Source organism: Citrobacter sp. RHB36-C18, assembly GCF_013814485.1.
GTDB classification, from domain to species: Bacteria; Pseudomonadota; Gammaproteobacteria; order Enterobacterales; family Enterobacteriaceae; genus Citrobacter; species Citrobacter braakii.
Genome location: NZ_CP057125.1, coordinates 3,338,571 through 3,569,256, shown reverse-complemented (window position 1 = coordinate 3,569,256; position 230,686 = coordinate 3,338,571). Strand labels below are relative to the sequence as shown.

Annotated in this window: 198 protein-coding genes, 8 tRNA genes and 1 other annotated feature; of the genes, 82 read left to right on the top strand and 124 right to left on the bottom strand. The window is 52.7% G+C overall.

The features are described 5' to 3' along the window. Window positions 1-432: 432 nt before the first annotated feature. Together acrB and acrA are read right to left on the bottom strand one after the other, a co-directional pair. Entirely contained in the window at window positions 433-3,582 is a 3,150-nt protein-coding gene (gene acrB / locus HVZ52_RS17095; protein ID WP_016152073.1) for an efflux RND transporter permease AcrB, read from the bottom strand. Window positions 3,583-3,604: 22 nt separating this feature from the next. Beyond that, entirely contained in the window at window positions 3,605-4,798 is a 1,194-nt protein-coding gene (gene acrA / locus HVZ52_RS17090) for a multidrug efflux RND transporter periplasmic adaptor subunit AcrA (protein ID WP_016152074.1), read from the bottom strand. 141 nt (window positions 4,799-4,939) lie between these two features. Here acrA and acrR point away from each other — a divergent pair, with 141 nt between their 5' ends. Further along, window positions 4,940-5,590, top strand: coding sequence for a multidrug efflux transporter transcriptional repressor AcrR (gene acrR / locus HVZ52_RS17085; protein WP_016152075.1), 651 nt, complete (start codon window positions 4,940-4,942; stop codon window positions 5,588-5,590). A 127-nt stretch (window positions 5,591-5,717) separates the two neighbouring features. Beyond that, window positions 5,718-9,083 (top strand): mechanosensitive channel MscK, encoded by a 3,366-nt coding sequence (gene mscK / locus HVZ52_RS17080; RefSeq protein WP_131380823.1) that lies wholly within the window; start codon window positions 5,718-5,720, stop codon window positions 9,081-9,083. 74 nt (window positions 9,084-9,157) lie between these two features. Here the strand turns inward: mscK and rsmS are convergent, their stop codons facing one another. Together rsmS and priC are read right to left on the bottom strand one after the other, a co-directional pair. After that, the gene (gene rsmS / locus HVZ52_RS17075) at window positions 9,158-9,319 is read right to left on the bottom strand and encodes a pleiotropic regulatory protein RsmS (protein WP_181598510.1); all 162 of its coding nucleotides are present in this window, start codon (window positions 9,317-9,319) and stop codon (window positions 9,158-9,160) included. Window positions 9,320-9,333: 14 nt separating this feature from the next. Next, on the bottom strand, window positions 9,334-9,861 hold the full coding sequence (priC, locus tag HVZ52_RS17070; RefSeq protein ID WP_103283557.1) for a primosomal replication protein N'': 528 nt from the start codon (window positions 9,859-9,861) through the stop codon (window positions 9,334-9,336). Between the two features lie 69 nt (window positions 9,862-9,930). On the opposite strand from priC, the gene HVZ52_RS17065 reads away from it, so the two are divergent. From HVZ52_RS17065 to hemH, 8 genes are all read left to right on the top strand, one after another. Continuing rightward, on the top strand, window positions 9,931-10,308 hold the full coding sequence (locus HVZ52_RS17065) for a DUF454 family protein (RefSeq protein ID WP_029139439.1): 378 nt from the start codon (window positions 9,931-9,933) through the stop codon (window positions 10,306-10,308). Between the two features lie 193 nt (window positions 10,309-10,501). Further along, window positions 10,502-11,053, top strand: coding sequence for an adenine phosphoribosyltransferase (gene apt / locus HVZ52_RS17060; RefSeq protein WP_006685676.1), 552 nt, complete (start codon window positions 10,502-10,504; stop codon window positions 11,051-11,053). Between the two features lie 118 nt (window positions 11,054-11,171). Beyond that, on the top strand, window positions 11,172-13,100 hold the full coding sequence (dnaX, locus tag HVZ52_RS17055; RefSeq protein WP_181598509.1) for a DNA polymerase III subunit gamma/tau: 1,929 nt from the start codon (window positions 11,172-11,174) through the stop codon (window positions 13,098-13,100). Continuing rightward, window positions 12,433-12,497 (top strand) — a sequence feature (DnaX frameshifting element). Its footprint overlaps the gene before it by 65 nt. A 58-nt stretch (window positions 13,101-13,158) precedes the next feature. After that, a complete protein-coding gene (locus HVZ52_RS17050) occupies window positions 13,159-13,488 on the top strand; it encodes a YbaB/EbfC family nucleoid-associated protein (RefSeq protein ID WP_003021764.1) in 330 nt (109 codons plus the stop codon). Further along, window positions 13,488-14,093 carry a recombination mediator RecR gene (gene recR, locus HVZ52_RS17045; protein WP_016152082.1) on the top strand — a complete coding sequence of 202 codons (606 nt, stop codon included), beginning with the start codon at window positions 13,488-13,490 and terminating at the stop codon, window positions 14,091-14,093. The genes HVZ52_RS17050 and recR overlap by 1 nt, the downstream gene beginning before the upstream one ends. 110 nt (window positions 14,094-14,203) lie before the next feature. Beyond that, window positions 14,204-16,078 carry a molecular chaperone HtpG gene (htpG, locus tag HVZ52_RS17040; protein WP_181598508.1) on the top strand — a complete coding sequence of 625 codons (1,875 nt, stop codon included), beginning with the start codon at window positions 14,204-14,206 and terminating at the stop codon, window positions 16,076-16,078. Window positions 16,079-16,310: 232 nt separating this feature from the next. Further along, the gene (gene adk, locus HVZ52_RS17035) at window positions 16,311-16,955 is read left to right on the top strand and encodes an adenylate kinase (protein ID WP_003021773.1); all 645 of its coding nucleotides are present in this window, start codon (window positions 16,311-16,313) and stop codon (window positions 16,953-16,955) included. 180 nt (window positions 16,956-17,135) lie between these two features. Next, window positions 17,136-18,098, top strand: coding sequence for a ferrochelatase (hemH, locus tag HVZ52_RS17030; protein WP_181598507.1), 963 nt, complete (start codon window positions 17,136-17,138; stop codon window positions 18,096-18,098). Here hemH and aes read toward each other — a convergent pair. Next, window positions 18,095-19,054 (bottom strand): acetyl esterase, encoded by a 960-nt coding sequence (gene aes / locus HVZ52_RS17025; RefSeq protein WP_181598506.1) that lies wholly within the window; start codon window positions 19,052-19,054, stop codon window positions 18,095-18,097. The two genes, hemH and aes, sit on opposite strands and share 4 nt — an antisense overlap. Window positions 19,055-19,206: 152 nt before the next feature. Between aes and gsk the strand changes: the two genes are divergently transcribed. After that, the gene (gene gsk, locus HVZ52_RS17020; RefSeq protein ID WP_016152086.1) at window positions 19,207-20,511 is read left to right on the top strand and encodes an inosine/guanosine kinase; all 1,305 of its coding nucleotides are present in this window, start codon (window positions 19,207-19,209) and stop codon (window positions 20,509-20,511) included. A 45-nt stretch (window positions 20,512-20,556) separates the two neighbouring features. On the opposite strand, the gene ybaL is transcribed toward gsk, so the two are convergent. Then, window positions 20,557-22,236, bottom strand: a complete 1,680-nt coding sequence (gene ybaL / locus HVZ52_RS17015) for a YbaL family putative K(+) efflux transporter (protein WP_047501892.1) — start codon at window positions 22,234-22,236, stop codon at window positions 20,557-20,559. Between the two features lie 224 nt (window positions 22,237-22,460). Then, complete coding sequence (gene fsr, locus HVZ52_RS17010; protein WP_016155879.1) at window positions 22,461-23,681, bottom strand: fosmidomycin MFS transporter; 1,221 nt, start codon at window positions 23,679-23,681, stop codon at window positions 22,461-22,463. A gap of 297 nt (window positions 23,682-23,978) precedes the next feature. Between fsr and ushA the strand changes: the two genes are divergently transcribed. After that, window positions 23,979-25,631: a bifunctional UDP-sugar hydrolase/5'-nucleotidase UshA gene (ushA, locus tag HVZ52_RS17005; protein WP_016155880.1), complete on the top strand. Its 1,653-nt coding sequence runs from the start codon at window positions 23,979-23,981 to the stop codon at window positions 25,629-25,631. Window positions 25,632-25,812: 181 nt separating this feature from the next. Here ushA and ybaK read toward each other — a convergent pair whose 3' ends face one another. From ybaK to HVZ52_RS16955, 10 genes are all read right to left on the bottom strand, one after another. Further along, window positions 25,813-26,292 (bottom strand): Cys-tRNA(Pro)/Cys-tRNA(Cys) deacylase YbaK, encoded by a 480-nt coding sequence (ybaK, locus tag HVZ52_RS17000; protein ID WP_049042602.1) that lies wholly within the window; start codon window positions 26,290-26,292, stop codon window positions 25,813-25,815. A 200-nt stretch (window positions 26,293-26,492) separates the two neighbouring features. Then, window positions 26,493-27,287 (bottom strand): TraB/GumN family protein, encoded by a 795-nt coding sequence (locus tag HVZ52_RS16995; protein WP_181598505.1) that lies wholly within the window; start codon window positions 27,285-27,287, stop codon window positions 26,493-26,495. A gap of 202 nt (window positions 27,288-27,489) precedes the next feature. Continuing rightward, window positions 27,490-29,991: a copper-exporting P-type ATPase CopA gene (gene copA / locus HVZ52_RS16990; protein WP_016155883.1), complete on the bottom strand. Its 2,502-nt coding sequence runs from the start codon at window positions 29,989-29,991 to the stop codon at window positions 27,490-27,492. A 146-nt stretch (window positions 29,992-30,137) separates the two neighbouring features. Next, on the bottom strand, window positions 30,138-30,908 hold the full coding sequence (locus HVZ52_RS16985; protein ID WP_181598504.1) for a heme ABC transporter ATP-binding protein: 771 nt from the start codon (window positions 30,906-30,908) through the stop codon (window positions 30,138-30,140). Further along, complete coding sequence (locus HVZ52_RS16980) at window positions 30,905-31,897, bottom strand: iron ABC transporter permease (RefSeq protein WP_094760950.1); 993 nt, start codon at window positions 31,895-31,897, stop codon at window positions 30,905-30,907. Before HVZ52_RS16980 ends, HVZ52_RS16985 begins: the two co-directional genes overlap by 4 nt. Window positions 31,898-31,948: 51 nt before the next feature. Continuing rightward, window positions 31,949-32,572 carry an anaerobilin reductase gene (gene chuY / locus HVZ52_RS16975; protein ID WP_016152097.1) on the bottom strand — a complete coding sequence of 208 codons (624 nt, stop codon included), beginning with the start codon at window positions 32,570-32,572 and terminating at the stop codon, window positions 31,949-31,951. Continuing rightward, complete coding sequence (gene hutX, locus HVZ52_RS16970) at window positions 32,572-33,066, bottom strand: heme utilization cystosolic carrier protein HutX (RefSeq protein ID WP_181598503.1); 495 nt, start codon at window positions 33,064-33,066, stop codon at window positions 32,572-32,574. Before hutX ends, chuY begins: the two co-directional genes overlap by 1 nt. 3 nt (window positions 33,067-33,069) lie before the next feature. Then, complete coding sequence (gene hutW, locus HVZ52_RS16965; RefSeq protein ID WP_181598502.1) at window positions 33,070-34,416, bottom strand: heme anaerobic degradation radical SAM methyltransferase ChuW/HutW; 1,347 nt, start codon at window positions 34,414-34,416, stop codon at window positions 33,070-33,072. 18 nt (window positions 34,417-34,434) lie between these two features. Beyond that, window positions 34,435-35,259: an ABC transporter substrate-binding protein gene (locus HVZ52_RS16960; protein WP_181598501.1), complete on the bottom strand. Its 825-nt coding sequence runs from the start codon at window positions 35,257-35,259 to the stop codon at window positions 34,435-34,437. 2 nt (window positions 35,260-35,261) lie between these two features. After that, window positions 35,262-37,406, bottom strand: coding sequence for a TonB-dependent receptor (locus HVZ52_RS16955; protein WP_016155889.1), 2,145 nt, complete (start codon window positions 37,404-37,406; stop codon window positions 35,262-35,264). 290 nt (window positions 37,407-37,696) lie between these two features. Between HVZ52_RS16955 and cueR the strand changes: the two genes are divergently transcribed. Further along, window positions 37,697-38,107 (top strand): Cu(I)-responsive transcriptional regulator, encoded by a 411-nt coding sequence (cueR, locus tag HVZ52_RS16950; RefSeq protein WP_029139441.1) that lies wholly within the window; start codon window positions 37,697-37,699, stop codon window positions 38,105-38,107. Here the strand turns inward: cueR and HVZ52_RS16945 are convergent. Genes HVZ52_RS16945 through HVZ52_RS16930 form a run of 4 tightly spaced genes read right to left on the bottom strand, consistent with a single transcriptional unit; the run spans window position 38,104 to window position 42,326 of the window. Further along, window positions 38,104-38,820 carry a DUF3142 domain-containing protein gene (locus HVZ52_RS16945; RefSeq protein WP_181598500.1) on the bottom strand — a complete coding sequence of 239 codons (717 nt, stop codon included), beginning with the start codon at window positions 38,818-38,820 and terminating at the stop codon, window positions 38,104-38,106. The genes cueR and HVZ52_RS16945 overlap by 4 nt on opposite strands. After that, window positions 38,790-40,934 (bottom strand): hypothetical protein, encoded by a 2,145-nt coding sequence (locus HVZ52_RS16940; protein WP_181598499.1) that lies wholly within the window; start codon window positions 40,932-40,934, stop codon window positions 38,790-38,792. The genes HVZ52_RS16945 and HVZ52_RS16940 overlap by 31 nt, the downstream gene beginning before the upstream one ends. A 19-nt stretch (window positions 40,935-40,953) precedes the next feature. Further along, the gene (locus HVZ52_RS16935; protein ID WP_181598498.1) at window positions 40,954-41,412 is read right to left on the bottom strand and encodes an NfeD family protein; all 459 of its coding nucleotides are present in this window, start codon (window positions 41,410-41,412) and stop codon (window positions 40,954-40,956) included. After that, entirely contained in the window at window positions 41,409-42,326 is a 918-nt protein-coding gene (locus HVZ52_RS16930; RefSeq protein WP_016152106.1) for an SPFH domain-containing protein, read from the bottom strand. Before HVZ52_RS16930 ends, HVZ52_RS16935 begins: the two co-directional genes overlap by 4 nt. Before the next feature lie 134 nt (window positions 42,327-42,460). Between HVZ52_RS16930 and fetA the strand changes: the two genes are divergently transcribed. Together fetA and fetB are read left to right on the top strand one after the other, a co-directional pair. After that, entirely contained in the window at window positions 42,461-43,138 is a 678-nt protein-coding gene (gene fetA, locus HVZ52_RS16925) for an iron ABC transporter ATP-binding protein FetA (protein ID WP_019076194.1), read from the top strand. After that, the gene (gene fetB, locus HVZ52_RS16920; protein WP_016155894.1) at window positions 43,125-43,904 is read left to right on the top strand and encodes an iron export ABC transporter permease subunit FetB; all 780 of its coding nucleotides are present in this window, start codon (window positions 43,125-43,127) and stop codon (window positions 43,902-43,904) included. The genes fetA and fetB overlap by 14 nt, the downstream gene beginning before the upstream one ends. 78 nt (window positions 43,905-43,982) lie before the next feature. Here the strand turns inward: fetB and HVZ52_RS16915 are convergent, their stop codons facing one another. The 3 genes from HVZ52_RS16915 to tesA are packed head-to-tail and all read right to left on the bottom strand — an operon-like array spanning window position 43,983 to window position 46,321. Further along, a complete protein-coding gene (locus HVZ52_RS16915) occupies window positions 43,983-44,837 on the bottom strand; it encodes a co-chaperone YbbN (protein WP_016152110.1) in 855 nt (284 codons plus the stop codon). A 58-nt stretch (window positions 44,838-44,895) separates the two neighbouring features. Further along, on the bottom strand, window positions 44,896-45,666 hold the full coding sequence (locus tag HVZ52_RS16910; RefSeq protein ID WP_153690655.1) for an SDR family oxidoreductase: 771 nt from the start codon (window positions 45,664-45,666) through the stop codon (window positions 44,896-44,898). Between the two features lie 28 nt (window positions 45,667-45,694). Then, the gene (gene tesA, locus HVZ52_RS16905; RefSeq protein WP_085951033.1) at window positions 45,695-46,321 is read right to left on the bottom strand and encodes a multifunctional acyl-CoA thioesterase I/protease I/lysophospholipase L1; all 627 of its coding nucleotides are present in this window, start codon (window positions 46,319-46,321) and stop codon (window positions 45,695-45,697) included. On the opposite strand from tesA, the gene ybbA reads away from it, so the two are divergent. From ybbA to HVZ52_RS16875, 6 genes are all read left to right on the top strand, one after another. Beyond that, window positions 46,289-46,975 carry a putative ABC transporter ATP-binding protein YbbA gene (gene ybbA / locus HVZ52_RS16900; protein WP_016152113.1) on the top strand — a complete coding sequence of 229 codons (687 nt, stop codon included), beginning with the start codon at window positions 46,289-46,291 and terminating at the stop codon, window positions 46,973-46,975. The genes tesA and ybbA overlap by 33 nt on opposite strands. Further along, the gene (ybbP, locus tag HVZ52_RS16895; protein WP_016152114.1) at window positions 46,972-49,386 is read left to right on the top strand and encodes a putative ABC transporter permease subunit YbbP; all 2,415 of its coding nucleotides are present in this window, start codon (window positions 46,972-46,974) and stop codon (window positions 49,384-49,386) included. The genes ybbA and ybbP overlap by 4 nt, the downstream gene beginning before the upstream one ends. 187 nt (window positions 49,387-49,573) lie before the next feature. Continuing rightward, entirely contained in the window at window positions 49,574-50,707 is a 1,134-nt protein-coding gene (locus tag HVZ52_RS16890) for a porin (protein WP_053389383.1), read from the top strand. A 245-nt stretch (window positions 50,708-50,952) separates the two neighbouring features. Continuing rightward, window positions 50,953-51,783 (top strand): MetQ/NlpA family ABC transporter substrate-binding protein, encoded by an 831-nt coding sequence (locus HVZ52_RS16885; RefSeq protein WP_181598497.1) that lies wholly within the window; start codon window positions 50,953-50,955, stop codon window positions 51,781-51,783. 62 nt (window positions 51,784-51,845) lie between these two features. Continuing rightward, entirely contained in the window at window positions 51,846-52,862 is a 1,017-nt protein-coding gene (gene sfbB, locus HVZ52_RS16880; RefSeq protein WP_181598496.1) for a virulence-associated ABC transporter ATP-binding protein SfbB, read from the top strand. Further along, a complete protein-coding gene (locus HVZ52_RS16875; RefSeq protein ID WP_003831085.1) occupies window positions 52,855-53,514 on the top strand; it encodes a methionine ABC transporter permease in 660 nt (219 codons plus the stop codon). The genes sfbB and HVZ52_RS16875 overlap by 8 nt, the downstream gene beginning before the upstream one ends. On the opposite strand, the gene mnmH is transcribed toward HVZ52_RS16875, so the two are convergent. From mnmH to ppiB, 5 genes are all read right to left on the bottom strand, one after another. After that, entirely contained in the window at window positions 53,515-54,600 is a 1,086-nt protein-coding gene (gene mnmH / locus HVZ52_RS16870) for a tRNA 2-selenouridine(34) synthase MnmH (RefSeq protein ID WP_016152118.1), read from the bottom strand. 97 nt (window positions 54,601-54,697) lie between these two features. Further along, window positions 54,698-55,765 carry a 5-(carboxyamino)imidazole ribonucleotide synthase gene (gene purK, locus HVZ52_RS16865; RefSeq protein WP_047416812.1) on the bottom strand — a complete coding sequence of 356 codons (1,068 nt, stop codon included), beginning with the start codon at window positions 55,763-55,765 and terminating at the stop codon, window positions 54,698-54,700. Further along, on the bottom strand, window positions 55,762-56,271 hold the full coding sequence (gene purE / locus HVZ52_RS16860) for a 5-(carboxyamino)imidazole ribonucleotide mutase (RefSeq protein ID WP_016152120.1): 510 nt from the start codon (window positions 56,269-56,271) through the stop codon (window positions 55,762-55,764). Before purE ends, purK begins: the two co-directional genes overlap by 4 nt. Before the next feature lie 173 nt (window positions 56,272-56,444). Continuing rightward, window positions 56,445-57,167, bottom strand: a complete 723-nt coding sequence (lpxH, locus tag HVZ52_RS16855) for a UDP-2,3-diacylglucosamine diphosphatase (protein ID WP_046276062.1) — start codon at window positions 57,165-57,167, stop codon at window positions 56,445-56,447. Between the two features lie 2 nt (window positions 57,168-57,169). Next, the gene (gene ppiB, locus HVZ52_RS16850; protein ID WP_003021875.1) at window positions 57,170-57,664 is read right to left on the bottom strand and encodes a peptidylprolyl isomerase B; all 495 of its coding nucleotides are present in this window, start codon (window positions 57,662-57,664) and stop codon (window positions 57,170-57,172) included. Between the two features lie 173 nt (window positions 57,665-57,837). Between ppiB and cysS the strand changes: the two genes are divergently transcribed. Next, a complete protein-coding gene (gene cysS, locus HVZ52_RS16845) occupies window positions 57,838-59,223 on the top strand; it encodes a cysteine--tRNA ligase (RefSeq protein WP_006685638.1) in 1,386 nt (461 codons plus the stop codon). A 90-nt stretch (window positions 59,224-59,313) separates the two neighbouring features. On the opposite strand, the gene HVZ52_RS16840 is transcribed toward cysS, so the two are convergent. From HVZ52_RS16840 to folD, 3 genes are all read right to left on the bottom strand, one after another. Then, window positions 59,314-59,838 carry a metal-dependent hydrolase gene (locus tag HVZ52_RS16840; protein WP_046276061.1) on the bottom strand — a complete coding sequence of 175 codons (525 nt, stop codon included), beginning with the start codon at window positions 59,836-59,838 and terminating at the stop codon, window positions 59,314-59,316. 123 nt (window positions 59,839-59,961) lie between these two features. Then, on the bottom strand, window positions 59,962-60,174 hold the full coding sequence (gene ybcJ / locus HVZ52_RS16835; RefSeq protein ID WP_016152124.1) for a ribosome-associated protein YbcJ: 213 nt from the start codon (window positions 60,172-60,174) through the stop codon (window positions 59,962-59,964). A gap of 1 nt (window position 60,175) precedes the next feature. Continuing rightward, on the bottom strand, window positions 60,176-61,042 hold the full coding sequence (gene folD, locus HVZ52_RS16830; protein ID WP_003021887.1) for a bifunctional methylenetetrahydrofolate dehydrogenase/methenyltetrahydrofolate cyclohydrolase FolD: 867 nt from the start codon (window positions 61,040-61,042) through the stop codon (window positions 60,176-60,178). Between the two features lie 575 nt (window positions 61,043-61,617). On the opposite strand from folD, the gene fimA reads away from it, so the two are divergent. The 6 genes from fimA (at window position 61,618) to sfmF (ending at window position 67,687) form a co-directional block, all read left to right on the top strand. After that, window positions 61,618-62,172, top strand: coding sequence for a type 1 fimbrial major subunit FimA (gene fimA, locus HVZ52_RS16825; RefSeq protein WP_032931075.1), 555 nt, complete (start codon window positions 61,618-61,620; stop codon window positions 62,170-62,172). Between the two features lie 77 nt (window positions 62,173-62,249). After that, window positions 62,250-62,783: a type 1 fimbrial protein subunit FimI gene (gene fimI / locus HVZ52_RS16820; protein WP_016152126.1), complete on the top strand. Its 534-nt coding sequence runs from the start codon at window positions 62,250-62,252 to the stop codon at window positions 62,781-62,783. A 41-nt stretch (window positions 62,784-62,824) separates the two neighbouring features. Continuing rightward, entirely contained in the window at window positions 62,825-63,517 is a 693-nt protein-coding gene (gene fimC / locus HVZ52_RS16815; protein ID WP_181598495.1) for a type 1 fimbria chaperone FimC, read from the top strand. 7 nt (window positions 63,518-63,524) lie between these two features. Next, window positions 63,525-66,146 carry a fimbrial biogenesis usher protein gene (locus tag HVZ52_RS16810; protein ID WP_181598494.1) on the top strand — a complete coding sequence of 874 codons (2,622 nt, stop codon included), beginning with the start codon at window positions 63,525-63,527 and terminating at the stop codon, window positions 66,144-66,146. Between the two features lie 49 nt (window positions 66,147-66,195). Beyond that, window positions 66,196-67,158, top strand: a complete 963-nt coding sequence (fimH, locus tag HVZ52_RS16805) for a type 1 fimbria D-mannose specific adhesin FimH (RefSeq protein WP_230330236.1) — start codon at window positions 66,196-66,198, stop codon at window positions 67,156-67,158. Continuing rightward, the gene (gene sfmF / locus HVZ52_RS16800; RefSeq protein WP_019076205.1) at window positions 67,151-67,687 is read left to right on the top strand and encodes a fimbria assembly protein; all 537 of its coding nucleotides are present in this window, start codon (window positions 67,151-67,153) and stop codon (window positions 67,685-67,687) included. Before fimH ends, sfmF begins: the two co-directional genes overlap by 8 nt. Before the next feature lie 49 nt (window positions 67,688-67,736). On the opposite strand, the gene fimZ is transcribed toward sfmF, so the two are convergent. The 3 genes from fimZ to fimW all read right to left on the bottom strand — a co-directional run bounded on the left by fimZ (window position 67,737) and on the right by fimW (window position 70,658). After that, entirely contained in the window at window positions 67,737-68,369 is a 633-nt protein-coding gene (fimZ, locus tag HVZ52_RS16795) for a fimbria biosynthesis transcriptional regulator FimZ (RefSeq protein ID WP_016152131.1), read from the bottom strand. Window positions 68,370-68,956: 587 nt separating this feature from the next. Further along, window positions 68,957-69,679: a hypothetical protein gene (locus HVZ52_RS16790; RefSeq protein ID WP_049042620.1), complete on the bottom strand. Its 723-nt coding sequence runs from the start codon at window positions 69,677-69,679 to the stop codon at window positions 68,957-68,959. Window positions 69,680-70,064: 385 nt separating this feature from the next. Continuing rightward, window positions 70,065-70,658 carry a fimbria biosynthesis transcriptional regulator FimW gene (gene fimW / locus HVZ52_RS16785; protein ID WP_016155913.1) on the bottom strand — a complete coding sequence of 198 codons (594 nt, stop codon included), beginning with the start codon at window positions 70,656-70,658 and terminating at the stop codon, window positions 70,065-70,067. Between the two features lie 36 nt (window positions 70,659-70,694). Between fimW and HVZ52_RS16780 the strand changes: the two genes are divergently transcribed. Both HVZ52_RS16780 and HVZ52_RS16775 read left to right on the top strand, forming a co-directional pair. Then, window positions 70,695-70,874, top strand: coding sequence for a hypothetical protein (locus HVZ52_RS16780; protein ID WP_016152134.1), 180 nt, complete (start codon window positions 70,695-70,697; stop codon window positions 70,872-70,874). A gap of 39 nt (window positions 70,875-70,913) precedes the next feature. Continuing rightward, window positions 70,914-70,990 (top strand) — tRNA-Arg (locus tag HVZ52_RS16775). Window positions 70,991-70,998: 8 nt separating this feature from the next. On the opposite strand, the gene torS is transcribed toward HVZ52_RS16775, so the two are convergent. Further along, a complete protein-coding gene (torS, locus tag HVZ52_RS16770; RefSeq protein WP_075205761.1) occupies window positions 70,999-73,785 on the bottom strand; it encodes a TMAO reductase system sensor histidine kinase/response regulator TorS in 2,787 nt (928 codons plus the stop codon). A gap of 82 nt (window positions 73,786-73,867) precedes the next feature. On the opposite strand from torS, the gene torT reads away from it, so the two are divergent. Continuing rightward, entirely contained in the window at window positions 73,868-74,899 is a 1,032-nt protein-coding gene (torT, locus tag HVZ52_RS16765; protein ID WP_181598493.1) for a TMAO reductase system periplasmic protein TorT, read from the top strand. On the opposite strand, the gene torR is transcribed toward torT, so the two are convergent. Then, entirely contained in the window at window positions 74,872-75,564 is a 693-nt protein-coding gene (gene torR / locus HVZ52_RS16760) for a two-component system response regulator TorR (RefSeq protein ID WP_016152137.1), read from the bottom strand. The genes torT and torR overlap by 28 nt on opposite strands. A gap of 131 nt (window positions 75,565-75,695) precedes the next feature. Here torR and torC point away from each other — a divergent pair, with 131 nt between their 5' ends. The 3 genes from torC to torD are packed head-to-tail and all read left to right on the top strand — an operon-like array spanning window position 75,696 to window position 80,015. Further along, window positions 75,696-76,874 carry a pentaheme c-type cytochrome TorC gene (gene torC, locus HVZ52_RS16755; RefSeq protein WP_016152138.1) on the top strand — a complete coding sequence of 393 codons (1,179 nt, stop codon included), beginning with the start codon at window positions 75,696-75,698 and terminating at the stop codon, window positions 76,872-76,874. After that, window positions 76,864-79,404, top strand: a complete 2,541-nt coding sequence (gene torA / locus HVZ52_RS16750) for a trimethylamine-N-oxide reductase TorA (protein WP_181598492.1) — start codon at window positions 76,864-76,866, stop codon at window positions 79,402-79,404. The genes torC and torA overlap by 11 nt, the downstream gene beginning before the upstream one ends. Further along, window positions 79,401-80,015 carry a molecular chaperone TorD gene (torD, locus tag HVZ52_RS16745; protein ID WP_019076213.1) on the top strand — a complete coding sequence of 205 codons (615 nt, stop codon included), beginning with the start codon at window positions 79,401-79,403 and terminating at the stop codon, window positions 80,013-80,015. Before torA ends, torD begins: the two co-directional genes overlap by 4 nt. Before the next feature lie 240 nt (window positions 80,016-80,255). On the opposite strand, the gene uspF is transcribed toward torD, so the two are convergent. Continuing rightward, window positions 80,256-80,684 (bottom strand): universal stress protein UspF, encoded by a 429-nt coding sequence (uspF, locus tag HVZ52_RS16740; protein WP_016152141.1) that lies wholly within the window; start codon window positions 80,682-80,684, stop codon window positions 80,256-80,258. A 528-nt stretch (window positions 80,685-81,212) separates the two neighbouring features. Here uspF and HVZ52_RS16735 point away from each other — a divergent pair. Together HVZ52_RS16735 and HVZ52_RS16730 are read left to right on the top strand one after the other, a co-directional pair. Next, window positions 81,213-82,307: a NapC/NirT family cytochrome c gene (locus HVZ52_RS16735; protein ID WP_016155916.1), complete on the top strand. Its 1,095-nt coding sequence runs from the start codon at window positions 81,213-81,215 to the stop codon at window positions 82,305-82,307. A gap of 20 nt (window positions 82,308-82,327) precedes the next feature. Next, window positions 82,328-84,772 (top strand): trimethylamine-N-oxide reductase 2, encoded by a 2,445-nt coding sequence (locus tag HVZ52_RS16730; protein ID WP_181598491.1) that lies wholly within the window; start codon window positions 82,328-82,330, stop codon window positions 84,770-84,772. A gap of 69 nt (window positions 84,773-84,841) precedes the next feature. On the opposite strand, the gene HVZ52_RS16725 is transcribed toward HVZ52_RS16730, so the two are convergent. From HVZ52_RS16725 to cusR, 6 genes are all read right to left on the bottom strand, one after another. After that, window positions 84,842-85,645: an MBL fold metallo-hydrolase gene (locus HVZ52_RS16725; protein WP_181598490.1), complete on the bottom strand. Its 804-nt coding sequence runs from the start codon at window positions 85,643-85,645 to the stop codon at window positions 84,842-84,844. Window positions 85,646-85,725: 80 nt separating this feature from the next. Then, a complete protein-coding gene (locus HVZ52_RS16720) occupies window positions 85,726-85,977 on the bottom strand; it encodes a membrane lipoprotein lipid attachment site-containing protein (protein WP_016155920.1) in 252 nt (83 codons plus the stop codon). Between the two features lie 14 nt (window positions 85,978-85,991). Then, a complete protein-coding gene (locus tag HVZ52_RS16715; RefSeq protein WP_181598489.1) occupies window positions 85,992-86,498 on the bottom strand; it encodes a hypothetical protein in 507 nt (168 codons plus the stop codon). 369 nt (window positions 86,499-86,867) lie between these two features. Then, window positions 86,868-87,194 carry a hypothetical protein gene (locus HVZ52_RS16710; protein WP_016152147.1) on the bottom strand — a complete coding sequence of 109 codons (327 nt, stop codon included), beginning with the start codon at window positions 87,192-87,194 and terminating at the stop codon, window positions 86,868-86,870. A gap of 248 nt (window positions 87,195-87,442) precedes the next feature. After that, complete coding sequence (locus HVZ52_RS16705) at window positions 87,443-88,894, bottom strand: Cu(+)/Ag(+) sensor histidine kinase (RefSeq protein ID WP_016152148.1); 1,452 nt, start codon at window positions 88,892-88,894, stop codon at window positions 87,443-87,445. Beyond that, window positions 88,884-89,567 (bottom strand): copper response regulator transcription factor CusR, encoded by a 684-nt coding sequence (cusR, locus tag HVZ52_RS16700; protein ID WP_016152149.1) that lies wholly within the window; start codon window positions 89,565-89,567, stop codon window positions 88,884-88,886. Before cusR ends, HVZ52_RS16705 begins: the two co-directional genes overlap by 11 nt. 195 nt (window positions 89,568-89,762) lie before the next feature. On the opposite strand from cusR, the gene HVZ52_RS16695 reads away from it, so the two are divergent. From HVZ52_RS16695 to HVZ52_RS16680, 4 genes are all read left to right on the top strand, one after another. Continuing rightward, complete coding sequence (locus HVZ52_RS16695; protein WP_065554217.1) at window positions 89,763-91,145, top strand: efflux transporter outer membrane subunit; 1,383 nt, start codon at window positions 89,763-89,765, stop codon at window positions 91,143-91,145. A gap of 32 nt (window positions 91,146-91,177) precedes the next feature. Further along, window positions 91,178-91,525: a cation efflux system protein CusF gene (gene cusF / locus HVZ52_RS16690; protein WP_016152151.1), complete on the top strand. Its 348-nt coding sequence runs from the start codon at window positions 91,178-91,180 to the stop codon at window positions 91,523-91,525. Window positions 91,526-91,601: 76 nt separating this feature from the next. Further along, window positions 91,602-92,894 (top strand): efflux RND transporter periplasmic adaptor subunit, encoded by a 1,293-nt coding sequence (locus HVZ52_RS16685; RefSeq protein ID WP_047415066.1) that lies wholly within the window; start codon window positions 91,602-91,604, stop codon window positions 92,892-92,894. 11 nt (window positions 92,895-92,905) lie between these two features. Next, complete coding sequence (locus HVZ52_RS16680) at window positions 92,906-96,049, top strand: CusA/CzcA family heavy metal efflux RND transporter (protein WP_016152153.1); 3,144 nt, start codon at window positions 92,906-92,908, stop codon at window positions 96,047-96,049. Window positions 96,050-96,100: 51 nt separating this feature from the next. On the opposite strand, the gene rclR is transcribed toward HVZ52_RS16680, so the two are convergent. Next, window positions 96,101-96,955 carry a reactive chlorine-specific transcriptional regulator RclR gene (gene rclR, locus HVZ52_RS16675; RefSeq protein WP_181598488.1) on the bottom strand — a complete coding sequence of 285 codons (855 nt, stop codon included), beginning with the start codon at window positions 96,953-96,955 and terminating at the stop codon, window positions 96,101-96,103. A gap of 235 nt (window positions 96,956-97,190) precedes the next feature. Here rclR and rclA point away from each other — a divergent pair, with 235 nt between their 5' ends. From rclA to HVZ52_RS16645, 6 genes are all read left to right on the top strand, one after another. Beyond that, window positions 97,191-98,516: a reactive chlorine resistance oxidoreductase RclA gene (rclA, locus tag HVZ52_RS16670; protein ID WP_181598487.1), complete on the top strand. Its 1,326-nt coding sequence runs from the start codon at window positions 97,191-97,193 to the stop codon at window positions 98,514-98,516. Between the two features lie 164 nt (window positions 98,517-98,680). After that, on the top strand, window positions 98,681-98,917 hold the full coding sequence (gene rclB / locus HVZ52_RS16665; protein WP_029139445.1) for a reactive chlorine resistance periplasmic protein RclB: 237 nt from the start codon (window positions 98,681-98,683) through the stop codon (window positions 98,915-98,917). Between the two features lie 11 nt (window positions 98,918-98,928). Continuing rightward, window positions 98,929-99,489, top strand: coding sequence for a reactive chlorine resistance membrane protein RclC (gene rclC / locus HVZ52_RS16660; RefSeq protein WP_181598486.1), 561 nt, complete (start codon window positions 98,929-98,931; stop codon window positions 99,487-99,489). Window positions 99,490-100,067: 578 nt separating this feature from the next. Next, a complete protein-coding gene (locus HVZ52_RS16655; RefSeq protein WP_016152158.1) occupies window positions 100,068-100,754 on the top strand; it encodes a PilZ domain-containing protein in 687 nt (228 codons plus the stop codon). 24 nt (window positions 100,755-100,778) lie between these two features. After that, complete coding sequence (locus tag HVZ52_RS16650; protein ID WP_019076223.1) at window positions 100,779-101,366, top strand: helix-turn-helix transcriptional regulator; 588 nt, start codon at window positions 100,779-100,781, stop codon at window positions 101,364-101,366. Between the two features lie 101 nt (window positions 101,367-101,467). Continuing rightward, window positions 101,468-102,235, top strand: a complete 768-nt coding sequence (locus HVZ52_RS16645; protein WP_016152160.1) for an EAL domain-containing protein — start codon at window positions 101,468-101,470, stop codon at window positions 102,233-102,235. A 189-nt stretch (window positions 102,236-102,424) separates the two neighbouring features. Here HVZ52_RS16645 and HVZ52_RS16640 read toward each other — a convergent pair whose 3' ends face one another. The 3 genes from HVZ52_RS16640 to HVZ52_RS16630 all read right to left on the bottom strand — a co-directional run bounded on the left by HVZ52_RS16640 (window position 102,425) and on the right by HVZ52_RS16630 (window position 114,328). After that, entirely contained in the window at window positions 102,425-111,757 is a 9,333-nt protein-coding gene (locus tag HVZ52_RS16640; RefSeq protein WP_181598485.1) for an autotransporter outer membrane beta-barrel domain-containing protein, read from the bottom strand. Between the two features lie 198 nt (window positions 111,758-111,955). After that, window positions 111,956-112,534, bottom strand: coding sequence for a LuxR C-terminal-related transcriptional regulator (locus HVZ52_RS16635; RefSeq protein WP_046275129.1), 579 nt, complete (start codon window positions 112,532-112,534; stop codon window positions 111,956-111,958). A 618-nt stretch (window positions 112,535-113,152) separates the two neighbouring features. Further along, a complete protein-coding gene (locus tag HVZ52_RS16630; protein ID WP_016152164.1) occupies window positions 113,153-114,328 on the bottom strand; it encodes a DnaJ family molecular chaperone in 1,176 nt (391 codons plus the stop codon). 246 nt (window positions 114,329-114,574) lie between these two features. Between HVZ52_RS16630 and pheP the strand changes: the two genes are divergently transcribed. The 5 genes from pheP to HVZ52_RS16605 all read left to right on the top strand — a co-directional run bounded on the left by pheP (window position 114,575) and on the right by HVZ52_RS16605 (window position 120,626). Then, a complete protein-coding gene (gene pheP / locus HVZ52_RS16625) occupies window positions 114,575-115,969 on the top strand; it encodes a phenylalanine transporter (protein ID WP_032931079.1) in 1,395 nt (464 codons plus the stop codon). Between the two features lie 165 nt (window positions 115,970-116,134). Then, window positions 116,135-117,376: an MFS transporter gene (locus tag HVZ52_RS16620; protein WP_181598484.1), complete on the top strand. Its 1,242-nt coding sequence runs from the start codon at window positions 116,135-116,137 to the stop codon at window positions 117,374-117,376. Between the two features lie 15 nt (window positions 117,377-117,391). Continuing rightward, a complete protein-coding gene (locus HVZ52_RS16615; protein WP_047358057.1) occupies window positions 117,392-118,420 on the top strand; it encodes a sugar phosphate isomerase/epimerase family protein in 1,029 nt (342 codons plus the stop codon). Continuing rightward, window positions 118,417-119,568, top strand: coding sequence for a Gfo/Idh/MocA family oxidoreductase (locus tag HVZ52_RS16610; protein WP_181598483.1), 1,152 nt, complete (start codon window positions 118,417-118,419; stop codon window positions 119,566-119,568). Before HVZ52_RS16615 ends, HVZ52_RS16610 begins: the two co-directional genes overlap by 4 nt. Window positions 119,569-119,645: 77 nt before the next feature. After that, window positions 119,646-120,626: a LacI family DNA-binding transcriptional regulator gene (locus HVZ52_RS16605; protein ID WP_016155936.1), complete on the top strand. Its 981-nt coding sequence runs from the start codon at window positions 119,646-119,648 to the stop codon at window positions 120,624-120,626. A gap of 3 nt (window positions 120,627-120,629) precedes the next feature. Here the strand turns inward: HVZ52_RS16605 and HVZ52_RS16600 are convergent, their stop codons facing one another. From HVZ52_RS16600 to HVZ52_RS16585, 4 genes are all read right to left on the bottom strand, one after another. After that, window positions 120,630-121,874 carry a mechanosensitive ion channel family protein gene (locus tag HVZ52_RS16600; RefSeq protein ID WP_016152170.1) on the bottom strand — a complete coding sequence of 415 codons (1,245 nt, stop codon included), beginning with the start codon at window positions 121,872-121,874 and terminating at the stop codon, window positions 120,630-120,632. A 64-nt stretch (window positions 121,875-121,938) separates the two neighbouring features. After that, on the bottom strand, window positions 121,939-122,592 hold the full coding sequence (gene nfsB / locus HVZ52_RS16595; RefSeq protein WP_047415091.1) for an oxygen-insensitive NAD(P)H nitroreductase: 654 nt from the start codon (window positions 122,590-122,592) through the stop codon (window positions 121,939-121,941). Between the two features lie 119 nt (window positions 122,593-122,711). Then, window positions 122,712-123,080, bottom strand: coding sequence for an MmcQ/YjbR family DNA-binding protein (locus HVZ52_RS16590; protein WP_181598482.1), 369 nt, complete (start codon window positions 123,078-123,080; stop codon window positions 122,712-122,714). Then, the gene (locus HVZ52_RS16585; protein ID WP_016152173.1) at window positions 123,080-123,661 is read right to left on the bottom strand and encodes a TetR/AcrR family transcriptional regulator; all 582 of its coding nucleotides are present in this window, start codon (window positions 123,659-123,661) and stop codon (window positions 123,080-123,082) included. Before HVZ52_RS16585 ends, HVZ52_RS16590 begins: the two co-directional genes overlap by 1 nt. Before the next feature lie 189 nt (window positions 123,662-123,850). On the opposite strand from HVZ52_RS16585, the gene HVZ52_RS16580 reads away from it, so the two are divergent. Both HVZ52_RS16580 and HVZ52_RS16575 read left to right on the top strand, forming a co-directional pair. After that, window positions 123,851-124,963, top strand: coding sequence for an MBL fold metallo-hydrolase (locus HVZ52_RS16580; protein WP_016152174.1), 1,113 nt, complete (start codon window positions 123,851-123,853; stop codon window positions 124,961-124,963). Window positions 124,964-124,980: 17 nt separating this feature from the next. Continuing rightward, window positions 124,981-125,322 (top strand): RamA family antibiotic efflux transcriptional regulator, encoded by a 342-nt coding sequence (locus HVZ52_RS16575; protein ID WP_003021996.1) that lies wholly within the window; start codon window positions 124,981-124,983, stop codon window positions 125,320-125,322. Between the two features lie 21 nt (window positions 125,323-125,343). Here HVZ52_RS16575 and HVZ52_RS16570 read toward each other — a convergent pair whose 3' ends face one another. Beyond that, window positions 125,344-125,592: a DUF1158 domain-containing protein gene (locus tag HVZ52_RS16570; protein WP_016152175.1), complete on the bottom strand. Its 249-nt coding sequence runs from the start codon at window positions 125,590-125,592 to the stop codon at window positions 125,344-125,346. 66 nt (window positions 125,593-125,658) lie between these two features. Then, entirely contained in the window at window positions 125,659-126,777 is a 1,119-nt protein-coding gene (locus tag HVZ52_RS16565; RefSeq protein WP_109017287.1) for a YbdK family carboxylate-amine ligase, read from the bottom strand. Window positions 126,778-126,946: 169 nt separating this feature from the next. Between HVZ52_RS16565 and HVZ52_RS16560 the strand changes: the two genes are divergently transcribed. Beyond that, complete coding sequence (locus tag HVZ52_RS16560) at window positions 126,947-127,651, top strand: GNAT family protein (protein WP_103765988.1); 705 nt, start codon at window positions 126,947-126,949, stop codon at window positions 127,649-127,651. Between the two features lie 75 nt (window positions 127,652-127,726). Here the strand turns inward: HVZ52_RS16560 and HVZ52_RS16555 are convergent, their stop codons facing one another. From HVZ52_RS16555 to HVZ52_RS16540, 4 genes are read right to left on the bottom strand one after another with little or no spacing between them, the layout of a single operon-like run. After that, window positions 127,727-129,235 (bottom strand): FGGY-family carbohydrate kinase, encoded by a 1,509-nt coding sequence (locus HVZ52_RS16555; protein WP_047358062.1) that lies wholly within the window; start codon window positions 129,233-129,235, stop codon window positions 127,727-127,729. A gap of 32 nt (window positions 129,236-129,267) precedes the next feature. After that, window positions 129,268-130,686 (bottom strand): L-fucose/L-arabinose isomerase family protein, encoded by a 1,419-nt coding sequence (locus tag HVZ52_RS16550; protein WP_181598481.1) that lies wholly within the window; start codon window positions 130,684-130,686, stop codon window positions 129,268-129,270. A gap of 37 nt (window positions 130,687-130,723) precedes the next feature. Then, entirely contained in the window at window positions 130,724-131,671 is a 948-nt protein-coding gene (locus tag HVZ52_RS16545; protein ID WP_047358064.1) for a transketolase C-terminal domain-containing protein, read from the bottom strand. Beyond that, complete coding sequence (locus tag HVZ52_RS16540; RefSeq protein ID WP_016152181.1) at window positions 131,664-132,494, bottom strand: transketolase; 831 nt, start codon at window positions 132,492-132,494, stop codon at window positions 131,664-131,666. Before HVZ52_RS16540 ends, HVZ52_RS16545 begins: the two co-directional genes overlap by 8 nt. Window positions 132,495-132,810: 316 nt before the next feature. Between HVZ52_RS16540 and HVZ52_RS16535 the strand changes: the two genes are divergently transcribed. After that, on the top strand, window positions 132,811-133,761 hold the full coding sequence (locus tag HVZ52_RS16535) for a sugar-binding transcriptional regulator (protein WP_047358065.1): 951 nt from the start codon (window positions 132,811-132,813) through the stop codon (window positions 133,759-133,761). An 82-nt stretch (window positions 133,762-133,843) separates the two neighbouring features. On the opposite strand, the gene HVZ52_RS16530 is transcribed toward HVZ52_RS16535, so the two are convergent. From HVZ52_RS16530 to HVZ52_RS16505, 6 genes are all read right to left on the bottom strand, one after another. Beyond that, window positions 133,844-134,932: an ABC transporter permease gene (locus HVZ52_RS16530; protein ID WP_181598480.1), complete on the bottom strand. Its 1,089-nt coding sequence runs from the start codon at window positions 134,930-134,932 to the stop codon at window positions 133,844-133,846. 1 nt (window position 134,933) lies between these two features. Beyond that, complete coding sequence (locus HVZ52_RS16525) at window positions 134,934-136,460, bottom strand: sugar ABC transporter ATP-binding protein (protein WP_016152184.1); 1,527 nt, start codon at window positions 136,458-136,460, stop codon at window positions 134,934-134,936. Continuing rightward, entirely contained in the window at window positions 136,460-137,068 is a 609-nt protein-coding gene (locus HVZ52_RS16520) for a DUF2291 family protein (RefSeq protein WP_016152185.1), read from the bottom strand. Before HVZ52_RS16520 ends, HVZ52_RS16525 begins: the two co-directional genes overlap by 1 nt. An 11-nt stretch (window positions 137,069-137,079) precedes the next feature. Continuing rightward, complete coding sequence (locus tag HVZ52_RS16515) at window positions 137,080-138,021, bottom strand: D-ribose ABC transporter substrate-binding protein (protein ID WP_016152186.1); 942 nt, start codon at window positions 138,019-138,021, stop codon at window positions 137,080-137,082. A gap of 117 nt (window positions 138,022-138,138) precedes the next feature. Continuing rightward, on the bottom strand, window positions 138,139-138,801 hold the full coding sequence (entD, locus tag HVZ52_RS16510) for an enterobactin synthase subunit EntD (protein ID WP_181598479.1): 663 nt from the start codon (window positions 138,799-138,801) through the stop codon (window positions 138,139-138,141). A 50-nt stretch (window positions 138,802-138,851) separates the two neighbouring features. Beyond that, the gene (locus HVZ52_RS16505) at window positions 138,852-141,146 is read right to left on the bottom strand and encodes a TonB-dependent siderophore receptor (protein ID WP_181598478.1); all 2,295 of its coding nucleotides are present in this window, start codon (window positions 141,144-141,146) and stop codon (window positions 138,852-138,854) included. A gap of 253 nt (window positions 141,147-141,399) precedes the next feature. Here HVZ52_RS16505 and fes point away from each other — a divergent pair, with 253 nt between their 5' ends. Genes fes through entF form a run of 3 tightly spaced genes read left to right on the top strand, consistent with a single transcriptional unit; the run spans window position 141,400 to window position 146,753 of the window. Continuing rightward, window positions 141,400-142,617 carry an enterochelin esterase gene (fes, locus tag HVZ52_RS16500; RefSeq protein ID WP_181598477.1) on the top strand — a complete coding sequence of 406 codons (1,218 nt, stop codon included), beginning with the start codon at window positions 141,400-141,402 and terminating at the stop codon, window positions 142,615-142,617. Between the two features lie 30 nt (window positions 142,618-142,647). Next, window positions 142,648-142,866: an MbtH family protein gene (locus HVZ52_RS16495; RefSeq protein WP_016152190.1), complete on the top strand. Its 219-nt coding sequence runs from the start codon at window positions 142,648-142,650 to the stop codon at window positions 142,864-142,866. Beyond that, window positions 142,863-146,753, top strand: a complete 3,891-nt coding sequence (entF, locus tag HVZ52_RS16490; RefSeq protein ID WP_181598476.1) for an enterobactin non-ribosomal peptide synthetase EntF — start codon at window positions 142,863-142,865, stop codon at window positions 146,751-146,753. The genes HVZ52_RS16495 and entF overlap by 4 nt, the downstream gene beginning before the upstream one ends. A gap of 45 nt (window positions 146,754-146,798) precedes the next feature. Here entF and fepC read toward each other — a convergent pair whose 3' ends face one another. The 3 genes from fepC to fepD are packed head-to-tail and all read right to left on the bottom strand — an operon-like array spanning window position 146,799 to window position 149,613. Continuing rightward, a complete protein-coding gene (fepC, locus tag HVZ52_RS16485; RefSeq protein ID WP_016152192.1) occupies window positions 146,799-147,620 on the bottom strand; it encodes an iron-enterobactin ABC transporter ATP-binding protein in 822 nt (273 codons plus the stop codon). Next, window positions 147,617-148,609 carry an iron-enterobactin ABC transporter permease gene (gene fepG / locus HVZ52_RS16480; protein ID WP_016152193.1) on the bottom strand — a complete coding sequence of 331 codons (993 nt, stop codon included), beginning with the start codon at window positions 148,607-148,609 and terminating at the stop codon, window positions 147,617-147,619. Before fepG ends, fepC begins: the two co-directional genes overlap by 4 nt. Further along, window positions 148,606-149,613 (bottom strand): Fe(3+)-siderophore ABC transporter permease, encoded by a 1,008-nt coding sequence (gene fepD / locus HVZ52_RS16475; RefSeq protein ID WP_181598475.1) that lies wholly within the window; start codon window positions 149,611-149,613, stop codon window positions 148,606-148,608. The genes fepG and fepD overlap by 4 nt, the downstream gene beginning before the upstream one ends. 109 nt (window positions 149,614-149,722) lie before the next feature. Here fepD and entS point away from each other — a divergent pair, with 109 nt between their 5' ends. After that, window positions 149,723-150,961, top strand: a complete 1,239-nt coding sequence (entS, locus tag HVZ52_RS16470) for an enterobactin transporter EntS (RefSeq protein WP_181598474.1) — start codon at window positions 149,723-149,725, stop codon at window positions 150,959-150,961. 58 nt (window positions 150,962-151,019) lie between these two features. Here the strand turns inward: entS and fepB are convergent, their stop codons facing one another. Then, window positions 151,020-151,976 carry a Fe2+-enterobactin ABC transporter substrate-binding protein gene (gene fepB / locus HVZ52_RS16465; RefSeq protein ID WP_046275114.1) on the bottom strand — a complete coding sequence of 319 codons (957 nt, stop codon included), beginning with the start codon at window positions 151,974-151,976 and terminating at the stop codon, window positions 151,020-151,022. A gap of 187 nt (window positions 151,977-152,163) precedes the next feature. Between fepB and entC the strand changes: the two genes are divergently transcribed. The 7 genes from entC (at window position 152,164) to HVZ52_RS16430 (ending at window position 159,576) form a co-directional block, all read left to right on the top strand. Beyond that, window positions 152,164-153,339 (top strand): isochorismate synthase EntC, encoded by a 1,176-nt coding sequence (entC, locus tag HVZ52_RS16460; protein ID WP_181598473.1) that lies wholly within the window; start codon window positions 152,164-152,166, stop codon window positions 153,337-153,339. Between the two features lie 33 nt (window positions 153,340-153,372). Further along, the gene (entE, locus tag HVZ52_RS16455; RefSeq protein ID WP_103929005.1) at window positions 153,373-154,983 is read left to right on the top strand and encodes a (2,3-dihydroxybenzoyl)adenylate synthase EntE; all 1,611 of its coding nucleotides are present in this window, start codon (window positions 153,373-153,375) and stop codon (window positions 154,981-154,983) included. 13 nt (window positions 154,984-154,996) lie between these two features. Then, window positions 154,997-155,854, top strand: coding sequence for an isochorismatase (locus HVZ52_RS16450; RefSeq protein WP_181598472.1), 858 nt, complete (start codon window positions 154,997-154,999; stop codon window positions 155,852-155,854). Beyond that, a complete protein-coding gene (gene entA / locus HVZ52_RS16445; RefSeq protein WP_181598471.1) occupies window positions 155,854-156,609 on the top strand; it encodes a 2,3-dihydro-2,3-dihydroxybenzoate dehydrogenase EntA in 756 nt (251 codons plus the stop codon). Before HVZ52_RS16450 ends, entA begins: the two co-directional genes overlap by 1 nt. Window positions 156,610-156,611: 2 nt before the next feature. Beyond that, window positions 156,612-157,025 carry a proofreading thioesterase EntH gene (entH, locus tag HVZ52_RS16440; protein ID WP_029139447.1) on the top strand — a complete coding sequence of 138 codons (414 nt, stop codon included), beginning with the start codon at window positions 156,612-156,614 and terminating at the stop codon, window positions 157,023-157,025. 184 nt (window positions 157,026-157,209) lie between these two features. After that, complete coding sequence (gene cstA / locus HVZ52_RS16435) at window positions 157,210-159,315, top strand: pyruvate/proton symporter CstA (protein ID WP_016152202.1); 2,106 nt, start codon at window positions 157,210-157,212, stop codon at window positions 159,313-159,315. Window positions 159,316-159,378: 63 nt separating this feature from the next. Continuing rightward, the gene (locus tag HVZ52_RS16430) at window positions 159,379-159,576 is read left to right on the top strand and encodes a YbdD/YjiX family protein (protein WP_019076244.1); all 198 of its coding nucleotides are present in this window, start codon (window positions 159,379-159,381) and stop codon (window positions 159,574-159,576) included. Window positions 159,577-159,680: 104 nt separating this feature from the next. Here HVZ52_RS16430 and HVZ52_RS16425 read toward each other — a convergent pair whose 3' ends face one another. Further along, window positions 159,681-160,769: an oxidoreductase gene (locus tag HVZ52_RS16425; protein ID WP_181598470.1), complete on the bottom strand. Its 1,089-nt coding sequence runs from the start codon at window positions 160,767-160,769 to the stop codon at window positions 159,681-159,683. 132 nt (window positions 160,770-160,901) lie between these two features. Between HVZ52_RS16425 and HVZ52_RS16420 the strand changes: the two genes are divergently transcribed. Further along, complete coding sequence (locus HVZ52_RS16420; protein ID WP_047415119.1) at window positions 160,902-162,062, top strand: pyridoxal phosphate-dependent aminotransferase; 1,161 nt, start codon at window positions 160,902-160,904, stop codon at window positions 162,060-162,062. Here HVZ52_RS16420 and HVZ52_RS16415 read toward each other — a convergent pair whose 3' ends face one another. From HVZ52_RS16415 to dsbG, 4 genes are all read right to left on the bottom strand, one after another. Then, window positions 162,063-162,680, bottom strand: coding sequence for a ParB/RepB/Spo0J family partition protein (locus tag HVZ52_RS16415; protein WP_046275109.1), 618 nt, complete (start codon window positions 162,678-162,680; stop codon window positions 162,063-162,065). Continuing rightward, complete coding sequence (locus HVZ52_RS16410) at window positions 162,665-163,888, bottom strand: phosphoadenosine phosphosulfate reductase (RefSeq protein ID WP_181598469.1); 1,224 nt, start codon at window positions 163,886-163,888, stop codon at window positions 162,665-162,667. Before HVZ52_RS16410 ends, HVZ52_RS16415 begins: the two co-directional genes overlap by 16 nt. Window positions 163,889-164,037: 149 nt before the next feature. Beyond that, window positions 164,038-164,958: a LysR family transcriptional regulator gene (locus HVZ52_RS16405; RefSeq protein ID WP_181598468.1), complete on the bottom strand. Its 921-nt coding sequence runs from the start codon at window positions 164,956-164,958 to the stop codon at window positions 164,038-164,040. Window positions 164,959-165,162: 204 nt separating this feature from the next. Next, window positions 165,163-165,909: a thiol:disulfide interchange protein DsbG gene (gene dsbG / locus HVZ52_RS16400; protein WP_016152209.1), complete on the bottom strand. Its 747-nt coding sequence runs from the start codon at window positions 165,907-165,909 to the stop codon at window positions 165,163-165,165. A 374-nt stretch (window positions 165,910-166,283) separates the two neighbouring features. On the opposite strand from dsbG, the gene ahpC reads away from it, so the two are divergent. Both ahpC and ahpF read left to right on the top strand, forming a co-directional pair. Beyond that, on the top strand, window positions 166,284-166,847 hold the full coding sequence (ahpC, locus tag HVZ52_RS16395) for an alkyl hydroperoxide reductase subunit C (RefSeq protein ID WP_004859485.1): 564 nt from the start codon (window positions 166,284-166,286) through the stop codon (window positions 166,845-166,847). A 154-nt stretch (window positions 166,848-167,001) separates the two neighbouring features. Continuing rightward, complete coding sequence (gene ahpF / locus HVZ52_RS16390) at window positions 167,002-168,567, top strand: alkyl hydroperoxide reductase subunit F (RefSeq protein WP_016152210.1); 1,566 nt, start codon at window positions 167,002-167,004, stop codon at window positions 168,565-168,567. A 249-nt stretch (window positions 168,568-168,816) separates the two neighbouring features. Here the strand turns inward: ahpF and uspG are convergent, their stop codons facing one another. Beyond that, complete coding sequence (gene uspG, locus HVZ52_RS16385; protein ID WP_016152215.1) at window positions 168,817-169,245, bottom strand: universal stress protein UspG; 429 nt, start codon at window positions 169,243-169,245, stop codon at window positions 168,817-168,819. A 186-nt stretch (window positions 169,246-169,431) separates the two neighbouring features. After that, the gene (gene rnk / locus HVZ52_RS16380; RefSeq protein WP_005120853.1) at window positions 169,432-169,842 is read right to left on the bottom strand and encodes a nucleoside diphosphate kinase regulator; all 411 of its coding nucleotides are present in this window, start codon (window positions 169,840-169,842) and stop codon (window positions 169,432-169,434) included. 275 nt (window positions 169,843-170,117) lie between these two features. On the opposite strand from rnk, the gene HVZ52_RS16375 reads away from it, so the two are divergent. Continuing rightward, complete coding sequence (locus HVZ52_RS16375) at window positions 170,118-170,948, top strand: alpha/beta hydrolase (RefSeq protein WP_016152216.1); 831 nt, start codon at window positions 170,118-170,120, stop codon at window positions 170,946-170,948. 96 nt (window positions 170,949-171,044) lie between these two features. Next, window positions 171,045-171,668, top strand: a complete 624-nt coding sequence (locus HVZ52_RS16370; protein ID WP_131380900.1) for a flavin reductase family protein — start codon at window positions 171,045-171,047, stop codon at window positions 171,666-171,668. A gap of 41 nt (window positions 171,669-171,709) precedes the next feature. Here HVZ52_RS16370 and rna read toward each other — a convergent pair whose 3' ends face one another. The 8 genes from rna to citC form a co-directional block, all read right to left on the bottom strand. Beyond that, on the bottom strand, window positions 171,710-172,516 hold the full coding sequence (gene rna, locus HVZ52_RS16365) for a ribonuclease I (RefSeq protein WP_181598467.1): 807 nt from the start codon (window positions 172,514-172,516) through the stop codon (window positions 171,710-171,712). 110 nt (window positions 172,517-172,626) lie between these two features. Continuing rightward, window positions 172,627-174,090 carry a citrate/succinate antiporter CitT gene (citT, locus tag HVZ52_RS16360; protein WP_016152219.1) on the bottom strand — a complete coding sequence of 488 codons (1,464 nt, stop codon included), beginning with the start codon at window positions 174,088-174,090 and terminating at the stop codon, window positions 172,627-172,629. Between the two features lie 25 nt (window positions 174,091-174,115). Further along, window positions 174,116-175,021 (bottom strand): triphosphoribosyl-dephospho-CoA synthase CitG, encoded by a 906-nt coding sequence (gene citG, locus HVZ52_RS16355; RefSeq protein WP_049269763.1) that lies wholly within the window; start codon window positions 175,019-175,021, stop codon window positions 174,116-174,118. Then, window positions 174,990-175,544, bottom strand: coding sequence for a citrate lyase holo-[acyl-carrier protein] synthase (gene citX / locus HVZ52_RS16350; RefSeq protein WP_181598466.1), 555 nt, complete (start codon window positions 175,542-175,544; stop codon window positions 174,990-174,992). Before citX ends, citG begins: the two co-directional genes overlap by 32 nt. 3 nt (window positions 175,545-175,547) lie before the next feature. Beyond that, window positions 175,548-177,080, bottom strand: a complete 1,533-nt coding sequence (gene citF, locus HVZ52_RS16345; protein ID WP_016152222.1) for a citrate lyase subunit alpha — start codon at window positions 177,078-177,080, stop codon at window positions 175,548-175,550. 9 nt (window positions 177,081-177,089) lie between these two features. After that, window positions 177,090-177,998: an aldolase/citrate lyase family protein gene (locus HVZ52_RS16340; protein ID WP_181598465.1), complete on the bottom strand. Its 909-nt coding sequence runs from the start codon at window positions 177,996-177,998 to the stop codon at window positions 177,090-177,092. After that, window positions 177,995-178,291 (bottom strand): citrate lyase acyl carrier protein, encoded by a 297-nt coding sequence (citD, locus tag HVZ52_RS16335; protein ID WP_003831276.1) that lies wholly within the window; start codon window positions 178,289-178,291, stop codon window positions 177,995-177,997. Before citD ends, HVZ52_RS16340 begins: the two co-directional genes overlap by 4 nt. After that, window positions 178,288-179,364, bottom strand: coding sequence for a [citrate (pro-3S)-lyase] ligase (citC, locus tag HVZ52_RS16330; protein WP_016152224.1), 1,077 nt, complete (start codon window positions 179,362-179,364; stop codon window positions 178,288-178,290). Before citC ends, citD begins: the two co-directional genes overlap by 4 nt. A gap of 389 nt (window positions 179,365-179,753) precedes the next feature. On the opposite strand from citC, the gene dpiB reads away from it, so the two are divergent. Both dpiB and dpiA read left to right on the top strand, forming a co-directional pair. Further along, window positions 179,754-181,415 (top strand): sensor histidine kinase DpiB, encoded by a 1,662-nt coding sequence (gene dpiB / locus HVZ52_RS16325; RefSeq protein ID WP_046274583.1) that lies wholly within the window; start codon window positions 179,754-179,756, stop codon window positions 181,413-181,415. Continuing rightward, a complete protein-coding gene (gene dpiA / locus HVZ52_RS16320; RefSeq protein WP_016152226.1) occupies window positions 181,384-182,064 on the top strand; it encodes a two-component response regulator DpiA in 681 nt (226 codons plus the stop codon). Before dpiB ends, dpiA begins: the two co-directional genes overlap by 32 nt. 149 nt (window positions 182,065-182,213) lie before the next feature. Here the strand turns inward: dpiA and dcuC are convergent, their stop codons facing one another. Then, complete coding sequence (dcuC, locus tag HVZ52_RS16315; protein ID WP_016152227.1) at window positions 182,214-183,596, bottom strand: anaerobic C4-dicarboxylate transporter DcuC; 1,383 nt, start codon at window positions 183,594-183,596, stop codon at window positions 182,214-182,216. Window positions 183,597-184,047: 451 nt separating this feature from the next. On the opposite strand from dcuC, the gene pagP reads away from it, so the two are divergent. Then, on the top strand, window positions 184,048-184,611 hold the full coding sequence (gene pagP, locus HVZ52_RS16310; RefSeq protein WP_016155963.1) for a lipid IV(A) palmitoyltransferase PagP: 564 nt from the start codon (window positions 184,048-184,050) through the stop codon (window positions 184,609-184,611). Window positions 184,612-184,800: 189 nt separating this feature from the next. Beyond that, window positions 184,801-185,010 carry a transcription antiterminator/RNA stability regulator CspE gene (cspE, locus tag HVZ52_RS16305; protein WP_000034825.1) on the top strand — a complete coding sequence of 70 codons (210 nt, stop codon included), beginning with the start codon at window positions 184,801-184,803 and terminating at the stop codon, window positions 185,008-185,010. A gap of 51 nt (window positions 185,011-185,061) precedes the next feature. Here the strand turns inward: cspE and crcB are convergent, their stop codons facing one another. After that, window positions 185,062-185,445, bottom strand: coding sequence for a fluoride efflux transporter CrcB (crcB, locus tag HVZ52_RS16300; RefSeq protein WP_003831281.1), 384 nt, complete (start codon window positions 185,443-185,445; stop codon window positions 185,062-185,064). A gap of 90 nt (window positions 185,446-185,535) precedes the next feature. Between crcB and HVZ52_RS16295 the strand changes: the two genes are divergently transcribed. Both HVZ52_RS16295 and tatE read left to right on the top strand, forming a co-directional pair. Continuing rightward, the gene (locus HVZ52_RS16295) at window positions 185,536-186,324 is read left to right on the top strand and encodes a deaminated glutathione amidase (RefSeq protein ID WP_181598464.1); all 789 of its coding nucleotides are present in this window, start codon (window positions 185,536-185,538) and stop codon (window positions 186,322-186,324) included. 128 nt (window positions 186,325-186,452) lie between these two features. Next, on the top strand, window positions 186,453-186,656 hold the full coding sequence (gene tatE, locus HVZ52_RS16290) for a twin-arginine translocase subunit TatE (RefSeq protein ID WP_016152230.1): 204 nt from the start codon (window positions 186,453-186,455) through the stop codon (window positions 186,654-186,656). 77 nt (window positions 186,657-186,733) lie between these two features. Here the strand turns inward: tatE and lipA are convergent, their stop codons facing one another. The 10 genes from lipA to HVZ52_RS16240 form a co-directional block, all read right to left on the bottom strand. Continuing rightward, window positions 186,734-187,699: a lipoyl synthase gene (gene lipA / locus HVZ52_RS16285; RefSeq protein WP_003022702.1), complete on the bottom strand. Its 966-nt coding sequence runs from the start codon at window positions 187,697-187,699 to the stop codon at window positions 186,734-186,736. 206 nt (window positions 187,700-187,905) lie between these two features. Next, a complete protein-coding gene (gene lipB, locus HVZ52_RS16280) occupies window positions 187,906-188,547 on the bottom strand; it encodes a lipoyl(octanoyl) transferase LipB (protein WP_181598463.1) in 642 nt (213 codons plus the stop codon). 96 nt (window positions 188,548-188,643) lie between these two features. Further along, a complete protein-coding gene (gene ybeD / locus HVZ52_RS16275) occupies window positions 188,644-188,907 on the bottom strand; it encodes a DUF493 family protein YbeD (protein WP_003022706.1) in 264 nt (87 codons plus the stop codon). A 106-nt stretch (window positions 188,908-189,013) separates the two neighbouring features. Next, entirely contained in the window at window positions 189,014-190,225 is a 1,212-nt protein-coding gene (dacA, locus tag HVZ52_RS16270; protein ID WP_003022711.1) for a D-alanyl-D-alanine carboxypeptidase DacA, read from the bottom strand. Between the two features lie 142 nt (window positions 190,226-190,367). Further along, on the bottom strand, window positions 190,368-191,471 hold the full coding sequence (gene rlpA, locus HVZ52_RS16265) for an endolytic peptidoglycan transglycosylase RlpA (protein ID WP_181598462.1): 1,104 nt from the start codon (window positions 191,469-191,471) through the stop codon (window positions 190,368-190,370). 10 nt (window positions 191,472-191,481) lie between these two features. Then, on the bottom strand, window positions 191,482-192,594 hold the full coding sequence (mrdB, locus tag HVZ52_RS16260) for a peptidoglycan glycosyltransferase MrdB (RefSeq protein WP_006685529.1): 1,113 nt from the start codon (window positions 192,592-192,594) through the stop codon (window positions 191,482-191,484). A gap of 2 nt (window positions 192,595-192,596) precedes the next feature. Beyond that, the gene (gene mrdA, locus HVZ52_RS16255) at window positions 192,597-194,498 is read right to left on the bottom strand and encodes a peptidoglycan DD-transpeptidase MrdA (protein ID WP_016152233.1); all 1,902 of its coding nucleotides are present in this window, start codon (window positions 194,496-194,498) and stop codon (window positions 192,597-192,599) included. Between the two features lie 30 nt (window positions 194,499-194,528). Then, a complete protein-coding gene (gene rlmH, locus HVZ52_RS16250; protein ID WP_003022725.1) occupies window positions 194,529-194,996 on the bottom strand; it encodes a 23S rRNA (pseudouridine(1915)-N(3))-methyltransferase RlmH in 468 nt (155 codons plus the stop codon). Window positions 194,997-194,999: 3 nt separating this feature from the next. After that, complete coding sequence (rsfS, locus tag HVZ52_RS16245) at window positions 195,000-195,317, bottom strand: ribosome silencing factor (RefSeq protein ID WP_003022728.1); 318 nt, start codon at window positions 195,315-195,317, stop codon at window positions 195,000-195,002. Between the two features lie 254 nt (window positions 195,318-195,571). Continuing rightward, a complete protein-coding gene (locus HVZ52_RS16240; protein ID WP_046274589.1) occupies window positions 195,572-196,183 on the bottom strand; it encodes an adenosylcobalamin/alpha-ribazole phosphatase in 612 nt (203 codons plus the stop codon). Between the two features lie 96 nt (window positions 196,184-196,279). Here HVZ52_RS16240 and cobD point away from each other — a divergent pair, with 96 nt between their 5' ends. After that, window positions 196,280-197,374, top strand: coding sequence for a threonine-phosphate decarboxylase CobD (gene cobD / locus HVZ52_RS16235; protein ID WP_181598461.1), 1,095 nt, complete (start codon window positions 196,280-196,282; stop codon window positions 197,372-197,374). Here the strand turns inward: cobD and nadD are convergent. Genes nadD through leuS form a run of 4 tightly spaced genes read right to left on the bottom strand, consistent with a single transcriptional unit; the run spans window position 197,349 to window position 202,213 of the window. Continuing rightward, the gene (gene nadD / locus HVZ52_RS16230; protein WP_087121840.1) at window positions 197,349-197,990 is read right to left on the bottom strand and encodes a nicotinate-nucleotide adenylyltransferase; all 642 of its coding nucleotides are present in this window, start codon (window positions 197,988-197,990) and stop codon (window positions 197,349-197,351) included. The genes cobD and nadD overlap by 26 nt on opposite strands. 1 nt (window position 197,991) lies before the next feature. Further along, complete coding sequence (gene holA / locus HVZ52_RS16225) at window positions 197,992-199,023, bottom strand: DNA polymerase III subunit delta (protein ID WP_181546361.1); 1,032 nt, start codon at window positions 199,021-199,023, stop codon at window positions 197,992-197,994. After that, complete coding sequence (gene lptE / locus HVZ52_RS16220) at window positions 199,023-199,616, bottom strand: LPS assembly lipoprotein LptE (RefSeq protein WP_181598460.1); 594 nt, start codon at window positions 199,614-199,616, stop codon at window positions 199,023-199,025. Before lptE ends, holA begins: the two co-directional genes overlap by 1 nt. Window positions 199,617-199,630: 14 nt before the next feature. Beyond that, window positions 199,631-202,213 (bottom strand): leucine--tRNA ligase, encoded by a 2,583-nt coding sequence (gene leuS / locus HVZ52_RS16215; RefSeq protein ID WP_149380543.1) that lies wholly within the window; start codon window positions 202,211-202,213, stop codon window positions 199,631-199,633. Between the two features lie 235 nt (window positions 202,214-202,448). On the opposite strand from leuS, the gene HVZ52_RS16210 reads away from it, so the two are divergent. Beyond that, window positions 202,449-202,931: a zinc ribbon-containing protein gene (locus HVZ52_RS16210; RefSeq protein ID WP_003022748.1), complete on the top strand. Its 483-nt coding sequence runs from the start codon at window positions 202,449-202,451 to the stop codon at window positions 202,929-202,931. 45 nt (window positions 202,932-202,976) lie between these two features. Here the strand turns inward: HVZ52_RS16210 and rihA are convergent, their stop codons facing one another. From rihA to miaB, 10 genes are all read right to left on the bottom strand, one after another. After that, window positions 202,977-203,912, bottom strand: a complete 936-nt coding sequence (gene rihA, locus HVZ52_RS16205; protein ID WP_181598459.1) for a pyrimidine-specific ribonucleoside hydrolase RihA — start codon at window positions 203,910-203,912, stop codon at window positions 202,977-202,979. A gap of 116 nt (window positions 203,913-204,028) precedes the next feature. Then, window positions 204,029-204,754 carry a glutamate/aspartate ABC transporter ATP-binding protein GltL gene (gene gltL, locus HVZ52_RS16200; RefSeq protein ID WP_003022754.1) on the bottom strand — a complete coding sequence of 242 codons (726 nt, stop codon included), beginning with the start codon at window positions 204,752-204,754 and terminating at the stop codon, window positions 204,029-204,031. Then, entirely contained in the window at window positions 204,754-205,428 is a 675-nt protein-coding gene (gltK, locus tag HVZ52_RS16195; RefSeq protein ID WP_003022757.1) for a glutamate/aspartate ABC transporter permease GltK, read from the bottom strand. Before gltK ends, gltL begins: the two co-directional genes overlap by 1 nt. Next, the gene (gene gltJ, locus HVZ52_RS16190; RefSeq protein WP_053388590.1) at window positions 205,428-206,168 is read right to left on the bottom strand and encodes a glutamate/aspartate ABC transporter permease GltJ; all 741 of its coding nucleotides are present in this window, start codon (window positions 206,166-206,168) and stop codon (window positions 205,428-205,430) included. The genes gltK and gltJ overlap by 1 nt, the downstream gene beginning before the upstream one ends. A 288-nt stretch (window positions 206,169-206,456) precedes the next feature. Continuing rightward, entirely contained in the window at window positions 206,457-207,365 is a 909-nt protein-coding gene (gltI, locus tag HVZ52_RS16185) for a glutamate/aspartate ABC transporter substrate-binding protein GltI (RefSeq protein WP_016152242.1), read from the bottom strand. A gap of 357 nt (window positions 207,366-207,722) precedes the next feature. Then, window positions 207,723-209,261: an apolipoprotein N-acyltransferase gene (gene lnt, locus HVZ52_RS16180; RefSeq protein WP_181598458.1), complete on the bottom strand. Its 1,539-nt coding sequence runs from the start codon at window positions 209,259-209,261 to the stop codon at window positions 207,723-207,725. Window positions 209,262-209,285: 24 nt separating this feature from the next. Further along, window positions 209,286-210,164: a CNNM family magnesium/cobalt transport protein CorC gene (gene corC / locus HVZ52_RS16175; protein ID WP_005121418.1), complete on the bottom strand. Its 879-nt coding sequence runs from the start codon at window positions 210,162-210,164 to the stop codon at window positions 209,286-209,288. A gap of 162 nt (window positions 210,165-210,326) precedes the next feature. After that, window positions 210,327-210,794: an rRNA maturation RNase YbeY gene (gene ybeY, locus HVZ52_RS16170; RefSeq protein ID WP_003835559.1), complete on the bottom strand. Its 468-nt coding sequence runs from the start codon at window positions 210,792-210,794 to the stop codon at window positions 210,327-210,329. Then, complete coding sequence (locus HVZ52_RS16165) at window positions 210,791-211,837, bottom strand: PhoH family protein (RefSeq protein ID WP_019076268.1); 1,047 nt, start codon at window positions 211,835-211,837, stop codon at window positions 210,791-210,793. Before HVZ52_RS16165 ends, ybeY begins: the two co-directional genes overlap by 4 nt. A 191-nt stretch (window positions 211,838-212,028) precedes the next feature. Then, entirely contained in the window at window positions 212,029-213,459 is a 1,431-nt protein-coding gene (gene miaB, locus HVZ52_RS16160; protein ID WP_016152245.1) for a tRNA (N6-isopentenyl adenosine(37)-C2)-methylthiotransferase MiaB, read from the bottom strand. 145 nt (window positions 213,460-213,604) lie between these two features. Here miaB and ubiF point away from each other — a divergent pair, with 145 nt between their 5' ends. Further along, complete coding sequence (ubiF, locus tag HVZ52_RS16155; RefSeq protein ID WP_049040671.1) at window positions 213,605-214,780, top strand: 3-demethoxyubiquinol 3-hydroxylase; 1,176 nt, start codon at window positions 213,605-213,607, stop codon at window positions 214,778-214,780. Window positions 214,781-214,883: 103 nt separating this feature from the next. Here the strand turns inward: ubiF and HVZ52_RS16150 are convergent. From HVZ52_RS16150 to nagB, 12 genes are all read right to left on the bottom strand, one after another. Further along, window positions 214,884-214,958, bottom strand: a tRNA-Gln gene (locus HVZ52_RS16150). Window positions 214,959-214,994: 36 nt separating this feature from the next. Next, a tRNA-Gln gene (locus HVZ52_RS16145) sits at window positions 214,995-215,069 on the bottom strand. 43 nt (window positions 215,070-215,112) lie between these two features. Next, a tRNA-Met gene (locus tag HVZ52_RS16140) sits at window positions 215,113-215,189 on the bottom strand. A 21-nt stretch (window positions 215,190-215,210) separates the two neighbouring features. Continuing rightward, a tRNA-Gln gene (locus HVZ52_RS16135) sits at window positions 215,211-215,285 on the bottom strand. Window positions 215,286-215,322: 37 nt separating this feature from the next. After that, window positions 215,323-215,397: transfer RNA gene (locus HVZ52_RS16130), tRNA-Gln, on the bottom strand. Window positions 215,398-215,420: 23 nt separating this feature from the next. Further along, a tRNA-Leu gene (locus HVZ52_RS16125) sits at window positions 215,421-215,505 on the bottom strand. An 8-nt stretch (window positions 215,506-215,513) separates the two neighbouring features. After that, a tRNA-Met gene (locus HVZ52_RS16120) sits at window positions 215,514-215,590 on the bottom strand. Between the two features lie 222 nt (window positions 215,591-215,812). After that, a complete protein-coding gene (gene asnB, locus HVZ52_RS16115; protein ID WP_003835552.1) occupies window positions 215,813-217,477 on the bottom strand; it encodes an asparagine synthase B in 1,665 nt (554 codons plus the stop codon). 252 nt (window positions 217,478-217,729) lie between these two features. After that, complete coding sequence (nagD, locus tag HVZ52_RS16110) at window positions 217,730-218,482, bottom strand: ribonucleotide monophosphatase NagD (RefSeq protein ID WP_005121413.1); 753 nt, start codon at window positions 218,480-218,482, stop codon at window positions 217,730-217,732. Window positions 218,483-218,639: 157 nt separating this feature from the next. Further along, on the bottom strand, window positions 218,640-219,860 hold the full coding sequence (locus HVZ52_RS16105; protein ID WP_016152247.1) for an N-acetylglucosamine repressor: 1,221 nt from the start codon (window positions 219,858-219,860) through the stop codon (window positions 218,640-218,642). Window positions 219,861-219,868: 8 nt separating this feature from the next. Beyond that, a complete protein-coding gene (nagA, locus tag HVZ52_RS16100; protein WP_053388594.1) occupies window positions 219,869-221,017 on the bottom strand; it encodes an N-acetylglucosamine-6-phosphate deacetylase in 1,149 nt (382 codons plus the stop codon). Between the two features lie 60 nt (window positions 221,018-221,077). Continuing rightward, complete coding sequence (gene nagB / locus HVZ52_RS16095; RefSeq protein WP_003022803.1) at window positions 221,078-221,878, bottom strand: glucosamine-6-phosphate deaminase; 801 nt, start codon at window positions 221,876-221,878, stop codon at window positions 221,078-221,080. Between the two features lie 342 nt (window positions 221,879-222,220). Here nagB and nagE point away from each other — a divergent pair, with 342 nt between their 5' ends. Continuing rightward, the gene (gene nagE, locus HVZ52_RS16090; protein WP_016152249.1) at window positions 222,221-224,170 is read left to right on the top strand and encodes a PTS N-acetyl glucosamine transporter subunit IIABC; all 1,950 of its coding nucleotides are present in this window, start codon (window positions 222,221-222,223) and stop codon (window positions 224,168-224,170) included. A 187-nt stretch (window positions 224,171-224,357) separates the two neighbouring features. Next, the gene (glnS, locus tag HVZ52_RS16085) at window positions 224,358-226,025 is read left to right on the top strand and encodes a glutamine--tRNA ligase (RefSeq protein WP_181598457.1); all 1,668 of its coding nucleotides are present in this window, start codon (window positions 224,358-224,360) and stop codon (window positions 226,023-226,025) included. 58 nt (window positions 226,026-226,083) lie between these two features. Here the strand turns inward: glnS and HVZ52_RS16080 are convergent, their stop codons facing one another. Genes HVZ52_RS16080 through HVZ52_RS16070 form a run of 3 tightly spaced genes read right to left on the bottom strand, consistent with a single transcriptional unit; the run spans window position 226,084 to window position 230,545 of the window. Continuing rightward, complete coding sequence (locus HVZ52_RS16080; protein ID WP_016155977.1) at window positions 226,084-227,367, bottom strand: extracellular solute-binding protein; 1,284 nt, start codon at window positions 227,365-227,367, stop codon at window positions 226,084-226,086. A gap of 33 nt (window positions 227,368-227,400) precedes the next feature. Further along, a complete protein-coding gene (locus HVZ52_RS16075; protein ID WP_181598456.1) occupies window positions 227,401-229,509 on the bottom strand; it encodes an ADP-ribosylglycohydrolase family protein in 2,109 nt (702 codons plus the stop codon). Window positions 229,510-229,543: 34 nt separating this feature from the next. Continuing rightward, entirely contained in the window at window positions 229,544-230,545 is a 1,002-nt protein-coding gene (locus tag HVZ52_RS16070) for a LacI family DNA-binding transcriptional regulator (RefSeq protein ID WP_181598455.1), read from the bottom strand. Window positions 230,546-230,686 lie beyond the last annotated feature (141 nt).

Here is a 230,686-nt window from a genome sequence, read left to right as displayed (position 1 = left end):
ACAGACTACCTGGAACTTGCCCGCGACTCCTGATGATTTAACTATAATCTAGTCTAAAAAAGATTTCATCGTCATATCACGAAAAATTACAATTATGCAAACTTATGATGTCAGGTCATTTTTACATTTTAACAGATAAATGCGGTTATTCGGAATCGGACAATTTCTTTATTCTTCGGGCAATCATCGAGTTATCTTGATTAGGTTTAGCAACGAAAGGTAACAATCGACAATGTGAACCGCTTACCAGGAATAATCTTAATATTTATTAAAGTAAATAAGAACTCTCAATGATTTTTAAGAATAGCCTTTAAGGCTACAGGGATTATATCGCTTATTTACCCTGGAGAAAATAAACGAAATAGCAATAAGTGATTTTTATGATTTTTCCAGAAAAAAGGCCGCTTGCGCGGCCTTATCTTTAGAGATCTATCAATGATGGTCTACTGAGTGGCTATGCTCAAGATCTTCACTTTTGCGGCTAAAGCGGCGGCGTACCACCACAAAGAACACCGGAACAAAGAAGATAGCCAACACGGTTGCCGTCACCATCCCGCCCATTACGCCAGTACCAACGGCGTTCTGCGCGCCGGAGCCTGCGCCGGAGCTGATAACCAGCGGCATTACGCCCAGAATAAAGGCCAGCGATGTCATCAGGATCGGACGTAAACGCATGCGGACCGCATCCAGCGTCGCCTCTATCAGACCTTTACCCTCTTTATCCATCAAGTCTTTGGCGAATTCGACGATAAGTATCGCGTTCTTCGCCGACAACCCAATGGTTGTGAGCAGGCCTACCTGGAAGTAAACGTCGTTGGTCAGGCCGCGGAACGTTGCCGCCAGCAATGCACCGATAACACCTAACGGTACCACCAGCATGACGGAGAACGGAATTGACCAGCTCTCGTACAATGCCGCCAGACACAGGAATACGACAATCAGTGAAATGGCATACAGAGCAGGGGCCTGGTTGCCGGACAGTCGTTCCTGGTAGGACATACCGGTCCAGTCATAGCCGATACCGGATGGCAGTTTGCTGGCCAGTTCCTCCATCATTGCCATAGCTTCACCGGTACTTTTACCCGGTGCGGCCTGGCCTAAGATTTCCATGGAAGGCAGACCGTTATAGCGTTCCAGACGCGGTGAACCATATTCCCAACGTGAGGTAGAGAAGGCGGAGAACGGTACCATCTGTCCATCGCTGCCGCGGACATACCAGTTTCCAATATCTTCCGGCAACATACGGTATTTCGCTTCAGACATGATGTAAACTTTCTTCACACGACCACGGTCGATGAAGTCATTTACGTAGCTTCCGCCCCATGCTGCACCCAGCGTTGTATTAATATCACTAATGGATACACCCAGAGCCTGCGCTTTTTCCTGATCGATATCGATCTTGAACTGTGGCGTATCTTCCAGACCGTTAGGACGTACGCCGACTAACAGATCAGGATGTTTCGCAACTTCACCAAACAGCTGGTTACGCGCCTGAGTTAGCTTCTCATGACCTAAACCTGCCTGGTCAATCAGCTGGAAGTCGAAACCGGTCGCGGTCCCTAACTCCACAATCGCTGGCAGGTTAAAAGCAAAGACCATCGCGTCTTTAATCTGCGAGAATGCGCCCATCGCACGTTGAGTAATTGCCTCAACCTTGTTCTCCTCGCCTGGACGTTCACTCCAGTCTTTCAGAGACACGAACGCGATACCGGTGTTCTGACCACGTCCTGCAAAACCGAAGCCGTTAACGGCAAACACCGATTCAACGTTCGCTTTTTCTTTGGTCAGATAGTAATCCGTCATTTCGTCCAGCACCTTCTGGGTACGCTCTTGCGTTGCACCCGCTGGCAGCTGAGCCATTGAGAGGAATACCCCCTGGTCTTCATCCGGCAGGAACGAGCTTGGCAGACGAACAAACAGATAGGCCATACCCACGACGATGATCAGATACAGCGCCAGATAACGACCGGTGCTGCGCAGAATTCCGCCCACGCTGTCGGTGTAATGGTGCGTGCTCTTATCGAACATGCGGTTAAACCAGCCGAAGAAACCTTTTTTGCCTTCTCCGTGATCGCCTTTAGCAACCGGTTTGAGCATGGTCGCACACAGGGCAGGGGTCAGAATCAATGCCACCAGGACTGATAACGCCATCGCCGAAACAATAGTGATGGAGAACTGACGGTAAATTGCACCGGTAGATCCCCCGAAGAAGGCCATCGGAATAAATACCGCTGAAAGCACCATAGCGATACCAACCAGTGCGCCCTGAATCTGGCCCATCGATTTACGCGTTGCTTCCTTCGGTGGTAGCCCTTCCTCAGCCATTACACGTTCAACGTTCTCGACCACAACGATGGCGTCATCCACCAACAGGCCGATGGCGAGCACCATCCCGAACATCGTCAGCGTGTTTATCGAGAAGCCGAAAATCGCAAGGACGGCAAACGTACCCAATAGCACCACCGGCACGGCGATAGTCGGAATCAGCGTCGCGCGGAAGTTCTGCAGGAACAGATACATTACCAGGAACACGAGGATGATGGCTTCCGCCAGCGTTTTCACTACTTCGTGAATAGAGATTTTCACGAACGGCGTAGTGTCATACGGGTAAACGATCTTCAGACCTGACGGGAAGAACGGTTCCATCTTCTTCAGTTCATCGCGGATAGCGTTTGCGGTGTCCAGGGCGTTAGCGCCTGTCGCCAGCTTGATACCCAGACCGGATGCCGGTTTACCGTTGAACTTCGCAATGATGTCGTAGTTCTCACCACCCAGTTCGACTTTCGCTACGTCACGCAGACGCACCTGGGAACCGTCCTGATTCACTTTCAGCAGAATTTTGCTGAACTCATCGGCGGAGGTCAGACGGGTTTGCGCGATGATCGAAGCGTTAAGCTGCTGGCCTTTCACCGGCGGCGTACCGCCTAACTGACCGGCTGCAACCTGGGCGTTCTGCGCTTTGATGGCGCTGATCACATCAACCGGCGTCAGCTGGAAGTTATTCAGTTTGTTCGGATCCATCCAGATGCGCATTGCGTACTGGGAACCGAACAGCTGAACATCACCCACACCTGAAGTACGGCTGATGGCGTCCTTCATGTTGGCGCCCACGTAGTCGGAAATATCCTCCTGCGTCATGGTGCCGTTGGTGTTGATAACGCCGACAACCATCAGGAAGCTACTGGATGATTTCTCAACGCTCACACCCTGTTGTTGTACTTCCTGCGGCAGAAGCGGCATTGCCAGCTGCAGTTTGTTCTGCACCTGTACCTGCGCGATATCCGCATCAGTACCAGACTGAAAGGTAAGCGTGATCTGCACGGTACCCGTGGAGTCACTGTTTGAGGACATGTACATCAGGTTATCGATACCGTTCATATTCTGTTCGATAACCTGCGTAACAGTATCCTGTACTGTTTTGGCATCAGCGCCAGGGTAGGTCGCGGAGATCGTCACTGCTGGCGGTGCAATAGTCGGATATTGCGCTACCGGCAATTTGAGGATCGCGAGCCCCCCTGCCAACATGATGATAATGGCGATCACCCACGCAAATATTGGGCGATCGATAAAGAAATTAGGCATGTCTTAACGGCTCCTGTTTAAGTTAAGACTTGGACTGTTCAGGCTGGCTACCGCTTGCAGCTTGCTGGTTGTTATCAGCGGTGATTTCCTGCGCTTTTACCTGCGCGCCAGGACGTACTTTTTGCAGCCCAGTGACAATCACGCGGTCGCCCGGTTTAAGTCCATCAGTGACTAACCATTTGTCGCCAATCGCTTGTGCGGCGACAATTTGACGAGTTTCAACTTTGTTGTCTGCACCGATAACCAATGCACTGGCATCGCCACGCGGTGTGCGGGTAACGCCTTGCTGTGGAACCAGTAGTGCAGTTGGGTTAGTCCCTTCTTCCAGACGAGCACGGACGAACATACCCGGCAGTAAGGTGTGATCCGGGTTAGGGAAGATTGCGCGTAACGTAATCGACCCGGTGGTTTGATCTACCGTGACATCAGAAAATTCCAGCGTACCGGACTGCGGGAATTTAATGCCGTCATTGGTCACCAGTTCGACTTTCGCTTTACCGTTTTCCTGCTTCAGCGTGCCGTTGGCCAACTCTTGTTTCAGGCGCAGGAAATCGTTGCTTGACTGCGTCACGTCCACATAGATGGGATCCAACTGCTGAACGGTTGCCAGTGCGGTTGCCTGACCGTTTTGCACCAGAGCGCCTTCAGTAACGGATGATTTACCAATGCGGCCGCTGATCGGCGACGTCACTTTGGTATAAGCCAGATTGATGCGTGCAGTTTCTACCGCGGCTTTCGCGGCGACAACGGAGGCGTTCGCCTGCTGTGCGTCTGCCAGTGCACTATCGTAATCCTGTTGACTGATGTACTTAGTACCTAACAGTTTCTGATAACGTTTGACCGTCAGTTGAGCGATATTTGCTGCGGCTTGTGCTTTTGCCAGATCGCCTTTTGCGCTTTCATAAGCGGCCTGGTAAGTAGCAGGATCAATCTGATAGAGAGATACACCCGCTTCGATGTCACCACCTTCCGTGAAATTACGCTTCAGGATAATACCGCTAACCTGAGGACGAACTTCTGCAATGCGATACGCACTGGTGCGACCCGGGAGTTCGGTTGTTATCTGTAGAGGTTCAGTTTTGAGCGTAACAACTCCAACCTCTGGCATCTGCTGGCCCCCTTGTTGGGCCTGTTTGTCGTCACATCCTGTTAGCGCTAAGCTGCCTGAGAGCATCAGAACGACTGCCAGAGGCGTTAACCCTCTGTTTTTGTTCATATGTAAACCTCGAGTGTCCGATTTCAAATTGATCAATGGCTGAAAGCCCATAAACCCATTGCTGCGTTTATATTATCGTCGTGCTATGGTACATACATTCATAAATGTATGTAAATCTAACGCCTGTAAATTCACTGACCTATGGCACGAAAAACCAAACAACAAGCACAGGAAACTCGACAGCACATTCTCGATGTCGCTCTGCGTTTGTTTTCGCAACAAGGGGTATCATCCACCTCGCTTGCGGAGATCGCAGCAGCCGCTGGTGTCACGCGCGGCGCGATCTATTGGCATTTCAAAAACAAATCGGATTTATTCAGTGAAATCTGGGAGCTAGCAAAACCTAACATTGATGAGTTAGAGACTGAGTATCAGGCAAAATTCCCCGACGATCCACTATCAGTATTAAGAGAAATTTTAATTTACGTTCTTGAAGCTACCGTGACAGAAGAACGCCGACGTTTATTGTTGGAGATTATATTCCACAAATGCGAATTTGTCGGGGAAATGGCCTCAGTTCAGCTAGCTCAACGCAGTCTGTGTATTGAAAATTACGACCGTATCGAACAAACATTGCGGCACTGCATGAACGCCAACATGCTGCCGGAAAATCTGAACACGCGTCGCGTGGCGGTGCTGCTGCGTAGTTATGTTACCGGAATTATCGAGAACTGGTTATTTGCCCCTGAATCTTTTGATCTGAAAAAAGAGGCTCGGGAATACGTCGCCGTGCTGCTTGAGATGTGTCTTCTCTGCCCAACCTTGCGGGTTAACGTAGCGGAAACCTGTTAACTCTCTGGGTCTGTACCAGGAATTCTCCTGGTCATTTTGCCTCCTGCTATTCTGCCGGTCACAGCCGTGATATTCTTGCCGCTTGACTATTTTCGGTCACTTTTCCGGTTCAGAAACCTTCATTCTCATGACTATGTTGCAGCTCTATAAACGTTCACAGCATCTTATTGCTATTACCATTCTTTTCTTCATTCTATTGCTATCCTGCCAGTCATCTGCATTTGCGCGGGCGCAACAGAGTGGTGAACTGCCGACGAAAGCGGATATTCAGAGCCAGTTAGACACGCTGAATAAACAAAAAGATCTCTCCGCACAGGATAAGCTGGTTCAACAGGATCTCATCGATACCATTGCCACGCTGGATAAAATCGATCGTGTGAAGGATGAAACCGTACAGCTTCGGCAAAAAGTTGCCCAGGCGCCGGAGAAAATGCGTCAGGCGACGGATGCGCTAAATTCGCTTAGCGATGTCGATAATGACGATGAAACGCGAAAAACGCTGAGTACGCTCTCCTTACGACAGCTTGAGTCGCGCGTGTCGCAGGTCCTGGATGACCTGCAAAGCTCGCAAAACGATCTGGCCGCTTACAACAGCCAACTGGTATCGCTGCAGACACAGCCAGAGCGTGTACAAAATGCGATGTACACCGCGTCGCAACAGATGCAGCAAATCCGCAATCGACTCGATGGCACCACTGTGGGAGAGGCGGCTTTACGCCCCAGCCAGCAGGTGCTGCTGCAGGCGCAGCAAGCGTTGCTGAACGCGCAGATCGACCAGCAGCGTAAGAGCCTCGAAGGGAATACCGTTTTGCAGGATACCCTGCAAAAACAACGCGATTATGTGACGGCGCACAGTAACCGCCTTGAACACCAGCTCCAGCTCCTGCAAGAGGCGGTGAACAGCAAACGACTGACGTTAACCGAAAAGACGGCACAGGAAGCGGTAACGCCGGACGAAGCCGAGCGTATTCAGTCCAATCCGTTAGTGAAGCAGGAGCTTGATGTTAACCATCAGCTCAGCCAGCGCCTGATTGCCGCGACTGAAAACGGCAACAGCCTGATGCAGCAAAATATCAAGGTCAAAAACTGGCTTGACCGCGCGCTGCAATCCGAACGCAACATTAAAGAGCAGATCGCCGTTCTGAAAGGCAGTCTGCTGCTGTCGCGCATTTTATATCAGCAACAACAAACGCTGCCGTCGGCGGATGAGCTTGCCGATATGACCAACCGGATCGCCGATTTGCGTCTGGAGCAGTTCGAAGTTAACCAGCAGCGCGATACGTTGTTCCAGAATGATGCGTTTGTTGCCAAACTGGAAGAAGGGCACAGCAACGACGTTAATCCTGAAGTCCATGATGCCCTGCTGCAGGTCGTGGATATGCGTCGTGAACTGTTGGATCAGCTAAATAAGCAACTGGGCAACCAGTTGATGATGGCGATTAATCTGCAAATCAACCAGCAGCAGTTAATGAGCGTGTCGAAAAACCTGAAAGAGATCCTCACGCAACAAATCTTCTGGGTTAACAGTAACCGTCCGATGGACTGGGACTGGATCAAAGCCTTCCCGCAAACCCTAAAAGACCAGTTTAAGTCGATGAAAATCACGGTGAACTGGGAAAAAGCCTGGCCCGCCGTGTTTATTGCGTTCCTGGCAGGGCTGCCGCTGCTGCTTATCGCCGGGTTAATCCGCTGGCGTTTGAAGTGGCTGAAGGATTATCAGGCAAAATTAGCCGCCGCGGTGGGGAACCTGCGCAATGACAGTCAGCTTAATACGCCAAAAGCGATTCTGATCGATCTCATCAGAGCCTTGCCGGCGTGTCTGATTATCCTCGCGGTGGGTCTGATTCTGCTGACTATGCAACTGAATATTAGCGACCTGCTGTGGGCGTTCAGTACGAAGATGACCATCTTCTGGCTGGTGTTTGGTCTGTGCTGGAAGGTGCTGGAAAAAGATGGCGTGGCGATACGTCATTTTGGCATGCCAGCGAAGCAGACCAGCCACTGGCGTCGCCAGATTGTGCGTATTAGCCTTGCGCTGTTGCCGCTTAACTTCTGGTCGGTCATTGCTGAGCTGTCGCCGCTTAATTTGATGGACGATGTGCTTGGCCAGGTGGTTATTTTCCTCAACCTGCTGCTGATCGCCTTCTTGGTATGGCCAATGTGCCGCGAAAGCTGGCGTGACAAAGAGTCGCATGGTCTGCGTCTGGTCACTATTACCGTGTTGTCTATTATTCCGATTGCATTAATGGTGCTGACGGCGACAGGGTATTTCTACACCACGCTGCGTCTGGCGGGCCGCTGGATTGAAACGGTCTATCTGGTTATCCTCTGGAATCTGCTGTACCAGACGGTGCTGCGAGGGTTGAGCGTAGCGGCTCGTCGTATCGCCTGGCGTCGTGCGTTAGCGCGTCGTCAGAACCTGGTGAAAGAAGGGGCCGAAGGCGCAGAGCCGCAGGAAGAACCGACTATTGCGCTGGAACAGGTTAACCAGCAAACGCTGCGTATAACCATGCTGGTGATGGTTGCCCTGTTTGGTGTTCTGTTCTGGGCCATTTGGTCTGATTTGATCACCGTGTTCAGCTATCTCGACAGCATAACGCTCTGGCATTACAACGGCACCGAAGCGGGTGCGGCAGTGGTGAAAGACGTCACCATGGGCAGCCTGTTGTTTGCGATTATTGCGTCAATGGTCGCGTGGGCGCTGATCCGCAACTTACCCGGCCTGCTGGAAGTGCTGGTGCTCTCGCGACTGAAGATGCGCCAGGGGGCTTCTTATGCGATCACCACGATCCTGAATTACGCTATCATCGCCATTGGTGCGATGACGGTCTTCGGATCGCTCGGCGTTTCGTGGGATAAGCTACAGTGGCTGGCCGCTGCTCTCTCGGTTGGTCTTGGTTTCGGCTTGCAGGAAATTTTCGGTAACTTTGTTTCCGGTCTGATTATTCTGTTTGAACGCCCGGTACGCATCGGCGATACCGTGACCATCGGTACGTTCTCCGGAACGGTCAGCAAGATCCGTATCCGTGCCACCACCATTACTGACTTCGATCGTAAAGAGGTGATCATCCCGAACAAAGCATTCGTGACGGAGCGTTTGATCAACTGGTCGCTCTCCGATACCACCACGCGTCTGGTGATCCGCATTGGCGTGGCCTATGGTTCGGATCTGGACAAAGTGAAGAAGGTGCTGTTGCAGGCGGCGACAGAACACCCGAAAGTGATGCACGATCCGGAGCCTGCAGTGTTCTTTACCGCCTTCGGCGCCAGTACGCTGGATCATGAGCTGCGTTTATACGTGCGTGAATTGCGCGATCGTAGCCACACGGTTGATGAACTTAACCGGGCGGTCGATCGTTTGTGCCGTGAAAATGACATTGATATCGCCTTTAACCAGCTCGAAGTTCACCTGCATAACGCGAAAGGTGACACCGTGACCGAGGTTAAACGTGACATCATTAAAGGTGACGATCCGACGCCTTCGGTAGGTTAACAGAAATAATCATCAGGCCTGCGAGCTTCGATTCATTCGTAGGCCTGATAAGTGCAAAGCCATCAGGTTTTCAGTTACCGCTCTTTTTTAGATAAAGAGAGTAGTTTCTTCTCGTAATCCTGCTTCACAATCTCCAGTGCTTTCAGAACTATTTCAGGCTCCATCTGATTCTCTTCAAGCAGGACAATCAAATCGACGGCCAGTTTGACTTCATCTGGGGCGTTCTCTAATGACATAAATTCTCCGGGGATTAGCGGGTTAAACGCGCCAGCATGTTATCTATTCTTGCCAGTGCATGACGACAGCGTGCCAGTCGTGCTTCGAATGCCTCTACTTCGCGATGCAGTTTTTGCTGTTCTTCAAAGCCTGTAACCTGTGCCAGGCGTTCTTTACGTTCACGCGTCATTTCAACTAGGCGGCGCTCAAACTCCTGGTGTTGAACTCGCTTACGCTGCCAGCGCGCCAGACCAGGAGAGGCGCAGTCCCACTCCCGGAGCGACCAACTGGCGGTTTCACGTGAAATCGCCTCTAACTGTGAGGCAAGGTGTTCCGTAAGCCAGGTAATTTGTGGTAGTTGTTGCTGTTCAACTGCGCGACGTAGAGCAGTGAGATTATCATCAGCTTCATCCAGACAGGCCTGTAGCAACGTGCTGCGGGTGTGAAACAGATGCCTGTCAAAGCGGGCGCTAAGCGTGGCATGGTGTGCCAGTGGGGCACAACGCTGCCGCAAGCGGTTAAGCTGGTTTTCGAGCGTCTGAAGCAGCATGACGGTTTTCACGACAACACTCCGATGAAAATGAGAACTGTTATGATAAAGTAGCGATTCTCTGTGTTAAGTATTCATATTATGCAACGCATTATTCTAATCATCATAGGCTGGATAGCGGTAGTGTTAGGAACGCTGGGCGTTGTATTGCCTCTGTTGCCGACAACGCCGTTTATCTTGCTGGCCGCCTGGTGTTTTGCTCGCTCATCGCCGCGTTTTCACGACTGGTTGCTGTACCGTTCGTGGTTCGGCGGGTATCTGCGCCACTGGCAAAAACACCGCGCGATGCCGCCGGGAGCAAAGCCGCGCGCTATTTTGTTGATCCTGGTAACGTTTAGTATTTCACTGTGGCTGGTCAATATGATGTGGGTACGCGGCCTGCTGCTGGTTATTCTCGCCTGTTTACTGATTTTTATGTGGCGGATCCCGGTGATTGATGAAAAACAACAAAAGCAGTAAAGCGCAATAAACGCTGTTGCAATTGTCTCTCACAGCCAGTAAATTCGACCGTTTTCGAGCACAGGCGCAGGTGGTCAAAGGTTAAGCAAATATAACCTTGGCTCTTATACAGACACAAAATCATTCAAGATACGTCGAGGATGAAGTGTATTGTGCGCCGTGAAGTAATACTGTATTAATCAGGCACAAACTTATGACCGCGACTGCACAGCAGCTTGAGTTTCTCAAAAATAGCATCAAAAGCATCCACGATTACCCAAAACCGGGCATTCTTTTTCGTGATGTCACCAGTTTACTGGAAGACCCGAAAGCCTACGCCCTCAGTATTGAATTGCTGGTTGAACGCTACAAAAATGCGGGTATCACTAAAGTGGTTGGTACCGAAGCGCGTGGCTTCCTGTTTGGCGCGCCGGTAGCGTTGGGTCTGGGCGTTGGTTTTGTTCCGGTACGTAAACCCCGTAAGCTTCCGCGTGAAGTTATTGCTGAGAGCTATGAGCTGGAATACGGCACCGATCAACTGGAAATCCACGTAGATGCCATCAAACCTGGTGATAAAGTTCTGGTTGTGGACGACCTGCTGGCAACCGGCGGCACGATTGAAGCGACCGTGAAACTGATCCGCCGTCTGGGTGGCGAAGTGACCGATGCTGCATTTATCATTAACCTGTTTGATCTGGGTGGCGAGCAGCGTCTGGAAAAGCAGGGACTGACCTGTTATAGCCTGGTTCCATTCCCGGGCCACTAATTTCGGGCTATCTTATCTCGGCAGATTAATACCGAGACACACAACCTCGCCGTCGCTGCGAGGTTGTGTTAGCATTATCCCCCTGTGAATCCACCCTCCAGCCTTTCAGAGCCTGCCAATGAGTTATCAGGTCTTAGCCCGAAAATGGCGCCCACAAACCTTTGCTGACGTCGTCGGCCAGGAACATGTGCTGACGGCACTGGCGAACGGCTTGTCGTTAGGGCGTATTCATCATGCTTATTTGTTTTCCGGCACCCGTGGCGTCGGGAAAACGTCAATCGCCCGTTTGCTGGCGAAGGGATTAAACTGTGAAACCGGCATCACCGCTACGCCGTGCGGCGTGTGTGATAACTGCCGTGAAATCGAGCAGGGGCGCTTTGTCGATCTGATTGAAATCGACGCCGCCTCACGCACCAAAGTCGAAGACACCCGTGACCTGCTGGATAACGTCCAGTACGCGCCAGCGCGCGGTCGCTTTAAGGTCTATTTGATTGACGAAGTGCACATGCTGTCGCGCCACAGTTTTAACGCCTTGCTGAAAACGCTCGAAGAGCCGCCCGCGCACGTTAAGTTCCTGCTGGCGACTACCGATCCGCAGAAGCTGCCGGTGACTATCCTGTCGCGCTGTCTGCAATTCCATCTTAAAGCGTTGGATGTCGAACAGATTCGCCATCAGCTTGAGCATATCCTCAAAGAAGAGCATATCGCCCATGAGCCACGTGCGTTGCAACTGCTGGCTCGCGCCGCGGACGGCAGCCTGCGCGATGCGCTGAGCCTGACCGATCAAGCGATCGCCAGCGGCGATGGTCAGGTCTCGACCGACGCGGTCAGCACCATGCTTGGCACGCTGGACGACGACCAGGCGCTCTCGCTGGTTGAAGCGGTTGTGGCTGCGGACGGCGAACGCGTTATGACGCTGGTGAACGATGCCGCCGCGCGCGGTATTGAATGGGAAGCGCTACTGGTTGAGATGTCGGCTCTGCTGCATCGTATTGCCATGGTTCAGCTTTCACCTGCCGCACTCGGCAGCGATATGGCCGCTATTGAACAGCGTATGCGCGAACTAGCGCGAATCGTCCCGCCAACCGATGTGCAGCTTTACTACCAGACACTGTTAATCGGGCGCAAAGAACTGCCGTATGCGCCGGACAGGCGAATGGGCGTTGAAATGACGCTGCTACGTGCGCTGGCTTTTCATCCGCGCATGCCGCTCCCGGAACCTGAAGCCCCGCGACAGTCTTTTGCCCCGGTCGCACCCACTGCGGTGATGAACCCGACGCAGGTGCCGCAGCAGCCTGCGGCAGCGCAACAGCAACAGAATGTGCCGCTCTCCGATGCTACCAGCCAGGTGCTGGCGGCACGCAGCCAACTGCAACGCGCTCAGGGAGCAACCAAACCAAAAAAGAGTGAACCGGCAGCCGCTTCCCGCGCGCGGCCGGTGAATAATGCTGCGCTGGAAAGACTGGCTTCGGTGTCGGAACGTGTTCAGGCGCGTCCAGCGGTCTCTGCACTGGAAAAAGCGCCAGCGAAGAAAGAAGCGTATCGCTGGAAAGCTACCAATCCTGTTGCAGAAGTCAAAGAAGTCGTCGCTACGCCGAAAGCGCTGAAAAAAGCGCTTGAGCATGAAAAAACGCCAGAACTGGCGGCAAAGCTGGCGGCTGAGGCCATCGAACGCGACCCGTGGGCCGCACAGGTAAGCCAGCTCTCGCTGCCTAAACTGGTGGAGCAGGTGGCGCTTAATGCCTGGAAAGAAGAGAATGGCAACGTGGTTTGCCTGCACCTGCGTTCCACGCAGCGACACCTTAACTCCAGCGGCGCGCAGCAAAAACTGGCCGAAGCATTGAGTACCTTAACAGGGTCAACGGTTGAATTGACCATCGTTGAAGATGATAATCCAGCGGTGCGCACGCCGCTGGAGTGGCGTCAGGCCATTTATGAAGAGAAACTCGCGCAGGCGCGTGAGTCGATTATTGCGGATAATAACATTCAGACGCTGCGTCGTTTTTTCGATGCGGACCTGGACGAAGAGAGTATTCGCCCCATTTGATCGTCAGCCATTACGGTTTGACGGTCGTCATCCCTTAACGTGATTGAGAGAGAAGCCTATGTTTGGTAAAGGCGGTCTGGGTAACCTGATGAAACAGGCCCAGCAGATGCAAGAAAAAATGCAGCAGATGCAGGAAGAAGTCGCCAAGCTGGAAGTGACCGGCGAATCTGGCGCGGGTCTGGTAAAAGTGACCATCAACGGCGCGCATAACTGCCGTCGTGTGGAGATCGATCCAAGCCTGCTGGAAGACGACAAAGAGATGCTGGAAGACTTGGTTGCTGCGGCATTCAACGACGCCGCGCGCCGTATTGAAGAGACGCAGAAAGAGAAGATGGCCTCTGTTTCCTCCGGAATGCAGCTGCCGCCTGGCTTTAAGATGCCGTTCTGATGCAAACCAGCCCGCTGTTAACTCAGCTTATGGAAGCTCTGCGCTGTCTGCCGGGCGTTGGCCCGAAGTCTGCGCAGCGCATGGCGTTCACGCTGCTTCAGCGCGATCGCAGCGGCGGGATGCGTCTGGCGCAGGCGTTAACGAAGGCGATGTCGGAAATCGGCCACTGTGCCGATTGCCGCACATTCACAGAACAGGACGTCTGCAACATCTGCTCGAACCCGCGTCGCCAGGAAAATGGTCAGATTTGCGTGGTGGAGAGTCCGGCGGACATCTACGCCATTGAGCAAACCGGGCAATTTTCCGGACGTTACTTCGTGCTGATGGGACACCTGTCGCCGCTGGACGGTATTGGTCCTGATGATATCGGGCTGGATCGTCTTGAGCAGCGGCTGGCATCTGAGCAAATCAGCGAACTGATCCTGGCGACCAATCCCACGGTCGAAGGAGAGGCGACCGCCAACTATATTGCTGAGCTTTGCATGCAATATGACGTTGAAGCCAGCCGTATCGCCCATGGCGTTCCGGTTGGTGGCGAGCTGGAAATGGTCGATGGCACCACGCTGTCGCACTCTCTGGCAGGACGACACAAGATTAAATTCTGAACAAACGGAGGCCGCGACGGCGGCTTCCGCTTGAAATCCTTCCCGCTTGTCCCCATTTCACCCTCAACCTGTTTTTACCATTGAAAATGGCATTGTTGAGGTAGACCTACATGAAAGGACAAGAAACTCGTGGTTTTCAGTCAGAAGTAAAACAGCTTCTGCACCTGATGATCCATTCTCTGTATTCCAATAAAGAAATCTTCCTGCGTGAGCTTATCTCTAACGCCTCGGATGCGGCAGACAAGCTGCGTTTTCGCGCACTGTCTAACCCGGACCTGTATGAAGGTGACGGTGAGCTGCGTGTGCGTGTTTCCTTCGATAAAGATAAGCGTACGTTGACCATTGCCGATAACGGCGTGGGGATGAACCGCGATGACGTTATCGATCATCTGGGGACCATTGCGAAATCCGGTACTAAATCTTTCCTTGAATCCATGGGATCCGATCAGGCGAAAGACAGCCAGTTGATCGGCCAGTTCGGGGTTGGCTTCTACTCTGCGTTCATCGTGGCGGATAAAGTCACCGTGCGTACCCGCGCAGCGGGCGATAAACCGGAAAATGGTGTGTTCTGGGAATCTGCGGGTGAAGGTGAGTACACCGTTGCCGACATCACCAAAGACGATCGCGGCACCGAAATCACGCTGCATCTGCGCGAAGGCGAAGACGAGTTCCTTGATGACTGGCGCGTACGTTCCATCATCAGCAAATATTCCGACCATATCGCGCTGCCGGTAGAGATCGAAAAATCCGAAGAGAAAGACGGCGAGACCGTAGTTTCCTGGGAAAAGATCAACAAGGCGCAGGCGCTGTGGACCCGTAACAAGTCGGAAATCAAAGACGACGAGTACAACGAATTCTACAAACATATCGCGCACGACTTCACTGATCCGCTGACCTGGAGTCATAACCGTGTGGAAGGTAAGCAGGAGTACACCAGCCTGCTGTACATCCCGTCTCAGGCTCCGTGGGATATGTGGAACCGCGATCACAAGCATGGTCTGAAACTGTACGTTCAGCGCGTGTTCATTATGGACGACGCCGAGCAGTTTATGCCGAATTACCTGCGCTTTGTGCGTGGCCTGATAGATTCTAACGATCTGCCGCTGAACGTTTCTCGTGAGATCCTGCAGGACAGCACCGTCACCCGTAACCTGCGTAGCGCGCTGACCAAACGCGTACTGCAGATGCTGGAAAAACTGGCGAAAGACGACGCAGAAAAATACCAGACCTTCTGGAAACAGTTCGGCCTGGTGCTGAAAGAAGGCCCGGCGGAAGACAACGCTAACCAGGAAACGATCGCTAAGCTGATGCGCTTCGCGTCCACGCACTCTGATTCCTCCGCACAAACCGTGTCGCTGGAAGACTACGTGTCGCGTATGAAAGAAGGGCAGGAGAAAATCTACTACATCACCGCAGACAGCTATGCGGCGGCGAAGAGCAGCCCGCACCTGGAACTGTTGCGTAAGAAAGGCATCGAAGTGCTGCTGCTTTCTGACCGTATCGATGAGTGGATGATGAACTACCTGACCGAGTTCGACGGTAAGGCATTCCAGTCCGTAGCCAAAGCTGACGAGTCCATCGACAAGCTGGCGGATGACGTTGACGAATCGGCAAAAGAAGCGGAAAAAGCGCTGACGCCGTTCGTTGAGCGGGTGAAAACCCTGCTGGGCGATCGCGTAAAAGAAGTGCGTCTGACTCACCGTCTGACCGACACGCCGGCCATCGTTACCACCGATGCGGACGAAATGAGCACCCAGATGGCGAAACTGTTCGCTGCTGCCGGCCAGGCCGTACCGGAAGTGAAATATATCTTTGAACTCAACCCGGATCACGTGCTGGTCAAACGCACGGCGGATACCCAGGACGAAGCGCAGTTCAAAGAGTGGGTTGAACTGCTGCTGGATCAGGCGCTGTTTGCTGAACGCGGCACGCTGGAAGATCCAAACCAGTTCATTCGTCGTATGAACCAGTTGCTGGTGTCCTGATAGCCGTAAGGTAATGCCGGATGATGCTAACGCGTGTCCGGCTTACACCATCTCGTCGATCCCTGGCCGGATACGGTGTTTACACCGCGATCCGGCATTTTCTCTCCTCATTTTTAATTTTCCCACCGTTAACCGTTTCAGCGTCGGGCGTCTTCCTTGAGCCAATTGCGTGATGGTGGTATCGTTTAGCGCTTTTTAAAAAATATCGACAACCTTTAAGGGGATTTTCGTAATGCGTATCATTCTGCTTGGCGCTCCGGGCGCGGGTAAAGGAACTCAGGCTCAGTTCATCATGGAGAAGTATGGTATTCCGCAAATCTCCACCGGTGATATGCTGCGTGCTGCCGTGAAATCTGGCTCCGAGCTGGGCAAACAAGCGAAAGACATCATGGACGCCGGTAAGCTGGTGACTGATGAGCTGGTGATCGCGCTGGTAAAAGAGCGTATTGCTCAGGAAGACTGCCGTAATGGTTTCCTGCTTGATGGCTTCCCGCGTACTATTCCGCAGGCTGATGCCATGAAAGAAGCAGGCATCAACGTGGACTACGTTCTTGAATTCGACGTTCCGGACGAGCTGATCGTTGACCGTATCGTGGGGCGTCGCGTACACGCTGCTTCTGGCCGCGTTTACCACATCAAATTCAACCCGCCTAAGGTTGAAGGCAAAGACGACGTGACCGGCGAAGAGCTGACCACCCGTAAAGACGATCAGGAAGAGACCGTACGTAAGCGCCTGGTGGAATACCATCAGATGACCGCTCCGCTGATCGGCTACTACTCTAAAGAAGCGCAGGCGGGTAACACCAAATACGCGAAAGTTGACGGCACCCAGGCTGTGGCTGACGTTCGCGCAGCGCTGGAAAAAATCCTCGGTTAAGTTTTAGCGCAGTCAATGCCGGATGGCGGTGTCAACACCTTATCCGGCCTACGATTTTATGTAGGCCTGATAAGCGCAGCGCCATCAGGCAAATTCTCGTCTTACCTTTCACAGCAATTAGTTCTTCTTTATTGCTTTTCCGCTACAATTATCAACAATTTGAATCGATAAGAGGCGGTAATGCGTCAGACGAAAACCGGTATCCTGCTGGCAAACCTCGGCACTCCCGATGCCCCAACCCCCGAAGCCGTTAAGCGCTACCTGCGCCAGTTTTTAAGCGATCAACGCGTAGTCGATACGTCACCTGCGCTGTGGTGGCCGCTGCTGCGTGGTGTGATTTTGCCGCTGCGTGCGCCACGCGTGGCGAAGCTGTACCAGTCAATCTGGATGGAAGACGGTTCCCCGCTGATGGTCTACAGCAAGGCGCAACAGCAGGCGCTGGCACAACGTCTGCCAAATACGCCTGTCGCGCTGGGGATGAGCTACGGTTCACCGTCGCTTGAAAGCGCGGTCGATGAACTGCTGGCAAGCGGAGTTGAACACATGGTGGTGTTACCGCTGTACCCGCAATATTCCTGTTCTACCGTGGCGGCAGTCTGGGACGAACTGGCGCGAATCTTAGCGCGTAAACGCAGTATTCCTGGCATCTCATTTATTCGTGATTACGCCGATGACAGCAGCTACATTGATGCGCTGGCCAAGAGCGCCCGTGATTCATTTGCTCAACATGGTGAACCCGATTTGCTGCTGCTTTCCTACCACGGCATTCCGCAGCGCTACGCCGATGAAGGCGATGACTACCCGCAGCGCTGCCGCGATACCACTCGTGAGCTGGTTTCAGCGCTTGGCTTGCCGCCGGAAAAAGTGATGATGACCTTCCAGTCTCGCTTTGGCCGTGAACCGTGGTTGACGCCATATACCGATGAAACGTTAAAAATGCTGGCGGAGAAAGGGACCCGACATATCCAGGTCATGTGTCCGGGCTTCGCGGCTGATTGTCTCGAAACGCTGGAAGAGATAGCGGTGCAAAACCGGGAGATTTTCCTTGAGGCAGGCGGTAAGCAATATAAGTATATTCCGGCGCTGAATGCCACACCGGAACATATCGAAATGATGGTTAAACTGACCGCAGCCTACCGTTAAAGCTGCGCTCTGAAGTAACGCGCGCCCTCCCGCAATGCATCGTCGGCGGTTTTCATCATCCGCGAATAGTGCAGGAAGGCGTGCAACGTGCCGGGGTACATTTTGTACTGGCAGGGCTGCTGATGCGCCTGTAGCGTCTGGAACAATAAGCGGCTATCGTCAATCAACGGATCAAACTCCGCACCGGCGATAAAACACGGCGGCACGTCGCGCGTCAGGTCGTTATTAAACAGGCAATAGTATGGTGATTCGCGATCGTCGGCGCTACGCAAGTACGCGTTTTCGTACATCAACAGATCCTCGCGGGTTAAACCATCCCAGGCGCCGCCCATTAGCCGTCGGCTCAGTGAATCCTGCAGGCCATAAAGCCCATACCACAACAGCACGCCAGCCACCTTGCCGCAAGCAATTTGTTTATCCCGCAACCACAACGCGCTGGCAAGCGACAGCATGGCCCCGGCGGAATCGCCCGCAAAACCAATATGATTCACATTAAGGGAATAATCGCCAGCGTGCTGATAAAAGTACTTACACACGGCGACAATCTCTTCGATGGCTTGCGGGTAGCGGGCCTCTGGCGCAAGCGAATAGTCGATGCCAATTATCGTGCACTGCGTATAGCGCGCCAGTAAACGCATAATGCGATCGTGGGTATCCAGATTACCGAGAATAAAACCGCCGCCGTGCAGGTAATATAGCGTCGCCTGGCTATGGGGCTGCGGAGCGTAAATTCGTGTGGCAACGGGGCCGCATGCGGTGGAAATAACGCATTCTCGGGTATTCATCTGTGGGGCATCGGCATTCCACAACTGCCGTTCATGAATGTAGTGTTTACGCTGGGCCACAAAGTCATCGGCAGCGGGCCACGGCGGCAAATCTTCGCGATGAAAATTCACCACACTTTTCATTTCATCCGAAATGTTGTCGAGTACGGGGATCTTGTTTTCCGGCTTCATAAAGCGCTCCTTGTGAAGGTGAGTTATTGTAGAAATTCATCCCGGATAAACTGCGATCTCACCGTCCGATATTGAAACTCAGCGCCGCATCGCATGCGCAGCGGGGAATGTGCTACCATGCATCGCTCAGCTAACCACCCGTAAAATCGACCATGAAATTTCCCGGTAAACGTAAATCCAAACACTATTTCCCCGTCAGCGCGCGCGATCCGTTGCTGCAACAAATTCAGCCAGAAAATGAAACCAGCGCAGCCTGGGTGGTGGGTATTGACCAGACGCTGGTGGATATTGAAGCCAAAGTTGATGATAACTTTGTAAAACGTTATGGATTAAGCGCCGGGCACTCTCTGGTGATTGCAGATGATGTCGCGGAAGCGCTCTACCAGGAACTGGTGCGTGAAAATTTGATCACCCATCAGTTTGCGGGCGGTACTATCGGTAATACGATGCACAACTACTCCGTGCTGGCGGATGACCGCTCGGTGCTGCTGGGTGTGATGTGCAGCAATATCGAGATTGGCAGCTATGCGTACCGCTATTTATGCAATACCTCCAGTCGTACCGATCTGAACTACCTGCAGGGCGTAGATGGACCGATTGGTCGCTGCTTTACGCTGATTGGCGAGTCCGGTGAGCGTACCTTTGCAATCAGCCCAGGGCATATGAACAAGCTGCGGGCGGATAGCATCCCTGAATCGGTGATTGCCGGAGCGTCCGCGCTGGTGCTAACGTCCTATCTGGTGCGCTGCGAGCCGGGCGAGCCAATGCCGGAAGCGACCATGAAGGCGATCGAATTTGCTAAAAAACACAATGTACCGGTGGTACTGACGCTGGGCACCAAATTTGTCATTGCCGATAATCCGCAGTGGTGGCAGGCATTCCTGAAAGAGCATGTCTCAATTCTGGCGATGAATGAAGAAGAGGCCGAAGCGCTGACCGGCGAAAACGATCCGCTGCTGGCGTCCGACAAGGCGCTGGATTGGGTGGATCTGGTGCTGTGCACAGCGGGTCCGGCGGGTCTTTATATGGCGGGCTTTACGGAAGAAGAAGTCAAACGTAAAACCCAGCATCCGCTGCTGCCTGGGGCCATTGCCGAATTCAACCAGTACGAGTTTAGCCGCGCCATGCGCCATAAAGATTGTACCAATCCGCTGCGTGTGTATTCGCACATCGCGCCGTATATGGGCGGTCCAGAGAAGATCATGAATACCAACGGCGCTGGCGACGGCGCGCTGGCGGCATTACTGCATGATATTACCGCTAACAGCTATCACCGCAGCAACGTGCCTAACTCCAGCAAGCACAAGTTCACCTGGCTGACCTATTCGTCGTTAGCCCAGGTGTGTAAATATGCGAATCGCGTGAGTTATCAGGTACTGAACCAGCATTCCCCGCGCCTGACGCGCGGTTTGCCGGAACGCGAAGATAGCCTCGAAGAGTCGTATTGGGATCGTTAAATCATGCACATGCCGGATAAGCGATAGCGCCATCCGGCAACGACATCAGCCTGTAACGACCACCTCACCTGCAGGCGGCGTTTCAATCAGCTCCAGCATGGTACGGGCGATTTCACGCTCACCCATGACGACCTGATTGGCGCCGCGTTCGGTAATGTATTCCACCTCGTCGTCATAATGCGCGCGGGCGATAATCTCAATCGACGGGCTCTTCTCGCGTGCTGAAGCGACAATTTCACCTGCTTCATAGCCATTGGGAATAGTCAGCAGCAGCCAGCGTGCGCAATCCAGATGCGCCAGATTCATAATTTCTTCGTTGGCGGCATTTCCCAGCACCGCGCGGATCCCGCGCTCGCGCAGTTCATCCACTCGGGTGCGTGAGGTTTCGATAACTACCAGCGGGATCCCCGCAGCCATCAATTTCTCGCCCAGCAGGCTACCGACGCGCCCAAAGCCAACCAGCAGGGCGTGATTGCAGATATCCACCGGAATTTGCTTCTCTTCTTCAATAGCCTCTTCCAGCGTCTGTTCTTCCAGCGTTTCTGTTTTGGCGAGATATTTTTCTAACACCGCGAACAGCACTGGGTTAAGCATGATGGACAGGATCGCCCCCGCCAGCACCAGATTCTGTCCGGCCTGCGGCAGCAGGTTTAACGCCATGCCCAGACCCGCCAGGATAAAGGCAAATTCACCAATCTGCGCCAGGCTGGTGGCAATGGTGAGTGCTGTGCGTTGGGAGTGACCAAACAGGCGCACCAGGAAATAGGCGGCAAGGGATTTACCAAAGATGATAATCGCCAGCGTGCCCAGCACCGCCAGCGGTTGCTGAATCAGAATCATGGGATCAAAGAGCATCCCGACGGAAACAAAGAACAGTACGGCGAACGCATCGCGCAGCGGCAGGGTGTCATGCGCCGCACGGTGACTCAGTTCAGATTCGTTCAGCACCATGCCGGCGAAGAATGCCCCCAGTGCAAAGGAGACATCGAACAGCTCCACTGCGCCAAATGCGATACCTAATGCGAGGGCGAGGACTGACAGGGTAAACAGTTCGCGTGAGCCGGTTGCGGCGCTACGGGCCATAATCCACGGCACCAGGCGACGACCAACCAGCATCATAATTGCGATAAACGCCACCACCTTACCGATGGTAATGCCCATATCTACGGCCAGCGAGGCAAAGCCGACATCTTCTTTTTCCAGCATTCCAGCGACGGCTGGCAGGAGAACCAGCGTCAGTACCATCATCAGGTCTTCGACAATCAGCCAGCCAATGGCGATTTGCCCGCGCTGACTGTCAATGAGCTGCCTTTCTTCAAGCGCACGCAATAGCACCACGGTACTGGCGGTTGAAAGACACAGACCAAACACGATCCCAACCATCAGCGACCAGCCCATCACCGCTGAAAGCGCCATGCCCAGCAGCGTTGCCACCGCTATCTGGGCAATCGCGCCGGGAATGGCGATAGACTTTACCGCCATCAAATCCTTCAGCGAAAAGTGCAGCCCCACGCCGAACATCAGCAGGATTACGCCAAGCTCGGCCAGTTCAGGCGCTAGCTTGGTATCAGCAACAAAACCAGGTGTAAATGGACCGGCCAGAACGCCCGCTAACAGATATCCCACCAGAGGAGAAATACGTAGTTTATTGGCAATCATGCCTAATATAAAAGCGAGCACAAGGCCGCCGACAATGGTGGTGATAAGCGGGGTGGCGTGATGCATTCCGTCTCCTTTGGTTGCTGTGATAATCCTGAAAACTCAAACGACGAGTAATAGTTTATGACAATTTTGATGTTTTTGTTTGTGAATAATTATTGAATTTTGATGAAAATAGGATTTTAGACGTAAAAAAGCACGGATCGGAAAAGTACAGCGGTATGTGAGAGGCAAAGGCTGATGGCTACTGTAAGTCTGACGGCCAAAATTTACTTTTGGCCGTCAGGAAATCACGCTTTATGTCGGTTATCAGGTAAGAATATGGTCAGTATCCCCAGTAGTGGCAGGAAAGCACATATTTTGTAGACCAAATCGATGCTGGTATGGTCGGCAATCAGCCCTAACACCGCGGCTCCCAAGCCGCCCATGCCGAAGGCAAAACCGAAAAATAGCCCAGAAACCATGCCGATACGGCCAGGAAGCAGCTCCTGCGCGTAGACCAGAATGGCAGAAAACGCCGATGCGAGGATAAAACCAATGATCACGGTTAAAATCCCGGTCCATTCCAGCGTTGCGTAGGGTAAAAAGAGGGTAAAGGGTGCTACGCCGAGGATAGAGCCCCAAATAACATATTTTCTGCCAATTTTATCGCCCAATGGTCCACCAATCACCGTCCCGGCTGCGACGGCAAACAGGAAGGCAAACAGGTGAAACTGGGCATTTTGTACCGATAATCCGAATTTTTGCATCAGATAAAAGGTGTAATAGCTGCTGATGCTCGCCATATAGAAGTATTTGGAGAAAATCAGCACCAGCAGGATGCTTACCGCCAGCACCACTTTATTCCGTGGTAACGGATTCACGATGGCGACTTTCGGTTTTCCTTTACTCATCCGGTGCTGCGCGGCATACCAACGGCTGATTTGCGCCAGAACGACAATCGCTAATAACGCAGCCAGCACAAACCAGGCCACATTACCCTTACCATATGGCGCGATGATGACAGCCGCCAGTAACGGTCCCAGAGAGCTACCAAAGTTGCCGCCAACCTGGAAAATTGACTGGGCAAGACCGTGACGACCGCCGGAGGCCATTCGCGCCACGCGGGATGATTCCGGGTGAAATACCGAAGAGCCGGTACCCACCAGCGCTGCGGCGAGCAGGACCATATGGAAACTGCCGGCCATGGCCAGCAAAACAAGCCCACTCAGCGTGAAGCACATCCCAATGGGCAGCGACCACGGCATCGGGTATTTATCCGTCCAGTAACCCACAACCGGTTGCAGCAGTGAGGAAGCAAGCTGGAAGGTCAGGGTAATCATCCCTATCTGCATAAACGTCAGCGAGAACTCTGACTGCAATAGCGGATAAATCGCCAGGATCAGCGACTGGATCATATCGTTTAGCAGATGGGAGAGGCTGATTGCCCCTAAAATGCCAAATGAGGTGCGTGCTTTAGCAACCGACGCTGACGCGCCAGCCACTGGCTGGGTTGGTTCACTTATTGCCATAGAAAGTCACTTCTGTTTGGGTTGCGATTATGAGGGTAATCTAATTTGTTATTATTACCTGACTAACATACCTGCGGAAGGTGTTTGAAGGAAGTCTCATTTCTGAAAACATTTTCGGCTATTATTTTCAGTAGCTGTAATTTTATGCCCGGACTAATTCGACTTACAGGTAGGCGGCAAACGCGAGAGTCCCAGGAGCTTACTGCATAAGCGACAGGGGGAAGTGAGCGCAGCCAACGCACATGTAATTTGAAGGATAACGGGTATGGCGGTTGATATTGAGTCAGGGAGTGAAATATGAAGTTTTTAAAACGGGGCGTGGCGCTGGCGTTATTAGCCGCATTTGCGCTGGCAGGTCAACCTGCACAGGCGTACGAAAAAGATAAAACCTACAAAATTACCATTCTGCATACCAACGATCATCACGGTCACTTCTGGCGCAGCGAATACGGTGAATACGGGCTGGCGGCACAAAAAACGCTGGTGGACGGTATTCGTAAAGAGGTGGCTGAGGAAGGAGGCAGTGTACTGCTGCTTTCCGGTGGCGACATTAATACCGGCGTACCGGAGTCCGATCTGCAGGATGCTGAACCTGATTTTCGCGGAATGAACCTGATTGGCTATGATGCGATGGCGGTCGGAAACCACGAGTTTGATAATCCGCTTAGCGTATTGCGCCAGCAGGAAAAATGGTCCAAATTCCCGTTTCTCTCGGCCAATATCTATCAGAAAAGCACCGGCGAGCGTTTGTTTAAGCCGTGGGCCATCTTTAAGCGCCAGGATTTAAAAATTGCCGTACTCGGTTTAACCACTGACGATACGGCGAAAATTGGCAACCCAGAGTTCTTTACCGATATTGAGTTCCGTAAACCTGCTGATGAAGCCAAACTGGTTATCCAGGAACTGAATATGGGGGAAAAGCCGGACATCATTATTGCGACCACCCATATGGGACATTATGACAATGGCAATCACGGCTCGAACGCGCCTGGCGACGTAGAAATGGCGCGCAGCCTGCCGGCGGGATCGCTGGCAATGATTGTGGGTGGTCACTCGCAGGATCCGGTATGTATGGCCGCGGAAAACAAGAAGCAGGTTGATTACGTACCGGGTACGCCGTGTGCGCCAGACAAGCAAAACGGGATCTGGATTGTGCAGGCGCATGAGTGGGGGAAATACGTGGGGCGGGCGGACTTTGAGTTCCGCAATGGCGAAATGAAAATGGTTAACTACCAGCTCATCCCCGTCAACCTTAAGAAAAAAGTGACCTGGGACAACGGTAAAAGTGAGCGCGTACTCTACACCCCGGAAATTGCAGAAAATCAGCAAATGCTTTCTCTGCTGACGCCGTTCCAGAATAAAGGTAAAGCGCAGCTCGACGTGAAAATTGGTAGCGTCAATGCGCGCCTCGAAGGCGACCGTAGCAAAGTCCGTTTCGTACAGACCAACATGGGGCATTTACTGCTGGCTGCGCAAATGGCGCGAACCAGCGCTGATTTTGGCGTGATGAGCGGCGGCGGTATCCGTGACTCCATCGAAGGCGGTGATATCACCTATAAGAGCGTGCTGAAAGTGCAGCCGTTCGGTAACATCGTGGTGTACGCCGACATGAGCGGGAAAGAGGTGATTGACTATCTGACCGCCGTGGCACAAATGAAGCCGGATTCCGGGGCCTATCCGCAGTTTGCCAACGTCAGCTTCGTGGCGAAAGACGGCAAGCTTAACGATTTGAAAATTAAAGGCGAACCCGTTGATCCAGCCAAAACCTATCGCATGGCAACGCTGAGCTTCAATGCCACCGGCGGCGATGGCTATCCGCGAATTGATAACAAGCCTGGCTATGTGAATACCGGGTTTATTGATGCGGAGGTGCTGAAAGAGTACGTGCAGAAGAACTCACCGCTCGATGCCGGTGCGTATGAGCCGAAGGGTGAGGTAAGCTGGCAGTAACAGGGCAATTTGGGGCATCATTTTATCCGCTCCTACGGGCCGCCCTTCATGGCGGCCCAATAATTCTACTTATTACCTCTATGCTCCGGCTCCTGCGCGCTGGCCGAGTCCAAACTGTCTTCACCAATCACGCCCTGTAATCGCAGTAGGCTCAATCGCCGTATCACCGGGCAAAAGACAATTAATCACGGCGTGCGATATCGGCGAATTTCGCATCCAGAATTTTCGCCAAATCGCCCGCTGCCAGTTCAATATCCAGCCCGCGTTTGCCGCCGGACACATAAATGGTGTCAAACGTCTGGGCGGGAGCGTCGATGAGCGTCGGCAATCTTTTTTTCTGTCCCAGCGGGCTGATGCCGCCAATCAGATACCCGGTGGTTCGCTGCGCGATCATCGGATCGGCCATATCGACCTTTTTGGCTCCCAACGCCCTGGCGACTTTTTTGAGATCCAGTTGACCGGCTACCGGCGTAACGGCAACCGCCAGGTGCTTCATATCGCCATTCACGGCAACCAGTAGCGTTTTGTAGACCTGGTCCGCATTCAGACCTAACTTGCGTACCACTTCGTCACCAAAGTTCGTCTCGGACGGATCGTGATCGTAGGTGTGGATCTGGAAAGAAATTTTGTTTTTTTCGAGTAATTTAACGGCGGGTGTCATAGCAATTTTCCTGGCCCAGACAAAATACGACACAAGCATACGCCTGATGTCTGTCTAAAAAATAGTACCATCTTGCGCAATAGTGTTGGCAGGATGATGACTTTGAGCGACAATCGAACTACACCGATGCTTTAAGCGTCGGGATCATAATAATGATGAAATTCCTCTTTGACGGGCCAATAGTAATATTGGCCATTTTTTTACCGTAACATCTCCGGCAAATTTCCTTCTCCATACAAATGCAGCGCGCCAACGGCTACAACATAGTGCCCGGCAGGCATCGCCCTGAGTCGATCGCGCCAGGCCGCATTACGCTGATGCATCAAAACGTCATACAGCGACTGGCTAAAAGTATTGGGTAGAGTGAGTTCGCTATTGCGTGGCGGCGTTTTAAGCCACCAGCCCATCATCTGTTGTAGCAGTCTGGCATTGGTGTGCCAGTGCGTCAGGGTATCGTCCAGCAGAGCCAGTCCGTTATCGGGTAACTGACACAACAGCTCGATTTGGCTGGATGCGCCTTCCAGCTCGATTATGGGTTTATGCACCTGTTTTGCCGCATTCAGAAGTTGGTAATCAATGCCGTATTCTGCCCGCAACCCCAACTGCTGCGCCTGCGTTGCCTGCAAGACCATGGCGATTTGCCACAGCGGCTGGGTAGACAGCAGGGAAGGGGAAATACCCAGCTCGTCGGTGACTTTGTGCAGATTATCTAGCAGCTCTGGGCTGATGCGATCTTCCAGTGCGGCAAAGGTCGGAAGGTTGGCAAACGGCGCGTCGTCGCCGGAAACATCGGCTTCGACAATGAGCGCATCGGCACGCTGGAGCTTTTTGAGTAATTTGGCAGGCAGAGGCGCCATATCGCGGCTGCCCATGTGAATACTGCCAATCAGATGAAAATGGCGGTTTCCGGGCAAGGAGATGTCGATGGCAGGCCAGGTATAGTGGTTGCCGCGTAGCGCGGTGAAAAATGATTTTACCCGGTACAACAGATCCATACGGCCTCCCTAAGTAGACTTCCATGCTAGCGCGTGGTCCTGGAAGGTGCAAATACACTTCATCATTCGCTCAGCCTCTTTATTGGCAGCGTGCAAAAACCCCAGTCACATAGTTGGCTATGCTCCTGGGGTTTTTATACTTGCAGCTTTGAGGCAACGCGAATGATTTGGGGCTCCGTTCAGAGCGACATCCGGTAAAGGCTTACTCTTTAGGTTTGAAGCGCAGCAGTCGATTAGCGTTGCTCACCACGGTAATGGAGGAGAGCGCCATCGCCGCCCCGGCTACGACCGGGTTGAGCAGTGTTCCGGTGAACGGCCACAAAATCCCGGCGGCAACGGGGATACCGATGCTGTTATAGATAAACGCGCCGAGTAGGTTCTGCTTCATATTGCGCAGCGTTGCCCGGGAGATAGACAGCGCATCTGCAACGCCCATCAGGCTATGGCGCATCAGCGTAATCGCGGCGGTTTCAATCGCCACATCGCTGCCGCCACCCATGGCAATCCCTACGTCAGCCTGAGCCAGCGCAGGCGCATCGTTGATACCGTCACCGACCATGGCAACCTGACGCCCCTGGCTCTGCAGACGTTTAATCGCCTCGGCTTTACCGTCCGGCAGAACGCCAGCAATCACCTCATCAATACCCGCCTCTTTGGCAATGGCGTTGGCGGTCGTTGGGTTGTCGCCGGTGAGCATCACCAGACGATACCCGGCGCGGTGCAGACGCTGGAGTGCTGCCACGCTGTCGCTACGCAGAGGATCACGTACCGCTAACAGCGCTGCCGCTTTACCGTCAATCGCTAACAGTACTGGGGTTGAGCCTTGGGAAGCCTGAGCGGTGATTTCAGCCTCCATTTCAGTGGTATCTACCTGCTGTTCATTGAGCAGCGCCTGGTTTCCCAGCAGCAGCGAATGACCTTCCGTTTCGCCACTGACGCCTAAACCGCGCAGCGTACGGAAACCGTTGACCTGCGGCAGCGTGACATCACCTGCTTTGTCCAGAATCGCCCTGGCTAACGGGTGGCTGGAACCCTGTTCAAGGGCCGCTGCCAGACGAATTGCCAGCGCTTCGTCGGTATTGCCAAACGTTTTGATGGCGACAACCTGTGGTTTGCCTTCAGTTAGCGTCCCGGTTTTATCAAACACGATGGTATCGAGCGTGCTGGCGCGCTGCAGCGCATCGGCATCACGTACCAGCACCCCAAATTCAGCGGCACGCCCAACGCCGGAAATAATCGACATCGGCGTTGCCAGACCCAGCGCACAAGGGCAGGCAATAATCAGGACGGTGGTGGCGATTACCAGCGTATAGACAATCTGCGGCGCCGGTCCAAAGAAATACCAGATAGCCGCACTGACCAGCGCAATGGCGACCACGACCGGAACGAACACCGAGGAGATGCGGTCGGCCAGTTTGCCAATTTCCGGTTTGCTGCTTTGCGCCTGGCGCACCATACGAATAATGCGCGACAGCGTGGTGTGACTGCCAACAGCGCTGGCGCGGAACAGCACGCTACCGTCCTGTACGACCGTACCGGCGTGGACGCTATCGCCTGCACCTTTTTGCTGTGGAATCGGCTCACCGGTCAGCATGGCCTCATCCAGCCAGGCTTCACCCTGAGTGATTTCGCCATCAACCGGAACGCGGTCGCCGGTGGTCAGGCGCAGTAACATTCCAGCCTGCACCTCTGCCAGCGGCACGTTCTTTTCACCTTCGTCAGTGACGACCCGCGCGGTCGGCGGCGTCAGATCGAGCAGTTTTTCCAGTGCTTTAGACGAGCGTTGGCGAGCCCGCGCTTCCAGCATGTGTCCGAGGTTAATCAGACCGATAATCATGGCACTGGCTTCATAATAGAGGTGTCGCGCTTCCATCGGGAACCATTGTGGCCAGAGGTTGACGCTCATGGAATAGAGCCATGCCACCCCCGTACCCAGCGCCACCAGCGTATCCATGGTCGCGGTGCCGTTCATCAGGCTTTTCCACGCATTGCGGTAAAAGTGACCGCCCGCGAAAACCATCACGGCAAGCGTTGCCAGACCAATCATCAGCCACAGGCTGCGGTTGTCGTCGCTCACCATCATGTTGTCGCCAATCATGCCCCATACCATCACCGGGATCCCCAGGAGCAGCGCGACGGCTGCCTGCCAGCGAAAACGTTTCATGGTTGCCACGGCGGTTTCTTGCTGACGTTCGCGACGCTTAGCATCATCTTCAATCGCTTCTGCGCCGTAGCCCGCTTTTTCAACCGCCTGTACTAAATCTGCGGCGGAGGCACTGCCCATTACCAGCGCAGTGCGTTCCGCCAGGTTTACCCGTGCCTGCGTGACGCCCGGTACACTTTGCAATGCATTTTGTACGCGGGTCACACAACTGGCGCAGCTCATGCCGTTTAACAGCAACTGTTGGCTGTCATCATCAGCCGTAGCTGCCGGAAGCTCGGAAGGGACCGCTGCCAGTGCTTCCGACGGGATTGATGACTCCGTCAGCGGTTTAGCCTTTGGGTGGCTTAACTCCGCGCCGTAACCGGCTTGTTTAATGGTTTCAATCAGCGCTTCTGCGCTGGCGCTCCCGGTAACATGCGCTTCTGTCACGGTGACATCCGCTTGCTCAACGTCCGGACGTTGTTCCAGACTTTCTTTAACGCGTTTTACGCAGTGACCACAGGACAGGCCGTCCAGGGTTAGATCGATTGTTTGAGACATAACCAACTCCTTTTTTGCAGGATTAACTGACTGTGATAAAGGTTAAACCTTCCAGCAAGGGGAAGGTCAAGGGCGTTTTTAGAAAAGGTGAAAAAAGGGTGTAAAGGGAGAAAAACGGGAACGCCACGTCAGGGGTTCCCGGTCTGTTATTGATTGAGGACGATAATCGGCGTTCGATGATCCGGTTCATTTATGACCGTGAGATCGGCACCGTACAGCGCGTTCAGCGACCGTTGCTTCAGGACATCCTGCGGATATCCGTTATCAACTATCCTGCCGCGTTCCATCAATACCACACGGTCGGCATAGCGCGCCGCGAGGTTGAGATCGTGCAGGACGCAACAGACGTTAAGCTGCCGTTCACGCACCAGACGACGTAGCAGACGAAAAAGGTGCTGCTGGTGGTGAATATCCAGCGCGGAGGTGGGTTCATCAAGAAACAACCATTTCGGCCCAGGCTCGGGCTCCCAAAGCTGAACCAGCAGGCGCGCCAGTTGTACCCGCTGTTGTTCTCCTCCCGACAGATGCCGGTAATCGCGTGTGGCCAGCGCCTGGCAATCACACAATGCCATGATGTGCTCCGTTTCATCGCCCGTGTTGCGCGTACGATACGGATGTCTGCCCATGCGAATGACCTCCTGAACGCTAAACGGGAAGGCCATATGACTATTCTGGCGCATCACGGCACGGGTTTTTGCCAGCTCGGTGATTGACCACTTGTCCAGCGGCTTGCCAAACATGCTACAACGCCCACTGTGGGGCTGCAGATATCCCGTAAGCTGACGTAGCAGCGTCGATTTCCCGGCTCCGTTCGGGCCAAGAATCGCGATGATCTCTCCATCAGGTAGCGTCAGGGAAACGTCGTCGGTCAGTCGTCTTCCCTGAATGTGGTAGACCAGATTCTCAGCGACGATCATGACACCCTCCGGCTACGCAGTATTAACCACAGGAAATACGGTCCACCGATCAGGCTGGTTAACAGGCCAACGGGCATTTCGGCTGGCTGAACAAGTGTGCGGGCCAACGTATCGGCAATCAGAAGTAAACAGGCACCGGCCAGCGTAGAGCAGGGAATCAACCAGCGATGATCGGCGCCGGTCGTCATTCTGATCAGATGTGGGATCACCAGGCCAATAAAACCAATTACGCCGCTGACGGAAACCGCAGCGCCAACCAGGAGCGAACTGAGCAACAGTAACTGCTGCCGCTTACGTTTGACGTTTACGCCGAGGTAATGCGCCTCTTCATCACCCAACTGCAGTAAATTAAGCGTTCCCGCCATGCAGATGGTTACAACAATGGCTGGAAGAATAAACGTGCTGGCAACCAACAGCGTTGGCCACTGGGCCTGGCCGAGATTTCCCATCATCCACAATGTAAGTTGACGTAGCTGCTGCTCGTCGCCCACATAGCTCAGTACGCCAATAGCCGAACCGCACAGGGCATTGATAGCGATACCGGCTAACAGCAGTTGCATCATTCCACCGTGGTTATGACGCTGGCTTATCAGGAAAATAATCGTGCAGACCACCATGCTGCCAGCGACGGCAAAAATCATCTGCTCATACAGCACCAGCACCACGGGGAACGAAAATGGGATAACTATCGCGATGCCGACCATCAGCGCGGAGCCGCTGCTGACGCCAAGCAGGCCAGGATCGGCCATCGGATTGCGAAAAAGTCCCTGCATGATGACCCCAGCCGTCGCCAGCGCAGCACCGACCAGAACGGCCAGCAGCACGCGAGGCAAGCGGATGTTTAACCAGATATCACGATATTCGTCGTTGAACAGAGCGCTGAAGCTAATGTTCAGCGCCCCCTGGCTGGCACCGAAGAGCATCAGAGCAACCAGCAAAAGAGAAAGACCCGTCAGGATGCTGACGGAAGAAAGCGAGTCCTTAAGCACGTAACGCTCCATAACGTCTTTGCGGCGCGGAGTTCCCGCGCCGTGAGGGGTTTACGCGGGTTTCAGTCCTGGCTCAACCAAACTGTAAATCTGGTTATTAAGTGCTGGCGCAGTGGCCAGTTCGTGAATATGCTTCGCAACATCTGCACGCATCACAAAGCCGTGACACTCCTGAGCCTGTATTCGTTGCGCCTGGCCGGTGGCTGCACCGTTCAGCAAACCGCCGGGGCGGAGAATAGCGTAGTCCAGTCGACTGGTTTGTAGCCAGCTTTCAGCCAGCGATTTTTCCCGTACAGCCTGACCAAATGCGGCCTTTGCGCGTGAAGAAAGAAAAGGCCAACTGTCACCGCAGCCGAGTGAGGTCACCAGAATCATGCGCTTGATCTCCGCTTTTTCTGCTTCATCAATGACGGTTCTGTGCGCCAGATAATCCTGGGCGCCGCCCATGGAGGAGATCACCGTGGCATGTTGACCCGCTGCGCGACAGGCACAGGCGGTGACCTGACTATCGCAGGCGTCGCCGATGAAGACCTGCACACCTTTTTCCTGCAACCCAGCAGCGACCTGTGCGTTGCGAACGACGGCAATCACCGGACGTTGTTCCGCCAGTGCGAGTTCAAGCGTTTTCGCGCCGACGCCGCTACCACCCGCACCAAAAATGAGCCATGGAGCCATCAGGCATGTTCCTTTAAAGATGAAGACAACGCGTGAAAGGCGCTGACCTGTTCGGCCAGTAGCTGTCGATGTTCATCCCGACCGAGGAAAATTTTGAACATTGCGCTACCCGCCTGGTTAAAGAAGAGAATGGACGCGGTGTCCATTCCCATAAATTTGCGTTCAATCAGGGCAATATGCGTACAGTTTTCTACCTTGATATGACCGGTCATGCCTTTTTTGCCGCGCAGGTTGAAGTAGCCATGACGGTGGAATCCGGAAGGTAATTCCCCGGTGAATTCCAGAATGACATCAGCAGTATGGACCAGGGTGGTGACTTTGCCCCATTCGCTGACGGTTTCCCAGACAGTATCAAATTGATCGCCGGAAACCAGCGTCGGGGAGGGGAGGTTTTTCACCACCTCCAGCAGCGTGGTGTTGTACTGGGCAGCGATAGCTTCCAGCGTACCGTCCGGTTCAGTTTTCAAAAAATCCTGTAAAGAGACATGGCTCATAATTCACTCCTGGTATGGTTGTTCTACCGCAATGCGCGGCGCGTTAAGTGCCTGAATAAGTTCATCAAGAGACTGCAAAATATTGCTCGCCCAAAAACGCCCTTCATTGGTCAGGCGCACACAGGTGCTGGCATCTCGCGTCAGTCCTGCGTGATGCCATTGGGTCAGTAGCGGGGTCAGTTTTTGTGCATGAGGCGTCAGTTCATCCAGCGGAACGCGGGCCGTTTCAATGCCCGCCTGGAGAGTGTGTCGCCACTGGAAACCACGCTCGGCGGTACGCATCATCATCATTAGCGGTTTTTTCCCGGCGGCGATAGATTCATGCCATGTTGTCAGATTGCGCTCGACCATCCAGGAATAGCCATTGACTGATCCCCCGGCGCCTGAGCCGAATGCCAGACAGTCCGCTCCCTGTTTAATCAGCAGGTTGTACAGATTGCGTTCACGCGTGGTACGCGCCCAGTGGCTGTTGCTGATGCAGCGCCAGCCTGCGCTGTCCATGAAATCGCAACCCTGAAGATAGAGATCGCGACGTTCGGCGGGAGAGGGAACGGTTGTGCGCCCGGTTTCAACTGCTTTGCCAAGCGGTGTATTGGGGATCAGGTTCAGCGCATAAAGATCTACGCCGTCGAGGCCGATTTCACGGGCAATCGCCAGATCGTCGCCCCACAGTTTTGCATCTTGTCCTGGCAGACCAAACAACAGATCGCATACCACGGCGGCACGATCCCGTTTTACCAGCCCCTGCATAAAGGCAATTGCGGTCGGGCCGTCTGAGGTGCGCGCCATTTTCTTGCGGATCCGGCTGTTAAAAGATTGAATACCGATCGAAAACCGATTGGCGCCAGCGTCAAGGCAGGCATCAATTCGCGCATCGTCAAAATTGAGCACTCGTCCCTCAATGGTAATTTCGCAGTCCGGTGCCAGCGGTAACTTTTCACGCAGCGCGGTGATGATTCTGCCCAGATCCCGTGCTGACAGCGCTGAAGGCGTACCGCCGCCAAAATAGACGGCGTGAATTGGGGCTGACTGATGTAATGCGCTATCGGCTTCCATCTCGATTTCGCGCAACAGCGCGTTGGTGTAGCGGGCGCAGTGATCTTCTTCGAACCGGTTTTGATAAAAACCGCAGAAAGTACAATGCGTTGCACAAAAAGGGATATGCAAGTACACCAGCCGTTTACGCGGCGGGGTAGGCTGGCTGATAACATCCTGCCAGGTTTGTGACAATAGCTCTTTGGCAATCGGGATCGCCCCGCGCCATGGCATTGTGGCGCGGCGATCCTTAAAGGGCTGACTTCCCTCAAGCGCAAAATGCGCGGTGAGATCCAGCGAGTGTTCAGTCTTCATTCTTTTTTATAAATCCAGTTAGTGAGGCCAGAATTGCTGGTGCAGGGCTTCAACCGCATCGGCGACGCGAGGCCCCATTCCCAGAATCAGCGCCTGGTCTACCGCCACAATGCGCTGATTTTTCCAGGCCGCAGTGTGGGTAATACCGGCAATCGCGCTCAGACGAGCCAGATCGCCATCCACCATTTGCGACGTCACCACGATCACCTCCGGGTTGGCGGCGATCAGCGACTCTGCGCTGTAACTTTTATACTGCGCGTGGGTGGCGACATTTTGTGCGCCCGCAAGGGTCATAATGGCATCGGCAACGCTGCCCTTGCCGGCGACCTGCGGCGCGCTGCCGCCAGCGGAGAGAATGAACATGGCTTTGACCGGCGCATTTTTCGCCGCCACGCTGTGCTGAACACGATCCAGACGTTGATGCAGGCGATTGACCAGCGCTTCACCTTGTTCAGGAATGCGCAGCGTTTGAGCCAGCTCCCGAATGTTGGCGTACATCTGCTCGACGGTGGCCAGTACGCGCGGCAATGTAACGACGTTAACTTTCTGCGCCCGGAGCTGATCCAAAACGATTTGAGGGCCTGCATCCTGCCAGGTGATAAAGCTGTCCGGGTGCAGCGATAAAATGCCCTCGCTGCTTAACTGCTTCCAGTAGCCGATATGCGGGAGTGCGGCAGTTTCAGGTGGGTACGAGGTGGTTTCATCGACGCCAACCACCCGGCTGCCGACGCCCATGGCGTAAATCAGTTCGCTAAGCGAACCGCCCGCCACCACCAGGCGGTCAGCGGACTGGGCGCTGAAAACACAGGCGAGGCTCAGTAAGCCAATCATGAGTTTTTTCATCGTCAGAAATTCCACGCAAAGCCAACAGCGGCATTGAAACCAGCGTCTGGGATAGATTCATGCGCGGTTCTGTAACGCTTGTCGGTCAGGTTGTTGAGCGCGAGGTTGACCTGATACTGGTCCTGCGGACCAAACTCGGTGTTGAATGCGAGGTTAAGCGTGGCCCAGCCTGGATAGTTTATTTCCGTGGTGCCGGTATTATCTTTGGCGCGGGACGCCGCGCGAATAAAGACATCGGACGTCACGTTAGCGGCATTCATCAACCAGGTATGTTTCAGGCCAACGCGCCCGGTCAGCGTGGGTTCGCCGGTATCCCAGGTTTTTATGGTGTTGCCTTCGTATTGACGGCGAATGAGATTACCGCTCAGGTAGGGTGAAACCGCCCAGCCGTTGTATTCTGCGGTTAATTCCATGCCCCAGGTTTTGGCACGATCGATGTTGTCGTAGTAGTAATAGCCGCCGCGGGAAGAGGTGGTGTTGCCGTTGCAAACGGGTTGGCCTGAACAGGCCAGACTGGCGATATAGTCTTTGGCTTCGGAGTAATAAATAGCGCCGTCAATCAGCCACATATTCCCTTTATACCGCGCGCCCAACTCATAGTTATTTGAGTGTTCCGCCTTCAGGTTTGGGTTGCCGTAGGTAACGCTGCCGCCGGCGGATGTCTGCATGAACAACTGAGTAAGCGTGGGGAAGACATAGCCCTGGGCGTATGCAGCCCGAAGTTCAAGATCTTCAAAGCCGGAATAGCGCAGGCTGGTCGAGGTCACCAGTTCATCATCGTGAACGGAATTTCCCCCGGTGGATTGCCAGGTGGTGCCGCTGCTTTGGATGGTTTGCGTATCGTTGCGATTGAGTTTCGAAGACAGCCAGTACTGGCGTGCGCCCACGGTCCACGTCCAGTCATCGGCAAAGCGCCAGTCGTTTTGCGCGAACAGTGAGGTGTTGCTTTGTTCCGCTTCGTTATATGACAGGGTACGGGTTTGCGTATCGAAGAAGCCGGTAGCCGCGGTCTGGCGTGTACTGCCGTCCGTGTCCTGTTTTATTTTGTCATGCTGATACTGGGTGCCAATCACCAGCGTGTTGTTAGCCGGAAGGGAGATATTGCCCTGCAGCGTTACACCCTGGGTATATTGTTTGTCGTTGGTATTGGTTTGATTGCTTACCGTCAGCGCTTTAATCATCGGGCTGGGGATAATCTGGGTCGTTTTGACCCGGTTTTCAAATTTGCGCTCTATTGTCTGGGTGTATGCGTCAAAATGGATGTTCCTCAGGTAATCCCCGTCGGCCGCGTAGTCGTAGAAAAGACCGATTTTCTCGCGTTCCAGCTTAGGAATTTTGACGCTAAAGTCGTCGAACTGACCTTCGGGATCGTCAAACCAGGTTTGAGTGGATAGCTTATAACGGTCGAGTGAGAGCCCAATTTTGTGGCGATCGAGGTTGTAGCCAAGCCACACTCCCTGACCGTTATTACGGAAGTTGGTGTCGGGCAATCTTCCGTCAGGTGTATCGCGATCCCCCTGGTCGGAATAGCTGCCATTGATGCGGTAGTCAAAGTTACCGATGCTTCCCCAGGCTGCCGCTGACTCTTCCCATCCTGCCGTTGCGGAGTTATAAACAGCCTTAACGCTACCACCCAAAGGCTTATCGCCGCCTTTTTTGGTAATAAAGTTCACGACGCCGCCAATTGCCTGCGAACCATAGAGGACAGAATAAGGGCCTTTGACCACTTCAATACGTTCCAGCGCGGATTCGTCAATCAGTAAACCGGCTCCGTAGTTTTGTCCGGCACGTTGGTAGCTGACGACCTGGCCGTCTATCAAAATCAGCACCCGCGAAGAAGCTTCGCCACGGATACGAATTTGTTTCCGACCTGCGAGAGCGTTATCGGTAACTTCGACGCCGGGGATATCTTGTAAATCATCAGCAAGAGAAACGCTGGTGGAGTTTTGTAGCGTCTGGCGATCGATAACCTGAATGGTTGCCGGGCTATCCCAGAGACTACTTTCTGTGCGGTTAGCCGTAACGATCACCGTATCTTCGTCGGACGTTGAACCGTGTGTTGGAGAGGTCGCTGCAAAAGTAGCGCCGGACATGCATAATGTCAGGGCTGAAAGAATAAATGGCCTTTGGTTAATCCGTGGCAACATAAGAGAACCTTTATTGAATGTAAATGATCATCATTATCATTCGCGTTTGTATATAAAATTGTTTCCCTTTGTTCAAGATGAAAGGTGCAGAACCGATACATCTTTTGATTTGAGTCAATTTTGCGTGGTCAATAAATGCTGAAATGTGATCTGAATCGGATATAACAATGTGAATTAAAAGGATTTGTGCATCGCTGTGATGGTGGGAAATGCGCGGGGTTCTTGGGTAAAGGATTACGGCAATGTGGGCTATAATGTGGCTCAGTACCAACAAGATCAGCGGGGGAAATGTGAATATTAGCGATGTTGCGAAAAAAACCGGTTTAACCAGCAAAGCGATACGCTTTTACGAAGAAAAGGGGTTAGTGACGCCGCCGCTGCGTAGCGAAAATGGCTATCGCACATACAACCAACAGCATCTGAATGAGCTTACGCTGTTACGACAGGCACGACAGGTTGGTTTTAACCTGGAAGAGTGCGGCGAGTTGGTGAACCTGTTTAACGATCCGGCGCGTCACAGCGCAGATGTGAAAAAGCGTACGTTAGAAAAGGTGGCGGACATTGAGCGCCATATCAGCGAGCTGCAGGCTATGCGCTTGCATTTGTTGGCGCTGGCGGAGAGTTGCCCTGGCGATGACAGCGCCGAATGCCCGATTATTGATAATCTTTCCGGCTGCTGCCACCATAAAGCGAAGGCTTAACGGAGTGGCGGATTAAGCATAAACACCACCGTGCCGCGGTACCACGGTGATTTCTCAAGCTGTGCTTCAGCCTGCAGGTCCCGGCTACCGTTTTGTACCAGCCCCAGCTTAAATGGAATGCGCAGACGACTGAGGGCGGGCAGATACGCCTGATAATTTGGTACCGTGTGACGTCCCTGATAGCTCTGGACCACCAGTTCATCGACCGCCAGCGCGTTCAGCGTGGCGACGTCGCCCGTTTTTGCCCAATCCAGTAGTCCGGTTACGCCAAGTGCAAACTCGGTCGGTAGCCGTTGGCGTAACTGCTGCAGAAAGTAGGCGTAATCGGCAAGCTGATGGGTCGCCGCGTCAAAATCAACCTGCAGGCCGATGACGTGATTCCCGGCCGCCTGCCAGCGTTGCATCAAGCGTATGATGCGCGCCGGGATCTCCTCCGGTACGTCGAGTGTGGTAAAGCGCACGGTCAACCAGATAGAGGGGAAAGTCAGGCGATTAACCGGCAGTCCTAGACGCTGGAACACCACGTTACCTGAACGTACCAGGACTTCGCCCTGATGCAGATAGACTGTTTGTGCGTTTTTCAGCTCGTCACTGGCCTTCACTCCGGACCATAGCCAGAAGGCCGGATGTTCACGGGCGGCGACGATCTCCGCCGCCTGTGCCTGGCCGAGCAGTAGCGCAGTTACCAGTAGTATTTGAGTTTTTGCGCCCACGGACTTCCCGGATACTGCGTTTTCAGTTGGGTGAACCAGCCTTTACGCTGTAGTTTATCCACTTCCTCACCGCCGCACTCGTTAGAGCCTGAAGGCGCATAGCACATGATGGCGCGATACAGCGCAAAGCTCTTATCTTCAACCTCTGCTTTTGGCGATGTGATCACCTGCTGGTAGTAGCTTTGCCTGTCGAACTGGCCGAACGGTTTCTTGCGCGAGATTGCTGATTCAAGCACATCGTTGCCGGAACTGTTTTTCCATAAATCAACGTGGGTTTGCGTAGTGCGGAAAAATTCGCCTAAGCAGTTCAGGGCGTGGGCATCATGCGCTTGTTTGCTCAGAACCGTTACCGTTTCATTGAGACTGCGACAGGTATAACCGCTCTCGGCAGAGTCTCCGTTCCAGTCGAAAATACTCAGATTAACGTCATCAAACGCTTCGCCAATGACCGGCGGCGTAATGGCGCTGGCCAGTTTTCTGTCATTCAGCCAGTCGTCAAAGCGATGCTCAGTGAGATCCCGCACCAGCAGCGTATGCAGGGCGATGGTACGCTCTTCGTTATTAGGACCGTGGACGGCTTGCTGGCGCAGTAGTTCAGGCGTGGCCTGGGTTTTCAGCACCTGCGAGCGAAAGCGCAGGTTAGTTACTGCGCTTTCTGGGGCGAAAATTGCCGCCACGTCGCCGCTATAAACCAGCGTCGCGGCTAGCTTAGCCTGCACATACTGCTGCTGTTCATTGTCCTGGCTGAGCTTCAGCAATGTCTGCCAGAAATCACGTGCCGTGGTCCATTTCTGCTGGCCCATCAGCGCTTCGCCGTACAGCACCTGTTCGCTGAAGGCCAGCGTATCATGGGCCGGAAGTTTCTGCGCCGGAGTAACTGCCGAAATAATCGCCGCGTAGTTGCCCGTTGCCAGCCACAGATTCAGCTGCAGATCGCGCCATAGCGGCAGTTTTTGGCTCTGCTCAAACACCGGTTTGCTGGCGTCAAGCTGGGCCTGCGTCAGCGTTGGTTTGTTGTTGTTATTCAGGCGCAATGCGCGCAGCAGTTCGATATAGCTGACAAGCGGCGCATCGGGGAAAGCCTCCACCACGGACTGTTCGTAGAACGCCATGCCGTAGACATTATCGTATTCGATGACGATCTCACGCAGTTGCTGTGCGTCAGCCGACTGCTGGAGCGTCTGCTCATACAACCCCGCCAATTGCGGCCACGCCTGTAAATACCAGTTGATACGACGCAGCATACCGTGCGAGGAAGCGGCGTACAGGCCTTGCGGGTAGTGTTGCAGATAGGCTTGCGCCAGCGTCTGAGCCTGAGAAGCGTCCTCGCGGTTAATTTTTGTGATATCAAAATCGCCGTACTCGCCCACGCTGTTCTGGCTGCTTTTGTTCAACGCCGCTCGTATCAGCATGTATTGCGCGGTCTCAGCCAGCCACGGACGATCGCTTTTGGCTAGCTGAGCGAAATCCTGTTCGGCGCTGGCATAATCACCGGCATAAAAACTGGCGGCCGCTGCCAGATAGCTTTTGTAGGACTGAGCTGGAGAATCTGCCGGGAGAGTGGCAAGCGATGACTCAATCTGCTCGCGGGTTGCCCCGGATAACAGTCCTGTGCGCGCCTGGGCCAGGGCCTGACGCTGATTTGCCGTTAACGTTGAGTCGGCCAGCAGTGCGGCAAAAAACGCGCTGACGCTCGCGGTATTGTTCGAAACATGACGGTTCTCAAGCTCAGCGTCGTTGACGTTTATTTCGTCTGCGCTAATGTTCAGTTCGGCTATCTGTCGGGACAGGGGGCTGTCTTCGGCAGATACCTGCGCTGCGGCTGGCTGCGGGGCAATGTCATCCCACTGCGGATGATACGCAAAATAGAAATCGCGGGAGCGGGTGATGTCCGCCGGCATCGACTGCACCGGCAGAGCAAATGATTTCTCCTGGCTCAGCAGCCGCAGCAGGTTATCACGGCTGTCGTTTTCCGGATTGAAGGTGGGCGAGCCTTTCAGCAGGCAGCTGTCGTCGCTCCATTTGCAGTCTTCCATATCGAAAGAGGCGAATACCTGCGGGGCGGCGACCAATAATGAGCAAAGGGCAAAGGCAAGGGGTGTCTTCCTGACCATAGTCTTATTTCCTGTCTTTTCAGTGTGATACCGCTGTAATAATCAGGGTAATTCCCTCAACGGCAATGACTTCAACCTGCGTTCCGGCGCTCAAATCGTCGCGGGCGCTGACGGGCCATGAGCTGTCGCCGACGCGCATATGTCCGCGGCCATTGACCAGGGCAGTTTCCAGAATAAATCGACGGCCAACCAACTGTTGCCCGCGCTGGTTAAGATGGCTGTCGGCGGTTTTCTGATCTTGTACACGCCTTGCCAGCCACTTCCACCACAGCCAGGCCGCCAGCAGGGTGAGTACGGCGAACATCGCCCCCTGCCACGCCCAGTCAAGCGGGATAAGCCACACCACCAGGCCGATAATCACCGCCGCCACGCCGCTCCACAGCAGATAGCCGTTACCGCCCAGCATCTCGGCGGCGAGTAGTAGACCGCCGAGGCTGAGCCAGAAGATGTGCGGGTGCACCAGAATCATCGCTATCATGATTTTTTCCGTTCGCTGGCGCTGTCTTTCACCAGTTCGGCGATCCCGGCAATGGACCCCATCAGGCTGCTGGCATCCAGCGGCATCATCACCACTTTGCTGTTATTCGACGAACCGATGTGCTGCAGCGCTTCGGTGTATTTCTGCGCCACGAAGTAGTTCACGGCCTGAATATCCCCGGCGGCAATGGCCTCCGAAACCATCTGCGTCGCGCGGGCCTCGGCTTCTGCGGAACGTTCACGCGCTTCAGCCTGTAAAAATGCCGACTGGCGTTCACCTTCCGCTTTGAGGATTTTCGACTGTTTCTCACCTTCGGCCTTGACGATTTCTGCCTGACGGATCCCTTCCGCTTCAAGAATATAGGCGCGCTTGGTACGTTCGGCTTTCATCTGCGCGTTCATGGCGTCGATAAGTTCCGCCGGCGGACGCACATCGCGGATTTCAATACGGGTGATTTTGATGCCCCAGGGATTCGTGGCCTCATCAACGATATGCAGCAGGCGCGTGTTGATGTTGTCGCGCTGGGAGAGCATTTCATCGAGTTCCATCGAGCCGAGAACGGTACGAATGTTGGTCATGGTCAGGTTGATGATCGCCAGTTCCAGGTTGCTGACCTCATAAGCCGCTTTTGGCGCGTCGATCACCTGAATAAAGCAGACGGCATCGATCGCGACATTGGCGTTGTCTTTGGAGATGACTTCCTGAGAGGGGATATCAAGCACCTGTTCCATCATGTTGATCTTACGACCGATGCGGTCCATGAACGGTACAACAAGGTTTAAACCCGGTTGCAGGGTTTTGGTGTAACGGCCAAAACGCTCGACCGTCCACTGATATCCCTGCGGGACGATTTTGACGCCAGCACCGACGATGACCAGCGCGACAAAAATGAGAATAGGAATAAAAATGAGCATTGATGAAACCTCCTGTTGTGTTGTCCTTTACTGCCTCATTAGTCAAATTATACCCGATTTATCAGGGTGGGCTCCCCTATAATAAATTACAGGGATAGACTGTCTGCACGAAAGAGGTAAAAAAGGGATTGGTAATGGAAGAAAGCAGCATTCTGCTTCAGTTAAAAAATGTCGCATGGCAGGCAGGGGCGACGCAGGTTCTCAATAACATCTGTTTTAATCTCCGGGCCGGAGAATTTAAGCTGATTACCGGCCAGTCTGGTTGCGGTAAAAGTACGTTACTCAAGATAGTGGCGTCATTAATTAGCCCGACTGCCGGTGAAATTCTCTTTGAGGGCAAGGAGATAAACACTCTTAAGCCTGAAACATATCGCCAGCAGGTTTCTTATTGTGCGCAAACGCCCGCGTTGTTTGGTGACACCGTTTACGACAACCTCATTTTCCCCTGGCAAATCCGCGATAAACGTCCGGATCCGGATGTGTTTCTTGCCGATCTGGCCCGTTTTGAGCTACCCGAAACGATCCTCAAAAAAAACATCAATGAGCTGTCTGGCGGCGAAAAGCAACGCGTCTCATTAATTCGTAATTTACAGTTTCTGCCAAAAATCCTGCTGCTTGATGAAATTACCAGCGCGCTGGATGAAGCCAATAAACGGAATGTGAACGAATTAATTCACCACTATGTTCGCGATAAGAATATTGCTGTGCTGTGGGTGACGCACGACAAAGATGAAATTAATCATGCGGATAATGTCATAACCCTTCAACCGCACGCCGGGGAAATGCAGGAAGTAAGTAATGAACGAGCATAATATTACCAATGAATCACTGGCGTTAGCGATGATGCTGGTGGTGGTCGCGATACTGATCAGCAACAAAGAAAAACTGGCGCTGGAAAAAGATATTCTCTGGAGCGTTTGCCGGGCGGTGGTTCAGCTTATTATCGTTGGCTATGTGCTGAAATATATTTTCGGCGTTAACCACAGCATTCTGACCTTATTGATGGTGCTGTTTATCTGTTTCAACGCGGCTTATAACGCGCAAAAGCGCAGTAAATATATTGATAAAGCTTTTCTCTCGTCATTTATCGCCATCACGGCGGGGGCGGGGTTAACGCTGGCGGTGCTGGTTCTGTCAGGCTCTATCGAGTTTACCCCAATGCAGGTGATCCCAATTTCCGGCATGATTGCAGGCAATGCGATGGTTGCGGTAGGGCTGTGTTACAACAATCTGGGGCAGCGGTTTAACAGCGAACAGCAGCAAATTCAGGAAAAACTCAGCCTCGGTGCGACGCCGAAAGTGGCCTCCGCGCCGCTGATTCGCGACAGTATTCGCGCTTCGCTGATCCCGACGATCGATTCAGCGAAGACCGTGGGACTGGTGAGTTTACCGGGGATGATGTCCGGGTTGATCTTTGCAGGTATTGATCCGGTAAAAGCGATTAAGTATCAGATTATGGTGACGTTTATGCTGCTTTCGACCGCCAGTCTGTCAACCATTATCGCCTGCTACCTGACCTATCGGAAGTTCTATAATTCACGTCACCAACTGGTGGTGACGCATTTGAAAAAAAACTAATGGAGTACCGGATGGCGCGGGCCTACGGGGAGATTGTAGGCCCGATTAGCGCAAGCGCCATCAGGCAAATGCAGCGGATTAGTACAACAGCGCGTACAGCTGGCGGCGGTATTTCGAGGCCAGCGCATCGCCGGTGCCCAGTGCGGCAAGGATCTCCTGGAAGGTTTTACGCGCCTGACCGTCGGCTGCAGTGAGATCTTTCTTCAGGTGACTGAACAGCAATTCCAGCGATTCCTCGTTACGTCCAACCTGGTGTAACTGAATGGCCAGTTGAGTTGCCAGCGCCGCATCCTGTGGATTGCTGGCGACCTGCTGCTGCAACTGTTGGATTTCAGGCGTATCAGCCGCCTGCTTCAGCAGTTCGATCTGTGCCACCAGGCCCTGATAACGGGTGTCCTGATCCTGCAACGGGATAGTTTTCAGCACCGCTTCGGCTTCGTCTGAACGGTTCAGGGCGATTTGCGTTTCCGCCAACAGCAGGCCAATTTCGCTGCTCTGGTTGGAGATCTGCCAGGCTTCTTTCAGCAGCGGCAGCGCATCAGCGTGATTGCCGGCTTCGATGAACTCGATCGCCTGGCGCGCTTTCAACTCTTCTTCGCTCGGTAACACTTTCTCCAGTAGCGCGCGAATAACTTCTTCCGGCTGCGGGCCCTGGAATCCATCTACCGGCTGACCGTTCTGGAACAAATAAACCGTGGGGATCGCGCGCAGACCAAACTGGGAGGCGATCATCTGCTCGGCGTCGCAGTCTAACTTGGCGAGAATAAACTGACCGTTGTACTGAGCAACAAGGCTCTCCAGTACCGGCGTTAATTGCAGACAATGCTGGCTGCGCTCAGACCAAAAATAGAACAGGACCGGCGTGGTCATCGACTGTTCAAGGGTCTGCTGGAGGTTCGATTCGTTAATGTTAACAATATTCTGTGTGGACATGGAGTTACTCTCTTTTGTCGATTTCTTGTTACATGGGGGCTGACGCGCGTGCTTCAACTCAACCCTGTAAAATTTTGTCCATTATGCGGCCTGGCAACAGGCGCTTCAGTAGCATAACTGCCCAGGTCACCAGCGTAACCGGATAACGCAGCTTTGGTTTGTCGCTCTCAAACGCATGACGCACTTTGGCGACAACCGCTTGTGGCCCCAGCGTAAAACGCGCGGCAATTCCGGGGTTTTCCACGGGAGCATCGCTCTGGGTCTGGTTGACGTTTTCGGTAAAGCGGGTGCGAATAGGGCCAGGCTCAATCAGGCTGACCTTAATCCCGCTGTGGCGCAGCTCCATACGCAGCGCGTCGGACCAGGCTTCCAGCGCATATTTGCTGGCGGCATAGGCCCCGCGCCCCGGCGTTGAGATCAATCCCATTACCGACGAGGTCATCACAATTCGTCCTTCGCCGTGGGGTAGCATGGCAGGTAACAGGCGCATGGTAAGCTGATGTGCGCCAAAGAAGTTGGCGGAAAACTGCTGTTCCATCTGCTCGCGGCTGATGGTGGGCAATGGGCCATAGACGCCGTATCCGGCGTTGTTAAAGATCCCATACAAACGATTATCGGTCAGGGCGATCACCGCATCAGCCGCGCGATCTACGCTCTCGGGTGAATCCAGATCCAGCAATATGCCGGTGAATCCCATGCTGTTCATACGCGCCACATCGTCAGGTTTGCGACAGCCTGCCAGAATTTGAAAACCCTGGCGCTTTAGCTCAAGCGCGCTTTCCAGACCGATTCCGCTGGAACATCCTGTTATTAAGACCGATTTTTGCATAACTTTACCTGTCAGGATCTCCGTTGTTTTACGAGTCGTGATTTACTAGAGGAGTGAGATGTTGCGCCATCCAGTCGGCAATAAACGGCTGGGCGTCACGGTTAGGATGAATACCATCATCCTGCATCCACTGGGGTTTCAGATAAACCTCTTCCATAAAAAAGGGCAGCAGAGGTATATCAAACTCTTTGGCGAGTTTTGGATAAATCGCGCTAAAGCTTTCATTATAACGGCGACCGTAGTTTGCCGGCAGACGAATTTGCATCAGCAGCGGTTCGGCATTTGCTGCTTTCACATCCTGCAGAATGGTGCGCAGGGTTTGTTCGGTTTGCGCAGGCGCAAAACCGCGCAGACCGTCGTTGCCGCCAAGTTCGACCAGCACCCAGCGCGGCTGGTGCTGCTTCAGTAATGCAGGCAGACGGGCCAGACCCTGCTGCGAGGTGTCGCCGCTAATACTGGCATTCACCACCGGCGTTTTGGTTTGCCATTTATCATTAAGTAGCGCAGGCCACGCGGCGCTGGCGGACATACGGTATCCGGCGCTCAGGCTGTCACCCAGAATTAATAACGTGTCCGCTGCGGCGGCGCGGAAAGTTAACAGGACCAGGAACAGGAAAGGCCAATGCCAGCGGAAAACATTGTTGAAGTTCATCATCTTAAGAAATCCGTCGGTCAGGGTGATCATGAGCTATCCATCCTTACCGGAGTTGAACTGGTTGTCAAACGCGCCGAGACCATTGCGCTGATTGGCGAGTCGGGTTCAGGAAAATCCACACTGCTGGCGATCCTCGCCGGGCTGGACGATGGCACCAGCGGTGAAGTCAGCCTGGTGGGGCAGGCGCTGCACACCATGGATGAAGAAGCCCGGGCACAGCTGCGGGCGCGACACGTGGGTTTTGTCTTCCAGTCATTCATGTTAATTCCGACCCTAAACGCGCTGGAAAACGTCGAGTTGCCCGCGTTGTTGCGCGGCGAAAACAGCGGAAAAAGTCGCGACGGGGCAAAAACGTTGCTGGAGCAACTGGGGCTGGGAAAACGTCTTGATCATCTTCCGGCCCAGCTTTCCGGTGGGGAGCAGCAGCGCGTAGCGCTGGCGCGGGCGTTTAACGGTCGTCCTGACGTACTGTTTGCCGATGAACCGACGGGCAATCTGGACCGCCAGACCGGAGACAAAATCGCCGACCTGCTGTTTTCTCTGAACCGGGAACATGGCACCACCCTGATTCTGGTGACCCATGATTCTCAACTGGCGGCGCGTTGCGATCGGCGTTTACGCCTGGTGAACGGACAGTTGCAGGAGGAGGCATGATTGCACGCTGGTTCTGGCGCGAATGGCGCTCGCCTTCATTACTGATTGTCTGGCTGGCGCTGAGCCTGGCCGTGGCCTGCGTGCTGGCGCTGGGCAATATCAGCGATCGTATGGAAAAAGGGTTGAGCCAGCAAAGCCGTGAGTTTATGGCGGGAGATCGGTCGCTACAAAGTTCGCGTACCGTGCCGAAAGCGTGGATTGACGAGGCGCGACAGCGTGGCCTGAAAGTGGGCGAACAGCTGACCTTTGCCACTATGACCTTTGCCCGGGATACGCCGCAGTTGGCGAACGTCAAAGCGGTGGATGATGTGTATCCGATGTATGGCACGTTGCAAACCAATCCGCCGGGACTGAAACCTCAGCCAGGCTCGGTGCTGCTGGCTCCGCGTCTGATGGCGTTGCTGAACTTAAAAATCGGTGATTCCATCGACGTTGGCGATGCCACGCTGCGCATCGCCGGGGAAGTGGTACAGGAGCCGGACGCCGGTTTTAATCCGTTCCAGATAGCGCCGCGCCTGATGATGAACATGGCGGATGTCGAAAAAACGGCGGCGGTCCAGCCGGGGAGCCGGGTGACCTGGCGCTATAAATTTGGCGGGACACCGCAGCAACTGGAAGCCTATGAAAAATGGCTGCTCCCGCAGTTAAAGCCTGAACAGCGCTGGTATGGGCTGGAGCAGGATGAAGGGGCGCTGGGGAAATCACTGGAGCGTTCGCAACAGTTCCTGCTGCTGTCGGCGCTGCTAACCCTGCTGCTGGCGGTCGCTGCGGTTGCCGTGGCGATGAGCCATTACTGCCGCAGTCGTTACGATCTGGTGGCTATTCTGAAAACCCTTGGCGCGGGCAGAGCACAGTTGCGCAGGCTGATTGTTGGTCAATGGCTGATGGTGCTGGTGCTGTCTGGCGTGACCGGAGGGTTATTCGGGCTGTTGTTTGAACGCGTGCTGGTGGTATTACTTAAGCCGGTACTGCCCGGCGAACTGCCGCCTGCCAGTCCCTGGCCGTGGCTATGGGCATTAGGCACCATGACGGTCATTTCTCTGCTGGTGGGGTTACGCCCTTACCGTTTGCTGCTGGCGACTCAGCCACTCCGGGTACTGCGCCGTGACGTGGTGGCAAACGTCTGGCCGCTGAAGTTTTATTTGCCGGTGGTATTGATAGTCGTGATTGCCCTGCTCGCCGGACTGATGGGCGGAAGCCCGCTGCTGTGGGCCGTGCTGGCCGGAGCGGTAGTGCTGGCGCTTTTGTGCGGGGTGCTCGGCTGGATGCTGCTCAACGTGCTGCGTGGCCTGACGCTCACCTCGCTGCCGCTGCGTTTAGCGGTCAGTCGGCTGTTGCGCCAGCCGTGGTCAACGCTCAGTCAGCTGTCGGCATTTTCGCTTTCCTTTATGTTGCTGGCGCTGCTGCTGGTACTGCGTGGCGACCTGCTCGACCGCTGGCAGCAGCAAATGCCGCCGGAAAGCCCGAACTATTTTCTCATCAACATTGCCACCGAACAGGTGGTTCCACTCAAGGCTTTCCTGGCTGAGCATCAGGTGATCCCGGAATCGTTCTATCCGATTGTGCGGGCGCGTTTGACGGCTATCAATGAGAAGCCGACCGAAGGCAATCATGATGAGGCGCTGAACCGTGAGCTTAATCTGACCTGGCAGGATACCCGACCGGATCATAACCCGATCGTTGCCGGAAGCTGGCCGCCAAAAGCGGGCGAAGTCTCGATGGAAGAGGGGCTGGCGAAACGGCTGAACGTCAAGCTTGGCGATCGGGTGACCTTTATGGGCGATACCCAGGATTTCAGCGCCACGGTCAGCAGTCTGCGCAAAGTGGACTGGGAAAGCCTGCGCCCCAACTTCTTCTTTATCTTTCCCTCCGGCGCGCTGGACGCTCAGCCGCAAAGCTGGTTAACCAGCTTTCGCTGGGAGAACGGCAACGGCATGCTGACGCAGCTTAACCGCGAATTCCCGACTATCAGCCTGCTGGATATTGGCGCAATCCTCAAACAGGTGAGCCAGGTGCTGGAGCAGGTGAGCCGGGCACTGGAGGTGATGGTGGTGCTGGTTACCGCTTGCGGTATGTTGCTGCTATTGGCGCAGGTCCAGGTCGGAATGCGTCAGCGTCATCAGGAACTGGTGGTCTGGCGCACGCTGGGCGCGGGTAAGAAGCTGCTGCGTACCACGCTATGGTGCGAGTTCGCCATGCTCGGGATGGTCGCTGGACTGGTGGCTGCCATCGGCGCGGAAACCGCACTGGCGGTGCTGCAAACCCGAGTGTTTGATTTTCCGTGGGAGCCAGACTGGCGACTGTGGGTCGTGTTGCCGCTTTGTGGGGCATTGTTGCTCTCGTTATGCGGCGGATGGCTCGGTTCACGTCTGCTAAAAGGCAAAGCGCTGTTCCGTCAATTCAGTAGTTAATTTATATTCGTGATGATTACGCACCGGTTTTTTAAATCGGTGCGTTTTTTTATCTATGTAGCACAAATTGATAACTCATTGATATTTAACAGCACAGAACAATAAAAACCCGACAACACGAGTGTATTAATAAACGTTAATATTTGTATGCTGAATAATTGGCAGGCTATCTATCAAGGTACAAATAATGACTATAAAAAAAACGGCGCTGGCGGTATCGATCGGCGCAGCAGTGGCAATAACGACGTTCGCCTCCCAGGCGGAAATCACGGTCCTGAAACAAGATCCACAGGCGGGCAACCCGCTGAGCCGTCTTAACTTCACCGTTGGCGGGAGTATTCGTCCGCAGTTCCAGAATATGGCCGGTGATGATGGTAAGAATGGCTACAAACGTAATGGTTTCGACGGCGGGACGCGTTTCCGCTTCGCCGCTGATTACTATCTGTTTGATGACATCAGTTGGGTGAGTTATTACGAGCTGGGCGTAAACTTCCCGGCAATGTTCAACTGGGATAATCACTATGCTAACGGCGCCAACGATACCACGCGTCGTATGTTGTACACCGGTCTGAAGAGCGCGACCTGGGGTACGCTGACCTTCGGTCAACAGAACAGCATTTACTATGATGTGGTTGGTGCGAAAACGGATATCTGGGACTACGACATGATCGGTCAGGCACCAGGTAACGGTATCAATGGCGACTATGACGGTTCCTATCGTACGCGTAAATCACTGAAGTATAAGAAAACGGTTGGCGATGTTGATCTCTACGCATCTTATCTGTTCAGCGATGATTACAACCCGAACAACGGTCTGCGCTACAAGCGTAAAGGCGGTGGCTCGCTGGGTGTGGATTATCACATCACTGATGACCTGACCTGGGGTACGGCGTGGAACTACACCCGCGCGGAAATGCGTGGCGACACCAGCAAAACCTACGATCAAAACATCGTCGGTACCGCGCTGAGCTGGAAACCGGACAACTGGACCTTCTCGATGGGCGGCGGTTGGTATCAAAACTTCATGACCACCAAAAAAGTCTCTGTTAACGATTACTTTGCCGGTGATGCCTGGGGTCTGGAATACTTTGCGGGTTACACCTTCCCGGTTGGTCAGTATGCGCTGAAATCCGTTCAACCCTACGTTATGGGCGACCGTATTGAATACGTGAATGGTCGTAACTACCTGCGTACCGACAATGGTGTGGGTATCAGCTTCCAGCTGGACTACGGTTTCCGTGTGGATTACGAACACGTCTTCACCTCCAGCACCGACAATCTGGGTGATATGAACCTGGTTCGTCTGCGTTACGATTTCTAAGTCAATTTCCCTGCCAAAACCGGGTAACCAGAAGGTTATCCGGTTTTTTACTATCCTTTGCTGAAAAACATATTAGTACCTTCAACGTACATTCAACGACATATCCCGCAACATCATGAAATAATTTCAAGGACAGCAGGTTGTGATCTGTGTCATGTTAACAATCAGCCTGTTAACAGGCCAACAAGAACAACGCCGCAAGAACGGCGTGAGACATGACACCACAACGTTAAAATGGAGAAATTATGGGATTGCGTCAGAGTTTACGCGTCGCGACCGGAGCGCTGTTACTGGCCTGTGGATTACAACTTGCTCATGCGAACAGTGACCCGCATACCATCGTGTTTGGCGTCGCACCTGGTCCGTACGGCGATATGGTGAAACAGGCCATTACCCCTACGCTGAAAGAGAAAGGCTATAAGGTAGTGGTGCGCGAATTCAGCGACTACGTGCAGCCGAACATGGCGCTTTCCAACGGCAGTATTGATGCCAACTTGTTCCAGCACTCGCTCTACTTTGACAAATTCACCGCTGATAAAGGACTGAAGCTGAGCAAGCTGATTGTGGTCCCAACGGCCGGGATGGGTTTTTACTCACATAAAATCAAAAGCCTGGATGAGTTAAAAAAAGGGGATGTGATCACGCTTTCCAATGATCCAACCAATCTGGCTCGCGGTCTGCGTTTCCTGCAGTCTATTGGCCTTATTACCATCAAAGACACTATCGATCCGACTAAAGCCTCTGAGCGCGATATCGCCAGCAACCCGAAAGGGCTGGTGTTTAAACCGCTGGAAGCGGCACAACTGCCGCGTACCCTGGACGGTGTGACCGGCGCGCTGGTCAACGGTAACTTTGCCGTGGCGGCGAAACTGGATCTCGCCAGTGCCATCAAGCAAGAGCATCTTGACGAAAATCTGAAAAATATCATAGCGGTACGCAGTGAAGATGCAGATAAACCGTTCGCGAAAGATATTGTGGCGGCGGTGAAATCTCCGGCGTATCGCGCGGTGATCGACGATCCGCAAAATATTTACAGCGCCTTCCAGAAACCGGAATGGATGTCGGCAGCCCAATAATCGCTGCGCACAAGGTTAACAGGGGCAGCGGCGACTGCCCTTTTCGCATTTCTGAGGTGGCTATGATTGAGATAGAAAAGGTTTGCGTGGATTTTAGCGCAGGCCGTGGACCATCAACCCGGGCGGTTGATGACGTCAGCTTGCGCATAGGCGCAGGTGAGATATTTGGCATTGTCGGGACCAGCGGCGCGGGGAAAAGTACGCTGCTGCGCACCCTGAACGCCTTAACGCGACCAAGCCTGGGAAGCGTAAAGGTTAACGGCGTAGAAATTTCCGCGCTGGAAGGGGCGCAACTACGTAAAGCCCGTCAGCGTATTGGGATGATTTTTCAGCATTTTAATCTGATGCATACCCGTACCGTGGCGCAAAACGTCGCTTTCAGCCTGAAGGCTGCCGGATGGGAGCGCAGTAAAATTGGCCCACGCGTCAGCGAAATCTTGACGCTGGTGGAGCTGTCTGACAAGGCAAACCGCTTTCCTGTGCAGCTCAGCGGCGGGCAAAAGCAGCGCGTTGGTATTGCCCGTGCGATTGCCAATCACCCCGATGTGCTGCTGTGTGATGAACCGACCTCTGCGCTGGATCTGGAAACGTCGGCCACTATTCTGGCATTGCTTAAGCAGATCAACCAACAGTTGGGGATCACGATCGTGCTGATCACTCACGAGATGAACGTGATCAAATCGATTTGCGATCGTGTGGCGGTGATGTCCGGCGGCAAGGTGGTGGAGTCCGGTGAGGTGTTTGACGTTTTTGCTCACCCGCAGCACGCTTTCACGCAGCAACTGGTGTCGCATACCCTCAATCTGACGCTACCCGAACGCTTGCGCCAGCATTTGCCTGGCCAGTTGCTGAAAATTCTGTTCATCGGCGATTCGGCGGAACAGCCGGTGTTGTCAGAAGTCGCGGTTAAATTTGGTGTGGCGGTGAACATTCTGCACGGCAAAATTGAATATATCGGCGAGCGTGCGCTGGGAATTCTGGTGGTGCAACTGACCGCGCCGCATAACCCTTCTGCGGTGGATGTCGCCGTGGAGCATATTCGTCAACGCACGGCACAGGTGGAGGTGATTCGTGGATGATTTATTGCCTGATTTGACGCTGGCGTTTAATGAAACCTTTCAGATGCTAAGCATCTCTACGGTGCTGGCGATTATTGGCGGTCTGCCGCTCGGTTTTCTTATTTTCGTCACCGACCGGCATTTATTCTGGCAAAACCGTTTTGTGTATCTGCTCAGCTCCGTGCTGGTGAATATCATCCGTTCGGTGCCGTTTGTGATCCTGCTGGTGCTGCTGCTGCCGCTCACCCAGTTTTTACTCGGAAATACCATTGGGCCGATTGCGGCCTCGGTCCCGCTCTCGGTGGCGGCAATCGCTTTTTATGCCCGTCTGGTCGACAGCGCACTGCGCGAAGTCGATAAAGGCATTATTGAAGCGGCGGAAGCCTTTGGCGCCAGCCCGATGCGCATCATCTGCACCGTTCTGTTACCTGAAGCGAGCGCGGGTCTGCTGCGTGGGTTGACGATAACGCTGGTGAGTCTGATCGGTTACTCCGCGATGGCCGGAATCGTTGGTGGCGGTGGGGTAGGCGACCTGGCGATTCGCTTTGGTTATTACCGCTATGAAACCCAGGTCATGATCGTCACCGTGGTGGCGCTGATTATTCTGGTGCAGGTCGTTCAGGTGCTGGGCGACTGGCTGGCGAAACGCGCGGATAAGCGCGACAGACACTGATCACTGTGCGTTAAGCCAGTCGGCAACGTCCTGCCATGTGCCGCGAAAGACGACTTTCGCGGCTTTCTTTTCCAGTTGATAACGATACATCGGGTCGTAATACTCGTTGAGCAACGGTACCAGCCAGCCCATATGGGCGTCGGTACTGCCCGTCGCTTGCTGTTCGCGCAGAGCCACGTCGAGCAGGGCCGTCAGCTCGGCAAAACGTTGTAAACCCAGACGGCGGCGAATAGCAAACAGGCCGTGGTGCAGATACTCGCTATACTCCTGCCAGCCCTGACTCTCGCCATAAGCATGGGTAAAATCGTGGTGCATCCGCACGAAATACTCTTCACGCAGTCGCTCCAGACGACGCTCAAAAGGATCGTCCACCACTGCAATAGATGCCTGGGTCATGCGTTCACGCAGGCACTCAGGCAGATGATTAGCCCCGATCATGCGGCCTTCATCTTCCAGTACCCACAGACGCAGATCCTGACGGCTGTCGGTTCTGAGCATTTCGACCGCCAGCAGGTTTTCAAAACTCGCCTGACTCAGTTGCGGTTCAACGGTGCGACCAAACGAGGAACCGCGATGGTGCGCCAGACCTTCGAGATCCACGCCGTTCGGCTGCTGTTGCACCAGCTGCGTTTTACCGTTCCCGGTACAGCCGCCAATTAAGACGATCGGCTTTTGCACTAATTCTTCCGTCAGCTGAATCGCCGCCTGACGCAGGGCTTTGTAGCCGCCGTGTATCAGCGGGTAGTCAATCCCGGACTCGTGCAGCCACTGCTGCACAATGTGCGAACGCTGACCGCCGCGCGCGCAGCATAAATAACCCGCAGGATTTTGACGACAGGCATCCAGCCAGGCCTTCATACGTTGTTGGCGAGTCTCGCCGCAGACCAGTTGATGGCCGAGCGTGAGGGCTGCCTCGGGTCCCTGACGTTTATAACAGGTACCCACGGCGGCACGTTCGTCATCGTTCATTAGGGGAAGGTTGATTGCGCCCGGCATTGCGCCTTGCAGAAATTCGACGGGGGCGCGTACATCGATTATAGGCGTACCAGCGAGCAAAATTGCGCGATAGTCCGTTCCATCGTTCATGTGTGATCCTGAAAATACAAAAACAGCAATGGAGGGGATTTTACGCGCCAGAGGAGGGGCCGGGGAAGGATAAAATCAAATCCCCGGCATTAATGGCTTATTTCAGCGTTGACTGCGCCCAGATAATACCGCTGGCATATTCCGGCGGCAGCAGGGGGATAAGCGCTTCCAGCGTCGCACTAAGACGCGCGGTATCGCTGTCGCTCAGGTTCAGGTGTCCCACTTTACGCCCTTCACGCACCTCTTTGTCATACCAGTGCAGATGCACCAGCGGCAGCTTCAGCCAGTCGTAGTTCAGGTCGCTACCAATCAGATTTACCATCACCGAAGGAGTGTTCACTACCGGCGTGGGTAACGGCAGGTTGGTAATGGCGCGCAGGTGCAGCTCAAACTGGCTGATGCTGGCACCGTTTTGCGTCCAGTGCCCGCTGTTGTGCACGCGTGGAGCCAGTTCGTTAATCAGCAGACCTTCCGGGGTGATGAAACATTCCATCGCCATCACGCCGACATAGCCCAGCTCCTGCATGATGGCAGAGAGCATCGCTTCGGCCTGTTTCTGCTGTTTGGCGTTAGCCTGCGGGAAGACCACGCTGGTGCGCAGAATGCCGTCCTGGTGCAGGTTATGGGTCAGCGGATAGAAGACGGTGCTACCGTCGTACGCACGAGCGCCAACCAATGAGACTTCACCAGAGAAGTTGATTCCCTGCTCAACGATGCACTCGCCGTAGCAGTCGTCCGGCAGTTGTTCGGTTTCATTTGCGCGCAAACGCCACTGCCCACGACCGTCGTAGCCGCCGACGCGACGTTTCACGATCGCCAGCTCACCGAGTTTGTCGAATACTGCAGGCCATTCGCTTTTATCTGCCAGCAACTGCCACGGCGCAGTTGCCAGGCCGAGCTTGTCAAAAAGCTGCTTTTGCGTCAGACGGTCGGCAATAATCGGGAAAACGTCGCGGTTGACAAATGCCGGGTGGCGCGCGAGCTCGCGGGTGAGCGCCGTTTCCGGCCAGCGCTCAATCTCAGCGGTGATCACGCTTTGCTGAAAAGGGACCGCTGCTGGTTCGGCGTCCAGCCCGACGGGCCAGACCGCAATGCCCAGCGGCTCACCGGCCTGGCGCAACATGCGCCCTAGCTGACCGTTACCGAGTACGCAGACCTGCTTCATGCCGCACCTCGCGGGTCCGGATTCTCCAGCACCTCGTCGGTTTGTGCTTTGCGCCAGTCGTTCAGACGCTGGTGTAATGCTTTGTCGTGTGTTGCCAGAATTTGTGCTGCCAGCAGGGCCGCATTTGCCGCGCCCGCTTTGCCGATAGCCAGCGTTCCGACCGGAATACCGCGCGGCATCTGTACGATGGAGTAAAGGCTATCTACGCCGCTCAGCGCCGCGCTTTGCACCGGGACGCCTAAAACAGGCACCAGCGTTTTCGCCGCAATCATGCCTGGCAGATGTGCAGCGCCACCCGCACCGGCAATGATCACCTGATAGCCGTTCTCTTCTGCGCTTTCGGCGAAGCTGAACAGCTTGTCAGGGGTGCGGTGGGCGGAGACGACTTCAACATGATGCGGCACGTTCAGAATTTCGAAGATTTCGGCGGCGAACTGCATGGTAGCCCAGTCGCTTTTGGACCCCATCACGATGGCGACACGCGCCGGGTTATTGCGGGAAGACATGCGTCTGAAAACTCCTGTGATGCACTACACTCGACTTTTGAGGCCACAGAGAATAGCATAATTCGCCGTCAAGGAAAACGATTGCGCGCTTTACACTTCACCCTTCAAGCAGCCTCTGTAGCTGGCTGCATCTCAACGAGTTTTGTGTAAAGAGGAACTGGATATCTGCGGAATTAAAACGGAAATGCGATCAGTTCAACGTCATCTGGCGTGACTTTGATCATCGACCCTTCGGTGTGCCATGCGCCTAATACCACGCGGAAAGCGGGTTGCTCATTGGCCGTAAGCTCGTGGACTGCCGGGCGGTGGGTGTGGCCGTGAATTAACCACTGGACCTGATGCTTTTCCATCTCGGTGATGACGGCCTGCGGATTCACATCCATGATCGCCAGTGACTTGCTGCTGTTGGCCGCTTTGCTATTGGCGCGCATTTTCGCGGCGATACGTTGGCGAACGAACAGAGGTAAGGAGAGGAACAGCTTCTGTAGCCAGGGTTGATGTACTTTGGCGCGAAACGCCTGATAGCCTGCATCGTCTGTACACAAAGTGTCGCCATGCATGATCAATACCTTGCGGCCATACAGGTTGAGTACTTTTTTCTCAGGCAGCAAGCTCATGCCGCTTTCACGGGCAAAACGTTTGCCGAGCAGAAAATCTCGGTTGCCGTGAATAAAAAAGCAGGGAACGCCGGAATCAACCAGTGATTTTATCGCCGCGGCTATTTCATGATGCAGTGGGGTTGGGTCGTCGTCGCCAATCCAGGCTTCAAACAGGTCGCCGAGAATGTACAGTGCATCAGCTTTTCGCGCATCACCGGCTAAAAAACGCAGAAAACCGGCGGTGATCGCCGGTTCTTCTGTGCAGAGGTGAAGATCTGCAATAAACAGTGTCGTCACGATTACTCGCTGACGGTCACGTTTTCGATGATGACGTCTTCTTTTGGCACATCCTGGTGCATACCGCTGCGACCAGTGGAAACGCCTTTGATTTTATCAACCACGTCCATGCCTTCAACAACTTCGGCAAACACGCAATAACCCCAACCCTGCATGCTTTCGCCGGAGAAGTTCAGGAAGTCGTTGTCTGCAACGTTGATGAAGAACTGTGCGGTTGCGGAGTGCGGAGCCTGAGTACGCGCCATCGCCAGCGTACCACGGGTGTTTTTCAGACCGTTGTTCGCTTCGTTTTTGATCGCTTCTTTCGTGGCTTTTTGCTTCATGCCCGGTTCGAAACCGCCGCCCTGGATCATGAAACCGTTAATAACACGGTGGAAAATGGTGTTGTTGTAAAAACCTTCGCGGCAGTAGTCCAGGAAGTTTTTAACTGTTTCAGGCGCTTTATCATCAAACGTTTTGATTACGATATCGCCGTGATTAGTGTGGAAAGTAACCATTTTTGCATCCTGTTCCGATAGATTGGTGCTTCGACCCCGTGAAGGGTCAGAGTTAGGGGTGTGTTATAGCATAACCGCAAGCTGCGATCACCTCGCAAAGTGTGCTGCTTCCGGTCTAAATTATGGGTATTATACAGACTTTACTATCCACACACGTCTACACGGAATCTTCGATGTTAAAAATCTTTAATACACTGACGCGCCAAAAAGAGGAATTCAAACCTATTCATGCCGGGGAAGTCGGCATGTACGTGTGTGGTATTACCGTTTACGATCTCTGTCATATTGGCCACGGACGTACCTTCGTTTCTTTCGACGTTGTCGCGCGCTATCTGCGCTTCCTCGGCTATAAGCTGAAATATGTGCGCAACATTACCGATATTGATGACAAAATCATCAAGCGCGCGAATGAAAATGGTGAGAGCTTTGTGGCGTTGGTCGACAGAATGATCGCGGAAATGCATAGCGATTTCGACGCGCTGAATATTCTGCGCCCGGATCTGGAGCCGCGCGCTACGCACCATATCGCTGAGATCATTGAAATCACTGAACAGTTGATTGCCAAAGGTCACGCATATGTCGCTGATAACGGCGACGTGATGTTCGACGTGCCGACTGACCCGAACTATGGTCAGTTGTCACGCCAGGATCTGGATCAGCTGCAGGCGGGCGCACGCGTTGATGTGGTTGATGTGAAGCGCAACCCGATGGACTTCGTGCTGTGGAAAATGTCCAAAGAAGGCGAGCCGAGCTGGCCGTCTCCGTGGGGCGCGGGTCGTCCTGGCTGGCACATCGAATGTTCGGCGATGAACTGCAAACAGTTGGGCAACCATTTTGATATTCATGGCGGTGGTTCGGATCTGATGTTCCCGCACCATGAAAACGAAATCGCTCAGTCCACCTGTGCGCATGACGGTGAATACGTTAATTACTGGATGCACTCCGGGATGGTGATGGTTGACCGGGAGAAAATGTCCAAATCGTTGGGCAACTTCTTTACCGTGCGTGACGTGCTGAAATACTACGACGCCGAAACCATTCGCTACTTCCTGATGTCTGGTCATTACCGTAGCCAGTTAAACTACAGCGAAGAGAACCTGAAGCAGGCGCGCTCTGCGCTGGAGCGTCTGTATACCGCGCTGCGCGGCACCGATAAGTCCGTTGCCCCAGCCGGTGGCGAAGCCTTTGAAGCACGCTTCATTGAAGCGATGGACGATGACTTCAATACGCCGGAAGCCTACTCCGTGCTGTTTGATATGGCGCGTGAGGTTAACCGCCTGAAGGGTGAAGATATGGCGGCGGCTAACGGTATGGCTTCGCATCTGCGTAAGCTTTCCAGCGTGCTGGGCCTGCTGGAACAGGAGCCCGAAGCATTCCTGCAAAGCGGTGCGCAGGCGGATGACGGTGAAGTTGCTGAAATTGAAGCGTTAATCCAGCAGCGTCTGGATGCCCGTAAAGCCAAAGACTGGGCGGCAGCTGACGCCGCGCGTGACCGTCTCAATGAGATGGGTATCGTGCTGGAAGATGGCCCGCAGGGCACTACCTGGCGCCGTAAGTAATGATATTGATTGCCGGATGGCGGCTCGCGCCCTGTCCGGCAATCAATGTACGAATGTCGGTCGGATAAGACGCTTGTCGTATCCGGCAAATTAATATTTCCGATACCACCACAGCACACCCATCATCATAACTCCCGGTAGCCATACCCATATCAACTCCGAAATTATCACCTGGTGCCCGTATGGTGTGGCGTAGCGTGATAGCGCAAACGGGGCGACTTTAATCACCTGCCACGGTGCAAAGAAGCGTTCATCCGACCACGGCCACAGCCAGCCGACGCCTTTGCCGCCAGTGGTGACCGAATCCAACAGGCTGTGCGACAGCAGTGAAACCGTCAGGAATAGCCAGCAGCGAATTAAGCCTGCCTTGAACCATCGTCGACCCATCCATACGCAGAGCAGCGGCACCACGAAGGCGAACAGCAGCGAATGGGTAAAACCGCGGTGACCAAACACGTTGCCGTAGGCGACGCCAAGCTTAAACGACAGGACGTCGGCATCCGGCAACATAGCCAGAATGACGCCAGTAAACAGTAATTGCGGGGGGATGACTTTACGCCCGAGACCTAATCCTAAACAGAGAGGAACGGCAGCGTGGGTAACGATTGTTGGCATGATGATCGCTTCATGTGGAAAAACAACATGCTAACAGTTCACTGTGAAGTGGTGATGAAGTCATTATCTGAAAAGGAGAGAGGAAGTGGCCGGACAGGGGTTAACCTCATCCGGCACCTGGGATCACGCCACGACGTTAATGCTGTGGCCTTCAAAGCTGACGGTCTGTCCGGCAACGATTTTGCAGCGTTTACGCGTTTCTACAGCACCATCGACCTTCACTAACCCTTCGCCAATAGCAATTTTTGCCTGGGCGCCGCTTTCGCTCCAGCCTTCCAGCTTCAGTAAATCGCAGAGTTCAACGTGTGGGTGTTTACCCAGTGAAAATGTGGCCATCTTAAACGTCCTTTACATCATGATATTCAACACACGCCTGCAGCGTGTTTTCGATAAGTGTGGCGACCGTCATTGGGCCTACGCCGCCGGGTACCGGCGTGATATATGACGCGCGTGCGGCTGCATCTTCAAAGACCACATCGCCAACAACCTTACCATTCTCCAGACGGTTGATGCCGACATCAATCACAATCGCACCTTCTTTGATCCACTCGCCGGGAATAAAGCCAGGTTTGCCGACGGCAACAATCAGCAGGTCTGCATGCTCTACATGGCGACGCAGATCTTTGGTGAACCGGTGGGTGACGGTGGTGGTGCAGCCAGCCAGCAGCAGCTCCATGCTCATCGGGCGGCCAACAATATTCGACGCGCCAATAACGACCGCATTCAGACCGTAGGTGTCGATATTGTAACGCTCAAGCAGAGTCACAATACCGCGCGGAGTACATGGGCGCAGGCGCGGCGCACGCTGGCACAGGCGACCAACGTTATACGGGTGGAAACCGTCAACGTCTTTATCCGGCGCAATACGCTCGAGAACTTTAACGTTGTCGATACCCGCAGGTAACGGCAACTGGACCAGAATACCGTCGATGGTGGTATCTGCATTGAGCGTATCGATCAGCTCGAGCAGCTCCGCCTCGCTGGTGGTTTCAGGCAGGTCATAGGAGCGGGAGACAAACCCCACCTCGTCACAGGCTTTGCGTTTACTCGCGACATAAATCTGCGAAGCCGGGTTGCTACCTACCAGCACAACAGCCAGGCCTGGGGCGCGTAATCCAGCCGCTAAACGCGCCTGAACTTTTTGAGCAACCTCAGAGCGCACCTGCTGCGCAATCGTTTTACCGTCAATAATCTTTGCTGCCATCAGAGAGAGGATTCCGTCTGTTACGTTAAATCGAAGGGGATGCCGCTATTTTGTCAGAAGCGGGACGTGCTGTCAGTTTTCGTTTGCATTTTTACGTGCGCCAGGGGGCGTCACGATCTGCGAATGGGATCAGGACAAAGGCATAAGCCTTGCGGATAATTAATGAGCATGCTAATTAAAATTAACGTGAATGAAACAACTCATCACCCTGGTATATTCAGGGGTAATGCGCCACAAACCAGTCTGTTACGGTTAATTATGAGGGATTTTACCTCATTCTCACCCAGATTTTTCCTGGGTCCCATTAAGAATTAGCCAGGGTCATTAAAAGGATTTGCAGGTATTTTTCATTAATTGAAATGTTTAATTTATCGCTGTGACGAATAGTCATATTCGCGAGGAATAATTAGTGAATCAAATACTCAGGAGAGTTGGGGTAAAAGGTTAGCTAATTCTCATGCGATATATATCTTTACAGGATGCAGAGATAATTAGCCTGACATTTAATGTCGATAATGATTCAAACGGATCCCGCAGGATGCTGGAGCCGGATGTGTGTAATTCAAGGGAAATCCATGAAACGTAAATTAATGACCTCTTCTGTTATTGCCAGCCTGATGTTAGTCGCCGGTGCAGCGGTTGCAGCCGATCCGGTAAGCGTTAGCGGCGGTACTGTGCATTTTGAAGGTGAACTGGTCAATGCAGCCTGTGCAGTCAGTACTCAGTCATCCGATCAGGTTGTGACGTTAGGCCAGTATCGTACTGCCAGTTTTGCCGCAGTGGGTGACACTACAGCACAAATTCCGTTCTCTATCGTGCTGAACGACTGTGACCCGAACGTTGCCGCAACTGCAGCCGTTGCTTTCTCTGGCCAGTCCGATAATACCAATAACAACCTGCTGGCCGTCTCTTCTGCAGACAACGGTACAACTGCGGGCGGTGTTGGGATTGAAATTCTGGACAATACGTCCACCGCGCTGAAGCCGGATGGCGCAACCTTCTCTACCGCTCAGGCGCTGGTAGAAGGGACCAACACCCTGCGTTTCTCTGCACGTTACAAAGCCACTGCCGCAAGCGCAACGCCGGGTCAGGCAAATGCCGACGCGACATTCATCATGAAGTACGAATAAGCCGTTTTGATTTGCGCAAGGATGACGTTCGCCTCAATGGATGAGGCAATATCCGGGGATGATGAAGGATGCGGCAGATGATAGGGAAAGGCGTGGCGCTGGCGGGAATGCTGTGCGTAATGCCTGTGCTTTCACATACGGTAATACTGGAAAGTGGCCGCGTTCACTTACGGGGGCAGCTCGTCAACGGCGCCTGTACGGTCGCCACTGACAGTCAGGATATGCGGGTGCAAATGGGGCAGTATCGCACCAATGCTTTCTCTGGGACGGGAAGCTTCGCCTCTACCAGCGTACCGTTTTCACTGCGCTTAACGTCGTGCAGCTCCGATGTTTATGACCATGTTGGGATTGCGTTTGCGGGCGTGACGCCAGCAGAAGATCCGCAGGTTTTTCTTGCCAGCGGTGATGCGTCTGCGGCTTCGGGGATTGGTCTGGCGTTATTTGACGAGCGCCAACGGCAAATTATACCGAATGCCCTGCCGCTTCATTATGCGCCGATTATAACGCAAGAGATGACGTTTCATTTCACTGCCCGCTATCGGGCTGTCTCGGAAAATATAACGCCGGGAACGCTTCGCTCAGACGTGTGGTTTACGTTGGTTTATCCCTGATTTATTTCCCAACGATAATCGCATCAAAGGTATTTTTAGCTATGTTTAATTATCTAAAATCAGGTTTTATCCTTTTACTGGCCTTATTTTCTGCTGCCAGTGTTCAGGCTGCCGGAGGCATTGCATTAGGCGCCACTCGCGTTATTTATCCGGCCGATGCCAAACAAACGTCCCTGTCTATTAGCAATAGCGATACCAAAGAACGTTACCTGGTAAATTCATGGATTGAGAATAGCGCCGGCGCTAAAGAAAAATCGTTTGTGGTTACGCCTCCGCTGTTTGTTAGTGAACCCAAAAGCGAAAACACGCTGCGTATCATCTATGCCGGTGAACCGCTGCCCAAAGACCGTGAGTCGCTGTTCTGGATGAACGTCAAAGCCATTCCGTCAGTCAATAAAAACAGCCTTGAGGGCAAAAACGTTCTGCAACTGGCGATTCTGTCACGCATCAAACTTTTCGTTCGTCCGAATAATCTGCCGCAAATCCCGGAAGATGCACCAGGAATGCTGACCTTTTCCCGCTCCGGCAACCACCTGAAAATCAACAATCCGTCAGCGTACTACGTCACGTTGGTCAATCTCAATGTGGGGAAAACGAAGGTCGATAACGTGATGGTTGCGCCGAAAAGCGATGAGCAGGTCCTGCTACCCACGGGCGTTCAGGGCAACGTCACGTTCCAGACGGTCAACGATTATGGCGCTGTGACCCCGGCCAAAACGGTTAGTGTGCGTTGAGATAACGATGAATAAGACAACGTATTTTCCTGGCCTGTTACCGGGGGTTACGCCACCGCTGGCGGGGGTGGCGTTGTCCACGCTGGCGGCGCTCTTTCCCTCTCTAAGCTATGGGGAAAGCTATTTTAATCCGGCCTTTTTATCTGCGGATACGGCAACCGTGGCGGATTTATCACGTTTTGAAAAAGGCAATCACCAGCCTGAAGGCGTTTATCGCGTGGATATCTGGCGCAACGATGAGTTTGTTGCCACTCAGGATATTCGTTTTACTACCAGTGCGGCAAAAGCCGGGGAGAAGTCCGGTGGGCTGATGCCGTGCTTTGGACTCGACTGGGTAAAGCGCCTTGGCGTCAATATCGCCGCGTTTCCGGCACTCAGTAAGGATCCGAACGATACCTGTATCAATCTACCTGAGGCGATTCCCGGCAGCGAGATTGCGTTTGATTTTTCTACCCTGCGCTTAAACGTCAGCCTGCCACAGGCGTCAATGTTAAACAGCGCGCGCGGCTATATTCCACCGGAAGAGTGGGATGAAGGGATCCCAGCCGCGCTGGTTAACTACAGCTTTACCGGCAGCCGCGGCAGTGATACTGACAGTTATTTCCTCAGTATGCTCAGTGGTCTGAACTATGGCCCCTGGCGGCTGAGAAACAACGGTGCGTGGAGCTACTCCAAGGGCGACGGATACCACTCACAAAGCTGGAAAAACATCGGTACATGGCTTCAGCGCGCAATTATCCCGCTGAAGGGCGAACTGGTGATGGGCGACAGCAACACTGGCAACGACGTTTTTGACAGCGTCGGGTTTCGCGGTGCGCGGCTCTATTCCTCAGACAGTATGTATCCCGACAGCTTACAGGGCTACGCGCCTACCGTTCGCGGCATTGCGCGTACCGCAGCGAAACTGACCATTCGTCAGAATGGCTATGTGATTTATCAAAGCTATGTTTCACCCGGCGCTTTCTCGATAACCGATCTCAACCCAACGTCATCCAGCGGTGATCTTGAGGTCACGGTGGATGAGAAGGACGGCAGCCAGCAACGCTATACGGTGCCGTACTCCACCGTTCCCTTATTACAGCGAGAAGGGCGTTTCAAATATGACGTTGTCGCCGGGGATTTTCGCAGCGGCAATAGCCAGCAATCTTCACCGTTCTTTTTCCAGGGAACATTAATTGCCGGGTTACCAGAGGGCTATACCGCATACGGTGGTACGCAGTTGGCCTCACGTTACACCGCGGTGGTTTTAGGCACCGGTCGAAACCTGGGGGACTGGGGGGCAGTTTCTGTCGATCTCACCCATGCGCGCAGCCAACTGGCGGATGACAGTACGCACCAGGGGCAGTCTTTGCGTTTCTTGTATGCGAAATCGCTGAACAATTTTGGCACTAACTTCCAGTTGTTGGGGTATCGCTACTCAACGCGTGGCTTCTATACCCTCGACGATGTGGCGTATCGCAGTATGGAGGGCTATGAGTACGAATACGACAGTGAGGGCAATCGCCACGACGTGCCCAATGTGACGAGTTACCACAACCTGAGCTACAGCAAAAAGGGCCGTTTCCAGATCAACATTTCGCAGAATCTGGGGGATTACGGATCGCTGTATATCTCGGGTAGTCAGCAGACGTACTGGAATACTTCAGACACCAATACCTGGTATCAACTAGGCTATGCCAGCGGCTGGCAGGGGATTAGCTATTCACTCTCCTGGTCGTGGAATGAATCGGTTGGCATCTCCGACACCGATCGTATTCTGGCGTTCAATATGTCTGTACCGTTCAGCCTGCTGAGCGGACGGCGTTACTCGCGTGATAACGCCCTCGATCGCACCTACGCCACCTTTAATGCCAACCGTAATAGCAACGGACAGAACAGCTGGCAGAGCGGGATCGGCGGTACGTTGCTGGATGGGCGCAATCTGAGCTACAGCGTGAATCAGGGGCACAGCAACACCAATGGCTATAGCGGAAATGCCAGCGCCAACTGGCAGGCGGCCTACGGTACGCTGGGCGTGGGTTACAACTACGACCGTGACCAGCATGACTACAACTGGCAGCTCTCCGGCGGCGTAGTGGGGCATGCGGACGGCATTACGCTCAGTCAGCCTCTGGGCGATACCAACGTGCTGATTAAAGCGCCGGGTGCGCAGGGTGTACGGATAGAGAACCAGACCGGCGTTCAAACCGACTGGCGTGGATACGCGGTGATGCCATATGCCACCGTCTATCGCTATAACCGCGTCGCGTTAGACACCAATTCCATGAACAACAATACCGATGTGGAGAATAACGTCAGTAGCGTAGTGCCAACGCAAGGGGCGCTGGTGCGGGCGGCGTTTGATACACGAATCGGTGTGCGGGCGCTGATTACCGCCAAACATGCCGGTAAACCAGTGCCGTTTGGCTCCGTCGTGCGTGAAAACACCAGCGGCGTGACCAGCATGGTGGGTGAAGACGGGCAAATCTACCTGAGCGGCTTGCCGCTAAAAGGCGAGTTGTTGATCCAATGGGGGGAAGGCGCAAACGCGCGCTGCGTGGCGCGCTATGCCTTGCCAGAGGATAGCCTGAAACAAGCGGTAACGCTCACGAACGTGACGTGCGAATCTCCGTCAGCACGACAGGAATAATACGATGAAACGACAAACGGGTTTGTTACTGGGAAGCGCTTTACTGCTGATGGCCCATTCGTCCTGGGCGACGGTCTGCCAAAACTCGAATGGCACGCCAACGGATGTTTTTTACGATCTGTCGAATGTCTTCAACAGTAGTAACAACCAGCCGGGACAGGTGGTGACGTTACCGGAAAAATCTGGCTGGGTTGGCGTGAATGCCACCTGTCCGGCCGGGACAACGGTAAATTACACCTATCGAAGCTATGTCACTGAACTTCCGGTTCAAAGTACCGAAGGCGGCTTCCAGTATCTGAAGCTCAATGACTACCTGCTGGGGGCCATGAGCATAACCGATAGCTATGCCGGGTTATTTTATCCCCCGCGTAATTACATTCGCATGGGGACTCACCCTAACGTACCTAAGCAGCAGCCTTTTGGCGTGATGGATTCAAAGCTGGTGTTTAAGCTCAAAGTGATCCGCCCGTTTATTAACATGGTGCCGATTCCGCGGCAGACGATGTTCAGCGTCTATGTCACGACCAGTACCGGAGATGCGCTAAGCGTGCCGGTTTATACCATCAGCTACAGCGGCAAGGTGGAGGTTCCACAAAACTGCGAAGTAAACGCCGGGCAGATTGTTGAGTTTGATTTTGGTGATATTGGCGCATCGCTGTTTAGCAAGGCAGGAGCGGGAAACCGGCCAGAAGGCATCAATCCGCAGACCAAAACGGTAGCGATAAAATGCACCAACGTCGCTGCACAGGCCTACTTAACCATGCGTGTAGAGGCCGAGAAAGCCACCGGGCAAATGATGGTATCTGACAATCCCGATTTAGGTTTTATTGTCGCCGACAGCAGCGGTAAACCGCTGACGCCCAATAATCTGTCCAGCACTATCCCGTTTCAACTGGATGATAACGCCGCGGCGAGCGTGGGTATTCGAACATGGCCGGTTAGCGTGACGGGCAATAAACCTACCGAAGGACCTTTTACAGCCCGTGGCTATCTGCGAGTGGATTATGACTAACAAGCAAACGCCAGCCGCAGGGAAACGCCTGGCAATGGTGTGCCTGCTGACATTCAGCTCGTTGTGCCATGCCGCTTCGTCGCTGGGGGAAATCAATATTGAACTGCGCGGAAACGTGGTGGACTTTACCTGCGCGGTAATTGCCAGCGACAGCAATAAGTCCGTGGAGCTAGGCACCTGGCCGACCAAGCAGCTTCAGAACAGCGGAGATACTACTCAACCGGTCGCGTTTACGCTGAAGCTAGAAGGCTGCCCGCCGGGTTCCGCTTCGATAACGTTTTCCGGAACTCCGGCCCCGGGCACGACGTTGCTGGCGCTTGATGACGCGGTGATGGCGCAAAAGGTGGCGATCGAACTGCACGACAGCGACCGTACGCGATTGCCGCTCGAGCAGGCCAGTCAGACGGTGGGGATTGATGAGAACGGCAATGCCACGCTGACCTTTTTCGCAAACTATATCGCGTTAGCTGCTGGGGTTCAGCCTGGCATTGCCAGGGCTGATGCCACGTTCATGATTAACTATAACTAATCAATGCGCTAACAAAACACTCCCGAACGAAATCTCGCCGGGAGTGTTATTACATTAATTCATGCATTTTTGCGTAATCGATCAGCTCAACGATGGTGTGCAACCCGAGCTTGGAGTAGATATTAGCCTTGTGAGCGCTAATCGTTTTATTGCTGAGTAACAACTGCTCAGCAATTTCCTTATTGGATAGCCCGTTTGCCAGATAACGCAAAACGGTAACTTCACGGTTAGAGAGCGGCATGTCATGTAAGACGCCTTTTTGTGCATTTATATTGTTAATGAAATTAAGGGTATCCGAAGGAAAAAAGGAATATCCCGATAAAATCATTTTTACCGCATTGTAGATATCATTGAGATCCTTTCGTTTACTGACAAACCCATTTGCACCGGCCCGGATAGCACGCCCGGCATAAAACGACTCGGATTTTGAGGACAGAAACAGTACCCGAGTTTTCTCCTGCAATGACTTTATTCTTTTGAGTAATGTAAACCCATCAGAACCAGGCAGTTCAATATCCAGGATGACAAGATCGACCGGGTACGTGCGCAGATGTTCTATTGCCGTACGGCTGTCATCGGTTTTCAACACTACCTGAATATTACTGTTTTTCTCGAGTAGTACTTCTATCGACATTCTGACAATAGGGTGTTCGTCCATAATGATAACGGATGCTGGTTTCATTGTTGTATGCCTCAAACTGTTTGCGTATCTTGCGAATTTGATAAAACATCAGGCGTTATAATATTGTCAAATAGCCAAGAATTGTTCTGAGGGAGAGCCGAATAAATATTATTTCATCCTTGTTTATTCGGTTGTTCTTCTGCAGAACAATGAATTTGTGGAAAATCCATTTCACACCGGGAAAACTAACAATTAATCAGGAAACTGTGGGGATTATACCTGCTCTGCTCATTCGGAAAAGACTTACAACATCCTGGTTGTTAATGTCAGTTAGGATATTCTGAAAGATCCAGATGTGTTAATGACTATTGGTATTATTTATCTGTGGTTCGAATTATGGCAGATTGAAAATTTTTTTTAAACAGTAAAAACGACACAATAAACCAATTGTTTAGGTTTTGTTAAGGCTGCAATAGGACTATTTTTTATTGAAATGCACAGGATCAGTAAGGTTAAGTGTGAGTGTGCCTCCAGGCATAATACCAGGAATAGTTGTAAATATTAAATATTTGTAAAAATTAGATCTTTTTTCTTATTCAATAATAAGTAATTTCCTAAAAAATCTTATAGCACAATGAGTTATGGTGTTAAATTAAATGGGGAGAGGTAACGTTGAGACGGTGTATCAGATGCAAAAAACGCTGCCTGCTGGGTAATCCAAGGCGCGTAATCAACTGGTTCAGGCGATAGATGATGCGGTGGTAGGGTTGTTCCTGTAACAATGCAATCTTTTTTAAGGAGTTACCCTGCAATAGTAAGGTAATCAGCTCCCAGTCGAGCTGATTTATACGCCTGGAATGAATATAGTTAAGAACCGGAGATAATAAGGCATGGCGCATCTCGGGGAGGCGCAAATTGCGTGGCAAGATATAAAATGGGCCGGACAGTGAAATAAATGTAGTGAGGTCTTCATCGCGACTGGAAAGCATTATGAAGATTTGGATGTCATTATGCTTCTTAATTAGCTGGCGCAGGCTTTCAAGTATATCAAAATAAGGTATTGTTAAGCTTTCAATGTCAATCACTAACTGGCTAATTACCGGCTCTTGCATGCTGAGCAAAGTCGATTCAACGCTCTGGAAGATCGCCGTGCGAGTACCTGAGAATAAATGTCGACTCAGCGCATAGGCCAGATAGTAGTCTGTCGTAATTATCGCCTGAGATATAGTGCCGTCCGGTAAGGTGTATTCGAGTTTTTGCGCCAGATACTCGATCCGGTCAAATACCTGTGAGGTACAGTGGGGAAATTGCCAGCTACAGTTAGCGTTTCGTATACGGCGATAGCGGTCCCGGCGTTTTGCACTGTGCATCCTTTTCCATTCCATTTCTGTTGCGGCAGGTCTGGATAAATTGCTGACTACAGGCATCCCTGAACCAAACTTTTGTCAGCGCAAATGTGAGTTGACTTGTGCCGTTGGGTTTCAGTGCTTCAACAATCATCAGACTGGCAATTGCGTACTCCATCAGAATAATCTGCCGGAAGTTTTCTGATGTCTTACTCAATGCCCAAAAGATCGTTTTATCCAGTTCAACCTCTCTCTGAGATTAGATAAAATATTACCGGGTGTGTCTTTCTGTTACCCCGGAAATAGTATGGCCGGATTATTCTCGCAGCCTGAAGCCAGGTACAGTAGGAGCCGATGCTTAATCGATGATGAGATATTTCTCAATAAAAATTAGGCAGAGACACCCCGTCTAATTTTGCAGAAAGTTCAGATGTGCGCGGATGTATCTTAAGAATTGCTGATCGTTTTTCACATGCAGTTTTTTCATAATGCTGCGGCGGGTCGCTTTGGCCTGGATATCACTGACTGAGAGCAGATGAGCCGTTTCGGCTAACGTATACCCGCTGGCGAGAAACATTAAGAACTGGCGTTCTTCGATAGAAAAGTTGCGGGTGGTGCAGTAATGGCAGATAGTCGCGGGCACGCTAGTGCGCAGTGCGCGTTTTTGCAGGATGAGGACCAGTTTTTTGGTTATCTCGTCTACGTCATCTTCCCGATAAATCAGTGGCAACATGTACAGGCAGGGGCGGAACATCAGCTTATCTTTGTCGTTTTTGCTACAGATGACCACCCGGTGTTGGCGCCTGGTGTGGACAGGAACCATGTAACAATCGGCGCTGAGCCAATCTTCATCCAGTGAGATAAACGCGATTTCAGCGCGATCGATATCTTCGACAGGTAAAAAGCTAATCTCCTGATGCCACTGATTTGCCAGATGGGAGATGATGATTTTCAGTCCATGTTCGAAGTGACTGTTTTCTTCCTTGATGGCGATACTTAACATTAAAGAGTTCCTGACCACTGGAGAGGGGATAAAGGAATGTTAAGCAAAATCATAAATATTCTAAATACATGTATCCCTAAATCTGACGTTTTGCGGGCTGAGTTGTTACCAGGTGATTTCCTGGATACCTTTGAACGAGCAGAAAAAATCAACATTCGTACACTTCGCCAGCAACCGAAACAAAAGGCATTGACTCAGCAAGCGCTGACCGTATAATTCACGCGTTTCATCTGCATGAAGTAATCACTTCGCAATGCGCCCTTAGCTCAGTTGGATAGAGCAACGGCCTTCTAAGCCGTAGGTCGTAGGTTCGAATCCTACAGGGCGTACCATTTCAACGTCACTTCTGATGTTCAGCTTCAGCTAATCGCGACAAATTTTCTTTTGCCAACCACATTTCCACTTCTGTAAGACTTAGTTGTACTTCCTCTCTGAGTGAAAAATCAGCTAGCGGCTGCTGTTCAAGCGCTGCGCACATCCGGCTGGCAGAACGCATCCCCATGCTGGCGCAGCTGCTTTTTAGCTGATGTGCCAGACGTTTTATCTTCTCGTACTCACATGCTGCGCGCGCTGCGTCAATCTCATCTAATACAGGAAGGGTGTGTTGCTTAAAGAGCGCTAACCATTCGTGCACCTTTTGCCATCCCATTAGCTGGATATCCCCGGCTAATTGCTGGGTATCTAACCGTTGGTTGTCATTTTCTAATGCAGCCGGGAGAGGGGCGTTACCGTGGAGATAATGGGTAATGAGCCGACTAAGTTCATCCCGGGGAACCGGTTTTTGAATAACGCCGAGAAACAGGGTGCTGGTTCTTTGGCTTAGCGTTTCGTCGATGACGTGTGCGCTAAAGCCTATTAGCTTTAACGTCGGAAACTCGCGGGTTAACTGTTGCGCCAGCGTGATGCCGTCGATATCCGGAAGATCAAAATCAACCAGCGCGGCATTATACTGGGCGTCTTGCTGCAGTATGGTGAGCGCCGCAGCCGCACTGTCGGCAGCGGTGACCTGGGCGCCATTGAGGGTGAGCATTTCTGTACTGATGCGCTGCGTGAGGGGGTTATCCTCGATTAGCAGTAAGCGTAAACCCTGTAACGATATGGCACGTGGAACGGATTTAGCTACCGGCATCGCGCCAGCCCGTAATGGCAGACGAAGACGAAAGCAGCTTCCGACTCCCGGCGTACTGGTGACGCTCAGTTCTCCCTGCATCGCCTGCGCAAGGCTGGCACTGATAGTGAGTCCAAGCCCGGTCCCCCCACGTTTACCGCTAACCTGAACAAACGGCTGAAAAATATCGCGCTGATGGACAGGGTCAATCCCGCATCCCGTGTCCTCGACCTCAATATACCAGTCCTGATCTTTACATCGGCTACGCAGGGTGATGTGTCCGCGATCGGTAAAGCGAAGCGCGTTGTTTAATAGGTTAGTTATGATTTGCCGAATGCGGCGCGGATCGCCGCGTAGGGAGTCGGGGACATCGTCGGCAAAATCCGTAACCAGCACGACCGGGCGACCCACAACGCGACCGTGCATGAGCTGAAGCGTACTTTCCAGCAAGGGTCTGGGCTCAAAAGGTTCATCGCCGATCGCCACATTTTTTCCGCCCGCTTCGATGGCGGAATAGTCCAGGATATCGTTGAGGATGGTCAGCAGAGACTCGCCAGAGTCGGTGATTGCGCGCAGATTCTCCTGATGCTGCGCCAGAGCGGGATTGTCTGAGAGCAACTGCGCAGTGCCGAGGATCCCATACAGCGGGGTGCGTATCTCATGGCTCATGGCGGCCAGAAACGCCGATTTTGCCTGGTTGGCTTTTTCGGCTTCTGCCCGCGCCTGACGGTGTTCAGACACCATAGAACGCAGTTCGGCGGTGCGAGCTTTTACCTGAGCGGCCAGATGTTCGCGATGGCTATTAAGGGCGTGAACGCTACCGCGAAAGGCGTCCATTAACCGACCGATGGTATCCAGTTCGCGAACGCCCGCTGTTTCCGGAAATGGGGAGTCAATATCACCTTCAAGCAGACGCTGTAACGCCTGGGTTTGCTGCGCCAACGGGCGCGTCACCGAGCGGTAAACTACGCGCCAAAGAATGAGAATTAACAAGCACAATGACACCGCACCTAACAGCAGCAGCAGCGTTTGCCCGCGCTGGCTGGCCTGTTTGAGATGCGCCAGCCCGGTCTGATTGCGTTGGCCAATGATTTCTACCAACTGACTGACTTCGCTACTGAAACGGGTAAATTGCTCGATATTGTTCTGCGATAAGATCTGTAAGCGGGTGGTGATGTCATTATCCTGACGATACAGGGCCAGCAGATCGACATAACGGCTTATCGAATTTACAGCGCCGGCAACCTGGGTGCGTACCACCGGATCTTCAATGCGTATTTGTCGGCGGTGAAGCACTCTGACGGCGGCATTAAGCTGGGTTTCCAGCGCTGCAAGGTTATTCTGCGCCTGGTTATTCCCCAGATTCATCACCATTTGCTGCACGCGTAGCGCGCTCAGGCGCAGTTCATTCATCTGGTTATAATATTCCAGATCGATATCGATAAGCCTGTCGAGAGCGTGTTCCGCCGCCTGCCCCTGATGGCTCTCAATCAAATCATAAATGCTTGCCTGCGTAGCGCCCGCCGAGGTGGCGGCATTACTGGCCTGACCGCGCGCCATTTCGGCAACGTCGGCGGTAGCCTCAACAATATGTTGGCTGAGCTGTTGCTGCCGATTGCGCAGTTTCAGACGTTCGCCAACCAACTCCCCCTGATGGCTTAACGACTGGGCGATCTCTTTTTCCTGTTGTTCAATGGCCGACGTGTCAAAGCCCTGCTCGCGCAGGGTTTTCAGTAAAGCGGTTATTTTCAGGCTTTGGGCGGTTAACATACGCCCCTGAGCCAGCCACATATTTTCATTATCTGCGGTGGTCAGATTCTGCGCGGAAAACAGTTCCCAGGCGCTGGCTTCGCTGAGCTGGCGCGCCATGTCCATGGTCGGGATCAGCGCCTGGGTATTGGCCTGCTCAACCTGGCTTACAAAACGCAGGTTATACCAGCCTACCAGCGTACTAATGAGGGTCAGTGCCGCCATCAGCCCGAAGCCTATCCACAGTCGTTTGGTCAGAGATAAATTCACTGTCGGGTCGCCACAGATTAAAAAGGTTGAGTCCAAAAGAGGAAAGCAACTAGGATAAAGCCTTATCAATGTTGAGGCTATCATGCGCGTATTGGTTTTCCTGCTTATCACACTTTTTCCCGGCTTAGGTCACGCGACCGGGTCCGCACTGCTGCGCTGGCCGGATACCCAGCAGGCAGTGCCGGAGCCGCTAACGGACGTTACTGCAAACAAAGTCTGGAAACTGTGCGCGCTGTATCCCAGCCTTAAGGATTCCTACTGGCTTTCCGTGAATTACGGCATGCTGGAGGCGGCGAAAAAATACGGCGTAAGCCTGAAGGTGCTCGAGGCGGGAGGGTATCGCCAGTTCGACACGCAAAAATCACAAATCGCTCAATGCCAGCAATGGGGCGCGGATGCCATTTTGTTGGGCAGCAGCACGACGACTTTTCCGGATTTGCAGGCGCAGGTTGGCACGCTGCCGGTTATCGAGGTGGTGAATGCTATCCATGACGCAACGGTAAAAGCCCGGATTGGGGTTCCGTGGTTCCAGATGGGTTATCAGCCAGGCCGCTATTTGGTTAAGTGGAGCGCGGGCAAACCGCTAAAGGTCTTATTATTGCCAGGACCTGATGACGCCGGGGGCAGTCGTGAGATGGTGGCCGGATTCCGTCAGGCGATTGCCGGCAGTCAGGTGCGCATCGTGGATGTGGCGTTGGGCGATAATGATATTGAAATACAGCGTAATCTGTTGCAGGAGATGCTTGAGCGTCACCCGGATGCCGACGTGGTGGCCGGTACAGCAATTGCTGCTGAAGCGGCAATGGGGGAGAAGCGCAATCAGGGCGCGCCGTTAACTGTCGTCTCTTTTTATCTGTCGCATCAGGTGTATCGCGGGCTTAAACGCGAAAGAATCATTATGGCTGCCAGCGATCAAATGGTCTGGCAAGGTGAACTGGCGATTCAGCAGGCTATCAGAGTATTACAAGGACAACCTGTGCCGGAAAATATCAGTCCGCCGATCCTGGTGCTCACCCCGAAAAATGTCGACAGCCAGCATGTAAAGTGCTCGTTGTCGCCCGGCGGATTCCGTCCTGTTTATCTGTATCAGTACACGTCAGCCGCTAAAAAATAGCCTTCCCCGTGCTGTGTTACCAGTAAATCAGCACGCAGCTTGTGGCGTAAACGGCGGATCAGTACGTCCACGGTGCGTAAGTCCGGATTGTCTACCCGTCGCGCCGACAGCATGCGCAGTAAACGTTCGCGACTGAGAATTTCCCCTGGATTGGTAACAAACGCGACCAGCATTTCATACTCGGCGCGGGTGAGTTTGATTGCCTCGTCGCCCAGTTCCAGAGTATGACGGGAGACGTTCAGACAATACCCGGCAAACTGATAGCAGTTGTCTTTAGCCTCCGGTCGCGCCTCGCGGGCAAGGTCGATACGCCAGAGTAAATTTTTCACTCTCACCACCAGTTCACGTAGCTCCAGCGGCTTGGTGACATAATCATCAGCCCCCATTTCCAGGCCAACGATACGGTCAATTTGGTCACTACGACCCGTGACCAGGATGATCCCCACCGTTGAGCGTTCACGCAGGGCGCGGGTCAGCATTAAGCCATTTTCATCCGGGAGATTGATATCTAACAGAATAAGATCGACAGAGTGTTGTGACATGATTTCACGCAGGCCAGCTCCACTGGCTGTGACCGAGACGTGATAACCTTCCTGTTCAAAATAAGCCTGTAATCGTGCCTGGGTAACGGGTTCATCCTCAACAATGACAATGTGATGCGACATCCTGTTTGTTGTCTCTTTCTGTTCATATCTGTTCACATTGTGCCGTAAGCCATTCATCCTGACCAGTGTTGCCGTTCACATTTGCGAAATAAGATCCTCTGTAACTAAACCATATATTTACAGGGGCTATTATGCGGAAACTATGGAGGGCGCTGCTCAGACCGAGCGCACGTTGGTCAGTGTTGGCGCTGGTCGTCATCGGGATGGTGGTCGGTATCGCGCTGATCGTCTTACCGCACGTTGGCATTAAATTAACCAGTTCAACCGAATTTTGCGTGAGCTGCCACAGCATGCAGCCGGTTTATGAAGAATATAAACAGTCTGCGCATTTTCAGAATGCCTCCGGGGTGCGCGCAGAGTGTCATGATTGCCACATTCCATCCGATATCCCTGGCATGGTGAAACGTAAGCTGGAGGCCAGCAACGATATTTACCAGACCTTTGTTGCCCACTCTATTGATACTCCTGAGAAATTCGAAGCCAAACGTGCCGAGCTGGCGGAGCGCGAATGGGCGCGAATGAAGGAGAACAACTCCGCGACCTGTCGTTCCTGTCATAACTATGATGCGATGGATCACGCGAAACAGCATCCTGAAGCTGCGCGTCAGATGAAGATTGCGGCCAAGGACAATCAATCCTGTATTGACTGCCATAAAGGTATTGCGCATCAGCTTCCCGATATGAGCAGCGGTTTCCGCAAGCAGTTTGACCAGTTACGCGCCAACGCAAACGACGATGGCGATACGCTCTATTCCCTGGACATCAAACCTATTTATGCCGCCAAAGGGGATAAAGAACCTGCGGGCTCACTGCTGCCTGCTTCTGAAGTAAAAGTGTTAAAGCGTGACGGCGACTGGCTGCAAATTGAAATTGTGGGCTGGACCGAGAGTAACGGGCGTCAGCGCGTGCTGGCCCAATTGCCAGGTAAACGCATTTTTGTGGCCTCCATTCGTGGCGACATTCAGCAGCATGTGAAAACCCTGGAGCAAACGACCGTCGCGGAAACGAACACGCAGTGGAGCAAGCTGCAGGCCACCGCCTGGATGCAGAAGGGCGATATGGTTAACGACATTAAGCCAATCTGGGCTTATGCCGACTCGCTCTATAACGGAACCTGTAACCAGTGCCACGGCGCACCTGAGAAAGAACACTTTGACGCCAACGGCTGGATTGGCACGTTGAACGGCATGATTGGATTTACCAGTCTGGATAAACGTGAAGAACGTACCTTACTGAAATATTTGCAGATGAATGCCTCTGACACCACGGACAAGCCGCATGGCGATAAGGGAGAAAGCAATGAAAAATAACGATCTCTTTCAGGCATCTCGCCGTCGTTTTCTACTGCAGTTGGGCGGTTTGACCGTCGCCGGTATGTTAGGACCTTCGCTGCTCACACCGCGCAGCGCCAACGCCGCAGAGGTGCAGGGAACTGGCGTCAAAGAGGGGATCCTGACCGGATCTCACTGGGGGGCAATCCGCGCCACCGTGGTTGATGGGCGTTTTATTGAAGCCAAACCGTTTGAGCGTGATAAGTACCCGTCAAAAATGATCGCTGGACTGCCGGACCACGTGCATGGCGGGGCGCGTATTCGCTATCCAATGGTCCGCGTCGACTGGTTGCGTAAACGCCATCAGAGCGATACCACGCAGCGTGGAGATAACCGCTTTGTGCGCGTTTCGTGGGATGAAGCGCTGGACTTCTTCTATCAGGAGCTGGAGCGAATTCAGAAGACCTATGGCCCGAGCGCGCTGCTGACGGCCAGCGGTTGGCAATCAACCGGCATGTTCCATAACGCCTCGGGGATGCTGGCGCGCGCCATTGCGCTGCACGGCAACAGCGTAAGTACCGGGGGCGACTATTCCACTGGTGCAGCCCAGGTGATTCTGCCGCGCGTGGTCGGGTCAATGGAGGTATATGAACAGCAGACCTCCTGGCCGCTGGTGCTGAAAAACAGCAAAACGATTGTGCTGTGGGGTTCCGACCTGATTAAAAACCAGCAGGCGAACTGGTGGTGCCCGGATCATGATGTTTATGAATACTACGAACAACTGAAAGAAAAAGTGGCGCGCGGCGAGATCTCGGTTATCAGTGTTGATCCGGTCATCACCTCGACGCACGACTACCTGGGCCGCGACAAGGTTAAACACGTCGCCGTGAATCCGCAGGCCGATGTGCCGCTACAGCTGGCGCTGGCGCACACACTTTATACCGAGAAGCTCTACGATAAGCATTTTCTCGATAACTACTGCGTAGGGTTTGAGCAGTTTCTGCCTTATCTGCTGGGGGAAAGTGACGGACAGCCTAAAGATGCCCAGTGGGCGGAAAAAATATGCGGGATTGATGCCGATACGATTCGTGAACTGGCGCGGCAAATGGCGGGCGGAAGAACGCAGATTATTGCCGGCTGGTGCGTCCAGCGTATGCAGCACGGGGAACAGTGGGCGTGGATGATCGTGGTGCTGGCCTCAATGCTTGGACAAATCGGCTTACCCGGCGGTGGCTTCGGCTTTGGCTGGCACTACAACGGTGCGGGCACGCCAAGCCGCAAAGGGATTATCCTGAGCGGTTTTTCTGGCTCCACCACCGTACCTCCTATGCATGACAGCACTGATTATAAGGGGTACAGCAGCACCATCCCGATCGCGCGTTTTATCGATGCGATTCTTGAGCCGGGTAAACAAATTAACTGGAACGGCAAAACCGTTAAGTTGCCGCCGTTGAAGATGTGCGTTTTTGCCGGGACCAACCCTTTCCATCGTCACCAGCAGATCAATCGTATTATTGAGGGCTGGCGTAAGCTGGAAACCGTTATCGCCATCGATAATCAGTGGACCTCGACCTGTCGATTCGCTGACATCGTATTGCCCGCGACGACCCAGTTTGAGCGTAACGATCTTGACCAGTATGGCAACCACTCCAACCGCGGCATTATCGCCATGAAACAGTTGGTGCAGCCGCAATTTGAAGCACGTAATGATTTCGATATTTTCCGCGATCTCTGCCGCCGCTTTAATCGTGAAGAAGCCTTTACCGAAGGGCTGGATGAGATGGGGTGGCTGAAACGGATCTGGCAGGAAGGAAGCCAGCAGGGGAAAGGGCGCGGCGTTCATCTCCCCGCTTTTGACGTTTTCTGGAATCAGCAAGAGTACGTTGAGTTCGAACATCCGCAGATGTTTGTACGTCATCAGGCATTCCGCGAAGACCCCGATCTTGAGCCGCTGGGCACGCCGAGCGGTTTGATCGAAATTTTCTCGAAAACCATTGCAGGTATGCAGTATGACGACTGCCAGGGGCATCCGATGTGGTTTGAGAAAATCGAACGCTCACATGGTGGACCCGGGTCGCAGCGTTGGCCACTGCATCTGCAATCCGTTCATCCTGATTTCCGTCTGCACTCGCAGCTTTGTGAATCTGAAGCGCTGCGTAAGCATTATGCGGTAAGTGGTAAAGAGCCGGTGTTTATCAACCCGCAGGATGCCAGCGTCAGGGGGATTCGCAACGGTGATATTGTCCGTGTGTTTAACGCACGTGGACAAGTACTGGCCGGGGCGGTTGTCTCCGATCTCTACTCGCCAGGCGTGGCGCGTATTCATGAAGGTGCCTGGTACGACCCTGATAACGGCGGAGAAACTGGGGCGCTGTGTAAATACGGCAATCCGAACGTATTAACAATCGATATCGGCACGTCTCAACTGGCACAGGCGACCAGCGCTCATACCACGCTGGTGGAAATTGAGAAATATACCGGCAAGGTGGATAACGTGACGGCGTTCAGCGGCCCGATAAAAATGGTGGCGCAGTGCGAATACGTTCCGGCGGAGAAGGTATCGTCATGATAAAACACTCTTCCCTGACAACAGAACAGATGGCCTGTGTTTACGCCTGGCTGGCGCAGTTGTTTTCCCGGGAACGGGACGATGACAGCCTGGCACTTTTGCAGTCCAGCGAAATGGCTGAGTGGTTCGCGGTGCTAAAAGGTGAACCGTCGCTTGAAGCGGAAGTCCTTCAGCTGGAGGAGAAAATTGCTGCGCTTCAGGTGCGTGAGGACGCTACCCTCGAACTGGCGGCTGATTTTTGTAGCCTGTTTCTGATGACGGAAAAACACGCGGCGTTACCCTATGCGTCGGCTCATCTTGAAGGAGGGCCGAATTACGGGGTCATTAAACGATTGTTAGCCGATGCTGGCATGCAGGTAAGCGAAACGTTTAGCGAGTCAGCCGATCATCTGGCAATTTTTATCGAACTGCTGAGTCATCTGCATTTTTCTCTGGGAGAGTCCGGGCTTAGCCGCCAGCGTATTGATGCGCTGCGCAGAGAAACGCTGGCGGGGCTGTTACGCTGGTTACCGGAATTCACCGCCAAATGCCGCCGCTATGATGACTTTGGTTTCTATGGCGCGCTGAGTCAGCTGTTGCTGGCACTGGTCAGGCTGGATATTCAGAACTGAGTGATGGCCTAAGCCACAGAAAAACGGAAATACATTCGTTCTAATGCTTGTCATTTTAACGAAAATGAATGGCCGTAATGAGTAACTGAGAGTGGGACATCCGGAGGCAATGAATCTGTTGCCTCCGGTATATTGCTACATTTACCGCTGAGGTGAACGGAACCCTGAGCAAGAATCACATGTGCTCAATAATGCTTAACTTATAAACGTTAGTGCAAATTCGCCCCCATTTTGACCCTATCACCGCACAACCAGCACGGGACATTTTGCATGGCGTACTACGGCAGCCGCCGTTGAACCCAGCAGATAAGTGCTAAAACCAGGCTTATGTGAGGCAATAACAATAAGCTCAGCGTCTACCGCCTCCGCCAGTTTGAGGATCTGATCCTTCGGCGGGCCGTAAACGACGTGAGTCTGACTCCTGCCTGCAGGAATATTGAACTGCTTAATAATCTCTTCGAGTTTTTCGCTGGCCTTGGCCTGCAGACCGCTTCTGTCCGGGAATTCTGTTGAGTAAGCCAGCCCCAGCGAGGCATAGAACGGAACGGTAGGAATAACGGCTAAAAAGTGGACCTTAGCGGTTTTGGCATGCGCCAGGACCTGTGGAACAACATGGCGGGTTAAATCGGTTTCAGAGATATCAATGGGCACCAGAATTGAGCGATACATATTCACTACCTCCTGTTTGTTTACCTCTACCCAGAGTGTAGCGAAAATCGAATCTGTATAATAAGTGACCAGATCAAGGTTGCATGCATAAATGCGCGTCAATGATAGGTGTGTGTCACAACTCTTGTCGTGAATGTATATCTGAGCACAACCACAAGAGGGGTATCTTCATTAATACGTGTTATCACGTAATAGAAAAGGGTTCGTTTTTATGTTTTTTCATTGTATATTTTATTATATAGCGACTATTGCCAAGGGCATAATTTTAATGCCATTCAGCACTCATCAAACTTTTATTCTGACGTTTCCATAATTAATGGTTAATTAAACCTTGGATTTGGTTTAATTATCTGAATTTAAAAAGGTATTTTATATTTAATTTCGTTCGTATTAATTATGCGAGCGCCTTCAAACTTACCCACATGCTGATTCTCATTTCCCTCTGCGTTTGATGAATATCAATAAGTAGCCGCGTTAGGGTAATTATTGTCTACCTATTAAAGGGTATTCATCTTGTGGGAATAAAAGATGAGAAAAATAAATAAAACCATCCTCGGGACGATGCTGCTGTGCATTGTTCTTGGTGCTGTTATCGTTTTGGCAGGGCAATGGACGTTGCACAAAACCTCAAGCACGGAATTCTGTTTGTCGTGTCATACGATGCAGGCACCGTATGAGGAATATACCGGTTCGGTTCACTTTCAGAATCAGAAAGGTATTCGTGCAGAGTGTGCTGATTGTCATATCCCCCAGGGCGGCCTGGATTATCTGGTGGCTAAACTGCGAGCCTCAAAAGATGTTTATCATCAGTTCATAACCAAAAAAATCGATACCCCAGAAAAATTTGAAGAACACCGTCTGGAGATGGCGCAAACCGTTTGGGCACAGCTAAAAGCGAGCGATTCTGCGACCTGCCGTAGCTGTCACAGCATGGACGCGATGGATCTTGCCGCACAAAGCGCAGAGGCCCAGAAAATGCACAAAATGGGCATCGAGGAAAAGCAAACCTGTATTGATTGCCACAAAGGCGTCGCCCATTTTCCACCTGAAATAAAAATGGATGACAGCGCGCTCAAAGGGCTTGAAGCGCAGTCCGCCTCCACCCCTGCTTCGGCAACAGAGCTTTATGCCGTAAGCAACACTGCGCTGGGCGATTTGGGAACCGTTTACCCGGCAACAAAAATGCAGGTTCTGAAAACAACGGACAATACGCGACAGGTCGAGATTCGCGGTAGCCAGATGCAGGGAAATGAACAGGTCATTTACTACGCGGCAGGACAGCGTTTGATTCTTGCCAGCCTGAGTGAAAAAGGTCAGCAATCGCTGAAGATCCTCTCCGACTGGAAAAAAGATGATTACGGCAATGTGTGGCGAGATGTCGTGCTGCAGGGTGAATGGAGCGGTTCCGCTCTCGCCAGCCGTGAACCGATGTGGGATTACGCACGCAAACTCGACAATGTGTACTGCGCGGGCTGCCATGCGCCAATTCCAGCGAATCATTTCACGCTCAACGCCTGGCCTTCAGTAGCAAAAGGGATGGGCGCTCGCACCAATATCAGTGAAAACGAACTGGATATCCTGAGCCGTTACTTCCAGTACAACGCTAAAGACATGAACAAATAAGCGATAAATCAGGAGAAATCATGAAACTCACAAGACGTGACTTTATTAAGACGGCCGGCGCGGCAACCGGGACAATGGCGATTTCTTCGGTGATCCCAATGCCGGCCTGGGCCGAAGGCCAAAATGGCGGAGCGATTCTGACGGCAGCGCGTTGGGGCGCGGTATACGTGGAAGTAAAAGATGGCAAAGTGGTTTCCTCAAAAGGCGCGTTGCCTAAAACGGTGCCGAACTCGTTACAGCAAACCGCGCCGGATCAGGTCCATACCAATATCCGCGTAAAATATCCGATGGTGCGCAAAAGCTATCTGGAAAACCCGGGTAATGCGGATGGTAAACGTGGAAGCGATCCTTTCGTGCGGGTTAGCTGGGAGCAGGCACTGAAACTGATACATGAGCAGCATAGCCGGATCCGTAGCAGCTATGGCCCAGCGTCGATATTTGCTGGTTCTTATGGTTGGCGCTCCAGCGGCGTTCTGCATAAAGCGCAAACCTTACTGCAACGCTATATGAGCATGGCCGGTGGTTACGCAGGTCATACCGGAGATTATTCAACCGGTGCCGCGCAGGTGATCATGCCTTACGTTGTGGGATCGGTTGAAGTCTATGAGCAGCAAACCACCTGGCCGATGGTGCTTGAGCACAGTCAGGTCGTGGTGCTGTGGGGGATGAACCCGCTCAATACCCTCAAGATTGCCTGGAGCAGCACGGATGAACAGGGGATTGAATACTTTAATCTGCTGAAGAAATCAGGGAAAAGCGTCATCGCCATCGATCCGATGCGTTCCGAAACCATTGAGTTCTTTGGTGATAATGCGACCTGGATTGCGCCACATATGGGGACCGATGTGGCGATGATGTTAGGGATCGCCCATACGCTGGTGAAGAAAAATCTCCATGACAAAGCCTTCCTGGAAAAATACACCACTGGATATCCGCAGTTTGAAGAGTATTTGCTCGGCAAGAGCGACAAAATAGAGAAAACCGCCGAGTGGGCTTCCGGCGTGTGCGGCGTGCCTGCTGAGCAACTGGAGAAGCTGGCGGAAATTTTCTCCAGCAATAAAACCATGCTCATGGCGGGTTGGGGGATTCAGCGCCAGCAATACGGTGAGCAAAAACACTGGATGCTGGTAACTCTGGCGGCGATGCTGGGGCAAATTGGTACCGAAGGCGGTGGTTTCGGATTCTCTTATCACTATTCCAACGGCGGTAACCCAACGCGTACCGGGGGAGTATTGCCAGCCATCTCCGCCCAAATTGAGGGTGGGTCATCTGCGGGTAACGACTGGGCGGTTTCCGATGCGGTGATCAGCCTGCCGGTAGCGCGAATTGTCGAAGCGCTGGAAAATCCAGGCGGCAAATATCAGCATAACGGTAAAGAGCAAACTTTCCCGGATATCAAAATGATCTGGTGGGCGGGCGGCGCAAACTTTACCCATCATCAGGATACTAACCGTTTAATCAAAGCCTGGCAGAAGCCTGAACTGGTTGTCATCTCTGAGTGCTACTGGACCGCAGCGGCCAAACATGCCGATATAGTCCTGCCGATCACCACGTCGTTTGAGCGCAACGATCTGACCATGACCGGTGATTACAGTAACCAACATCTGGTACCGATGAAGCAGGTCATTGAGCCGCAGTTTGAAGCACGCAGTGATTTTGACGTATTTGCCGATCTGGCGGAGATGCTCAAGCCTGGCGGTAAGGCGGTCTACACCGAGGGCAAAGATGAAATGGCGTGGCTGAAGCAGTTCTATGATGCCGCGCAAAAAGCCGCCCGCGCCCAGCGTATCGCCATGCCTCAGTTCAACGCGTTTTGGCAGCAAAACAAACTGATCGAAATGCGTGAGAATGAAAAGAATAACAAATATGTACGCTACGCGGATTTCCGCAGCGATCCAGTGATGAATGCGCTTGGAACGCCGAGCGGTAAGATAGAAATCTACTCAAAAACGATTGAAGGCTATCAATACAAAGATTGTCCGCCGCATGCGTCATGGATTGAACCCGATGAATGGAAAGGAACTGCGGATAAAGATCAACTGCAGCTACTGACGGCGCACCCGGCACATCGTCTGCATAGTCAGTTGAACTACGCTTCGCTGCGCAAAGAGTACGCGATTGCTAATCGTGAGCCGGTAACGATTCACCCGGATGATGCGAAAGCCAGAGGTATTGTCGAGGGCGATTTGGTACGCGTATGGAACGCGCGTGGACAGGTGCTGGTGGGGGCACACATCAGTGACGGTATCAAACCGGGAATCATCTGTATCCATGAAGGCGCATGGCCAGATATTGAGAACGGTATCTGCAAAAATGGCGGCGCGAACGTGCTGACGGCGGATATCCCAACCTCAAGGCTGGCGAATGGCTGCGCGGGGAATACCAGCCTGGTATACGCAGAGAAATTCACCGGCGAAGCGCCAAAACTCACCGTCTTTGATGAGCCAGCAATCGTCACTCTGTAATGATGGTTGAAAAGCGGGGGCCGTAAGGCTCCCGCTTTTTATTGCTGGTATGGCAATGTCTTATCGCCGTTACTCTGCCAGCACAATCACATCTCCCGTTGCCGGGGCGTCAGTTCCCGGTAGCCACAATCGACCCCACGAACCGGTGCAATGACAGCCGAGTAGTTTTTCTGGCTGTTGTTGCTTAATAAATTGTCGGGTTCGCCATAGCTTAGCGGGGGAGGCAGTGCGTAAATGGAACCCACCGACGAGGGCGTAAATTTGGTCAACGCCGGTGATGTTTTGGCAATGGCGTACGATATTCTCTATTCCCCGATGCCCGCATCCGGTAATGATGACTAACCCGCGATCAGATTTATAGATCAATACGCCTTCGTCGCTGATGTAATCCGGTTGAGGTGTTTTCTCGCTAATAACGCCATAGGCCTGTGGAGTGGCGACACTAATTTCCCCGGACCACAAAAATCGATCGCTGATCGCCAACGGTTCACGGGTGTATTCCATGATTAGTCGAGAGTAGTCGTTATCACGCGAGAGTTTTTTTATTTTTCTTGGCGTTCCCGCCAGGGTTATTGAGGCGTACCGCTCGCAGGCTATTTGGGGATGGCAAATGATACGACTGTTATCCGCCAGCCACGGCACGCCGCCACAGTGATCGTAATGGCCGTGCGAAAGAACCACGGCGGTCAATTGCGTCAGGTCTACGCCCATTTGCGCGGCGTTAAGTATGAAGCTGTCGTCCGGGCCGGTATCAAATAGTATGGTGGTGGTTTCATCCTGAACTAACAGACTTAATCCAGGCTTTGCCCGTAATGATTTATCTGCGCTCGCAGCGCGCCTGTTTTCAAGCAATACCGTGAGGGTTAATGCCATGCCTGACTCCAGTATTAAAACGGCATACTGTAATACATGACCGTTGAGAGCGCTGTGATCGCAGCGCTCTTTGTGCTGACTTAGCGGTGATAGTAATGGCCGTCATCATCGGAGTGATGGTGACGATGCCGCCACGCATGCTGGTTCTCCCTTTGCTCACGCTCCTGGCGTTCATGCTCTTTATCACGGTTGGCTTCACGATTTTTGTGATTAGCGATCGCCGTGGCAACTGCTGCGGCCCCAATACCAGCAGCGGCTGCAGAAAGATAAGGATGTTCGGCACAGCCCGACAGACTAGCCATAATAACCAACGTGGAAATCAGTTTTTTCATTGTGGCGGTATCCGTTACTCGCGCACAATTTTGCCAGCATTCCCGGCATCGCTGTCATTCCAGCTACCGCGACCATTCGTTTTAATGGTGTAAGTGGCATAGCCGACACGGAAGGTCATCGTATCCTGATAGGTATTTACGTCACGCACTTCATTACCATTGACGTACACGCTGGAACCCTCGACGTGAATATCAACGCTGCGTTGACCATTGGCAAATTTGGCTACGTAATTTCCGCTGAATTTGCCGTAAATATCGGCATTATCGTGGTTATCCCGGTCAGCGGTATTTTGCTGCTCTTCACCATGATGATGATGACGGCTCTGCTGGCTGTTGCCGTTCTCAATAAAGCCATGATCGCGGTTCCACTGATAGGATTTATTGATATCGCAGCCATTAAGTTCACTCATTTGTGTACAACCTGAATGTTCATACTTTTTCTGCATTGCCGGGGTAATTGCGCATGCTGTTGTGGCGGTTGTCAGGCCGAGGACAAAGAGGGGCAGCAGACGTTTTTTCATTTTTTTGCTCACTATCATCATTAAGTTTATTTATAGGAATACGAACTGTTCGAATGTCATGTTTACGACGACGGCAGTCTCCCATTAAATATTAATGACGCATACCAGGGGGAATCCTAATTTATATTAATGGTGAGGGTGTGGGGGCTGTAATATGCAACATTACAAGCAGGTGAATTACGTAGTTTATACAAGTGAGATAAAACGTTTAATTATATTTACTTTTTAATGAAGTGTTTAAAGAAATATTAATATTGACATTAACGGCAGGAACGCAGGCTTGTAAATGTACAGGCCTGCGTGGCGCGTTTTGTCCGCAATATTCATACATAGCGTATTGATGGACATTTTATTCAACACAGGACAACGTTACCCTTGCGCGGGGATCTGTGCACGGTGCTGCCTGGCCTGAACCTCATGGGCATATGAATGACCGTTATTCACTGACTGGTGAACGACCATCGCTTTTTCATGTTTATTCATTTGTGAAAAGGGGCGAGCCTGGGATGGCGTTGACGTTGAATTATTCGTCTGCGCGACGTGTTCTTGCGCCATTTGTTGATGTGCAGGGGCACTGCTGTTATTCATCATTTCATGGGCTGCTGCGGCCTGCTGATGCATTTTGGGTGTATCTGCCGCATTAACGCCAGCTGAAATAAAAAACGCGATAGCGAAAAAAGAGGATATCTTATTCATCATATTTCTCCTGTTTGGGTTTACGGAAGAAATTATAATTGGTGAGGGCTGTCAGCGGCGTGACAGGACTATGACGGTTATGTCAGAGAATCGGTGATGATATATATACCGGTCATACTTCAAGCTGCATATGCGTTGGCTGCGCTCGTTCACCCCAGTCATTTACTTAAGTAAGTGACTGGGGATTCCCTCTCTTGCCGCCTTCCTGCAACTCGAATTGTTTAAGGTATCAACGCCATTACCATAAATTACATCGCATGCTTGGGCAGCGTCAGAATAAATCGGGTGGCAAGCTGATCGGATGTCACCGAGACTTTCCCCTGATGGGCGATAACAATCGATTTCACAATCGCCAGGCCAATACCGCTGCCTTCGCCTTTACGCTGTCGTGAAGGGTCAACCCGATAAAACCGATCAAATAGCCGCGATAGATGCTGTGGGGGAATGGGGGGGCCGGGATTTTCCACGACTATCTGGACCAGGCCATCCGCCTCTTTCACCCGCACGGTTACCGACTCGCCTTTTGGCGTGTAGCGCATGGCATTTGAAAGCAGATTACTCATTGCCCGGCGTAGCATTAACGGATCGCCTGAAACCCAGCATGCGCGTCCTTCAAAACGTAAGCCAACCTCGCGCTCTTCTGCCCAGGCTTCGAAAAAATCGAACACTTTACCAACCTCATCGGCCAGATTAAGCGCTGTCTTTTCCGGGATAAGCTGATTGTTGTCTGCCTGCGCCAGAAACAGCATGTCGCTTACCATTTTCGACATACGACCAAACTCTTCAAGATTGGAATACAGCACGTCTTCCAGCTCTTTTTGGCTACGGGTTTGGCTGAGCGCAATTTCCGTTTGTGTGACCAGGTTGGTTATTGGCGTGCGGATCTCATGGGCAATATCTGCCGAGAAGTTCGACTGACGTTTAAATACATCCTCGATGCGTTCGATCATGTGATTAAACGAACTTACCAGTTGTTCCAGTTCAATAGGGACCGCTTGCGGATCGAGGCGCACATCAAGATCTTTTGAGGTGATATTTTGGATGCGCCGACTGACATTACGGATCGGTTCATGGCCTTTATACACAGCGAACAGCACGATAAATACAATCATCATGCTAATCAGCGATGCCGTCATAATCAGTTTGTTTTTCAGGTCGTTAATATAGTGCAGATGAAAATCGATCGATAACGCCAGATACAGCGTATACGCCGCTTTTCCATCAGTCAGCTTTCCTACCGGTAGGCGAATCATTCGCCAGTTAGACGACGTTTTTTGTCCGTGAATATGTTTGGACGTTTGCAGTGTTGGGCCGGATATAATAAAAACATCGCTGGCATGGGCATTTTTATCCGGTCTTGCGCTGGCGATAAATTGCCGTAGATCCGGCGCATTTGGCGAATGAAAAATGGCTTTCTGCTTACTGTCTTCCAGAGAAATAATGACGTTCGAGTAGCCCTCAACCACGTTTTTTAGCGTTTCCAGACGGCGTGATTCCGGCTCGTTGGGTTGGTTAATAATCCGCTCCAGCGTGGCGCTGATCTCTTGTAAATCATTGATGTCCTGCTCGGCGAAATGGACCTTCACGGAGTGGATCATTATCCATGCAAAGGCGAAAAATGAAGCAATTGTCGCCAGACTGATAAAAAAGGTCAGTCGTGTCGCCAGCGAAAAAGGGCGCCGCCATCGTTTACTGGGCATCAGGAACCTCAAGCATATATCCCACGCCGCGTACGGTCTGAATCAGTTTCGGCTCAAAATCGTTATCAATTTTGGCGCGCAGACGCTTAACGGCGACGTCGATGGCATTGGTATCGCTGTCAAAATTCATATCCCAGACCTGGGAAGCGATCAGCGAGCGGGGTAAAACTTCCCCTTGATGACGCAGGAAAAACTCAAGCAGGGTAAACTCTTTGCTGGTCAGAGTAATACGCGTCCCGCTGCGGGTGACTTTTCTGCTGACCAGATCGACCATTAAATCCGCGACCTGAAACTGGCTTTCGACAATCACCGCCGCACCCCGGCGCAGCAGCGTTCTGACCCGCGCCAGCAGTTCGGCGAAGGCGAACGGTTTGACCAGATAATCATCAGCGCCTAATTCCAGACCCTTAACCCGATGTTCAATGGTACCCAGCGCGGTGAGGAGAAGAATGGGCATCCCTTTGTTAGCGGAACGCAGCATCCGTACGATATCCCAGCCGTTTACATCCGGCAGCATGATGTCGAGTATGAGCAGGTCGTAATCGCCGGTCATCGCCAGGTGGTACCCGTTCAGGCCGTTATCCGCTAAATCCACGACAAAACCCGCTTCCGTCAGGCCTTTCGTCAGGTATTCACCGGTTTTTTTCTCATCTTCGACTATCAACACCTTCATCGCATTCTCCTTCTCACACGGGTTGTGCGGACTTTCAATTCTAGGGAAGCGGGATCGGATAGCAATCGGTTATTGGGAAAATGACAGTTTTGTCATTTTCCTGTCACCGCTTAAACAGAGTCACTTCGTTAAAGTACAACACTATAAATTCCTACATTTTTTAGGGCCATCAGTCCGGTCAGGACGAGAAGAACTATGAGCAAATTTAAGCTTCTTACCCTCAGCGCTGTATTCGTTCTCGCCGGTTGTTCATTGGCGCCGGACTATCAGCGTCCGACATTGCCTGTGCCGCAGCAATTCTCCTTAAGCCAGAATGCCCTGGTTTCTGCACCGGTGGGATATCAGGACACGGGCTGGCGGAGCTTCTTCGTTGACTCCCAGGTAAAGGCGCTGATTGGCGAGGCGCTGGTCAATAACCGCGATTTACGTATGGCAGTGCTAAAAGTTCAGGAAGCGAGAGCGCAATATGGCGTCACGGACGCTGACCGCTACCCGCAACTCACGGCAGGTTCCAGCGGTACTTACAGCGGCAAATTAAAAGGCGATAGCAGCACCGATCGTGAATTCGAAGCTGGACTCAATCTTAGTTTCGATCTGGACTTCTTTGGTCGGCTGAAGAATATGAGTGAAGCCGAGCGACAGAACTTCTTTGCCAGCGAAGAGGCGCGTCGGGCGGTACACATCTCATTAATCTCCAACGTATCGCAAAGTTATTTCAATCAGCGTCTGGCTTATGCACAACTGCAAATTGCCGAAGAAACGCTGCAAAACTATCAGCGTTCTTACGCTTTTGTTGAGAAGCAGTTGCTGACCGGAAGCACCAACGTACTGGCGCTGGAACAGGCGCGGGGCGTGATTGAAAGCACCCGCAGCGAAATCGCGAAGCGTAAAGGTGAACTGGCGCAGGCCAACAACGCGCTGCAACTGTTGCTGGGTACGTACGGGAAATTACCCAACGACCAGATGCGCAGCAGCGGGGATATCAAACCAGTAACGCTGCCGCCATCGCTCTCGTCGCAAATCCTGTTGCAGCGCCCGGATATTTTGGAAGCTGAACACGGATTAATGGCGGCGAATGCCAATATCGGCGCCGCACGAGCAGCGTTTTTCCCGTCGATTACCTTGACCAGTTCGGTTTCCAGCAGCAGCAGCGATCTCTCCAGCTTATTTAATGCGACCAGCGGCATGTGGAATTTTGTCCCCAAAATAGATATTCCCATTTTTAACGCCGGACGTAATCAGTCCAATCTCGACCTCGCTGAAATTCGCCAACAGCAGTCGGTGGTGAATTACGAACAAAAAATTCAGAACGCGTTTAAAGAGGTGGCGGATGCGCTGGTGTTGCGCCAAAGCATTGCCGATCAAATTAGCGGTCAGCAGCGCTACCTGACGTCATTGCAAATCACCTTACAACGCGCCAGAGCGCTTTATCAAAATGGTGCGGTTAGCTACATCGAAGTACTGGACGCCGAACGTTCTTTATTCGCTACGCAGCAATCGCTGCTCGATCTTAATTACGCCCAACAGGTTAATGAAATTAAGCTGTTTGCTGCCTTAGGCGGCGGTTGGGTGGAGTAATCCTTAATATTAACTTTTCAGGAGCATCAAGTATGAATACTACCGCCAAAGCCGTGTTGTTTAGCTTTTTCTCTGTGGTCATGTTTAACGCTCAGGCCAATGAGCATCAGCATGGCGAGATGATGAACATGCAGCCAGCGGCCCAACAGGAAGACGTCATTAGCGCCACCGGGGTGATTGAAGCTATTGATAAAGAAAGTAAAAAAATCACGATCAAGCATGATCCCATTCCCGCGGTGAACTGGCCTGCCATGACGATGCGTTTTACGCGGGTTGCCGACACCAAGGCTGACGATATTAAACCCGGCGATAAGGTTGCGTTTACGTTTGTTCAGCAGGGAAATATCTCTGTGTTACGCGATATTCACATCAGTAAATAACGTTCTCGCTGGTCTCTTTTATTCTTGCCCGGATTCTTCGAAATGCGGGTGAGACTATCGCGCAATGGAAATCACTATGGCGTCTTTAAATATTAAAAATACCGCGCTTATTCTCGCTGGCATGATTGCCGGTGGGGTTATTTCTGTCGGTATTTATACTTATTATTCATCAGCAAACGTAACGGCGGAAACCGGGCAGGCTTCGCAAAAAGAAGCCAGAAAAGTGTTGTTCTGGTATGACCCCATGTACCCGAACACGCGCTTTGATAAGCCGGGTAAATCACCGTTTATGGATATGGATCTGATCCCCAAATATGCCGATGAAGAGACCGCGAGCGCATCAGCGCCTGGCGTGCGTATCGATCCTACTCAGACCCAAAATTTGGGTCTGAAAACAGAACCTGTGCGCCGTGGCCCGCTGCACTATGCGCAAACTTTCCCGGCTAACGTTAGCTATAACGAATACCAGTTTGTTATTGTCCAGGCTCGCTCCGCAGGCTTTATCGAGAAGGTTTACCCGCTAACCGTGGGCGACAAAATTAAGCAAGGTGCGCCGCTTATCGATCTGACGATTCCCGACTGGGTTGAGGCGCAGAGCGAATATTTGTTACTGCGGGAGACCGGCGGCAGCGCGACACAGGTGGAAGGGATTCTGGAGAGATTACGTCTGGCCGGTATGCCGGAAGCGGATATTCAGCGCTTAAAATCGACGCGTAAAATTCAGACCCGCTTTACCCTGAAAGCCCCTATTGATGGGGTGATTACCGCATTCGATTTGCGTACCGGCATGAACATTTCCAAAGACAATGTGGTCGCGAAAATTCAGGGGATGGACCCGGTATGGGTCAGCGCGTCGGTCCCGGAATCTATCGCCTGGCTGATCAAAGACGCCTCGCAATTTACCATCACCGTGCCCGCCTGGCCGGATAAGCCTTTCACCATTAGCAAGTGGAATATCTTGCCAAGTGTCGATGCCACCACGCGTACGCTGCAGATCCGTTTGCAGGTCAATAACCCTGATGAGGCGCTCAAGCCGGGGATGAATGCTTACCTGCAACTGAAAACGCAAAGTGAACCGATGCTGCTGATCCCCTCAAAGGCGTTGATTGATACAGGCACCGAGCAACGGGTGATCACCGTCGATAACGAAGGTCGATTTGTACCGAAGCAGGTTGCGGTATTCCATGAATCTCAAGGGCTGACGGCTATCCGCTCAGGCCTGACTGAAGGTGAAAAAGTGGTGTCCAGTGGTCTGTTCCTGATTGATTCCGAGGCGAATATCTCTGGCGCACTGGACCGTATGCGCGCGCAGAACAGTGGTGCGCAAGACGCATCCGCAAAGCCAGCCCAGGCGACCCATTCACACTGAGGACATGATAAATGATTGAATGGATTATCCGCCGTTCGGTGGCAAACCGTTTTCTGGTGATGATGGGGGCGCTGTTTCTCAGTATCTGGGGAACCTGGACTATCATTAATACCCCGGTTGATGCGTTGCCCGATCTCTCTGATGTTCAGGTGATCGTCAAAACCAGCTATCCAGGGCAGGCACCGCAAATCGTCGAAAATCAGGTGACTTACCCGCTGACCACCACCATGCTGTCGGTACCGGGCGCGAAGACCGTGCGTGGTTTCTCGCAGTTTGGTGATTCCTATGTGTACGTCATTTTCGAAGATGGCACCGATCCTTACTGGGCGCGCTCGCGCGTACTGGAGTATCTCAACCAGGTTCAGGGGAAATTACCGGCAGGGGTCAGCGCGGAGATGGGACCGGACGCCACGGGCGTCGGCTGGATCTTTGAATATGCGCTGGTCGATCGCAGCGGTAAACACGATCTGGCAGAGTTACGAACTCTTCAGGACTGGTTTTTAAAGTATGAGTTAAAAACGATTCCGAACGTGGCAGAGGTGGCCTCGGTAGGCGGCGTGGTTAAACAGTACCAGGTTGTTATCGACCCGATGAAGCTGACGCAATATGGCATCAGCCTGGCGGAGGTGAAATCTGCACTGGATACGTCGAATCAGGAGGCGGGCGGCTCGTCTGTTGAGATGGCTGAAGCGGAATATATGGTCCGTGCCAGTGGGTATCTACAAACGCTTGATGACTTCAATAATATCGTCCTGAAAACAGGGGCCGACGGTGTACCTGTTTACCTGCGCGATGTCGCGCGTGTGCAGATTGGGCCGGAAATGCGCCGTGGGATCGCCGAACTGAATGGTGAAGGCGAAGTGGCGGGCGGGGTGGTAATTCTGCGTTCCGGTAAAAATGCGCGTGAAGTGATCTCCGCCGTTAAAGCCAAACTCGACACGCTGAAAAGCAGCCTGCCGGAAGGCGTTGAGGTAGTTACAACATACGATCGCAGTCAGCTCATCGATCGCGCTATTGATAACCTGAGCTATAAGCTGCTGGAAGAGTTTATCGTTGTTGCGCTGGTGTGTGCGCTGTTCCTGTGGCATCTGCGTTCGGCGCTGGTAGCGATTATTTCCCTGCCGCTGGGACTGTGTATCGCGTTTATCGTGATGCATTTCCAGGGGCTGAACGCCAATATCATGTCGCTTGGGGGCATTGCCATTGCCGTCGGGGCGATGGTCGATGCCGCGATCGTGATGATTGAAAACGCCCATAAGCGGCTCGAAGAGTGGGGACATCAGCATCCGGATGAAAAACTGGATAACGCAACGCGCTGGAAGGTCATTACCGATGCCTCGGTAGAGGTCGGCCCGGCATTGTTCATCAGCTTGCTGATTATCACCCTGTCGTTTATCCCTATTTTCACGCTCGAGGGGCAAGAAGGGCGACTGTTCGGCCCGCTGGCGTTTACCAAAACGTATGCCATGGCAGGCGCGGCGTTTCTGGCTATTGTCGTCATTCCGATCCTGATGGGATTCTGGATCCGTGGCAAAATTCCGGCGGAAAGCAGTAACCCGCTTAACCGTTTCCTGATCCGTATTTATCATCCGCTGTTGTTGAAGGTGCTGCATTGGCCTAAAACCACCCTGCTGGTGGCGGTACTTTCAATACTGACGGTTATCTACCCGCTGAATAAAGTCGGTGGTGAATTCCTGCCGCAGATTAACGAAGGCGATCTACTGTATATGCCGTCAACCCTGCCGGGGATTTCGGCGGCGCAGGCGGCGGATATGCTGCAAAAAACCGACAAGCTGATCATGACCGTTCCGGAAGTGGCGCGTGTGTTTGGTAAAACCGGTAAGGCGGAAACCGCAACGGATTCCGCGCCGCTGGAAATGGTCGAAACAACGATCCAACTGAAGCCGCAGGATCAGTGGCGTCCGGGGATGACGATGGACAAAATCATCGCCGAACTCGACAAAACCGTGCGCTTGCCAGGGCTGGCGAATCTGTGGGTTCCGCCTATTCGTAACCGTATCGACATGCTTTCTACCGGCATCAAAAGCCCGATTGGGATAAAGGTGTCAGGTAACGTTCTGGCTGATATCGACGCCACGGCAGAACAAATCGAAGAGGTAGCCAGAACCGTGCCGGGCGTCGCTTCGGCGCTGGCTGAGCGGCTGGTGGGCGGGCGCTATATTAATGTGGACATTAATCGGGAGAAAGCAGCCCGCTACGGTATGACCGTTGGCGCGGTACAGTTGTTTGTCACCTCCGCGGTCGGAGGCGCGATGGTGGGCGAAACGGTGGAAGGGATTGCACGTTATCCGATTAACCTTCGCTATGCGCAGAGCTATCGTGATAGCCCGGAAGCGCTGCGTAATCTGCCCATTCTGACGCCCATGAAGCAGCAAATCACGCTGGCTGATGTTGCAGATGTGACAGTGGTTTCTGGTCCGTCGATGTTGAAAACCGAAGATGCGCGACCCACCAGCTGGATTTATATCGACGCCCGCGACCGTGACATGGTTTCGGTGGTGAACGATCTGAAAAAAGCGATCGCTGAAAACGTGCAGTTAAAGCCGGGGACCAGCGTGGCGTTTTCCGGGCAGTTCGAGCTGCTTGAACGCGCCAGCCATAAGCTCAAACTGATGGTGCCGATGACGCTGATGATTATCTTTGTCCTGCTTTATCTGGCTTTCCGTCGCTTTGGTGAAGCGCTGCTGATTATCACCAGCGTGCCCTTTGCGCTGGTAGGGGGGATCTGGTTTCTCTACTGGATGGGGTTCCATATGTCGGTTGCGACCGGAACCGGGTTTATCGCCCTGGCCGGTGTTGCCGCGGAGTTTGGCGTAGTGATGCTGATGTACTTGCGCCATGCTATTGAAGCCGAGCCTGCGCTGGAAAATCCGCAAACCTTTACGGCGGATAAGCTGGATGAAGCGTTGTATCACGGCGCGGTGCTGCGCGTGCGTCCGAAAGCGATGACCGTGGCGGTGATTATCGCGGGCCTGTTGCCAATCTTGTGGGGAACAGGGGCGGGCTCAGAAGTGATGAGCCGCATTGCCGCGCCGATGATTGGCGGCATGATTACCGCGCCATTGCTGTCGCTGTTTATTATTCCGGCAGCTTATAAGCTGATGTGGCTGCACAGGCATCGCAGCCAAAAGTAGTGCCTTAAAGCGCTCGCCTGCGTCGGTTTTGTTGCCGAAGCAGGCGGTGCGTTATGCCGCCAACGCTTTCACGCGTTTGCGGTACTCGCCCGGCGTGCAGCCAAATCCCCGTAAAAAGACTTTGTGAAACGATGATTCGCTGGCGTAACCCACCGACTCGGCAATAACGATCAACGGCTGCGATCCGCGTGACAGCATCTGGGCGGCGAATTGCAGCCGTAGCTCGGTTAACACCGCCAGCGGCGTGGAGTTTGAGACTTCACGGAATAGCTGCGCAAAGCTGGCCCGCGACATATGGGCACGCTTTGCCAGTTCTTCGACAGTCCAGGGAAAAGCCGGTGACTCCAGCATCATGAAGACAACGGCCCCAAGCCTTGGGTGCAGCAATAAATTCAGCACATTTTTAGCGGGTGTCGGCTGGGATAGCCACTCGCGAACGGCTAACGCGAACAGCGTAGCGCATTGCTGGCTGCAAACGATGCTGGAGCCAGGCAGATCGTTGATGTATTCCTGCTGCATCAGCGCAATCATGGCCTTCAGCCAGTGGCTAATGGGACTGTTATCTTCTGGTGCCAGTATTAATACTTCCGGAAGGGCGGTTAAAAAATAGCGTGAAGAAGCCTGCAATCGCAGGCTTCCGCAGACAATATGCGTTTGTTCTTCCCCTGTCTGGCACAGCCGATGCGCGGAGTTTTGAGGCAGAATGACTATTGTTCCAGGGCGTAACGTAGAAGACGTTCCGTCTGGCATATCCAGTTGAGCAAATCCCTGGGTTACCGTATGCCAGCGGATAACGGACAGCTCACCCGCCGCGTGCGGCAGTTGCCAGTCCCTGCTCAGCAGGCAGTTTTGATCAATCGAGCCCTGCGGGTCGTTAAGCATAAGTAATCGGCTAAGTGCATCCATAAAGACTCCTGAGCAGTTCTTGTTGATGCTTGTCGAGATAAAGTAACGCTGTTACTCATTATTTATTAAATAAATTTATGGTCTTAGTTTATTGTCTCGATGGATTGAGTGGAAGAGAGATAGTAGTTGTTTAGACGATTTGACAGTAATTTGCGCGATATGGATACATTGTTCATGCATCGTTAAACCTATACTTCAGTTCAACAAACGAACAGTGACATGGTGGAGAGACAGCATGAATCAGTATCAGGCGATTATTATCGGATTTGGCAAAGCGGGTAAAACGCTGGCGGCTACCCTGGCGAAAACGGGCTGGCGAGTGGCGATTATTGAACAGTCAAACACCATGTATGGCGGGACATGTATCAATATCGGCTGCATTCCCACCAAAACCCTGGTACACGATGCTGAACTTCAGCATGACTTTGCTGCGGCGATGCAGCGCAAGGCCTCCGTTGTCAGCTTTCTGCGTGATAAAAACTTCCATAATCTTGCCGATCTGGAAAATGTAGATGTGATTGAAGGTCGTGCTGAATTCATTGATAACCATACGGTGCGGGTCGTGCAGCCAACAGGCGAGATTGAACTAAGCGGCGAAAAGATCTTTATTAATACCGGCGCACAGGCAACGATGCCAAACGTGGCAGGGTTAATGACTACACCGGGCGTGTTTGACAGCACCGGGTTGTTAAATTTGACGCAACGTCCGGAACGTTTGGGGGTTTTGGGCGGCGGTTATATTGGTGTTGAATTCGCATCAATGTTTGCCAACTTTGGCAGTAAGGTCACCATTTATGAAGCCGCCCCACTGTTTTTAGCCCGCGAAGATCGGGATATTGCCGACGCTATCGCCAACATTTTACGCGACAAAGGGGTTGAGATTATCCTCAATGCCAGGGTGCAGGCGGTTTCGTCCCATGACGGCGCGGTGCAGGTGCAAATGCCGGAAGGCGTCCAGACTGTGGATGCGCTACTGGTGGCATCGGGTCGCAAACCGGCAACTGAAAATCTGCAGTTGCAGAATGCGGGTGTGGATGTCAACGAGCGCGGTGCCATTGTGGTGAATAAATATCTGCGTACTTCGGCAGACAATATCTGGGCCATGGGCGATGTGACGGGGGGGTTACAATTTACCTATATCTCGCTGGATGACTTCCGTATTGTGCGCGACAACCTGTTAGGCGAGGGATTACGTAACACCGGCGATCGCCAAAACGTACCGTATTCTGTCTTTATGACGCCGCCGCTTTCCCGTGTGGGGATGACAGAAGAACAAGCTCGCGCCAGCGGCGCGGCGGTCCAGGTTGTCACCCTGCCTGTCGCGGCTATCCCGCGTGCACGGGTGATGAATGACACGCGTGGCGTACTTAAAGCGGTGGTAAATCGCGAAACGAAACAGATATTAGGCGTATCGCTGCTGTGCGTGGATTCTCATGAGATGATTAATATCATTAAAACCGTTATGGATGCTGGTTTACCTTACACGACATTGCGCGATCAAATATTTACTCATCCGAGCATGAGCGAATCACTGAACGATCTCTTCTCTCTTATAAAATAATAATATAGCCTGCATGATTGCCCCACCTGTGTGGGGCTTTTTTTTATCATATATAAAGAAATACTCATGAACAGTTATTCTGGCGTTATGGAGGAAATAAGATAAGCAACAATGTTTTATTCTATTACGAGTGAAATCACTAGTTAATGGAAATAGAAATGAACATGCTTAAAACTTCATTATTGTTGACTGCTTTACTGACTGCGCCGGTGACATTTTCTGCACTGGCACAACAGCCAGTCGAAGTAGCCCGCGTCAGCGTGTCGGCAATTGCCGCCGCACCTTCTGTTGTTGAACATGCAATCGCCAGGCTGGCGCAGGAAAAGAAGGCAACGTCCTGGAAAATTACCTCAATGCGCATTGATAGCAGCACTCACGCAACCGCAATTTTGTACAAGTGAGGAGAGTCTGAATGGAAAAGTATCTGCGTTTACTCAGCAAGGGCGATAGAATTGGATTAACATTGATTCGCCTGAGTATTGCCATTGTTTTTATCTGGATTGGCTTATTGAAATTTGTACCTTACGAAGCCGATAGTATTACGCCATTTGTTGCCAATAGTCCGGTAATGTCATTTTTTTATGAACATCCAGAAGAATATAAGCAGCATTTAACCCACGAAGGTGAGTTTAAACCGCAGGAGCGGGAATGGCAGAAGGCGAATAACACCTATACGTTCTCCAATGGCTTGGGCGTAGTCGAAGTGCTGATCGCATTGCTGGTGCTGGCTAATCCTGTTAGCCGTTGGTTGGGATTAATTGGTGGCGTACTGGCATTTGCTACTCCGATTGTGACGTTATCATTTTTAATTACCACACCGGAAGCATGGGTGATGCCACTGGGCGATTTGCACCACGGTTTTCCGTACTTGTCCGGAGCCGGGCGTCTGGTGTTGAAAGACACATTAATGCTGGCGGGAGCGGTGATGATCATCGCAGATTCATCGCGATCAATTATTAAGCAAAATTATTGAATTTTTAACATTGTACCCTCTGTTAGACAGTAAGCCTCTATAGTTCGATTCGGTAATTACCGGGCCAGCAGGATGCTGGCCTTTTTTCTGCCCTAAGGTAAATTTATTTTACAGGTGAAATATAATTATTTACTTTTTCACAATTACTAGTCGGAGCTATATTCCTGGTTAATGATATAGTGCAGTAAGCATTTTTTCTTCTTCTTGCGATAGCACGCCAGTCCGCATACTGCGTGGTCCTTCCATCAAAACCCATTCATTTCCCACTATTTTTTTCTGTGTAGTTCTTGCTATTTGTTATCTCAAAATGACATTTCAAAAAATTTTATTATTCTCTTTTGTTATAGTTAGCCAACAACTTCATGTGGTTTTAGGCATGGCTTCAGCTAGAATTAACTTTGATTAAATGTTTTTACGTATCAATAAATGGCTAAAGATAGTTAAAAACTTAATTTTTAACCAACTGTTCGACATGGAATCCACTATGGTAATTAAGCACCAGGGGTGGATGCTGATCTCGCGTTTTGTGAGTAACCAAAAGCGAGACATATCTTAAATATGGAAATAAGGGTTTTAGAATGAGCTTTGGATTAGCAAAGGACAACAAGTTTGAAATCATCGCTACCCTTCGTGAAGAGTTGCACAAGAAAACGAAACTTGAAGTTTTATGTGAAAACCATAGTGTTATCACGCAGTTAGAGAAGATTGATTTCGAGCGGTTTGTCATCTCCGGACACGAAGACATTGTTCCTGAAAAGGTCCAGTACTTTATCCTGCACAGTGAGAGTGGGATTGTAAAATTTAGTGCCAGATTCGAACAAACCTTATCAGCAGGTGCACAAGCAGGATTATCCTACTTCATCCCGGATATGATTTTCTTTGCCCAGCAGCGACAAAATCAGCGTTTTTCCTTCCTGAAGGGTTACGACTTTTTCTGTTTTGGTCGTTACAAAAACGGAGAAAACTACTCTCTGAAGATTAAAAACATCTCGCAGGGCGGTTGTGCATTAATTGTTAAAGATGTGAACTCCCGTTTTCTCTATAAAGATGCGGTGATTAAAAATGCCGCGCTGGATTTTGATACGTTTGGCAGTTTACAGCTGGATTTGAAAGTGATCGATGTCGTCATGATCAATGAATTTGATGAGGATAATCAATTGTATGCCTGTCATCAGATCTCATGTGAGTTCGATTTTAAAAATCGTCGTGAAGAGGCAGAGGTCGAGAAGATTATTATTAAATTTTTAATGAGTAACAAGATTTGATGCTGATAAGGGGCGATGAACAGGATGTTGATGTGTGGCAGTGATAATTTTGTGGGCAACGGTTTGTTCGCCTACCTGACAAGCAAACATGTACCGATACAAACATTCCAGTTTGAGGATATGTTGCATCAGTCATCATTATGCCAGCATCAAACCATGGTTTTTAATATCATTGATAACGAACAACCATGTTCAACTATCGTGCAGTTTTTGAATAAAAACCGCTTCAAGTTTTATAATAATGTCGTGGTAATTATTGCTGATAGTTTGGTGGCGAAATTATGTGTAGAGTTATTATATGTTGAAAAAACGATAGTTTTGACGGAGAAATCTTCACTGCGCGATTTCGGTCAACTGGCGTCGTTAACGGCCGGGAAATGGAATCCCCGGCTGTATCGTTCACAGAAAAGATTAACCGAGAGAGAGCAGCAGATTCTGAATTTATTGGTAAACGGATATACCGCCAGAGAAATTTCAGAGTTAGTTAGCCTGAATTATAAAACTATCCAGGCGCATAAAATGAGGGTCGTCACCAAGCTGGGACTGACCAATACCTCGGAATTAAATAAATTAATTGTCAGATTTACCCATCGTATGTCTTTTTTACCCTAACCTGGCCATTCTATTCTGATGTAACACACCTAATAGTAGATACAATTCGGGAGTGATATTGACTGGTTTTTAATTTTTATGATTTGTTGAGGGAGAGAGGAATGTTTAATTCTAGTGAGGTGTTAACCGCGCTTGAAAAGGCATTGAATACCAGTCAGCTTTATATGGTTTATCAACCAATTTTTAATTTGCGTAATCAGCGTATTAGCGGGTTTGAAGCATTAATGCGTTGGAATAGCCCCCAGATGGGGATGATCTCTCCCGATGTTTTTATTACCTTGCTGGAAGACAGCGGCAATATCATGTCAATTGAAGATATGGTTACCCACACTCCCTGGGATGTGGCAACCCGTTGGCCAGAGCCCCTTGTATTGTCCGTCAATATTTCCGCGCTTGAGTTCTGCGATCCGCTGTTACCCCAACGCGTCAGAAAAAACCTTACTGTATGTGGTCTCCCGCCCCATCGATGCCAGATAGAGGTCACGGAAACGTCGCCGCTGTGCGACAGTCAGGTCGCGGCTAAAAATATGACGGAGCTGAAGGCGATAGGGGTCAAAATTGCCCTTGATGATTTTGGAACCGGCCACGCCAATCTTAACTATCTGTTGAAATATCCTTTTGATACCTTAAAAATTGATAAGGAATTTATCGCCGGCATTGAACCCGATACCCGCTCAACAAAGATTGTTGAGGGTATCATTTCACTGGCGCACAATTTTGGTATTGAAGTTCTTGCTGAAGGGGTGGAAACCCAGTCCGAACTGGACCGGCTGATGCAGATTGGTTGTGACAAAATTCAAGGCTTTTTCATTTCTCCCCCGGTGTTGGCAGAAGAGATCCCGTTACTCCTGACGCAGTATAATCCTTAATCTTCTCCCTCTCTGTTGTTCCCCTGAATCTCGTTTGTTTCGCGTTGCCAGAGGGCCGCTCCCGCGCTTTTCCTGCCTATAAAAATAAGTCCGTAGGCCTGATACGTTAAGCGCATCAGGTAGCTTTGTATCTGTGACAGGCAAAAAAAAACCCCCTGTTAAACAGAGGGCTAGCGAGTTTATGTCAGCTTAGAACGATTTCTTAAAGCCAATTGATGCATTAACCGGCGCTTCAACCTGCGACTTACTGCCACCGTTACTAAATTGCGTACCCAGTTCTCCGTAAACCTGCAGGTTTCTGTCGATAGACCATGACAGACCGGCTGCAACTTCAGTGCTGGAGTACTGTTGTGAAGACTCAAGCGTGGTGGTGGCTACCGCATTGCTAAAGTGCGTTTTGTCTTTTGAACCCAGACCCTGCCAGACGTTGACCCTGCCGTAAGGCTGGAATTTGCCATGGTTGGTGTCATAGTCAGCGACCAGACGCACGCCCAGACGGGCGGTAAAGGAATCCGCGGTATCCATTTTCACTTTCGTTTGGGTCACACCATCAAGCCGCCCGTTATCAAAGTCGCTGTGTTGATAGATCAGCTGAGCCTGAGGTTCCAGACTCCATGCGCTGGCGCCTAAACGGAACGATTTACCCACTTCTGTTGACGCCGTCAGCGTGTTGCCTCTGACTGTATACGAGCCGTTGTTACCGGTCGCCGCCAGGCGGGATTTATGGTTACCGTATTGCAGGACGTTATCAACATACATCCCGTCGCCCGAGAACCAGGTGGCGTAGCCGCCGACATAAAACGCGTTGTCGTCGATGTTGCCGCCTTTGCCGTCGCTGCCTGTCTTCGTGCCTTTCACGTTGCTGTCGATATCAAGAATGCTGGTATACATCCCGGCTTTCCAGCTTTCGTTGGCATACATATCGACGCCAACCTGAATCCCCATGGTGTGGGAGCTGGTTTGCGTTCCAGCCGCATCATCCAGTTTGGTTTTACCGGAGTAGCCAATCATTCTTGCCCAGGCGCGATTGTCTTCATCAATACCTGGTTTTACCTCGTCACCCATACGCTGGTGCATATTGCCTAACAGGCTGATGTCGCCCTGACGAACGACGCTGGCGAGACCAGAATACAGCATAGTTTCTGGACGATATTCGCTTCTCAGATACCAGTTTTCACCCTGACCCTGAGCGTTACCCGCATGCAGTTGATACTCAAATGCGCCTGCAGCCATACGATCGGCGGCAAGATAGAAGGCGTCTCGTGACGTTTGTGCCGTAGTGGTTGCGCCATTGAGCGCGGTTACCACTTCGATACCATCACCAATAGTTGGTGCGCCGAGACCAGAACCATCGACATCCAATAGCGTACTACCGCTGGCTTTACCGCCATCGATAATCAGACGGTCGGCAATGCCTGCGCCGCTGCCAGTTTGTGTGGCCGCCATGTTGATAGTCCCTTTTTCGCCGGTGTAATCCCCTTTGACGGTTAACGTTGTGCCAGTCTGCTGGCCGATGAGTGAAACATCGCCGCCGTTGCTCAGTCCCGCTACCGTCTGGTTGTAACCTTGCGTGTTGAGGGTGGTGTCAGCGACAACGTAGTGGTGTGATGCGCTACTCAGAGTGTTGGTATTACCCGCCTGCAGTACACCGTTGGCAATCAGCGTTGCGCCGCTGTAGCTGTTTTCACCATGCAACTCCGTAACACCGCTGCCGGTTTGATGCAGTTGGCCTTCGCCGCTGATATTACCGGTCAGCGCCAGGGTATCGCCACGATTGACGTTGAGTACGCCGTTATCAACGATATCCCCCTGAATGCTGCCGATATCACCGCCGTTACCCAGCTGTAAAACGCCTTGCTCGATGGTGGTGCCACCGGTGTAGGTGTTATCCAGCGTCAGGGTGAGGGAGCCTTTACCGGTTTTGGTCAACTGACCGTTACCTTCGACTTCCGTCAGCAGAGAAACGTTATGTCCGTTGGTGTCGAATGTGCCGCCGCCGGATTCCAGAGTCACCTGACGAGCGGTATCAAACGCTTCACCATATTTCAGCGTACCACCATTAAAGGTAATTCCCGTCTCTGGTGCGCCAAGGTTGGTATCACCCGCCACCTGCAGCGTACCTGAGGTGATGGTGGTTCCACCGCTGTAGGTGTTGTCACCAGTGAGGATGAGCGTACCGAGGTCGCCTTTATTCAGGCCGCCGGTACCGCGGATCACGCTGTCGATAGTCGCGGTGTAGTTAGCGCCGTCTACTGTGCCATCGCCGACGCGAATCAGCGTATTAGCCGTATCGGTGGTAATGGCTTCACCGCCCACGCGATAACCATCGGTGGCGAACTGTGCGCCACTGATGATGACGTCGCCTTTGCTGTTATCGACGGTTACATTGCCCGCTTCACCCTGGAAGACGGCGAACGCGGCATCGGTAAACGGTGCATTCAGCGCGCCTTCTGGCGTTGATTCATCCGTTGTCCAGTTGTCATTACCCTGGCTGGATTGCCAGATACCGTCGCCGCCGTTGATGACGCCGTTGTTTTTCAGCTCGCCATTCTCACCGCCGGTGCCGTCCCAGAAGCGCAGCGTCAGCCCGGCATGGTTGACCAGGTTAACCTGGTTTTTAACCGAGGTTTGTACGTACAGGCTGTCCGCAGCTTCCGGCGCGTCGGCAATGTCCATCACATTGTTGGTTAATGTGCCGGTGTAGTTGATGACGCGGTAAACACCAACGTCAAAGCTTCCGCCTGGAGAGGTCTGGATATTGAGCTTACCGTCGAGCGTCAGATCGCCATTGACATCAATCAGGTCATTGAAGGCTCCGCCTGGGGTATAGGCCTGACCAAACTGGTAATCAAGCTGTGCGTTATCGCTGAGCGTCAGTGAACCGGTAGTCAGTTTACCCACGCTATTGATGGCCGCACCCGCGGTAATATGGCCGTCATCCAGTACATCAACCGCGCCGCCGATAATACCGTTCCCGCCGAGCGTTGCCCCAGATTTCACCGTCACCTGACCGGTCGCGGCAGACTGATTACCGTTGACCAGCAGTACGCCTTCATTGACGTCCGTGGTGCCGGTCCAGGTGTTATCGCCGGTCAGCGTTAACGTGCCGTCACCGATTTTCACCAGGCTGCCATCGTTGCCGCTGATAATGCCGCTGATGGTGTCATCAAGATGCAGATTACCCAGCGACAACTCTTTATTGCCCAGTTCGACATTCCCCGCGCCGGACAACGAGCCGATAAATGTAGCGCTGTCGACTGCGCTGATATCGACCTTACCGCCTGCCAGGTTTTTAACGACAGTATTCTCTGCTAACGCCTGGTCCGCAAAGGTCATCAGTCCGCTGTTATTCACGCTAGCAGAACCACCGCTGGCGTTTTCTTCCAGCGCCAACGTACTGTCTTTTGACACGTTAACCGTGGCCTCGCCCGCGGTGGCGTTATCGGTTAACAGCGCTTTCGCTGTGCCCGTCAGGTTCAGTTTTGTGCTCGCGGCGGTGACGTTATCCGCCAGTGTTAACAGGCTATCGGCGATGTTCATGGTCAGGGATTTCAGGCTGGTCTCTGTTCCGCTGACATTGAGCGTCGCCCCGTTATTGACGTTCACGGTGCTGCTTTCATTGCTACCAAAGGCCCCGGTTTTGCTGACGTTGACCGTCACATTGTTGGCATTTCCGGTACCGGCAATTTCTGTGTCGCCTTTATAGCTGTTCGCGCGATTGAGCGACAGAGTACTGCCCGCATCGCTTGAGCTGCTGGTGACTTTCAGTTTACCGTCGCCGGTAATCTCACCTGTTGGCGTGAAATCATGTGAATTGAGGTCAAACACCGCCGCGTTATCATTCGCGCCCAGCACAATGGTGCGATTGCTGGTCAGGTCCGCACCCATCTGCAGCGTGGAGCCGTTGTTGATAGCCAGGTCGGTTCCGCTCTGACCGAGGTTGCTGTCGGCGGAAATCTGCAACGTACCGCCATCAATGCGTGTGCCGCCGCGATACGCGTTATCACCGCTGAGGATCAGACGGCCAAGGTCGGTTTTCACCAGCGTTAGCTTGTCAGTCGTGCTGGCTTCGCGGATGACGGACTCAATGGTCGCGGTATAGTTTTGCCCCGCGCCACCCGCGCCAACGCGCAGCAGCAGTTCACCGGTTCCCGGCGTCTGGCCTGCGTGGGTCGCGTTTTCCGTGGTGGCATAAGCGTTAAGTGCGTCGCCTTTAACGACATAGCCATCGGCGTCAAACTGTGCCCCGGAGAAGTTAACTTCTCCCGCGGCGTTATCCACGGTAACGGTGCCACCTTTGGTGGTGAAGACGGCAAAGGACTTCTGCGCCCAAGGTGCGTTACCTTCGCCCGTTGCCGTGGTCCAGTTGTTATCACCCTGACTGCCGATCGCCATCCATTTGCCATCGCCACCGTCAATTTTGCTGTCGCCCTCAATGCCCGACGCGCCGTGGCTTTGACTTACCGTCGCCCCGTCCCAGAATTGCAGGGTAACGCCGTTGGCGTTCACCAGGTTGACTTGTTTGTCGATAGAGGTCTGGACAAAAATATTGCTCTTATCCTGACTGTCCGGTATTGCGCCCAGCTCCAGCGTCTGGTTATCCAGCGTACCGCCGTAATTATAGATACGGTACACGCCCGGTCCGAAGTTACCGCCTTGCGACGTGGTAACATCCAGGGTCCCGTCCAGTTGCAGATCGCCTGCCACGTTCACCAGATCGTTTAGCGCACCGCCTGGCGTAAAGGCCTGGCCCAGTTCAAAAGCGGAGGTCGTTTTGCTGCCAAGCTGCAGATTACCGTTAACAGATAGCGTACCCGCACCGCCGTCACCGGCGCTGATGGTTGTGGCATCGTTCATCAGCACGTTACCGCCGATAATGCCCTTACCGCCCAGTGTGGACGTGCCGCTGACGGTGGTGACACCGCGCGCCGCGCTTTGATCGCCATTCACCAGCAACGTGCCGTTGGTAACGGTGGTGTTACCGGTATAGGTATTGTTGCCGTTCAGACGGGTAATGCCGCCACCGATTTGCTGTAGCGCGCCGATACCGGAGATCACACCGTTGAGCAGCACGGTGTTGGCGCGATTAATCGCCAATACGCCGTTGTCGATGATGTCAGAGACGGCGCTCACTTCGCCTTCATTTCCACCGTCACCTAACTGCAGCGTACCGGTTTGATCAATGGTGGTAGAGCCGGTGTAGCTATTGTTGGCGGTAAACACTGTGGTACCGCCCGCCGCACGTTCAAATTTCCCGTCGCCGCTGATGATGCCGCGATAGATCTGTGCTGTTGAGGTATCCCCCTGAGTATCGAAGATAACCTTGCTGTCTGCGCCCTGGGTGGTGACATTGTAATCGCCAATGCTTGCGGCAGTGCTGGTTGGTTCGACGTGGTCGCCGGTACGCAGCGTGGCGCCATTGTTTACAGCAAGGGTTTCGCTCGCCAGATTCAGGTTTTCAACGATGCGTACATCTGCATTTGACCCGCTGATGGTCAGTGAATCCCAGCCGGTGCCAATGTTGGTACCGGTATTCAGGTTGTCGCTAGCCAGCGTACCAATCTTCGCATCTTTTGTATCAGTGAAGGTGAGGGCGTTGCCCGTACCCGCTGCGGTAAGAATGTGGCGCGTTTTATCCAGCATCACATTGCCGATATTGGCTTTATTGTTACCGCCAGTACCCGCGAAATTCACTTCGCCAGCATAAGAGCCGCTACGCCAGTTGAAGGTATCCGTACCTTCACCGGTGTTGATTACGCCGCTGGTCACACCGCCGCTGATATCGATGGTGTCATTGCCTTTACCAGACTGAACTGCCACGGCCGAGTCGTTGATTGCCTGCAGGGTTCCCGTGTTGGTGATGGCTTTACTGCTGTCGCCGCTGGCGTCTATTACCGGTGAGGTGGTACTGGCAGAGATAATCTTGCCGCTGTTGGTCAATGCGCTAACGTTTTTCGCGATGATTGCTGAACCACCTGCGCTGTCATGCACGTTGATGTCGGCATTGGTGGTGATACGACCGTCCGTATTGGCGCGAATACCGCTGCCTTCGCTGTTTAGTACCTCAATGGTATAGCCTTTGCCGATGGTTAGATTGCCCGTCACCGCGTCGCCATTACGTTGTTCAAAGGCGAAGCCGGTACCTTTACCGTTGACGTTGAGGATGTTGTTCAGCCCATCGTTCATGGTCAGCGCCACGCTGGTGCGGATCCCTGGGCCATCGTTGGAGTCGATGGTGACATCACGCAGCGTGATATTGGTGTTGTTGGCATCGTTTTGAATACCGGCACCGGTACCATCAGCGCGGATCATCACGCTTTGCGCGGCCAGAGCGCCAGCGCCTTCGGCCAGGCGAATACCGTCCGCGGAGCCATCGGTGGTAATGCTGTCACCAGTCATGCCGTTAATCAGCAGGCTTGCCCCTTGGGTTAACAGAACGCCAGCGGTGCCATCATCAACCTGAATTTTGCCCAGCTTATTAATCTGCGCGCTGGAGCCTGAGGCGCGTACGCCGATGCCGTTGCTGACATGCAGGGCGAGGGAGGAGTTATTGGTTAAGCTACCGCCTTTTTGAACATCGACACCGATACTGTCGACGCTGGCCAGATCGATAATCGATTTGGTATCGAGGATCAGGTTGCCCAGATTCCTCGCCACATAGGCGATTACCTTGTTGCCGCTGGCTTCAGAGGTGATCTTCGCGTTTGAGGTCAGGGTCGTGCTCGTGGCATTGCCCTGCGTATTACCATTCAACTGATGCGCCTGACCATCCACAACCCCGGCAACGGTTCTTTCACCGGTTAAATTGATGGTGGTTTTATCGCTGATGGTCCCTTTCGCGCCGCCTTCGATAACCAGCGCCGCAGAGTCAGTACCCTTAACGGTGAACGTTGCTTCACCGGTATCTACGTTACTGCCTGCGCCGGTGGCGAGTACGCCCACGGAATTGTTACCGCTGAGAGTCAAATCCAGGTTGGAGGTGGACTGATCTTTCGGGTTAGTGGTATTACCGGCCAGCAATGCGCCATTGGCGATACGGAAAATGGTGGTGCGATCCTGACCGTTGTCATTCATCACCGCCTGACCAATATTGGCGGTAGCGCCCTTACCATACAGGTAATAACCAATCTGATCGGTGCTGTTAAATGAGGGGCTACTTAAGCTGTCAACGTTAGCGATGGCGTTATCACGCACGTGGACGCCGATGTTACCGGCTTTATCCAGTGTAATATTAGAGTAGACGTTGACCACTGCCTGACCGTTGGCGCCACCTTCCGCCCAGATGGCGTAGTTACGGTTACCGACGCCGCCTTCACCGTCCACCACGATAGAGCCTGCAGCGCTGGTGGTGACTTCGGCATTTTTGTTATTGGCGCTAACGTGGATCCCTACGTTGTTGGTGCCATTCACGTTAATCTTGCCGTCGTTACGGATTTCCTGATTATTTTCTGCGCCGCTGTCGTGTACGGAGATGCCGTAGTTTTTACTGCTGCCCCCTTTAGAACCGCCATTGATCACGATATTGCCGGTATTGAGGACGTTGCCCGTGGCATTTCCGACCAAAATCCCTGCGGCGTTACGGACGCCGGTTCCCAGCGTGATAAGGCCGTTGTTAATCACCTCTTTGGCGCTCTTGATCATAATACCGGCGCTCAGGCTGGAACCGCCTGCCATGGTGACATCTTTAGCCGGATCGCTTGCGTCGCGACCAAGATAAATAGAGGCATTCTGAGCATTGGTAAAGGTGGCATTCCCGGCGACTTCTACGCCATAAGCGGTGCCGCTGGCAAAGGATGTACCGCTTTTACGTCCGTCTACGACGTTAATCTCGCCATTGTTGACCCCTTGCGCATCGTCAGACAATTGCATACCAATCGCCAGCGTCAGCGAAGAAGCGGGGACGTCTTTGCTCCAGGGATCGGCTGCCGAAGCGGTACCAAAGTTATCGGTGGTGATCGCCTGGTTGATGATGCCGTTGTTAGCGATCTGGCTGGTGCCTTGACCTTGCATACCAAATGCGCCATAGCTGTTGACGTTTTGGTTGCCGTCTTTATCGATAAACAGCCCGGAGTTGATCATCCCGTTGTTGGTTGCCGTCGCGTCTTGTGCCAGCATGCCAATCGCCAGGCTCTGCCCGGTAGACGTTCGTAATGCGTTCAGTTCGCCAAAGTTTGTGATAACCCCGCCATCAACGGCTTTCATGACGCCATTAATACTGCCGTCAACGGCAAGAATCGCATCTTTGTTCAGGGTGCCGGAGGTGCCTGCGCCGTTGGCGTAAATAGCATGCAGCTCACCGCGGTCAGCGGTCGCGTTATTGGCATGCGATAAGCCGTCTGTCCAGACGTCGTAATCCCAACTGAGCACGTCAGAGGGCTTGCTGGAATTGATCAGGCCATCAATCAGCTCGGCATACTTCGTTTGTGCTGCGGTGACGGTAGTGACTTCATTCGCTTCCAGCCACAGCTGGATTTGGCTGACTTTTTCGCCTTCCGGGTTTTCCGCCGCGTCGCTGCTATTGCCCAACAGCCAGTCGTTAAATTCGGCCAACTCCTGCGTGTTGGTGATGTTAAATGTGCGCTCACCCGTTTCGACGACTTTGCCATCCGTATCATAGCCGTAGGTCATGAGCGTGACATCATCGCCAAACACGGAGGTTTGCGCTGAGCCGGCGAAGGTTTTTTCAGGAATAACCGGGGCGGCGTTAAATTTTATAAAGTTATCGGATTGCCAGTAAACCTGGCTACCCGCGTCCTGAGCCTCCAGTAAGGAGGAGTCTTTGGCCAGTAATTCGATGGTATTGGCTTTGGCGCGTACATTGAGCGTGTCGTCGCCCAAATTCAGATTGGCCGTGGAGCCGTTTGTCGCCAGCGCGATGCCAAATTGTTTGTAGATTTTAGACTGCGTCGGATCGTAAGTGTTTAATGCCGAATCGCCAATCTGTGATTCGGTAAGAAAGTTACTTAACGCGTTGGTATCAAAGACTTTAATGGTTGTTTTTTCGCCGGGGAACGCCGGGTCGTTAATCTCAAATTCTGTGCTCTGCGAAGGCGTTGATGATTGGTTATAAGTCAGGTATTCCGCCAGCTCCTCGGCGGTAGTAATCGTTTTTACGCCCTGGTCAGGGCTGGTGGCCTGTAGGGTGATTTTGCCGGTTTGCAGTAGCTCTCTGATGGTCGTTGATTCAACAACGCCACTTTGACCCGGACTGATGGTTGGGATCGCGCCGCTGATATTGAGTGCCTCACCAGCAGTGATATCTTCATATAAGAATCCGTAGTCGTGGACACCCTCATAATCCCCAACAGAAATACCTGTCTGGTAGTCGGCGAAAATATTATGTTCACCGATGTCGATGATCGGAGTTGCTGAAGCTTGCATTGAAGCAGCGCTTAATGCGCCGGCCGCCAGTACGGCGACAGTTTTACGTGAGCTGCTTTTTTTCTTTCCTTTGGTTAATTCGGAAACGACCACCCAGATACCGAGCACCGCGTTCCAAATAATGCTGTAAACTTTGTTCATATATAACCCTCGTCTACATTCCTGTTATGTGTATTGTTAATACATTGAGTTGTTGGCTATGGTTGGCACGCGGATGTGCTACCCGGTAATAGATTTTTGGAAATAGGATTCCCTTCCGTGCGATGCGGAATTAAAAAAAGTGAGCCGAAAGAAAACCTTTTAAATAATAACCGTGATAATTGTCCTTAAATAAGTCAGTTACGGCTGGCTATAGTGAGAAATGGTGTACTTGAGTCGGGAGTTATTTTTCCCGAGTTTTCTGGCAATGTTGCTTTTGTACGCCCCGATGGTTTTTTCACTTTTTTGTGATGCCCCAGCGATTTGAGTCAATGACCAACCCCGGGCAAGCATCATCATTACGTTAAATTCGTTTGCTGTGATTTTGTTATTTATTTCTTTGATATTACGTGATTTTTTGTTTTGTGATATGCACGTCACGGCATGCAGTAACCGATCAAGGCTGGCGTCTTGATCGAGGAACAGCATGTTCCTCCCGCAAACGGTTTGAAAAATAGAAAAAGTAGCCTCATCTGCCAAAACAATAATTTTTGTGGCAGGGCGTAAAGCCATGTTGCGGATAATCCTGGCATATTTTAAAAAATCTGAGTTGTCAGGATTAATAATGATGCAATCCATTTCATAAGGGATTATGTTGACGGCAGAAAGCGTCTGAGAGGAGTAGTACGCGATATCAATATATAATGATGAACCACGTAGGATTTCACGCATGCCTAGCCAGGGATAAATTGATTCACCCAAAAAAATAGCCTTAGACATAACGATCTCCTTGAAATTTTGGTGCAGGCGGTCGCCTCTTTTTTTAGTCTAAAAAAAGAGTTTCTTGCGACGCATGAAATGTTAATTAAATCTCGTATGACGTTCTTTGGTGTGAACGCATCCTTATTTATTGCAGATTCAACAGGTATTTTCTGTATTAATTTGAATCATTAACTATTCTTAAAGTAGATATTACACTTTGTTAAAATTTAAGATAAATCGTTTATTTCAGCTCTGAGTAAATGATTGATAGATTTCGCTTATGGATCACGCGAATAATGTTTCAGCCATTTCTATAAAGACAGGGTATTCCTATTTGTACTGGAGGGGATTTATATGAAAAATCTTATATTTCAAACAGATAACCATTCTTCTTAATGGGACTATTGGCAGGTAGGAGAATTCTTAATCAAGGCCAGGATAAAGAGAGAGGGGGAGCGGTGGGAGAGAGAAATATTGTCTTATTTGCAGTTATCGACCTAAAATTCGAGTATTTAAGTTGATAACTCTGACTTATCTTAATGGCTAAGAATTTTGTGCTATTTTTATCATTTGGTGCTTAATCTTCAAACCTCGCTTGAAGATGTTGTATTTTCTGCTTGCTATCGCTGATAGCGCTTACCCCGCCAACAGCTCCTGCTCAACCTGTTGCACCTGTTGTTCCAGCGTATTGCGGATTTCCGTAAGCGCCCGTTGTTGATCGGAGAAGTAAGCCTCTTTATCCGTCACGGAGGTGGCAAGGCGCCAGGCGTTCTCAGCTTCCAGTTCGGTAATCTCTTTGAGCAGAGCGTTAATTTGTTCTCTGAGCTGCTGTATTTTGCTGCGTAAATGCTGCAGATCGTTCAATCGGTCACTCGCCATCATCGGTTCGAGGCCGCTTTGCAATTGAGTCAGTAGCGCCCGAACGGCAGCAAGGTCGGCATTTTGGCGCGCCTGGTTAAGCTGCACCATCATCTGATGCGCTTTCTCTTTCAGATCGTCCGCCACCACGTCCGGATGACAAAGACGGCTGGCCTGACGCCACAGGCGTTTTAACTCATTACGCTCTTCAGAAGAAAGTCGTTGGTCACGGCTAAAACGATGTTGCGCATCCTGCTGCTGCTCCTGATATTCATCATATTCATGGCTGGCTTCTTCCTGTGCCTGACGGGCTGCGCTGTCGTCCTGGCGAGAAAAGTCGTTTTCCAGCTCACGAATCTCCGCCAGCAGGGCGGTAATAAGCTCCGTTTGTTGCTGAATTCGTTGACGTGTTTCCACCGATTCGCGCGAATCTGAATTCTGGTTCATCCAGAGCTGCTTAAGCCTGGCCAGTTGATCAACAGCCTGGGAAATATAGTGCTGGCAGGATTGATAGTCTTGTTCCCGGCGTTTTCGCTCCGCTTCCTGTTTGCGCTGGGCGCTGGCGGCGAGCTGTTTACGCAACTCGAGGATCCGGCTCATCAGCGGCCCAAGGCGAAGATGATACAGATCGTTGAAATCATCGAGGATTTGAATGCGCGTGTTGCGCTTATCGATCAGGTCACGCAACTGTGTTTCGAGCGCTTTTAGTTCCAGTTTACTGGCGGCAATGGCAGGATCCTGCCACGTTGAGACTGCCCGTTGAGATTGCAGCCAGGCCGTGATTTCACGTAGGGCATCACTAAAGCGCCGTGCTTCGAGCGCCTGAACGATGGCGCCTGGCAAGACTGACATAGGCTCATTTTTCAGATGATCTACCTGCTGGAAAATAATCTCCTCATCTTCCAGTTCAATAGCGCTTTTGACGATTTCCAGTCGTTTGATGATCTTATTCATGACAGTCGTTGCCTGGCCTGGCTCAAAAACGAGTGGCTGAAACACAGCGGATTCACCCGTTTGAAAATGTTAGAAAAACAGTAAAGCGCATTCTGTGGCCTGCGATGCCTTTTCGTCCAGAATAATTCACTGTAATTATGAACAAACGCAATGCCACGGACACAGAGGGTCCTTATTGCGCCTTGCGACAACCAGGTTGAAATGTTAAAAGAAGCCCCTTCAATAAAAACGACACAGGGGAAGGGCGTGAAAAACGCGTCAACTGCATCTGACACCAGCGTGTCTGATGCCGCGTCAACGAATGAGCCGACGCTTCAGCGGGGGTTGCAAAACCGCCATATTCAATTAATTGCGCTGGGCGGCGCAATTGGTACCGGCCTGTTTTTGGGCATTGGCCCGGCTATTCAGATGGCGGGACCTGCGGTGTTACTGGGTTACGGCGTTGCCGGGATCATCGCTTTTTTGATTATGCGTCAACTGGGCGAAATGGTGGTGGAAGAACCCGTTTCGGGATCGTTTGCCCATTTTGCCTATAAATACTGGGGACCGTTCGCGGGTTTTCTGTCCGGCTGGAACTACTGGGTGATGTTTGTGCTGGTTGGCATGGCGGAACTGACCGCGGCTGGGATCTACATGCAGTACTGGCTGCCCGATGTCCCGACCTGGATTTGGGCCGCGGCATTCTTCGTGATCATCAACGCGGTTAACCTGGTCAACGTACGTCTGTATGGCGAAACGGAATTCTGGTTTGCGCTGATTAAAGTGCTGGCCATTATCGGCATGATTGGTTTTGGCGTGTGGATGCTGTTTTCCGGTCACGGCGGGGAACATGCAAGCATTGATAACCTGTGGCGTTACAACGGCTTTTTTGCCACCGGCTGGAACGGGTTGATCCTGTCGCTGGCGGTGATTATGTTCTCCTTTGGCGGACTTGAGCTTATCGGGATTACTGCCGCAGAAGCGCAGGATCCGCAGAAAAGCATTCCAAAGGCGGTAAACCAGGTGGTGTACCGTATTCTGCTGTTTTACATCGGTTCTCTGGTGGTGCTGCTGGCGCTGTACCCGTGGGTGGAAGTGAAATCCAACAGCAGCCCGTTTGTGATGATCTTCCATAATCTTGATAGCAACGTGGTGGCTTCAGCGCTGAACTTTGTCATTCTGGTGGCTTCGCTGTCGGTATATAACAGTGGCGTCTACTCTAACAGCCGTATGCTGTTTGGTCTCTCTGTCCAGGGGAACGCGCCGAAGTTCTTAACCCGCGTCAGCCGTCGCGGCGTACCGGTGAATTCACTGATCCTCTCCGGTGCTATTACGTCTCTGGTCGTACTGATCAACTATGTCCTGCCGCAAAAGGCCTTTAGTCTGCTGATGGCGCTGGTTGTGGCGACGCTGCTGTTGAACTGGATTATGATCTGCCTGGCCCATCTGCGATTCCGGGCGGCGATGCGTCGTAAGGGACGTGACACGCAGTTCAAAGCGCTGCTGTACCCGGCAGGGAACTACCTGTGTATTGCTTTCCTTGGCATGATTCTGGTGCTGATGTGTACGATGGACGATATGCGCCTGTCAGCTATCCTCCTGCCGGTGTGGATCCTGTTCCTGTTCGTTGCCTTCAAATTGCTGTGTCGTAAGTCCCGCTAAGTTTCTACCGATCCCATCGTCAGGATGGGATCGGATCTTCTCTCAATGTTTATCGTGACCGCTCTCGCAATTTTGCCTTTGCTGGCAGGATCTTTATTTTGTAATCGATTACTTTTCTATTGAATCTATTTTGTAATCGATTACTTTTTAAAGGTGAGGCAAAAAATGGTGTCAACAACCGAAAGTAGTGGAAAACAGAACGTACAGTACCGGCTGCTGGTACCCCGGCTGTCGCTAATGATGTTCTTACAGTTCTTTATCTGGGGAAGTTGGTCCGTCACGCTGGGGCTGGTGATGAGCCAGCACAACATGTCGCTGCTGATTGGCGATGCGTTTTCAGCCGGGCCCATTGCCTCTATTCTTTCGCCGTTCGTCTTAGGGATGCTGGTAGACCGCTTCTTTGCCTCGCAAAAGGTGATGGCGGTGATGCACCTTGCAGGCGCGGCGATCCTCTGGTTTGTTCCGCAGACATTGGTGGCGCAAAACGGTGCGCTGTTGATTGGTCTGCTGTTTGGCTACACGTTGTGCTACATGCCAACGCTGGCGCTTACCAACAACATTGCTTTTCATAGCCTGTCGGATAAAGACAAAACTTTCCCGGTGGTGCGGGTGTTTGGCACCATTGGCTGGATTGTCGCGGGGATTTTTATCGGCGTAACCGGAATCTCGGATACTACCGGCATCTTTACGCTGGCGGCGGTTATTTCTGTGATTCTGGCGCTCTACAGCCTGACGTTGCCCAACACGCCCGCACCAGCGAAAGGACTGCCGGTAAAAGTGCGCGATCTGTTTTGTGCGGATGCTTTCGCCTTACTCAAGGTTCGTCACTTTTTTGTCTTCTCGCTCTGCGCGACGCTTATTTCTGTACCGTTGGGAACCTATTACGCATATACCGCGTCGTTTCTTGCTGATGCGGGCGTTGGCGATGTCAGTACGGCGATGTCGTTTGGTCAGATGTCTGAAATTTTCTTCATGCTGGTGATCCCGTTCCTGTTCAGGCGTCTGGGCGTGAAATACATGTTGTTAATCGGGATGTGCGCCTGGTTTGTGCGCTACGCATTCTTTGCCCTCGGCATCAGCGAAGAGGGCCGATTCCTGCTGTATCTCGGCATTCTGCTGCACGGCGTGTGCTACGACTTCTTCTTCGTGGTCGGCTTTATTTACACCGATCGTATCGCCGGGGAGAAAGTAAAAGGTCAGGCGCAAAGCATGATCGTTATGTTTACCTATGGGATCGGTATGCTGCTTGGTTCGCAAATTTCAGGCGTACTTTACAACCGTCTGGTGGCGGGGCAAACGGTGCCTCAGGCGTGGACCACATTCTGGTGGATCCCGGCAGTGGCTGCCGCAGTGATTGCCGTGATTTTCCTTTTCTCTTTCAAGTATGACGACAAAGAGCAGGCGTAATTTTCAGGAGGGGTTATGAAAACCATCAAGGGGCCTGGCATTTTTCTGGCGCAATTTATCGGGGATCGTCCCCCATTTAACACCCTGGAAGGCGTGGCAAAGTGGGCGGCGGAGCTGGGCTATAAGGCATTACAAATCCCGTGTAATCACAAGTCTTTGTTTGATGTCGAACAAGCAGCCAGAAGTCAGGCCTATTGTGATGATATTCGTGGGATGCTGGCCGGGCATGGGCTGGTGATTAGCGAACTATCTACCCATCTTGAAGGCCAACTGGTTGCCGTCCATCCGGCTTACGATGACGCTTTTGACGGATTTGCTCCGCCATCTGTACGCGCTAATCCGCAGGCCAGGCAGGCGTGGGCCATCGAAACCCTCCACCAGGCCGCTGCGGCTTCGCAAAGGCTGGGGCTGACGGCGCATGCTACGTTTTCAGGTTCGCTCGCCTGGCCCTTCTTTTATCCGTGGCCACCGCATAACCGTCAGCGCTTTGAAGAGGCTTTTCTGGAGCTGGCACGCCGCTGGAGGCCCATTCTCGATCGCTTTGATCATCATGGGGTGGATGTTTGCTTTGAAATCCATCCCGGTGAAGATCTGCACGATGGCGTAACGTTTGAGCGCTTTCTGGCGCTGGTTAATCATCATCCTCGCTGCAACATTCTCTATGACCCGAGCCATCTGTTATTGCAGCAGATGGATTACCTTGGGTTTATCGATGTTTACCACTCGCGCATTAAAGCGTTTCACGTCAAGGACGCTGAGTACCATGCCAGTAGCCGCAGTGGTGTCTATGGCGGTTATCAGCCGTGGCTCGATCGCGCTGGGCGTTTCCGTTCCCTGGGGGACGGTCAGGTCGATTTCAAAACCATCTTCAGCAAGCTCACACAATATGATTTCCCTGGCTGGGCGGTACTGGAATGGGAGTGTTGCCTGAAAGACGCGCAAACCGGGGCGCGTGAGGGGAGCGATTTTATACGCCGCCACATTATTCCGGTTTCTTCACGCGCATTTGATGATTTTGCCGCTGGCGATGAGGTACGCAAATGATACAGGTTGGCATTATTGGCAGCGGTTTTATTGGGCCTGCACATATCGAGGCGTTGCGTCGACTCGGCGGTGTGAACGTGGTGGCGCTCTGTGATAGCTCGCTGGCGGTTGCTCAGGAACGTGCAGATGCTCTTCATATTCCTCACGCGTACGGCAGCGTTGAGGCGCTGCTGGCGCATCCCGGACTGCAGGTGGTGCATAACTGTACGCCGAATCATCTGCATGCCGACATCAATCGGCAGATTTTACGCGCGGGTCTGCACGTGTTTTCAGAAAAGCCGCTGTGTATGACGCCTGATGAGGCTCGTGAACTGGAAACGCTGGCGGAGCAGGGAGGAGTGGTACACGGCGTGAGCTTTGTCTATCGTCAGTTTGCGATGGTACAACAGGCTGCCAGTATGGTCAGGCGCGGTAGCGTGGGGCGTCTGTTTGCCGTCCAGGGGAGCTATTTGCAGGACTGGATGCTGCTGGAAACTGACTACAACTGGCGGGTCGATGCCAAACAAGGCGGCAACTCACGGGCGGTTGCGGATATCGGTTCCCACTGGTGTGACACGGTGCAATTCGTCACTGGAAAACGTATTGTCGAGGTGATGGCCGATCTGGCTATCGTCTGGCCGGTACGAAAAGCCAGCATCGCCAGTAACGCTACGTTTGGCCAGCAAACGGCTGACCTGCAATTTGAGAATAAAGCGGTGACGACGGAAGATTGTGGATCGGTGCTGGTACGTTTTGAAGATGGTAGCAAAGGCTGCTTTAGCGTTTCACAGGTGAGTGCCGGGCGCAAGAATCACCTGAGCTTTGAAATTAACGGTAGCCAGAGTTCACTGCACTGGGATCAGGAAACGCCGCAACAGCTTTGGATCGGGCACCGTCAGCAGGCGAACCAGATCCTGACGGATGACCCAGGATTGATGAATGCGGATGTTGCTGCCAGTGCGCACTTTCCGGGTGGGCATATTGAGGGCTGGCCGGATGCGTTCAAGAATATGATGCAACAGTTCTATCAGGCGGTGCAGGCAGGCAAAATGCCCGCGACGGCTGAGCGTCTATTTGCGTCATTTTCTGATGGTGCGGATGTGATGTATATCATTGATGCGATTATAAAAAGCCATCAGCAGCAGCGCTGGGTATCAGTGCAGCGCTAAACACGCACCCGGTTCGCCGGGCAGTGATTTTATGGTAGCCTCAACGTAAAGCCTAAACCGCAGGACTTGTCGTCGTTATGTCTATTCAAAAAATCGCCCAGCTTGCCGGTGTGTCGGTGGCGACGGTATCGCGTGTGCTGAATCACAGTGATACCGTCAAAGCCAAAAATCGCGAGCGCGTGCTTCAGGCTATTAAAGAAAGCAATTATCAGCCCAACCTGCTGGCTCGTCAGCTGCGTACGGCACGCAGTTCGATGATTCTGGTGATGGTTTCCAACATTGCCAACCCTTTTTGTGCAGAGGTTGTTAAAGGCATTGAAGAAGAGGCGGAAAAGAATGGCTATCGCATTTTGCTGTGTAATTCCGGCTCGGATACCGCCCGCTCAAAATCGGCGCTAAAGCTGCTGTCGGGGAAAATCGTTGATGGCATTATCACCATGGATGCATTCTCAAAATTACCGGAACTGACCACGCTGATTGGCGACGCTCCCTGGGTTCAGTGTGCGGAATATGCTGATAAAGGCGCGGTTTCCTGCGTAGGGATTAACGATGTTGACGCTGCGCAGTCGGTAATATCTCACCTGGTGGAAAAGGGCTATCGACGCATTGCGCTAATCAATCATGATCTGAGTTATAAATACGCCCGGTTGCGCGAACGTGGCTATAAAGCGGCGCTGCATGCGCTGTCGCTTGAGTATCAGGCCGTAGAATACGCCAGCGAGTTAAGTTCCAGTGCAGGAATTGCGGCGATGAAAACATTGCTTGCCGCAGAGGTGAAACCCGACGCGGTGTTTGCCGTATCGGACACGCTGGCCGCTGGCGCGATGCGTGCTATTTTCAATGCCGGATTACAGATCCCGCAGGATATCGCCGTCGTGGGCTTCGACGGTACGGAACTGGCAGAAATGGTTTCCCCACAGCTTTCGACCATTGAGCAGCCCTCACGGGATATAGGCCGCAAAGCGGTAGGATTGCTGCTGAATAAAATAGAAAATCCTGACGCGCAGACGGAAAGGGTGATGATGGACTGGCGCTATATTTCACGCGCCAGTACCTGAGCGTTAGCGTTGAAACGCGCCTGACAGCGCGCGAATATCATTTCCGGTGGGTGACTGATGAATGCGCAAGCCAAATTCTTCGATCACGGCGAATATATGGTCGAAAATATCAGCCTGAATACTTTCATATTCCAGCCAGACCACCGTATTAGTAAAGGCATAAATTTCGATCGGTAAGCCGTGATCGTCTGGCGCAAGCTGGCGCACCATTAACGTCATATCTTTGCGAATCCGCGGATGATGACGCAAATATTCGTTCAGATAGGCGCGGAAGGTGCCAATATTCGTCATTCGACGGTGGTTTAATACCGATTCAGGCGCATCTAACTGCTGATTCCACTCGTCAATTTCCTGATGGCGCGTGGTCAAATACGGTTTCAGCAGGTGCGCTTTATGCAGCCGCTGACGCTCATCCTCATCAAGAAAATGAATGCTGGTAGCATCAATGCTGATGCTGCGTTTAATGCGTCGCCCACCGGAAGCCGACATCCCACTCCAGTTTTTAAAAGAGTCCGATACCAGTGACCAGGTTGGGATAGTGGTGATGGTGTTATCCCAGTTGCGCACTTTTACGGTGGTTAAGCCAATATCAATCACCGCGCCATCTGCGCCGTATTTAGGCATTTCCAGCCAGTCACCCAACTTCAACATATCGTTGGCTGAAAGCTGTATTCCGGCCACCAGCCCGAGGATCGGATCTTTAAACACCAGCATTAACACGGCGGCCATGGCACCCAGACCGCTTATCAATATTGCCGGTGACTGACCTATCAGCAGGGAAATCATCAATATTCCGACGACAATAGCGCTGATGAGCTTGATGCCCTGAAATATGCCTTTTAGCGGCAATTGCGATGCGGCAGGGAATTTTTGCGACAGATTGAGAATGACGTCCAGCAGGGAAAACAAGGACAACAGGGCGTACATCATGATCCACAGCTGTGCGCAGGTTACTAATATTTCTGCTGCTTCACTGCCTTTCTGTAACCAGAGTGCGGCCTGTATATTGACAATGATACCCTGCAGGGTGAATGCCAGCCGGTGAAATAACTTGTTCTGCGTGATGATTTGTAGCCACAGGCGGGAGCTGGCGTTGGCGCGCTTTTCAAATGCGCGTAATACCACCCAGTGCAAAATAACGTGAACAATAATGGCGGTGATAAAAATAATGCCAAAAATCATCACCAGTGAGGTGGTGTGATTTATTTCAATGCCGAGTTCTTCTACCTGAGATATCAATTCCTGCATAACGTCTCCTTAATAAACAGCGGTCTATGATGACCGCTGTGTAGAGCTTATGCAAATGCGGGGATTAAACTTCCGTCAGTGTTGTTTCCAGCGGCAGACGAGATTTTGGCAGCGCGGCGTTGAAATCTTCTACGCTGTGATGACCCACCGGGACCACAACTACGCTGGTGAAACCTTTTTCTTTCAGGCCAAATTCTGCATCCATCACCGCCGCATCGAAGCCTTCGATCGGCACCGCATCCAGACCCATCGCCGCCACGCCCAGCAGGAAGTTACCGACGTTCAGATACACCTGTTTTGCCATCCAGTGGTTGTCATCTTTCAGCTCTTTGCGATGCATGTCGGCAAAGAAGGTGCGGCCTTTGTGGTTTGCGGCTTTGGCTTCAGGGGTGGCGAAACGGCCATCGCGATCTTCTTGATCCACCACGCGCTCCAGCCAGGCATCGTCCATCGCCGTTTTGGCGCAGAACACCACGACGTGGGAAGCATCCAGCATTTTACGTTCGTTGAATACAAAACCGCCGGCTGCGGATTTCGCCACGCGCGCTTTACCTTCGTCAGTGCTGGCAACGATAAAGTGCCACGGCTGAGAGTTGGTGCTGGACGGACTAAACTGCAGCAGCGTTTTTAATTTTTCGGCCTGCTCAGCGGTTAGTTTTTTATTCGGATCGAATGCCTTAGTGGAGTAACGTTTTAAGGCGACAGAAACAATATCCATAACTACTCCTGGTGATTTTTCATACCCTGCGGGTGCGTTTTGTTTCAGCAGGGTACAGGGTTAGCAAGAAAAAGATAAGACAGGAAAATGCAAAAACACTTATCGGAGTTAACGATAAATCAACCTGGACGCAGGCGTTTTTGATCCCGCTTCGCCAGGCCGTCTACGACGCGATGCCATGAATCATTTACCAACTCCGTCAGTAATGACTCGGTAATGTCGTCGCCTGGGTAGACCGATATCCAGTGCTTTTTATTCATGTGATAGCCGGGTTCAATGCTGGGGTAGATCTGCTGGTTTAACAGTGACTTTTGCGGATCGGCTTTCAGGTTAACCAGCGGGCGTCCGCGAAGCTCTGAGACCAGCATAAAAATTTTGCCGCCGACTTTGAAGACATCGTATTCCGGGCCGAATGGCCAGCAGTGATCGGTAAAAGGCAGTTCGAGCGCAAGGCGCTTTGCACAGGCATGTAAAGTCTGGCCGTCCATTATTTTTCCTCACGGGTGAGTGCGCGCCACATCGCCTCAAATCCCATCGAAATATATTCTTTTGCGCGAGCCGCATCGCGGGCGGCGAACTCCATGGTGGTCTCTGCCAGAGAAAGAAACAGCGCGTCGCCAAAGGCGCGATACTCGTCAGACATAAACTCAGGTCGTACGGAGCGATGACAAAGATCGCGCAGTTCCGGGAACATATCGTCAGCCTGCTGTTCCGTTTCTTTGCTGATTTTCTCGCTGACGGCCAACTGGCGAATCGTGCGATGCCCGCAGGTATGGTTCAGGCCCCAGCTAATGTAGCTGTTCCAGATGTAGTGAGTCATGGTTTTGGCATCGGTCACCGATCGATCCAAATTTGCCATCATCGACTGACAAAGGTCTTGCTTCAAAAAGAGGTAAAGCTCGTTGATCAAATCATCTTTGGTCGCGAAATAGCGAAACAACGTCCCCTCCGCAACCCCTGCATTGCGGGCTATCACGGCGGTAGATGCCGCAATGCCTGATTGTGCAAATGCTGTGGTTGCAGCTTCCAGTAATGCCAGTTTTTTGTCTTCACTCTTCGGACGAGCCACTACACTTTACCCTTAAGTCTGTAAAAAACATGATTGAATCACGGCCTTTGCAGCACCGCAACGGCGAATGTCAAAGATTGAAAATCATCTTGACGGCGAACTTTCGATTTCTATAATGAGTGCTTACTCACTCATAATCAAGAGTCAGTCGCGCAAACCAGCGGAAAGGGGCGCGTTTAAGGTCAGGATATGAAGCGTCTCACAGTTTGTGTGGTTGTTATTATGCTTATTGCCGCAGCTGCAAGTTTACCGTTTGTACTCAATGCCGGGTTTGGTCAGGCCCCGCAAGGGGCACAACTGAGTTTGGTTGAACAGTCACCTCACTATCGTGATGGACAGTTTCATAACCAGGTGCCGACACCGGGCTATACCGGCAACAAAGGCATGCTGGCGGCCTGGTGGGAGTTTCTGGTCGCTAAGCGTGATAATGCGCGCCCGGCGCAGCCGTTACCGCTGGTGGCAACCGATCTCGCCGGACTTTCGCCACAGCAGGATACTCTGGTCTGGCTGGGCCACTCCTCATGGTATTTGCAGCTGGCGGGTCAACGTATCCTGATTGATCCGGTATTTAGCAATTATGCCGCACCGTTTTCATTCCTGAACAAAGCCTTTGCCGGGGATTATCCGTGGACTGCGCAGACGATGCCGGAGATCGATCTGCTCATTATCTCGCACGATCACTATGACCATCTGGATCTCGCCACTATCAAGGCGTTAATGCCGAAAATTAAGCGAGTGATTACGCCGCTCGGCGTAGGGTCGCATCTGCGTTACTGGGGGATGCGCAGCGAGATAATCGAAGAGCGGGACTGGAATCAGTCCGTCAGAGTGACGGATTCGCTGATCGTTCATGTGCTGCCTGCTCGTCATTTTTCGGGGCGCGGTATCAAGCGCAACCAGACGCTATGGGCGAGCTTCATGTTCGAAACGCCGGAGCAGAACGTTTATTACAGCGGAGATTCCGGCTATGGACCGCATTTTAAAGCCATCGGTGAGCAGTTTGGCTCGGTTGACTTGGCGATTATGGAGAACGGTCAATATGACCAGGACTGGAAGTTTATTCACATGATGCCAGAAGAGACGGCGCAGGCTGCGGCCGATCTGCATGCGAAAGCCGTGTTGCCAGGGCATGCCGGCCGTTTCGTTCTGGCGAAACATACCTGGGATGATCCTTACAAACGACTGGCGCTTGCCAGCCGTCGTCAGGATTACCGACTACTGACGCCAATGCTGGGTGAACCGGTAATTCTGTCCGAACCGGACCAACCGTTTACGGCCTGGTGGCAACAGGCGACTCAATGAATACAGGGGAGAGCATGATGACGATTTCTGCTCAGGTCATTGATACGATTGTTGAATGGATTGATGATAATTTGAATCAGCCATTGCGCATTGATGATATTGCACGCCATGCGGGATATTCCAAATGGCACCTGCAGCGTCTTTTTATGCAGTACAAAGGTGAAAGCCTCGGGCGCTACATCCGCGAGCGTAAGCTGCTACTGGCGGCGCGCGATCTACGCGATACCGACCAGAAAGTGTATGACATCTGTTTGAAATACGGATTCGATTCGCAGCAGACCTTTACGCGAATTTTCACCCGTACGTTCAGCCAGCCGCCGGGCGCGTATCGCAAAGAAAATCATAGCCGAACGCATTAACGGCAAAGGGTTCTCGCGGGCCTAATCCGCCAGCGAGAACCAGCGCCGCCAGATAAAACGCAGTACAAAATATTCAATCACCCCCAGCAGTAAAAACCACAGACAAAACAGCAAAGTATAAAATTGGTTGAGATCCATTAGATGAAAGGTGGCGACGAGTTTTTGCGCCAGCACAATGCCCAGTGAGGGGGCGGGCAGCAGCAGGCAAGACAAAAAAGCCAGTAGCAGGATCCCTGCGGCGGTCATCAGTGATTCAAGCGGGTGTTTCATGGCATTGTTAAACTTGAGTTAAAAAGCCATTGTCCGGGATCTCTGTGGGCAACGCAAACGCCACGCTTACAGCCCGGCCCAAATCTCACAATGTTTTTTCACCAGACCACTCAGTGATCCGCCGTCGGCGACGAAATCACGCATGCTCTGCGCTTCATCATGACCATTTTTAACCTGCAGGCGTAAGGATTCAATCGCGCTGGTCGCGCCTACTTTGTCCGCAGAAGCGGCGACATTCTCCAGTAGCCGTAGCGTGTCATCTGACAGGCGGTGCCCATCGCCAGTATTGACGTCGGTGATGATTCCCGCCATGCCAAAGCGGCAGGCCTGGAAACGGTTAAATTTATACAGCAGGTAATCACGCTCCTGGTGCTTGAATGGCCGTTTAGTGAGCAACCATTGGGCGGTAGCCTGAATAAGTCCCGCCATATTGACTGCGTGTTCAAGGGTTAGCGGAGTGTCCATGACGCGAACCTCTACCGTACCAAAGTGCGGGCTGGGACGGATATCCCAGTGCAAATCTTTAATGCTATCAATCATGCTGGTGTAAGCCAGTCGACGAAATAACCCTTCAAATTCCTGCCAGTTATTCACCCACGGCATCGGGCCATTATCGGGAAATCCGGAGAAAATATTCAGCCGCGCGCAGGCAAACCGCGTGTCGGACGTTTGCATATAAGGTGAGGCGGCAGAGAGCGCAATAAAATGGGGAACAAATCGCGACAGGCCGTGCAGGAGATAAATAGCATCATCGCCGTTTGCGCAGCCGATATGCACATGTTGGCCGAATACCGTCGCCTGCTGAATAAGATAGCCAAAATTTTCCAGGTTGCGCCGATAGCGTTCGTCATCGCAGACTTCCTGACGTTGCCATTTTTGAAACGGATGCGTACCGCCGCCACAGATGGCGAGGTGATGCTCGGCAGCAACCCGTGAGATTATCTGCTGCATGGCGGATAATTCAGCACTCGCCTGGTCGATATTGCGACAAACCCCGGTCGCCATCTCCAGCATACTTTCAGTGATATCGTGCTTTACTTCTCCGGCGGTGAGCAGCGGCTTTACGGCGTCAATCAGTCGGGAAGAGTCCTGGCTCAGGTCGTAGCCCGGAGGATTGACCACCTGCATTTCCAGTTCAATGCCTAACGTAAAAGGGTCAGAAACATGAAAATCGGGTAGGGACATAGTGTTCTCTTCAGCGTTGATTTTTAATCAGTATAGACGCGTCATCTTGCAAGCTGCATATAGAAGGGCCGCTGAATTTCTGTTCGTTGTCAGAAATCCCCCCGCGATGCTTTGAAGGCGAAATGGCCGGTGTTATAACTATTTTTTACTTCGCAACAGGGGTTGAATCGTGCCGGAAATTAATCTTTATGGACAGACCGTCGGCGATATTGTGCCTGACTGGAATGGTGCTGCCGTGCTGCCGCGGGAAGAACTTGCAGGGCAATATTGTCGACTGGTTCCCCTGGATGCCGACAGCCATGCCGCCGATCTGTTTGATGCTTACGCGCAGGCGCCAGACGATCGCGACTGGACCTGGCTTGCAAGTTCTCGTCCCACGAGCGTTGAGGCCACAGCTTGCTGGGTAGAGGGCAAATCCACGGATGCATCTCTGGTTCCCTATGCTGTCATTGAACAGCGTTCCGGTCGTGCGGTGGGACTGGTGTGCTTTATGGCGATCGAACGGGAGCATGGTTCGGTTGAAATTGGTCATGTAACCTGGTCACCGCGCATGAAAAATACGGTACTCGGCACCGAAAGCATCTGGCTGTTGCTGCGCCAGGCGTTTGCGTTGGGCTATCGTCGCGTGGAGTGGAAATGTGACTCTCTGAACACGGCTTCCCGTCGGGCGGCGGAGCGCCTTGGGTTTATCTTCGAAGGACGTTTTCGCCAGAAGATTGTGCGCAAGGGGCGTAATCGCGACAGCGACTGGTTATCGATGATTGATAGTGAATGGCCCCAGTGCGACGCTGTTTTGCAGCGCTGGCTGGCTGCCGACAACTTCGATGAAAAAGGGCAGCAACGCCGATCGCTGGCGGCGTGTCAGCAACAGTAGCTCGCTTTTGAAGAATTAACAGTGCGCCCACAGTCAGTTATGGCTGCGGGCGCATTTATCATTAGCGTTGATTTATTAACGGGTTTGCCAACGGGTGCGTTCGACGGCTCCTTGCCATTCATGCCAGCGTTTTTGCAATCTCCCATGGCGCGCCATGTTTGGCTGGAACGATACGTGATCGGGCAGATAATCTCGCAACTGGCTGGTAGATGCACCCTGCAGCTTCTTGCGTGCCAGCAATCCGGCACCGATAGCGGAAAGTTCAGGGATATCGCTGCGCATCACCGGACAGCCCAATAAATCGGCTTGATACTGCATTAGCCAGTCATTTTTTGTTGGCCCGCCATCAACCATTAACGCGCTGAGTCGAAAACCGTTGTGCTGACGCATCGCTAAAACAACATCGGCAATCTGATAGGTAATCGACTCCAGTGCCGCACGTACCAGATGTGCGCGTTTCACTCCGCGGCTGAGACCGTGAATCAACCCCCGGGCATCTTCATCCCACCAGGGCGCGCCCAGCCCAGTAAGTGCCGGAACAAAATAGACGCCCAGCGTGGAGTCAACCGTGGCGGGCAGCGTATTGAGCTCATGAAGCAGTTGCTCTTCCGGTAATTCGCTTAGACCTGTGCTATCGGCCATCCATGCGACGGCATCTCCCGTATGCGGAATATTACCTTCCAGTCCGTAGACCAGGGTGTCACCGTCATGCCAGGCTATGGTCGTTGCCAGCGCGCTCACCTCGGACTGCGCCGAGAATACGGGTGCCATAACGGAAGATCCGGTGCCATAGGTCGCTTTGACGCAGCCTTCCATACCCAGCCCATGGGCAAAAAGCGCAGCATGAGAGTCGCCAATCATCGCCAGAATAGGGATTCCATCAGGTATCCTCTCCAGACCTTTTGTTACGCCAAAATGGTGGCTGGAAGGGCAAACTTCGGGCAACGCCTGCTGCGGAATACCGAATAGAGCCAACATCTCGTTATCCCATTGTCCGCTGTTGAGATTGAGCAACTGCGTGCGTGAAGCGTTGGAGATATCGCAACGAAATTCCTCGCCGTGCGTTAAGTTCCACAGTAACCAGCTATCGATGGTCCCGAGACATATTTCCCCTTGCTGTGCGAGCGTCATACCGTTGGGAACTGACTCCAGCAGCCAGCGCATTTTAGAGGCGGAAAAGAGTGGGGCAACGGGTAATCCGGTGATGGATTTTATGTACGCCTCGTGCCCCTGTTCACGTAATGCACGGCAAAAATCGGCCGTGCGCGAACATTGCCAGGTGATAGCAGGGCCGAGAGGGCGACCGCTGGCACGATACCAGCCTATCGCCGTTTCACGTTGATTGCTGATCGCCAGCGCTGCGACGCGTTGTGCGCCGACGCAGGTAATGGCTTGTGCCACAACATCCAGCGATGCGTCCAGAAGTGCATCACCTGACTGTTCAACCCAGCCTTCACGGGGCGTGTGGATCGCCAGCGCGCGGGAGAACTTCGCGACCACGTTTCCCTGACCATCCAGCGCTACGGCTTTGGCATTGGTGGTGCCTTCATCAAGCGCAATAATAATGTCTTTTTGTGCTGACATTGTTTTCTCCAGCCCTTCGGTTTCCCTGAGTATTAGCGATGGAAAAAGGTATCCACCCCGAGATAGCGGGTGAAAGCTTCATGTAGCACCTCTGCGCTGGCGGAATGGTTCATTGCCACGTGATGCTCAAAGCCATTATGACAAATCCATGCCAGTAGGTTCTCCAGATGAGGTACCTGGATTACCGCTCGGCAGCCGACAGTGTCCAGCGGATCGTCAACCGATAGTCCTTCGCCGACGTAGGCTTTGATTTCGCCGGTTAAATCGTCGGTACTCAGGCGGAAGTAGGTCAAGGCACCGCTTTTCATACGACCGTGAACTGCACCGCAGGTGTTCTCTTTACCGACGGTGGTACCGATGATATCCGCCGTCCCCATCTTCGGGCTGTCCAGACTGGCTGATGCGAAATTACCGCAGTGAAAAAGAACGCATTTATCACGATCGTCGCCGAAATTATTATTCCAGTCGGCAATGGACGCTGGACTTAAGTTGCTGCTGGCGAGGGCGTACATTGACAACGCGCCCATCACATCCACTTCGCAGGCACTGGGCATTAACTGCCCGGACATCACGCTCATGATTGAGCACACGTTGATGCCTAAATTTTCCTGCAGCGAGGTCCAGCACTGGATGGCAGTCGTATCAATATCATTAGCGATAACCCATTCGCTGATAACGACAAACAGTTTTGCCATGGTGACCAGTTTGTCGGCTGGAATGGCGCTGGCGTCGGCGTTATCCATCAACAGGCGGCGTTTTTCATCCACCCGGATATCGTCGTCGCGCAGTCGTTTGATGCGGGTAAAGACTTCAGACAGATCCAGTGTTTCAACGGCAATACCCAGTCTTTCGAGCAATTTTTCGCTGTAACGGACGGTATTAAACCCGGCTGGACGTGCGCCGATAGCGCCGACGCGAACTCCGCGCATGCTGGCGACCACGCGACAGATTTGTTCGAAACGTTTCAGGTCTTGTGCAAACACCTCGCCTGACAGGTCGCAGACATGCTGGGTGGTTAGCGTAAACGGAATACCGTACTGGCGCATGTTATTGCACAGGGAGATCTTGCCGCAGAAGCTGTCACGGCGAGTGGCAAGCCCCATTTTATCCAGGTTGTCTTCCTGCGCCTGGATCAGAACCGGGACATCTAAACCGGAAAGTCGCAGCGTTTCCGCTATCGCTTTTTCATCGCCAAAGTTCGGCAGTAGTACCACCACACCGTGAATCTTGTCGCGGTGAGCGCGGAAAAGTTCAGCACAAACTTTCGCATCCTGACGGGTTTCAACACCGCCGAGTTCTGTCTGCGTTTCGTTGAGCATTATGGTGTTAATGCCCAGCCGCTCAAAGAGCACGCTGGCTTGTTCGCGGGCTTCAGCAACCAGATAGCTCGGGAAAAATCCCCGATTGCCAATAATCACCGCCATGGTCAACTGATGAGGAATTCGTGACATCGCTTTCTCCAGTAAGTGTTCTGTTGTTGTTATTGTTTTATCGTGTTGCCAGCAACAGTGCGGTGGCGTTTTTCACGACACCCGCCGCGTCAATTTCATGGCGTGCGCGCGTTGCTGCACGATCGGCTGCGATTGCATATTGGCCATCGGCAATCCCCAATCTACGCAGTGGAATAGCACAGCCAGCTTCTGCCAGCACTTCAGCCACCAGACTTCCCACGCCGCCATTAATGTTATGTTCTTCCACGCTAACCACTGCCTTGCAGTGGGTTAAAGCCGCCAGTAACTGTTGGGTATTGCAGGGACGAATTGACGGTACACTGATTACGCTGGCGTCAATACCCGCCTGTTCCAGCACTGTGGCAGCCTCGACAATTTCATGCACAGTTGAGCCCATTGCCACCAGTGCGACATCTTTTCCTTTGCGCAAAATATCGATATTACCCGGCGCGAACTGGTAGTTTTCGTCGTGTAATTCGGGTAAGGCTTTGCCATCCAGGCGAATATAAACCGGACCTATGTGGCTTAAGGCGTAATCGAGAATCTGTCGGCATTCCACCGGACAGGACGGGGCGTAAATCTCAATATTGCCAAAACCGCGTAGCACGGAAATATCATCAATGCTGTGGTGCGTACTGGCGAGTGGGCCGTAGCTGGCCCCTGCGTTCAGGCCAATCAACTTCACGTTGGTATTGTTGTAGCAAATGTCGACTTTAATTTGCTCATTGGCCCGAGAAATCAAGAAGGGCGCAGCGTTACAGGTGACGGCGATTTTACCGCCCAGCGCCAGTCCGGCAGCAGCACCGACCAACGTCTGTTCGGCAATACCCACGTTGACCAGACGACCGGGAAATTCCTTCATAAATGGGGCGATTTTTGCTGTTGATGTTGAGTCAGCCACCACCGGCACAACATCCATTCCACGTTTGACCGCGGCAATTAACGTGTTCACCATGACGGTGGCGAGGTGTTCGCTATTACGCATCTTTCAGTTCCTCCAGCGCCAGTTCAACTTCTTCTCCTTTTGGCACGCGGTGGTGCCATTCTGGGCGGCCCTGGATAAAAGAGATCCCGGCTCCTTTGGTGGTGTGTGCAATGACGACATATGGCTTGCCTTCAGGGGTTAATCCTTCCAGCGTGCGCACCACATCGCTCATATCGTTCCCGCGACACTCTGTGACTTGCATACCGAAGGCTCGCCATTTTTCATCCAGCGGATCGGTGTTCATGATCTCTTTGGTTGAGCCGGCAAGCTGGAGGTTATTTTTGTCGTTGATGATAATCAGGTTATCCAGTTTATAGTGGGCAGCGACCAGTGCTGCTTCCCAGTTGCTGCCTTCGGCCAGTTCACCATCACCGGTGACGACAAACACCCGGCGTTTGCTGTTGCTGCGTTTAGCCGCCAGCGCAATCCCTACTGCAACCGGCAGACCGTGACCAAGAGCTCCGGTATTCAGTTCAATTCCTGGCGTTTTATGTTTTACCGGATGCCCCGGCAGATGCGAATCAGCGTGTTGATAGGTCGCCAGCCAGTCCACAGGAATAAAACCGGCTTCTGCCAAGACACAGTAGTAACCGCCCACAGCGTGACCTTTTGACTGGATGTAGATATCGCGCTCGTCGCTCTCTTTAATCTCCGGGGAGCAATTCAGGATGCGAAAATAGAGTGCTGTCAGCAGTTCAACCTGCGACAGGTCTGCGCCAGTGTGCCCGCCAGCCGGGCTTTCAGCATTCAACACGATAATGCGGCGACGCACGGCACGTGCTTTCTTTTCTAGCTCTGGTATTGAGAGCGAAAACGGATTCATAAGACACCTCTTGAATGTTTAATCTTGAGTGAATAAATATTCCATGTGAGTGCAGTAGTGCAACTGTCTCTCTACCCACCACGTAATCTGCAGATAAAACAGTCAGTCGTTATTGGTTAGAATAAATATTCACTACTGATTTATTATTCATGATTAAAGATATGCCTTGTCTGGCGGTTTGTCTACGGCTTGTGCCACCAAATTTTGGAGAAAAGAGAAAAGGATCACACTAACGTGATAACTGGAAAGGTACTGATGACTTGTTATCTATTCAGGTATGAATAAAAATAACAGGCAGTTTATCAGGGGGAATGCCATGTCAAAGCAGGATGAACAGCGGTTGCTGGTTAAGATTGCCACGCTTTACTACGCCGAAAATAAAAAACAGTCTGAAATCGCCACGCTGCTGCATTTGTCGCAGTCCTTTGTCTCCCGTGCTTTAACGCGTTGTCAGAAAGAAGGGCTGGTGAAAATCACCGTCGTACAGCCGACCAATATCTTTGTGGCGCTGGAAAAAGCCATTGAAGAGCAGTTTGGTATTCGTCAGGCGATTGTCGTGGATGTCGGTGACAACCCCAGCAATACGCAAATTAAGCATGCAATTGGCAGCGCGGCGGCGCATTACGTTGAAACCCGCTTGCGAGCCGAGGACCTGGTTGGAATTTCCTCCTGGAGTAGCACCATTCGCTGTATGGTCGATGAGATGCACCCGCAAAATATCCGTGCGGCGGGGGTGATCCAACTGCTGGGCGGCGTAGGGCCGAATGGTAACGTGCAGGCCACGATTCTTACGCAACAGTTGGCAGCGCACCTTGGCTGTCCGGCCTGGTTGCTGCCTTCACAAAGTATTGAGCATTCGGTTGAAGAGCGTACACGGTTGGTTAACAGCCCTGACGTTGCCGCGGTGGTTGAAAAGTTTGCTGAAGTGGATGTGGCAATTGTCGGTATTGGCGAACTGGAGCCTTCTCAATTGCTGAAAAACTCAGGCAACTACTACAACGAAGAAATGTTGCGACTGCTCGCCGAGCGCGGCGCAGTAGGCGATATCTGTCTGCATTATTACGATGCAGCAGGTAACCCGGTACTCAGCCATGAGGAAGACCCGGTCATCGGAATGGAGCTTTCGCAGATCCGGGAGTGTAACCACGTGATTGCTTTGGCTGGTGGTGTGGAAAAACAGAATGCGATACGCGGGGCATTGCAGGGGAATTATATTGACGTATTGATCACCGACTACCCGACAGCCCGCAGTCTGGTGAAAGGGTGATGTCACGGTGAGTTAAACAATTGACAGCCCCAGGAGGCCCCTGGAGCTGTCTGGTTGTGCATATCAGACTTTTCAGAGGGGATTACTGACTTTCCATCGCCGCCTTTTGTGCTACCACCGCGGCTTTTTGCTGCATCCGGTTTTGCATCTGGTCGATGATGACCGCGACGATAATCACGATACCTTTAATCACCATTTGCCAGAACTCGCTGACGCCCATCATCACCAGACCATCGGCCAGAAAACCGATAACGAAAGCGCCAATCAGCGTGCCTAAAATCGTGCCCCGTCCACCGGCCAGTGACGTACCGCCGAGAACCACTGCGGCAATGGCGTTCATCTCAAATGCCGTACCGTTGGCCGGATGACTGGCGGAAAGCTGTGCCGAGACCACAATTCCAGCAATCGCGGCACACAGTCCGGATAGGGTATACACCCAGATTTTCACCTGTTTTACTTTTACCCCTGACAGCTCAGCAGCGCGCTCGTTATCCCCGATGGCGTAAACGTGGCGACCAAAGGGTAGACGACGAGCGACGTAAGCAATGACCAGTGCCAGCACAATCATCATCCAGATGGCCCACGGAATCCCAAACAGTGTACCGGCACCAATCTCATCAAAACCGGTATTGCCGAGCTGCGGATTGCCGGAAAGCCCGGGAAAGGTTTGCCCATCGGAGGTCAGCATCGCCGCCCCGCGCAAAACGTACATGGTTCCGAGCGTACAAATAAACGGTGCGACGTTATAGTGGGTGATGATCCAACCATTCGCCGCGCCAATCAGCCCACCAATCAACAAGACGACAGGCACAATCACCCAGACGCTGGGGAAAATTGCGATGCCGAACATTGGCAATACAATGCCTTTAGTGATTAGCCATCCTGCGACCATGCCGCACAGCCCAAGCGTAGCGCCAATTGAGAGATCAATCCCGGCGGTAATAATGACAAACGTGATCCCCAGCGCCAGAAAGGCGTTAATGGCGATATGCTTGATCATAATGACCATGCTGCCGCCAGAGAGAAATCCCGGTACGGTGAAGGCAAAGAACCCGACGATTAAAAACAGTGCAATAAAAGTGCGCAGTTTTAGGATTAGTAGCAGGATATTTTCCCGAGAGAAGGCGACTGTGGAGCGAGGCGCGATGGTGGCGGATTGTAGTGTTTTCATATCAGAACCCCTGAGCACTTGCGGTTACCAGCGCCGATTCTTCGGCACGATCGCGGGCGATATCGGCAGTTAGCTTGCCGCCGGACATCACCAGAATGCGGTCAGAAACCGCCATAATTTCTTTTAAATCTGAGGTGGAAAAGACCACAGCAATACCTTGCTGGGAAAGCTGGACCATCATGCGGAACACATCGGCTTTCGCCCCGACATCGATGCCGCGTGTGGGTTCGTCAAGAAAGAGAATTTTGGGATTGGTGAGCAGAGAGCGACCAATCACCACTTTTTGCTGGTTCCCTCCGCTCAGCGCCTGAATTTCAACCTCTGGCGAGGAGACTTTTATCGACAGATTGCCAATTGTGCTGGCGACCACGGCCTCTTCATCTTTGCGGGCAATGGCAAAACCACGTTGCAGACGCCGCCAAAGGCTGGCAATGGTCAGATTGGTGGCGACGGATGAAATGGGGAAAATCCCCGTGCGCTTGCGATCCTCCGGCACCAGACTCATTCCCATACGGATGCGATCGGCGGTGGTTAAGCGCTGCGGGACCGGTTTGCTGTCGAGCCACAGTTTTCCGAGGTAGTTGCGCTCAGTACCTAACAAGCACTCGAACAATTCGGTTCGCCCAGCCCCCATAAGTCCATAGATACCGACAATTTCACCGGCATGAACGTTAAAGGTGACGTCATTGACGACTGCGCTGCCAGCGGTATTCACGCAGGTGATATGTTCAGCTTCCAGAACCGGAGCTCCAAACGTGCGGCCGGGTTCGAGAAAGTTGCTTACCGGATCACTGCCCAGCATCTCGCGCACAATCCACGGGACATCGATGTCGATAACCTTGGCTTCGGCTTGAAATTTACCATCGCGTAAAATAGTGATCACATCGCCAATTGCCATCAATTCTTCGAGACGATGGGAGATATAGATTATCGACACACCCTGGCGAGTAAGTTCACGGATCACGCGAAACAGAATCTCGACTTCAGTTTTACTGAGCGCTGAGGTGGGTTCATCAAGAATCAGGATATCTGCATCTTCAGCCAGTGCTTTGGCGATTTCGACCAGTTGTTGCTGCCCTACTTTGAGATTGCCAACCAGGTCGCGCGGTGATATCGGCTGATCGAGCCGGGTTAATAATTCCGCGGTGCGTTTCTCTTGCTCGGCCTCATTGATGGGGGCCACGCCTTTTTGAATCTCCCGACCGAGGAAAATGTTTTCCGCGACGGTGAGGTTCTCAAACAGGTTTAACTCCTGATGCACCATACCAATTCCATGTGCCGCAGCATCCCGGGTGCTGGCAAAGCGCACGGGATTTCCATTGAGCGACATCTCACCGCTACTGGGTTGCTGAACGCCAGCGAGGATCTTCATCAACGTCGATTTCCCCGCACCATTCTCACCAATAATCACATTCACCTTGCCACGCCAGACCTGATAATCGACGCTGTCCAGCGCAATTGTGCCGGGAAACAGCATTGAAATGGCATGCGTGCGCAGGATGATGTCATCCGCTGAGGTATTGCGCATTAGTGAGCCTCCTGTTCCAGCGTCAGTGCTGCTGCGTTTTCCGCTTTTCCAGCATTCAACGTCACGGCGAACAGCACCGTGGCAGTCTTCCCTTGCCAGCTAGTGTCAACGGCGGGTAACTGTTTCGCCGCTTCACGGTTATAAGCCCGTGACAGTTGGGCAAACTGAACCTGGTTAGTAAAATCTTCAAACTTGAAACCACTGGCATCGCGAATAGCATTGCCACGCATTACCGGGCCAATCTGAATCGTGACGGGCATATCATTGACCCTCACCACGATGGTGTGCTCTCGCCCATTGGTGGTGTCGACGCTATCAATCTGGCTGGTCAGGCGTACAAACACGCTTTCGGGAGCGGGTGAGGGGGCCTTCAGGCGAGTGGTCAGCGCTGAAGCATCCAGAACATGTTGCTGTGCCGCTTCCAGGACGCGGGATTGCCAGGTTTGTTGCGCGATCTGATCGGGAGTCTGGTTGTCGAAACTGGCTTTGGCCTGAGGATCGGCCGGGATAATTGGTTTGCCGTTTTCGTCGAGGTCAACTACCGTACAGGCCGTCAGCAACAGGGTGGCGCATCCAACCAGCGCGGCACCCCATTGTGTTAACGACATAGTGCCTCCGCTTAGTGGCTCAGGTTGAACTTGTTCAGCTTGCTGGCATTGGTTTCGTCAATCAGCACGCAATCCATGAGCTGTTTTTCTTCTTTCTGGGCTTTGCCGTTTTTCAGATAGTAATCCGCCTGCTCAACAGCCATTTGTGCCTGCTGCCAGCCGGGCTGCAGTACTGTCGCTTTAATATTGCTTTTATTAATGATTGAATCGCGGGTGTAGTCGCTGCCATCAAAACCGACCACGATGACATTATTTTTCCCCGCCGCTTTTAGTGCGGCTTCTGCACCCAGCGCCATAGTGTCGTTACCTGAGATCACGCCTACGATATCTGGGTTGGTTTGCAAAATGGCTTCCATTCGGGTAAAGGCTTCGGTTTGGCTCCAGTTTGCCGTCTGCTGGGCTACCATTTTCATGTCCGGATAGTCATCGAGTACATCGTGATACCCCTGCGAGCGTACATGGGCGTTGGTGTCGGATTGACGTCCCAACAGTTCAACGTACTTCCCTTTTCCGTCCAGTAACCTGGCGAACTTCTCTGCGCCGAGCTGTGCGCCTTGATAGTTATTCGACACGATTTGCGCCACCGCGATACCGGTTTTATTGATTTCGCGATCGATCAGAAAAGCAGCTACACCCGCTGCTTTGGCTTTTTCCAGCGGCCCTACGGTGGCATCTGCACCCGCATTATCGAGAATGATCGCTTTTGCTTTACGAGCAATAGCAGTCTCAATCAGTTGGTTTTGTTTATTGACGTCATCATCATGAGAGGCAACCAGCGTGGCGTATCCCAGCTCTTTTGCTTTGGCGACTGCACCGTCGGCTTCGGCTTTAAAAAACGGGTTATCGTGAGAAGGGGTAATAATCGCAATCAGTCCGTTGTCGGCAGCATACAGCGAACCCGATGTGGTAAGGATCGAGGCCAGTAATACGGATTTAATCAAGGTCTTGTTCATCTCTTTCTCCACTTTGAATATTTATTCAAATATGATTTATTATTCAAGTTAACGATAAGTCGAGATAATCGAACTGTCTACGATTTGCGCAGCTAATTTCTTAAAAAGAGAAAAGGATCACGATCCTGATGGTGAGGATGGAAATAGCGTCACGATATTTTTATCACGCTGAAACCAATGAACGTGAACTTCTTGATTGCCGAGGTTTGCCGAAAATGACGGCATGATTTGTAATGTTAATTGCTGAGTCGTGAGTGCGGTGATTTTTGCGCTGGTGAAACCTGGTAGCCCCGATGCCTGATTGGAAAACGCCTTATACAGGCTCTCCTTTGCGCTGAATACCAGGGTTAAGGCGAGCGGAAAGGGCAGGCAGGTATGCTGCAAAATCTGATGTTCGTGGTTATCAATAATACTATCAGCCAGCTCAACTGCGGTTTGTGGTGTAAAAATAGCTTCTATATCCAGCCCAATGGGATGCGTTGATACGACCGCCAGCGCCGTTGTTGCGCTATGGCTGATGCTGCCAAACAGATCCTGCGGCCACAATGGTTGGCGTTGCACACCGATGCCGGGCACGGTTTTGTGGCCAAATTCACGCAGTGCGTGGATTGCGGCAATGCGCCCCGCTAAGTGCTCAGCTTTACGCTTACGCCCACTGAAGTGGAGCTGAGTGTGGTGGGGAAGCCAGAGCAGGTCGTGCTCATGGAAAGTGTCGGGATCAAATTCGACAATGTGCAGCGTATGATCTGCGAAAGGGAGCTGGATGTGCGTTGTGTGCATGATTTCTTACGGTTTCCCTCTCCCCGCAGCGAGGAGAGGGAAAAACGTTATCAGAAGTGTGTGTTAACGCTCATGAACCACGTCCGGCCCGGTTCGTTATAGGTGTATGCGCCAGCGCCCGCCATGTAATAGCCAGTTTTGTTGTCGCTGGTGGTTTGGGCATTACCTTCACGCCACAGACGTTTGTCGAAGACGTTATCCACGCCGCCGGTCAGGCTGACGTTTTTCGTCACATCCCAGGTCGCACTCAGGCCGACAATGCTGTACGGACTCACTTCCTGGGCTGAACTGCCAGTCACCGGTTTCCCCTGGTAATCGTATTTTTTCGGCTGCTGTTTGCCGTACCAGGTGAAGGTGGATTGCAATGACAGATCTTCGCGTGCCTGCCAGCTCAGGGTTGAGTTCAGCGTGTATTCAGGAATAATCGACAGGCGTTCGCCGGTCTCTTTATTCTTACTTTGCAGCATGTAGGTAATGTTGTTGGTCCAGGTTACGGTCTCGCTAACCGGCACGTTCAACGTCCCTTCCAGACCTTCCACCACCGCTTTAGGCACGTTTTCCCACTGATAGATATCGGTGTAGGTTGTTGTTGTTTTACCTGTGGTCGGGTTTTGCTGGGTAATCGATGTTCTGCTTAACGGTACGGTTCCTGCTTCAATCTTGTTGCGATAATCGTTGCGGAACCAGGTTACTCCGGCCAGCCAGCCATCACGTTTGAACTCCAGACCAATCTCTTTGTTGATACTGGTTTCGGCCTTCAGATCATCGTTGCCCATCATGTAGCAACCAATACCGGTCGCTGAGCCGGTGGCGTAGCAACCCTGACCTTTACTGTACAGAATGTAGTTCGGGTTGAGCTGATACAGGCTTGGCGCTTTATAGGCGCGCGCAATCCCCATCTTCAGGGTGAAGTCATCGCCCAGACCTTGGGAAAGGTTCAGGGACGGACTCCAGTTATCGCCCACAATGCTGTGATGATCGAAACGCAAACCTGGCGTCAGCATGGTGCTGTCGGTCAGTTCCATATTGTTTTCAGCAAACAGAGAGAAAATCTCTGCGTCTGAGTACGGGCTGCGGTTGGTGCTGCTGGACCCAGGAATATTACCGCCCATAAAGGTCTGAGTATTGGAACTCATGTCCTTCATGCGCTGCTGGTTCCATTCGGTACCGAGCGTCAGATTTTGGTTAACAAACAGGTCGAATGGAATGCTAATTTCGCTGTGCAGGGTGACATCCGCCAGGTCAGTGTCGGTAAAATGATTACTGTTAAATAGCCCTTCAAGACCTCCTGCCAGACCTTCACCCAAACGGGAGTTGCGGGTATGTTCGTATTGCGCCCAGTTACTGGTGGTAATGCCATTGTCCCAGCCGCCGTTCCACGTCAGCGCATAGTTCTGACGGTACATACGGTTGGTTTCTTTACCGTAGTATTTTTTTACCAGTCCGTTGGTTTTGTTATCGTTGTTGGTGTTCTGGGTGTCGCCAGCGTATAGATTGCCCTGGCGGCTGTAGCCGGCTTCAAACTCCAGCGATTGCATTGGCGCAAAATCCCACCGCAGTTGGCCGTTGATATCTTTGTTTTTTACCCCTTCACGACCCGCTGGCATGGTATCTGCGTAGTCGCCCGTACGTGCAGACTGGTGACCATCGTTAATGTCCCACGCGTCGGCCTGGGTTTTATCGAGATTACCGTTCAGGCGGAAGCTGAAATCCCCGCCCAGCGGACCGTTCAGGCTAAAGTTGGTGCGTTTGGTTGAACCTTCGTCTTTATGTTCCGGGGCGTTGAAATAGGTATTCCAGGAGCCATGCCACTCATCGCCGCCTTTCTTGGTGATGATATTCACCACGCCGCCAGCCGCACCGTTGCCATAGCGTGCCGCGGCAGGACCACGCAGCACTTCAATACGTTCGATCATTTCCGGAGCAACCCATGCGGTATCGCCGCGGGTATCACGCTCGCCGCGCCAGCCCTGACGCACAGAGTTACGGCTGGTTACCGGTTTGCCGTCGATCAGAATCAGGGTGTTTTCCGGCCCCATGCCGCGAATATCGATTTGGCGGTTGTTGCCGCGTTGACCGCTGGTTGAGTTACCGGTCAGGTTGACGCCTGGCATGGTACGGATGATTTCCGACACATCGCGAGCGGGAGGATTCTTACGAATTTCATCAGCGGTAATGGTTGAAACGCCCGGTGCCTGCAGGTTCTGCTGGGCGGCGGTAACCACGATGGTGTCTTCATGAGAGACAGCGGCGCTATCGGTTTGATCTTCTGCCATCGCTGGCAGGGCTACCCCGTAAATCCCTAAATTGACCAATAAGGCCAGTGAATGAATCTTGTTGTTCATTGTATGTCCTGCTGTTCTTTTAGCCACGAGTACCAATGTGCCGTGGTGCGGCATTTGGTCTGATGTCGCCCGCATCCGCGTAAACCCTCCATTCCAGAAAAAGTACGCAGCGCCAGGCCGGTTTATAAGTGGTGAAAAACTGTGCGCGCTTCCCACAGCGCGACAATACGCTATTGCAAATGCAAATAGTTATCAATAATATTATCAATATATTTCACGCTAGATCATAAAATTTGACAATAAACATGGGGTTATGGCGGTGACGACGTTAAAGATGGGAAGCGAGGCGTGGTGGCAGTCAAAAAAAGGCCCGGAGTGGGAGCGTGAAGACAACGGAAATTATCGGGTAACCTTCTGGTGGCGCGACCCGCAGGGAACGGAAAAAGAGTCAGCCATTCACCGCGTATGGGTCTATATCACCGGCGTCACCGACCACCATCAAAATGCCACCCCGCAGTCGATGCAACGCATTGACGGAACAAATGTTTGGTGCTGGAGTGTTTCCCTCAGCGCCAACTGGCGCGGCAGTTACTGTTTTATCCCAACAGAACGAAATGATATTTTTGCCGCGCAGACGCCGGGCGAAGCGCCTGACCGAACCGTGCTGCGTGAAGGCTGGCGGCAATTGTTGCCGCAGGCTATTGCCGATCCCCTCAATCCGCAGAGCTGGCAGGGCGGTCGTGGCCATGCGGTGTCTGCACTGGAAATGCCTGATGCACCCGTACAACCGGGATGGGATCGACCTGAAAACCCCGACTCGCCCGCAGTTTGCCTGCAATGGCGTAGCGCCAGACTCGGCAATACACGCCGCGTGTGGGTGTTTACCACTGGTGAAGCCCAGCCGGAAGCGCGTCCGCTGGCTATCCTGCTGGACGGACAGTTTTGGGCACAAAGTATGCCGGTCTGGCCTGCGCTGACTTCACTCACCCATCGCGGACAACTCCCGCCCGCTGTTTATCTCCTGATTGATACCATCGACACGGCTCACCGCAGCCGCGAACTGCCGTGTAATGCGGATTTTTGGTTGGCAGTACAGCAGGAGTTATTGCCGCTGGTGAAGACCACGACCGCGTTCAGTGACGACCCGCAGCGTACCGTCGTCGCCGGGCAAAGTTTTGGCGGGCTGTCATCGCTGTATGCCGGGCTGAACTGGCCCGCGCGCTTTGGCTGCGTGCTCAGCCAGTCGGGCTCTTATTGGTGGCCGCATCGAGGTGGTCATCAGGATGGGGCGATCGTTGAGCAACTGAAGAGCGGAAAGATAAGCGCCCAGGGGCTGCGTATTGTCCTGGAAGCAGGGATCCGCGAACCCATTATTTATCGCGCCAATCAGGCGCTTTATGCCCAGTTACCCTCTGCACCACAGTCTATTTTCTGGCGTCAGGTTGATGGTGGACACGATGCGCTTTGCTGGCGCGGCGGACTCATGCAAGGGTTGATCACGCTCTGGCAACCGCTTACCGACACGATTTAACCGGACGATGTTCCACGACAGGAGTTGAGTATGGAATTCAGTAACCCCTTCGATAATCCGCAGGGCCAGTTTTACATTCTGCAAAATCCCCAACGTCAGTTTAGCCTTTGGCCGCAGCAATGCTCACTTCCTGCTGGCTGGACGGTTGCGTGCGAACCCCAATCACAGGAAGCCTGCCAGCAATGGCTGGATGCCAACTGGACCACGCTAACGCCAGCGAACTACGTCGATGTGCAGGAGGCTCCATGACTCAACGTTTACCGTTAGTTGCGGCTCAGCCGGGGATCTGGATGGCGGAAAAACTCTCCACATTGCCCTCAGCGTGGAGCGTGGCGCACTACGTAGAATTAACCGGCGAACTGGACGCACCGTTGCTGGCGAAAGCGGTAGTGGCGGGTCTGGAGCAGGCCGATACTCTAAGGATGCGGTTTAGCGAAGATAACGGCGAGGTCTGGCAATGGGTAGACTCTGCGCTTGCCTTTGCGCCACCAGAAATTATCGATCTGCGCGAAAAATCCGATCCGCATGCGTCAGCGCGCGCATTGATGCAGGCAGACCTGCAGCAGGACATCCGTGCTGATGGCACTAAGCCGCTGGTTTTTCACCTGCTCATTCAGGTGGGAGAAAAGCGTTGGTATTGGTATCAGCGTTACCATCATCTGCTGGTTGATGGCTTCAGTTTCCCGGCCATTACCCGCCAGATAGCCGCGATTTACCGCGCATGGCTGCATGGCGAGCCCACGCCGGAATCACCTTTTACGCCATTTTCTGAGGTGGTAGAAGAGTATCAACAGTATCGGCAAAGCGATGCCTGGCAACGCGACGGCGCCTTCTGGACCGAGCAGCGAAAGCAACTCCCACCTCCGGCTTCGCTGTCTAACAAACCCCTGCCAGGGCGGTCGGCCAGCGCGGATATTATTCGTCTGAAGTTAACCGCGCCTGAAGGGGAGTTTCGCCGGCTTGCGGCACGTATGCCAGACGTTCAGCGTGCGGATCTGGCCCTTGCGCTGGTGGCGTTGTGGCTCGGACGTTTATGCAGCCGAATGGAATATGCCGCCGGGTTTATCTTTATGCGGCGTATGGGGTCGGCGGCGCTCACGTCCACCGGACCGGTTTTAAACGTCCTGCCATTTGGCGTGCAGTTGAATGCGGCAGAAAGCTTGCCTGCACTTGCCCAACGACTGGCCGCACAGTTGAAGAAAATGCGCCGACATCAGCGATATGATGCTGAGCAAATTGTTCGCGACAGCGGGCGCGCAGCCGGTGCCGAACCGCTGTTTGGCCCGGTACTGAACGTGAAAATATTCGACTATCAGCTGAATATTCCTGGCGTTCAGGCGCAAACCCATACGTTGGCGACAGGTCCGGTGAACGATCTGGAGCTGGCGCTGTTCCCGGATGAAAACGGCGGGCTGAGTATTGAAATCCTGGCCAATAAACAGCGCTACGATGCCGCGACGCTGGCGCAACATGCATCGCGGTTAACCGCGCTTATCGCGCAGTTTGCCGACAATCCGTCGCTATGCTGCGGTGACGCCGGGATGCTGTTGCCGACAGAATATGAGCGGCTGGCGAAGATTAACGACACGACCGTGGCGATCCCGTCCACCACGCTGAGTGCGCTGGTGGCACAGCAGGCCGATAAAACGCCGGATGCCCCGGCGCTGGCTGATGCCCGCTATCAGTTTAGCTATCGTGAAATGCGCCAACAGGTTGTGGCGCTGGCGCGCCGCCTGCGCGAGCGTGGCGTACAGCCTGGTGACAGCGTTGCCGTGGCATTACCGCGTTCCGTGTTCCTCACGCTGGCGCTGCACGGTATTGTTGAGGCGGGAGCCGCCTGGCTGCCATTGGATACCGGATACCCGGACGATCGCCTGCGGATGATGCTCGAAGACGCGAAGCCAAAATTGTTGATCGCGACCGAAGAGCAACTGGCGCGCTTTAGCGATATTCCGGAGCTGGAAAGTCTGTGCTACAACGCGCCGCTGCCAGAAGAGGATGCTGCACCGCTGGCGCTATCTCAACCTAATCATACGGCCTATATTATTTTTACTTCCGGTTCTACCGGCAGACCAAAAGGGGTGATGGTTGGGCAAACCGCCATCGTTAACCGTTTGCTGTGGATGCAAAATCACTATCCACTGACCGCGGATGATGTGGTGGCGCAAAAAACGCCGTGCAGTTTTGACGTCTCGGTATGGGAGTTTTTCTGGCCGTTTATTGCCGGGGCAAAACTGGTCATGGCAGAACCTGAAGCGCACCGCGATCCGCTGGCGATGCAGCAGTTCTTTGCGCAGTCAGGGGTGACGACCACGCACTTTGTTCCCTCTATGCTGGCCGCTTTTGTTGCTTCACTGACGCCGGAAACCGCGCGGGAGAGCTGTGCCTCGCTGAAACGGGTATTCTGCAGCGGCGAAGCCTTACCTGCAGATTTATGCCGCGAATGGGAACAGTTGACTCATGCGCCACTGCACAATTTATACGGGCCAACGGAAGCGGCAGTCGATGTGAGCTGGTATCCGGCCTGGGGGGACGATCTCGCTGCCGTAACGGGCAATAGCGTGCCGATTGGCTATCCGGTATGGAATACCGGTTTACGGATCCTGGACGCCATGATGCGCCCGGTGCCCTTTGGCGTGGCAGGTGATCTCTATCTGACGGGGATCCAACTGGCGCAAGGATACCTGGGGCGAGCGGATCTAACCGCGAGCCGCTTTATCGCCGATCCATTTAACCCTGGTGAACGTATGTACCGTACCGGGGATGTGGCGCGCTGGCTGGAGAATGGCGCAGTGGAATACCTCGGGCGCAGCGATGACCAGCTTAAAATTCGCGGACAGCGCATTGAGCTCGGTGAGATTGATCGGGTGATGCAGCAGCTGCCAGATGTCGAACATGCCGTTGCCCACGCCTGCGTATTCAACCAGGCGGCGGCGACAGGTGGCGATGCACGACAGTTGGTGGGGTATCTGGTGTCGCAATCGGGGTTACCGCTGGATACGTCTGCATTGCGGGAAACTCTGCGTGAAAAACTGCCTGCGCATATGGTGCCGACGGTATTGTTGCAACTGGCGGAGCTGCCGCTGAGTGCAAACGGTAAACTGGATCGTAAAGCGCTGCCGATGCCGCAGTTGACGTCGCGTACGTCAGGACGTGCGCCGCGAGCAGGGACTGAAACCGCCATCGCGCAGTCTTTTGCGGCTTTGCTGGATTGCGAGGTTAATGACGTAGAGGCTGACTTCTTTGCGCTTGGCGGACATTCGCTGCTGGCGATGAAACTGGCAGCGCAGTTGAGCCGGATTTTTGAGCGTCAGGTAACGCCTGGGCAGATAATGGTGGCTTCTACTGTTGAACAACTGAGTGCACTGCTGGAGAGCAATGATGATGAACAGTCGCAGCGTCTGGGATTCGAAACGCTGCTGCCGCTGCGTGAAAGTCATGGCCCAACGCTGTTTTGCTTCCATCCGGCGTCGGGTTTCGCCTGGCAGTTTAGCGTGCTGTCGCGTTACCTCAGTCCGCAGTGGTCGATTATTGGCATTCAGTCGCCGCGACCGGATGGCCCTATGCAGACGGCGGAAAACCTTGATGCGGTATGCGAACATCACCTGGCAACGCTGCTCAGCCAGCAGCCTCATGGTCCCTATTATTTATTAGGCTACTCGCTGGGGGGGACGTTGGCGCAGGGAATCGCCGCACGCTTACATGCCAGAGGAGAGACAGTTGCATTCCTGGGGCTTCTGGATACCTGGCCGCCGGAAACGCAAAACTGGCAGGAAAAGGAGGCCAATGGGTTGGATCCCGCGGTACTGGCCGAGATCGAGCGTGAACGTGAAGCGTTTCTGGCAGCGCAGCAGGGGAATGCGTCAGAGGCCTTATTTAATGCTATCGAAGGCAACTACGCCGATGCGGTTCGCCTGCTCACCACGGCACACAGCGTGCCGTTTGCTGGTCACGCTACGCTGTTCGTTGCTGAGCGCACCTTAGTGCCGGGTGTCAGTCCTGAACGCAGTTGGTCACCGTGGATATCCAGTCTGGATGTATATCGTCAGGACTGCGCGCATGTCGATATCATAACTCCTGAAGCGTTTGAGAAGATTGGGCCTGTCATGCGTGACCTGCTCCAAAATATCCAATAAACGTCATCGGGTCAGCGTGTTAAACGCTGACCCGTGTAGTCATCCCTATAGAGATGACTGGGTATGAATTTTCGGTGTACGCCCAAGCGGCACCACTAACGGCGTTCCGGCAACCGGATCGTCGATAATCATACAGCGCAGACCATAGATTTTTTCAATAAGCTGCGCGGTGACGATCTCTTTCGGCGCACCCTCGGCAACAATTTTTCCGTCACGCAACGCAATCAGATGCGTCGCATAGCGACACGCCTGATTAAGATCGTGCAGAACGGCGGCCAGCGTATACCCTTTCTCCCGGTTTAGCTCACTCAGCAGCTCCAGCAGATCGATCTGATGGCTGATATCCAGCCAGGTGGTAGGTTCATCGAGCAGCATAATCGACGTTTCCTGCGCCAGCACCATCGCAATCCATGCGCGCTGGCGTTGTCCACCGGAAAGGGTATCCACACTTTGTGACGCAAGATGAGTGATTCCCGTCGCCTGCATTGCGTTTGAGACCGCGATTTCATCCTCATTTCGCCAACGGGTAAACAATGGCTGGTGCGGGTAGCGCCCACGGGCAACCAGCTCCTGTACCGTAATATCACCTGGCGTGGTGGCGTTCTGCGCCAACAAACCTATTCTGCGAGCAACCTCTTTGCTGGCATAGTGCTGGATATGCTCGCCGTCGAGCCAGACCTTACCGTGCGCGGGCGTCATTAGACGACTAAGCGTGCGCAGTAGCGTTGATTTTCCGCAGCCGTTTGGCCCGATAATTGCGGTGAAGTGACCGTCTGGAATCGACACATTGAGGTTTTCCGCTACGGTAAATTTGCCATAACCCAGCGTTAACTGGTCGCCACGCAAACGGGCTACTGATTCGATCATTTTTTGCGGGACTCCTGAATTAACAAGACGATAAGATAAATACCGCCGAGGCTTACGGTGACAACGCCCACCGGAAGCTGATAAGGCATAAACAGCTGTTGGGCGCATAAATCCGCCATCAACAGCAGCAACGCGCCACACAGCGCCGACAGGGTTAATCCCCAGCGCGATGTGCCGCTAATCCGCCGCGCGATATGTGGGGCGACAAGGGCAATAAACGAGATAGGGCCAGCCAGCGCGGTGGCGGCAGCGGTCAGTACAACCGCAACCAGCATCATCATCAGACGTGAGCGCTCTACGCTGACGCCAAGCGCACAGGCACTGTCATCACCCATTTCCAGTAAACGCATCCGGCGCACCAGCAGCGTGGCGCACACCAGCATAAGGATAATCAGTGGGGCAGAAGGCCAGGTTTTGGCCCAGGTCAGGCCATTGAGCGATCCGGCGTTCCACAGTCCGGCGGTCAGCGCGGTTTCTAATGATGCCTTCAGCAGTAGCCAGGTGTTGAACGCAACCAGCATGGCGCGTATGCCGATCCCAATAATAATCAGCCGGAAGGTGTCGATACCATTGCGCCAGGCGAGCGCCCAGACCACCAGAGACGTCAGGACCCCGCCAACCATGGCCGCAAGCGCGATAGCGGTGAGATGCTGTCCGAACAGCACCATTGCCACCAGCACACCGCTCCAGGCACCGGTATTGAAACCCATCACATCCGGGCTGCCCAGCGGGTTGCGCATCAGCGACTGGAATATTGCACCGCTCACGCCGAGCGCCGCGCCAATCAATAGCGCCATCAGCACGCGTGGCAAACGCCATTCGGTCACCACCAGCGTAATACTGCGCGGCGCATCGCCAAGCAGAGCGGCAATAATTTGCTGGGTTTCCAGCGTAACGACGCCGCTACGCAGGCTCCACAAGCCAACGGCGAGACAACCTACAACCAGCAGCAGGCTGCTGACTATCAGGCGGCGGGAGAGGTGCATCATGCGCCACCCTCGCGCGGTTTCCGGCGTACCAGAAAGATAAGCACCGGCGCGCCGATAAATGCGCTGACCACTGAAACGCGCAGTTCGCCGGGGACAATCAGGCGACCGATGATATCGGCAATTAGCAACAGAGAGGGGGTTGCCAGCAGGGTAACGGGCAGCGACCAACGGTGATCTGCCCCCACCAGCCAGCGCGCCATATGCGGCATCATCAGGCCGATAAAGGCGATAGGGCCGACAATCGCGGTCGCACTGCCGCACAGTACGGTAATCACCAACAGGCCAATAAACTGCGTGCGAGCGACTTTGCTGCCAAGCGCGGTGGCGGTGTCGCTCCCGAGGCTCAGGCTATTCAGAGCACGGCTAAGGAACAACGCGATAGCCGCGGCAATCAGTACCGGCACCAGGACGACCTTCAGCGTTTGCAGGCTGCGGATATCCAATGAACCGGCCTGCCAGAAACGCAACTGATCGTAGACATCCGGGTTGAGCAGGGCGATTCCGGTGGATAATCCTTCCAGCACCGCGCCCAGCGCAACGCCCGCCAGCGTCAGGCGTACCGGGCTTAACTGCCCGCCGCCCTGGCTGCCGGTAAAGGCCACTATAAGCGACGCGACCAGCGCCCCGGAAAAGGCCATCAGCAGTTGCTCTTGCGCAGAGGAAAAACCGAACAGCGCGGCTCCCAGCACAATAGCGAAGCTGGCTCCGGAGTTAACGCCCAGAATGCCGGGATCGGCGAGAGGGTTACGTGTGAGCGTTTGCATTAATGCACCAGCCAGACCCAGCGCCCCACCGGCGAGAAGCCCCGCCAGCGTGCGCGGCAGTCGCGCGTCCAGCACGATGGTGCAATCAGCGCTTTGACAACTGCTGGTAAGTGCATCCAGCACCACGGAGGCAGGTAGCGACTTGGCGCCAATAACCAGACTTAATACCGTGGTGAGAACAAGTAATAACAATAGTCCGGGCACGGCGAAGGCACGTGTCGCGGAAACAGAGCATGACATATCAACTTCCCTGATAATGATAGTAATTATCGTTATCGATCTTATTTAGATATGTTAGCATGTGCAGCCATCTAATGGATATTGAAAAAGTACCTGGTAAGGCTCTGTAATGAATCGACAATCCTGGCTGCTCAATCTCAGCCTGTTAAAGACCCACCCTGCATTTCGCGCCGTCTTCCTCGCCCGTTTTATTTCCATTGTCTCTCTGGGGCTACTCGGCGTGGCGGTTCCGGTACAGATCCAGATGATGACCCAGTCGACCTGGCAGGTAGGTTTGTCAGTAACGTTGACCGGCAGCGCAATGTTTATTGGTCTGATGGTGGGCGGGGTGCTGGCCGACCGCTATGAGCGTAAAAAAGTGATCCTGTTGGCTCGTGGAACTTGCGGAATCGGCTTTATTGGCCTGTGTCTGAATGCGCTGCTGCCCGAACCGTCGTTACTGGCGATTTATTTGCTTGGCTTATGGGACGGTTTCTTTGCCTCGCTGGGCGTGACCGCGTTGCTGGCGGCAACACCGGCGCTGGTTGGTCGGGAGAATTTGATGCAGGCCGGGGCGATTACCATGTTGACGGTACGTCTGGGTTCGGTTATTTCGCCGATGCTTGGCGGGGTATTGCTCGCGACCGGTGGCGTGGCCTGGAACTACGGTCTGGCGGCGGCGGGCACTTTCATTACCTTGCTGCCGTTGCTGAGCCTTCCCGCGCTGCCGCCTCCGACTCAGCCGCGCGAGCATCCGTTAAAATCGCTGCTGGCAGCATTTCGCTTTCTGCTTGCCAGCCCGCTGATTGGCGGCATTGCGCTGCTTGGCGGTCTGTTGACTATGGCGAGCGCCGTGCGCGTGTTGTATCCCGCGTTGGCGATTAACTGGCAAATGTCGAGTGCGCAAATAGGTCTGCTGTATGCGGCCATTCCTCTTGGCGCGGCGGTGGGCGCGTTGACCAGCGGACAACTGGCGCACAGCGTTCGTCCGGGACTGATCATGCTGGTATCGACCGTGGCTTCGTTCCTGGCTATCGGTCTGTTTGGGTTGATGCCGGTCTGGGAGCTTGGCGTTGTCTGCCTGGCGCTGTTCGGCTGGCTGAGTGCGGTCAGCTCTTTGTTGCAGTACACCCTGTTACAGACGCAGACGCCAGAAGAGATGCTCGGGCGAATTAACGGTTTGTGGACTGCGCAGAACGTTACAGGAGATGCGATCGGCGCGGCGCTGTTAGGGGGGTTGGGGGCGATGATGACACCGGTTGCTTCGGCAAGCGTAAGTGGGTTTGGGCTGGTGATTGTCGGTCTGCTACTGCTGCTGTTGCTGGGAGAAGTGCGCCGATTCCGACAAATGCCTGTGAATGCCGGATAGCGTTGTCCTCTACGGTTTGTAGGCCGGATAAGGCGTTAGCCGTATCCGGCGCTGGCGATTAAAAGAGAGCTGACAGACGTTGCAGCAGCAAGGTCGCGCTGTAGTAGTCGAGACGGAAGGTTTCCGTACCCAGGGCGTAAACACGTTTATTCTGCACGGCAGGCAGATGTGCCAGCAGCGGATTAGCATAAATGGCGTCGGCATCTTTGTTGTCGCCAGCGAACAGGAACAGCGCTTCGCCGTTCAGACCAGCCGCCAGGTTCTCACCGCCAAGCTGGATGATATCGTGGCGTTTGCCCTGACTCTGGCTGGTGTGCAATCCGGCAGGCAGCGGTGCCAGGGTGAAACCTAACTGCTCCATCAGCTTGCCCTGCGCCGACTCAGGCGTCCACAGGTTAGCGCTGTGCGCTGCAGCGGTGTATACCAGCGCGCTGACCGGTTGCGGCGGCAGGGTAATACGCTGCTTGACCGCCTGCAGTTGCTTATCAAACTCGGCAATACGCGCAGCCGCCTGTTGCTCCTGACCGGTAATTTCACCTAACTGCGTCAGCAGCGCCTGCCAGCTTTTGTCGTCGTAATTAATGATTAGCGTTGGCGCAATGGTGGACAGCTGATCGTATAGCGCGAGGGCTGAATCTCCCCCGGTGGCGCTGATCAGAATCAGATCCGGCATTTGCGCTGCCACGGCCTCAGCGCTCGGTTCGCCGATATACAGGCGGCTCAGTTTGCGCGCTTTTGCCACTTCGCTCCACTGGCGTAAAAAGCCCTGTGCATCGCCGATGCGATTGTTCGGCGTAGTAGCGCCGCTGGCGATGACCGGGGCATCAATTGCCAGCAGCGAGCCGGTGAGGGTGACGCTGGTGGAGACAATTCGCTGCGGCTTATGTTCCAGCGTATGCGTACCACGACTGTCGGTAACCTGACGCGGCCAGTCGGCTGCATAACCTAAAGAAATTCCTGAAATAGACAAACCTGCCAGTAAGAGCACGGTGCGGCAAAAAGAGGGGAGACTCACGAATCAGCATCCTGTTATCAGTATAAGTAATGCTTCTCATTTTCATTGTTAGTGGACAAGGATGCAAGCCAAAGGCGCACATTGTGCTGCCACAAGAGTTGACATACCGCCGCTTTGCTTTTAGGTTAGCGACCGAAAATATAAATGATAATCATTATTAGAGCTTTTATCATTTTTGGAGGATGATATGGAAACGTCACTGGCCGAGGAAAAAACGCAGACTATGCCGACGCTCGCTCCCGACAGTTTTTTCTTTATGTCGCCGTACCGTAGTTTTACGACGTCAGGATGCTTCGCCCGCTATGCGGAACCGGCAATTGATGGCGATTCGCCAGACAGCCCTTTCCAACAAAAAATGCATGCACTGTTTGCTGATGCCAAAGCGCAGGGTATCGCTAACCCCATCATGGTCGGGGCGATTCCTTTTGACACCCGCCAGCCGTCATCGCTGTTTATTCCCCAGTCATGGCAGACGTTCTCCCGAACGGCGAAGCAGCAATCATCTCGTTACTTTAACGCGCATCAGTCGCTGAACGTTGTTGAACGTAAATCGATCCCGGAACAGAACTTCTTTGAAGATATGGTCGCTCGCGCGGCTGCGCTGACGGCAACCCCTGAAGTCGACAAAGTGGTGTTGTCACGCCTGATCGATATCACCGCTGATGCCAATATTGACAGCGGGGCGCTGCTGGAGCGCCTGGTGGCGCAAAATCCGGCGAGCTACAACTTTCACGTTCCCCTTGAAGACGGTGGCGTATTGATTGGCGCCAGTCCGGAACTGCTGTTACGCAAAGAAGGCGATCGTTTCAGCTCATTACCGCTGGCAGGCTCGGCACGACGTCAACCGGACGATGTGCTGGACCGTGAGGCGGGCATCCGCCTGCTGGCGTCCGAAAAGGATCGCCATGAGCACGAACTGGTGACGCAGGCCATGAAAAATGTCCTGCGCGATCGCAGCCGTGAACTGCAACTCCCTTCTTCTCCGCAACTGGTCACCACGCCTACGCTCTGGCACCTCGGCACGCCGTTTGAGGGTAAAGCCAACGCGCATGAAAACGCCCTGACGCTCGCGTGCCTGCTGCATCCGACGCCTGCGCTGAGCGGCTTCCCGCATCAGGTTGCGCGCAAACTTATCGCCGAGCTGGAGCCGTTCGATCGCGAACTGTTCGGTGGCATTGTCGGCTGGTGTGATGCCCAAGGCAACGGCGAATGGGTGGTGACGATCCGTTGTGCGAAGCTGCTGCGTAATCAGGTACGTTTCTTTGCCGGTGCCGGGATTGTTCCGGCTTCGTCCCCGGTTGCGGAATGGCGTGAAACGGGAGCCAAACTCTCCACGATGTTGAATGTTTTTGGACTGCATTAAGAGCCTTATTGACCAGGCCTCTAAGGAGCGATAATGAGTATTCCTTTCACCCGTTGGCCGGAGGAGTTTGCCCGCCGCTATCGTGAAAAAGGTTACTGGCAGGATTTGCCGCTGACCGACATTCTGACCCGTCACGCCGACAGCGACCATACGGCGGTGATCGATGGCGAACGCCACCTGAGCTATCGCCAACTGAATCAGGCCACTGACAATCTCGCCTGCAGCCTGCGCCGTCAGGGGATCAAACCCGGCGAAACCGCGCTGGTGCAACTGGGCAACGTGGCTGAGTTGTATATCACTTTCTTTGCGCTGCTCAAGCTGGGTGTAGCCCCGGTGCTGGCATTATTCAGCCATCAGCGAAACGAACTTAACGCCTATGCCAAACAGATCGAACCTGCGCTGCTGATTGCCGATCGTCAGCATGCGTTGTTTAGCGGAGACGATTTTCTTAACGCTTTTGTGGCTGAACACAATTCAGTGCGCGTGGTGCAACTGCGCAATGACGAAGGCGAACACAATCTGCAAACGGCGATAAGCCAGCCTGCGACTGATTTTTCCGCCACGCCATCGCCTGCTGATGAGGTGGCCTATTTCCAGCTTTCAGGCGGGACTACCGGGACGCCAAAGCTGATTCCTCGTACCCATAACGATTACTACTACAGCGTGCGTCGCAGCAATGAGATTTGCCGCTTCACCGGGGAAACGCGTTATTTATGCGCGATCCCGGCGGCGCATAACTACGCGATGAGTTCGCCTGGCGCGTTGGGGGTATTCCTGGCTGGCGGCACCGTCGTGCTGGCGGCTGACCCGAGCGCCACCCTGTGCTTCCCTCTGATTGAACAGCATCAGGTTAACGTCACGGCGCTGGTGCCGCCAGCGGTGAGCCTGTGGCTGCAGGCAGTTGCGGAGTGGGGGAGCAATGCGCAATTGGCTTCGCTGACGCTGCTACAGGTCGGTGGGGCACGGCTTTCCGCCTCGCTTGCGGCGCGTATTCCGGCGGAGATTGGCTGCCAACTGCAGCAGGTCTTCGGCATGGCGGAAGGGCTGGTGAACTACACCCGTCTGGACGACAGCCCTGAACGCATCATCAATACCCAGGGCCGCCCGATGTGTCCCGATGATGAAGTCTGGGTAGCAGACGCTGACGGCAACCCTTTAGCCCAGGGAGAAACCGGGCGCCTGATGACGCGTGGCCCATACACCTTCCGCGGTTACTTCAAAAGTCCTGAGCACAATGCCAGCGCCTTTGACGCCAACGGTTTTTACTGCTCCGGCGATCTGATCGCCATCGATCGAGATGGCTACATCACCGTCCAGGGACGCGAGAAGGATCAGATCAACCGCGGTGGAGAGAAGATCGCTGCAGAAGAGATTGAAAACCTGCTGCTGCGCCACCCGATGGTGATCCATGCCGCGCTGGTCAGTATGGATGATGAACTGATGGGCGAGAAAAGCTGTGCCTGGTTGGTGGTAAAAGAGCCGCTGCGAGCGGTGCAGGTGCGTCGTTTTCTACGCGAACAGGGCGTAGCGGAATTTAAATTACCTGACCGCGTGGAGTGCGTTGAGTCGTTACCGCTGACTCCGGTTGGGAAAGTAGATAAAAAACAATTACGTCAGTGGCTGGCATCACGTTCACTGGCCTGAAGGAGAATAAGAGATGGCAATTCCTAAACTGCAGGCTTATGCGCTACCCACGGCGCTTGATGTTCCGGTGAACAAAGTGGACTGGGCGTTTGACCCCGAACGCGCCGCGCTGCTGATCCACGACATGCAGGACTATTTTATCGGCTTTTGGGGCGATAACTGCCCGATGATGGAGCAGGTCGTCGCTAACATCGCCGCACTGCGTCAGTACTGCAAAGAGCATAACATTCCGGTGTATTACACCGCTCAGCCGAAAGAACAGAGTGATGAAGACCGCGCACTGCTCAATGATATGTGGGGACCGGGACTGACGCGTTCGCCGGAACAGCAAAAAATCGTAGAGGCGCTGGCGCCGGATGAAGCGGATACCATTCTGGTGAAATGGCGTTACAGCGCATTTCATCGCTCCCCGCTGGAACAGATGCTTAAGGAAACCGGACGTAATCAACTGATCATTACCGGCGTGTATGCGCATATTGGCTGTATGACCACCGCAACGGACGCCTTTATGCGCGACATCAAGCCGTTTATGGTTGCCGATGCGTTGGCAGACTTTAGCCGTGACGAACATCTGATGTCGCTGAAATACGTGGCGGGACGCTCCGGGCGTGTGGTGATGACTCAGGAATTATTACCGACGCCGGTACCGGCCAGCAAAGATGCGTTACGCAGCATTATTCTTCCGCTGCTCGATGAGTCCGAAGAACCGATGGATGACGAAAACCTGATCGACTACGGACTGGATTCCGTGCGCATGATGGCGCTGGCGGCGCGCTGGCGTAAGGTTCATGGCGATATTGACTTCGTGATGCTGGCGAAAAAACCGACCATTGACGCCTGGTGGACGCTGCTCTCTCGCGAGATGAAGTAATGTCTGGATTTGACTTCGCAGGGAAAACCGTCTGGGTAACCGGCGCGGGAAAAGGGATTGGCTACACCACGGCGCTGGCGTTTGTGAAAGCGGGTGCTGAGGTGACAGGATTCGATCGCGAATTTTCTCAGAATAACTACCCGTTTGCCACCGAAGTGCTGGATGTGGCGAATGCTGAACAGGTGGCTGAGGTGTGTCAGCGCGTCCTGCAAACGCGCGAGCGGTTGGATGTGTTGGTCAATGCGGCGGGTATTTTGCGTATGGGGGCCACCGATGCGCTGAGCATTGAGGAGTGGCTGCAGACGTTTGCGGTTAACGTTGGTGGGGCGTTCAATCTGTTTCAGCAGACGATGGCGCAGTTTCGTCGCCAGCAGGGCGGGGCAATCGTGACCGTCGCGTCGGATGCGGCGCACACGCCGCGTATCGGTATGAGCGCATACGGTGCGTCAAAAGCCGCGCTGAAAAACCTGGCACTGACCGTCGGACTTGAACTGGCAGGCAGCGGTGTGCGTTGCAATGTTGTTTCGCCAGGCTCGACCGACACCGACATGCAGCGTACGTTGTGGGTCAGCGATGACGCGGAGCAACAGCGCATTCGTGGGTTTGGCGAGCAGTTTAAGCTCGGCATTCCACTGAGGAAAATCGCTCGTCCACAGGAAATCGCTAACACGATTTTATTCCTCGCTTCCGATCTGGCGAGCCACATTACGCTTCAGGATATCGTGGTGGACGGCGGCTCCACGCTGGGGGCATGACGATGATCTGGAAACGTCATTTAACGCTGGATGAACTGAATGCCACCAGTCAGAACACGATGGTGGCGCATTTAGGCATGGTCTATACCCGACTGGGGGATGATGTGCTGGAAGCCGAAATGCCGGTGGATAGCCGGACGCATCAGCCGTTTGGTCTGCTGCACGGCGGCGCGTCGGCGGCCCTGGCGGAAACATTGGGTTCGATGGCGGGTTATCTGATGACTCGCGACGGACAGTGTGTGGTGGGTACGGAACTGAACGCCACGCACCATCGGGCGGTTGCGCAGGGGAAAGTGCGCGGCGTTTGCCAGCCGTTGCACCTCGGGCGTCAGAGTCAAAGCTGGGAAATCGTCATCTTTGATGAGCAGGGACGACGCTGTTGTACCTGTCGTTTAGGCACTGCGGTGATGGGGTGAGTCGCCCGACAAAGTAAAATGAAATTGCAGGGTTAACGGCTAAATGAAGTGATCCAGTTAACAATGCAATGTAAATACTCAGTGATACTTCGGGTTTACATGGTTGTCAGGTTGTTAAATTCAGAAAAGATGTTATAGAAACAAAATGTAACATCTCTCTGACCAGGACAACGGAAAACCAAGTATGAATAAATCAGGGAAGTACCTCGTCTGGACAGTGCTCTCCGTTATGGGAGCATTTGCCCTCGGCTATATCGCATTAAATCGTGGCGAACAGATCAACGCGTTGTGGATAGTCGTGGCGTCGGTCTGTGTCTACCTTATCGCTTACCGTTTCTACGGCCTGTACATCGCGAAAAATGTACTGGCGCTGGACCCGACGCGTATGACGCCAGCTGTGCGTCATAACGATGGTCTGGACTATGTTCCTACCGATAAAAAAGTGCTGTTTGGCCACCATTTCGCGGCGATTGCTGGAGCGGGTCCATTAGTTGGACCGGTGCTGGCGGCGCAAATGGGCTATCTGCCGGGTATGATCTGGCTGCTTGCCGGGGTGGTACTGGCGGGGGCGGTGCAGGACTTTATGGTGCTGTTTGTTTCTACCCGTCGCGATGGTCGTTCCCTTGGCGAACTGGTGAAAGAAGAGATGGGCCCAACGGCGGGCGTCATTGCGCTGGTAGCCTGTTTTATGATCATGGTGATTATCCTCGCGGTACTGGCGATGATCGTCGTGAAAGCGCTGACCCACAGCCCGTGGGGAACCTACACCGTCGCCTTTACTATCCCGCTGGCGATCTTTATGGGGATTTACCTGCGTTATCTGCGCCCGGGCCGCATTGGTGAAGTGTCGGTTATCGGTCTGGTATTCCTGGTGTTTGCTATTATTTCCGGCGGCTGGGTGGCTGAAAGCCCGACCTGGGCACCGTACTTTGACTTTACCGGCGTACAGTTGACCTGGATGCTGGTGGGATACGGCTTTGTCGCCGCTGTGTTGCCGGTGTGGCTGCTGCTGGCACCGCGTGATTATCTCTCTACCTTCCTGAAAATCGGTACCATTGTTGGTCTGGCGGTAGGGATTCTGATCATGCGTCCGACGCTGACCATGCCTGCGCTGACCAAGTTTGTTGACGGTACAGGCCCGGTCTGGAGCGGTAACCTGTTCCCGTTCTTGTTTATTACCATCGCCTGCGGTGCGGTCTCTGGTTTCCACGCGCTGATTGCCTCCGGCACCACGCCGAAGATGCTGGCGAATGAAGGTCAGGCCTGTTTTATTGGCTACGGCGGGATGCTGATGGAATCCTTTGTCGCCATTATGGCGCTGGTGGCGGCCTGCGTTATCGACCCGGGCGTCTATTTTGCGATGAACAGCCCGATGGCTGTACTGGCACCTGCCGGAACCACCGATGTGGTTGCGTCAGCGGCACAGGTTGTGAGCAGTTGGGGCTTTGTTATCACGCCTGATACGCTGCATCAGATTGCGAACGATGTCGGCGAACAATCCATTATCTCCCGCGCAGGCGGTGCGCCGACGCTGGCGGTGGGCATGGCGTATATTCTGCATGGTGCGCTGGGCGGCATGATGGATGTGGCGTTCTGGTATCACTTCGCCATTCTGTTTGAAGCCCTGTTTATTCTGACGGCGGTAGACGCCGGTACGCGCGCCGCACGCTTTATGCTGCAGGATCTGCTGGGCGTGGTGTCACCGGGTCTGAAACGTACTGATTCCCTGCCTGCGAACCTGCTGGCAACGGCGCTGTGCGTGCTGGCCTGGGGTTACTTCTTGCACCAGGGCGTGGTGGATCCATTGGGTGGTATTAATACCCTGTGGCCACTGTTTGGTATCGCCAACCAGATGCTGGCCGGTATGGCGTTGATGCTTTGCGCGGTGGTGCTGTTCAAGATGAAACGTCAGCGCTACGCGTGGGTGGCGCTGGTGCCAACGGCCTGGCTGCTGATTTGTACCCTGACCGCCGGCTGGCAGAAAGCGTTTAGCCCGGATGCGAAAATTGGCTTCCTCGCCATCGCTAACAAGTTCCAGGCGATGATCGACAGCGGTAATATTCCGGCGCAGTACACTCAGTCGCAGCTGACGCAGTTGGTGTTTAACAACCGCCTGGATGCGGGTCTCACTATCTTCTTCATGGTAGTCGTTGTGGTGCTGGGTCTGTTCTCCATCAAAACTGCACTGGCAGCACTGAAAGAGGACAAACCTACGTCGAAAGAAACGCCATACGAACCGATGCCTGAGAATGTCGAAGAGATCGTGGCGCAGGCGAAAGGCGCGCACTAATATTCTCTTAACCAACGAGCCCTCTCCTGAATGGGGAGGGCGTTTGTTCGACAGGGAACCACTATGTTTGAAACGCTCTCTAAAGCCGGGAAGTATTTAGGTCAAACCGCCCGATTAATGATAGGTGTGCCGGATTACGACAACTATGTTGAGCATATGCGCGTCACGCATCCGGACCTGACACCAATGACCTACGAAGAATTTTTCCGCGAACGCCAGGATGCGCGCTACGGGGGGAAAGGCGGCGCGCGCTGCTGTTAATGCTCTTCATCATTCAAGCTGCAGGCGTGTTCACCCTGGTCACTTATCTTTGTAAGCTCCAGGGGTTTCGCTGCGTTGCCGCCATCAGGCATCCCACACCATAATCACACCGTAAACGATTCTACTTTTTCGAACGCTGCGCGCAGCGTCTGTGGCGCTAACGTTACCGGCAGCGCATGAATGGACTCCACCGGGCGCAGGGTGTGCGCAATCACGTTGTCGATTTCGGCGCGGTTGTTGATGTCCACGTCCAGTTGAGCCAACCGGGTTGGCAGGTTGAAGCGCTGATAGGCGGTAATTAACTGCGCCAGCACATCATCTTGTCCCAGCAGCGCGCTCTGCACCAGTATGCCGTACGCCACTTTGGTGCCATGCAAAAACTTCTCGGTCTGCGGGAGCACGGTCAGGCCATTATGTACCGAATGCGCTGCCGCCACGCGGGTGTAGCGCTCACCCAGACCGCCGACCATGCCGCCTCCGGCAATAATTGCATCCACCACATCGCAAAATGTGCGGCTTAACGTGCCTTGTTGCTTATCGACCAGCGCCTGTTCGCTGCTTTCCAACAGGACGTCGCGGATCGTCTGCGCAGCATGGATACCCAGACGCACGGTCAGAGGCAGGTTTTCCGGCTCAGGCGCGAGCACAACGGCCTCGTACCATTTCGCCAGCGTGTCGCCGATCCCCGCCAGTAAGTATTCTTCAGGCGCATTGAGAACGATCTCTGGCTCGACCAGCACGAGGAAATTGGCGTCAGCGAAAATTTCGAAATGCAGCGCCTGGCCTGCATCGTTGTACCAGACGGAGAGCGGTGTCCATGCGGCGCAGGTCGCTGCGATAGTAGGAATACCGACAAAAGGCAGACCCAGACGACGAGCCAGCGCTTTGGCCGTGTCGAGCAATGTCCCGCCGCCCACACCAATCACCACGCTGCGATTCTCTCCTGACTCTTTTGCCAGTTGAGTAACATCGGTTTCGCTGCAGTGTCCCGTAAACAGCAGGTGCCTGGCATTGGCAAGATGAAATGCCTCAGGCAGATAAGGGCGGGCCGCGTCGATGGCGCGTTCACCGTAAACCCAGACGGCGCGTGAGAGTTGCTCTGCGGTGAAAAAATCGTTGAGTCTTGACAGGCTGCCGGGATGGGAAAAATAGTTGGCCGGGCCGGTGACGACGCGAATCTCGGTATTACTCATGTTGTGTTGTCCTTTTGGCTGTCCTGTCAATGCAGGTTATTTTTATATAGACGTCTGAACGTCTTGATTGCCAAATACTAGCATCGTGCTATAGTGGCTTCAACCACAACATCACCCGCTGGGATAACAATAATGAGTAATAACCCGCTGATTCCGCAAAGCAAACTGCCTAATCTTGGCACCACTATCTTCACGCAAATGAGCGCGCTGGCGCAGCAGCATCAGGCCATTAACCTCTCGCAGGGATTTCCTGATTTTGACGGCCCACTTTTTTTGCAGGAACGTCTGGCGTATCACGTCGCGCATGGCGCAAACCAGTATGCGCCGATGACGGGCGTACAGCCGCTGCGCGAAGCCATTGCGGATAAAACCGCGCAGTTGTACGGCTATAAACCCGATGCGAATAGTGAAGTGACCGTGACGGCGGGGGCCACAGAAGCGCTGTTCGCCGCAATTACGGCGCTGGTGCGTCCTGGCGATGAGGTGATTTGTTTTGACCCGAGCTACGACAGCTATGCGCCCGCGGTCGAATTATCCGGCGGCGTAGTTAAACGTATCGCGCTGCAACCGCCGTCTTTTCGTGTCGACTGGCAGGAATTTAGCGCTGTACTCAGCGAACGTACCCGACTGGTGATCCTTAACACGCCGCACAACCCTTCCGCCACCGTATGGCATCACGCCGATTTTGATGCCCTGTGGCAGGCAATTAAAGAACGCGAGATCTTTGTCATCAGCGACGAAGTTTATGAGCACATTTGCTTCGCCGGACAAGGACATGCCAGCGTGCTGGCGCATTCACAGCTGCGCGAACGCGCCGTTGCCGTTTCATCGTTTGGGAAGACCTACCATATGACCGGCTGGAAAGTCGGCTACTGCGTTGCGCCTGCCGCCATTAGCGCTGAATTACGCAAGGTACACCAGTATCTGACGTTCTCAGTTAATACGCCGGCTCAGTTGGCGCTGGCGGATATGCTGCGGGAGGATCCAACACACTATCGTGAGTTGCCAGCCTTTTATCAGAAAAAACGCGATGTGTTGGTGAACGCGCTGCGTGACAGCCGGCTGGAAATTTTGCCGTGTGAAGGCACCTATTTTCTGCTGGTCGATTACAGTGCCGTCTCCACGCTTAACGACGTTGAGTTTTGCCAGTGGCTGACCAAAGAAGTGGGCGTTGCCGCGATCCCGTTGTCGGTTTTCTGCGCCGATCCTTTCCCGCATAAGCTGATTCGCCTATGTTTTGCCAAGCAAGAATCGACGCTGCTGGCGGCAGCCGAACGTCTGGTTGCGCTGTAGTTATTTTACTGTCCAGGCTTTGGAGAAGCGACGGTCGGCAAATAACTCTTGCAGACCGTTAATTTGTTTCAGACGTAAAACCTCATCGTCGTCCATACCTAACTCTTTACTGATTTTCTCTGCGCTCCATCCCAGTAGCGATAATTCACGAACGATTTCCGACATGGCATGAATTTTATGCCGCCCGCGGGCACGGTTATGACGAATTGTCGCTGCCATGCGTTCATGGCGCTCACGCTGTAAACAGGTGACCGGCAGGTAGCCATGCAGGCGTGATTTCAGCGACGGTTTGCTTTTACCTAGCTCATGACGGTGGAAACCATCGACAATTTCGTATTCTTCCGCCGTGGAGTGAACTACCACGATGGGCTGCGTGAATCCGTCTGCTTCGAGGGATTTCTGCAGCAGCTTTTTCTCCGGAGGCGCAACGTTATTAGGGTTATAGTCATTGGGTGAGATATGCTCGTTTTTAATCCATAGTACACAGTCTACTGGCTCTTCGCGAAAAGGGCTGACGCTGTGGATAGCCATTCTGAATTGGTTGATTGCTTCAATTCGTTCTTCTTCTGACAGCCCAGAAAGAAAACCAGTGAGTTCTTGAGTTAGTCGGTGTTGCATAAGATTCCCCATTGCTGGCGTTTTATTTTCATGCGTTCATTATAACGTTGGTAGTTTTTGGGTTTTGTGGGGCTGAATGACAGCGCCCGGCACCAGTAGTCGTTATTCAGCAGGACTTTACAGATACGCCGCCACGACGGAATATCCGCTGAGCCAATATCTTTTTCCTGAGTTTGCGGGATATTGTCCATGCCCTTTTTCTTATACCACTGCAAATAGATGGCGATTTTATTACGATAATGCTCAGCGGTCTTTTCCGGCATGCTATTGAGTAGCAGCATGGCGTATTCCTGCCAGTTTAAATGTTCGGGTTTTAATATTTTGCGGTGCCCGTAAAAATGGTTGTCCTGACCGGCATAAATTCCGCCACTTTTTACACCGCTGACACGGGCGCACATGGCTGCCCAGCGCTCGGGTTCAATGACGTGATATAGCCATAATCCCTGACGCTGTTCCGGGCCAAAGGGTTCACAAATACGCATGTAACGTGTTGGGACACCGGCCTGATACATGAGATTGTATAAGGGATTGCACGACATTCTGGTTTTGGCGAACCAGGTCCAGATATCGGCAGTTTTCCAGTCATAAATCGGGTAAATATACCAGGTATGCCCGCCGGGGGCGCTGGTGGTCCAGGGTTTATCATCGGCAAAGCGCTGCTTTTGCGAATTGGCAATGGCGACAAAACGGTTATATGACTCATCGGCGCGGATCCCGACCATCATGCCGGCTGGACGTTTCTCTGAATACCAGTCAGCGAACTCGCGAACAAATTGTTCAAAGGTCATGCCGGGTTGATAGAAGGAGAAATACTCTGGATCGGTTATGGCATCCGTGGGAGGCTGGCGAACCCACGGAGTACCTGGTTCCCAACACTGCCATTCTGGCTGGAATTGAGAGAGGGAATTCTGGGTGGTGAGCGGTAAAGCCACCCAATAAAAGCGCTCGATGACATCGGAATAACGTGCACGAAGCGCCTCAATATAATCAATAGTGCAGGAAAACTGGGCTTCCCAGTCGATAAATAGTACATCAATTTTTTTATGCAGTTGGCGTGCAAGCATAGCTGTCAGATGTAACATCAGTCCTGAATCTTTCCCGCCGGAGAAAGAGACACAAACCCGAGGCAGAGTTTCCAGCGCCCAGGTTATGCGCTCCAGAGCGGCGTCCAGCACGTTTTGACCAAGCGGGATTTTATAAATAGACATATTAAGCTCATATCAGAATTATTATTCAAAACAATAACAAATGCTGACAATAAGATATGCTAATTTTTTTCAGGTGCAACGTTTTAATACATTCATGGTTGTTTTGAATTACCTTCATTCATAAAAATATAAAATGAATAGGTAAAGCTCTATTTGTTAATCCTTTGGTCATTTTTATCATTTATTTTATTAATTAAATTAACGAAGCCAGTATTGTTGAGTGATGCTCTGTTATACATCAAAAATAAATTTATTTTGGGTAAGGGGATATCGATACGGATCTCTTTTAAATTAAATGAGCCGGTATATTGCTCGTAAACATCTCTTGGTAACAGACCTATGATATCTGTGTTTGAAATAATATTAATGATCGTTATTAATGAGTCGCTGCGGAAACCAATATCTCGATTAGCCAGCAAGGCGCTGGTTTTTTGCCAGTATTCTTTAACGCCAGGATCTTCAGAAATAAGTTGCGTGAACTGTTCTTTTAATATTGTTTCAAGCGTGCTTTCTCCATTAATTCTTGGATGGTTTTTGTTGCAAACTAATATTGTTTCAGCAGTTTTAAATGGTGAGCATATTATCGAGCGATTACTCACTGGGGCGGTAGCAATGACTAAATCTGCTTTTCTGTAAGCCAACAGATTTTCCGTACTTTCAGCAGTGATGAGTATGTTATGGTGCTCAATTTCGACATGCGAGTCTTCTCTGAGAAAATGAATAACTTCCTCGATGTTGATAATGGTTGGCAGTTGTGGACAGTAAATAATGAATTTTTTCTTCAGACTGGAGTTATTCATGATATTTATTGTCTGCTCCAGACTGTTGAGGTTTTTCTCAAGATGATGATGAAGGTTAATCCCCATAATCGTTGGCGTTAGGCCTTTTCCGGAGCGGATAAACAGCGGGTCATTAAATTGTGTGCGTAGCCGTTGCAGTGACTGGCTAACGGCAGAGGGGGTAATATACAAAGTTTCAGCAGCTTTAGTGATACTCAAATGTTGATAAATACACTCAAAGATAACTAACAGATTGAGATCGAACTTTTTGAGGTCATAGAGGTTAGCCATGCATACCTTCCTGTGATGGTCATGTTTTGAAAGATTTAATTTTGAAATATTTTAAGTTGTGATTATTCTTGTGATTTATGTTTGTGTGCTTAATGAATTATTAATCTAAACTAAAATAGCACATATTGCATAATTTTGAGCGAAAAAGTTAATTTAAATGAGTGATTGACATGAAAATGATAACAACCACTCATTTTGTTACTTTTATTTATTACCCATGATAATGTTTAATTTCTCCTTATCCGGTAAGCCGACTTCCTGTTGTAACGTATCGTCTTTACTCATGTAATAGATAGCCGGCGTGACGTTGGCGCCTAAATCATCCATCAACTTTTGATTGATATTCAATACCTTCATCTGCTCCGGTGAGACGGAGGTCGGGATTTGTAGCTTCATTTTCCCACCGGATGCCTCATAGTCATGCCAGGTCTTGGCCGGATCTTTTGCGGCCAGAATCGCAGCGGCGGTAGCCGGGCTTTCGGGTTTAATTACGCCAACCAGTATTGTGCGCAACTGAACTTTACCTGAGTCTACCCACGGGCGAGCCTTCTGCCAGAACTGTTTGCAATAGGGACAGAAGGGATCGGCAAACACATAGACAATGACTGGAGCCTCTTTTTTCCCGTCCAGAATCCAGGATGTTTTTTCCATTCGCTGCCACATTTCGCGCCCGGCAGGGGCGTAGATCTCTTTTTCTATCAGCGTATTACTGAGGTTTTCACCTTTTTCGTTATACATATAACCGGAAATGGCGTGTTTGCCGTCAGGCGTAACATAGATAGTAACGCCCATATCCTGGTATTTTCCCAGGTAGCCCTTCATTCCACCCGGCGCGTCGAAGGGTTTGAGAATAGTAATGCCCTGTTTCTCAATAGCTTTAACGGGGGCAGGAAGTTCTTCGGCGTGCACCACGGCAGGAAGCAGGGTTAAGAGTAAGGTACGTTTAAACATTGATTTTCCTTATAAAATCAGAAGGAAAGGGGGCTAAGTTGCAAAACCTATCGCAGCCATAGGTAAGATCGACCGTCTGTCGATTGCCCTTTCTTGAGTGGGGTGATGTAATCCCAATCGCTGTTACGACCTTTGTTAAGGTAATGTAGAGCGCAACACATAGCCAGCCCTGCTGGCACTGACGTTACCTGCGGGTAGCTCGGGTAATGAGGCTCCCTGCAAAGGGGGCCTTTTTTACTTTTATCTTTAGGTTCACAACATGAGTTTGAGTGGGTTGTTAGTTAACGCTTATTGATTTGATAAAGGAAACGCATTAGCCCTGCGAAGAGATTTTCGTTAACTTATCTCTCAACGAAAACACGGAGGAAGTACAGATGTCTTTGATTAATACCAAAATTAAACCTTTCAAAAACCAGGCGTTCAAAAACGGTGAGTTCATCGAAGTAACCGAGAAAGATACCGAAGGTCGCTGGAGCGTCTTCTTCTTCTACCCGGCTGACTTTACTTTCGTTTGCCCGACCGAGCTGGGTGATGTGGCTGACCACTACGAAGAACTGCAGAAACTGGGCGTAGATGTCTATTCCGTATCTACTGACACCCACTTCACCCACAAAGCATGGCACAGCAGCTCTGACACCATCGCGAAAATCAAATACGCGATGATCGGCGACCCGACTGGCGCCCTGACCCGTAACTTCGACAACATGCGTGAAGATGAAGGTCTGGCTGACCGCGCAACCTTCGTTGTAGACCCGCAGGGTATCATCCAGGCAATCGAAGTTACCGCTGAAGGTATCGGCCGTGATGCGTCTGACCTGCTGCGTAAAATTAAAGCCGCACAGTACGTTGCCTCTCACCCAGGTGAAGTTTGCCCGGCGAAATGGAAAGAAGGCGAAGCGACCCTGGCTCCATCCTTAGATCTGGTCGGTAAGATTTAAGTCGCATAATTTGTAGGCCGGATAAACGCAGTGCATCCGGCCATTCCACAGGCGCAGTTTGCGCCTGTTTCATTCCAGCACCATGACGCAAGTTGCATTAATGCAGTCCCGCAAAGTCGGCTTGCATGATGATGTTTTCAGAGAGGGAAGAAGAATGCTCGACACAAATATGAAAACCCAGCTCAAGGCTTATCTTGAGAAACTGACCAAACCTGTTGAGCTGATTGCTACGCTGGATGACAGCGCTAAATCGGCAGAAATCAAGGAACTGCTGACTGAAATTGCTGAACTGTCAGAAAAAGTCACCTTTAAAGAAGACAATACTCTGGCGGTACGCAAGCCATCGTTCCTGATCACCAATCCAGGTTCTCACCAGGGGCCGCGCTTTGCCGGTTCTCCGCTGGGCCATGAGTTTACCTCCCTGGTGCTGGCGCTGCTGTGGACCGGTGGTCATCCGTCAAAAGAGGCGCAGGCGTTGCTGGAGCAGATCCGCGATCTCGACGGTGATTTTGAGTTTGAAACCTATTATTCGCTTTCCTGTCATAACTGTCCGGACGTGGTACAGGCGCTGAACCTGATGTCGGTATTGAATCCACGCATCAAGCATACGGCGATTGACGGCGGTACATTCCAGAATGAAATTACCGATCGCAACGTGATGGGCGTTCCGGCGGTGTATATGAACGGCAAAGAGTTCGGTCAGGGGCGTATGACGCTGACTGAGATCGTGGCGAAAGTAGATAGCGGCGCAGAAAAACGTGCGGCACAAGAGCTGAACAAACGTGATGCTTATGACGTGCTGATTGTCGGTTCCGGTCCTGCGGGGGCGGCAGCGGCAGTGTACTCTGCACGTAAAGGTATTCGCACCGGTCTGATGGGCGAACGTTTTGGCGGTCAGGTTCTTGATACTGTTGATATTGAAAACTACATCTCGGTACCGAAAACCGAAGGCCAGAAACTGGCGGGCGCGCTGAAAGCACACGTTGATGACTATGATGTTGATGTGATCGACAGCCAGAGCGCAAGTAAACTGGTTCCGGCAGCGCAGGAAGGCGGTTTGCATCAGATTGAAACGGCATCCGGCGCGGTGCTGAAAGCACGCAGCATTATCATTGCCACCGGTGCGAAATGGCGCAACATGAACGTTCCGGGCGAAGATCAGTATCGCACCAAAGGCGTAACCTATTGCCCGCACTGCGATGGCCCGCTGTTCAAAGGCAAGCGCGTTGCGGTGATTGGTGGCGGCAACTCCGGTGTTGAAGCTGCTATTGACCTGGCAGGCATTGTTGAACATGTGACGCTGCTGGAGTTCGCACCTGAAATGAAAGCTGATCAGGTGCTGCAGAATAAGCTTCGCAGTCTGAAAAACGTCGATATTATTCTGAATGCGCAAACGACAGAAGTGAAAGGCGATGGCAGCAAAGTCACCGGCTTGGAGTATCGCGACCGCGTGAGTGGCGACGTTCACAGTGTGGAACTGGCGGGTATCTTTGTACAGATAGGTCTGCTGCCAAACACCAACTGGCTGGAAGGTGCCGTCGAGCGTAATCGCATGGGTGAAATCATCATCGATGCCAAGTGCGAAACCAGCGTGAAGGGGGTTTTCGCCGCTGGTGACTGCACCACCGTACCATATAAGCAGATCATCATCGCGACCGGTGAAGGCGCGAAGGCCTCATTGAGTTCGTTTGATTATCTGATTCGCACGACAGTAGCATAAAAAAGTAAGACTCACCTGCAATGCCAAAACCGTCAGCCATCCGCTGGCGGTTTTTTATTTCCACGCTTTCAGATTGTCAATTCTTGAAATAATAAACCGTGTAACACATTCATTTAATGAGTCTGACCATTAGTTTCATCAAAGAAAGATGAGGCGTTTTCTTTATTATATCAACCTGCATTACGTTTTCATTGTCACCCCTGTCAGGCGTTAACCTGGCAGGGGTTTTCTTTAGCAAATTAGAGACTATTAACGTACAACCAGCACTGGCAGAGTAGCGTGGCGAACAACGCTGGAAGCGTTTGAGCCGAGCAGATGAGTGCTGATTGATGGGTTGCGCGATCCAATGACGACCACATCCGCATTCAACTCTTCACCCAACTCGTTGACGACGTCACGTACGCTGCCAAAGCGGACGTGTTGTTTAATACGGGAAGGATCGATGCTGAAGTGACCGACCATCGTTTGCAGACGAGTTTCCGCTTCGTGTTGTAGATGCTCTTCAAAACGACGGACATCGGCTGCAAAGCGGTGCAGGCTTAAGCTTGCTGAGCCTGGCAGCACATGCAGCAGATGGATAACCCCGTTTTCCTGTGCCAGAAATTCTGCATGGCGTATAGCCTTGTCGCTCAGTTCCATTTCGAATACATCAACAGGCATTATGATTGTGTTGTACATAAACATTCTCCTTGTCATTACATGAACACATATCAGCATAGTATTAAAAATGATTCTGTCAGTCACGACACAGATTTATGTTTTGCGAACAGGAGATAAGGTGAGGGTCAGGAGTTGGGGCTAACCGGAAAGAGGATGCGGATGCATCCCCTGTAAGATAAAGCGAGTGGCTTTGATAAGACAGAGTTAGCGCAGGTAGTCGCCTGCAGCTTCAGGTTGGTACTCAAGCTCAATGACTTCGAGGTGTGTTGAGGTCCCGCCTGGTAGCTCCCAGTGAATGGTGTCGCCAACGCGCAGGCCCAGAAGTGCCGCGCCAACAGGTGCCATTACCGAAAGCTGTGTGCTGCTGTCAGTCATATTGGCCGGATACACCAGGGTACGCACACGGACTTCGCCATCACTCAGATTGCGGAATTTCACGCGGCTGTTCATGGTCACGACATCGTGCGGCATGGTTTCTGGTGAACACATTTGGGCACGATCCAGCTCGGCGTTCAGGGCGTCGGCAATCGGTAAACCAGCAAACGCAGGTTGCTCCAACAGGCGGTCAATGCGTTCCGCATCGAGGTCGTTAATGATGATAGTTGGTCTGGACATTTGTTACTCCATGTCGTCGATACTGCGGGTGCGCAGGTAAATAATCCCAAAAGAAAACCCTCACCGTCAGGCGGCAAGGGTTTAGCTTTTATGATGATACTGAGACTTACCCCTGGTTTGAAGTGATTTAGTTCACATTCAGGCAAATCATCAATATTGTTGCGTATGGTGTGATTTTAGCCGAAAAACGCGATCGTTCTCCAATTTGCATTATGCTTTTTAAGCGCTCGCTGCGGGCGCGTCAAACAACTCAGTGTTCCGCGACAGGAGATCTCATGAGCCAGTACGACAAACTTACCTTGAAAGACGGCAGCTATTTGCATTTTAAAGATTGGGGAAGTGGGCAGCCTATCGTCTTTAGCCATGGCTGGCCGCTAACGGCAGATGCGTTTGAGGATCAGATGCTGTTCCTCGGGTCGAAAGGATTTCGGGTGATCGCCCATGACAGGCGTGGGCATGGGAGATCAGCCCAACCCTGGGATGGTCACAATATGGATCAGTATGCTGACGATCTGGCTGAACTTACCGCGCATCTCAATCTTAAAGATGCCGTACATGTCGGACACTCTACCGGGGGCGGGGAAGTGGCGAGGTACATTGGACGCCATGGAACGCAGCGGGTAGCCAAAGCGGTGTTAATCGGCGCGGTGACGCCCATAATGATCAAGACCGACTTTAACCCAAATGGTGTGCCGAAAGAGGTGTTTGATGGCATCCGTGAGGGAGTGATAAACGATCGCGCTGCCTTCTTCTATGAACTGACCGCTGCATTCTATGGCTACAACCGCCCGGGCGTAAATGCGTCGAAAGCCGTTCGTGAAAGCTTTGTTGAACAGGGCTTACAAGGTTCCATCAAAGCGTTGTACGACTGTATTCACGCGTTTTCAGAAACTGACCTGCGTGAGGATCTCAAAAAGATGACTATCCCGACGCTGGTGATCCATGGTGATGACGATCAGATTGTCCCGTTTGAAACCTGCGGAAAGGTTGCGGCGGAAATACTGCCGGACGCGCAGTTGAAGGTGTATGTTGGCGGTTCGCATGGCATTTGCACTACCCATAAACAACAGATCAACGGCGATCTGCTCAACTTTATTCAATCGTAATCTTTAGCGGATTGTTCTACGCTGATCTTCTTTTTCCAGGGAGATGAGCGAAGCATAATTTGTGCTGCGCTGATGTTAACTTCAACAGAGAACGCTATGTATTTCTATCAACCATCACAAGGACACGGCTTACCGCATGACCCGCTGAATGCCATCATTGGACCGCGCCCTATTGGCTGGATTGCCTCCCGCGACAGCGACGGTCGGCATAACCTTGCACCGTACAGTTTCTTTAACTGCTTTAATTATCATCCGCCGATTATCGGTTTCGCCAGTAGCGGCTGGAAAGATAGCGTGCAGAATATTATCGACACCGGTGAGTTTGTCTGGAATCTGACGACTCTTGAGCTGGCCAGCGCGATGAACGAAACGTCAGCCAGCTTGCCTCACGGCGAGGATGAGTTTTTTGCCGCCGGGCTTAGCAAAGTAGATAGTCGGATAGTCAGCGTGCCGCGCGTGGCGCAAAGCCCGGTCAATTTTGAGTGTCGCTTATCGCAAAGTCTGCAACTGACCACCGCTGATGGTTCGCCTGTTGAAACCTGGCTGGTGCTGGGAGAAGTGGTGGGTATCCATATTGATGAAACGCTACTGGAAGGCGGCATCTACCAGACGGCGAAAGCAAAACCGGTACTGCGTGCGGGCGGGCCAACGGCGTATTATTCGATCAGTGAAACACACCGCTTTGATTTAATTCGCCCGGATGCCCGTTCAAAACGCTAACCATATGGACCGACGCCAGCTTGCCGCGCCGGTCGTTATTTTCAGTATCCCACTTTGTCGATAATAAACTTTTTACCGCAGTTACCCGGATGCGGTTGCGGTAAGAATGACTGTGCGGATAACGTCTGGTTAATGGTGTCGGCTTTCAGGGACAACTGGATTTCTGTGAGATAGGCCGGATTGCCGTGGCAGCTTAGCTTCACGGCTTTAACGTTCTCTCTGCCCCAGCTTTTAGCGACGGCCGCGTCAAATGCGCTGCGGCTGACGGTTTTGCCGTAGTTTTCCGCGAGGAATTTGCCAGCTTCGCTGTTCTTAACCTCATTATTCATCCGTACCATCGTGCCGAAGTATGCGTCGGGATCAAAACCGAAACAGGCGCCATGTTTGGCATATTCGTAACGTTCCAGACAGGATCTCCCGCCGGCACCGGGCATTACGGCACTGAGTTTTGCCGCGCTTTCCAGCGACAGGCCCGTTTCGGGAGCCGCGCATTTACGGCTGGCGCGCGCTTCAGGCAGGTTGGGAATAGGGCGAGTCGCGCAGCCAAAGCGCATCCAGCGGCGGTTGTCTACTCCACGGGCGGCGATGGATTTTGGCAGGCTGGGCCATAAACCGTGAACGGTCAGGAAATCTGCTTTGTCCGCGCTCTCTTTTTGCAGACGACATTCGTCGGGCTCTTGACGATTTCTCTCGTGTTGGCTCTGACAAAATCCGGTTTGCCAGGAGAGGGCCAGCACGTAGCTGTCAAAATCAGCGTACTGTTTTGCCTGAAGTTCTTCGGCCTGAGCTACAGAAACTGGGAGCAGAAGTGCTGCCAGCAGCGAAGAATAACGCCATCTTGATGTCATGATGATTTCGGATACTTATATCAATTCTGAATATCATCTATTTAATCATAAAAAATGCCAGTCAGGTTTAGCTGACTGGCATCATTTTCATCAGGCGGGAACCCGAATGATTAGCTCCACATTGCCAGAATCGGCCAGCCGACCAGCAAAAGCATAGAGATGTAGATAACGCCGAAGATAGCACCCAGACGCCAGTAGTCTTTGGACTTCACATAACCGCAGCCGTAGATAATAACGCCAGGGCCAGTTGCATACGGAGTCAGACAGCCCATGATACCGATGGACAGTACCAGCAGGATACACAGGTGTTCCATCGGAACGCCCGGGATGCCTTTGCCGACGGCCAGAATAACCGGCAGCATGGTGGCGGTGTGTGCGGAAAGGCTGGCAAACAGGTAGTGAGCAAAATAGAACACCAGCACCAGAACGATCACGGTCGCGTTAGGCGAGAAGCCTTCCAGGTGCGAGCTCATCGTGTTGGCGAACCAGTCGATGAAGCCTGAACGGGTTAAACCATTCGCCATAACGACCAGCGTGGCGAGGTTAACCAGGGTGTTCCATGCGCTGTTATAACGGGTGATGTCTTTCCACGGGACAACGTGCAGCGCCAGCATCAGCGAGACTGCCAGCAGACCCACAGCGGTCGCATCAATCAGTTTACCGCCAAAGACCCACAGACCCAGGCTGAGCAGAACCAGACCGATCAGGGTCAGCTCTTTACGCGTCAGTTTACCCATGGTTTTCAGTTCATCACCAGCCCACGCGGCAACTTCAGCACTGTGAGTAACTTCTGGCTTGTAAAGAACATAGGACAGCCACGGAGCAACGATCAGCAAAATAATACCAACCGGCAGGAAGCTGAGGAACCATTGCAACCAGCTGATTTGAATACCGGCAATTTTATTGACGAATTCCAGACCCAGCACGTTAGGTGCAGCACCGGTAACGAACATAGAGGAGCTCAGGCTGGTACTGATTACCATCATCCACATCAGATATCCGCCGATACGGCGCGCGGACGGATCGTTCGGGAATGATTTAAACAGCGGCGGCAGGTTTTTGATAACCGGGAATACGGTACCACCGGTACGCGCGGTGTTGGACGGTGTAAACGGCGCCAGCAGAATGTCGATGATGACAATCGCGTAGCCCAGCGTCAGGGTGCGTTTACCCATGAATTTTACCAGGAACAGCGCGATACGACGACCCAGACCGGTGACTTCATAGCCCAGCGCGAAGATAAACGCGCCAAACACCAACCACACGGTAGTGCTGGAGAAGCCTGCCAGACCCCATTTCAGCGCTTGCTTACCCGCTTTAAACGCCGGGTCGGCCAGCTCTGAAGCATCAAACAGCAGATAGTTGCTGCCGATGACACAGATCGTTACGGCGATAAAGCTTATCGCTGTTGCCGGGATTGGCTCCAGGATCATCCCAACAATCATTGCCACGAAAACGGCAAAATAGTGCCAGGCCTGCGGGGGCATTCCATCAGGGACAGGGATAAGAAACATGACGCCCATTACGACCAATGGGGCCAGTAATTTCCATATTTTATCTTTTGCTAAAGACATGTGTGTGATTCTCCGGAAAGGATCTTTAATTGTGATAATGATGAACTTGTGAAATCTGAGCTAAGAACCAGGTGACGATCAGCAGATCGGCGCAGCCTCCTGGGCTGAGGTTGCGTTCAATGCACTGTTGGTCGAACTGGCGCAGGTATTCGAGATCGGCAGGGGTGCGAATCCCCCCTTGCTGCAATAGAGTTGTGGCCTGCTGCTGTAGCCAGCGCAGACCTTCTGCGCCGCCACGTGAAGCCACGTTGGTGTCGCCATTGATAGACATCAGCAGCAATAACGTGTCGAGTAGCGCCAGTTCAGGATCGCGGCCCTGAGTCAGCAGTGCGCGGTAGTGCGGCAGGGCATGCTTGATGACTAGCGGGTATCCTGCTTCGGCTTCGCCCCGTGCGCCGGTTAATCCCAGTTGCTGATAAAGACGTTGGCCAGCCGTGAGTTGTTGATTGTTCTGGCGCAGTTCGCGCTCGGTCAGGCCACGGCAAAATGTTGCTGCCGTAGAGCAAAGGGTTTCAGCGGTAACAGTCAGTTGGAGCTGGTGCAGGCGGCCAATGGCGGCACACAGCAGCCCCAGTGAAAAGATGCTCCCTTTATGGGTGTTTACCCCCTCGGTGGCGCGAAACATATCGGCTTCGCAGGCCATACCCAGTGGGCGCAGTCCTTTCAACACATCTTCAGGCGACAGCTGTGCGCTAAACGCCCCATATTCAATAAAACGCGGCAGCCAGGCCTGAATTGCCTCAGCGCTGCGATGAAAATCTTCCAGCGCCATATCTTTATGTGCGCCGTTGTTAATACGATCCACCAGACCCGGTTTGGGCGACAGGTTGACTTCAGTCAACATGGCCCGCCACGCAAGCGTTGCGTAAGCGTCAGGCAGATCCAGAGGAAGGACTGCGTTATTGGTTGATGTTGCGGGAATCGGCATCATGCAGCAGAGCCTCCATCTGAGAGAGTAAGTCGGAAAGCGCGTGGGTTTTACCCCGCGCGCATTCGGCAGCGCTTTGCCCGCACAGCAGACAGCGGCGGGCAGGGAGTGCGAAATGACGCCGGGACAGAATTTCCCCTTCAGGGGTCAGGACATCGATGTCCCATAACCGTCCCAGCGGATGTGAATGCTCAAGTTCAATCGTGGCGAGCTTGAGATCGTGGGCCGGGGCCTCAATAGACAAAAGACCTTCCGGACCGCTGGCAGAAACCAGCGCCGTTTGCTCCCTGACAATCCAGGTGGATTTTTCCGCCAGCGCGAGCAGGGCGGTTACGCCGTGATTAAAGATGCAACGGGTTAATGCGCTGTCTTTAATCGGACCCGGTGCGACCACGGTAAACGAGACCAGTGGCGCGTGATGACGCGTCAGCCAGGCATGTTGCCTTGCTTGTCTCTCATCCCGGCTGGCGAGCAGCTCGGGAATCGAAACCGCGTGTTGGGTGGCGTGTTCAGGGAGCAGGCGCATGGCTTATTCCTTCACCTGATGCACAACGTCAATCACCGAGCCATCGCGGTAACGCACAACGGCAATCACGCGGTCGGTGAATTCAATAGCGCGTGGCTGACCGGTGAGCTGCTGTGCACGTTCGCGCAGCCATTCAATGGACACCACTTTCATACCGGCTTCTTTCAGACGTTCAGCCAGTTCCGGACGCGCAGGGTTAACGGCGATACCGTGGTCAGTGACCAGGATGTCTACGCTGGAGCCCGGGGTTACGCAGGTCAGGACGTTATCAACCAGCGTCGGGATGCGTCCGCGAACCAGCGGAGCGACAATGATGGAAAGCGCAGCGGCAACCGCAGTATCGCAGTGACCGCCGGATGCGCCGCGCAGTACGCCGTCAGAACCGGTCAGTACGTTAACGTTGAAGCTGGTATCAACTTCCAGCGCACTCAGCACCACGACGTCCAGACGATCGACGGAGGCGCCTTTTGAGCCCCAGTTGGCATACTGGTTGGCACTGATCTCAATGTGGTTTGGATTGCGGGCCAGCGACTCAGCCGCGTTACGGTCAAAGCTCTGTACGTCCAGCAGTTTGCGAATCAGGCCTTTTTCGTGCAGGTCAACGATGGTAGCGGTGATGCCGCCCAGCGCGAAGTCAGCACGGATATCGCGGCTGCGCATCTTGTCTTCCAGGAAACGAGTAACGGCCAGAGAAGCGCCGCCGGTTCCTGTCTGCAGTGAGAAGCCTTCATTGAAGTAACCGGAGTTAGCAATGACGTCTGCCGCGCTACGGGCGATTAACAGTTCTCGCGGGTTGGTGGTCATGCGTGTCGCATCAGCACCGATTTTGTCCGCATCGCCGACCTGATCGATCTGTACAATCAGATCCACTTGATCCTGCGTAATGCTGGCCGGGTTATGCGGATAGGTCAGCAGCTGTTCAGTCAGCAGGACAACCTGTTTTGCATTTTCGGCATCGACGCGGGCATAGCCCAGTGAACCACAGCACGCTTTACCTGTATAGCCGTTAGCATTACCAAACTGGTCACAGGACGGTACGCCGAGGAACGCCACATCAATGCTGAGTTCGCCACTTTGCACCAGGTGTACACGGCCGCCATGGGAGTGGACCTGCACAGGCTCGGCCAGCAGGCCACGGGAGATCTCTTCCGCCAGCGGGCCACGCAGCCCGGAGGTGTAAATACGGCTGACCACGCCCTGACGGATGTGCTCAACCAGCGGAGCATGGCAGTCGCTCAGGGAGCTGGAGGCCAGCGTCAGATTTTTAAAGCCCATTCTGGCGATGGCGTCCATCACCAGGTTAATCGTCAGATCGCCACCGCGAAAAGCGTGGTGGAAAGAGATGGTCATGCCATCCTGTAAACCTGAACGACGAATGGCGTCTTCCAGGTTAGCGCACAGCTTTTTGTCGCGCGGTTTTTGCGCCTGTAATTCTACTTTTGCGGTGCTCTGATAAGCGGAAAGCTCACTTTCTGCATGACGGCTCCAGGTCGCCACGCGATCCTGGCGTTGAGACTGTTCGATTTTCTGCGTCATTTTTTTGCCTTATTCTTCGCGAATGCCGGAAAGTTCTGCACGGGAGATAACCAGAAGGGCGCGCTCGATAACCGGGCTGTCGACCATTTTGCCGTTCAGGGAAACTACGCCACGGCCTTCGCGAGCGGCGGCTTCAGCGGCTTCCACGACCAGGCGCGCGTGAGCCAGCTCTTTGCGTGTCGGCGCGTACAGGTTGTGCAGGAGCTCGATCTGGCGCGGGTTGATGAGCGACTTACCGTCAAAACCCAGTTGCTTGATGTGTGCGGCTTCATGCAGGAAACCCGCTTCGTTGTTGGCATCGGAATAAACGGTGTCGAACGCTTGAATGCCGGCAGAGCGTGCCGCCTGCAAAATAGAGCAGCGGGCAAACAGCAGTTCAGTCCCTTCCGCAGAGCGCTCAGTGCGCAGGTTACGCACATAATCTTCCGCACCCAGTGCAATACCGATCAGGCGCTCGGAAGCGTGGGCAATTTCTACCGCGCGGGTAATGCCTAACGGCGATTCGATGGCAGCTAACAGACCGGTACTGCCGGGCTCACGGCTACAGGCTTTCTCGATACGCAGAATTTCGCTTTCGATGTCGATGACATCCTGCGCGGTATCGGTCTTCGGTAAACGCACGATGTCAGCGCCGCCGCGTACCACGGCTTCGAGATCGTTAATGCCCCATTCGGAGTCGAGGGCGTTTACGCGCACGATAGTTTCAACGTCGTGATACAGCGGATGCTGCAGCGCGTGGTACACCATACGGCGAGCAGTATCTTTCTCGCGCAGCGCGACGGAGTCTTCCAGGTCGAACATCAGCGCATCTGCCGGATAGATGAACGAGTTGCTGACCATGGCGGCATTGGCACCCGGTACGAACAGCATGCTGCGGCGGGTACGGGTTTTACGTTGCTGCAAAGATTCACTAATCACTGGCAATCCTCCCATGGCAGTGCAGGAATACCGCCAGCGCGGGCCAGTAGTGCTTCCAGTCGCGCACGTAAAATGCAGTCCAGTGCGCCTTTATCATCAACATTTAATTGCACGCCGCGTACGTTGTAGCGGGACAGAACGTCCAGAATGGTGGCCCGGATGGCATCACCGAACTGCTTTTCGACGCTACTGTTAACCTGCAGGTCAATATCCTGCGAATCGAGTGGGGCGATGCGAATCATCACATCACCGGACTCGAGTGTGCCTGCGACGGCTGCCTGGTTTATTTTCATTTTTCACCTGTTGCTAATGCGGGGGTATTTTGGCGGACTGCCGCACCCGATGAGGCCCGCTCAACCATGCTTTGCAGATAGTGCAGCGTGGCGTCAGGGACCAGGGATGCGATAGCCGTGAGATCTTTTTTAACCAGCAGCTTGCGCACCCAGGAGGCAGAAATCGGCATCTCCTGGAAGCACAGCCGCTCAATTTCCACCAGTTCAATCGGTGGGGCGGGAAGCGTTGGGGTCTCCAGCCAGTAGCGCATATCGTTGTTGTACTGGGAGGTGACGGTGCAATACGGCTCGGTACCGACGAAGCGGTGCGTGACGCCAAGAGCCGGGGCCAGATACTGGCGGAAGATTTTCAGGTCTATTTCGGTATAGCAGTGGTTAATAACGCTCTGCTCTTTGATGAAGTAGCACGGGAATGTGGCGCGGGAAATGATGTATTCCGAACCGCGATGAACGGTTAAACGTGGAATGTCTTTTGTCCCTTTAAGCACCAGATCCAGTCGGTCTTCATACGGAAAACGCGAGGTATCTTCTTTCACCAAAAACAGATGCAGCCAGTCACATTGCGCGGCTGCTTGTTGGATCAGAAAACGATGTCCGTTGGTGAAGGGGTTGGCGTTCATGACGATACAACCAATTTTTTTCCCTTCATGGCGCTGTTTCGCCAGTGATTCAGCGTAGCGTTTCAGACGTGTAGTGCTGTTTTCCATCAGCACCATAATGCCGGGAACGCTGGTCAGCGTAGAAAAACCGCACTGCTTAAACAGCGACTCGTACTCGGTTTTGGTATAGATGAAGAGGTGCGTACAGTGGCGCTCATAGGCGAGGTTGATTAACTCGGTCGCCAGCGTCAACGCTAAGCCTTCACCCCTTACGGATTCGCAGATGGCGACGCACTTTATGATATTGCCGGCAATGCCGCCGCAGGCAATCAGGCGGTCATCACGGGTGACGGTGATAAATACTTCGACAGTTGTATCAACGCTCAAATCATTTTCTTTCAGAAATTGCGCGATAGCCGCCATCTTTTTATTTTCTGAGCGTTTAACTTGCGTGAATATATTATTACCGAACATAGTGAATAGAGCCCCGATGCTATATTTGTTACTGGGTTTCTGTTTTTGTTGCTCCGTTTAGCAACCTGATAACTTTTTGTTTGCAATTGAAGGGAATATTTTTTTATTACGGAGTATTTCTTTTTTTCCCTGCTGCATACATCGTAAGGAGTATTTTGGAGGTAATTTTTGATTTATTTCACAATAAGTTAGAAGGTTTTAATGTGTTTTATGGTTTTAAGTTTTTTAATTAATTTAACTCCGAAATAGCGTGTGGTTTTAATTTGTTTAATTGATTTAAGGTGGGGAATCTGCAACGATCCTGTTTTATACCGCGACTTGCAAATAAAACATTTTTATTACAACTACAATGAAAAATAAGTTTCGGGTATCGTCGCTGAGGAAGAAATATGGCAGAGCAGAAAAATAAAACACGGTTTCCTTTTTTTCGCAGTCTGGCGTTTCCATTGCGTATCTTTCTGCTTATTTTGGTCGTTTCTGTTTTTATTATCGCCGCGTTAGCACAATACTTTACCGCCAGTTTTGAAGATTATCTGGCAACGCATGTCCGCGATATGGCGATGAACCAGGCCAAAATCATCGCCTCTAACGACAGTATCATCGCGGCGGTGAAGCATCGTGATTACAAGCGTCTGGCGACCATTGCCGACAAACTGCAGAGCGGGACTGACTTCGACTATGTGGTGATCGGGGATACCAACTCTGTCCGCCTTTACCACCCAAATCCGGAAAAAATTGGCTACCCGATGCAGTTCACCAAACCCGGCGCGCTGGAAAGAGGGGAAAGTTACTTTATTACCGGTAAAGGGTCGATTGGGATGGCGATGCGCGCCAAAACGCCCATCTTTGATGACGATGGCAAAATCATTGGCGTGGTCTCAATTGGCTATCTGATCAGTAAAATCGATAGCTGGCGATCGGACTTTTTACTCCCAATGGCAGGGGTGTTTATCCTGCTGTTGCTGGTACTTATGCTGCTTTCCTGGTTATTTGCCGCCCATATTCGCCGGCAGATGTTGGGGATGGAGCCTAAGCAAATCGCGCGGGTAGTGCGTCAGCAGGAAGCGCTATTCAGCTCGGTATATGAAGGTTTGATCGCCGTGGACCCTGATGGGTATATCACCGCAATAAACCGCAGCGCGAGGAAAATGCTGGGGCTGTCTTCGCCTGGACGAAAGTGGCTTGGAAAACCGGTTAGTGAGGTGGTTCAGCCGACTGACTTTTTCACCCAGCAGATTGCGGAAAAACGACAGGACGCGATGGTGAACTTTAATGGCCTGAGCGTTATCGCTAACCGTGAGGCGATTCGCTCCGGCGATGAACTGCTTGGGGCAATCATCAGTTTTCGTAGTAAAGATGAAATTGCTACTCTTAATGCGCAATTAACGCAGATCAAACAGTATGTAGAGAGCCTGAGAACGCTGCGTCATGAACACCTTAACTGGATGTCGACCATTAATGGCCTGCTGCAAATGAAAGAGTATGACCGGGTGCTGGCAATGGTGCAGGGGGAGTCGCAGGCGCAACAGCAACTGATTGACAGCCTGCGCGGCGCGTTTGCCGATCGTCAGGTAGCCGGTCTGTTGTTTGGCAAGGTGCAGCGTGCACGTGAACTGGGCCTCACTATGACTATCGTTCCTGGCAGTCAACTGCATCAACTCCCTGAGGGGCTGGATAGCACAGAGTTTGCAGCAATTGTTGGCAATCTGCTTGATAATGCATTTGAAGCGAGCTTGCGCACCCAGCAAGGCAACAAGATCGTCGAACTTTATTTGAGCGATGAAGGGGATGACGTGATCATCGAAGTTGCCGATCAGGGATGCGGTGTACCGGAAGCATTGCGTGAAAAAATATTTGAACAGGGTGTGAGCACCCGTACCGATGAACCAGGTGAACATGGCATCGGTTTGTATCTGATTGCAAGTTATGTGAGGCGCTGTAACGGGGTGATTACACTCGAAGATAACTCCCCCTGCGGCACCTTATTTTCTTTATTTCTTCCGAAAGTGAAAAAAAATAATGACGGAACCATTAACGCTATTGATCGTTGAGGATGAAACGCTACTGGCGGAAATGCATGCTGAATATATCCGCCATATACCCGGCTTCAGCCAGATTTGGCTGGCGGGTAATCTTGCGCAAGCGAGGATGATGATTGAGCGTTTTAAGCCCGGTTTGATTCTGCTCGATAACTACTTGCCGGATGGCAAGGGAATTACGTTGTTGCATGAGCTAACCCAGACGCGTTATCCGGGGGGCGTGGTGTTTACCACGGCGGCCAGCGACATGGAAACGGTCTCCGAGGCCGTGCGCAGCGGCGCGTTTGATTATCTGGTCAAACCCATTGCCTACGAGCGCCTGGGACAAACACTGACGCGTTATCAACAGCGCAGACGCATGTTGGCCGGTAATGACAGCGCCAGTCAAAAGCAGATTGATGAAATGTTTAATGCTTATGCGCGCGGCGAACCGAAAGGCGATTTGCCGACCGGAATTGATGCGTTAACGCTGAATGCGGTGTTGAAATTATTTGCCGATCCGACGGTACATCATACTGCGGAAACGATCGCCCAGGCGCTCACTATCAGCCGTACCACCTCCAGGCGCTACCTGGAGTACTGTGCCAGCCGTCATTTGATTATTGCGGAGATTATTCACGGTAAGGTGGGGAGGCCGCAGCGTATTTATCACGGCGGCTAATTCACGTCATCCTTGAAGCTGCCTCTTTGTGGGCTGCGTGAAGAAACCCCAGTCACATAATTATCTATGGTACTGGGGATGTCTTCACTTGCCGCCTTGATGCAGCTTAAATGATTTTGCGTATCAAGGTCAGATACTGACAGTTATCGTTAACCGCCAATCAGGGCGGACGTCGCCGGCACCATCACTTCAGTTGCGATAATCACAACCAGCAGTCCAACCAGTACCGGAACCGAGGTACGTTTCACTACTTCGAACGGAGAGATCTTTGCCATCCCTGCGACAGCGACAACCACACCGGAGACCGGAGAGATTGTGCGTCCAAGGTTTGATGCCTGCAGCATCGGGATAGCAAGGTAAGCCGGGTTAATGCCAGAAGAGTGCGCCAGTTTCGGGATCATCTCAACGAAGGCATAGAAAGGTGCGTTACCGGACCCCGTGGTCATTGCCGCCAGCATAGTCAGGATCACCAGTACCAGCATCAGAATAATGCTCGCGGAGCCAAACGAGGTGGCGATAGAAATCAGACTCTGAATAAAGCCGATTGTGCTCAGACCCTGGGCAAAAACGCCCGCCGCGACTAACAGCATCACCACATTAGCAAAGGCATCCGCCATACCACGGTAGGCGACTTCAAGACCCGAGAAAACCTTCTGGGTGTTGAATCCTCGTACGAACTCCAGTACAGCAGCGATGAGCATGCACAGCACCAGAATCGTAATGATATGCAGCTGTGGGCCCCATTTTCCATCGAAAATCAGGACGCCAACGATCGGGGTAAATGGCAAGATGGCGTAAAACGACGGGGCGGTAGTGGTAATTTCAGCCACATCTAACATTTCATGAGAAATGTTCTCTTTTTTATCCAGATAACGCTGCCAGAAAAAGTGGGCAATCGCCATAGCAATGATGGCGGCAATGGAAATTGGCAGCGTGGTTTTAAACGCGAAATCGATCAGCGGCATTTCCGCGGCTTTTGCAGCCAGCACTACATCACCGGATGTTGGCGAAAGAATAATAGCGGCTGGGGAGGCGCAAATGGCCGCTGCGGCGCCACGGCTAATCCCAACGTTAACCATGACCGGGAACAATGTCGCCATCAGCAATACGCCCAGACCGGTTGCTGAAGAGACCGCCAGGGACATCAGGCAGGCGACAAAATAGGCGGCAATCATAAGCAGATAAGGTGAATTGATATACTGCAGCGGCTTAGAGGCCAGCTTAACCACCATATCATTCGCGCCAATATGCGTCATGTAGGCGGCAAAACCACACAGCATCATAATCATCATGCCGAGATCGCCGCCACGGCTCATCAGCAAAATTTTAATATATTCAACAATGTCTGTTGCCGTATAGCCCGTTGTTGCTGCGCTAGACGGCAAAACTTTATGGCCCATCAACGCACTGATAATCAGCAAAACCAGACCGCCGACAAACAGTACGCCTGTCGCGGAATAACCTTTAATGATGTAGCGCGCTACACCCACAATAACCACAACCCCAATAAGGAGTTCAATAAATGTCAACATTGTTTCCCCTGTCGCATTGCTGCCCAGAAAGTTAAAAAACTAAAAAAAGTAAAAAGTGGTGACAGAATGTGCCTAATAAACCGATAACTCTTGCTGATTGAAATCAATAAAAATACGGATTCAAGCGATGGCTAAGCCGTTTTTTCAGCATCACGATTAAAAAAAGAATATCACAATAAAAAACTGTGAAGCGCAGCGTTGGTGTGTGTGTTTTGTGGTGATATTGATGCTTTATTGTTAATTTATTGTGATGTTATTTAACTCTCGCCGCAGGAAAACACAATTTATTGGCAATAAAGAGAAAATAGTTCCTATGAAATGGCTCAGTAAATAAAGGGATAGGTTATAGGCTGAGGAATATTCTGATTTTTTATTTGCGCATTTTTGTTAAGCTGACATTAAGGTTGGGTTTGCTAAAATTAATAATAAATCCCAGGATGGTAATTAAGTTGTGATTTTCGCTAAACGATATTTTCTCATTTTTTCATTTATTTTTATTCAGTTAGCTTTCACTTCCCAGGCTGCTGCTGAAGATAAAGGCTGGTTTGCTACTTTTAAAGATAATGTCAGTGAAACCTGGCAGCAGCCGGAACATTATGATCTGTATGTACCTGCTATTACCTGGCATGCGCGTTTTGCCTACGATAAAGAAAAAACGGATCGCTACAATGAACGGCCGTGGGGTGCAGGATTTGGTCAATCCCGTTGGGATGATAAAGGTAACTGGCACGGACTTTATATCATGGCGTTTAAGGATTCCTACAATAAATGGGAACCCATTGGCGGCTATGGCTGGGAAAAAACCTGGCGACCGCTGGCTGATGAAAACTTCCATACAGGTCTCGGCTTTACCGCCGGTTTCACCGCGCGTGATAACTGGAACTACATTCCGGTACCGGTGCTGTTACCGCTGGCATCAATTGGTTATGGCCCGGCAACGTTTCAGATGACCTACATTCCTGGAACGTATAACAACGGCAACGTCTACTTTGCGTGGATGCGGTTCCAGTTTTGATGGACTACCTGTATTGTCAGGTGGTTTATTGAAAAGTCTTTTAAAAACATAGTGATAGGGAGTTTAACTGAAAAATAACGCGACATTTATCACTTTTTGATAAAGTTCGACTGGACAAAGTGCACCACAATTGTTGTACTGATACCCGACACAGCATTTGTGTCTATTTTTCATGTAAAGGTAATTTTGATGTCTAAGATTAAAGGTAACGTTAAGTGGTTTAATGAGTCCAAAGGATTCGGTTTCATTACTCCGGAAGATGGCAGCAAAGATGTGTTCGTACACTTCTCTGCAATCCAGACCAATGGTTTTAAAACTCTGGCTGAAGGTCAGCGTGTAGAGTTCGAAATCACTAACGGTGCCAAAGGCCCTTCTGCTGCAAACGTAATCGCTCTGTAAGCATACGACAGCAAGCATTCAAAACCCGCTTAATTGCGGGTTTTTTTCGCTTCAATGTGCGGGAGAGGCAGATACCAACCAGAATGCCAGGGCGGTCATCGCGAATGATCCCAACAGATTAACCAGTACATTCACCATAGCCCAACCAAAGCGTCCTTCCTGCAGTAAAAACACTACCTCAGCAGAGAAAGTGGAAAACGTTGTCAGTCCCCCGCAAAAGCCAGTAGTAATCAGCACCTTCCACATTGGGTCAATATTTGTCATGCGATTAAACCATGCCAAACCCATACCAATGATAAATGCGCCAAGTAAGTTTGCAGCCAGCGTACCGAATGGAATGGCCTGATGCAGCGGGTTAAACCGCATACTCAACATCCATCTTGCTACGCTACCTGTGCCACCACCGATAAAAACTGCTAAAAGGAGTTGTAACACTGCGTAATCCTGCTATTTGATTGTATAGAGGGTGAGTGTAACGCTGAATAATTGTTGTTGGCGAGCCTAACAAAGTTTTCTGGAGGGAATATGTTCGTTGCAGCAGGGCAATTTGCCGTGGGACCTTCATGGGAAAAAAATGCAGAAACCTGCGCCTTACTGATGTCTCAGGCTGCTGGAGAGGGGGCGTCGCTACTGGTATTACCGGAGGCATTGTTGGCGCGTGACGATTTAGACCCTGACCTGTCAGTGAAATCAGCTCAGCTTTTGGAAGGCGGGTTTCTGACGCGTTTGTTGCGAGAAAGCGCACAAAATGAGATGACGACAATCCTGACGATTCATGTTCCCTCTGTGCCAGGCCGGGCATTTAACATGCTGGTGGCGCTACGGGCTGGTCGGGTAGTGGCCCATTACGCTAAATTACATCTCTATGACGCCTTTTCGATTCAGGAGTCACGTAATGTCGATGCAGGGGACGCCATAGCGCCGCTGCTGGACGTAGGCGGATTAAAAGTAGGGCTAATGACCTGCTATGACCTGCGCTTCCCTGAGCTGGCGCTGGCGCACGCGTTGCAGGGGGCTGAGATTCTCGTTTTACCTGCGGCTTGGGTGCGGGGATCGTTAAAAGAGCATCACTGGGCCACGCTTTTGGCGGCAAGAGCGCTGGATGCCACGTGTTATCTGGTTGCGGCCGGAGAGTGCGGTAACAAGAATATCGGCCAAAGCCGGGTCATCGATCCCTTTGGCGTGACTATTGCGTCGGCGGCTGAAACGCCCGCGCTCATTATGGCCGAGGTTTCCGCCGAGCGGGTGAGGCAGGTCAGGGCACAACTTCCGGTGTTAAGTAACCGACGCTTTGCGCCACCGCAATTATTATGACGTTTTTTTAAACAAGGCTTGATTCACCTTGTTACAGATTGCTATTGTGTGCGCGCGTCGAAAGGCCGTTAATATTCTCAGGTTAATATGGCGCTTTATGTAGCCTGGTTTAAGTCAAGAAGGTATCTATGGGTGAGATTAGTATTACCAAACTGCTGGTGGTTGCCGCACTGGTTGTTCTGCTGTTTGGTACCAAGAAGTTACGTACTCTGGGTGGAGACCTGGGGACGGCAATCAAGGGCTTCAAGAAAGCAATGAACGACGATAATGCCGATGCCAAGAAAGAGGCTGATGGTAGCGTTCAGGCTGAGAAGCTTTCTCATAAAGAGTAATACTGCAAACTCTGCATGAAAAAAAACCGGCGATTTGCCGGTTTTTTATTGCTGATATGTAAGTGAGTATTACACGATTACTTCACTTCCAGCCCTTTGGCCTGCATGTCAGCATGGTATGAAGAGCGCACGAATGGACCGCAAGCAGCGTGGGTAAAGCCCATAGCCATGGCTTCTGCTTTCATCTCATCGAACTCATCCGGGCTTACATAGCGTTGAACCGGGAGGTGATGGCGGCTTGGCTGTAAATACTGCCCCAGCGTCAGCATGGTCACGCCATGGCTGCGCAGGTCGCGCATAACCTCAATGATTTCAGCATTGGTTTCACCCAGACCCACCATCAGACCCGATTTGGTCGGAATCTCCGGGTGCGCTTCCTTGAAGCGTTCCAGAAGCTTCAGCGACCAGTTGTAGTCAGCCCCAGGGCGTACATTACGATAAATACGCGGTACGTTTTCGAGGTTGTGATTAAACACGTCCGGCGGCGTGGCTGTGAGGATATCCAGCGCGCGATCCATACGACCACGGAAGTCAGGCACCAGCGTTTCGATTTTAATCGACGGGCTTTTCTCACGAATCGCGGTGATGCAGTCAGCAAAGTGCTGAGCGCCGCCGTCACGCAGATCGTCACGGTCAACGGAGGTAATCACGACATAGCGCAGCGCCATGTCCGCAATCGTCTGAGCCAGTTTTAACGGCTCGTTGGCGTCAGGAGCAACCGGACGGCCATGGGCAACGTCACAGAATGGGCAACGGCGAGTACAGATTGCGCCGAGGATCATAAAGGTTGCTGTTCCGTGATTGAAACATTCAGCCAGGTTAGGGCAGGAAGCTTCTTCGCAGACAGAGTGCAGGCCATTTTTGCGCATTGCCGCTTTGATGCCCTGGATGCGAGTGGAGTCCGCTGGCAGTTTTATTTTCATCCATTCCGGTTTACGCAGCAGGGCTTCACGCTCTGTTGCCACATTTTTTACCGGGATAAGAGCCATCTTATCGGCATCGCGGTATTTAACACCGCGTTCCATCACAATGGGTTTACTCATAGCTTGCGTGTTCCAGTTGCGAATTACGAAGGAAAGCGTTTCAATTCAAGGGAATGTTGCATTTATCAACTATTTTTGAATTAGTGATACGCAGTATATCATTGAAACGGGCCAGAAAGCAGCCTGACAGGCTGGCAAAATGTAAAATAGTTGTTGTTTTGTGCCATTTGCCACAACATATGCCGTGGCAAAGTATGACCGTATTTTCAGTCCGCGATGTACTCGTGCGGTGGGTTACCCAACAGCGCGAGAATGTTGGCCAGCAGGCGGGGGCGAATGCTCTCGGTCGTGGCTGTGCTATCCCACTGCGATACTTTCGCCATCTCCATCCCGGCATAACCACAAGGATTGATACGCAGGAAAGGCGACAAGTCCATATCCACGTTGAGCGCTAAGCCGTGAAATGAACATCCTCTACGGATACGTAATCCCAAAGAGCAGATTTTCTTCTCACCCACGTATACGCCAGGCGCATCGGCTCGCGGGTGGGCGTCAATGCCGATTTCCGCAAGGGTATTCACGACGGTTTGCTCCAGCAACGTAACCAGTTCGCGAACGCCAAGTTTACGACGCTTCAGGTTCAACAGCACATACATAACCTGTTGGCCTGGCCCGTGGTAGGTCACCTGACCGCCACGATCGCTCTGGATCACCGGAATATCTCCCGGCATCAATACGTGCTCAGCTTTACCTGCCTGACCCTGGGTGAAGACAGGATAATGCTCTACCAGCCAGATTTCATCATGACTGTTTTCATCACGGGTATCGGTAAATTCATGCATGGCCAGAGAGACTGGCTCGTAAGGTTGAAGACCGAGCTGGCGGACCAGAATTTTATCCTGATACAAAACGGCATCTCCGTAGAGAATGTTAAAGAGGGGAAAAGTATATCACAGGGGGGAGGGGTTACCCGAGCGGGGATGCAGCGGGTAACCGACAGGTTTTTACAGCACCATGCGTACGATATCGATATTGCCTAATTCTTCGTACAGCGTTTCAACCTGCTCAATGTGTGTAGCAGTGATGGTGATTGAGACCGAGTGGTAGTTGCCTTTGCTGCTCGGTTTTACCGTCGGAGAGTAATCACCTGGCGCATGGCGCTGTACCACTTCAACCACCTGATCAACCAGCTCAGGCAACGCCTGCCCCATTACTTTGTAAGTAAATGGAGTAGGGAATTCAAGCAGTTCGTTAAGTTTGGTTTTCATGTCAGCTCCGGCGTTACATCAAAAAATAATAACTCCCACTGCGCGTGGGAGTTATCTGGATACCTAGTATATGGGGACGTAAATCACACTTTCAAGTGTTCGATTTTTAGCCAAACCAGTGATGGAACATTAATTTAATGTAATCAATGATTTTCCCAAAGAAGTTGCCTTCAGGGATTTCCTGCAGCACCACCAGCGGACGCTGTTCAATGGTTTTGCCATCTAACTGGAAGTTGATAGTGCCAACAACCTGATTTTTCTGCAGCGGAGCGTGCAGTTCAGTGGTGTTCAACACATAGCTGGCTTTCAGGTCTTTCATGCGGCCGCGCGGAATGGTCAGGTAGACGTCTTTATCAACGCCTAACGACGCACGATCGGTGTTACCAAACCAGGCGGGTTCTGAGGCAAATTCTTTACCCACTTTCAACGGGTTCACGGTTTCGAAGAAACGGAAGCCCCAGGTCAGCAGTTTTTTACTTTCGGTTTCTCGGCCTTTATAGGTGCGACCACCCATAACGGCGGAGATCAGACGCATCTGGCCTTCGGTTGCTGATGCAACGAGGTTATAGCCAGCCTTATCGGTGTGACCGGTTTTGATACCGTCGACATTCAGGCTGTTATCCCACAGCAGGCCGTTGCGGTTTAACTGACGAATGCCGTTAAAGGTGAACTCTTTTTCTTTATAGATAGAGTATTCGTTAGGCACGTCGCGAATCAGAGCCTGACCAATCATCGCCATGTCGCGAGCCGAGCTGTACTGACCGTCAGCATCGAGACCATGAACGGTCTGGAAGTGGGTGTTTTTCAGGCCCAGCGCATTCACATAGCTGTTCATCAGGCCGACGAAAGCATCCTGGCTACCGGCTGCGAAGTCTGCCATCGCCACGCACGCGTCGTTTCCGGATTGCAGGTTAATACCACGGATCAACTGAGAAACAGGAACCTGCATGCCTGGCTTGAGGAACATCAGCGATGAACCTTTGAAGACCGGGTTGCCCGTAGCCCATGCGTCATTGCCGACGGTGACCAGATCGGTTTCTTTGAATTTCCCGGCTTTCATCGCCTGGCCGATGACGTAGCTGGTCATCATTTTGGTCAGGCTGGCGGGGTCGCGGCGAGTGTCTGCGTTCTGTTCTGCCAGAACTTTACCTGAATTGTAATCAATCAGGATATACGACTCCGCATCGATCTGCGGAACACCCGGGATCATGGTTTTAATATTCAGGTCATCGGCATGGGCAGCAGAGAGAGAGGCTGCGCAGAGAGCCGCGGTGAGCGCCATACGCTGCACGAAACGAGCGGAAAAAGTGGTCTTCATGGTCTGAACTACGACGTCCGTGATGAAATTAAAAAAAGTGCCCTACTATAGCAAATGCATAACTGGCAGGCATCTGACTTTCCGCGTGACTTTGTTAATGTCATTTACAGAAACTGACAGTTCAGATACCTGATTTACGTTATTACACGCCGGTGATGAAGGACTGTAATTGCGCCTCGGATTGAAGACGCTGCTGCAATGTGGAGGCTTCAGCTTTGCTGGCAAACGGCCCCATCTGGATACGCCAGACTGCGCCGTTTTGTACCACCCGGCCAGGAACGCCAAACTGCTGGCTTAAACGCTTTTGATACTGCTGCGCGCGCGACTGCTCGCTGACTGCGCCAACCTGAACCACATAGCGTCCGTTGGCAGTTGCCGCGGGCGCTGTGACGGCTGCTGGGGTTGCTGCCGGCGCGGTTGACGTGACCGGTGCGGTGGTTGTCGATTGCGGCGCCGGAGTCGGCTCGCTGCTTTCCAGCACGCCTGATGCGAGCGTGGTTGGCGCACCGAGGAATCCACTGCTGTTTACTGGCGCACCGGTTGGGTCATCGCTTTTCAGCGTGGAATTACTGATCGGACGAATATCGCCTTGCGGCTGACCTGCATCTGATGGCGAAGGCATGCTTCCCATATTGCCGCCACCGCTTAAATCAGGACGCGCAGGCAAGGCATAAGTTTGTTTCGCGACTGTGGTACAAGCCATACCCGGTCCGGACAATGAACCATCCTGGGCGACGATGATTGGGTCGATACGCACTTTAGTGTTGTTGGAGGTGTTCAGACGATCGGCTGCGGCGCGCGAAAGTGAAATCACGCGATCGTTGCCATAAGGCCCGCGATCGTTAATGCGCACGACGATCATCCTGCCGTTCGCCAGATTGGTAATTCTGGCATAGCTGGGGACAGGCAGCGTCGGATGCGCAGCGGTCAGCTGCATCGGGTCGAACGCTTCGCCAGACGCGGTTAAGTTGCTTCCTGGTTCCGCATCATAGATAGCGGCAAGTCCGGCCTGGCTAAAGCGGGAGGGATCCTGCACGATTTTGTAGCTTTTACCATCACGCTGGTAGTCCTGATTCGCCGTTGGGTTCAGGGGTTCAAAGCGCGGATCGGCCCCGCTGATTTCAACAATCGGACCATTACACACCGCAGGCTGCGGCGCGACAGCAACCTGTTGCTGACCATCATCACTCGAACACGCCGCGAGCATTCCTGCTGCGATGCAGATACCAAGCCACTGCTTACGCATTGCGTACCCCTTACACGCTTTTCGACAACATTTTTCTATGGGTGTGGATCGACATAACAATCCCGAACCCGGCCATCAGCACGATAAGTGCCGAGCCTCCGTAACTGACCAGTGGGAGTGGAACCCCAACCACGGGCAGAATACCGCTCACCATACCAATATTTACGAAGACATAAACGAATAATATCAACATTAAGCCACCCGCCATGACGCGACCAAAGGTGGTTTGCGCGCGGGCAGCGATCCATAATCCGCGCATAATCAGCAAAATGTAGAGCGTCAACAGAATCAAGATCCCCACCAGACCCAGCTCTTCCGCTAAGACAGCAAAGATAAAGTCGGTGTGGCGTTCGGGTAAAAACTCAAGCTGCGATTGTGTACCATGCAGCCAGCCTTTGCCGCGTAACCCGCCGGAGCCAATAGCAATTTTAGACTGAATTATGTGATAACCCGCGCCCAGCGGATCGGTTTCCGGGTCGAGCAGCATCATGACGCGCTGACGCTGGTAATCATGCATCAGGAAGAACCACAGTATCGGGATAAACGCCGCGACCAGAACCACCGCAACGCCGATTAAGCGCCAGCTCAAACCAGAAAGGAACAAGACAAACAGACCGGAAAGGGCGACCAGAATTGAGGTGCCGAGGTCAGGTTGGGCGGCGACCAGCAGCGTGGGCATAAAAATCAGCACCAGCGCAATGGCGGTATTTTTTAGCGATGGTGGGCAAACGTCACGGTTAATAAAGCGCGCAACCATTAGCGGTACGGCGATTTTGGCAATTTCAGAAGGCTGAAAACGCACGATACCCAAATCCAGCCAGCGCTGCGCACCTTTGGAAATGGCGCCGAAGGCGTCTACCGCCACCAACAGAATGATGCAAAAGATATAGAGATAGGGCGCCCAGCCCTCATACACCCGGGGGGGAATTTGCGCCATCACTACCATGATGACCAGGCCCATTGCGATCTGGCCGACTTTGCGCTCCATCATGCCAATATCCTGGCCGCTGGCGCTCCAGATGACCAGTGAGCTGTAAACCAGCAGAGCCAGCAAAATAAGCAACATTGTGGGATCAATGTGGATTTTGTCCCAGAATGTTTTTTTGTTCGGATTATCCGTCACGATTATTGGTCCTCCGCTGCTGCAACCGCTGGGTTTTCCGCAGGCAGATTGGTGTTGTTGTCGCCCAACATAATATGGTCAAGGATCTGGCGCATAATGGTACCCACCGCCGGACCCGCACCGCCGTTTTCAAGGATCATGGCGACAGCGACCTGGGGTTTATCATAGGGGGCGAAGGCCGTCATCAGCTTGTGGTCACGTAAACGTTCGGCGATCTTATGTGCGTTATAGGTTTCATTAGCTTTCAGGCCAAAGACCTGCGCGGTACCGGATTTCGCCGCAATTTTGTAAGGCGCGCCAGCAAAATACTTATGCGCAGTTCCGTTAGGGCGGTTCGCAACACCGTACATACCGTCTTTCGCGATTTCCCAGTAACCAGAATGAATATCGCCAACGGGCGGTTCGTGCGGCTGTACCCACGGCACCTGCTTGCCGTTTTCTGCCGTGCTCATCAACAGATGCGGGACTTTTATCAAACCGTCGTTGATAAGGATCATCAGCGCTTTACTCATCTGGATTGGGGTTGCTGTCCAGTAACCCTGGCCGATGCCGACGGGAATGGTATCACCCTGATACCATGGCTTTTTAAACCGTTTTTGCTTCCACTCGCGGGTTGGCATATTGCCGGAGCGCTCTTCGGCAAGATCGATGCCCGTATATTTGCCGTAGCCAAATTTGCTCATCCACTCGGAAAGCCGGTCAATCCCCATATCATAGGCGATTTGATAGAAAAACGTATCCGCGGACTCTTCCAGAGAGCGGGTGATGTTCAGATGGCCGTGCCCCCACTTTTTCCAGTCGCGGTAACGTTTTTCAGAGCCCGGTAGCTGCCACCAGCCCGGATCGAACAGGCCGGTATTGCGGGTGATAACGCCTGCGCTTAACGCAGAAACCGCAACGTAAGGTTTAACCGTCGAAGCAGGGGGGTAAACACCCTGTGTGGCGCGGTTAACCAAGGGGGTGTTCGGGTCATTGAGCAACCCGGAGTAATCTTTACTGGAGATACCATCCACGAACAGATTCGGGTCATAGCTCGGCATAGATACCAGCGCCAGAACACCACCGGTACGCGGGTCGGTAACCACCACGGCGGCACGACTGCCCGCCAGCAGCGTTTCAATATACTGCTGGAGTTTCAAATCAAGGGTGAGATAGATATCGTGCCCGGCCTGCGGCGCCACTTCTTTCAACTGGCGAATGACGCGGCCGCGGTTGTTCACTTCTACTTCTTCATACCCGGTTTGGCCGTGAAGCACGTCCTCATAATAGCGTTCAATACCCAGCTTGCCGATGTCATGCGTTGCCGCGTAGTTAGCCAGCTTGCCGTCTTTGTCCAGGCGGTCTACGTCTTTATCGTTGATCTTCGATACGTAGCCAATTACGTGGGTCAGCGCAGAGCCGTATGGGTAATAGCGGCGTTTATAGCCTTTAACTTCGACGCCTGGAAAGCGATATTGATTCACGGCAAAGCGTGCGACCTGAACTTCAGTCAGGTTGGTTTTTACCGGAATTGAGGTGAAACGGTGTGAACGGGCGCGCTCTTTTTTAAAGGCAGCAATATCGTCGTCCGTCAGGTCTACGACGTTACGCAGCGCGTCGAGGGTATCCTGAATGTTGTCTACCTTTTCCGGCATCATTTCTATCTGATAAATGGTGCGGTTAAGGGCGAGAGGAATTCCGTTGCGGTCATAAATGATGCCGCGACTCGGCGCGATAGGCACCAGTTTGATGCGGTTTTCGTTCGAACGGGTCTGATAATCAGTGAAGCGAACGATTTGCAGATTATAAAGGTTGGCGATCAGCACGCCGGTTAGCAGCAAAATCCCCAAAAAAGCGACCAGCGCCCGGCGCACAAACAGCGCGGACTCAGCCGAATAGTCGCGAAAAGAATTCTGTAGTTTCATCCGCTGCTTAATCTACTCAAGAATCAATGATCACTCACGGTGATAAGGATGGTTGGTGGTAATGCTCCACGCCCTGTACAGACTCTCCGCAACCAGAACCCGAACAAGAGGGTGTGGAAGGGTTAATGCAGAGAGTGACCAGCTTTGTTCCGCTGCCGCTTTACAGGCAGGAGAGAGACCTTCCGGCCCGCCAATTAACAGGCTGACGTCACGACCGTCCAGTTTCCAGCGCTCAAGTTCGGTCGCCAGTTGCGGCGTGTCCCAGGGTTTACCCGGGATATCAAGGGTGACGATGCGGTTTTTGCCTGCGGCAGCCAGCATCTGCTCACCCTCTTTGTCGAGAATGCGTTTAATGTCCGCGTTCTTGCCGCGCTTTCCTGCCGGGATTTCGATCAGCTCAAAGGGCATATCTTTCGGAAACCGACGGAGATACTCGGTAAATCCGGTTTGTACCCAGTCAGGCATTTTCGTACCCACAGCGACAAGTTGCAGCTTCACGCATTAACTCCAGAGTTTTTCCAGTTCATACAGGCGACGACTCTCTTCCTGCATCACGTGGACAATCACATCGCCGAGGTCAACGACGATCCAGTCAGCGACATTCTCGCCTTCCACGCCGAGCGGCAGCAGGCCAGCAGTGCGGGACTCCTGGACCACGTGGTCTGCAATAGACATAACGTGACGGCTGGATGTACCGGTGCAGATAATCATGCAATCAGTGATGCTGGATTTGCCCTGAACGTCTAAGGCGATGATGTCTTGACCTTTCAGGTCATCAATTTTGTCGATTACAAAATCCTGGAGTGCTTTACCCTGCAAGTGTTCCCCCTGGGTGAAAAGAGTTAAAAACGTCTGTTAGTATACCTGAACCAGAGGCGATATCGGGACAAATGTCTCCGAATGCGCTTGTGAAGTGCGCTATCATCCCACCCCACGCCACAGAATGCATCGCCATTTTTGTAAAACAATTTCTGCAAAGCTCTGAAGGGCGGGAAAAGTCAGGCTGCGGAGAATAACAGCCTGTCATGGGGTGTCAATGGGAGAGAGGCCCTTCGGCATAAAAAACAGCGCTTTCACTCCCCGTCGCGCCATACGGCCCGGCTGTTAAGCACTTTCAGAACCGCAAAATCGTCACAAAAATCAATTGCGCTCCAGCAGCCTTGTTCGACGCGGAAATGCCACATTGCCGCTGCGGGCATGGACAGCAGACGGGCGATCAACACGCTCAGCACGCCTTGATGACTCACCACCAGCAGATTTTGGCACGCTTTATAATCAGCAAGCTGGGCAATGAAACGTTCCACTCGCTGGGAAAACGCCTGAAAACCTTCGCCATTGGTGGGCGTCGCATTCTGCCAGTCGTTACACCACACGGCGTAATTTTCGGCGTCTTCGCGCGCCAGATCGCGATGGTGACGCATTTCCCAGTCACCAAAAAACATCTCATTAAGCTCAGGCATGTTGCGCACAGGAACTTCACGTTCTGCCAGAATCAACTGCGTTGTATGGCGGGCGCGTTCCAGTTCGCTGCACAGAACGTTGTCGACAGGGACATTGCGTAACAGCGTACCCAGCGTTTGCGCCTGAGCGATCCCCCGTTCCGTTAGCGGTGTGGGGGCGTGGCCGCTATATAAACCAGCGACATTGGCTTCGGTTTCGCCATGACGTACTAACCAGAGTCTCATGTTTTCCTCGTGAGGCTATTCGCACAAAATATGATGTTTGCCCTGATTGCGCAGTGATTTTTCACTAAAATACCCTTTTTTACGTGGAGCGGCACGATGTCTTTATTGAAGAGCGCACATGGCGGTAACACCCGAGAAGCCGCCGAATTGTTGGGCATCTTGCCTGAACAGTTGCTGGATTTTAGCGCGAATATTAACCCGCTGGGTATGCCGGTAAGTTTAAAACGGGCGATTATCGACAATCTGGACTGCACGGAGTGTTACCCGGATGTCGATTACGCGCAACTGCATGCCGCGCTGGCGGAGCATCATCAAATTCCGTCCTCGTGGATCCTGGCCGGGAACGGTGAAACCGAATCCATTTTTACCCTGGTGCATGGCCTGAAGCCACGCCACGCGATGATCGTGACGCCTGGGTTTGCGGAATATCGTCGGGCGCTGCAATGGGGAGACTGTACGATCCATGAGTTTGCGCTGTGCGAAGACGATGGCTGGCAGCTTACCGATGCGATCCTCGATGCGTTAACGCCTGAGCTGGACTGCCTGTTTCTCTGTACGCCCAATAATCCCACCGGGTTGTTGCCCGAAACCCGCCTGCTGCGTGAAATTGCCACGCGTTGTGAGTCGCTGGGTATCGCCCTGATCCTTGATGAAGCGTTTATCGATTTTATTGCCGGGGAGTCGGGGTTTATCCCGTTACTGCACGAGAACCCGCATATTTGGGTGCTGCGTTCGCTCACCAAGTTCTATGCGATCCCGGGACTGCGTCTGGGGTATCTGGTCAACAGTAACGAACAGGCGGTTGCACAGATGCGCAGCCAACAAATGCCGTGGTCAATTAATGCGTTTGCTGCCCTGGCAGGCGAGATTATCTTACGCGATAGCGCATATCAGCGGGCGACGTGGAAATGGCTGGAACAAGAGGGGGAGCGGTTTGATCAACAACTGCAAGATCTGCCCGGCCTGACGGCGTATCCCGGCCGGGCAAATTATCGTTTATTACGCTGCGATAATGCGGATATGGATCTGCAACTCGCGTTGCTGAAACAGCATGTCTTGATTCGCAGTTGCGCCAATTATCCGGGGCTGGATGCGCGCTATTATCGGGTAGCCGTTCGCAGCCAGGAAGAGAATAACCACCTGCTGACGGCCTTACGCAAGGCGCTTAGCGGTACAGTCCCTGTTGATTGATATAGTCAAGCACCGCGTCTGGCATCAGGTCGTCGCACGGCTCGCCCTTTTCCAGGCGCTCACGGATGAGCGTGGCGGAGATGTTAAACCACGGCGTTTCGGCCAGGTAAATCTTCCCGCAAGGCAGGTTGTGCAAGTCATCTGCTGAATGGGTTAGATGATCCTCCAGCCATTGCTGGTGTTTTTCCTGCGCCATTTCGAGTGGATAGCCCGGACGTCGGCACACGATGAGGTGGGTATTACCCAGAATCGTGTGGTAGTCATGCCAGGAAGGGAAGGTAAGCAGCGAATCCTGACCAATGATAAACGCTAACGGCACGTTTGGGCCTTGCTCCTCGCGCCACTCTTTTAGCGTTTGCGCGGTGTAGGAGGCGGTATCGCGTTTCAGTTCGCGTTCATCCAGGGAAAATAGCGGTTTATCAGCAATGGCCAGTTCAACCATACGCTTACGTTGCTCACCGGACGCTTCGGGCTGCGCACGATGTGGCGGCACGTTATTGGGCATGATGATGACCCGGGAAAGGCCAATCAGATTCGCCAGAATTTCAACCGGTTTAAGATGACCGTAATGCACCGGATCAAAGGTGCCACCGAACAGAGCCTGCAATGATTTCATATCAACCATCAATAAAAACATCGGCCAGCGATTTATGACAGAGCAAAAGGGAAAGCCCCTCAAGTTCCGCCCACACTGACTGACCATAGTCTTGTTTAAGCGTAATTTCCGTACGCGTTAAAAGCGTCACAGCCTGACGCAGTTGCGCCGGGTTCAGCCGGTTTAGCGCATCTCCCATCATGCCCCGGCGATTTTGCCACACCCGGTGTTTATCAAACAACGTGCGCAAAGGCGTATGGGTCGACTGCCGTTTTAAGTTAACCAGCAACAGTAACTCACGCTGGATCGTACGCAGCAAAATAACCGGCTCGCTACCTTCCAGGCGTAGCTGCTGCAGAATGTGCAGCGCGCGTTTGCTTTTGCCCATTAGCAGCGCGTCTACCCAGTGGAATGGGGTAAAGTGCGCGGCATCGTTAACCGCTTTCTCCACGCGGGGCAGCGTTAGCTTGCCGTCAGGCCAAAGCAACGCTAATCGTTCCAGCGCTTGCGCCAGTGCTAACAGATTACCTTCATAGCAATAGCACAGCAGCTGATTGGCTGCGTCATCCAGTTGCAGGTTGTTAAGTTTCGCCCTGGCGGCAACCCAGCGAGGAAGCTGTGCTTGTTCCGGCGTCTGGCAGCTTACCTGAACCGCGTTATTTGCAAGCCCCGTATACCATGCGGCGTTTTCCTGTGCCCTGGTGAGTTTGTTGCCGCGAACCATCAGTAGCAGATCGTCATGTAACAGAGTGACGAGTGACGCGAGCTGTTCATTAATGGCGGCATTAGGGCCATTTTCAGGCAACTGCAGAAGCAGGGTTTGACGGCTGGCAAACAGGCTCATCGCCTGGCAGAGTGAAAAAATCTCTCCCCAGTCGGTGCTGTTGTCCAGAGTGAAGGCGTGGTGTTCTTCGAATCCTTGTGTTGCGGCAGCCTGACGGATGGCATCCTGGCTTTCCTGCAATAAGAGGGGATCGTTGCCCAAGAGTAAATACGCCGCGCGCAGCCCTTCATTGAGCTGTGCGCGGAGTTGTTCAGGGTACAACTTGAGCATCAGTTACCCAGCGTGGTGGAGACACGCGCCGGAGATGACGCAGGCGCTGCGGTTTTATTCACCGCAGGCTCAGCATCAGCATTGGATGACTGAGTATCGGCCAGATGTACGCTTGGCAGCTTACGAATCAACTGTTCAGCCGCTTTGTCATACATCTCTTTTATGATCATGTCCTGCTCGTTATCCTTCGCCAGTGCAGCCTGTGGGTTGTCAAAGAACGAACGATAAACTTTGGCGCTGATTGGGTAAATATCATGACCTGGAATCAGCACAGTAGCACTTACGGACATCACCATCTGGTATTCAGCCGTTTGACCGTTCTGGAATACCGATGCCGTATCCTGCGAAATGCTGACCGCACCCAGACGTAAGGACGTCACATCTTTACGCATGGTACCGTCTTCAAGCAGCGTAACACCGTTCAGACGCAGCTGATTACGCACCGCGCGGCTTAACGGGCCGTTCGGATCGCCAGAGTTCAGGATCATGGTTTTCATTGAGGGTGGAACCTGCGTAGTACTACGCAGATGCCAGCCACACCCGGCGGTGACAAGCACCGCCAGCGATAACAACAATGTTGTCAGAAGTCGCACGCTTCCTCCCGCGCTTAGCCAACGACCAGATTGAGGAGTTTACCCGGTACATAAATCACTTTACGTACGGTAACACCATCAAGATATTTTGCCACCAGATGCTCCTGGCCAGCACGTTCACGAACCTGCTCTTCAGTGGCGTTTACCGGAACGGTGATTTTGCCACGTACTTTGCCGTTTACCTGAACCACAACCAGCGTTGAGTCTTCAACCATTGCTGCTTCGTCCGCCACCGGCCACGGCGCGTTGTCGATATCGCCTTCGCCTTTCAGCGCCTGCCACAGGGTGAAGCAAACGTGTGGGGTGAACGGGTTGAGCATGCGTACAACAGCCAGCAATGCTTCCTGCATCAGGGCTCTGTCCTGCTCGTCTGCCTGCGGTGCTTTCGCCAGCTTGTTCATCAGCTCCATAATCGCCGCAATCGCGGTGTTAAAGGTCTGACGACGACCGATATCATCGGTAACTTTAGCAATGGTTTTATGCACGTCGCGACGCAGCGCTTTTTGATCTTCGCTCAACACATCAACGTTCAGGGCAGCAACATCTCCCTGGGACGTATGTTCGTAAACCAGTTTCCAGACACGTTTCAGGAAGCGGTTCGCCCCTTCAACGCCGGACTCCTGCCATTCCAGCGTCATATCAGCCGGAGAAGCGAACATCATGAACAGACGTACGGTGTCGGCGCCGTAGCGTTCAACCATGACCTGCGGGTCGATACCGTTATTTTTTGACTTGGACATCTTGCTCATGCCGGTATACACCAGTTCATGGCCTTCTGCGTCCTTAGCCTTGACGATACGACCTTTTTCGTCACGCTCAACGATGGCATCAACCGGAGAAACCCAGTTACGTTCGCCGTTGGTGCCAACGTAGTAGAACGCATCGGCCAGAACCATCCCCTGACACAGCAACTGTTTAGCTGGTTCATTAGAGTTGACCATGCCTGCGTCGCGCATCAGTTTGTGGAAGAAGCGGAAGTAGAGCAGGTGCATGATGGCGTGTTCAATACCGCCAATGTAGATATCAACCGGCAGCCAGTAGTTCGCCGCGTCGGAATCCAGCATACCTTCCTGATACTGCGGGCAGGTGTAGCGCGCGTAGTACCAGGACGACTCCATAAAGGTATCGAAGGTGTCAGTTTCACGCAGCGCAGGCATACCGTTAACGGTGGTTTTCGCCCACTCCGGATCGGCTTTGATTGGGCTGGTAATACCGTCCATGACTACGTCTTCCGGCAAAATAACCGGCAGTTGGTCTTCTGGCGTTGGCAGGACGGTACCGTCTTCCAGCGTCACCATCGGAATCGGCGCGCCCCAGTAACGCTGACGGGAAACACCCCAGTCACGCAGACGATAGTTAACTTTACGCTCACCCACGCCTTTAGCTACCAGCTTGTCAGCAATGGCGTTGAAGGCCGCTTCGAAGTCGAGGCCGTCAAACTCACCGGAGTTAAACAGCACGCCTTTTTCGGTCAGCGCTTGTTCAGACAAATCCGGCTCTGCGCCTTCAGCTGTCAGAATTACCGGCTTGATGGTCAGGCCATATTTGGTCGCAAATTCGTAATCGCGCTGATCGTGACCCGGAACGGCCATAACTGCGCCTGTACCGTATTCCATCAGCACGAAGTTTGCCGCCCAAACCGGGATCTCTTCGCCAGTCAGCGGGTGAACGGCTTTGAAACCAGTGTCGACGCCTTTCTTCTCCATGGTCGCCATTTCGGCTTCAGCAACCTTGGTGTTGCGGCATTCGTCAATGAAGGCAGCCAATTCTGGGTTATTTTCAGCGGCTTTCTGCGCCAGCGGATGACCTGCAGCAACCGCCAGGTAGGTCGCACCCATAAAGGTGTCCGGGCGTGTGGTGTAGACGGTCAGCGTGTTGTCGTAACCGTTCACATCGAAGGTGATTTCCACGCCTTCAGAACGGCCAATCCAGTTGCGCTGCATCGTTTTCACGGTGTCAGGCCAGTGATCCAGATTATCCAGATCGCGCAACAGTTCGTCAGCGTAAGCGGTGATTTTGATGAACCACTGCGGGATCTCTTTACGCTCAACTTTGGTGTCGCAACGCCAGCAGCAGCCGTCGATAACCTGTTCGTTCGCCAGTACGGTCTGGTCGTTCGGGCACCAGTTAACGGCAGACGTTTTCTTGTACACCAGCCCTTTTTTGTACAGCTCGGTGAAGAACTTCTGTTCCCAGCGGTAGTATTCCGGGGTGCAGGTTGCCAGCTCACGGCTCCAGTCGTAACCGAAACCAAGCATTTTGAGCTGGTTTTTCATGTATGCAATGTTGTCATACGTCCACGGTGCCGGGGCGGTGTTGTTTTTAACCGCAGCGCCTTCGGCAGGCAGGCCGAACGCATCCCAGCCAATTGGCTGAAGTACGTTTTTGCCCAGCATACGCTGATAGCGAGCGATCACGTCACCGATGGTGTAGTTACGTACGTGGCCCATGTGTAGTCGACCAGAAGGATAGGGAAGCATAGACAGGCAGTAATACTTCTCTTTGCTCTCGTCTTCGGTAACTTCAAATGTGCGCTTCTCATCCCAGTGAAGCTGTACTTTGGATTCTATCTCTTCCGGGCGGTATTGCTCTTGCATGGCAGCCAGTGGTCCTGTTTTCAATACAGCTACAAACGTAGCTCTAGATGTGGTGTTTTAGATCCGCATAGCATAGCCCAAACGCCCGCGCCAAAACAGCCTTTCGCGCATTCAACGTTGAATTCCCGTAAGGATAATTCTTGCACGAATTTACACACTCTGTGGACAGTCTTGCAAAGCGTAGCGTAAATAACGTCTATTATTATAGACAGTTAACGACCCAGGAGGCGAAGCGATGAACAAGGTTGCTCAATATTACCGTGAACTGGTGGCTTCACTGAGTGAACGCCTGCGTAATGGCGAACGCGATATTGATGCGTTGGTGGAACAGGCGCGTCAGCGCGTTATGCAGACCGGGGAGTTAACGCGCACCGAGGTGGAAGAGCTCACCCGGGCCGTCAGACGCGACCTGGAAGAGTTTGCTCTGAGCTATGAAGAAAGCCTCGATGAGGAGACCGACAGCGTCTTTATGCGGGTTATCAAAGAGAGTATCTGGCAGGAACTGGCCGATATTACCGATAAAACGCAGCTCGAATGGCGCGAAGTGTTCCAGGACCTCAGCCATCACGGGGTTTATCACAGCGGCGAGGTGGTCGGGTTGGGCAACCTGGTGTGCGAGAAGTGCCACTTCCATTTAGCGGTGTACACTCCTGATGTGCTGCCGCTATGCCCGAAATGCGGACACGATCAGTTCCAGCGTCGACCGTTTGAGCCGTGATAATGTTGCCGGATGCGACGCGCTGCGTCTTATCCGGCCTACGCATTAGGCGTAAAACTTCAACCGTTCTGCCAGCAGATCGACAAACCCTTCGCGATCCACGTCCACCATTACGGTGGCGTTTGGCTTATTGCCGCTCAGGAAGTAGTAGTCAACCACGGTCATTCCCTGGGTGTATTTGCCCTGAGTTTCCACACCAACCCAGCGTTCAACGGTGGTAAACAGTTCAGGTTTCAGCAGCCAGGCAATGGTGCATGGATCGTGCAGCGGCGCGCCAATAAATCCCCATTTTTCATCTTTGTGATATTCAAAGAAGAAGTCGAGTAGCTCAGCAACGATTGTCGAAATGGGATTGCCGATAGCGCGGAACCGTTCGGTATCTTCACGATGTATTTGCGCTTTATGCGTGACATCCAGTCCAGCCATCACCACCGGAATGCCCGACTGGAACACGATCTCAGCGGCTTCTGGATCCACGAAGATGTTGAACTCGGCGGCGGGCGTCCAGTTTCCGAGGCCCATTGCACCACCCATGATCACGATACGGGCAATTTGGGGGTGCAGTTCAGGATGGCTATTCAGTAGCAATGCCACGTTAGTTTGCGGCCCGGTGGAGACAATCGTCACCGGTTCCTGACTGTTACGCAGGGTTTTCGCCATCAATTCCACGGCGGTACAGTCCTGTGGAGCAAAAGCGGGTTCAGGCAGCGCCGGGCCATCAAGCCCGCTCTCACCGTGGACGTTATCGGCAATTATCAGGTCGCGCATCAGCGGTTTGACTGCGCCACCGGCCACTGGGATATCCGTGCGGTTGAGCAACGTTAACATACGCAATACGTTACGCAGCGTTTTGTCGGGGGTCTGGTTACCGGCAGAGGAGGTTATCGCTTTCACATCCAGTTCAGGTGAAGCGAGGGCGAGAACAATTGCGATAGCGTCGTCATGACCTGGATCGCAATCAAACAGGATAGGAAGTGCCATTGTTGCTCCTTGTAAGTGGGACTTTGTGACAAGGTTAACGCTGGGCTGTGCCTGTTTCGAGAAGTGAAGAGATAAATCGTGAGGTGGCGCGCACATGGAGGTGCGCGCCAGCAAAATTAGTGCAGGATTTTCGCGAGGAAGTCTTTGGCACGGTCTGATTTTGGATTAGCGAAGAACTCTTCTTTCGGTGAGTCTTCAACAATCTTCCCTTCATCCATGAAGATCACCCGGTTCGCCACTTTACGCGCAAAGCCCATTTCGTGGGTAACCACCATCATGGTCATCCCTTCATTGGCCAGTTCAACCATGACGTCCAGTACTTCGTTGATCATTTCTGGGTCGAGTGCTGACGTCGGTTCGTCAAACAGCATAGCGATAGGATCCATGCACAGCGCCCGAGCGATGGCGACACGCTGTTGCTGGCCCCCGGAGAGCTGAGCTGGAAACTTCTCGGCATGCGCTGACAGACCAACGCGTTCCAGTAACTTTTGCGCTTTGTCGCGGGCCGGCTTTTTATCGCGTTTAAGCACTTTTACCTGCGCCAGAGTCAGGTTCTCAATAATCGACAGATGCGGGAACAGTTCAAAGTGCTGGAACACCATGCCAACGCGAGAGCGCAGTTTGGCCAGATCGGTCTTTTTATCATTCACCACGGTACCATCAACGGTGATGACGCCCTGTTGTACCGGCTCCAGCCCGTTCACCGTTTTGATAAGCGTTGATTTACCTGAACCTGACGGGCCGCAGACCACCACCACTTCACCTTTTTTCACTTCCGTGGAGCAGTCGGTCAGCACCTGAAAGTGACCATACCATTTAGAAACATTTTTCAGGGTAATCATTAAACTGTCCTTTTCTTCAAATAGCTGACCAACAACGATGCGCTCAGACTGAATACGAAATAAACGGCGCCAGCAAACAGGATCATTTCAACCTGCGTGCCGTCACGCTCACCAATGGTGGAGGCGGTACGGAAGAAGTCTGCCAGACTCAATACATAGACCAGCGAGGTATCCTGGAAGAGTACGATGCCTTGGGTAAGCAGCAGCGGCACCATCGCGCGGAATGCCTGCGGCAGAATGATGAGCTTCATCGACTGCCAATGGGTCATCCCCAGCGCCAGCGCGGCACTGGACTGCCCGCGAGAAATACTCTGGATACCGGCGCGGATAATCTCGGAATAGTACGCGGCTTCAAACATCGAAAATGCGACCATCGCTGAGATCAGGCGAATATCGGTTTTTGGCGACAGACCCAGCACGTTTTGCAGGAAGCCGGGCACAATCAGGTAGAACCACAGCAGCACCATCACCAGCGGAATGGAGCGGAATACGTTGACGTAGCCCTTCGCAAACCAGGCAATTGGCGCGAAGCTGGACAGACGCATTACTGCAAGGATGGTCCCCCAGACGATACCAATGACGACTGCCGTGACGGTGATTTTCAGCGTGATGATCAGCCCATCCAGCAGATACGGCAGGGAAGGGACGATAGAACTCCAGTCAAATTCGTACATTATTTGCCTCCCAAATTGCCAGGCAGGCGGATTTTGCGTTCGACGAGATTCATCACCAGCATGATGATGGCGTTAATCAGTACGTAGGCCAGAGTGATGGCCGTAAACGATTCCCATGCGTGGGCGGAGTAATCCAGTAGTTTTCCCGCTTGCGCAGCCATATCGACCAGGCCGATAGTGGAGGCGATCGCGGAGTTCTTTACCAGGTTCATCATCTCCGAGGTCATTGGCGGAACAATCACGCGGTAAGCGTTTGGTAGCAGAACATAGCGGTAGGCCTGCGGCAACGTCAGCCCCATCGCCAGCGCGGCATTTTTCTGCCCGCGAGGCAGAGACTGAATAGCGGCACGAACCTGTTCGCAGACGCGCGCAGCGGTAAACAGCCCCAGACAAAGCATGGATGAGAGGAAGAACTGAATGTTGGGATCCAGTTCTGACTTAAACCACATCCCGATGTTTTCCGGCAGCAGTTCAGGAATGACCAGATACCAGGTAAAAAACTGGACGATGAGCGGAACGTTACGAAACAGCTCGACGTACAGCGTGCCGATCCCGGAAAGGAAACGATTTGGTACGGTACGTAAGATGCCGAATAAAGAGCCGATGAGGAAAGCGATAACCCAGGCGGTGATAGATAACGCGACAGTGACCTGGAAACCACTCCAGAGCCAGCCGAGATAGGTGGTGTTGCCGAACGGGGCTTGTTGTAAAAAAATACCCCAGTTCCAGTCTATAGACATAAATCTACTCCAGAAAAAAAAGGGTAGCAGCGCTACCCCCGAAGATTGTTATTCAGCGTTTTGCGGTTTTCAGGCCTGATGGGGAACGACCATCAGGCTTATAGTCTGTCCGTGCTGAGTAGCAATCGAGAGGGAGGGGAAGCCTCCCTGATTACACTTCATCCTTCAAGATATCTCGTTGTTGGCTGCCTTTATTCATCCCGGTTACTTACTCATGTAAGCGCCCGGGAATTCGCTCAGTTGCCGCCTCGATATAACTTGAAAGGTTTTGTGTACTCTTCTAATTAATTAGTTAAGCGCTTTATCATTCGGTTCTTTGAACAGGGCTTTCATCTCGTCTGACAGTTCGAAATTCATGTTCAGGTTCTTCGGTGGAATTGGATTTTTAAACCACTTATCAAACCATTTCTCAGCTTCGCCTGAGGTCTGCGCCTTGGCGATAGTGTCATCCATCAGCTTTTTGAACTGAGGGTCATCTTTACGCAGCATGCAGCCGTAAGCTTCCTGAGACTGTGGCTTGCCGACGATCTCCCAGTTGTCTGGTTTCTTCGCCTTCGCGCGCTCGCCAGCCAGCAGGGCGTCATCCATCATAAAGGCAACGGCGCGGCCGCTTTCCAGAGTACGGAAAGAGTCACCGTGGTCTTTCGCGCTGATGATGCGCATATCCATTTTTTGTTCTTCATTCAGCTTGTGCAGCAGCACCTCTGAGGTGGTACCCGAGGTCACGACTACGGCTTTACCTTTCAGATCGGCGAAATCTTTGACGTCGCCGCCTTTTTTCGCCAGCAGACGAGTACCGACGACGAAAATGGTGTCAGAGAAAGCCGCTTGTTTTTGGCGCTCGACGTTGTTGGTGGTGGAGCCACATTCAAAGTCGAAGGTGCCGTTTTGCAGTAGCGGGATACGGTTTTGTGAAGTAATCGGGATCAGTTTCACCTGCAGGTCAGGCTTGTTCAGCTTTTTCTTCACGGCTTCAACGATCGCGTTGGAGTAATCCTGTGAATAACCGACCACTTTTTGCTGGTTATCGTAGTAAGAAAACGGTACCGATGATTCACGGTGGCCGACCACAATCACGCCGTTTTTGGCGATCTTGTCCAGCGTGCTGCCTGCCGCTGGTGCTGCGTCTTCTGCGTGCGCCAGACCGGCGGACATTCCCATGACCAGCATGGCAGTGGCGAGCTTACGTAATTGCATATCCAACTCCTTTATCGTCTGCGCCAGGGACGCATTGATACCCATTGTGATGTTGTTATTGTTTGCTACTAAAACGTGCAGTCTTGTATATGTTTGTTAACATTTAGTTTGGATGAATGTAAAGAATTTGCTGTTTTATTGTTTATTTTTGCGAGGTGCGCCGCACCATTTGGGGGCAAAAATATCTTGTTGCACTTTTCAGGTGCTACCGGCGCTCAACGTTGGTGCGACCAGGTTGCACATTCAGCCAAAACTGCATTTGTCTTGTAGAACAAAGCAATAGACGTGCCAGAATGGGGAGCGGGAAATGTTTTGTGGGCCGGATAAGCGAAACGTTATCCGGCCGGGAAAGGAAGGTTACTTACGACGTTGGCGCAGGCTCATTACCACCGCACCAAAGCCAAACAGCGCGGTAAGCAGCCAGAGCGGCCAGTTACCGGTACGGGCATAAGGGGTTAAGCCCGTCGTTGGCGTCACGCTGGTGGTCAGGACCTGGCGGGTAAACTGCGGGATCATCGCCTGAATCTCACCCTGTGGACCAATCACCGCCGTAATACCGTTGTTGGTGCTACGCAGCAGAGGGCGCGCCAGCTCGAGGGAACGCATACGCGCCATCTGGAAGTGCTGCCACGGGCCGATGGATTTACCAAACCAGGCATCGTTGGAAATCGTCAGCAGGTAGTCCGTATCCGGGCGGAAATTATCCCGTACCTGTTCGCCAAGAATGATTTCATAGCAGATGGCAGCCGTCAGCTTAAAGCCGTGCGCATGCAACTGTGGCTGCACATAAGGCCCACGGCTGAAAGACGACATTGGCAGGTCAAAGAACGGCGCTAACGGGCGCAGGATCGATTCCAGCGGGACGAACTCGCCAAACGGTACCAGATGGTTTTTGTTGTAGCGGTTGCTGGAGTCGTAACTGTACGGGCTGTCTTTACCCAGCGTGATGATGGTGTTGTAGGTGTCGTAACGATTCTGCTTGTTCAGCCGTGCGTCAACGATACCGGTAATCAGCGTGCTGTCTTTCGATCTCAGCAGGTCATCCATCATGCCCAGGAAACGCTGCTGATTAATTTCCAGGTCCGGGATAGCGGATTCTGGCCAGATGATCAGCTGTGATTTGCCCATCTCAGGCTGGGTGGCGTCGAGATAAATCTTCAGGGTGTTGAGTAACTGACCTTCATCCCATTTGAGCGACTGCGGAATGTCACCCTGCACCATTGAGACCTGAGTGGTTTTTTCCGGCTCAAGCGTGTACCACTGGATATAGCGCAGCGGAAAGGGCAGAGCAAAGAGCACTAGCGCGGCAATCAGCGGTTTCCAGTTACGCGTCACCAGCGCCAGCGCCAGCAGGCCGCTAACCACCATCAGCAGGAAGTTAATCGCCTCAACGCCCATTACCGGAGCCAGCCCTTTTAACGGACCGTCGATCTGACTGTAGCCGAACTGTAGCCACGGGAAGCCGGTCAGTACCCAGCCGCGCAGGAATTCGGTTATTTGCCAGACGACCGGCGCGGCAATCGCCACGCGTATCCAGGTGGTTTTCGGCCACAGACGCGCCAACACGCCGGCAAACAGGCCGGTGTAGAGGGAAAGGTATGCGGCAAGCAGAACCACGAGGAACACATTAATGGGGCCCGGCATACCGCCAAACTGCGCGATGCTGACGTAAACCCAGTTGATGCCGGAGCCAAACAGCCCCAATCCCCAAAAGTAGCCGATTGCGGCAGACTGGAGCGGACGGCGATTGAAGGTAAGAGCCTGCAGGCCCATCAGCGAAACGATCGCAGCGGGCCAGATGTCATACGGAGAGAAAGCCAGCGTCCCGCAGGCACCGAATAATAACGCCAGCAGCAGGCGAATGCGCTGGCGTTCAATTAATGGGGCAAATGCCATGTAGTCTTAGATCCAGTTTCGGGTTTATTCGTCCAGTTTGGGCTGGGGTGAGTCGTCCGGAATTCTGACATGAACCTGAATAATACGACGGCTGTCGGCCATTGCCACTTTGAACTGGTAACCATCAATGTCGATAGTCTCCCCGCGCGCGGGCAGATGACCAAAGGCCTGCATGACCAGCCCGCCGATGGTATCTACTTCTTCGTCGCTAAAATGGGTACCGAAAGCGTCGTTGAAGTCTTCGATCGGCGCCAGAGCGCGAATGGTCCAGGTGTGGCGACTAAGCTGACGGAAATCGATATCGTCTTCTTCGTCGTACTCATCTTCAATTTCACCCACGATCAGTTCAAGGATGTCCTCAATGGTCACCAGACCTGAGACACCGCCGAATTCGTCGATGACGATAGCCATATGATAACGCTGGGAGCGGAACTCTTTCAGCATGCGGTCAACTCGCTTGCTTTCAGGTACGACAACCGCCTGGCGTAACACTTTCTCCATGCTGAAGGCTTCGGCATCGCTGCGCATAAACGGCAGCAGATCTTTGGCCATCAGAATCCCTTCAATGTGATCTTTGTCTTCGCTGATCACCGGGAAACGCGAGTGGGCAGACTCGATAATGACATCGAGACATTCGTCCAGGGTCTGGTTGCGTTTCAGGGTAATCATCTGAGAGCGAGGAATCATGATGTCGCGCACGCGTTGGTCCGCAATATCCATCACCCCTTCGAGCATATCGCGCGTATCTTCATCGATAAGGTCGTTTTGCCCGGAATCACGGATCAGCTCCAACAGTTCGTCGCGGTTTTTTGGTTCACCGTGGAAAAGTTGGCTCAGTAACAGGGAGAAAAATCCCTTTTTGCTGTTTAAGGTGTCACTACTGTGTGAATTGTCGTCGCTCATGGCGTCGTATGGGTTCTCATGTTAGTTAATACAAAGCTCGTCATGCGTATATTCAGCTGTTGACGGCATATCTCTTCATCGTACTTCAAACCAGGTAAGCCGGATAAGGCGCAATACCTGATGGCGGCTGCGCCTTATCAGGCTTACAAGATTTCGAAATGCTTATTCTTTCTCGGCAATGTACGGATCCTCATAGCCCAGAGCAAGCATAATCTCTGTTTCGAGGGATTCCATCTCTTCCGCTTCATCGTCTTCGATATGGTCGTAACCGAGTAAATGCAGGCTACCGTGCACCACCATATGCGCCCAGTGGGCCTCAAGCGGTTTGCCTTGTTCCTGCGCTTCTTTCTCGACTACCTGACGGCAGATGATCAAATCGCCCAGCAGCGGCATTTCAATGCCCGGCGGGGCTTCAAACGGGAAAGAGAGTACGTTGGTTGATTTATCTTTCCCGCGATAGGTCAGGTTCAGCTCGTGGCTTTCCGCGTCATCGACCAGACGAATGGTAACTTCAGACTCTTCCTGAAACTGTGGGATCACCGCATCCAGCCAACCCTGAAACTGACTTTCTGTTGGTAAACCGGATTCGTCTTCACATGCCAGCTGTAAATCGAGAATAACCTGACTCATTTTTGTTCCTGCTCCTGAGCTTCGCGCTTGCGTTCTGCAGCCAGCTCGGCTTTGCGTTTCTGTTCTGCTTCTTCCCAGGCTTCATACGCCGTGACGATACGGGCGACCACCGGGTGGCGAACCACGTCTTCGCTATGGAAGAAATTAAAACTAATTTCGTCGACTTCAGCCAGCACTTCAATGGCATGACGCAGACCGGATTTGGTGCTTCGCGGCAGGTCAATCTGGGTGATATCGCCGGTGATAACCGCTTTAGAGTTAAAGCCGATACGGGTCAGGAACATTTTCATCTGTTCGATGGTGGTGTTCTGGCTCTCATCAAGAATGATGAACGCATCGTTTAATGTACGACCACGCATGTAGGCCAGCGGCGCAACTTCAATGACGTTACGCTCAATCAGCTTTTCGACCTTCTCAAACCCGAGCATTTCGAACAGTGCGTCATACAGCGGTCGTAAGTAGGGATCGACTTTCTGGCTGAGGTCACCCGGCAGGAAGCCGAGTTTTTCGCCCGCTTCCACTGCCGGGCGGGTCAGCAGAATTCGACGGATCTCCTGACGCTCAAGCGCATCAACCGCAGCGGCAACCGCAAGATATGTTTTACCCGTACCCGCAGGGCCAACGCCAAAGGTGATGTCATGGTCGAGGATATTCGCAATGTATTGTGCCTGGTTCGGCGTACGCGGCTTAATTACCCCGCGCTTGGTTTTGATGTTCACCGCTTTGCCAAATTCCGGCACGCTGTCTGCGCTTTGCTCAAGCACTCGCGCTTCTTTAATTGCCAGATGAATTTGTTCAGGCTCAATGTCCTGCGTCTGACCACGCATTGGGGCAGTATCGACGTACAGGCTACGTAAAATATCTGCCGCCGCGGTGACGCAAATTGGGCGACCGGTCAGCTTAAAGTGGTTATCACGGCGGTTAATTTCGATGCCGAGGCGACGTTCCAACTGCTTGATGTTGTCATCAAATGGGCCGCAAAGGCTCAACAGGCGGGCATTGTCTGCGGGTTCAAGTGTGATTTCACGAGTGTCTATGTTCAAACTGTTCCTCTTTTGCATGTCTTGCCGGACGCTGAACATTTACCGGCATCTAAGGAAATTATTCACGCCATGGGGGAAAGGCGCAAGCATTGCGGTAAATATGGGGATGATGAGATAGATTACAAGGCCCGCCGGGGCAGCGAGCCCAGAAGAGTAAGCCCGACAAGCGTAGCGCCATCGGGCATTGAAGATTAAGGCTGATAAATACCGACGCCCAGATCGTTTTCTTTGCGGGTACGCGCAATAACCGACTCAGGGGATTCAGCGATGCGCAGACCCATTTCGTCTTCGGTGCGCACCACTTTACCGCGCAGGGAGTTCGTCCAGACATCGGTAATTTCTACATCCACGAACTTACCGACCATCTCCGGGTTGCCTTCAAAGTTCACCACTCGGTTATTTTCGGTACGGCCAGACAGTTCCATGATGCTTTTACGCGATGTGCCTTCAACCAGAATGCGCTGGGTCGTGCCGACCATGCGACGGCTCCAGGCCATAGCTTGCTGGTTAATACGCTCTTGCAGAATATACAGGCGCTGTTTTTTCTCTTCTTCCGGCACGTCGTCAACCATATCGGCGGCAGGGGTGCCTGGACGCGCAGAGAAGATAAAGCTGTAGCTCATGTCAAAATTGACGTCTGCAATCAACTTCATGGTCTGCTCGAAATCCTGCGTGGTTTCGCCTGGGAAGCCAACGATGAAGTCGGAGCTAATCTGGATATCCGGACGCGCTGCGCGCAGTTTGCGGATGATCGCTTTATATTCCAGCGCGGTATGGGTGCGTCCCATCAGGTTCAGTACGCGATCTGAACCGCTCTGTACCGGCAGGTGCAGGAAGCTCACCAGTTCTGGCGTGTCACGATACACTTCAATGATATCATCGGTGAATTCGATCGGATGGCTGGTGGTGAAGCGGATACGGTCAATGCCATCGATCGCCGCGACCAGCCGCAGCAGATCGGCAAAAGATCCGATCGTGCCGTCGTAGTTCTCACCGCGCCAGGCGTTCACGTTTTGTCCCAGCAGGTTCACTTCACGCACGCCTTGCGCCGCAAGCTGGGCGATTTCAAACAGGATATCGTCCGCCGGACGGCTTACTTCCTCACCGCGGGTGTATGGCACCACGCAGTAAGTACAATATTTATTACAACCTTCCATGATTGACACGAAAGCGCTTGGACCTTCAGCACGCGGTTCCGGTAGGCGGTCGAATTTTTCGATCTCCGGGAAACTGATATCAACCACCGGGCTACGGGTGGTACTTCCACGCACTTTGTTAATCATTTCCGGTAGACGATGCAGGGTTTGCGGCCCAAAAATAATATCGACATAGTGCGCGCGTTGGCGAATATGGTCGCCTTCCTGAGACGCAACACAGCCACCGACACCGATGATCAGCTTGGGGTTTTTCTCTTTTAACAGCTTCCAGCGGCCCAACTGATGGAAGACTTTTTCCTGAGCCTTCTCACGGATAGAGCAGGTATTCAGCAGCAGCACATCCGCTTCTTCGGCCACGTCGGTCAGTTGATACCCATGGGTGGCATCCAGCAGATCGGCCATCTTCGATGAATCGTATTCGTTCATCTGACAGCCCCAGGTTTTAATATGGAGTTTTTTGGTCATCGACTTGCTCTTGCGAAATTGTGGCTGAAATGCAGGGCGCATAGTGTACTGCTTTGGCGCGGTTGTGACCAGTATGACGGATGTCAGCCTCAAGGGGTAAAAAATCCTGTAAACTTACACAATACATGTAACAGGATAATTGACCATGACAAATCAACCAACGGAAATTGCCATTGTCGGTGGGGGGATGGTCGGCGGCGCGCTGGCGCTAGGACTGGCGCAGCATGGATTTACGGTAACGGTCATTGAGCATGCCGTTCCCGCGCCGTTTGTGGCTGACGGACAGCCTGATGTCAGAATTTCGGCCATCAGCTCCGCCTCCGTGTCGTTACTGAAAGGGCTGGGCGTCTGGGATACGGTTCAGGGGATGCGCAGCCATCCTTACCGTCGTCTGGAAACGTGGGAATGGGAAAATGCCCATGTGATGTTTGATGCCGCCGAGCTTAAGCTGCCCTTGCTGGGCTATATGGTGGAAAACACGGTCCTGCAACAGGCGCTCTGGCAGGCTCTGGACGTTCACCCCAAAGTCACACTGCGCGTGCCTGCGTCGCTGATCTCTCTGCATCAACATAACGATCGGCATGAGCTTGAGCTGGCTGGTGGCGAAAAAATCAGCGCGAAGCTGGTCATCGGCGCCGATGGCGCAAATTCTCAGGTGCGGAAAATGGCCGGGATTGGTATCCATGCCTGGCAATATGCGCAGTCCTGTATGTTGATAACCGTACAATGCGAGAATTCGCCGGGAGACAGCACCTGGCAGCAATTCACCCCTGACGGTCCGCGCGCATTTTTACCGCTGTTTGATAACTGGGCCTCGCTGGTGTGGTACGACTCACCGGCGCGTATCCGTCAGTTGCAAGGTTTGAATATGTCGCAACTGCAGGTGGAGATCGCCAAACATTTCCCATCGCGACTCGGTAACGTTACGCCTGTAGCAGCGGGGGCATTCCCGCTAACGCGCCGTCACGCGCTGCAATATGTGCAGCCAGGACTGGCGCTGGTGGGTGACGCCGCGCATACCATTCATCCGCTGGCGGGGCAGGGCGTTAATTTGGGGTTCCGTGATGTGGATGCGCTGATTGACGTGCTGGTGAATGCGCGCAGCTACGGTGAGTCCTGGGCAAGCCAGCCGGTGCTGAAGCGCTATCAGAACCGTCGCATGACTGACAATTTCATCATGCAAAGCGGCATGGATCTGTTCTACGCAGGATTTAGCAACAACCTGCAGCCGCTGCGTATCATGCGTAATCTTGGGCTAATGGCCGCAGAGCGCGCCGGCGTGCTGAAACGCCAGGCACTCAAGTACGCGTTAGGATTGTAATTCAGACAGGCCTACAGAGAACGTTGTAGGCCTGGTAAGCGTAGTGCCATCAGATAATAAATGCAGAAAAGCAAAAAGCTCGCCGAAGCGAGCTTTTTTAATATGGCTGGGGTACGAGGATTCGAACCTCGGAATGCTGGTATCAGAAACCAGAGCCTTACCGCTTGGCGATACCCCAACGGGTGCATCCACAGAATGGACGGCTTTTTGAAATTGGCTGGGGTACGAGGATTCGAACCTCGGAATGCTGGTATCAGAAACCAGAGCCTTACCGCTTGGCGATACCCCAACAATTTTTTGGATTTACCGAACGAGTCGATACGTCCTTAATATGGTGGCTACGACGGGATTCGAACCTGTGACCCCATCATTATGAGTGATGTGCTCTAACCAGCTGAGCTACGTAGCCAGATATTATCATATTCTTCGATGGCTGGGGTACCTGGATTCGAACCAGGGAATGCCGGTATCAAAAACCGGTGCCTTACCGCTTGGCGATACCCCAATGACCGTTGCGATGAACCGCTACATCGAAGAAAAAATGGCTGGGGTACCTGGATTCGAACCAGGGAATGCCGGTATCAAAAACCGGTGCCTTACCGCTTGGCGATACCCCATCCGTGCAACGCTTACGGGTGAATGGTGCGGGAGGCGAGACTTGAACTCGCACACCTTGCGGCGCCAGAACCTAAATCTGGTGCGTCTACCAATTTCGCCACTCCCGCAAAAAAGATGGTGGCTACGACGGGATTCGAACCTGTGACCCCATCATTATGAGTGATGTGCTCTAACCAGCTGAGCTACGTAGCCATCTTTTTTTCGCGTAACCTTATCGGCGTTGCGGGGCGCATTATGCGTATTGAGCCTTGAAGCGTCAACCCCTTTTTCATTGAAAATAGCTGGAATGTGACTGTTTGGTTAGGTTGCGAACAGCATGACGCAATATTCGGCAATTATTAGTTATTAATTGTTTTTTTGCACAGAAAATAGACATAAAAAAGAGCCCCGCAGGGCCCTTTTCTAAGGATTAACTTATTTATAAGCGGACTGATGTACGCCAACCGCACGACCAGAAGGATCGTTCATGGTTTTAAACGCCTCATCCCATTCGATTGCTTTGGCAGAAGAACAGGCAACAGACGGCCCACCAGGCACACATTCCGCAGCGCTCGCAACCGGGAACAGCTCTTCGAAAATCTCACGGTACAAATACGCTTCTTTAGATGATGGCGTGTTGTAAGGGAAACGGAAGCTGGCGGTTTCCAGTTGTTGGTCAGAAACTTGCTCAGCGGCCACCTCTTTCAGGGTATCAATCCAGCTGTAACCGACACCATCGGAGAACTGCTCTTTCTGGCGCCATGCAACGCTTGCTGGCAGGTAGGATTCAAAACATTCACGTAGAACATGTTTTTCCATTTTGCCGTTGCCGCACATTTTGTCCTGCGGGTTGATGCGCATCGCCACATCAAGGAATTTCTTATCCAGGAAGGGCACGCGAGCTTCCACTCCCCAGGCCGACATAGCTTTGTTGGCACGGGCACAGTCGAACATATGCAGCGCCTGCAGCTTACGCACGGTCTCTTCGTGCAGCTCTTTTGCATCTGGTGCTTTGTGGAAATAGAGATAGCCGCCAAATACTTCGTCAGAACCTTCGCCCGACAGCACCATTTTAATGCCCATCGCTTTAATTTTACGCGACATTAAGTACATCGGGGTCGAGGCGCGAATCGTCGTAACATCGTAAGTTTCGATGTGATAAATCACGTCGCGGATAGCATCCAAACCTTCCTGCACGGTGAAGTGGATCTCATGGTGTACAGTACCCAGATGGTTCGCCACCTCTTGTGCGGCTTTCAGGTCTGGAGCGCCTTCCAGGCCTACGGCGAAGGAGTGCAACTGCGGCCACCAGGCTTCGCTACGCTCCTGATCTTCAACACGACGCGCGGCGTATTTTTTGGTGATTGCGGAAATGACGGATGAATCCAGACCGCCGGACAGCAATACACCATAAGGAACATCTGACATCAGGTGGCTTTTCACTGCATCTTCCAGTGCCTGACGCAACTCGTTTTTATCGGTAACGTTGTCTTTTACCGCATCGTATTCAAACCAGTCGCGCTGATAGTACTGACGAATTTCGCCGTCTTTACTCCATAAATAGCTACCGGCCGGGAATTCTTTGATCGTGCGACACACGGGAACCAGAGCTTTCATTTCAGACGCAACGTAGAAGTTACCGTGCTCGTCGTAACCCATATACAGCGGGATGATCCCGATATGATCGCGACCGATCAGGTAAGCGTCCTGCTCGCTGTCGTACAGAGCAAAAGCAAACATGCCTTGCAGGTCATCCAGAAACTCTGGGCCTTTTTCCTGATACAACGCAAGGATAACTTCGCAGTCGGAACCGGTCTGGAACTGATAGCGATCGCCATATTCAGCGCGCAGCGCCTGATGGTTATAAATTTCACCGTTAACCGCCAGGATATGCGTTTTCTTCACGTTGTACAGCGGCTGAGCACCGGCGTTGACGTCGACGATGGACAGACGTTCGTGCGCCAGAATGGCGTTATCACTGGCGTAAATACCCGACCAGTCCGGGCCGCGATGGCGCATCAGACGAGACAATTCCAGGGCTTTTTTACGCAGTTCAACTGCGTCAGTTTTAATATCGAATACGCCAAAAATAGAACACATAACCTTCTCCGTTAACCTGTTGCGTGATGCTTTTTATGTTTGCTTGATAAAGAAAATGCCGCAAAGCTGGAGAGGGCGCAAGTGAATTACGGGTCAGAAAATAAAAAACGCAATGGTCATTGTGGATTGGTGAAAAAAGATTACAGAATAGACGGGTTTATTAATGAATCGATAATTTTATGGCGATTTTATTAAATGGAAGGATTTCTTCTGGCCGGATATGACGCGGGGGCGTCTTATCCGGCTTACGCATCAAATCACATCAATTTCCGCAACGGACGGGTAAATCCAGCTTGGTCTGAACGGCATGCTGTCAATGTCGTCGAGCGTCGAAACGCCAGACAATACCAGGATGGTTTCGAGACCCGCCTGGAAGCCCGCCAGAATATCGGTACGCAGGTTGTCGCCAACGATAACGGTCTCTTCCGAATGCGCCTGCATTTTGTTGAGCGCCGCGCGAATAATCCACGGGCTGGGTTTGCCCACATAAAACGGCTTGCGGCCAGAGATTTTTTCGATACCGGCGCACAGCGCACCGCAGGCAGGATAAAAACCGCGTCCGTGAGTATCCGGGTTTGTGGCGATGAAACGCGCACCGTTGGCCACAAAATATGCCGCTTTATGCATCATGTCCCAGTTATAGGATCGCGTCTCGCCAACAATCACAAAATCGGGGTTCACGTCAGTAATAGTAAACCCGGCTTTATACAGCTCGTGAATTAACGCACCTTCACCTACCACGTAGGCCTTTTTCCCTTCCTGGCGGCGAAGAAAATCAGCGGTAGCCATGGCGGAAGTATAAAAGACGCTATCAGGGACATTCACACCCGCGGTGGCGAAGCGGTTTGCCAAATCCTGCCCGGTCTGTGAAGGATAGTTAGTCAGCAAAACTAACGGCAGGCCTTTTTCCAGGATCCCAGTCAGAAATTCTGCCGCACCCGGTACGGCAACATTGTCGTGCATCAGCACGCCGTCGATATCACAAATTACATTCTTAATGGCCATGGACAATCCGACATCAAAAAAAGAAGGCATTACTATACACAAAATACACTAAATCATTCGAGTTGCATCAAGGCGGCACAAGTCTGAGAACCCCGGGAGCTTACTGAAGTAAGTGACTGGGGTGAGCAGATGCAGCTAACGCAGAGGCTGCTTGGTATTAGCTTTCCAGCAAACGTTGCAGCAATGTACCGTTGAGCATCGCACGCTTCACCAGCGCAAAGGCGCCAATGGCTGAGCGGTGATCCAGCGTGGAACGAACCACCGGTAAATTGTGGCGAAACGCTTTCAACGCCTGCGTGTTGATACAGCTTTCTATAGCAGGCAGCAGCACTTTATCAGCCTCGGTAATTTCGCCCGCAATGACGATTTTTTGTGGGTTAAACAGGTTGATGGCGATGGCGATGGTTTTACCCAGGTGACGACCAACGTGCTCAATGACTTCTGATGCCAGGTTATCGCCTTTATTAGCCGCCTTACAGATGGCTTTAATGCCGCAATCATCCAGCGTGAGTCGGCTTGGATAACCCTGTTTCAATAAGTTCTGCACGCGGTGTTCAATAGAGGCATTAGCGGCAATTGTTTCCAGACAGCCGAAATTACCGCAGTGACAGCGCTCACCCAGCGGCTCTACCTGAATATGGCCAATCTCACCCACGTTGCCATTGCGACCAATAAAAATTCGGCCATTGGAGATGATTCCCGCCCCGGTTCCGCGGTGAACACGCACCAAAATGGAGTCTTCGCAATCCTGGCTTGCCCCGAAATAGTGCTCGGCCAGCGCCAGACTGCGAATATCGTGACCGACAAAGCAGGTGACCTTAAAGCGTTTTTCGAGTGCTTCGACCAGCCCCCAGTTTTCGACCTGAATGTGCGGCATATAGCGGATGACGCCGCTTTCAGGATCAACAAGGCCTGGCAGAATGACGGAAATCGCAACCAGCTCGCGGATTTTCCGCTGGCAGTTCTCAATAAAGGTGGCAATGGTGTTGAGCAGCGCATACTCCAGCGTTTCCTGGGTGCGCTCCGGGAGGGGATAATGCTCTTCAGCGACCACTTTACTGCTCATATCATAGAGCGTGAGCGTAGTATCGTGGCGGCCTAAGCGAACGCCAATCGCGTGGAAATTGCGGGTTTCGGTGACGATAGAGATAGCGCGGCGGCCCCCGGTGGAGGCCTGCTGGTCGACTTCTTTGATCAGCCCGCGTTCAATCAATTGACGCGTAATTTTCGTTACGCTGGCGGGGGCAAGCTGGCTTTGCTCGGCAATTTGAATTCGCGAGATTGGCCCATGCTGGTCAATCAGGCGATAAACCGCCGCGCTGTTAAGCTGTTTTACGAGATCAACATTACCTATTTGAGCTTGTCCGCCTGGTGTCATTCTTTCTCTTACTCAGTAACGACCTCGTTGCCATTAACGATGGTCTTGATAATTTTATAATCGTGCGTGAACGCAGTCAGGTTGGCTACTTTGCCTGGCGCGATGCTGCCGAGTTGTTTGTCGACGCCAATGGCGCGAGCAGGGTAGAGCGTTGCCATACGTAAGACCTCGTCGAGAGCGATATTCGCATGTTCGACCAGATTGCGTACGCCTTCAATCATGGTTAATGATGAGCCGCTCAGTGTACCGTTCTCATCAACGCACAATCCATTACGGTAGTATATTGTTTTACCAGCGAAAATGAACTGTTCAATGTTTGCACCTGCTGGTGCGGTTGCGTCGGTGACCAGGCACAGCTTGTCGCCTTTCAGGCGTTTGGCATTACGAATGTTAACGTAATCAACGTGGAGGCCATCGGCGATGATGCCGCAGTAGATATCGGCTTCATCAAGAATAGCGCCCGCCAGACCAGGTTCGCGGCCGGTAATGTACGGCATCGCGTTAAACAGATGCGTCGCAAAGGTGATGCCTGCGCGGAACCCAATTTTTGCTTCTTTTACCGTTGCATTTGAGTGACCCGCAGAAACCACAATACCCGCATTCACCAGTTTGGTAATGACCTCTACCGGGACCATTTCTGGCGCCAGCGTTACTTTGGTGATCACATCGGCATTATTGCACAGGAAATCAACCAGCGCAGCGTCCGGTTGACGGACAAATCCCGGATTATGGGTGCCTTTTTTCACCAGATTCAGCCACGGGCCTTCCAGATGAAGCCCTAGTGCCTGATTTGGGTGTTTCGCCAGGTATTCACGCATGACGCGAACGCCTTGTTTCATTAGGTCATCGCTGGTGGTGATAAGCGTTGGCAGGTAGCTGGTGCAGCCAGATTTTTCATTGGCTTTCTGCATGATTTCCAGCGTTTCAACGGTCACGGCTTCTGCCGTATCGTTAAACTGTACGCCGCCGCAGCCGTTTAGCTGTACATCGATAAAACCGGGGGAAACAATGGCCCCATTCAGTGAGCGCTGTTCAATTCCTGACGGTAACTCAGCCAGTGGGCAAACGCTGTCAATCAGGCCATTGGCGACAACAATCGCATGGTCATCAAGAATTTCGTGACCGGTAAAAATCCGGCCCTGGGTTAAAGCATACATTCCGACCCCCGATTTCAAAAAATGCCGCCCTGCAACTTATCGACAGGGCGGAGACATCAATTACAGACCTTTAATATTTTCCGCTTCTAACTCGTTAAAGTATTTCAGCGTCTTCACTTTCAGTTCCATAGTGGAAGGCTCATCGCAGACCACAACGGCTTTCGGATGCAGCTGCAGACAGCTGATGGTCCACATATGGTTAACGTTGCCTTCAACGGCGGCTTGCAGCGCCTGCGCTTTCTGGTGGCCCAGTACCAGGATCATCACTTCTTCGGCATCCAGCAGGGTGCCCACGCCAACGGTCAGCGCATATTTAGGTACCTGGCTTACGTCGCCGTCAAAGAAGCGTGAGTTCGCAACACGCGTGTCGTGAGTCAGCGTTTTGATGCGGGTACGGGAAGCCAAAGAAGAGGCTGGTTCGTTGAACGCGATGTGACCATCGTTGCCTACGCCGCCCATAAACAGGTGGATTTTACCGTAAGAACGGATTTTCTCTTCATACTGACGGCATTCTGCATCAATATCCGGTGCGTTACCATTGAGGAGGTTGATGTTTTCTGCTGGAATATCAACGTGATCAAAGAAGTTGCGATGCATGAAGCTATGGTAGCTTTCCGGATGCTCTTTCGGCAGGCCAACATATTCGTCCATATTGAACGTCACAACATGCTTGAAGCTTACCTGGCCCGCTTTGTGCATTTCAACCAATGCTTTGTAGGCTGTCAGCGGAGTACCGCCAGTCGGCAGGCCCAAAACGAACGGACGATCAGCCGTTGGTTTGAACGCGTTAATACGGTTAACGATATGGCGAGCAGCCCATTTGCCGACTTGTTCAGCGGTATTCAGGGGGATCAGTCTCATTCTTCACCTCAAAAGTAAATGTAAGCAATTGGCGGATTGAGTCTCTGTGCAGTATTAAGCGTAACCTGGTTTTGCATCGGTAAGGATCAATCCGTTTCGATTTTTTGAATGATAAAATAAGTTTTCGTAGTTAGCCAGTGGAAGGGAGGGTTAATAACGATATTTGGTGACTGGAATCACAAAAAACACGCATTTAATTTGCGATACGAATTAAATTTTCACACACTCTGAATGTAGATGAATGGTTAATATTGTTGTTCCAGAATCTTGCTGTCAGGAATGGTCGCACAATAAAAATATGGCTTCAAAGAAGCCTAATCGGGGTCTCGTAGGGGGAATAAAATGAATATTTTAGGTTTTTTCCAGCGGCTGGGTAGGGCGTTACAGCTCCCCATCGCTGTGCTGCCAGTCGCGGCACTGCTGCTGCGATTCGGCCAACCAGATTTACTTAACGTACCCTTCATCGCGCAAGCGGGTGGGGCCATCTTTGATAACCTGGCGTTAATTTTCGCTATCGGTGTGGCTTCCAGCTGGTCAAAAGACAGCGCGGGTGCTGCAGCGCTGGCGGGTGCGGTCGGTTATTTCATATTGACCAAAGCAATGGTTACCATTAACCCGGCCATCAACATGGGCGTGCTGGCAGGTATCATCACTGGTCTGGTCGGCGGTGCAGTGTATAACCGTTGGTCTGGTATCAAATTACCTGACTTCCTGAGCTTCTTTGGCGGCAAACGCTTCGTGCCGATCGCCACTGGCTTCTTCTGTCTGGTGCTGGCTGCTATCTTCGGCTACGTGTGGCCGCCGGTGCAGAACGCCATCCATGCGGGAGGTGAGTGGATCGTAGGCGCTGGCGCGCTGGGTTCCGGTATCTTTGGTTTCATCAACCGTCTGCTGATCCCAACCGGTCTGCATCAGGTGCTGAACACCATCGCCTGGTTCCAGATTGGTGAATTCACTAACGCTGCAGGTACCGTATTCCACGGTGACATCAACCGCTTCTACGCGGGTGACGGCACTGCGGGTATGTTCATGTCTGGCTTCTTCCCGATCATGATGTTTGGTCTGCCGGGTGCGGCGCTGGCAATGTACTTCGCCGCTCCGAAAGCACGTCGTCCGATGGTTGGCGGTATGCTGCTGTCCGTTGCGATCACCGCGTTCCTGACCGGTGTTACCGAGCCGCTGGAATTCCTGTTCATGTTCCTGGCGCCATTGCTGTACCTCCTGCACGCACTGTTAACGGGTATCAGCCTGTTCGTTGCAACACTGCTGGGGATCCACGCGGGCTTCTCCTTCTCCGCAGGGGCTATCGACTACGTGTTGATGTACAACCTGCCGGCGGCAAGTCAGAACGTCTGGATGCTGGTCGTGATGGGCCTGGTGTTCTTCGTCATTTACTTTGTGTTGTTCAGCGCGGTTATTCGTATGTTTAACCTGAAAACGCCGGGCCGTGAAGATAAAGAAGACGATATCGTTACTGAAGAAGCAAACAGCAACACTGAAGAAGGTCTGGCTCAACTGGCAACCAACTACATTGCAGCAGTTGGCGGTACCGATAACCTGAAAGCGATTGATGCCTGTATCACTCGTCTGCGTCTGACCGTTGCCGACTCCGGTCGCGTAAATGATGCGATGTGTAAACGTTTAGGCGCATCTGGAGTGGTTAAGCTGAACAAGCAAACTATCCAGGTCATCGTGGGTGCGAAGGCCGAATCTATCGGCGACGAAATGAAGAAAGTTGTCGCGCGTGGCCCGGTGGCCGCAGCGTCTGGTGAAAGTGCGCCAGCAGCAGCGGCTCCGGTTGCTAAACCGCAAGCTGTAGCGAACGCAGTAACCGTTGAAACTTTAGTTTCTCCGATTACCGGTGACGTGGTTGCGCTGGAGCAGGTGCCTGATGAAGCCTTCGCCAGCAAAGCTGTAGGCGACGGCGTGGCGGTGAAGCCAACGGATAAAATCGTGGTTGCTCCGGCTGCCGGCACCATCGTGAAAATCTTCAACACTAACCATGCGTTCTGTCTGGAAACCGTTAAAGGCGCGGAAATCGTGGTCCACATGGGTATCGATACAGTAGCGCTGGAAGGTAAAGGCTTTAAGCGTCTGGTTGAAGAAGGTGCGGAAGTGACTGCAGGTCAACCGATTCTGGAAATGGATCTGGAGTTCCTGAACGCTAACGCACGTTCCATGATTAGCCCGGTTGTGTGCAGCAACAGCGATGATTTCGGTGCTCTGGTCATTAAAGCCGAAGGTCATGTGGTTGCTGGTCAAACACCACTGTATGAGATTAAAGGTAAATAACTGCTCCTGAGTAAAGTGAGTTAAGTGCCTTAAGCGGCGGGGGATATTCCTCCGCCGCTTTTTTTTGCAGCAAATACCCTCATATATCCTGTTGAAACACCTTTTTTGTGCAACTAATAGTTGTCTCCTGACGTCGCTTATAAGATCATGTTCCGTTATACGTTGTTTACGCTTTGAGGAATCCACGATGAGTGAGGCTGAAGCCCGCCCGAGTAACTTTATTCGTCAGATCATCGATGAAGATCTGGCCAGTGGTAAGCACACCACTATCCATACACGTTTTCCGCCGGAGCCAAATGGCTATCTGCACATTGGCCACGCGAAATCCATTTGTCTGAACTTTGGCATTGCGCAAGATTACCAGGGCCAGTGCAACCTGCGTTTTGATGATACGAACCCGGTTAAAGAAGATATCGAGTACGTTGAGTCGATTAAAAACGACGTTGAATGGTTAGGTTTCCACTGGACTGGCGATATTCGCTACTCTTCGGATTACTTCGATCAGCTTCACGCCTATGCGGTAGAGCTTATTAATAAAGGCCTGGCGTACGTTGATGAACTGTCAGCGGAGGAGATCCGCGAATACCGCGGCACTCTGACGCAGCCGGGTAAAAACAGCCCGTTCCGCGATCGTAACGTCGAAGAGAACCTGGCGCTGTTCGAAAAAATGCGTACCGGTGGTTTTGAAGAAGGTAAAGCCTGCCTGCGCGCGAAAATCGATATGGCTTCGCCGTTTATCGTGATGCGCGATCCGGTGCTGTACCGTATTAAGTTCGCCGAACACCACCAGACCGGCAACAAGTGGTGCATCTACCCGATGTACGATTTTACCCACTGCATCAGCGATGCGCTGGAAGGCATTACGCATTCACTGTGTACGCTGGAGTTCCAGGATAACCGTCGTTTGTACGACTGGGTGCTGGACAACATCACCATTCCGGTTCACCCGCGCCAGTACGAATTCTCGCGCCTGAATCTGGAATACACCGTGATGTCCAAGCGTAAGCTGAACCTGCTGGTGACCGACAAGCACGTTGAAGGCTGGGACGATCCGCGTATGCCGACGATTTCTGGCCTGCGTCGTCGTGGTTATACTGCTGCCGCTATTCGTGAGTTCTGCAAACGCATTGGCGTGACCAAGCAGGATAACACCATTGAGATTGCTTCTCTGGAGTCCTGCATTCGCGAAGATCTGAACGAAAACGCCCCGCGCGCGATGGCAGTTATCGATCCGGTGAAACTGGTTATCGAAAACTACCCGCAGGGCGAAAGCGAGTTGGTTACCATGCCTAACCATCCGAACAAACCGGAAATGGGCAGCCGTGAAGTGCCGTTTAGCGGTGAAATTTGGATCGATCGCGCAGACTTCCGCGAAGAAGCGAACAAGCAGTACAAGCGTCTGGTGATGGGCAAAGAAGTACGTCTGCGTAATGCTTACGTGATCAAGGCTGAACGTGTAGAGAAAGATGCAGAAGGGAATATCACCACCATTTTCTGCACCTACGATGCCGACACCCTGAGCAAAGATCCGGCTGATGGTCGTAAAGTAAAAGGTGTTATTCACTGGGTGAGCGCGTCCTATGCGCTGCCGATTGAAATCCGTTTGTACGATCGTCTGTTTAGCGTGCCAAACCCAGGTGCGGCGGAAGACTTCCTGTCCGTTATCAACCCGGAATCGCTGGTCATTAAGCAGGGCTACGGTGAGCCGTCACTGCAGGCTGCGATTGCAGGTAAAGCGTTCCAGTTTGAGCGTGAAGGCTACTTCTGCCTGGACAGCCGCTATGCAACCGCTGACAAGCTGGTATTTAACCGCACTGTAGGTCTGCGCGATACGTGGGCTAAAGTCGGCGAGTAATTGCTGTCACACTGCCTCAAACGCCGCCAACGCGACGTTTGAGGCGGATTTTTCTGTTTTACTTATGCTGCATTAACGCCTGAACCCGCTGCTGGCTGCGTTCCAGCACCACCGATGTCTCCTGCTTACCCACCGTCGCCTGATTGACCATTTCACTGAGGATCATCGAGCCGGTAATATCCCCCATCCGCGTAAAGTTCTTCTCGCCGACCGATCCAAAGACCTGCATATTCGGGTACTGGGCAATCAGCTGTTCAGGGAGAGTTCCAAAGACTTTGACGGCAGGGTTGTCCTTCCAACTGACGTTTTGCGCGGCGGCCTTCGTCACCGGCAGCATCGCCCCCGGCGACATCAATACCCAGTCAGCCGCGTTCTGCGCCTGTCCCATAAAGCTGACAAATTTTTCGGCGGCTTTCGTTTCTGCCTCAGTCTGACCGGCTGTGAGCGTTAATGATGTGATAACGCCAAATACGGCAGGTGATTTTTCGCTCGGCACGACAAAGCCTAAATCCGCCAGTGAACCATCCTGATAAATCGCTGGCAGGATGTAGGTCGAATAGACCGCCATCGGCGCGGTGCCGTTCATAAAGGCGTCTTTGATCTCTGTTACGTTGTTCGAGCCGGGCATGGTATAGCGGGCCAGTTCGCGATAATAGTTCAGCGAGGCCTGCATTTCCGCTGAGTTAACCGTGATGTCGCCGTTTGCGTTGAACACATTGGCACCGTTTGAAAGTGCGAACTGGGAGAAGGTTTGTTCGCTCATGACGCTTTCAGCCGTCGGCAGCGCGATGCCATATTTTTTACTGGTGCTGTCGGTCAGCCTGCGTGCCGCTTCCAGCAGTTGCGTCCAGTTTTTGGGTTCGTTGATTCCCGCTTTAGCCAGTACCGATTTCCGATACCAGACTCCCTGTAGCCAGGCGCTGATCGGCACGCCGGTATAGGCCGTTCCGTCTTCGGTACGAACAATGCGCAGCACGCCGTCGTAGAAGGCGCTTTCGCCTTGCCTGTCGATCAGCGTTTTCACCGCTTTGTGGTCGATAAGCTGCTCTTTATCCATGACTTTGGCATAGTCATGGCTGACCTCGACGACCTCCGGCAGTGATCCTGAGCGGGCAAGGGTAATGATTTTGGTATTATAGGCATCCTCTTCGACGGGAACCTGCTTCACAATAATATCCGGATTCTCTTGCTGAAAGCGGTTGATGATCCCGGCAATGACGGTCTGGCGCTCCTGCTCAACGGCGGAGTGCATAAATTCGATGGTCACCTGCTGCGGTTTATCCTCACAGCCTGAAAGCAAAACGGCGGTTACCAGCGCCAGCATTGTTTTTGGTATGTTCATTTTTAATCCTTTGTTGTCGTCCATTTCCGTTAATTAACAACTGGCACTGATATGGATAGCGTCCGTCGACAGCGCACCTGCACAAATCAGTAAACCGATCCCGCCATCCATCAAGGCTTCGCGTTCAGCGTCCTCCACGCGCAGCATTTTACCGTCAACGGTCGCGGAGATAATCTGCCCGTTGACGGCGATATCGAACGACACAGGGCGCTCGTACACGTCGGACAACGCCGCTTCTGCCAGAACTTTGGTACAGGTGTCGCGCACGCGGACGATCTGTAATTTCCCGTCGCGCAGGATGCGCGCGGCGTAATAGCGCCTCATCCCCTGCACCCGAAAAGCCAGACCGCCGTACTCCCCTGAATGCAGCGTAATGTCACTCTGAACGCGGTAGTTATCCCACTGCCGCGTTCCGTGAATAATCAATCCCTCGTCGTACTCTTTGGAGATGCGAAAGCTGGTGGGATAGTGGCGTGAAAAGAGATCCACGCCGTTTACCCAGGCCCGCCACCAGAAATTAGTTTCCCCTGTGGGTTTACGCAGGGTCAGCTCAGGTGCGCCGTCCCAGCGCATACTGTCGATGAGCAGGCGACCGCGGGCAACGCGGGCATCTGTGCTGATTGTTACGCCAATCTCGCCGATCGGTTGGCCCTGGCAGTCCGGGAGATCCAACGCCAGCGTTAGCGATTCGCCCGGGGCTATGCTCTGCGCGTCGCCGTACTGAGGCGTCAGCTGATTGTTGTCATCATAAACCCGGTAGCAGAGCCGCACGTTTAACGCGGATGTGTTATCCGGTGGCGCAATCAGGGTGGCCTGAAGACGCTGACCTGGGTAGATAAGTGGGGTAGCCATTAAATCGTAGCTGCGCATTTCCACGATTTCAGGCGGGGTAAAGGTTTGCGTGGTCACGCTGGCGTGAAGTCCGGGCGCAAGATGGCGATAGTGCAGACTCAACATCTGCCGCCCCAGGTGCGCCTCATTCTTAACCTCAACCGCGGCCGCATTTTCTTCATTAAGCCAGCGGAAACCCTGCACGCTGCCCGGTAGTGAGAAATGGTACTGCGCGCCGGATTTTTTGGCTTCAGGGCGCGGCAGACCGGCAATCTGGTGTCCCAGCCCGACCAGGTAATCGGTGATCCGCACGGCGTTGTTTATGGAGAACCCCCCGTCGGCTGAGGAGATCAGCATTCTGTCCGCCAGCGGCCCGCGCCAGTCCGGGCCTGCGTCAATACCCTGGAGTCCCAGCATAATACCGGACAGACAGCCGACATTCCCCGCATTGCAGTCAGTGTCCCATCCTGACGTATTGACAATGCACTGGGCCTGCTGGAAGTCGTCCGGCGCGTAAAGGATCGCCATAATCATCAGCGCATGATTAGGAATGATGTGACAATTGCTGGGATATTTGTGATAGCCATAGTTGTCGTCGATTCGCTGGCGGGTCGTCTGCCAGTCGTTATCTTCCCGTCGCCAGCGACGGATATCGCCAACCAACTGGGCTATTTGCGACTCTGCCGGGATCACGGATAGTCCAACGTCAATAAGCTGTTCGATCTCCTGGCAGATAAAGGCCTGTGATTCCATCGCGGCCCAGAGCATAGCGGCATACACCGCTTCACCGTCATGGCTCACGCTGGCGGCATTTTTGGCAAGTTCTGCCGCCAGACGGGGTTGTCCCGGTGCGACAAGCGCCCAGCTATCAATAAAGATTTGTGCGCCAATCTGTTCGGCAATCGTTTTCCCGTTGGTCGCAATGGCTCCGCTTAGCGGAGCCGGAATGCCTTTTTTGAGATTCAGCCAGGCGGTGTGTTCCGTCGAATTACCGTTGCCGCCCCACCAGAGAATGGTGCGCTTATCAATGATGTAATTAAGCCAGCAGTGACCCATCTGTTCCGCGCTCAGATCCGGCGGCAGGGCATAATCTTCCAGTGCGCGGATAAAGGTAAAGGTTCCGGCGACATCATCGTCGGTGACAACCAGCGGACGGTTAAATTTTTCGTGGACGTAATACTGGATCGGCCCCAGCTCCTGCATAATTTTTTCGTAGGTCCACCCTTCGAAAGGGCGGCCAAGGTAGACGCCGATTAATTTCCCTAACACCCCTGCATAAACGCGCGACTCATAATCTGAAGGCAATTCCATCTGTTTGATCCTTGTGTGGTTTTTTATCAGCCGTTCAGGCGGATTCTCTTTTTACCAGGCCCCAGGGCATTTCTGTGGTGCTGCCCTGGAGCGGCGCGGTGATATCGGTTTGTGCCAGGAGGAGGGCGGCCGCTTTTTGTCCAAGCTGCTCCGGGTACTGGGCGATAGTGGTCAGGGGAGGGGTCACCAGCCCGGCGGCGGGAATATCATCGAAACCCATCACCGCAAGCTGCTCCGGGATAGTGATGCCTTTCTCCCTTGCGGCACGCATCACGCCGATAGCCATTAAATCGTTGGCGGCGAAAATCGCATCCGGGAGCGTGCCGTCATTAATCAGCTGCATCGCGATCTGATAGCCGCTTTGTTCGTTAAAACCTGGCAGAATTTTGATGCGCGGAAGGCGGCCGGCCTGGGTCATCGCCTGGCGATATCCTTCCACTCTGGCAGGCTCAGGACCGCCAGCGCTGGCGATCATCGTGATATTTCGGTGCCCCTGTGCCAGCAGATATTCGACGGCGCTGCGCGCGGCAGCGGCGTTGTCGATATAAACATTATGCAGCGGTAGCGGGCCGCTTTTTTTCATCCTGGCTTCAATACGTGCAATCGGGATCCCTGCCTGAAGATACGGGGCAAAATCTTTCATCCCGACGTTAAAAAATGTCCCTACCACGGCGTCGACCCGCCCCTGCGCTGACCAGCGCAAAAAATGCAGCTCTCTTTCCCGTAATCCATCGGTGCTGGCCACGATCGCATCGTAGTGATACCTATCCGTCACCGACTGGACACCACGGACGAGCGAGGCATAAAAAGGGTTGGCGATATCCGGCACGATGCAGGCGATCGACATGGTTTTATTGGTTTTCAGCGCTTGTGCAAAACGGTTCGGTATATATCCCAGCTGATTAGCCGCTTGCTCAACCCGGCTCACTGTCTCCTGTGGGTAGGTGTGATTTCCTTTGGTTAGTACCACGGATACCACTGCCTGTGAAACGCCAGCCAGGGCCGCAACGTCTTTCTGCGTGATGCGTTTTGTCATTTATTTATCAACTTATACGTATAACCTGCATCTTTGAATAATGGGACACCCGGTAGCTGTCAATAAAAACCTTATAAAGTGAGTGTATTTGTGTGGAAAATCCGAGGACGGTCACATCAACGACGGAGAGTGAATTCAGGA

Coding starts and splice junctions, on each gene's coding strand:
- acrB (WP_016152073.1), bottom strand. CDS start 3,582: ATGCCTAATTTCTTTATCGATCGCCCAATATTTGCGTGGGTGATCGCC.
- acrA (WP_016152074.1), bottom strand. CDS start 4,798: ATGAACAAAAACAGAGGGTTAACGCCTCTGGCAGTCGTTCTGATGCTC.
- acrR (WP_016152075.1), top strand. CDS start 4,940: ATGGCACGAAAAACCAAACAACAAGCACAGGAAACTCGACAGCACATT.
- mscK (WP_131380823.1), top strand. CDS start 5,718: ATGACTATGTTGCAGCTCTATAAACGTTCACAGCATCTTATTGCTATT.
- rsmS (WP_181598510.1), bottom strand. CDS start 9,319: ATGTCATTAGAGAACGCCCCAGATGAAGTCAAACTGGCCGTCGATTTG.
- HVZ52_RS17065 (WP_029139439.1), top strand. CDS start 9,931: ATGCAACGCATTATTCTAATCATCATAGGCTGGATAGCGGTAGTGTTA.
- apt (WP_006685676.1), top strand. CDS start 10,502: ATGACCGCGACTGCACAGCAGCTTGAGTTTCTCAAAAATAGCATCAAA.
- dnaX (WP_181598509.1), top strand. CDS start 11,172: ATGAGTTATCAGGTCTTAGCCCGAAAATGGCGCCCACAAACCTTTGCT.
- HVZ52_RS17050 (WP_003021764.1), top strand. CDS start 13,159: ATGTTTGGTAAAGGCGGTCTGGGTAACCTGATGAAACAGGCCCAGCAG.
- recR (WP_016152082.1), top strand. CDS start 13,488: ATGCAAACCAGCCCGCTGTTAACTCAGCTTATGGAAGCTCTGCGCTGT.
- htpG (WP_181598508.1), top strand. CDS start 14,204: ATGAAAGGACAAGAAACTCGTGGTTTTCAGTCAGAAGTAAAACAGCTT.
- adk (WP_003021773.1), top strand. CDS start 16,311: ATGCGTATCATTCTGCTTGGCGCTCCGGGCGCGGGTAAAGGAACTCAG.
- hemH (WP_181598507.1), top strand. CDS start 17,136: ATGCGTCAGACGAAAACCGGTATCCTGCTGGCAAACCTCGGCACTCCC.
- aes (WP_181598506.1), bottom strand. CDS start 19,054: ATGAAGCCGGAAAACAAGATCCCCGTACTCGACAACATTTCGGATGAA.
- gsk (WP_016152086.1), top strand. CDS start 19,207: ATGAAATTTCCCGGTAAACGTAAATCCAAACACTATTTCCCCGTCAGC.
- ybaL (WP_047501892.1), bottom strand. CDS start 22,236: ATGCATCACGCCACCCCGCTTATCACCACCATTGTCGGCGGCCTTGTG.
- fsr (WP_016155879.1), bottom strand. CDS start 23,681: ATGGCAATAAGTGAACCAACCCAGCCAGTGGCTGGCGCGTCAGCGTCG.
- ushA (WP_016155880.1), top strand. CDS start 23,979: ATGAAGTTTTTAAAACGGGGCGTGGCGCTGGCGTTATTAGCCGCATTT.
- ybaK (WP_049042602.1), bottom strand. CDS start 26,292: ATGACACCCGCCGTTAAATTACTCGAAAAAAACAAAATTTCTTTCCAG.
- HVZ52_RS16995 (WP_181598505.1), bottom strand. CDS start 27,287: ATGGATCTGTTGTACCGGGTAAAATCATTTTTCACCGCGCTACGCGGC.
- copA (WP_016155883.1), bottom strand. CDS start 29,991: ATGTCTCAAACAATCGATCTAACCCTGGACGGCCTGTCCTGTGGTCAC.
- HVZ52_RS16985 (WP_181598504.1), bottom strand. CDS start 30,908: ATGATCGTCGCTGAGAATCTGGTCTACCACATTCAGGGAAGACGACTG.
- chuY (WP_016152097.1), bottom strand. CDS start 32,572: ATGGCTCCATGGCTCATTTTTGGTGCGGGTGGTAGCGGCGTCGGCGCG.
- hutX (WP_181598503.1), bottom strand. CDS start 33,066: ATGAGCCATGTCTCTTTACAGGATTTTTTGAAAACTGAACCGGACGGT.
- hutW (WP_181598502.1), bottom strand. CDS start 34,416: ATGAAGACTGAACACTCGCTGGATCTCACCGCGCATTTTGCGCTTGAG.
- HVZ52_RS16960 (WP_181598501.1), bottom strand. CDS start 35,259: ATGAAAAAACTCATGATTGGCTTACTGAGCCTCGCCTGTGTTTTCAGC.
- HVZ52_RS16955 (WP_016155889.1), bottom strand. CDS start 37,406: ATGTTGCCACGGATTAACCAAAGGCCATTTATTCTTTCAGCCCTGACA.
- HVZ52_RS16940 (WP_181598499.1), bottom strand. CDS start 40,934: ATGGTCAGGAAGACACCCCTTGCCTTTGCCCTTTGCTCATTATTGGTC.
- HVZ52_RS16935 (WP_181598498.1), bottom strand. CDS start 41,412: ATGATAGCGATGATTCTGGTGCACCCGCACATCTTCTGGCTCAGCCTC.
- HVZ52_RS16930 (WP_016152106.1), bottom strand. CDS start 42,326: ATGCTCATTTTTATTCCTATTCTCATTTTTGTCGCGCTGGTCATCGTC.
- fetA (WP_019076194.1), top strand. CDS start 42,461: ATGGAAGAAAGCAGCATTCTGCTTCAGTTAAAAAATGTCGCATGGCAG.
- fetB (WP_016155894.1), top strand. CDS start 43,125: ATGAACGAGCATAATATTACCAATGAATCACTGGCGTTAGCGATGATG.
- HVZ52_RS16915 (WP_016152110.1), bottom strand. CDS start 44,837: ATGTCCACACAGAATATTGTTAACATTAACGAATCGAACCTCCAGCAG.
- HVZ52_RS16910 (WP_153690655.1), bottom strand. CDS start 45,666: ATGCAAAAATCGGTCTTAATAACAGGATGTTCCAGCGGAATCGGTCTG.
- ybbA (WP_016152113.1), top strand. CDS start 46,289: ATGCCAGCGGAAAACATTGTTGAAGTTCATCATCTTAAGAAATCCGTC.
- tesA (WP_085951033.1), bottom strand. CDS start 46,321: ATGATGAACTTCAACAATGTTTTCCGCTGGCATTGGCCTTTCCTGTTC.
- ybbP (WP_016152114.1), top strand. CDS start 46,972: ATGATTGCACGCTGGTTCTGGCGCGAATGGCGCTCGCCTTCATTACTG.
- HVZ52_RS16890 (WP_053389383.1), top strand. CDS start 49,574: ATGACTATAAAAAAAACGGCGCTGGCGGTATCGATCGGCGCAGCAGTG.
- HVZ52_RS16885 (WP_181598497.1), top strand. CDS start 50,953: ATGGGATTGCGTCAGAGTTTACGCGTCGCGACCGGAGCGCTGTTACTG.
- sfbB (WP_181598496.1), top strand. CDS start 51,846: ATGATTGAGATAGAAAAGGTTTGCGTGGATTTTAGCGCAGGCCGTGGA.
- mnmH (WP_016152118.1), bottom strand. CDS start 54,600: ATGAACGATGGAACGGACTATCGCGCAATTTTGCTCGCTGGTACGCCT.
- purK (WP_047416812.1), bottom strand. CDS start 55,765: ATGAAGCAGGTCTGCGTACTCGGTAACGGTCAGCTAGGGCGCATGTTG.
- purE (WP_016152120.1), bottom strand. CDS start 56,271: ATGTCTTCCCGCAATAACCCGGCGCGTGTCGCCATCGTGATGGGGTCC.
- ppiB (WP_003021875.1), bottom strand. CDS start 57,664: ATGGTTACTTTCCACACTAATCACGGCGATATCGTAATCAAAACGTTT.
- cysS (WP_006685638.1), top strand. CDS start 57,838: ATGTTAAAAATCTTTAATACACTGACGCGCCAAAAAGAGGAATTCAAA.
- HVZ52_RS16840 (WP_046276061.1), bottom strand. CDS start 59,838: ATGCCAACAATCGTTACCCACGCTGCCGTTCCTCTCTGTTTAGGATTA.
- ybcJ (WP_016152124.1), bottom strand. CDS start 60,174: ATGGCCACATTTTCACTGGGTAAACACCCACACGTTGAACTCTGCGAT.
- folD (WP_003021887.1), bottom strand. CDS start 61,042: ATGGCAGCAAAGATTATTGACGGTAAAACGATTGCGCAGCAGGTGCGC.
- fimA (WP_032931075.1), top strand. CDS start 61,618: ATGAAACGTAAATTAATGACCTCTTCTGTTATTGCCAGCCTGATGTTA.
- fimI (WP_016152126.1), top strand. CDS start 62,250: ATGATAGGGAAAGGCGTGGCGCTGGCGGGAATGCTGTGCGTAATGCCT.
- fimC (WP_181598495.1), top strand. CDS start 62,825: ATGTTTAATTATCTAAAATCAGGTTTTATCCTTTTACTGGCCTTATTT.
- HVZ52_RS16810 (WP_181598494.1), top strand. CDS start 63,525: ATGAATAAGACAACGTATTTTCCTGGCCTGTTACCGGGGGTTACGCCA.
- fimH (WP_230330236.1), top strand. CDS start 66,196: ATGGCCCATTCGTCCTGGGCGACGGTCTGCCAAAACTCGAATGGCACG.
- sfmF (WP_019076205.1), top strand. CDS start 67,151: ATGACTAACAAGCAAACGCCAGCCGCAGGGAAACGCCTGGCAATGGTG.
- fimZ (WP_016152131.1), bottom strand. CDS start 68,369: ATGAAACCAGCATCCGTTATCATTATGGACGAACACCCTATTGTCAGA.
- HVZ52_RS16790 (WP_049042620.1), bottom strand. CDS start 69,679: ATGCACAGTGCAAAACGCCGGGACCGCTATCGCCGTATACGAAACGCT.
- fimW (WP_016155913.1), bottom strand. CDS start 70,658: ATGTTAAGTATCGCCATCAAGGAAGAAAACAGTCACTTCGAACATGGA.
- HVZ52_RS16780 (WP_016152134.1), top strand. CDS start 70,695: ATGTTAAGCAAAATCATAAATATTCTAAATACATGTATCCCTAAATCT.
- torT (WP_181598493.1), top strand. CDS start 73,868: ATGCGCGTATTGGTTTTCCTGCTTATCACACTTTTTCCCGGCTTAGGT.
- torR (WP_016152137.1), bottom strand. CDS start 75,564: ATGTCGCATCACATTGTCATTGTTGAGGATGAACCCGTTACCCAGGCA.
- torC (WP_016152138.1), top strand. CDS start 75,696: ATGCGGAAACTATGGAGGGCGCTGCTCAGACCGAGCGCACGTTGGTCA.
- torA (WP_181598492.1), top strand. CDS start 76,864: ATGAAAAATAACGATCTCTTTCAGGCATCTCGCCGTCGTTTTCTACTG.
- torD (WP_019076213.1), top strand. CDS start 79,401: ATGATAAAACACTCTTCCCTGACAACAGAACAGATGGCCTGTGTTTAC.
- uspF (WP_016152141.1), bottom strand. CDS start 80,684: ATGTATCGCTCAATTCTGGTGCCCATTGATATCTCTGAAACCGATTTA.
- HVZ52_RS16735 (WP_016155916.1), top strand. CDS start 81,213: ATGAGAAAAATAAATAAAACCATCCTCGGGACGATGCTGCTGTGCATT.
- HVZ52_RS16730 (WP_181598491.1), top strand. CDS start 82,328: ATGAAACTCACAAGACGTGACTTTATTAAGACGGCCGGCGCGGCAACC.
- HVZ52_RS16725 (WP_181598490.1), bottom strand. CDS start 85,645: ATGGCATTAACCCTCACGGTATTGCTTGAAAACAGGCGCGCTGCGAGC.
- HVZ52_RS16720 (WP_016155920.1), bottom strand. CDS start 85,977: ATGAAAAAACTGATTTCCACGTTGGTTATTATGGCTAGTCTGTCGGGC.
- HVZ52_RS16715 (WP_181598489.1), bottom strand. CDS start 86,498: ATGAAAAAACGTCTGCTGCCCCTCTTTGTCCTCGGCCTGACAACCGCC.
- HVZ52_RS16710 (WP_016152147.1), bottom strand. CDS start 87,194: ATGAATAAGATATCCTCTTTTTTCGCTATCGCGTTTTTTATTTCAGCT.
- HVZ52_RS16705 (WP_016152148.1), bottom strand. CDS start 88,894: ATGCCCAGTAAACGATGGCGGCGCCCTTTTTCGCTGGCGACACGACTG.
- cusR (WP_016152149.1), bottom strand. CDS start 89,567: ATGAAGGTGTTGATAGTCGAAGATGAGAAAAAAACCGGTGAATACCTG.
- HVZ52_RS16695 (WP_065554217.1), top strand. CDS start 89,763: ATGAGCAAATTTAAGCTTCTTACCCTCAGCGCTGTATTCGTTCTCGCC.
- cusF (WP_016152151.1), top strand. CDS start 91,178: ATGAATACTACCGCCAAAGCCGTGTTGTTTAGCTTTTTCTCTGTGGTC.
- HVZ52_RS16685 (WP_047415066.1), top strand. CDS start 91,602: ATGGCGTCTTTAAATATTAAAAATACCGCGCTTATTCTCGCTGGCATG.
- HVZ52_RS16680 (WP_016152153.1), top strand. CDS start 92,906: ATGATTGAATGGATTATCCGCCGTTCGGTGGCAAACCGTTTTCTGGTG.
- rclR (WP_181598488.1), bottom strand. CDS start 96,955: ATGGATGCACTTAGCCGATTACTTATGCTTAACGACCCGCAGGGCTCG.
- rclA (WP_181598487.1), top strand. CDS start 97,191: ATGAATCAGTATCAGGCGATTATTATCGGATTTGGCAAAGCGGGTAAA.
- rclB (WP_029139445.1), top strand. CDS start 98,681: ATGCTTAAAACTTCATTATTGTTGACTGCTTTACTGACTGCGCCGGTG.
- rclC (WP_181598486.1), top strand. CDS start 98,929: ATGGAAAAGTATCTGCGTTTACTCAGCAAGGGCGATAGAATTGGATTA.
- HVZ52_RS16655 (WP_016152158.1), top strand. CDS start 100,068: ATGAGCTTTGGATTAGCAAAGGACAACAAGTTTGAAATCATCGCTACC.
- HVZ52_RS16650 (WP_019076223.1), top strand. CDS start 100,779: ATGTTGATGTGTGGCAGTGATAATTTTGTGGGCAACGGTTTGTTCGCC.
- HVZ52_RS16645 (WP_016152160.1), top strand. CDS start 101,468: ATGTTTAATTCTAGTGAGGTGTTAACCGCGCTTGAAAAGGCATTGAAT.
- HVZ52_RS16640 (WP_181598485.1), bottom strand. CDS start 111,757: ATGAACAAAGTTTACAGCATTATTTGGAACGCGGTGCTCGGTATCTGG.
- HVZ52_RS16635 (WP_046275129.1), bottom strand. CDS start 112,534: ATGTCTAAGGCTATTTTTTTGGGTGAATCAATTTATCCCTGGCTAGGC.
- HVZ52_RS16630 (WP_016152164.1), bottom strand. CDS start 114,328: ATGAATAAGATCATCAAACGACTGGAAATCGTCAAAAGCGCTATTGAA.
- HVZ52_RS16620 (WP_181598484.1), top strand. CDS start 116,135: ATGGTGTCAACAACCGAAAGTAGTGGAAAACAGAACGTACAGTACCGG.
- HVZ52_RS16615 (WP_047358057.1), top strand. CDS start 117,392: ATGAAAACCATCAAGGGGCCTGGCATTTTTCTGGCGCAATTTATCGGG.
- HVZ52_RS16610 (WP_181598483.1), top strand. CDS start 118,417: ATGATACAGGTTGGCATTATTGGCAGCGGTTTTATTGGGCCTGCACAT.
- HVZ52_RS16605 (WP_016155936.1), top strand. CDS start 119,646: ATGTCTATTCAAAAAATCGCCCAGCTTGCCGGTGTGTCGGTGGCGACG.
- HVZ52_RS16600 (WP_016152170.1), bottom strand. CDS start 121,874: ATGCAGGAATTGATATCTCAGGTAGAAGAACTCGGCATTGAAATAAAT.
- nfsB (WP_047415091.1), bottom strand. CDS start 122,592: ATGGATATTGTTTCTGTCGCCTTAAAACGTTACTCCACTAAGGCATTC.
- HVZ52_RS16590 (WP_181598482.1), bottom strand. CDS start 123,080: ATGGACGGCCAGACTTTACATGCCTGTGCAAAGCGCCTTGCGCTCGAA.
- HVZ52_RS16580 (WP_016152174.1), top strand. CDS start 123,851: ATGAAGCGTCTCACAGTTTGTGTGGTTGTTATTATGCTTATTGCCGCA.
- HVZ52_RS16575 (WP_003021996.1), top strand. CDS start 124,981: ATGACGATTTCTGCTCAGGTCATTGATACGATTGTTGAATGGATTGAT.
- HVZ52_RS16570 (WP_016152175.1), bottom strand. CDS start 125,592: ATGAAACACCCGCTTGAATCACTGATGACCGCCGCAGGGATCCTGCTA.
- HVZ52_RS16565 (WP_109017287.1), bottom strand. CDS start 126,777: ATGTCCCTACCCGATTTTCATGTTTCTGACCCTTTTACGTTAGGCATT.
- HVZ52_RS16555 (WP_047358062.1), bottom strand. CDS start 129,235: ATGTCAGCACAAAAAGACATTATTATTGCGCTTGATGAAGGCACCACC.
- HVZ52_RS16550 (WP_181598481.1), bottom strand. CDS start 130,686: ATGTCACGAATTCCTCATCAGTTGACCATGGCGGTGATTATTGGCAAT.
- HVZ52_RS16545 (WP_047358064.1), bottom strand. CDS start 131,671: ATGCGTAATAGCGAACACCTCGCCACCGTCATGGTGAACACGTTAATT.
- HVZ52_RS16540 (WP_016152181.1), bottom strand. CDS start 132,494: ATGAATCCGTTTTCGCTCTCAATACCAGAGCTAGAAAAGAAAGCACGT.
- HVZ52_RS16535 (WP_047358065.1), top strand. CDS start 132,811: ATGTCAAAGCAGGATGAACAGCGGTTGCTGGTTAAGATTGCCACGCTT.
- HVZ52_RS16530 (WP_181598480.1), bottom strand. CDS start 134,932: ATGAAAACACTACAATCCGCCACCATCGCGCCTCGCTCCACAGTCGCC.
- HVZ52_RS16525 (WP_016152184.1), bottom strand. CDS start 136,460: ATGCGCAATACCTCAGCGGATGACATCATCCTGCGCACGCATGCCATT.
- HVZ52_RS16520 (WP_016152185.1), bottom strand. CDS start 137,068: ATGTCGTTAACACAATGGGGTGCCGCGCTGGTTGGATGCGCCACCCTG.
- HVZ52_RS16515 (WP_016152186.1), bottom strand. CDS start 138,021: ATGAACAAGACCTTGATTAAATCCGTATTACTGGCCTCGATCCTTACC.
- entD (WP_181598479.1), bottom strand. CDS start 138,801: ATGCACACAACGCACATCCAGCTCCCTTTCGCAGATCATACGCTGCAC.
- HVZ52_RS16505 (WP_181598478.1), bottom strand. CDS start 141,146: ATGAACAACAAGATTCATTCACTGGCCTTATTGGTCAATTTAGGGATT.
- fes (WP_181598477.1), top strand. CDS start 141,400: ATGGCGGTGACGACGTTAAAGATGGGAAGCGAGGCGTGGTGGCAGTCA.
- HVZ52_RS16495 (WP_016152190.1), top strand. CDS start 142,648: ATGGAATTCAGTAACCCCTTCGATAATCCGCAGGGCCAGTTTTACATT.
- entF (WP_181598476.1), top strand. CDS start 142,863: ATGACTCAACGTTTACCGTTAGTTGCGGCTCAGCCGGGGATCTGGATG.
- fepC (WP_016152192.1), bottom strand. CDS start 147,620: ATGATCGAATCAGTAGCCCGTTTGCGTGGCGACCAGTTAACGCTGGGT.
- fepG (WP_016152193.1), bottom strand. CDS start 148,609: ATGATGCACCTCTCCCGCCGCCTGATAGTCAGCAGCCTGCTGCTGGTT.
- fepD (WP_181598475.1), bottom strand. CDS start 149,613: ATGTCATGCTCTGTTTCCGCGACACGTGCCTTCGCCGTGCCCGGACTA.
- entS (WP_181598474.1), top strand. CDS start 149,723: ATGAATCGACAATCCTGGCTGCTCAATCTCAGCCTGTTAAAGACCCAC.
- entC (WP_181598473.1), top strand. CDS start 152,164: ATGGAAACGTCACTGGCCGAGGAAAAAACGCAGACTATGCCGACGCTC.
- entE (WP_103929005.1), top strand. CDS start 153,373: ATGAGTATTCCTTTCACCCGTTGGCCGGAGGAGTTTGCCCGCCGCTAT.
- HVZ52_RS16450 (WP_181598472.1), top strand. CDS start 154,997: ATGGCAATTCCTAAACTGCAGGCTTATGCGCTACCCACGGCGCTTGAT.
- entA (WP_181598471.1), top strand. CDS start 155,854: ATGTCTGGATTTGACTTCGCAGGGAAAACCGTCTGGGTAACCGGCGCG.
- entH (WP_029139447.1), top strand. CDS start 156,612: ATGATCTGGAAACGTCATTTAACGCTGGATGAACTGAATGCCACCAGT.
- cstA (WP_016152202.1), top strand. CDS start 157,210: ATGAATAAATCAGGGAAGTACCTCGTCTGGACAGTGCTCTCCGTTATG.
- HVZ52_RS16430 (WP_019076244.1), top strand. CDS start 159,379: ATGTTTGAAACGCTCTCTAAAGCCGGGAAGTATTTAGGTCAAACCGCC.
- HVZ52_RS16425 (WP_181598470.1), bottom strand. CDS start 160,769: ATGAGTAATACCGAGATTCGCGTCGTCACCGGCCCGGCCAACTATTTT.
- HVZ52_RS16420 (WP_047415119.1), top strand. CDS start 160,902: ATGAGTAATAACCCGCTGATTCCGCAAAGCAAACTGCCTAATCTTGGC.
- HVZ52_RS16415 (WP_046275109.1), bottom strand. CDS start 162,680: ATGCAACACCGACTAACTCAAGAACTCACTGGTTTTCTTTCTGGGCTG.
- HVZ52_RS16410 (WP_181598469.1), bottom strand. CDS start 163,888: ATGTCTATTTATAAAATCCCGCTTGGTCAAAACGTGCTGGACGCCGCT.
- HVZ52_RS16405 (WP_181598468.1), bottom strand. CDS start 164,958: ATGGCTAACCTCTATGACCTCAAAAAGTTCGATCTCAATCTGTTAGTT.
- dsbG (WP_016152209.1), bottom strand. CDS start 165,909: ATGTTTAAACGTACCTTACTCTTAACCCTGCTTCCTGCCGTGGTGCAC.
- ahpC (WP_004859485.1), top strand. CDS start 166,284: ATGTCTTTGATTAATACCAAAATTAAACCTTTCAAAAACCAGGCGTTC.
- ahpF (WP_016152210.1), top strand. CDS start 167,002: ATGCTCGACACAAATATGAAAACCCAGCTCAAGGCTTATCTTGAGAAA.
- uspG (WP_016152215.1), bottom strand. CDS start 169,245: ATGTACAACACAATCATAATGCCTGTTGATGTATTCGAAATGGAACTG.
- rnk (WP_005120853.1), bottom strand. CDS start 169,842: ATGTCCAGACCAACTATCATCATTAACGACCTCGATGCGGAACGCATT.
- HVZ52_RS16375 (WP_016152216.1), top strand. CDS start 170,118: ATGAGCCAGTACGACAAACTTACCTTGAAAGACGGCAGCTATTTGCAT.
- HVZ52_RS16370 (WP_131380900.1), top strand. CDS start 171,045: ATGTATTTCTATCAACCATCACAAGGACACGGCTTACCGCATGACCCG.
- rna (WP_181598467.1), bottom strand. CDS start 172,516: ATGACATCAAGATGGCGTTATTCTTCGCTGCTGGCAGCACTTCTGCTC.
- citT (WP_016152219.1), bottom strand. CDS start 174,090: ATGTCTTTAGCAAAAGATAAAATATGGAAATTACTGGCCCCATTGGTC.
- citG (WP_049269763.1), bottom strand. CDS start 175,021: ATGATGCCGATTCCCGCAACATCAACCAATAACGCAGTCCTTCCTCTG.
- citX (WP_181598466.1), bottom strand. CDS start 175,544: ATGCGCCTGCTCCCTGAACACGCCACCCAACACGCGGTTTCGATTCCC.
- citF (WP_016152222.1), bottom strand. CDS start 177,080: ATGACGCAGAAAATCGAACAGTCTCAACGCCAGGATCGCGTGGCGACC.
- citD (WP_003831276.1), bottom strand. CDS start 178,291: ATGAAAATAAACCAGGCAGCCGTCGCAGGCACACTCGAGTCCGGTGAT.
- citC (WP_016152224.1), bottom strand. CDS start 179,364: ATGTTCGGTAATAATATATTCACGCAAGTTAAACGCTCAGAAAATAAA.
- dpiB (WP_046274583.1), top strand. CDS start 179,754: ATGGCAGAGCAGAAAAATAAAACACGGTTTCCTTTTTTTCGCAGTCTG.
- dpiA (WP_016152226.1), top strand. CDS start 181,384: ATGACGGAACCATTAACGCTATTGATCGTTGAGGATGAAACGCTACTG.
- dcuC (WP_016152227.1), bottom strand. CDS start 183,596: ATGTTGACATTTATTGAACTCCTTATTGGGGTTGTGGTTATTGTGGGT.
- cspE (WP_000034825.1), top strand. CDS start 184,801: ATGTCTAAGATTAAAGGTAACGTTAAGTGGTTTAATGAGTCCAAAGGA.
- HVZ52_RS16295 (WP_181598464.1), top strand. CDS start 185,536: ATGTTCGTTGCAGCAGGGCAATTTGCCGTGGGACCTTCATGGGAAAAA.
- tatE (WP_016152230.1), top strand. CDS start 186,453: ATGGGTGAGATTAGTATTACCAAACTGCTGGTGGTTGCCGCACTGGTT.
- lipA (WP_003022702.1), bottom strand. CDS start 187,699: ATGAGTAAACCCATTGTGATGGAACGCGGTGTTAAATACCGCGATGCC.
- ybeD (WP_003022706.1), bottom strand. CDS start 188,907: ATGAAAACCAAACTTAACGAACTGCTTGAATTCCCTACTCCATTTACT.
- dacA (WP_003022711.1), bottom strand. CDS start 190,225: ATGAAGACCACTTTTTCCGCTCGTTTCGTGCAGCGTATGGCGCTCACC.
- rlpA (WP_181598462.1), bottom strand. CDS start 191,471: ATGCGTAAGCAGTGGCTTGGTATCTGCATCGCAGCAGGAATGCTCGCG.
- mrdA (WP_016152233.1), bottom strand. CDS start 194,498: ATGAAACTACAGAATTCTTTTCGCGACTATTCGGCTGAGTCCGCGCTG.
- HVZ52_RS16240 (WP_046274589.1), bottom strand. CDS start 196,183: ATGAGACTCTGGTTAGTACGTCATGGCGAAACCGAAGCCAATGTCGCT.
- cobD (WP_181598461.1), top strand. CDS start 196,280: ATGTCTTTATTGAAGAGCGCACATGGCGGTAACACCCGAGAAGCCGCC.
- nadD (WP_087121840.1), bottom strand. CDS start 197,990: ATGAAATCATTGCAGGCTCTGTTCGGTGGCACCTTTGATCCGGTGCAT.
- holA (WP_181546361.1), bottom strand. CDS start 199,023: ATGCTCAAGTTGTACCCTGAACAACTCCGCGCACAGCTCAATGAAGGG.
- leuS (WP_149380543.1), bottom strand. CDS start 202,213: ATGCAAGAGCAATACCGCCCGGAAGAGATAGAATCCAAAGTACAGCTT.
- HVZ52_RS16210 (WP_003022748.1), top strand. CDS start 202,449: ATGAACAAGGTTGCTCAATATTACCGTGAACTGGTGGCTTCACTGAGT.
- rihA (WP_181598459.1), bottom strand. CDS start 203,912: ATGGCACTTCCTATCCTGTTTGATTGCGATCCAGGTCATGACGACGCT.
- gltL (WP_003022754.1), bottom strand. CDS start 204,754: ATGATTACCCTGAAAAATGTTTCTAAATGGTATGGTCACTTTCAGGTG.
- gltK (WP_003022757.1), bottom strand. CDS start 205,428: ATGTACGAATTTGACTGGAGTTCTATCGTCCCTTCCCTGCCGTATCTG.
- gltJ (WP_053388590.1), bottom strand. CDS start 206,168: ATGTCTATAGACTGGAACTGGGGTATTTTTTTACAACAAGCCCCGTTC.
- gltI (WP_016152242.1), bottom strand. CDS start 207,365: ATGCAATTACGTAAGCTCGCCACTGCCATGCTGGTCATGGGAATGTCC.
- lnt (WP_181598458.1), bottom strand. CDS start 209,261: ATGGCATTTGCCCCATTAATTGAACGCCAGCGCATTCGCCTGCTGCTG.
- corC (WP_005121418.1), bottom strand. CDS start 210,164: ATGAGCGACGACAATTCACACAGTAGTGACACCTTAAACAGCAAAAAG.
- ybeY (WP_003835559.1), bottom strand. CDS start 210,794: ATGAGTCAGGTTATTCTCGATTTACAGCTGGCATGTGAAGACGAATCC.
- miaB (WP_016152245.1), bottom strand. CDS start 213,459: ATGACCAAAAAACTCCATATTAAAACCTGGGGCTGTCAGATGAACGAA.
- ubiF (WP_049040671.1), top strand. CDS start 213,605: ATGACAAATCAACCAACGGAAATTGCCATTGTCGGTGGGGGGATGGTC.
- asnB (WP_003835552.1), bottom strand. CDS start 217,477: ATGTGTTCTATTTTTGGCGTATTCGATATTAAAACTGACGCAGTTGAA.
- nagD (WP_005121413.1), bottom strand. CDS start 218,482: ATGGCCATTAAGAATGTAATTTGTGATATCGACGGCGTGCTGATGCAC.
- HVZ52_RS16105 (WP_016152247.1), bottom strand. CDS start 219,860: ATGACACCAGGCGGACAAGCTCAAATAGGTAATGTTGATCTCGTAAAA.
- nagA (WP_053388594.1), bottom strand. CDS start 221,017: ATGTATGCTTTAACCCAGGGCCGGATTTTTACCGGTCACGAAATTCTT.
- nagB (WP_003022803.1), bottom strand. CDS start 221,878: ATGAGACTGATCCCCCTGAATACCGCTGAACAAGTCGGCAAATGGGCT.
- nagE (WP_016152249.1), top strand. CDS start 222,221: ATGAATATTTTAGGTTTTTTCCAGCGGCTGGGTAGGGCGTTACAGCTC.
- glnS (WP_181598457.1), top strand. CDS start 224,358: ATGAGTGAGGCTGAAGCCCGCCCGAGTAACTTTATTCGTCAGATCATC.
- HVZ52_RS16080 (WP_016155977.1), bottom strand. CDS start 227,367: ATGAACATACCAAAAACAATGCTGGCGCTGGTAACCGCCGTTTTGCTT.
- HVZ52_RS16075 (WP_181598456.1), bottom strand. CDS start 229,509: ATGGAATTGCCTTCAGATTATGAGTCGCGCGTTTATGCAGGGGTGTTA.
- HVZ52_RS16070 (WP_181598455.1), bottom strand. CDS start 230,545: ATGACAAAACGCATCACGCAGAAAGACGTTGCGGCCCTGGCTGGCGTT.